This window comes from Citrobacter europaeus, from assembly GCF_037482245.1.
Classification (GTDB): Bacteria; Pseudomonadota; Gammaproteobacteria; order Enterobacterales; family Enterobacteriaceae; genus Citrobacter; species Citrobacter europaeus.
The window spans coordinates 692,060-922,745 of record NZ_CP148084.1 but is presented as its reverse complement, the minus strand read 5'-3'; the positions used below and the strand labels follow the sequence as shown (position 1 = coordinate 922,745).

Sequence of the window (230,686 nt, the reverse complement as noted above, 5' to 3'; positions counted from 1 at the left end):
CATCTGCTGCTTTTGTATAGCCCGACCCGTTGCGTCGGCAATATGCAGGAACGGCACATCACAGGCGCTTTCAATCTCCTCAGCAACTTTGTGCATGGTATTTGTACACAGCACAATCCCTTGCGCTCCAGCTTGCTGAAGCCCTGTGGCGGCCTGCGCGAGGATCTCCCCGGCCCGCTGCCAGTCACCGCTTGACTGACAAACTTCAATCTCGTGAAAATCTACGCTGTGCAACAGAATCTGTGCCGAATGCAGACCACCCAGATGCTGTTTTACCCCTTCATTAATGAGCCGATAATAAGGAATAGTGGATTCCCAGCTCATACCGCCTAACAGACCGATCGTTTTCATCATTTCCCCTGACTCGTTATTGTCTCTCCAGTGAACCAAAGATGTGATCAACTTTCCACATCTGTTGGCGTGCATTTCTTTTTTTAATTTTCTGATATAGGTTTAATGAAACATCGTTTTAATTAATAACAGGAAGGCCGGATGTTTATTTTTCATAAAGAGACCACGCTTGACGATCTGGGCAATGGCGTTACCCGGCGCATTCTCGCTCACGACGGTAAAATGATGGCGGTTGAGGTGAACTTCGAGCAAGGCGCGATAGGCCCGATGCACAATCATCCGCATGAGCAGCTGACTTACGTGTTGTCCGGTGAGTTTGAATTTACCATCGGCGAAGAAAAGCATGTCGTCAGGGCAGGCGATACCCTGTATAAACAGCCGAACATTATGCATGGCTGCGTTTGTTTAAAACCGGGAACGTTGCTGGATACCTTTACGCCCATACGCGAAGATTTTCTGCACGGGTAATTTCGCTGTTCTCAAGCCGTGCTACTGACCGGTTTGAGAACACGCTAAAATGCGTACTCAGTTCCCTAAAAATGTATACGTTACAAGGTGAGGCATTTTCCCTCGATACCAATTCGCATAAGCGTTAATCACCCGATGCGTCTCGCCATGTGGGCGATTACAGTCACGTTATCTTAATTAACGGTGACGGATCGCCATGACAAAAATGACAACATCCACTCCACATGACGCAGTCTTCAAACAGTTCTTGTACCATCCTGATACCGCAAGAGATTTTCTGGATATCTATCTTCCATCAACCTTGCGGGAGCTATGTGATCTGCAAACACTAAAACTGGAATCAGGCAGTTTTATTGAGGATAGCCTGCGAGCCAGCTACTCCGACGTACTGTGGTCATTAAAAACAAATGAAGGCGATGGATATATCTATGTTGTTATCGAGCATCAGAGTTCGCCAGACGCTCACATGGCATTTCGGCTAATGCGCTATGCAATGGCCGCAATGCAACGCCATCTGGATGCTGGCCATAAAACATTACCTTTGGTGATACCGATGCTGTTTTATCATGGCGCACTCAGCCCCTACCCCTTTTCACTCTGCTGGCTGGATGAGTTTGACGACCCCATAGTGGCACGACAGCTATACTCAGCAACATTTCCGCTGGTAGATATCACCGTAATACCCGATGACGAAATCATGCAACATCGCCGTATAGCACTGCTGGAATTGATGCAAAAACATATCCGCAAGCGTGATTTAATGGGATTAGTGGAACAACTGGTCTCGTTGCTGGCTACGGGATACGCTAATGACAGCCAGCTCAAAACGCTATTTAATTACATGATGCAGTTTGGAAATACGCCTCACATAGATAAATTTATCCGTGAAGTCGCTCAGCGGGTACCACAGCAAAAGGAAAGTCTGATGACTATTGCGGAAGTATTGCAACAAGAAGCCAAACAACAAGAAGCGTTACGCATTGCCCAGATGATGTTAGCGAATGGTATTAGTCATGAAATTATACTAAAGATAACCGGGCTGTCTGCTAAGGATCTCCTCGCCAGGCAGGCTGCTCCACACTGAAATAAGTAGTTATGAGAGCCCGATAATCAGTTGTTCTATCGGGCTCCCTGCTCACTTACACCCCAATATCTCTTAACTTCTCACCCGCCATCAGCTTGCGTTCGATATGCTCCAGCGTGACATTTTTGGTTTCAGGAACAAGCCAGAAGGTAATCCCGATAAACGCGACGTTCAGCGCGGTATAAAGCCAGAACGTACCGGCTGCGCCAATGCTGTCGAGCAGCGTCAGGAACGTTGCGCCAATAATCATGTTCGATACCCAGTTGGTGGTTGTGGAGCAGGTAATACCAAAATCGCGGCATTTCAGCGGCTGAATTTCCGAACACAGGATCCACACTACCGGCGCGGCGCTCATCGCATAGCCTGCAATACACATCATCGTCATGCCAACTGACAGCCAGGATAGTCCATTGGAAGCCGTGCCGTTATCAAACTGCATCAGGCAATAACCAAGCACCAGCGTCCCGAGGGCCATCACGCTGAAACCAATTTTCAGCGCCGGTTTACGTCCTGCTTTGTCGACCGTGAAAACGGCGATAAAGGTGGCAAACATAAACGTTAAGCCGACCACCAGCGTGGCAATCATTTGCTGCTCTGTGGTGGTAAAGCCCGCCATTTTAAAAATTCGCGGCGCGTAATACATGATGATGTTCATCCCGGTAAATTGTTGCATCGCCTGCAGCAACATCCCGAGGAAAACCGCGCGACGCACGTTGCGGTTAATTTTAAACAGCGCCCAACCGCCCTGCTTCAGCTTCAGACTTTCACGGATTTCGTTCAGCTCATCGCGGGCCTTTTCTGACGTATCGCGCAGCATACGCAGTACTTCTTCGGCTTCGATGTGGCGACCTTTTTCCGCCAGCCAGCGCGGGCTGTTGGGCAGGAAAACAACCAGGATGATCAGTAACACCGCCGGGAGCGCCAGCACGCCCAGCATAGCGCGCCAGTTACCGCTGTAGCTGAATGCCGTATCGGACAAAAAGGCCAGTACGATACCCAGCGTTACCATCAGTTGATACATACTGATCATTTTGCCACGCACGTTCTCACTGGCCATTTCGGAGAGATAGAGCGGTGCGGTGTAAGACGCGATCCCCACCGCAACGCCCAGCACCACGCGGGCAAAAATGAGCATTTCTACGCTGGAGGCGAAGGCCGACCCCAGAGATCCGACGACGAAAAGGATCGCGCCCGCCATCAGACTGTATTTACGTCCCAGGCGGAATGACAGCCAACCGTTAAACAGCGCACCCATTGCCGCACCCAGCATCATGCTGCTCACCACCCACTCCTGCAGACGGCTGGTCAGGACAAAATGATCGGTGATAAAAGGCAACGCGCCGGCTATCACGCCAATATCCAGGCCGAATAACAACCCTGCGACAGCCGCAGAGATAGATACAAACATATTCATACGTCGCGTATCGCGCGCAGTGCGCGGCGCTAAAGCAGCATCATTATTTATTGAGACCATTTTTTCCTGCCAGATACAGAGTAACCATGTCATTGAAAGTAAGGGATCCCTTACAGGAAGCGTCAGGCGGGAAACGGCAAAAACATGGATTAAATAGCTACACCACATCGTTATGTGATGGATATTCCAATTTTAAAATTTAATGACAATCACTCAATTAAATTTAATCTATTGATATTAATGAATATTAAAAATCAAGAATCCATATATATGGAAATAAATATGGAATAATTTATAACCACAATATGGATTTTAATGATCCAAATGTAAAAAAAACCCTGCCAGAGGGCAGGGTTTGACGGTTCAGGAAAGCGAATTAACGTGCCAGCCAGCCGCCATCAACCGCAACGGTATAGCCGTTGATATAGTCAGATGCGCTGGACGCCAGGAACACGACAGGCCCCATCAGGTCGCTCGGCAGCCCCCAACGACCCGCCGGGATACGATCGAGGATTTCTGCGCTACGCTGCTCATCAGCACGCAGTTGTTGAGTGTTGTTCGTCGCCATATACCCCGGCGCAATTGCGTTGACGTTGATGTTATGTTTTGCCCATTCGTTCGCCATCAGACGGGTGACGCCCATTACGCCGCTTTTAGACGCGGTGTAAGACGGCACACGGATCCCGCCCTGGAAGGACAGCATAGAGGCGATATTGATAATTTTGCCGCCGTTACCCTGAGCGATAAAGTGTTTCGCCGCGGCCTGAGACATAAAGAACACGCTCTTAATGTTCAGGTTCATCACGTCATCCCAGTCTTTTTCGCTGAAGTCGATCGCATCGTCACGACGAATAAGACCCGCATTGTTGACCAGAATGTCGATATGACCAAATTCCGCCACTGCACGCTCAAGCAGCGCCGGAATGCCGTCGATTTGACGCAGGTCGGCGGTCAGACTTAAAAAACGGCGGCCCAGTGCGGTCACGCGTTCGATGGTTTCCGTCGGTTCAACAATGTTGATACCGACGATATCGCAACCTGCTTCAGCCAGACCCAACGCCATACCCTGACCCAGGCCGGTGTCACAACCGGTCACAACGGCGACTTTTCCTTCAAGAGAGAATGCATTCAAAATCATTGTAAATCCTTAATTTTTATATTGCCTGCCGCAGCAGGCACGGCTGTCGCCCGCGATTAGCGCAGATCTTTGACTGCAACATGGTCCATATCATCAAAGACCTGGTTTTCGCCGACCATGCCCCAAATGAACGTATAAGCTTTTGTGCCGACACCGGAGTGAATTGACCAGCTCGGAGAAATCACCGCCTGTTCGTTGTGCATCACAATATGACGCGTTTCCTGAGGCTGACCCATCATGTGGAAGACGCAGGTATCTTCTTCCATATTGAAGTAGAAGTAGACTTCCATACGACGTTCATGGGTATGACACGGCATGGTATTCCACAGGTTACCCGGCGCCAGTTCCGTCAGGCCCATGCTCAACTGGCAGGTTTCCAGAACATCCGGCACAAAGTATTTGTTGATGGTACGACGGTTACTGGTGAGGTTATCGCCCAGCGTCACTGGCGCAACGTCTGCTGGCGTGACTTTTTTGGTTGGGTAAGTCGTGTGGGCCGGCGCGCAGTTGTAGTAAAACTTCGCCGGTTTCGCCGTGTCGATGCTGGCGAATACCACTTCTTTTGCCCCTTTCCCGACGTACAGCGCATCGCGATGGCCAATTTCATAGCACTGGCCGTCAACGGTAATCGTGCCAGGGCCGCCGATGTTGATCACACCCAGCTCACGACGCTCGAGGAAATAGGTTACGCCCAGCTGTTTGCCGACTTCGCCACCCACAGAGACGGTTTTGGCCACTGGCATAATGCCGCCAACAATGATGCGATCGATGTGGCTGTAGACCATGGTGTATTCATCTGCGACAAACACTTCTTCGACCAAAAACTCATTACGCAGCCCCTGAGTGTCCAGGGTTTTCGCATGCGCACTATGGATGCTTTGTCTTACGTCCACATTTACCTCCAGTGATAAATTGACCGTGAATGCTTAAACGAATAGCAAAACGCTGTTCCGTTTTATCTTATGCGCTCATGATATCCCTCCCGGAATGGGTTTTCAATTACAACTAAAACGATGTTTCACTTTTTCTGCATCTTATTGTCAAAAGTGTAATTGTGATCACGCTAGCGCATATAAATCGCGAGAACATTTCAAATAAAATTATTTAAAACAATTAGATAGATAAATACACAAAGAAGTGGTTCATTAGTGGCGGGGATAAGACATTGAAAATACAGTCGGACTCATACGATGTTTGCACACCTTTTCAAACAAAGTGCGCAGTCAATCACATGAAATGAAACAGCGTTTTGATATGTTGGCAGGGTTTAGAGTGTATGTTTCTGTAACTGGCCTTGCCCTCCTGTTGGAGGGCTTTTTTATAGAGGAAGAGATAACACGGCAGAAAACTGTTCGAGAAGAAAAATATATACCCTAAATAATTCGAGTTGCAGGAAGGCGGCGACGCAGCGAATTCCCCGGAGCGTACATAAGTACGTGACTGGGGTGAGCGAGTAAAGCCAACGCACATGCAGCTTGAAGTATGACGGGGATTAGTCTCGTTCGATAGCGAGCGCCACCCCCTGACCGCCGCCGATACACAGCGTTGCCAGTCCTTTGTGCGCCCGACGCTTCACCATTTCATGTACCAGTGAAACCAGAATTCGGCAGCCAGATGCGCCAATCGGATGGCCGAGAGCAATGGCTCCGCCGTTCACATTTACCCGCCGTTCATCCCACTCCAGCATTTTCCCAACGGATAATGCCTGCGCGGCGAACGCCTCGTTAGCTTCAATAAGATCAACATCAGCCAGTTGCCAGCCCACACGCTCAAGACAGCGGCGCGTCGCATACACTGGCGCAATCCCCATCAGTGCGGGATCAACCCCGACGCTGGCAAAGGCGCGAATGCGGGCCAGCACCGGTAAATTCAGCTCCTGCGCTTTGGCTTCGCTCATCATCATCACCGCGGCGGCGCCATCGTTGATGGATGAAGCGTTACCCGCGGTGACCGAACCGAGCCGGTCAAAGGTAGGATCCAGACGCGCCAGCCCTTCGGCGCTGGCATCGGTGCGCGGCTGCTCGTCGGTATCCACCACGAAAGATTGCCCATTACGCTGCGTTACCACCGGCACGATTTCATCTTTAAAACGTCCGGCATCGATTGCCATCCGTGCCTTGTGCTGTGAGTGCAGCGCGTAGGCATCCTGTAATTCACGGCTGATGCCGTATTCCCGCGCCAGGTTTTCCGCAGTAACGCCCATATGGTAATCGTTGAAAGCGTCCCACAGTCCGTCATGCACCAGGCTGTCGACCAGTTGACTGTTTCCCAACTGTGCACCGGTGCGGCTATCGGTAAGAACATGCGGCGCACGGCTCATATTTTCTTGCCCGCCCGCAATCACAATGTCGGCTTCGCCGCACTGGATAGCCTGGGTCGCCAGATGCAGCGCTTTCAGACCCGAGCCGCAGACATCGTTAATGGTGATGGCGGAAACGGTATTGGGTAGCCCACCATTGATGGCGGACTGACGCGCCGGATTCTGCCCGGCGCCTGCGGTAAGTACCTGTCCGAGGATCACTTCATCCACGGCGTGAACATCCACGCCAGTGCGTTCCAGTAACGCCCTGACCACCATGCTACCTAATTCAACGGCAGAGTGGCGCGCCAGCGTCCCCTGGAAGCAGCCAATCGGTGTCCGTAACGCCCCGACTATCACAACCTCTTTCATCACCACCTCAGCGCAAAATAACACCGCAATAGTAGATGATTGTTAAAAAGAGTTATCAAGGTTGTTTAAAAACGGTGATTTTTATCACAAAGGAAATTCGTATCATTTATTGGTCATCTGAACGCCACTCTGCTGTAAATGGTCGCGCAGCCAACTTCCCGCCACGCCAGGGGGGGATTTTTTATTCCACAACAGATCGATAGAGATAGCCTTTGGCCAACCGGGCAGATTCAATTGAACCAGCGGTTTTTCTGCCGCAAACTCCTCCACCAGCGCACAAGGGAGCGCGCACCAGCCGAATCCCTGCACCGCCATACTCAGCAGCAACAAATAGTTAGGCGCCGACCAGACGGGGCCACGCGCCACGTTGGTGCCGTTTTCCAGATAGGTATTCAGACGCAACTCGCGCCAGGTATGTAGCTGTTCCCACTGCAGTTTTTCATGAGCCGCCAGCGGATGCGACGCCGCGACGTATAATCCCATCCAGGTTTGCATCGGCAGACGCGTAACGCCCATGTCGGTCGGGTAATCCTCGCGCGCTTCGATCAACCCCACCTGAGCACGCCCTTTTTGCAGCAGATCGATCACGTCTTCATCTTCGCCAATCAGACATTCAAACTCGGTATGGGGAAACTTGCGGTCAAACTGCACCATCAACTCTTCCAGCACATCCGGGTGAAGCGTGTCCGAAAGCACGAAAGTCAGACGCGCTTCCGTCTCACCCGACAGCGAGATCGCCGCCTCATCGAGACGTTCGCTGGCCGTCAAAATTGCCTGCACATAGCCCAGCACCCGCTTACCTTCTTCAGTCAGCGTTGGCTGGCGGGATGAGCGGTCAAAGAGCGCAAAACCAAGATCGGCTTCCAGATGCGCAATGGCCGTACTGATGGTGGACTGGCTTTTGCGCAGCCGCCGGGCCGCCGCAGAAAACGAGCCGCAGGACACGGTCTCCACAAATGCCGTTAACGCTTCAGGAGAGTAACGCATGAACTATCTACTTTATCGATGGATACTATCTTTTAGATATCACATAAAACGATAAAATTGCCACCATTCCGTTATCCGGGCATTAAAGAAGGTTTTAGGTTATGCAACACGATACAGTCCAACGTCGCTCGCTAGTGGAGCGTATTTTTCATGCCGTCTGCTTTGAAGGCATTGCCACCGCTGTTCTCGCACCAACCACCGCATGGTTGATGCAGCGCTCGGTGCTGGAAATGGGCGGACTGACCGTTCTTCTCGCCACCACGGCGATGATCTGGAATATCATTTATAACGCCCTGTTTGACCGCCTGTGGCCATCACATCTGGTAAAACGTACGGCGAAAGTGCGGGCATTTCACGCCTTAGGCTTCGAGAGCGGTTTTATTGTGATCGGGGTGAGCATTGTGGCGTATGTGCTAAACGTCAGCCTGATTCAGGCATTCACGCTGGAAATAGGTTTCTTCCTGTTCTTCCTGCCGTACACCATGTTCTATAACTGGGCTTATGACACGTTACGCGAGCGTGTTATGAAGCGTCGCCAGCAACGCGTTACTGCCTGATAATTAAAATAATAGTCGGAATCTTCTCGGTTCCGGCTATTAATCCATTCACTAGCCCACTCGTTCACACCTCCCCCAGCCCCTGCCATTTGTGGTAAATTGCGCTTCTTTTTGTTTATTTTATAGTTGATACGTTCAAATAATGTCGAAATTTTGGTCAAAAGAAGAGACTCTCTGGAGCTTCGCACTATATGGGACTGCCGTCGGCGCAGGAACCCTCTTCCTCCCCATACAGCTGGGTTCTGCAGGCGCGGTGGTATTGTTTATCACCGCACTCGTCGCCTGGCCTTTAACCTACTGGCCGCACAAGGCGCTGTGCCAGTTTATCCTGTCCTCAAAAACCTCGGCAGGTGAAGGAATTACCGGCGCGGTTACGCACTACTACGGCAAGAAGATTGGCAGCCTGATTACCACTCTCTATTTTATTGCCTTCTTTGTGGTGGTGCTGATCTACGCCGTAGCGATAACCAATTCACTCACCGAACAGCTGGCAAAACATATCACCATCGATCTGCGGATCCGCATGCTGGTCAGTTTTGGCGTGGTGCTGGTGCTGAACCTGATTTTTCTGATGGGCCGACAAGCCACCATTCGGGTCATGGGCTTTCTGGTGTTCCCGCTGATCGCATACTTTTTATTCCTTTCGCTTTACCTGACCGGAAGCTGGCAACCAACGTTACTCACTGGCCAGATGTCTTTCGATCAGCACACGCTGCATCAGGTTTGGATATCTATTCCCGTGATGGTTTTCGCTTTTAGCCATACGCCAATTATCTCTACGTTCGCCATTGACCGACGTGAGAAATACGGCGAGCAGGCCATGGGTAAATGCAAAAAAATCATGAAGGTAGCCTACGTCATCATCTGCCTGAGCGTGCTGTTTTTCGTCTTCAGCTGTTTGCTTTCGATTCCGACAAACTATATCGAAGACGCGAAAAATGAAGGCGTGACCATTCTGTCAGCGCTATCGATGATGCCCAACGCGCCGGCCTGGCTGTCGATATCCGGGATCATCGTTGCCGTTGTGGCGATGTCAAAATCGTTCCTCGGCACCTACTTTGGCGTGATTGAAGGGGCAACGGAAGTAGTAAAAACGTCGTTGCATCAGGTGGGAGTGAAGAAAAGCCGGGCTTTTAACCGCGCCCTGTCCATTATGTTGGTTTCGGCCATTACGTTCATCATCTGCTGCATTAACCCTAATGCCATTTCAATGATTTACGCGATAAGCGGGCCACTGATTGCCATGATTCTGTTTATCATGCCGACATTATCGACCTATCTGATCCCGGCACTGAAGCCGTACCGTTCAGTGGGTAATCTGATCACCCTGATTGTCGGTCTGCTGTGCGTATCTGTGATGTTTTTTGGCTAGAACGTGTTGTTTAACGGCTCATTTTCCTGAAAGTGGGTGCGATGTCGTTCAGTTAACAACTCAATTTCAGAAAGTATCAACCTGTGTTGGCGGAAGTAATGAACATGCTATCTCAGAGAAGGGTTCCGTTCACCTCATGTTCATCGTTTCTCTGAAGCACCGATTCCTGTGAACGTGCAAGGGAGGCTCACCGCCGCCTCCCTTGCAACCCAGGCTCCCGGCGGGAAAATCGTCGCTACGCGATTCATTCGTCTTATGCCGTCTGCCTGTCGGGTCGGGGCCGAGCCTGCGTCCATGCAGCCCGTCCCCTCTGTCCGCATCCCTGCGGACAGCCCCGGTCAGACGTCAACTCCTCATCGATTTTCAGCCGGACCCGAGTCATCGCTTCAACGCTCTGATTTCCAGTTAAACCTGTTGTGCTGTTCAGACCAAAAACGCAGATGGTGAGGTGTGGGCTGGTCCGGCTGAAAATTGCCGACGTGTTTCCGTAAGCCCGGGAGAGCCAGCATGGATGCTGGCTCAGGGCGCGCTTTGCAGGGACGCTACCTCGCGCCCGACCCGGTAGCCTGGAGGAATAAGCGGAGGGGACCGCGGAGCGGCAATTTTCCCGCCGGGAGCCGGGATTGTAAAGGGCGTGGCGAAGAACACCCTTTACAAGTTCACGGGTATCAATGCTTCAGAAAAATAACACTGCTGAGGTGAACGGAACCCTGAGAAAGAATCACATGTTCACCCTACATGCTTAACTGGACGGTATTGAACGTGGATGAGCCGTTAAACTGACTTATTTGATGTACGAATCCAGCACTTTCAGGATCACATCCAAATCCTCTTCGCGCTTAATTTCATCGCCCTGATGCACAATGTGCTCGGTTAGATGACCTTTAATCACTTCACGCATTAATCCATTTACCGCACCGCGGATCGCCGCTATTTGCTGCAATACCGCCGCGCATTCATGCGGTTCATCCAGCATGGTTTTCAACGCCGCTACCTGCCCCTGAATCTTGCTGGCTCGGGCTTTCAGCTTTTGTTTGTCGCGGATCGTATGTGACATAGCTTTACCTTTTTAACGTCTGGCTGTAGCGACAATACCATCCTCATTCTACTGGGGGGTAGTATTTAATACTGGGGGGGAGTAGAATCAAGCAAAATTAAACAACTAAGAATCATTCTCATGGGTGAGTTTTCTACGCTTCTTCAGCAAGGCAACGCCTGGTTTTTCATTCCCAGCGCGATTCTATTGGGTGTGTTACACGGGCTGGAACCAGGGCATTCCAAGACGATGATGGCGGCCTTTATTATTGCTATTAAGGGAACCATCAAACAGGCGGTGATGCTGGGGCTGGCGGCAACGCTGTCGCATACCGCCGTGGTATGGCTGATCGCGCTAGGCGGCATGTATATCAGCAAAGCGTTTACCGCCCAGGCCGTCGAGCCCTGGCTGCAGTTTGTTTCGGCGATTATTATTCTCGGGACCGCATTCTGGATGTTCTGGCGGACCAGGCAGGGAGAGCAGAACTGGCTGGCCCAGACGCATCACGACCACGATCATGGGCATCATCACCACGCTCACGAGCATCACCATGATCATGACGGTCATCACCACCATCATGATGACCACGATGACGATCACCATCATCATCATGAACACGACCATGGCGCACTGGCCGGGCTGAACGAAGGTTCAAAAGAGTATCAGGATGCCCACGAACGAGCGCATGCCACCGATATTCAGCGGCGCTTTGCGGACAAAGAGGTCACCAACGGCCAGATATTACTGTTTGGTCTGACCGGCGGGTTGATCCCGTGCCCTGCCGCCATTACGGTACTGCTGATTTGCATCCAGCTCAAAGCCTTCACGCTGGGCGCGACCATGGTGCTGTGCTTCAGCCTCGGGCTGGCGCTGACGCTGGTAACGGTGGGCGTGGGAGCGGCAATCAGCGTGCAACAGGCGGCCAAACGCTGGAGCGGATTTAACACGCTGGCACGCAAAGCTCCCTATTTTTCCAGCGCACTCATTGGCATGGTGGGGTTGTATATGGGGATCCACGGCTATCTGGGAATTGTCGGCTAACAAGCAAAGAGCGCAGCAGCGATTGCCGCTGCGCGTAAAACCAGATTAGCTTGCGACATTCCCCCACACCAGTTGCCCTTGATGGAAGGTCGCGGTGCGTGGGGAGATTCGCGCGACGGCTTCTGCCGAACAGGAGGCATCCACCAGCACAAAGCTGGCTTCATCCTGCGCTTTCGGCCAGACGCGCTCACCTTTATCGTTGAGCGGCAACACATCGCCAGTGGCGAGGAACAACGCCCGCGACAGGTTGAGTTCGTTGGGGCGAATATAGAGCTGCGCGTACAGATTTGCCTTTTCCAGCATGTCGCCCAGCCCGTACGGCGACCAGTGGTCAATCACGCTGTCAGTTCCGGTAATCACTTCCACACCGTTGTCACGCAGCTGTTTAAGCGGCATGTGCAAGGTACCGATTGGCACCGTCGAGGCAATGGTAATCTGCTGTGCCGCCATGCGGCCCGCCAACGAGTCTACCTGCTGTTCGTTCAACGTTGCCAGCGCAAACGCGTGGCTGATGGTCAGTTTGCCCTTTAACTGTGGCGTTTTCTCCACCGTCTCCACCATGTAATTCACTGCCGCCACGCCCGCCGGGCTGGTTTCATGCAAATGGATATCCACGCCTTTATCGTAATCCAGCGCAATCTGGAACATGGTGTCGAGGGATTTTTCCATCGCCCCATCGACGCTGGTGGGGTCCAGACCGCCGACATAATGCGCTCCCGCCTGCATCGCTTCGCGCATCAGCGGTTCAGATTTTGATAACAGCAGGCCATGCTGCGGAAACGCCACGATTTCACAGGTAAAACCCGGTTGGCGACGCGCCAGTACCGCCTGCAGGTTTTCGAGATTTTTCAGCCCGGAAACCGGTTCGATATTACAGTGGCTGCGCGCGATCGAGGTACCTTTTGACTGCAGTAGATCGATGAGCTTTTCCGCGCGCTCCTGTGTGTAAGGCTGGAGTTCAGGCAGCAGCTTTTGTTCCAGGCGGATCATATCCTGAATGGTAGTGCCTGCCGGACGGTTCAGCGAGCGCCAGGGACCGCCGTAAAAGGTTTTATCCAGATGGATGTGCATGTCGCGCATGGCGGGCAGCATCAGCTTTCCTCCCGCATCATAGTGCGGCAGCGTCGCATCCGGATGCTGCTTATTCTCGCGCAGCGCAACAATTTTCCCGTCCTGGATTTCAACGGTTTGTAGCGCAGTACGGGTATGCACCACCACCGAATTTTCGTAATCAAACCCGGCTTCCAGCAGGACGTTATCCAGGTAATAGTGCTTATCGTTAATCGTCATTGTGCTCTTCGACCCGCAGGTGTTCCCGACAGGATTAGCAGCATACGCGACCGGAGTCACTGCGCCAAACAGCGCGGCAGCTGTCACCATTTTTCCACTCTGACTTAAAAATTCACGGCGGCTGTTACTTTCCTTCATTCACGTTTCCTCTCAGGAATGGACAATATGGGTGCCCGTTTCGCCACGCAGTGCGGCAGGCAGGCATTCCGGCGTGGTGATGATCACTCGTCTACCGCCACGCTCCAGAAACGCCAGACTGGCAACGATCTTGGGTAACATGCTACCCGGCGGGAAATGCCCCTCCTGCATGTAACGGGTCATCGTTGCGACATCCACCGTATCCAGCGCCTGCTGGTTGGGTTTGCCAAAATGAATACAGACCTGCTCGACGCCGGTGGTGATGACCAGAATGTCAGCGCGGATCTCCTGCGCCAGCAGCGCCGTGGAGAGATCTTTATCAATCACTGCGTCCACGCTCTGGTAATCCCCCTGCTCGCTACGCACCACCGGGATGCCGCCACCGCCTGCGCCAATCACCACAAAGCCTTGCTGGGTCAGCGTTTTGATCGCCTCCGCCTCGACAATGCGCTTCGGTTGTGGAGAGGCGACTACCCGGCGGTAACCGCGCCCTGAATCCTCAACAAAGCGCCAGCCCGGATTGACCCGCTGCAGTTCATCGCGCTGTGCTTCACTAAAGAACGCCCCGATAGGCTTGGTGGGGTTAGCGAAGCCCGGATCGTTTTTGTCGACCTCCACCTGCGTGACCACCGTGACCGCCTTCTGCTCGCCGCGTCGTGCCAGTCGGTTGTTCAGCGCCTGTTGGATCAGATAGCCGATGCCGCCTTGCGTATCGGCGACGCAGTTTGCCAACGGGGTAAGCGGCAGCCCTTCACGCTCGTGTGCGATTTCCGCACGCCGTAGATCCAGCCCAACCTGCGGCCCGTTACCGTGCGTCAGCACAATGTTGTAGTCCGATGCCAACATCTCCAGCACCGTATCCGCCACCGCTTTCACCGCTTCAGCCTGATGTTCAATCGACTGGCTGGCGTTATCTTTGATAATGCTGTTGCCGCCAATGGCAACGACCACAAGTTCTTTCATAGTGTTATCTTCCGCGTGCAGGCGATTCAGGTCGTTTTCGTCGGTTCCTGCTCTGGCGCAGTCACCGCTTCACGGCTATCAAGAACATGCTTGAGGACAAACATGCCGCTCATCATCAGGTAGGCCACAACAAACATCATCGAGCTGCCTTCGGCAAAGCCAACCGCTGGAGAGTGGATCACGCCAAACAGCGATAACAGCGCGCCAAAGGCTGCGGCAATCGCCCCGCGCAGCGGCTTATTCATAATGGCGAAGATAGCAACGCAGCCCCACAGCATGCTGGCCAGCGGCGCGCCGCTTCCCAGATGCACCAGTCCGTCGTAATAGACACCTTTGCTGTGCAGCAGATCGCTCCCCAGTTTCCCCGCAGATGTTCCGGCGGCCCCCATCACGCTGTTGACGATGGTCAATGCCCAGTTAGCAATCCACGGGAACAAGCAGATGAAGATAACGGGAACCTCGACTTTGGGCGTCTCTCGCACCACCTGATTGGCGGTCACCACACCGATAAATACCAAAATCGGCACTATCGCGGTCATCGGAATAATGGCGAGCATAAACGCTCCTAACCCAAATAACGGCACCAGGAACATGGTGATGCCTGAAGCGAGGGTATAACCGATGCTGGCACCCATCGCTTTCCAGCCCGCATGCCCAACATACACGGTCACCGGGAACGGGTTGCCGAGCATGCAACCGAGCATGGAAGCAAAACCGTTCGCCATCATGACTTTACGGGTGTTGTACTCATCCCCCGCCGCATGCGCGCTTTCAATGTTCTCGAGGTCAAAAATGTAGTTCGCCAGACCCAGAGGAACAGCAGAAGCCAGATACGGCAGCGCGTGCGGCAAACCTTGCAGGAAGCTGTCGACATGGATTTCCGGTGGGTTAAAACCAAAGGAAGCCATCGACGATTTAATGGCCTCCGGGCTTTGTAAACCAGAGATCCACGCCAGGGCCGTACCAGCAATCAGCAGCAGCAAACCGGTAGGAATACGGGCAAAAATCGGCTTCTTACCGAACCAGTTAATGAAGATCAGCAACAGGACGACGAAAGAGACGGTCGGCGCTTCAAATGCCTGCAGCATCGGGTTCATCGCCAGCAGCAGCAACCCCAGGCCGGACAGACAAGACAGCAGTACCGTGCGCGGGATCATCTTGCGGATGGTCTCACCCAGGAAGGAGCCGCACACCAGGATCAACGCTTCAACAAAACACCACACCAGCGCGATTTGGATAGCGAAGTTGGCATCTTTGGTTTGCTGATAAACCGGCATCAGCACCAGGAAGGTCACGGTAAAGATTGACGGTGCGCTCGGTCCGGATGGCAGCGCCGTCACGTCTTTACGCCCGGTGTGCTTTGCCATCTGCAGGCCAAACCAGGCATAGCAGACGCTGGCCACCAGCACCGCCAGGCCAAAGGCAGGCGCAATGCGACCATAGACAATTTCGGTAGGGATCCCGACAACAAAAATGAGCAGCCCCATCATTGTCAGCAGGTTAGTCAGGTTGTTGGTCATCAGCCCGAAGTAAGCTGCCCAGTCACCACGTTTCCATTCAAGTTTTATGCTGTTCATGGAATATCCTTCACAGGTTAAGCATCGTTTGCGATCGCGGAGATCGCCCAGCCCTGCAGGTAAGCAACGTTTTTCGCTTCGCTACTGTGGGGCTAACCGCGTTAGCCCCGGTTATTGTTATTGGCAGTAGCGGTCGCGCCAGTTGAGGATCGCCTTTTCAAAACAGGCGAACGGCGGGTGAACTATTCCAGCGCCGATCATGCCGATCCCCGCATCTTTGTGCGCAATGGCGGTGTTGATCACTGGCAGAATGCCGGTGCTGCCCACGCGCGTAATATCGATAGCGGTCGGTACACCCATAAAACCAAGCAATGGAATGGTGACGTTGGGGTTTTCGCCGAGGGTGATTTCACGCATCTGGCGCGAAAAATCAACCGCCTCCTCGACCGTACCGCCCACCAGCGCCACGATGGCCGGTGCCGTCGCCATGGCGAAACCGCCAATGCCGTAGGTTTCGGTAATCGCACTGTCGCCGATATCGCGCCCGGAATCTTCGGGCTTGTAGCCCGCAAACATCGGACCAATCACCTGCTGTGCCGGACCGGTAAACCACTGACCCGGTAAGCCACTGATGCGCAGACCGAACTCAACGCCGTTACGCGCCATCGTCGTCACCACGGTGCTGTATTCGATACCGTGTGCGGCGTCCATTGCGGCTTTACACATCGCCATCCAGGTCGGTCCGGAGAAGTAATCGCTGCTAAGGACGAACTCGAACACCTCTCGCTGTTGCTCAACCGGATAGCCGGTCTGAATAATCCACGGCGTCAGCGCCTGAATCAGCAGCGCCGTCCCGGCATTGTTGCGGTTGTGACACTCATCGCCCATATGCAGCGCCTGAGCCAGCATCAAACGCAGATCGATTTCGCCCGCCAGCTTCATGGCGTCGCGCAGCATCGGTCCCATCACATCGCGCATCCAGTTCAGGCGCTCGATAACGCTCTGATCGTTCGCCCCCATGCGCAGGATCTTCGCCATCTGCTCGCTCATATTGGTATATGCGCGGTTGCCGTAAGTTTTGTTCTCAACGATGTGCATAAACATCGATGCCGAGGTCACGCCCGCCATCGAGCCGACACAGTCATGCTCGTGGCAGGGTGAGAAGATGATTTCACCCGAGGCGGCCAGTTCGGCGGCTTCATCCAGATCTTTCGCCAGCCCTTCAAACACCAGCGCACCGGTTACCGCGCCCTTCATTGCGCCGCACATTTTTTCCCAGCGGATTGGCGGCCCGGCGTGCAGGATGGTGTTACGGGTCATGCCCGGTACGACGTTGATCGCCTGGTCATAGCCAATCAGCACCGGATGCGACTGAATAATGCGTTCCAGCGCCTGCTGGTTAGCGGCAGCAATTTTGTCTGCCAGCGGCGAATCGGCAATGTCGTCCAGCGCAGCCACGACCTGCATGTTGCCCTGGCCCGGCGGCGTCCAGTCGAGTTGAGTCACGGGTACGTTTTGCTTTTTCAGGTCATCGCTGAACATCGCGATGCCGACGTTAATCACGTTCAGCGGCTGGTTAAACAGTGTCTGGCTCATCAGGCTTCCTCCCCCTTACAGATAAATTCACGCGCCAGCAATCCGGTGTTGGTGCTACTGCTCGCCCAGATAACGCCAGCATCGGTCAGCATCTGACACTGTTTTTCCAGTGACGGCGTATCAAGATCGGTTCCCAGCACATAGCCGAGGATCTCAAGCGGACGCCCCTCTGCGGCGGCGATCGCTTTGGCTTCAACGATCGCCTCAAGCATCACGCCAACCGGATCTTCATGCGATCCAAATCCAAGAACGAAGTCCATAACGATCACGCCGACTTCAGGATCGCGCGCTTCCTGCAACAGACGACTAATGCGGTTGGTCGGATCGATCATCGGGTGCGGTTTGCCGTTGGTAAAATCGTCATCACCGAAATCGAGGAAGGTATGCGCCACGCTGCGATTGAGATCCGTTAGGCGGAACGCCGGATCCGGATGAATGTTGCTATAAACTTCGGCATGTTTTTCCATGGCGGCAAACATCGCCTCATCGCACAACGTGCCGCCGCAGAATAAGCCACGGATGTACTTTTGCTGCGGGGTGAGGCGGGCGCGAACCTCTTCAATCAGCGGCCAGTTGAGCGGATGGAGATCCAGGCTCTCTTTTTTCACGCCGGTCAGCAATACCGCTTTCAATGCCGCCTCTTTAGTTCCGCGTGCAAACTGCAGACCTTTTTCATCTGCAGGCGCGGCTTCACGGCCGAGGAAACACACCACAACGGGCTTATGACAGGCGCGCGCACGTTCCAGCACCTTGCGCGCCACCGCGGTCGCAGGAGGTTTGGAAATAAGTGCGATGATCTCAGTTTGCGGATCGGCCTCCAGCATGCCAATCGCGTCAAGCATCATCAGGCCGCCAATCTTCTCACTTAGATCGCGACCACCGGTGCCAATCAGTTGGGAAATCCCGCCGCCAAACTCGTGAATACGTACGCTCAGTTCCTGGCTACCGGTACCGGACGCACCAACAATCCCGATGTTGCCGCGACGCACCGCGTTGCCAAAACACAGCGCCGCGCCGTTGATAATGGCGGTTCCGCAATCTGGCCCCATCATCAACAGCCCTTTTTCATGCGCCAGCTGCTTAAGCGCCAGTTCGTCTTCAAGAGAGACGTTGTCAGAGAACAGCATCACATTGAGGTTATTTTGCAGCGCCTGACGCGCCTCACGCGCGGCAAACAGGCCATTGACCGAGATCACCGCCAGATTGCTGTCAGGGACGTGCTTCTTCGCGCTGGCCAGCGTGGCATAGCGCGCTTCATGCTGACCGCCCTGCTCTTTATGCGTAAACAGATCGTCAATCGCCACCAGCGTCTGGTCATTCGCCGCCTCGCTGGCGCCTTTAATGACAATCATCAGGTCGCCACTTTTCGCCTCTTCAAGTTCAGGCGTCAGCAGGCCGAGATTCTTCAGTACACCCTTATTCATTTCTGTCGCCATAGCCACGAACGCCTGCTCAACGCCATCGAGCTTATTTGCGCGTGTGGAAATAGACATCAGTGAGACAGAATCAAAATACGTGTTCTTTTTAACAACTATCCTGATCGACATAATTCCCTCCGGACCTGTGGCTCAGGGCGCAGGCATCCGCCATGCCATACAGCATGTCGCAGCCAGAACTTGAGCCGATATTTTTAATGTCAGTAATATATTGCGTAGAAACGGGTTGTTGCTCAGTAATAATATGGTTCAGCAGCCGTCCGACGCTTTCCCGATAACGTTGACGAAAGGCTTCCTCCAGCGTTATTTTGCTGAGTAACGTTGTATTATTTCCGGCACGTTGTAAGGCAACTAAAAAATCTTCACGATATTTCCCCAGCGGATGCCCGGGAATAAATAGAATGGTGCTTAAGCCCACTAAATAATCATCCGATGAGGGCGTCAGACCAATCCCCAGACCAATTAAATGGCTGACCGCTGTAGAGATATTTTCTCCTGTATGTAACGCCGCCAGTAAAGTTTGTCGGCGGTTGAGTAATTGACGGGTGATTTCCTGATAAAACGGGTTATCTCCCTGGTACAAAAATAATGAGTCATCGCTTCTTAGCTGTTGGCGGATAAGCTCTTCCCAGCACAGCCAGCGGATTGCGGCAAGGCTTACTGCATCTGGCGTCCAGCGTGGTATGCGCCACGGCAGGCACCCGGAGGTTTCTATCCATTTATCGTTGCCAACCGCTATCCCCGACCGGGTAAAACTGACCCACTCACCGGGGTAAAACAGCTCTTCACAATGCGTCAGCGCCAGCCGACAGCTGTTAGGCGCGTTATCACAACCTTCACTCAGTAACGTCAGCAGTCGCTGCTGTTCGGGTATTAACAGGTTTACCGCGCGGGAAAAAACCTGTTCCACCCGTCCCGTTCCCCGGAAAGCGAGAAACGCGCCGTCTGCGGTTAGCGCCTGTACGCATCGCCGTGATGGCGTAGCGATAGTGGCGCTCCTCTGTCAGGCTCCGGCCGCAATCAGCAGTTCGGCAATCTCGTGATACCCTTTCTCCCGCGCCAGTTCCAGCGGGGTTTTACCGTATTTATCCGTCATGTGTGGGTTTGCGCCATGGTCGAGCAGCAGCTTAACGATTTCTTGCTGCTTCGCGCCGCCGTCATTAAGCACGATGGCTTCCAGTAACGGCGTCCAGCCGACAAAGTTGGTATGGTTAACATTGATATCGGTACGCAGCAGAAGTTCGCGGACGATCTCGACATGGCCTTTTTCGCTGGCAGGCGTAATACCAACGCCGCCAAACCGGCTCAGGCAATTGAGATCGGGGTTGGCCGGCAATACGATACGCAGCAACGTTAAATCATTAGTCAGACAGCTAATCAGGAATGGATTAAAACAGGTTTGATCCTGTTTATTAATATCGGCACCAGCGGCAATCAATAAAGAAACACAGTCATAATGCTTATTCAGGCTGGCAATAATAATGGCGGTGCGTCCCTGGCGGTTAGTGGCATTAATATCCACACTTTTTGCCAGGCAGGATTTTAATCCATCAGCACTGCCCTGCTCTGCCGCCAGCAGAAATTCAGTAATGAGTTCTATCTCTGACATAATCGCTCTCCTGCAGTTTTTTAGACTTTTTAAATATCCAATAAGCTGAGAATAGCAACAGAGTGCAGAGAATAATATCCGCTTAAAATTCATTCATCGTAAGCGTGTCGATTATTGAATTATATTTAACAATGAGAACAAAACGTGCTGTAGTGCAATCTTTTCCTTATGACAGAGCTGCTTTTTGCCATTAATCAATAGTCAGGAAAATCAGGCGCGATGCTGCACGGATAGCGGCCTGCAATTAATATACAGAAGTGTGATTGCCTTCAAATCAAATGTAAAACTAGTGTTAAATTCTGTTCAAAACTGATTGCTCTATATAAGGATTACAAATACATTCAACAATCATCGCATCGCGGATACGCGTTTGCCGCCGGAGGGGAGAAAGATGAATTCAATTTTTACCGAGGAAAACCTGCTGGCATTTACCATGGCTGCCCGCTATAGCAGCTTTAGCAAAGCGGCTGAAGAACTTGGCTTAACCACATCGGCAATTAGTTACACCATTAAGCGCATGGAGCTGGGGCTTGATGTGGTGCTGTTTACGCGTAGCACCCGTAGCATTGAGTTGACCGAATCTGGTCGCTATCTGTTTCGCAAGGCCACCGACCTGCTCAACGATTTCCACGCCATCAAGCGCAGCATTGATACCATTGCTCAGGGTATTGAAGCCCGGGTACGTATCTGTATTAACCAGCTGTTATATACCCCTCAACACACGGCGCGACTGCTGCAGGTACTCAAGAAACAGTTCCCTACCTGCCAGATAACCGTCACCACCGAGGTGTATAACGGCGTCTGGGATTCGATCATCAACAACCTTGCCAACATCGCTATCGGCGCGCCGGATACTTTACTGGATGGCGGCGGGATTGATTACACCGAGATCGGCGCGATCCGCTGGTCGTTTGCGATTGCCCCGGATCATCCGCTGGCTTTTATGCCTGAACCGATTTCTGAGAGCCAGTTGCGCCTGTACCCGAACATCATGGTGGAAGACACCGCGCACACCATCAACAAAAAGGTCGGTTGGCTGTTACACGGCCAGGAGTCGATTTTGGTTCCCGATTTTAATACCAAATGCCAGTGCCAGATCCTGGGTGAGGGCATCGGTTTTCTGCCGGACTATATGGTGCGCGAGGCGATGGAAAAGTCGTTGCTGGTCACGCGGAAGATCCACAACCCGCGTCAGGATTCACGGATGTTGCTGGCAACCCAGCATTCAGCAACCGGTCGGGTAACACAGTGGATTAAAAAGGAGTTTGGCCCACAAGGGGTGTTGACGGGAATTTATCAGGATTTGCTGCATCGGGAGTGATGCCCCGGACGGCGATTATGCCTTCCGGGGTACGTAATCTTTTCAGGCGCGAATATCGTCGTACTCACGGGTTTTATCAAACTCATGTTTGGCAAACGGGCACAGCGGAATAACTTTGCGGTTTTCGGCACGCATTTTCTCCACCACCTTCGCCACCAGCTGTTTACCAACGCCCTGACCTTTCAGGCTGGGATCGACATCGGTATGTTCAATAATGCTGAGATGTTCACCCGTCGGCACGAAGACAATCTCGGCAACCTGGTTACCCTCGGCATCGTTAACATAAAACTTGTTGTGGCCTGCAAGAATTTCCATGGTTCCCTCACTTATTTCTGACGATATTTCAGCGCACCGCTCGGACAGGTATCAATCACTTTAATGACCGTTGCGACATCCACTTCATCCGGAATGATCCACGGTTTACGCTTCAGATTAAACAGCTTAGCGCTTCCCCGCACACAGTTGCCCGAATGCTGACATATCGCCGTATTGAAGTAGACATCAATCTTCTCGCCGGTATAGGCCCGGTAACCTGCATCCAGTAGTTCCTTATCCACGACATTGCCTCGCATTTTTTATTGTCTGGGTCTAATCATAGACCTGTGCGAGGCCGAAGAAAGCAGTTGGCACCAGAAATATCACTCAGACCTTTTCTGCATCGACGGCTGCGGCTCTGGCGGCAAATACTCCAGCATCGCAGGCGTCGGCGGCGGCAGGCGGTTATCGGCGATATCCCTGTCCACATCGATATGACTGATTTCACCATTCTCATGATGGTGGACCGTCAGCACCCGCGCTTTGTTGAGTTCTGTAACCAGTTCCCGGGTAATGCGTAAACTTTCCGCCAGCTCATGGTCTTCCAGTCCGGGCCTGCGGCTGCGGCGTTCTACACGAAAACGATACTGGTTGTACTTCGCCCAGCTTATCAGCACCAGTCCGTTGACCAGCGCGACAAGGATGTAAAACGTGACCGTATCCAGCGTGGTGAAAAAGGGTCGCACGCCCATATAAGGTGAGTGCGCCAGAGCCGCGATCAGCCCTTTATAGATCAAATAGATAAATCCAACCCAGGCGATGACCGTCAACAGCACGTCAATAATGCGCGGCAACAAACGCCGCTCCGTAAAGATCAGTGGCTGGCTCATGATTCGATCCTCCCAATTCCACGGTCGGGACTCACCCAACGCGCCCTGCCGCGTTTGCGTTTGAGCATGACTTTCGGGAAAGCGACCAGCGTGGTGAACAGGCTTAGCATCCAGTACACCACCGGAAACCAGATAATCCAGAACAACGACGCGCCAATGCCTTTTTCGTAGCGCCGCTCAATCATCAGGCTCACCGCAAACTGCAGCAAGCACACCACGCCGAGGATAAGTCCGGTAAAGGCCGGCGGGAACAGATGTTGTACATACAGCGAGTCCGGCATCGGGATCATCAGCCCTAACAGGAACAACACGATACTGACAGCATAGGCAAACGACCAGGCGGTAGAAAAACAGAACTCAAGAAACAGCGGCCACATGCGGCGGAACTCCCACGACCACAGGCGGCGCATGTTAACGATAAACACCTCTGCCCCCCCCTGAGCCCAGCGCAGACGCTGCTTCCACAGCCCTCTTAACGTTTCAGGCATTAAGATCCAGCACAGTGCTCGCGGCTCAAAGAATACTGACCAGTGGCGCAATTGCAGCTTCCAACTGATGTCGATGTCTTCGGTGATCATGTCCGGGCTCCAGTAACCGACCTCGGCCAGCGCGCGACGACGAAACGCCGCAACCACGCCAGAAACGGTAAAGATCTGCCCATAGACTCGCTGTGTACGCTTAATCAAGCCGATAATGGAAGAAAACTCACCGACCTGCACCCGACCGATTAAGGTGGAGCGGGTTCGAATACGTGGATTCCCGGTCACTGCACCGACGCGCGGGAACTGGATAAGCGGAGCCACAATATAGGCAACGGCATCACGGTCCAATAACGCATCGCCATCAATACACACCAGGTAATCACTGCGCGCCGCGGCTGCCCCAGTCTTGAGCGCCAGCGCTTTGCCTTGGTTTTCAGCCAGATGAATCACCCGCAGACTGGGGTATTCCACAGCCAGTTGTTCCAGCACGTCGTGGGTGTCATCCGTTGAACCATCGTTGATGGCAATCACTTCGATGTTCTTATATCGCTGCGCCAACGCGGCCTCAATGGTTTCACGCGCATTGATCCCTTCGTTAAAACAAGGGATCAAAATGGAAACCAGCGGATTTCCCTGTAGCGTCGGCGGCGGCGTGTCATCTCCCCATTTCCAGTGGCGTTCACGGTAAAACCAGAAATAGACCCCGCCGCTTATCCACAATGCTGACATGAATAAGGGCCAGAAGAAGACAAAGTTCAACATCACTTCACCTGTAAAGACGACAGCCACGCCAAACGGCAGGCTGAACATCAGGCAAAGTATCAGGAAAGCAATAATGCGATCTGTCATTTTTGCGGGTACCAGTATGAGGAGAACGTCGAGCGAATCTCTGACATCTCAGGTTTGTCGCTGATGAAATCATCCGGGTAATAGCCGTAGTTACCTGCACCGCTTAATTTCAGTTGGCGCATCCATTCGGCTATTTGTTTTCCGCTGATTTCAGCCTCGTCCCCGGATTTACGCCAGTCTCGTGCCTGTAGTTCAAACACGGTTTTGTCCAGCGCGCCGGGCGTTTGTGCAACGGCATTCACTAATCTGTCGAGCCAGGCGTTGGCATCATTAGCCGGGATCTGCTCCATGAATGGCATCGCCATCGGTGCCGTCCAGTCATAGGTATTGAGGAAATCATTCAGATTCTGCGCAAACCAGGCTTCACTCTCCGGCTCCAGTACCGGCATCGCGTAAATATTGCGCGCAGTTTGCACCTGCGGACCGCGAATATTACGCACCGCCTGGGTCAGCTGTTTGGTGAAGTCGATCAGCACCTTACTTTTTAGTCGCGTCCAGCGCTCAAACGACTGTGGGTTGCTACGGATTTGCTCAATGCTGCCCGGAAGACCTGCGGCGCGGTAGGCGGCTACCGCCTCCGGTGACGCATCTTCAAAATCCGTCAGGAAAGCATCGTCGTGGAACAAAATCCCTTTAAAGCTGGCATGCTTCGCCAGGTCTTCATAGATTTCAGTGATGCGTTTACGCGCTTCGCTGTCCCAGGGAGACAGACGAACATAGTTCTCGCGGTTGATCGTAGTACGGCCCGTTTTCGGATCCCAGGCGGTTACGCGTGGAATGGAAGCGTCGAGATCGAAAGCCAGAACCGGCATCCAGGCATACACCGTCACCCCTGCCCGCGTTTGTAACTGCCAGGAGATATAGTTAAAGAGGTCGGCGCGCATTGGCAGCCAGCGGTTGGGGAAATAGAGCTCGCGAATATTCCCGTCGCCCTGCGGATCGGCGTAGGCCTGCAGGAAGACATGAGAAATGCGCATGTCATAAACGCGCTGGATAAGCTTGTCGATGTTTCGCTTCTGCTGGGCCGGATCTTTGTCATACACGTAATCCAGATCGACATGCATCACGCGCATCGTCTGCGGTTCACGTACCTGCGCAACCTGGCTGGCAAAGCGCTTCAGAGAGGGGTTATCAGAGATCAGCACGCGTGGAATATCGTCGAGAAACGCGGCATTCGCCAGCCCTTCGTTGAGCGTGAAGGCCATCTTATAGCCATGATCTTTAGCCAGGTTTAACGTTGTGCCGTTGGCCGCGCCGTAAGGCCAGACCCACGCGCGCGGCGATTTCCCGGTCACCGATTTAATCTTATTGGTGATAAGAGAGATATCCGCGTTTATGCGTCGCGTGTACTGTTCGTCCGTTTCGTAAGCGCCGGTCTTCTTATCATACAGGCGGTTCGCCACCGCCGGTTCTTTACTTCCCTGCGGGTTGGCTTCGCCACCGAAATGCGAGTTCCAGGTGTGCGCACCGACTTCCACCAACGGCGATTTGCCCATTTCTTCGACCATTTTCCAGGTGGCAAATTTATCTCGCGCCGTCATTAGTCCGCCAAAATCGACCTTTTTGTTGGCGGGGGCATCAACCCAACTCCCTACCGGAGCCCAAAGCGCAGGCCAGTTGTAGGCTTTCAGAAGCGGCCAGACGCGGGTATAAAAACTGCTATATCCGTCATCAAAGGTGAGCAGTACCGCTTTTTCTGGCAACACGATTTTACCGTCATGGGCGTCCAAAATTTGCTGCACGCTGATCGGGTTATAGCCATTATCACGCAGCCACGCCATTTGGTCGCTCAACGCGCTGGTGCGCACAGAAAGATAGCGCTGGTCGGCGGCGCCATCCTCAACGTCGTGGTAGCCGAGCACCAGAAAGCTATTTTTCGGCCACGGATGATCCGCCGTCAGCGGCGTTCTCTGTGCGGGAGGAACATAGCGAGGCGTTGTATTGTGCGCGCTACTGCACGCGGTAATCATCAACCAGCCAGCGATTAATGCGCTAAGCCACAGGCATCTTTTCAGCATGAACAATCCTTAAAACCTGACATTTAAATCGAAAGCGAGGGAGATATTCCGCTCACGTTTACCGTCGTAGGGGCGTTTATCCCAAATCAGCATCACCCCACCATCTACGACGTTGTTCCATTTGAGCCGTTGTCCATATCCCACCTGAACGATGGCACCAGCGTCCTGGCCTTGCTGCCAGTAGCCACCGACACCTGCCAGGCCTTGCTGAGTCCAGACGGTGTCATAGTGGCGGTAAAGAACCTGCTCCGCGCTCAGGCCCGGAACAACGGAAAAATCACTCTTCGGGTTGTAATACGGCACATTCTCTTTGGTGTTAGTGCTCCCGCCGATGCCTGGGGTAAAGTCCAGAGTGAAGCGCGGCGTCGTCCACATGCGTTCTTTTCCGCTGAGTCCGTATTCGATGCGATCGTTACCATCTGAGAAATGTGATGCGGCGAACGACAGTTGATATTCACGTCGTTCGTTTTGATACCAGCGGACAAACATATCGCCGCCGTTGGCATACACGCCGCTACGCAGCGCGCGCAGTGGCGTATTACGCGACAAACGCTCGGCCGAACCGCCTACGCGCCAGTTGTCATTGAAGTCATGCCAACCGGAAAGACGTCCACCAATCTTCTGACCATCGCCATAATTTCGGCCAGACACTTCCATTTCCGCCCAGTAATCACGGGAAGTCCATTCCGCGCCTGCCGCCAGATCGCGGCTGATCCCCTTGCCTTCTTCAAATTCACCGGTAGCAAAGTTGAATCCGGTAAACAGTCGCCAGTTGTCGTTAATTGGCGGGGAGTAAATCGCCGTGTTGATGTTGAAATCATTCTTACCGCTGACTGGGCTATCGGAAGAGATCCCCTGCGTGCCGCTAATACGCACTTCCGACATTTTGTGGACATCACGAATACGCGCGAGGCGCAGCGTCGCTTCGTCATCCGGGCTACGGGCGATAACGTCATCCGTCAGTTCATCGGCTTGCTTCCACTCCTGGAGATCCAGCGCAACGTAAGCCTGCTGACGCTCCAGCTCCAGGTTGCTTGGCTCAATCACTTCCGCAAGCTTCAGCTCTTTCTCCGCCGCATGTGGCAAGCCACGCGCTTCAAGTACAGAGGCATAAGATATGCGCAGTCCCTGGTTACCTGAGCCTGTTCGCGCCAGATGCTCTGCGAGCTTTTCTGCCTCTGGCAATTCATTGGCAGCAATATGATATTGCGTCAGCAGCGACTGTGCGAGCAGCCAGTTATCGTTAGGCTGCGGCGTTGGCGAACCATAGATACGTCGCAGGTACGGACTCTCTTTGATTAAGTTTTCGGCCTGCTTTTTAGCAGCATCAAAGTTTTCATTATCGATATGCGCGTAGAACAGATCCTGTTGATCCTCTGGGCCGAGCGGCATAACAGGAATCGGTCCGTTCGGATAGTAGATGCTCATCAGCATCGCTTCGGTTTTTTCTGGCTGGCGCTCGCTTAACCATGCCGATGCTACCCAGCGTTTTGCGTAGTTTGGCACTTCGCCGCTTGCAGACAGCGATTCGTATTCATTAATCACTTCAGAAGTACGTTTACGAACCAGCAAAGCGCCCATGCGGTCAATTCTCGCCCGACGAACATCATTCTGCGCGGATGGTTCATCCTTCCAGGCAACCAGTAACTGGTCATAACGGGCCAGGGCTTTATCCGCCACGATAAACCGTTCTTCTTCATTCCGCGCGGACGTATAGGAGGAACGTACCATTTCGGCGGCAGCATCAAGTTCAAGGCGACGCTTCACAGGATCTGCTGTAGGTACTACCTCCGCCATATTTAGAGCGGGCCCGGAAACGCGGTTTGCTGACAGAGCAGATAGCAGCGTGGATTTTGCATTTTTATTATCTGGATCAACGTCATCTGCCTGGCTGGCAACCAACAGCGCGTCCCAGTTTTTCCCCTGGGAATGATAGACATAGGCAAGTAACGCGTCGGAGTCTGCGCCCGGATGCGCCTGTGCCCATTTATTCGCTTCAGTAAGGGCTTGCTGGTTGTAGCGAGCATCCGCCAATGTCATTATCCAGCCGGTACGTACGTCAACGTTGTCAGGTTCTTCCTGTAAAACGCTTTCCCATACCGCCAATGAATCATTCCAGTTTTTCTGGTTACGGTACGCACGAGCAGCGGCGACTTTGCCGCGCGCAGGCACTTCCATCTGCCCACGATAGCGCTGCCAGATTGCAATGGTGGTTTTATCGTTGTTCTCAACCCAACTGGAAACTTGCAGCCAGTCGGCAACCTGATTTGGCGATAGCGCGCTTTGCTTTCCCTGATCCTCAAGATAACGCAATAACGGCGCACTATTACCACTTCGCGCTTCAATAACCAAAGCGTCATAATCTGATACCGCTGCAGAGATTTGCATAGGAAAAAGAACGCTTGCCGTAAATAAACAGCTTAAAGACTTAAAACGTTTAATGAAGTTGGCATGTCGACGCATACTTAACATATCTGCCCTTATAACTTACATCAGAGTAAAAATAAGCGTTTTCAATAGATTACGGTCAATCCCTGACGGTTGCCGACCATGTAAGATGCACTATCGCTTATTTCGTAATAGGGTTATGAAGCAATTAATTCTTTCGTCTTATTGACTACCCGAGCCTCGTCCTCTAATCGTTGGAAAGGAGGCGTAAACTCAAAAATTTTATCACTCAGCGTAGTTCGTGGCTATGCGATAAGAAAACTCTTAGACAAAAAAAGTATTTTAGACCAAATTATCCTAATACTCTTGGGATTGAATTCTGGATTTAGATTAAGTTTGCATGACGAAACCTTGTGCTGCTGATAACTATTGCTGGTTAGCATAGCTACACCGCGCAACTGTTTGCATGGTAACTATTTTGCGAGATGGATAGAGAAAAATCTGATATGTGCACTCTGCTAAGAATAAAGATAACAATATACGTAATATAACTTAATTTCCGTCCTCAAACAGGACCAATAAGATGAAAATAAGGATACAGTTGCGAGAAGAATTAGGTACAGTAAAAATTCAATGAAATCAAACGAGTTTTTTAATCCATGAGTAAAACCTACCATAATTGGTATTTTGATATTCGACAGAATTCCTGCGCAAGAAATTGTGTTTTGCTCTACTCGGAAATGTATTTACCAACCTTGTGTATTATTGACAATATCAACCACAAACAACTTTTTAACCCTACAGATAGCAAGCTTGATTTTATTGAGCGTAGCGCTTCCAGCATAATTTTTTGCACTTACCTTCCCTTCAGCCTTTCAGGTAATCTTGACTAAGACGCCAACAGGGACTGAACAATGAAAATCGTTAACGCAGAAGAAGAGCACATCCACGCCATACGCGATATCTACGCCCATCATGTTATTCACGGTACTGGCAGCTTTGAAACTGACCCGCCGGATACCCGCGAGATGCTGGCACGTCTGGAAAAAATCCGCAGTCTGGGACTGCCGTGGGTTGTTGCACTGCAGGAAGATAAGGTCATAGGGTATTGTTATCTCACTCGCTATCGCGAGCGATATGCCTACCGCTATACCCTCGAAGATTCGATTTACATTGACCCGACGGCACAGCGTCAGGGGGCGGGAAAAGCGTTGCTCCGCCATGTCATTGACTGGGCCGAAACGCACGGTTACCGGCAGTTGATCGCCATCGTCGGCGACAGCAATAATCAGGGATCGCTGAAGGTCCATCAACAGGCCGGATTTACGCAAATCGGCACGCTAAAGAACATTGGCTTTAAACATGGACTCTGGCTTGATACGGTATTACTGCAACGCAACCTGGGCGCAGGCGACAGCACCCTACCAGCAGATTCCGGTGCCGCTATTTAACACTACTTAGGGATGACTTCAGGATACTGCCCTCTGGTAACCCACAGCTAAATTTGTGTGACCCAAGCGCATAGTAATGCCTCCTGTCATCCGGCCAATATGTCGTACATTCAGACCAACAGAATAACAATCCCGGCATAACGTAGTTATTATTTAATTCTCAAATAGTTAAGCCTGTTAGAACGAAAAAAGCACCCGAACGTTAATGAACGGATGCTTTAAAAATACACTCACTCAGTTTTACTTAGCGGGCGGTCCCACCTGATGCGTCATAAGCATCGTAGGACTGACGTCTTTTCAGCCCGAAGTTGATTCATCCCTACGCGTGATGTTTCGCCAAATCCCTCCCGAAAGTCTCAGGTTTTCCGGACCGCTTTTCAGGATTTGAGTAACACATTTAAGGTAATTGTCCTTCCAGCGAGCAATGAAAGAAGACTGACTTTCGAATCTATGCGGAGAGACCATTTTCTCCAGCACAAAATGGATGCGCCCGTCTCGCCAAACCGGAACACCAAATACGGTTGGCAAGTGCATTTTCCAGGCAAGGCGAGAGCAAAAGGAAGAGTAGGTAATCTGCTGACCGAAAAAGTCGATAGTCGGCGCACTCAAATTCAGCGCACCGTCTATCGCCACCACAAGCGACTGCCCACTATGTAAGGTCTGCATGCATGCCCTGACCACGTCCGCTTCGCTTTTATCGCTAACCGAAATCAATCGCTCACCGTAGCCCCCTTTGAGCACGCCAGGAGTGGAAGCCACCCATTTGCTGTTCATCTCCAGCAAAGACAGGATCATCGGCCCGGCATACATTGCGCCCAGATGAGCCGAGACAATAATGCAGCCACGCTGATCGAGCTGCAGCCCTCGGAAAAACTGCTCAACATGCGATATATCGGCCAATCGGTACATGGGTTCGTCGGCCTGCTCTCCTCGGCATTCAAGCCAGTCGAGGAGAAAATTATCTGCAAGATAGCCCCACTTCGCTCGGCGCTCCCATTCATGGCGCTCGATACCTGACTGTTTGCCGGCAATTTCCCATGCCCAGTCAAGGCGCTCATGCGGCAGGTTAACGGCGGAAATTTTCCCATCAAGCGCCAACAGCCCCTCCTCGAATGACTGAGGCAGATGATTTCCCCTGGCCCGAACATAGTGTGCAAAAACGTTTTCCGCTTCGCTTGTTTTCCCCGCCTGTAACAACGCCGCCGAGGCATAACGGTTCCATTTGCTCGTAACCCCTTTTTCCTTTGCCAGTTGTACAAACTGATCGCTGGCAGCAGCGTATTGCCCCACCTGACGCAGCGCTCGAGCATACATTGCTCTGACATAATGAAGTTCAGGATGACAAGCGAGCGACTGTTGCAGCAACGGAATGGCTTTCTCGTTCTGACCTGTTCTGATTAAGGCATCGGTATACAGGGTCACGATACGCAAATTATCAGGGGTAAAACGTAGGGCATGACGCCAATGCTCAGCGGCCTGAAGCTTCACTTCCTGGCTGCGGCCGGATTGATAGCAGGCAAGCCCCAGGCTACGACGCAGCGCAGCGCCATCTAACCCACGGGCTAATGCGGATTCTCCAGTCTGAATGGCTTCCTGATATTTGCCAACAGCGCAGAGCGTATCAATCGCCAGACCCGCCGACTCCTGCTTTTCTAAAGCGAAGAAAGGGAGCAATGCGCAGGCCAGGTCATAATCGCCTGGTAGGGGGCTTTTATTTAAGAAACTGAGGCAGGTCGCAATCATATCTACCCGTGGGGGAACTTCCTGCGCCTGAATTCTGGCCAGCGAGATTGCCTGTTGCCCTTTATCCGCCAGAGTCAAGCTGCGCAAATGGAGCGCAAAAATTTTGCTGTTACCAGAAAAAACGAGCCGTGCCCGCTCGGTTAAATCAGCAACAGTCGTATATTGTTTACTTTTAAGCAGTGCGCTTGCGACCAGCAGAACATCATCCGGCTGGCACGCATTCACCGCCAGCAGTTTGTTAACCACCTGTAGTACAGTGTCCCGATGATGTGATGCCAGCGGCGAAATAACCCATCGTCGCAATAAATTACGACTATTCCTTGCCGTCAGCACACGGTCGGACAATAACGCCATCCCGGCATCTGTTTCATCTTTACGTAAACACGCAATGGCGAAGAGAATAATATTCTGCTCATTTCCGGCACTATCGAGCACTTTTTCAGGATGCTGAGCAAAATAGCGGTATAGCCCATCCCAATCCTCTTGTTTGAGCAGGGTGGTAGGCGATATTTTTTCACATGTAGAGAGCAAGCTCATCGTTTTTCCTTAATAAGCTTTATTCACGCATCCGCCTGATGGTTATCAGGAGCGAGGTCACCAGGTACGCGATACCCAGCAACACAAAGAACAGTAACCACTTTGTACCATCGGCATAGCGGGTGGTGTCCGACACCACCATTGGTTGAGAAATGATCAGCAAATACCGCCTCTCACGTAGCGCTTGCAGCTTCCCCTGCTGTAAGGTTTGTAACGCAGATTCCCAGCGTGTTTTAGCGATTTCACTCTGCAGGCGAAGATCTTCAAACAAAGACAAACTTTCTGAAGATCCCTGCGACCCTAACTTATTGGACAGACGGTTACGCTGCTCGCCGATCTGCTTTTCCAGGACCTTGATTTTGGCCGACAGTCTGGGAATAAGGGGGTTTTGATCCAAACCATTAGCCATTAATTGCGCATATTCCGCTTTCGCCTCCGCCAGTTGCGTTTCAAAACCTGCAATCAGTTGATAAATCGCGGTCACTGTTTCCTGTGGTTCAATATCTTTTTGTATATGCTGTATTTTTAGCAATTCAAGCCGAACCGCCCCCAGATTTTCCTGGGCCGATTTAACATCGTTCTCCAGCCATAATATCCGTTCCTGCTGCATCCGCGCTGAAACGGTATTAACGTGCTGTTCCGCAAAAGCCAAAATACGCTGGGCAAAAAACTCAGCCTGTTCCGCACTCCGTGCCTTCACGTTTAAACGCAGCATGCCCTGTTGAATATCAATAGCGACCGAGACTTTTGATAAATAGTAACGATAGGGATCATCATTAATTCCCAGCGGCGCGTGATAGCGGGAAAATAATGCGATATCATCTTGCGCAAAATAAGATAAAAAGCCGAGTTCTTTTTCCATTCGATCCATCATTTCTTTCGAAAGAATAAACTCGCGAACCTGAAAGCCTTCTGACATCTCATTACCTGCGCCAAAGAAAGCTGTTCCAGAAAAATTATCCTGGCTGGCATCAGTTTGCACAATAAAGGTGGCATCCGCGCTGTAAAAACGCGAGGTTAATAACCACGACATAAGCATAATAATCAGTAGCGGCAAAGCAATATAAAGAAAGAGTCGACGTAGCGATCGTTTGGCTTGCTGAACACGCCGTTCTTTAATAACCAATGATGCTCTACGGACAGAATCAGCATCCGTCGCGGACCAGACTGAGTCTGGTCGATTATGACTTATCGATTCTGCCATTTTTTCCTTCTGGCGAAGGGCGCATTCTTCTTTTTGTTGCAGTCGCGAGGCTCGGCTTTCTTCTGCTACCTTCGCCCTTCCTTCTTTCCATTTTTTAATACGTTCTGAATTTTCCACACGCTATCCGTATATTTTCTATTTAAATATCAAAAGAATAATCATCAGTTTGCATCATCGCCTGATTTAACTGATATTGTTCAAAAAGCGCAGACGCTTGGGCTAAATCTTCACACATGGTAATTTTCCCATGCAGCAGTACGCCAAAGGCATGGCAGTGTTCTTTAATAAGCCGGGGGTTGCGTGTTAGCACAATCAACCCTTTCTGCTTTAGCTCATGAGCTAGCGCCTCCTGCATACGCGATTGTGAGGCATTGTCCCCGGTATACAGCTTGTCATCGGCAATATAAAGACGGCAGGGAAGCAGTAAATTAATGGCAAATGCCAGATGCGCTTTCATCGTGACAGAGTATTCACTCACCCTGTCGGTATAGCGCTGTTCAAGCTGGGTCAATTGATAGCAAAAATGTGAAAACTCATCTCCATCCAGACCATAAAGACTGGCCATCATGCGCGCATTCTCTTCGCCGGTTAATCCGGGCAGAACAAAAGCATTTGCCCCCAGCGGAAGTGCATCACCCCGCAGCCCCAGAAAATCCCCTTCATCAGGAGCATCTATGCCGCACAGCACTCGAGTTAGCGTCGTTTTGCCTGAACCAGGAGCCGCCAGAATACCGATATGCTCATGGTAATCCATGACAAAATCTGTTTTATCAAGGACCACTCGCGGGCCTTTATCAGACTCAAAATAGCGTGTACAACCTAATAAACCGAACACGAACGCGTCTCTCCTGAAGCTAAAGTCAGTGATTTTTAGTGTCATAAACCCGGTGAAAAATGATGCCCGCGAGGAATAACGTTGCGGAAAATGCCAGAGGATAAAAAGGTTCAAGGTAAAAAGAGTGGTACCCTTCAAACATTCCTTCTCTGACTATCTCATTGACATGAAGAAGAGGATTCCAACTGAATATACTTAATAATGAATATGGCAATTCATTCGCAGTATAAAATACAGCTGAAATCAAAAACATAGGTCTTAACACCACAGGAACCGCTTTATAGACCAGCGAAAACCGTTCAGACAGAGCATCACAAAAGTAACCAAACGATAGCCCCAGCAGCCAGGCGATAACCATCCCTTCAAAAATAAGGATCGGTTTATGGGCTTCCCAACGGGAGAAGATAAGAAAGTTAATCAATGAAACAATAATATAAATGATAACCGCATTAACAAATTCGACTGCGGCGAGAGCAAAAATCACATATCGTTTTTTAACCTGAGAGACAACCGCCAGTGATGTAAAGAATGAACGAGTGCGCATGGTTGCAGTGATGGTGTAGCGAAATAACAGATACGGTAATATACCTGAAATAACAAAGCTGATATCGTCAGTAAATATTGGAACTGCACGATTCAAATATTGGAAGGAAATAACGGTAATGGTTATCCATACCAATGGCACGGCCAATACCATCATATAATTTAGCACATTACCATTATATCGCGTCTTGATGTCGCGCGACATGAGTAAAATAATCAACTCACAGACGGAAATGAGTTTTACAAAATAATAAGTATTATTTTTCAAAATATTCATATAGCGACATTAGAAAGAATTAGAGCCACGGATCAAAAAGCTATCGAATGCGGCTTTTACCTTAGCGAAATCTGTCAAAGAGGCGTTAGAGATATAGATAATATCACCATCTTCCACTCGCATGGCCTGCGCTAAAAAAAATGAATCAGGTAGACCCATATTGACATGATAGATATTCAACTTACGCATCTGCTGCTTCGCTTGTTCTGCTTCATTATGCTTGTACAGAAACACTGATTGCGGATCGGCAAGATTGTCGTTTAATCCTTTAGCCAGCGCCAAGGCATCCACTACGCTGGAATGACGCTGAACCAGAGCATGTTTCCCCTGAACACCCGCCGCACCAAGAACATTCACATATTCGGTCACCTGGCGCAGAGTAATGCGATCATCCGGCTGTAAGACAATATCCAACGCTGGATACTGATAAATATCTGACAGGCGCGCATTAAAATAATGCTGCTGACGCGTCACGTGAACTTCCATCATATCTGCGCTGGTAGTTTCCATCGCCGCCGCCGTTGCCAAAAAATGACTTAGACGATTCATACTCCGTTCAAGAGGGTAACGCCCCGTTTTCCCACTGCCCTCGACGGTCACCATGGCCCCCGTGCGGGCAGTGAGCGTTACCAGTACCTGAGGGTTCAGGACAACGCGCGAAAGCCGCTTTCTGACCTCCTCAGCCAATTGCGTCACATCCATGCCGGTAACAGGAATTGTCCCAGCATAAGGCACCTGAACAATATTACTGTCAGTCACAAGAATATTTTCAAAATCCGCCCGGTCGCCGCTCGCGTTATTGGACAAATACCCCGCGCCGCCCGAGGATAAAATAGTGATATGCAGCACATCACCTTTAGCCAAAGATGTCCAGTGCCAGTTATTTTCGGCAAAGACCGGATCGACAATAGTTTTCGTCGCATTATCGGCATCACTCAGTTTTAATTCTGGCGTGACTTCGACCAGACGATAATGAGGATCATCCTGATTAATCAAGCTGGACTTAAATCCCGCTCTGGGAATAGTGCATCCTGAGAGCAGAATAAATGTCATTAATACAATAATAATTTTTTTCATAACTTATTATATAAATCAAAAAATTGAAAAAATGCCGTCCAAAAATTAACGTGGCTGAGAGGCAATGGTCTGTACAAACGTTTCCACCATATGCTCCACGGTAAAACGCTCTTGTAAAAATGACTGCGTCTGTTCGCAAATACCGGTTCTGCTACGCCATAAATTGACCAACTGTTCTGCATAGCTACAAGCCTGGTCAAGATTGACCGTCTGTGCATCATCAAGAATAAAACCTGAAATACCCGCAATAAAGCATTCAGCCGATCCGCCTGCAGGAGTCGAAATCACTGGTACCCCGACCATTTGTGCTTCAATAAGCACATTGGGCAATCCCTCATAACGAGAGAACAAAATGAATAGGTTCATTTTTTGCAACCAATACCCCACGTCACGCGAGACGCCGACAAATAATATCCTCTCCAGAATCCCCAATTGCTCGGCGCGTTGCTGAGCTTCAACGCGCAAATCCCCATCGCCAACAAGCACAAAACGCGTGGCGGGATGGTGATGTAAATAGCGTGCTGCAAAATCAATCCAGGCGAGAGGATTCTTATCGCCTACAAAGCGGAAAACACCGCCAATAGTCGTGTCCGCATCCTGCGTTTTTTGCGTAAACTGCTGCCAGATTTTTTGTGGCACCTCAGAAGAAGGTTCGGTGGATGGCGGTAAGACGCCGTTATATACAACCTGGAAGTGCTGCGCATCCAACTGCAACCAGTCGGCATAATGCCGGGTCACACAATGGTTGTTACTCATAAAATCAACGCCAGGCACGACCGCCAGTGCCCGGTAGAGAGGCTCATATTCCGGCTTGAAAAGACGTTTTCTCACCACAGGCGGCAACCCGCGTAATCCTAGTTGAATTCTGGGTACGCCAGCAATCAGCGCTGCAAGCGCAATCATCAGACAAGCGCCATCCTGCCAGACGGAGAGATAGTCCGGCTTACGCTCGCATAAGTGGGGCACCAGATGCTTGATGCCATAGTTACACACTGGTGGGAGATGAGAGAGCAATAAGCGCAGTTCCGGAGATTCGATTGTCGCATCGTCAAAGAAGTTTCCGGTAATCTTTGCGATTTCCAGTACCTCAACCTGTTCCTCCAGCACTTCTTTTAGGAAAAAGTCTTGTCTGAGCTCCGGTGACAGGGAGCGAATAATAAGTTCCACCGGTTCTTCTACTTTTAGGCCGCCAATTTTCCCCTGTTGCCGGTATTTTCTGGCGATCTCGATAGCCAGCCTGGAAATCTGACGCTCTGCGCCACCGCTACCTAACGAGCCAGTACAGAGTGAAAGGCGACCGAAAGACCCGACAGGAAGCCGCCGCGTCTGACGATTTCGATATGACAAGATGGCATGCTTCATCGCAATAATACGGGTGTTGGTCCCCACAGGGATCGCTTCCCCTTCAAGGCGCTCGAGTAAATCGCAGATCTTATTTATTTTGCCTAAATAATTGTTATATTTTTTCTGAACGCCGCTGCTAACGTTTGTCAGAATCATCTGTGCATCTTTGGCTAGCCCAGCATTATATAAACGACGCGCATACTCATAACGAGCTTCGTCATTGTTTTGTGCAATCAGCGTTTCATAGAGCGCGTACGCACGCTCCGTTTCATTAAAATCATGAAGAAATTCTGCTTTTTTTAGCGTCGCTAATGAAGTTAAATCCTCGGCCGGTAATTCACTGTCAATTAACGCAATAGCTTGCGCAAGCTTCCTCTCTTTTTTCAATGCTGAAAGCGTGTTTCCTAGCGCCGCTAACTTTTCTTCCTGCGTTATCATTATGACTTCCCTGATGTATTCTTTTGTAATGCGGCTATGCAGGTCGTTACCTGCCTTGTCACCGAATCCGTTGGCCCGTTCACTTTCTCCAGTCGCTGCCAATACTGCAAAGCCTGCGAGTAGTCGCGCAAATGCATCGCATTTAATGCGGCATATTTCAAGGCGTAGGCATTTTCGCTATCAAAAACGAGTAATTTTTTCGCATAATCAAGATGTTCATAAGAAGCGATAGCGCTACCGCCATCCCTCAGAGAATCATTAAATAATCTGATAATTTGCTTATATTCACGCATCAGACGAGAAACATCAGGATCAATACGTTTCATGCTAATCAATAAAGACAATGCTTCATCCAGACGCCCTTCGCTTTTCTTCTGGCGGACACATTTAAGGGCTCTGGTAGCGACATTGCGACATTCTTTCTCGAACAAGTCGTTCATTGATGCATTCTGGAAGGATGGAGAAATGCTCATGACGTTAGCAATCAAATCTATGAGAAATGGGATATCGTTAATGTGACGTATGCTACGTAACATAATCGACTGCAGGCTGGTAATGTTCGAGTTACGAATCAAGGTCATGTGGGCCAGTGTGCACGCTTCTTTCCAGGCACCAAGATTCACCAACGTTCTTGCACAATATACGGTGCTAACAGGATCGAACTCCAGAAGCGGCCACACAATTTTTGCCCCTGCCAGGATATTTTCATAATCCTCGCGCTCATACATTTCTCTTAATTTATCGCGCCATGCCGCTTTAACTTCATTATTAAAGCGAGAAATACGTGCGTGGGGATAAACCATAAATGCAGAGTAGCTGTACACCAGCGAAGTACTCAGTGAGACAAAATCTTCAACCGAATGTAGCGACAGCGCAGTATTGTTCCATGCCTCAAAAACATCGTGGAGTTTATCTTTATACGAGGTGCTAAGCGCCTGTTGATAGTTCATATTCTTGATGCAGAAAGCCGTTCGGATTACGAGGCCGGTATCATGAATTGTCGACAACACCGTCAGCGCAAATTCTGACTCATGGCGGAGTAACTGCTCGAGCGTCTTCATGAAAATCAATTCATCCCTGAATTTGACTGCCAATGATAGCGCTGTCTCCATAAACGCATCATTTAAACACTGCGATTGAATGCCGGCCTGGAAAGCGTCGGAAAATGCGTTGCCACCATTGAAATATTGTGTGCTACTCAGGAAACTAACCCATCCGCTTTGGGTTACAGGATTCAATAACAGTACACGTTTCCAGTATTGATATGACTTGTCAAATAGCTGTAAAGCATCGGCTGAGCTGGCGGCAACGGTAAGTACTTCTTCATCTTCAATCTCATTAGAAAGCATCATCTCGGCCGTCGATAAAGATTCCTGCCAACGCGCTAATCCATGTAGAGACCTCAGCCGGCAACGTAAGGTACTGTCAGTCGTACCGATAATTTTCTCAACATCACTAATATCCTGATAAGCCTGTTCATAATAACCTAAGCGACTAAAAATTACGGATCGAAGTTGAATCAGAACGGGCTCTTTCTGTTGATGTCTTAATGCGGCAAAAAGTTGCTGTGACGCGGCAATAATGTCGCCATCCGCAAGGTGCTTCGTGATCGATAAGGTAAGTTCACGTATTTGGTCTTGTTTCTCTTGCCGCCCCTCATCAAGATGATGATTAGTACTGTTGATCACATTCTTAAAAATGGTCGCAACGATAGCATCACCAAACATGTCGGTATAATGAGTAAGATCGTCGCCATTTTTTTCCAACGCACGTTTTTGCCCCCATTTTTCCATCAAATTTGTTGGATTAACGCAGGGAATACCCATCCTTGCGGCGATGGTGTCGACATTTTTAATCAACCGACTGCGGGACTGAATGACAGTTCCTGCACGAGTGACAGCATCAATATGGGTCATAAACATAACGCGATCGCGACCGAGAAGCTGAACGATTTCCTGCATATCCTGTTCGATAGCATGCTCATCCATCTGCTCGACATTGATACTGCTTAATAAGGCACGATCGCTTTCCGACATTCCTGCAAAACAGGGATCGTCTTTGAGATAGGCCAGTAGTTTGTGCTGATTTCCTTGCGACGCTAGCGACCAGTAGGCGCGTGCTCGCTCTGTTTGGCTAAAAAACTCATAGAAATGACGAGTTAAATAATTTATTTGTAAGCAGAATCCATAGGCCATAATCTTCTTCTGACTCGAAATTTCAACGATATAGAAATCAGAAGGACTATGAATATCGGTGTTTAAATAACTTACAGCAGGTCTAAAAATAAATGGTCGGACCTGAGCTGGAATGTCTATCAAGCCTAGAAAAAAACGAATTTGCTGTAATGCCTCACTGCTCGTATGCGTAAACCCGTAAATTTTCTTAAAGTTAGCCTGAAAATTAAAATAAGGCTGAGCTCGTTTTACTGGACTCACAATACGGCAACTACCAATTGCTGTAAGCGTAAACATCCCTGACGATTTCATTAAATTCATCCGCGTAAAAAGGAAATGAGCAGTTATACTCAGGAATACAAGATAGTTTGCTTATCAATATACCATTTTAGAGTTTGTTTCAGTCCTTCTTTGATATCAAACTCTGGCTCATACGAAAGCAATTTTTTTATTCTGGTTATATCAGCCTGGCTATGCTTAACGTCACCGTCACGAAAATCCTTATAAATTGGCTCAGCACAATTTTGCTCATCACGCCATAAATTTAATCCATCGCGAATAAGATAATAAAGCTCATTAAGTGACGTTCTATCTCCGACAGCCACATTATAGACTTTATTTTTTGAGGCTAAGTTATTAGTCGTTGCTGATAATAGATTGGCCTGAATTACATTCTCTATATAGCAAAAATCACGGCTCGTTGTACCATCGCCATTGATATAAATCGGTTCATCTTTAAGTAGTGATAGTATCCAACGTGGAATGACTGCAGAGTATGCGCCGTTAGGATTTTGGCGGCGGCCAAAGACATTAAAGTAACGTAAGCCAATAGCGTTAAAATCATAACTACGTGCAAACACATCAGCATATAATTCATTGACGTATTTTGTTACTGCATACGGGCTTAATGGTCGGCCGATCCGTTCCTCTATTTTAGGTAAATCGGGATGGTCGCCATAAGTGCTGCTGCTTGCTGCATAGGTGAAACCAGATACATGTGCATCTCTCGCCGCCGTCAACATATTTAAAAAACCATCAATGTTAGCACTATTTGTCGTGATAGGATCCTGTAAAGAACGTGGTACGCTTCCCAGAGCAGCCTGATGTAAAACGTAATCGACGTTCTCACAAACAGCCCGGCAATCGGCAAACGATCGAATATCCCCATGAATAAAGGTAAACCGGGACCATTGTTCTTCACTGACAGCGGCGCGCACGTCCTCTAAGTTATGCTGATAGCCAGTTGAAAAATTATCCAACCCAATTACCGTTTGATTTAAAAAGAGCAGTTCTTCCAATAACCCTGAGCCGATGAAACCGGCTACGCCAGTAATAAGCCAACGTTTTGGTTCAAGAACAAGTTGTATTTTTAATTCATCATAAGCTGTCATGATTATAACCTCACATCTGACTGCTCAGGGGGAAGAATATACTTCAGATCATAAAGCACATGTTTATCTTTTCCAAACCCACGAATATCATGACTCCCCATCAGCTTAAACTGCTCATGTCCGACTGCGACAATAATGGCATCATAAGATGCAGTTTTGATTTCCGATACAGGTATAATCCCGTATTCTTCTTCCACTTCCTCGGCATCAACCCAAGGGTCATAAATATCAACATTACAACTGTAATTACCCAATTCTTTTACAACATCAATAATGCGGGTATTTCTGATGTCCGGGCAGTTTTCTTTAAAAGTAAACCCCAGAATCAGAACGTTAGAACCCTCAACGTTAATTCCTTTTTTGATCATGGCTTTAATCAACTGTCCCGAAACATAGTTGCCCATATTATCGTTGAGTCGACGACCTGCGAGGATAATTTCTGGATAGTAACCGATGCCCTGAGATTTATGAGTCAGATAGTAAGGATCGACACCAATGCAGTGACCACCAACCAGTCCCGGACGGAATGGCAGGAAGTTCCATTTACTTCCCGCGGCTCGCAGCACGGCTTCAGTATCGATCTCTAATCGGTTAAAGATAATAGCCAATTCATTTACCAGCGCGATATTGAGATCACGCTGAGTATTTTCGATCACTTTTGCCGCTTCCGCGATCTTAATGCTTTCGGTTTTGTATGTTCCTGCCGTGATGATCTGTCGATAGATTGCATCAACCAAACAGGCCGTTTCCGCAGTTGAACCAGAGGTAATCTTCTTAATAGTTGTCAGTCGGTATTTTTTATCGCCGGGATTGATACGCTCTGGGCTATAGCCAACGAAGAAGTCTTTGTTAAATGTCATCGCTGATATGCGCTCCAGTATCGGCACGCATTCTTCTTCGGTACATCCTGGATATACCGTAGACTCATACACGACAATATCCCCCGGTTTCAGTACCTTGCCAACGGTTTCACTTGCCCTGATCAAAGGGGTGAGGTCTGGTTGCTTGTAATCGTTGATCGGCGTCGGGACAGTAATGATATAAAAATTGCATTCTCTGATTTCATCAATTGATGAAGTAAATGTCAGATGACGAGCATCACGCAACTCTTCTTCTGTAGTTTCGAGATTGACATCGATCCCTTCTTTTAGCTCAAGTATACGTTTATGATTAACATCAAAACCAACCACCTGACGAATTTTCCCAAATTCAGCGGCTAACGGTAAACCAACATATCCGAGTCCGATAATGGCAATTTTCACATCATCTTTGCTGATCATTACTGATAAGTCCTTTATTTAGTATTTATTAATTTTAAACTAATCCCAGATGTTTCTGGAATGCTACCGCCCCTGGCGAGCTTAGCCAGCATATCTATTGGTATTGTGATTGCGATAATTTCCAGTCTAATTAAGGCTAGAATTGTATATTTTCTAATTATAATCATACGAAGGTCGTATGCAGAATCCATACTAAAACAGTAATTAAATTCCGGATCTTAAAATGTAATTATTACTGAGTTAATGCATGGCTGTTTAATCTGGCAATAGAAGATACCGAGGGTCCCGCACACCAAATTTCATGGCGACCTCTTTTCTCCAACGATACAATGTAGACGGTGAGTTCATAAATCTATCCTGTAGCTCCTCCATACCGCTTTCGGTCAAGAAATACTTCATCTTCATGATATCTTTTTTGCTGATCTTAAAGCTGCATTCCTTTCGCCCTGCCGTTATCTTGTCACCATTTCGATACAGACTTATTTTTTTTATCATCTCCGGCACTGGCGTTGTGGTATCGAAAACAGCAATAACATTTTTGATATTATCCAGCCAAAAAAGAGCTAAAGGCATCAATCGTGAACTGGAAATGATGATTATGATTTTATTAATATCTTTATTCCGTGAAAAAAAGATCAACGTACTGCGCAAGCTGTATCGATTAAGGCTCACGAATAAATAATTTCTTTCGTTTGTAATCAGTGACATTTCATCAATAATACCAGCGACGCCAACCCCAAAGTAAATATCATTTGGTGGCCAGAAATGTTGATACTTCATGAAGCCTCCATAACCTCAAACAACTCTATTTCATCCATGGTAAAGGTAAAGGCGTACTTTCAAGCACACCTACCCTCTAAGCAAATACCTAACAACCGAGTAATTTATTTTATTAATATTGCTAAGTACATGAAATGAACTTTTACACAACAAGGATGTGATATCAACCCCTCACCATCCATAACTAAAACCTATCAATCATTCCATTTTGGATTTGAAATACTAATGAATGTTGGCAATTTATTGCTCTTATTGGTTGTATTATTAGCAATGACTGTGAAAACAAACTTTCATCTTTTATTCAAAATGAGAAAAGTCTCAAAACCCACAGAAACATTATCTTACAAATTCACGACATACACACCACGCTTAGAGGTGATATGCCTGAATTGTCACGCATGTCCCTACGCTTAAATTTTTATTGGTACTGGGTGAGATCTTAATCAGTATAACTATAGCCAATCTCACTATATTTTCCGTATTCTTCGACAGTATTGATGTAATATATACAAGGCTTACGATCCGCTCGACCTTGCAAGTATTAGAAATGGTAAGAAGTAGTAGGCTAACTCGTATTTTTTATGTATTTGAACAATCTCGTGGTCGGATGATTAGAATTAAATCAGTTTCCTTAATAAACATGTAATCTATTAATTTTGGTAGATGTGCAGACGCTTGAAACATTCCTTTATTAGCTCATGTGGATTGTTAGTTTCACAGGGAGTATCTCTCAGAAGGAGTATCAAATCCCACCAGCTTTCTACCACAGTCGGTTTGGCCTACATAGTTGTTACATGAGTCCGATTAACGATAAACGAAGTAACACATTGAAATTTAGAAGGATAATTGAATCAGGAGAGTCAGTGAGTAGAAGAACTGGAGCGGGCGAAGGGAATCGAACCCTCGTATAGAGCTTGGGAAGCTCTCGTTCTACCATTGAACTACGCCCGCATTGAAGTGCGTAAGGGATTATAAACCTTACGCTCTTCTTGGCAAGGGACTAACCGACTGACTGGCGATTAATTCACCGTCAACATTTTGGTTTACTGCCCTGCGGCGGCAAATAACGCAGCGGATCGATAGCTGTCGCCCGGTAGCGGATCTGGAAATGCAGCCGCACCGTAGTCGCATCCGAGCTGCCCATCGTCGCGATCTTCTGCCCGGCTTTCACGTTTTGACCGTTGTTCACCAACATGGTGTCATTATGCGCATACGCAGTGATGTAATCCTCACTGTGCTTAATCATAATGAGATTACCGTAACCCCGCAGCTGATTGCCGACATAAACCACCTTCCCCGCTCCGGCCGCATAAATCGGCGTACCGCGCGCAGCTGAGATATCAATGCCCTTATTGCCGCCGTCCGCGGTTGAATAAGGCAGGATCACTTTACCGCTGGCGGGCCACAGCCAACAGCGTTGCCCCACTGGCGGCCACGACGACTGCGGCACAGAAGAAGATGGTCTGACCGCCGCCGTTTTGGTTGCGGATTTCCTGGTTGCTTTGCCAGAGCCAGAACTGGATTTCGCGCCGCTGCTAACTTTCAGCTTTTGCCCTACTTCGATGGTATAGGGCGGTGAAATATTATTCAGGCGAGCGATCTCTTTCACGCTGGTCCCGGTGGCGCGCGAAATACGGTATAGCGTATCTCCTCGCTTCACGGTATACACGGAGCCGGAATAACTTCCTGTATCAGACGACTTGCTCCCGGAACACCCTGCTAACAGCAGACCGACACACAGCAGCATCGCGATACTCAGGCCATTTTTCTTCAGGCGTCCTGCACTCAAAACAATACCTCGCAACATTTTCAGACGCTTTATCATAGCAGCCAGAAACCGGAAGCCAAATCATATCGCGCAACGAGGCGTCGACGCTGGCATTTCACACCCTCTGTTAATCATTCTGACTTAATTAAGCATATAATATGGGTGCTTAAGATTGATGGTGGATGCTATGCGACAGGAACATGTCATATTATTGAATGAGCAGGGCCAGCCTTGTGGAACACTGGAAAAGTATGCGGCGCATACCGCCACAACGCCTCTGCACGCTGCGTTTTCCTGCTGGATATTTAACGACCAGGGACAACTGCTGGTGACCCGCCGCTCACTGCATAAAAAAGCCTGGCCAGGCGTCTGGACCAACTCTGTCTGCGGTCACCCGCAGTTGGGTGAAAGTACCGAAGCCGCTATTGTCCGCCGGGCTCGCTTCGAACTGGGTGTAGACATTGACGCGCTCAGCCCCGTGTATGCTGATTTTCGTTATTGCGCTGCGGACCCGAGTGGAATAGTGGAAAACGAAGTATGCCCGGTTTATGCCGCACAGATCGTCAGTGAGCTACAGCTAAACCCAGATGAAGTGATGGATTGCCAGTGGGGCAATCTTGAGGATGTCTTAAGCGGAATTGATGCGACGCCGTGGGCTTTTAGCCCATGGATGGTATTACAGGTTGCAAACGATAAGGCGCGAGAATTACTGCGCAAGTTTGCCAACAGGAATTGACTGCCTGATGGGGCGACGCTTACCTGGCCTACATAATAAATAGTAGGCCGGATAAGGCATCAGCCACCATCCGGCATTTCACATCTTACTTAACCGGTCGCATCGCCGGGAACAGGATCACATCGCGGATGGTATGGCTGTTGGTGAACAGCATAACCATACGGTCGATACCAATACCCAGACCCGCAGTCGGCGGCAAGCCGTGTTCCAGAGCGGTAACGTAGTCTTCGTCGTAGAACATCGCTTCGTCATCACCCGCATCTTTGGCGTTAACCTGATCCTGGAAACGCTGCGCCTGATCTTCCGCATCGTTCAGCTCGCTGAAACCGTTACCGATTTCACGTCCACCGATGAAGAATTCGAAGCGATCGGTGATTTCCGGGTTTTCATCATTACGACGCGCCAGCGGAGAAACTTCTGCCGGGTATTCGGTAATGAAGGTTGGTTGAATCAGGTGCGCTTCCGCAACTTCTTCAAAGATCTCGGTCACGATACGGCCCAGACCCCAGCTCTTCTCAACCTTGATGCCGATAGATTCAGCAATCGCTTTTGCAGAGTCGAAGTTATCCAGATCGGCCATATTGGTTTCCGGACGGTATTTCTGAATCGCTTCGCGCATGGTCAGTTTTTCGAACGGCTTACCGAAGTCGAAGACTTCTTCGCCGTAAGGCACTTCGGTGGTGCCCAGAACGTTCTGCGCCAGCGTACGGAACAGTGATTCGGTCAACTCGATCAGATCTTTGTAGTCCGCATAAGCCATGTAGAGTTCCATCATGGTGAACTCTGGGTTATGACGAACTGAGATGCCTTCGTTACGGAAGTTACGGTTAATTTCGAACACGCGTTCGAAGCCGCCAACCACCAGACGCTTGAGGTACAGTTCCGGCGCGATACGCAGGTACATATCCAGATCCAGCGCGTTATGATGGGTGATGAACGGACGCGCTGCGGCACCGCCAGGGATCACCTGCATCATCGGGGTTTCTACTTCCATAAAGCCGCGACCCACCATGAACTGACGGATACCCGCCATAATCTGTGAACGCACTTTAAAGGTGTTGCGGGATTCATCGTTAGAGATGAGATCCAGGTAGCGTTGACGATAGCGCGCTTCCTGATCCTGCAGACCGTGGAATTTATCCGGCAGCGGGCGCAGCGCTTTGGTTAGCAGACGCAGCTCGGTGCAATGAATAGACAGCTCACCAGTCTTGGTCTTGAACAACTTACCTTTCGCGCCGAGGATATCGCCCAGATCCCATTTTTTGAACTGCTCGTTGTAGACGCCTTCCGGCAGATCGTCGCGAGCAACGTACAGCTGAATACGGCCGCCAACATCCTGCAGCGTAACGAATGAGGCTTTACCCATAATACGGCGGGTCATCATACGGCCAGCAACGGATACCTCGATGTTCAGCGCTTCCAGCTCTTCGTTTTCTTTCGCGTCGAAGTCAGCATGCAGTTGGTCTGAGGTATGATCGCGACGGAAATCGTTCGGGAACGGGATCCCCTGCTCACGCAGGCTCGCCAGCTTCTCACGGCGCGTTTTCAGTTCATTGTTAAGATCGGCTACCGCGTCAGCGCCCTGTACGTGTTGTTCAGACATGTTGGTTCCTCATAACCCTGCTTTCAAACTTGCTTCGATAAATTGATCCAGGCTGCCATCCAGCACCGCCTGCGTGTTACGGGTTTCAACCCCGGTACGCAGATCTTTAATGCGGGAGTCATCAAGGACATAAGAACGAATCTGGCTACCCCAGCCGATATCTGACTTATTGTCTTCCATCGCCTGTTTCTCGGCATTCTTCTTCTGCATTTCCAGTTCATAAAGCTTCGCTTTCATCTGCTTCATGGCCTGGTCTTTGTTCTTGTGCTGGGAACGGTCGTTCTGACACTGCGTCACAATCCCGGTCGGGATGTGGGTGATACGTACCGCCGATTCTGTACGGTTAACGTGCTGACCGCCCGCACCAGAGGCGCGATAAACGTCAATGCGCAGATCCGCCGGGTTGATGTCGATATCGATATCATCGTCAACTTCCGGATAGACAAACGCCGAGCTGAACGACGTATGGCGGCGACCGCCGGAGTCGAACGGGCTCTTACGTACCAGACGGTGTACGCCGGTTTCAGTGCGCAGCCAACCGTAAGCATATTCGCCAGCAATTCTGATGGTCACGGATTTAATACCCGCCACTTCACCTTCAGATTCTTCAATAATTTCAGTCTTAAAGCCGCGTGCTTCAGCCCAACGCAGATACATACGCATCAGCATGCTTGCCCAGTCTTGCGCTTCCGTACCACCGGAGCCAGCCTGAATATCGAGATAGCAATCTGCGCTGTCATATTCGCCGGAGAACATACGACGGAATTCCAGCTGGGCCAGCTTATCTTCCAGCGTATCGAGTTCTGCTACGGCTTCGTTAAAGGTTTCTTCGTCGTCGGCTTCTACAGCCAGTTCCAGCAGGCCGGAGACATCTTCCAGGCCCTGGCTCATCTGATCGAGCGTATCAACGATGGCCTCGAGGGAGGAACGCTCTTTACCCAGCGCCTGCGCGCGTTCGGGTTCGTTCCACACGTCCGGCTGCTCCAGCTCGGCGTTTACTTCTTCCAGACGCTCTTTCTTGGCATCATAGTCAAAGATACCCCCTAAGAACGTCAGAGCGTTCCGTGAGGTCCTGAATGCGGTTATTTACCGGATTAATTTCAAACATTGTCTGATTTCTTTTATTGGACTAGTCAAAATGCGGTTATAAGAGCGGGATTGTAACTAATCCACGCCCTTTTTTATAGCGATTAGTGACGCTAAAGTGGCCAGATATTATCGATTATTAGCTGCAAACTGCGGTTGCCGCGAAACTCATTAATATCCAGTTTATAGGCCAACTGAACATCGCGCACGCCGTTGTCCGGCCAGCAACTGGTATCAACGTTGAACGCAATTCCGTCCAGCAGTGGACCGCCGCCAACAGGCTCCACCATCACCTTCAGATGACGCTCACCCACCAAACGCTGCTGGAGCAAACGGAAATGCCCGTCAAACAGCGGTTCAGGGAACATTTGCCCCCACGGCCCGGCATCACGCAGCATTTGCGCGACGTCCATGGTCATCTCCGCCGCGCTCAAAGGTCCGTCTGACACCACTTCTCCCTGCAGTAAAGCGGGATCCAGCCACTCGGTTACCAGTTCGCCGAAACGCTGCTGAAAACGTTCAAACTGCGCCTCCTCCAGCGACAATCCCGCCGCCATGGCGTGACCGCCAAACTTGAGGATCATGCCCGGATAAAGGGTGTCCAGGCGCTCCAGCGCATCGCGCATGTGCAGCCCCTGAATCGAACGCCCGGAGCCTTTCAGCGTACCGTCACCGGCAGGAGCAAACGCAATCACCGGGCGGTGGAAGCGCTCTTTAATACGCGATGCCAGAATCCCCACCACCCCCTGATGCCACTCGGAATGATACATCGCCAGACCGCCCGGTAGCATATCACTACTGCGTTCCAGCTTTTCACACAGGGTCAGCGCTTCGGCCTGCATACCCTGCTCTATCTCTTTGCGCGTCTGGTTGAGTGCGTCCAGCTCATTAGCCAACACGCGCGCTTCGCCAATGTTGTCGCACAGCAACAGCGCCACGCCAACGGACATATCGTCCAGGCGCCCCGCCGCGTTCAGTCTGGGCCCGAGGGCAAAACCTAAATCACTGGCAGCCAATTTGAGTGGATCGCGATTGGAAATCTCCAGCAGCGCTTTAATACCCGGGCGACACTTTCCGGCACGAATACGGCTTAAGCCTTGCCACGTCAAAATGCGGTTATTGGCATCCAACGGGACCACATCGGCCACCGTGCCAAGCGCGACCAGATCGAGCAGATCCGCCAGGTTCGGCGGCGTAATGCCTCGTTCATCAAACCAGCCTTTGTCACGCAGGAAGGTGCGTAGCGCCAGCATCAGATAGAAGGCCACGCCAACGCCTGCCAGCGATTTAGACGGGAATTCACAATCGTGCAGGTTAGGATTGATAATCGCTTCAGCGCCCGGCAGCGTGTCCCCTGGCAGGTGGTGATCGGTCACAACGACCGGGATCCCCAACGTTCTGGCATGTTCAACCCCCGCATGGGACGAGATGCCATTATCTACGGTGACAATCAGTTGAGCGCCACGAGCATGAGCCTGATCCACCACTTCCGGGCTTAAGCCATAGCCGTCTTCAAAACGATTAGGCACCAGGTAGTCAACGTTGCTGCAGCCCAACGCGCGCATTGCCAGGATGCTGAGCGCTGTACTGGTGGCGCCATCGGCATCAAAATCACCGACCACGATGATGCGGGTTCCCGCACGAAAGGCGTTATAGAGGATCTCTACCGCTTTTTCGACGCCGTTCAAATGCTGCCACGGCAGCATGCCTTTCACGCTACGCTCAAGCTCCTGCGCGCTGCGCACGCCGCGACTGGCGTATAAACGGCGCAGCAATGGCGGCAAGTCAGCAGGTAGCTCGGCGGTCTCGTCGGCCTCACGCCGACGAAGTTGTATCTGTTGTTTCACGCGAATTATTTACCGCTGGTTTGTTTTGCATGCGCATCGAGGAATTCTTTCATCTCTTTCGGGCCCTGATAGCCTGGCACTACGTAGCCATTGCTCAGCACAATCGCTGGCGTACCGCTGACGCCGAACTGGACGCCCAGCGCATAGTGGTTAGCGATATCCACATCACAGGTCGCCGCTTTCACATCTTTGCCAGCCATGGCGTCGTCAAAGGCTTTGTTTTTGTCCTTTGCGCACCAGATAGACTTCATGTCCTGCTCGGCCTGGCTTTCCAGTCCCTGACGAGGGAAGGCCAGATAGCGTACGGTGATCCCTAACGCATTGTAATCTTTCATCTCTTCATGCAGCTTGTGGCAGTAGCCACAGGTGATGTCGGTGAAAACGGTAATGACGTGTTTTTCCTGCGGCGCTTTGTAGACGATCATCTCGTTCTCCAGCGCGTTCAAATGTTTCATTAGCAGCTGATTGGTGACATTTACCGGGCTTGCGCCACTCACGTCATACATCGGTCCCTGAATAATATGTTTACCGTCTTCAGTAACGTACAGCACGCCGCTATTGGTCAGTACCGTTTTCATACCCGCAACCGGAGCTGACTGAATCTCGGTACTCTGAACGCCCAGCTTCGCTAATGACTGGCGAATCGCCGCATCGTCTGCATGTACCATGCCGGAAAACGCCGTCGCCAGCAGAGTGAACATCATAAAACGTTTTTTCATAACCTATCCTTTCCTGTCAGCACTCACGCTCGCGGGTGATGCTGTTGATGTAGTTGCCGCAAGCGCTCCGTTGCGACATGAGTATAAATCTGCGTTGTCGAGAGATCGCTATGCCCCAGTAGCATCTGCACCACGCGCAGGTCAGCGCCATGGTTGAGCAGATGGGTGGCAAACGCGTGCCGCAGGACGTGCGGAGACAGCTTTTCGCTGTCGATTCCAGCCAACACAGCATAATGTTTAATACGATGCCAGAACGTTTGACGGGTCATCTGTTGCGCCCGCTGGCTGGGAAACAGCACATCAATCGATACACCGTTGAGCAACCATGGACGACCATGTTCCAGGTACGTTTCCAGCCAGTACACCGCCTCCTCACCTAACGGGACAAGGCGCTCTTTATTACCTTTACCGATCACCCGGACCACGCCCTGACGCAGGCTGACGTCACTCATCGTCAGCCCCACCAGTTCAGACACGCGCAGGCCCGTGGCATACAACACTTCCAGCATGGCTTTGTCGCGAAGCTCCAGCGGTTGTTCGATGAGCGGTGCCTGCAGCAGTCGTTCTACCTGTGCCTCACTGAGATCTTTGGGCAGACGCTGCGGAAGTTTAGGTGATGCAAGCGAGGCGCTGGGGTCATCTTCGCGATATTTCTCACGGTACAGATGCTGAAAAAAACGCCGCGTTGCACTGAGCAAGCGTGCGGAGCTGGTGGCTTTATATCCCCCATCCATCCGTTCAGCCAGCAATGCTTGCAGGTCATCACTCTGCGCAGTCGCAAGCGAAGCGCCGCGGTGATGTAGCCATTCGACAAGCATGGTCAGATCGCGACGATACGCACTTAATGTGTTTTCCGCCAGATTTCGTTCCAGCCACAGGGCATCAAGAAACTGCTCGATGCGCGCCAGATCCTGTTCCACTCGCGCCCCTTAATCCACTCTCATTTTTGATGCATTATGCCTCATTGTGCCGAGAATGCGGCGATTCTGTTACACTACCCGCAACGCTACAGCAGAATTGAGATGTTTACGTCATGAACATGGGTCTTTTTTACGGTTCCAGCACCTGCTACACCGAAATGGCAGCAGAAAAAATCCGCGATATCCTGGGTCCCGAACTGGTGACACTGCACAACCTCAAAGATGATTCCCCGAGCTTAATGGAGCAGTATGACGTGCTCATTATGGGCATCCCGACCTGGGATTTCGGTGAAATTCAGGAGGACTGGGAAGCGGTCTGGGAGCAACTGGACGACCTCAACCTGGAGGGCAAAATCGTTGCGCTTTACGGTATGGGCGATCAGTTGGGTTACGGCGAATGGTTCCTGGATGCGCTGGGTATGCTGCATGATAAGCTGGTCACCAAGGGCGTAAAATTTGTTGGTTACTGGCCAACCGAAGGCTATGAATTCACCAGCGATAAACCCATCATTGCCGATGGACAGCTGTTTGTTGGCCTGGCGCTGGACGAAACAAATCAGTACGATCTCAGCGATGAACGCATTCAGGTCTGGTGCGAGCAAATTCTTGGTGAAATGGCCGAACACTGGTCCTGATAACCACTTTGCCGGATCCTGACGTATACGCCATATCCGGCCTACTTTATTGGCCGAACCGAGACCTTAAAGCTGCGCCCCACCAGGCATTTATCGACGTTATCCCTGCTTCGCCTGTTGCAGTATTAACCGTCGCAAATCCCGCCACTCAGCATCATCCATACTGTCTGCCGCCAGCCACAAATGCTGACGCTTTCCGACATCAGAACGCAAACGCAGCATCATGCCCGTTTTGACCATCCAGGGTGCGCTAACAATAGACCACTCTTGCCCTTGCCAGCGCAGTCGACCGTTCATCAACAGCCGAATCTCGCCCTGACAGGCGTTAATTCGGCGCTGGCTTCGGACGCTATCGAACACCACCAGAGAGAGCAGAACCAGCCATAATGGGGTGTAGCTCAATGGCCAGGGCATCAATAAAATGAATACCGCCACCAGCCCATGAATGAGCAGCGAAAGCCATTGCGCGCGCCATGAAACGCGTAAATCAGATTGCCACTGGACCACGTTCCCGATTCCGTGTCTGGATAAGTCGCACCATCTGCTCCAACTGATCATCAGCTGGTTTCCCATGATTCATCAACCAGTTAAACAAGTCTGGATCATCACATTCTAGCAGACGGATAAAGATACGTTTTTCTTCGTCACTTAAGCTGTCGTATTCATGTTCGAAAAACGGCATGATCGAGATGTCCAACTCGCGCATACCGCGACGGCATGCCCAATGAATACGCGCTTTGTTGTTAATATCCATGTTCTTCTCCCTGTCTCGCGAAAACGAAGTATCCCGCTATTGTAACGTGTTTTTCCCGCACATTTACGGGAATATCATTAAACGGAAGCGTGTTCGCTAAATAAAACCGCATTAAGTCAAAGGATTCAGCATTTTTGGATGTCTCCTCGCAAAGCTTAATATATGGCACAAATAGCCTGTTTAAACCGCTTGCAATGGGCCATAGCTCTTTTACCATTAGTCATTATCACTGCGTTAAGCAAATCAGGACATTATTATGGCTTTTACATCTTTTCCTCCTCGCCAGCCTTTCGCGTCAACGCGTTTGCCTCTGACGCTAATGACGCTCGATGACTGGGCGCTCGCCACCATCACCGGTGTCGACAGTGAGAAGTATATTCAGGGTCAGGTCACGGCGGATGTCAGCCAGATGACCGAGCATCAGCACCTGTTGGCTGCACATTGTGACGCCAAAGGTAAAATGTGGAGCAACCTGCGTCTGTTCCGCCAGGGTGACGGTTTTGCATGGCTTGAGCGCCGTAGCCTGCGTGATGCGCAGCTCACTGAGCTGAAAAAATATGCGGTTTTCTCGAAGGTGGCGATTGCCCCGGACGACGAGCGAGTACTGCTGGGTGTAGCGGGGTTCCAGGCGCGTGCGGCGCTGGCCAATCTCTTTAGCGAATTACCAAACAGCGATAAACAGGTTATTACTGACGTTTCTTCCACCCTGTTGTGGTTCGAACATCCTGCTGAGCGTTTCCTGCTGATCGTTAATGTTGCAACGGCGGAAACCCTGGTAGAGAAGCTGCGCGGTGAAGCGGAGTTAAATAACAGCCAGCAGTGGCTGGCGCTGGATATAGAAGCAGGTATTCCTGTTATTGATACTGCCAACAGCGCGCAGTTTATTCCGCAAGCCACCAATCTACAGGCACTGGGCGGGATCAGTTTTAAAAAAGGCTGCTATACCGGTCAGGAAATGGTTGCTCGCGCAAAATTCCGCGGAGCCAACAAACGCGCCATGTGGACTCTGGCAGGTGCGGCCAGTCGGGTACCAGAAGCGGGTGAAGACCTGGAGCTGAAAATGGGCGAGAACTGGCGCCGTACCGGCACCGTACTCGCCGCGGTGCAACTGGCTGATGGTCAGATACTGGTGCAGGTTGTGATGAATAACGATATGGAAGCCGACAGCGTGTTCCGCGTTCGTGACGACGCGAAAACGCTGCATATTGTGCCGCTGCCGTATTCACTGGAAGAGTAAAAGATTAACGCCGGATGGCGCTACGCTTATCCGGCCTACAGGCACATTTTGTAGGCCGGATAAGGCGTTAGCCGCCATCCGGAATCAAGGGTTACGCCTGTCCAACATACAAATAAATCGCCAGAAAGTGGCAAACGCTGCCGCCCAGCACAAAGCCGTGCCAGATAGCATGGTTGTATGGAATACGCTTACAAACGTAGAAAATTACGCCCAGCGAATACACCACACCACCAACGGCCAGCAACGTCACGCCCCCCGCAGCCAGTTTAACCGCCAGTTGATACACCACAATCAGTGATAGCCAGCCCATTGTCAGGTAGGTTACCAGTGAGAGAACCTTAAACCGGTGCGCAATGGTCAGTTTGAATAAAATACCGATCAGCGCCAGGCTCCAGATAACAATCATCAACCCACGTGCCAGTGGCGAATCCAGTCCCACCAGCAGAAATGGTGTGTAGGTCCCGGCAATCAGCAGATAAATCGCACAATGGTCGAATTTTTTCAGCCAGACTTTCGCTCTCTGATGGGGGATCGCGTGATACAAGGTTGAGGCGAGAAACAGCAGGATCATGCTGCCGCCGTACAGGCTATAGCTGGTTATCGCCATAACGCTGGCGTTGGTATCCACTGCCTGGACCAGCAATAACACCAGTCCGACAATCCCAAACACCAGCCCGATACCGTGACTGATGCTGTTGGCTATTTCCTCTGCCAGCGAATATCCCTGCGCGATTAATGGCTTCTGAACCATAACTTACTCCCGAGAAACGTGCACTATCGTGATTGCTCCTCTAGCGTAACTGAGAATGGTTCCAGTGAACACCTGTTAGCTAAAATAATTCCCAGATAAAAATTAACCCATAAAAATCATTATGTTAATTTTATAATTTCAGCTAACAGGCGTACCTTTATAATTAAAGGCATTTAAAATCAATCACATAAAATTGCGTTTGATCCGGGTAAATCTCAGCAATGACATGTTTAAGTTCTTCAAGCGTCATATTTTCCTGCTGGGCATGTTTTTCCGTCAGCGTATCCAGCGTAACGGTTGAGGTGCCAACAACCTCAATCGTGCAGAAGTATCCCTCATCCTCAAAGCGTCCAACCCGTAGAATGTCACCGGTTTTGAAGTGTGATTCGGACTCGTCACGAATGGTGATGGTTTTGCGTCCGGCCAGAATGTCATCCTGGAAACGCTGAAAAAAAGTGATGTCATTTGGCTGCATGTTATTATTCCCTGTAGATGAAGTCTGATGAGTGAGTTTTGCCATTGTGAGTATGTTCTCCCACGCTGCCATCGCCAGTCTCAACAATCTTGAGATGCTGGTCTACAACTATGTCATCAAAAATCGTGACAAAGTCATGTACATGACCATTCGCGAACTGGCCGATGCCGTGGGCGTTTCTACAACCACCGTGCTGCGCTTTTGCCGCAAGCTTAAGTGTGAAGGTTACTCAGAATTTCGCGTACGCTTCAAATTATATTTAGAGCAGAATGAACCGCAACAGGCTAATTTCGGTGCCAGCGAAATCATCAGCTTCTTTAAAGGTGTCAATAACGACGAGTTCGATAATCTGCTCGATCAGGCTGTTGATATTATATTATCCTCCGAACGTATTATATTCGTCGGAGCGGGAACATCCGGAGCTTTAGCCAAATATGGCGCACGTTTTTTCTCAAATGTCGGAAAATTCAGTAATCACATTGATGACCCTTATTTCCCGGTAACGAATGACATGGCCAGAAATGCGCTGGCGATCGTGCTTTCCGTTTCTGGTGAAACAGAAGAGATCCTGCGTTTTGCCAGCCAGTTCAGCCTGCACAACTGTAAGGTCCTGTCGGTCACCAGCCATGAACATTCGCGTCTGGCGAAACTCGCTGACTTTAACCTCTCCTGGCACGTTCCACAAACGCGCATTGCCGGGGGATACGATATAACCACGCAAATCCCTGTTATTTATATTCTGGAATCACTTGGCCGCAAGCTGGCGAAAAGAATAGCGTAAAAAAACAATCTGTTTTTTTGATGTAACAAATCACATTAACGCTATTTTGTTATAGCGTGACATTTATCTTTCCTTTGTTAGACTCAAAATCAGATTGTATTAATTTGAGACTGACGCAGATGAAAAAACTTACCTTACCAAAAGATTTTTTATGGGGCGGCGCGGTGGCGGCGCACCAGGTTGAAGGAGGCTGGAACAAAGGTGGTAAAGGCCCCAGCATTTGCGACGTACTGACCGGTGGCGCACACGGCGTTCCGCGGGAAATCACTCAGGAAGTTGTGCCAGGTAAGTACTATCCCAACCACGAAGCCGTTGATTTTTACGGTCATTACAAAGAAGACATTAAGCTGTTTGCCGAGATGGGCTTCAAATGCTTCCGTACGTCAATCGCCTGGACCCGCATCTTTCCTCAAGGGGACGAAACCCAGCCAAACGAAGAAGGACTAAAGTTCTACGACGACATGTTTGATGAACTGCTTAAGTACAACATCGAGCCGGTCATCACCCTTTCTCACTTTGAAATGCCGCTGCATCTGGTCCAGCAGTACGGTAGCTGGACCAATCGTAAAGTCGTCGATTTCTTTGTCCGATTTGCTGAAGTGGTCTTTGAGCGCTACAAACACAAGGTCAAGTACTGGATGACCTTTAACGAGATCAACAACCAGCGAAACTGGCGCGCGCCACTGTTTGGTTATTGCTGCTCCGGCGTGGTGTATACCGAGCATGAAAACCCGGAAGAAACTATGTACCAGGTGCTGCACCACCAGTTCGTGGCCAGCGCTCTGGCGGTGAAAGCCGCACGTCGCATCAACCCGGAAATGAAAGTCGGCTGCATGCTGGCGATGGTGCCACTGTACCCGTACTCCTGTAAGCCTGAAGATGTGATGTTCGCCCAGGAGTCTATGCGTGAGCGTTACGTTTTCACCGACGTTCAACTGCGCGGCTACTATCCATCCTATGTGCTGAACGAATGGGAGCGCCGCGAATTCAACATCCGAATGGACGCTGGCGATGAGCAAATCCTGCGAGAAGGCACCTGCGACTATCTCGGATTTAGCTACTACATGACCAACGCGGTAAAAGCGGAAGGCGGCAGCGGCGATGCCATTTCCGGTTTTGAGGGCAGCGTGCCGAACCCACACGTAAAAGCATCCGACTGGGGCTGGCAGATTGATCCGGTCGGCCTGCGTTACGCGTTATGCGAACTGTACGAGCGCTATCAGAAGCCGCTGTTTATCGTTGAAAACGGATTTGGCGCTTACGACAAAGTGGAAGAAGACGGCAGCATCCACGATGACTACCGCATCGACTACCTGCGCGCCCACGTTGAAGAGATGATGAAAGCGGTGACCTATGATGGCGTAGACCTGATGGGCTACACGCCGTGGGGTTGCATCGATTGCGTCTCGTTCACCACCGGCCAGTACAGCAAACGTTACGGCTTTATTTACGTGAACAAACACGACGACGGCACCGGCGATATGTCGCGTTCACGCAAGAAAAGTTTTAACTGGTACAAAGAGGTCATTGCCAGCAACGGCGAGAATCTGTGATTTTTTACCAGATGGCGACGTAAGCATCTTATCCAGCCTACAGGTTATGCGCCCGTAGGCTGGATAAGCACAGCACTATCCGGCAAATAAATCTCTACTTCCCGCCAGCCAGTTCCAGAAAACTCCCCGTCACATATGATGCCTTCTCGCTCAGCAGCCAGGTAATCGCCTGCGCGACCTCCTCCGGCTGTCCGCCGCGCTGCATAGGTAACGAGGATTTCACACGATCAACCCTTCCCGGCTCGCCGCCAGACGCGTGCATTTCAGTGTAGATAAGACCCGGTCGCACACAGTTCACGCGGATCCCTTGCGCCGCAACCTCCAGCGCCAGGCCGGTGGTAAGCGTGTCTACTGCGCCTTTTGAGGCCGCGTAATCAACATATTCGAAAGGGGCGCCAAGCCTTGACGCTGCCGAAGAGACATTCACAATCGCCCCACCTTGCCCTCCATGTTTGAACGACATGCGCTTTACCGCTTCCCGACAACACAAAAAATAGCCGGTAACATTGGTTGCCAGTACGCGGTTGATTCTTTCGGCAGTCAGGCTTTCCACCGTGCTCTGTTCAAACAAAATCCCGGCATTATTCACCAGCGCAGTCAGCGGCTCCCCTTCGCGGTCAATGGACTCAAACATCGCCCCAACCTGACTTTCATCGCTGATATCAGCCCGCAGAGCAAACGCCTTTCCCCCGGCAGCGGCAATGATATTCACCACCTCGGTTGCAGCACGAATATTATGGTGAAAATTAACGGCCACCGTGTAACCCTCTTGCGCTAACTGCAGCGCGGTTGCCCGACCAATACCGCGACTACCCCCCGTAACAAGTGCGATTCCCATGGATACCTCCAGATATGAAAAAGCCGGGAGGCGGCTTCGCCTTACCCGGCCTGGAAACTGCTTTACTACGCGGAAAAGTTACTGATATTCACTCATCGGCACGCAGGAACAGAACAGATTACGGTCGCCGTAAACATCATCAAGGCGTTTCACGGTCGGCCAGTATTTGTTCGCAACACCTGCCGGGAAGACGGCGATTTCGCGGCTGTAACCATGATTCCACTCCGCGACCAACTCGTTTTGCGTGTGCGGGGAGTTAACCAGCGGGTTGTCTGTAAGCGGCCATTCACCAGCTTTCACGCGGTCGATCTCAGCGCGGATTGCCAGCATTGCGTTGATAAAGCGATCCAGTTCCACTTTGCTTTCAGATTCGGTCGGTTCCACCATCAGCGTACCCGCAACCGGGAACGACATGGTCGGCGCATGGAAACCGTAATCGATCAGACGCTTGGCAATATCCAGTTCACTGATACCGGTCTCTTCTTTCAGCGGGCGAATGTCGAGAATACATTCATGCGCCACGCGACCATCACGACCGGTATACAGCACCGGATAAGCATCTTTCAGACGGCTGGCAATGTAGTTAGCGTTAAGGATCGCCACCTGGCTTGCCTGTTTCAGACCTTCTGCGCCCATCATACGGATGTACATCCAGCTAATTGGCAGAATGGATGCGCTACCGAACGGTGCGGCAGACACTGCGCCCTGACGGGTTAGCATTCCTTCAATCTGAACTACGCTGTGGCCCGGTACGAACGGCGCCAGATGCGATTTAACGCCGATCGGCCCCATACCTGGACCGCCGCCGCCGTGCGGAATGCAGAACGTTTTATGCAGGTTGAGGTGCGATACATCTGCGCCGATAAAGCCCGGCGTAGTGATCCCAACCTGAGCATTCATGTTCGCGCCATCAAGGTAAACCTGACCGCCAAACTGGTGCACAACGTCGCACACTTCGCGGATCGTTTCTTCATATACGCCGTGGGTGGACGGATAGGTCACCATGATGCAAGAAAGGTTCGCAGCATGTTGTTCTGCTTTTTCACGCAGGCAGGCAAGGTCGATATTGCCATTCTTATCACAGGCGACAACCACGACCTGCATCCCCGCCATTTGTGCGGAAGCCGGGTTAGTACCGTGGGCGGAGGCCGGGATCAGGCAGATATCGCGATGGCCTTCGTTACGGCTTTCGTGATAATGACGAATCGCCAGCAGGCCCGCATACTCGCCCTGCGCGCCGGAGTTCGGCTGCATGCAGACGGCGTCATAACCGGTCAGTTTTACCAGCCACTCGGAAAGCTGGCCGATCATCTGGTGATAACCTTCCGCCTGCTCTGGCGGGCAGAACGGATGCAGCTCAGCAAATTCAGGCCAGGTAATAGGGATCATCTCGGCAGCGGCGTTGAGCTTCATGGTGCAAGATCCCAGCGGGATCATCGCCTGGTTCAGCGCCAGATCTTTGCGCTCCAGCGAGTGCATATAACGCATCATCTCAGTTTCGCTGTGATAGCGATTAAACACCGGATGGCTGAGGATCGCATCGTCACGCAGCATACTGTCCTGAATTGAACGGCTGTCGAGCGCCACGTCTTTATCCAGCGTGTCGATGCTCAGGCCGTGGCTGTCGCCCAGCAGAACATTGAACAGCTGCACCACGTTTTCACGGGTAGTGGTTTCGTCGAGCGTAATGCCTACCGCGTTATGGATGTCGCTGCGCAGGTTGATTTCTGCCGCTTCAGCACGCGCCAGAACCGCCGCTTTATCGGTCACTTCAACACACAGCGTGTCAAAGTAGTGCGCATGACGCAGCTTTAAGCCTTTCTGTTGCAGACCGGCTGCCAGAATATCGGTCAGACGATGGATGCGATTTGCAATGCGTTTCAGGCCAACCGGGCCATGATACACGGCATACAGGCTGGCGATGTTGGCCAGCAGGACCTGTGAGGTACAAATGTTAGAGTTCGCTTTCTCGCGGCGGATATGCTGCTCGCGAGTCTGCATCGCCATGCGCAGTGCGGTATTACCCGCCGCATCTTTGGAGACGCCGATAATACGGCCTGGCATGGAGCGTTTGAATTCGTCTTTAGCAGCAAAGAATGCCGCGTGCGGGCCGCCGTAGCCCATCGGTACGCCGAAGCGTTGTGCAGAGCCGAAAACGATATCCGCACCCTGTTTGCCCGGTGCAGTCAACAGTACCAACGCCATAAAGTCGGCAGCGACGCTGACCACAACTTTACGGGATTTCAGCTCAGCAATCAGTGCGCTGTAGTCGTGCACTTCACCGGTGGTGCCAACCTGTTGCAGCAGCACGCCAAACACATCCTGGTGATCCAGCGCTTTCGCCGCGTCATCAACTATGACGTCAAAGCCAAAGGTTTCTGCACGGGTGCGTACAACGTCCAGCGTTTGTGGATGAACATCAGCCGCCACAAAGAAACGGTTGGCATTTTTCAGTTTACTGACGCGTTTGGCCATCGCCATGGCTTCAGCCGCCGCAGTGGCTTCATCCAGCAGAGAGGCGGAGGCCATATCCAGACCGGTCAGATCCAGCGTCACCTGCTGGAAGTTCAGCAGTGCTTCCAGACGTCCCTGAGAGACTTCCGGCTGATACGGCGTGTATGCGGTGTACCAACCTGGGTTTTCCAGCATGTTACGCAGGATAACCGGTGGCAACTGCACGGCGGTGTAGCCCATGCCAATGTAGGACGTGAAGCGCTTGTTACGCCCGGCGATGGCTTTTAATTCAGCCAGCGCAGCGTATTCGGTCGCCGCCTCGCCAACCTGCGGCGGGGTTGCGAGCTGAATGTCTTTCGGCACAATCTGGCCGATCAGCGCGTTTAACGACTCGGCGCCAACCGCATTCAGCATCTCTTGCTGCTGCGCGGCGTCCGGTCCGATGTGGCGTTCAATGAAAGCGCCGCTGTTTTCAAGCTGGCTTAACGTCTGTGTCATGGGCGATGGTTCCTGAAACGTGCAGTGAATCGTAGGTGTCTCTACTTACCTGAATACGCAAAATAATTCGCGTTGCAGGACGGCGGCGACGCAGCGCATCCCCAGGAGCTTACATAAGTAAGTGACTGGGGTGGGCGAGGAAGCCAACACACCTGCAACGTGAAGAATGAAGCGTATTTATTCGTCTTCTAACAATGCTTCGTATGCGGTCGCATCCAACAGCGATTCAATTTCGCTTTCATCACTGGCTTTGATTTTAAAGATCCAGCCACCCGCATACGGCTCGCTGTTGACCAGTTCCGGGGAGTCGCTGAGCGCGTCGTTAACCGCAACAATCTCACCGCCTACTGGCGCATAGATATCGGATGCCGCTTTTACGGACTCCGCAACGGCGCAGTCATCGCCCGCGCTAACGGTAGCGCCAACTTCGGGCAGATCAACGAAAACCATGTCACCTAACAGCTCCTGAGCGTGTTCGGTGATACCCACGGTGTAAGAGCCATCAGCTTCTTTGCGCAGCCATTCGTGTTCTTTGCTGTATTTCAGTTCTGCAGGTACGTTGCTCATCAATCAATCTCCAAAAAAGGATGAATTACGCGACGGCTTTGCCGTTACGCACAAAAACAGGTTTAGTCACTTTTACCGGCATTTCACGGTTACGGATCTGTACGATTGCGGTCTCACCGATACCCGCAGGTACACGCGCCAACGCGATGCTGTAACCCAGGGTTGGGGAGAATGTCCCGCTGGTGATAATGCCTTCCTGCTGGTTGCCCGAAGCATCGGTGAAACGCACCGGCAGTTCATTACGTAGCACACCTTTCTCGGTCATCACCAGCCCGACCAGCTGTTCATGACCTTTTTCACGCTGCATTTCCAGCGCTTCACGACCGATAAAGTCGCGGTCAGCCGGTTCCCATGCGATGGTCCACCCCATATTGGCCGCCAGCGGTGAAATTCCTTCGTCCATCTCCTGCCCGTACAGGTTCATACCGGCTTCCAGACGCAGCGTGTCGCGCGCGCCGAGACCGCAAGGTTTGACACCTGCTTGTACCAGCGCACGCCAGAAATCTGCCGCCTTTTCATTCGGCATGGCAATTTCATAGCCAGCTTCGCCGGTATAACCGGTAGTTGCGATAAATAAATCACCCGCCTGAACGCCAAAGAACGGCTTCATGCCTTCTACCGCCTGGCGCTGCTCGTCAGTAAACAACGTAGCTGCTTTTTCCTGCGCATTAGGCCCCTGCACCGCAATCAGCGACAGGTCGTCACGAACGGTGATGTCGATAGCATAAGGTTCAGCGTGTTGGGTAATCCAGGAGAGGTCTTTTTCGCGGGTGGCGGAGTTTACAACGAGGCGGAAGAAGTCTTCAGTGAAGTAATAGACAATCAGGTCATCTATCACGCCGCCCGAAGCGTTGAGCATCCCGGAGTAGAGGGCTTTACCCGTCTTCGTTAGCTTCGCGACGTCGTTTGCCAGCAGATAACGCAAGAACTCCCGGGTGCGGCTACCGCGCAGGTCGACGATGGTCATATGCGACACATCAAACATTCCGGCATCGGTGCGAACAGCATGGTGTTCATCAAGCTGAGAACCGTAATGCAGTGGCATCATCCAGCCATGGAAATCTACCATGCGCGCGCCACATAGCGTGTGTTGTTCGTACAAAGGAGTCTGTTGAGCCATCTTTTCCTCGTTGAATAAGCGGGGCTACCAACTCTTTCGCGGTGAAATTTTCGCCACGAAACCCAGCACCGCAGCCGCTCCAGGGGCTACGACGCAAACGTTCTCTTTGTCCTGAACTTACCACCGAAACAGGCGCTAAACCATAAGTCAAAATTAACCATCACATTAGCTTATGGCCAAAAACGGCCAGATCGCCAGCAGAATAAAATTCCAGAGATATAGCGATTAACCAGAATAACAATCAAAGATAAACGCGAATTTACCGCACCAATCCACATTAAATGTGGAAAAAATGTCAAAAATGGCGTTATGAAAAAAACGTAATATTAAAAAAACTAATGCGAAAAAAGGCGTGGAATTAGATTATTTCAAATGAGAGAAGTGCCCCGGCGCGCAGGCCGGGAGAGGAAAGTGTGACGGGTCTCAAACTCTTAAGATTGTCCTTACGGACGCTAGCGTAGCCACTCGGGAAGATCGTTCAGTCCCATCGCCTGACGGATGAGCTGTGGTTTTACACCAGGCAGGGTATCGGCCAGTTTCAGCCCAATATCACGCAGCAGTTTTTTCGCCGGATTCTCGCCGGCAAACAGCTCACGAAAGCCCTGCATTCCGGCCAGCATCATTGCTGCGCTGTGCTTACGGCTGCGCTCGTAGCGGCGTAAATAGAGATACTGACCAATATCTTTACCCTGACGTTGTAGCCGCTTAAGTTCATCGATCAGCTCCGCCGCATCCATAAAGCCAAGGTTAACCCCCTGACCCGCCAGCGGGTGGATAGTATGCGCCGCATCCCCCACCAGCGCCAGACGATGGGCGGCGAACTGACGGGCATAGCGTCCCGTCAGCGGAAACGCCTGACGTTCGCTTTCAAGGCTGCACAGCCCCAGACGATTATCAAAAGCAATATTCAGCGCCTGATTAAACTCATCAACGCTTGCCTGCTGCATACGTTCTGCTTCCTGCGGCGAGAGCGACCAGACGATAGAACACAGGTGCGGATCGCTGAGCGGCAGGAATGCCAGGATCCCCTCGCCGTGAAACGCCTGACGGGCAATCGCGCCGTGCGCTTCCTGCGTACGGATAGTCGCCACCAGCGCATGATGGCGGTAATCCCAGAAGGTGAGCGGAATGTCAGCTTTATTGCGCATCCAGGAGTTAGCACCATCGGCACCGACGACCAGACGCGCCGTCAGCATTGCGCCATCTTTGAGAGTCAGAAATGCCTCGTTCTCCCCCCAGGCCACCTGCTGTAATTCGGCGGGCGCCATCAGCGTAATATCCGCTGAACGCTGCGCCTTTTGCCACAGCGCATAATGAATCTCTGAGTTTTCAACGATGTGACCCAAATGGCTGTAGCCCATGCTTTGGTCATCAAACGCAATACGGCCAAAGCTGTCTTTGTCCCAGACTTCCATGCCGTGGTAGCAGCAAGCGCGACGGGCAACAATGTCGGACCAGACGCCAAGACGGGTAAGCAGTTTTTCGCTGGCGGCATTAATGGCCGAAACGCGAAGCTGAGGAGGTGCATCCGCCGTCAACGGCTGTGGAACATGTTGTTCTAATACAGCAACGCGCAACCCGCTGCCCTGCAAGCCGCAGGCAACCGCCAGTCCTACCATGCCGCCACCAACAATTGCTACATCAACACTTTGCACTGTTTACTCCTGGAAACCGGAACAATCAAAACCGTAGGCCGGATAAGGCGTTTACGCCGCCATCCGGTCTACTGGCCATATTTATCGCGCGACCCAACCCAGGGTCCGCTCCGCCAACGCATCGCGCGCGGGTGTGAATAATTCCATCGCCATCAGCCCGACGTTGCGCCCAACAACCAGCGGAGCCCAGCGATTGGCAAACAAATACACTAAATTGTTGGTCACACCAATCGTCGTCTCGCGATCGCGTTCGCGACGCTGCTGATAGCGTGCCAGCACCGCATAATCACCGATATCTTCCGCGTTGTTTTGCGCCTGCGTCAACGTCTCAGCCAGGCTCATTACGTCACGCAGACCAAGGTTAAAACCTTGTCCGGCAATAGGATGCAGCGTCTGGGCTGCGTTCCCAACCAGCACGGTACGATGGGTAATCGCTTTTTGCGCCGAAGTTAACGAAAGCGGATAGGCGTTGCGTTTACCTGCCTGAGTAATACGCCCCAGCCGCCAGCCAAACGCGGTTTGCAGTTCACGGCAAAACCGTTCGTCGGACCAGGCCATTAACTCATCACGCCGTTCCAGCGGATGGCACCACACCAGCGAACAGCGGCCATCAGACATCGGCAACATTGCCAGCGGACCATATTGCGTGAAGCGTTCAAACGCCCGCCCGTCATGCGCAACAGAAGTCGTGACGTTGGCAATTACTGCCAGTTGTTCATAGGGCTGCTGCTGCCAGTCAACGCCGCAGGCGGTAGCCAGCGCGGAACGTGTACCGTCAGCGGCGACCACCACGCGACCGGTAATAACCTCGCCATTCTCCAGCGTGACCTCAACATGTTCCTGCGTACGCGCCACGCTGGCTACGCGATCGGGACAATGCAGCGTGACGCCCGGCGCTTTACGCAGCAGCGCAAACAGACGCAGCCCGACATCGTGCAGTTCTACCACCTGGCCCAGCGCTGGAATACGGTATTCCTGCGCATCCAGCGTCACAAATCCGGCATGGCCGCGATCGCTGACGTGAACCGTTTTGATTGCCGTTGCGCAATCGGCAATCGCTTGCCATACGCCAATTCGCGCCAGCTGTTGGCAGGTCCCTGCCGCCAGCGCGATCGCCCGGGCGTCAAACCCAGGATGGCGGTCAGTTTCAGGTTCGCTCGCTTCTATAAGATGAACCGGCAGAGTCCCATGGCTGAGCTGAGAAATAGCCAGCGCCAGCGTCGCGCCAACCATACCACCACCGACGATAATCACGCTCATTGCAGTCGAGCCGCGGCCATTAAGGCTTCAATGTCATCCGCTCTCTTCACCACGCTGGCGGTCAGGTTTTCATTGCCGTCTTCGGTGATGAGGATGTCATCTTCAATACGAATGCCAATACCGCGATAAGCAGGCGGTACATCGGCGTCCGGCGCGATATACAGCCCCGGCTCGACGGTGAGTACCATTCCTGGCTCAAGAATGCGTGAACGGTCCTGACCGTAAACGCCGACGTCATGCACATCCAGCCCCAGCCAGTGGCTAAGACCATGCATAAAGAATGGGCGGTGCGCATTTTCGGTAATTAGCTGGTCGACCTCGCCGTGCAGAATGCCAAGCTTCACCAGACCCGTAATCATGATGCGCACCACCTCTCCGGTGACGTCCTGGATGGACGTTCCGGGACGATACAGACGCAGGCTGGTTTCTAAGGATTCCAGCACAATGTCGTAAATTTCACGCTGTGCCGGGGTAAATTTACCGTTTACCGGGAAGGTACGCGTAATGTCGCCCGCATAGCCTTTGTATTCACAGCCAGCATCAATCAGCACCAAATCGCCATCGCGCATTTCACTTTCATTTTCGGTGTAATGCAGGATACAGCCGTTTTCACCGCTGCCGACAATCGTGTTATAGGACGGATAACGCGCACCATGGCGGGTAAATTCGTGGTGAATCTCACCTTCCAGCTGGTATTCAAACATTCCCGGACGACATTTTTCCATCGCGCGGGTATGCGCCAGCGCAGTGATCTCTCCGGCACGGCGCATGACCGCAATTTCTTCCGCTGATTTGAACAGGCGCATTTCATGCACCATTGGGCGCCAGTCGATAATCGCGGCGGGCGCGTGCAGATTTTGTCTGGCGCCTTTACGCAGTTTATCCAGCGCCGTGCACACAATCTCATCCGCCCAGGCATACTCGCCCTGCGCGTGATACACCGCGTCCAGGCCATTGAGCAACAGGTGCAATTGTTGGTTGATTTCACTGAAGGCCAGCGCCCGATCAACGCCGAGTTTTTCCGGCGCGGCATCCTGGCCCAGACGGCGGCCAAACCAGATCTCCGCCGTCAGATCGCGAACCCGGTTGAACAAAACGCTGTGGTTATGAGTGTCATCACTTTTAATCAGCACCAGCACGGCTTCAGGTTCGTTAAAACCGGTGAAGTACCAGAAATCACTGCTTTGGCGGTACGGGTATTCACTGTCCGCGCTACGCGTCGCTTCAGGCGCGGCAAAAATCAGCGCGGCGCTGCCAGGCTGCATTTGTGCCAGGAATGCCTGGCGACGACGCTGGAATTCTTGCTGAGATATCTCGCTCATCACACTCTCCTTTGCGTTTCGTTCTTAGTGCAGAGTCGGTTTACGGACTTCCGGCGCGGTCGGCTGCTGACGCGTAAACGTGTCATGACACAGCAAAGCGGCAACGCGCACGTATTCAATTATCTCTTCGAGCGACATTTCCAGCTCTTCCTGATCTTCGTCTTCGTCATATCCCAACTGGGCGATATTGCGCAAGTCGTCAATCGCTTCCCCGGTTTCACCGGTCACTTTGTCGAGCTTCGGCTGCGTCACGCCAAGCCCCAGCAAAAAGTGGTTTACCCACCCCGCCAGCGCATCGGCGCGATCGAACACGCTGACGTCATCGCCTTCTGGCAGATAAAGCTGAAAAAGGAAGCCGTCGTCCTCAAGGGCATCGCTGGTAGCAGAGTGCATTTTCAGCAGTGCCTGAGCCAGCTCGTGGCCGAAGGCCAGACCTTCGTTCGTCAGGTCGTGCAGCAGCGGCTGCCATGAGCTGTCGTTGTTGCCGCCGCAAATCATCCCGCTGATTAAGCCGTGCATTTCGGCCGGGGTTAATCCAGCCCCTTGTTGGTTCAAAAACTGGCTAACTTCGTTGTAGCCAGGCATTTCGTTCTGTATAGACATAAGCATTCGTCATCAAAGGGAGGAATATTCATGGTATGCTACCACTTTGGACCCTGGTGGACCAGAAAAGGGCTTGTATCTTGATACCAGGGTAGCTATAGTGTCGCCCCTTCGCGGACCCAAGGTCTGGAGACGAAGGCAGCGCAGTCAATCAGCAGGAAGGTGGCATGTCTGCACAACCCGTCGATATCCAAATATTTGGCCGTTCACTGCGAGTGAATTGCCCGCCTGAACAAAGGGATGCGTTGAATCAGGCTGCGGACGATCTCAATCAGCGATTGCAAGATCTGAAAGTTCGCACTAGAGTCACAAATACTGAGCAGTTGGTTTTCATCGCCGCGTTGAACATCAGCTATGAATTAACTCAGGAAAAAGCGAAGACGCGTGAGTACGCGGCGAGCATGGAACAACGTATTCGGATGCTACAACAGACCATCGAACAGGCGTTGCTTGATCAGGGTCGCATAACCGAAAAAACGGGCCAAAACTTTGAATAACACTTTTCGGTTTACTGTGGTAGAGTGACCGTGAAGACAAAATTTCTCTGAGATGTTTGCAAGCGGGCCAGTCCCCTGAGCCGATATTTCATACCACAAGAATGTGGCGCTCCATGGTTGGTGAGCATGCTCGGCCCGTCCGAGAAGCCTTAAAACTGTGACGACACATTCACCTTGAACCAAGGGTTCAAGGGTTACAGCCTGCGGCGGCATCTCGGAGATTCCCTTCTACCTGGCAACAGCCATGACATTACTTTCTGAACTCCCTTTATCCCGACAAGAAATCCGTCAACTGATTCGTCAGCGTCGTCGTGCGCTTACCAGCGATCAGCAACAACAATTTGGTCAGCAAGCCGCGAACCGAATGCTCAGTTATCCCCCTGTTGTACTCGCTCATACCGTGGCGGTATTCCTCTCGTTTGATGGCGAACTCGACACCCAACCGTTGATCGAACAGCTGTGGCGAGCGGGTAAGCGCGTCTATCTTCCGGTTCTTCATCCCTTTAGCCCTGGCAACCTGCTGTTCCTGCACTATCATCCGCACAGCGACCTGGTCACCAATCGCTTAAAGATTCAGGAACCACGACTTGATGTCCGCGACGTATTGCCGCTGTCACAGCTGGATGTACTGATTACGCCGTTAGTGGCGTTTGACGAAGATGGGCAACGGCTGGGCATGGGCGGCGGATTTTATGACCGCACGTTGCAAAACTGGCAACAGCATAAGATCCAACCCGTGGGCTACGCGCACGATTGTCAGCGAGTGGAAAAATTGCCTGTCGAAGAGTGGGATATCCCACTGCCTGCGGTGGTGACGCCATCCAAAATTTGGGAGTGGTAGCCGTTTTTTGCCGATTGACAGCGCCGTTTTTTTGACCTAAATTCCTCGGTGAAGGGTGAGGGAGGCGAACCTCCCTCCTGCGTACTCTCTGTTAATATGCTGGCGTAGCGATGATTAACAGGATCAGCAGCATGATGACGTATCTCATCATCGTCCCTTTCCTTTTTAGAGCCCCTGCTTCGGTAGGGGCTTTCCCGTTTCAGCACTATGCTGAGCCCCTATCGTAAATTTCTTTTAGTGCTGTACAACACGCAGCACTGCCTTTAGTTGCCAATTGCGGCAAGGCTCGAAAACAGAATGTATGCGTTACAGAAAGAAATTTTGAGGCCGGGAAATCAGAGGAAAGATGGGCAGGTCAACCGCCTGCCCATATAGAGGAAATCAGTACAGCAGACGCGCGCGAATGGTTCCCGGAAGGGCCTTCATCGCCAGCAGCGCTTTCTCCGCCACATCTTCATCCGCTTCAATATCGATAACCACGTAACCTACCTGTGCGGAAGTCTGCAGATACTGTGCGGCAATGTTGACGCCCTGCTCGGCAAAAATCTGGTTCAGCGCGGTCAAAACGCCCGGACGGTTTTCGTGAATGTGCATCAGACGACGACCACCGTGCAGCGGCAGCGAAACTTCCGGGAAGTTAACCGCAGACAGCGTAGAGCCGTTGTCGGAATACTTGGTCAGTTTCCCAGCCACTTCCAGACCGATGTTTTCCTGTGCTTCCAGCGTGGACCCACCGATATGCGGCGTCAGGATCACGTTGTCGAAATCACACAGCGGCGAGGTGAACGGATCGCTGTTAGAAGCAGGTTCCGTTGGGAAGACGTCGATGGCCGCTCCCGCCAGATGTTTTGTTGCCAGCGCATCACACAGCGCAGGAATATCGACAACCGTACCGCGTGCGGCGTTGATCAGCAGTGCGCCTGGTTTCATCAGCGCAATCTCATGCGCGCCCATCATATTTTTGGTGGAGGCGTTTTCCGGTACGTGCAGGCTCACCACGTCGCTCATATTGAGCAGGTCGGAAAGATGCTGAACCTGGGTGGCGTTGCCAAGCGGGAGTTTATTTTCAATATCATAGAAATAGACATGCATCCCCAGCGATTCCGCCAGAATGCCCAACTGAGTACCAATGTGGCCGTAGCCGATGATCCCCAGTTTTTTGCCACGCGCTTCAAACGAGCCGGTAGCCAGTTTATTCCACACGCCGCGGTGTGCTTTGGCGTTTGCTTCGGGTACGCCGCGTAGCAGTAGTAGCAGTTCGCCAATCACCAGTTCCGCAACGGAACGCGTGTTAGAGAATGGTGCGTTGAACACGGGGATCCCGCGTTTTGCCGCAGCGGACAGATCAACCTGGTTGGTGCCAATGCAGAAGCAGCCAATCGCGACCAGTTTCTCTGCGGCGTCAATCACATCTTCCGTCAGATGGGTACGGGATCGCAGGCCAATGAAGTGGGCATCACGGATGGACTCTTTCAGTTGCTCAGTGTCCAGAGCGCCTTTGTGAAACTCGATGTTGGTATAACCTGCTGCACGAAGGCTTTCGAGCGCTTTTTGGTGTACGCCTTCAACCAGCAGAAATTTAATCTTATCTTTCTCCAGTGATACCTTTGCCATTTCCCCGACCCTGTCTTTTTTGTTCAAACTGATGTGTTGTGTGTGGGATTTTCATCCGTCTCTTCAACATATCAAAAAATAATATTGCGGCAATATGAACGTTTGCGTCGCCGTGCTGAAGAAATGTCATTCAACGAGAAATGTCAGAGGAAAATACTGGCGATAACTTTTTCTTTGGAGAGATCGGCAGGACAATATTATAAACGTGACACAAGTCACCAAATTTGCCCTGCCAAAATTTTTTTAACGGGAGAAGACGCTCCCGTCAGATCATTTTACGATAGTTTTCACGCCATCTGGCGTACCGATCAGCGCGACATCCGCACCACGGTTGGCAAACAGACCGACGGTTACCACACCCGGAATCCCGTTGATGGCATTTTCCAGCGCGATGGCGTCGAGGATCTCCAGACCGTATACATCGAGGATCACGTTGCCGTTGTCCGTCACGACGCCCTGACGGTATTCAGGACGACCGCCCAGCTTCACCAACTGGCGAGCCACAGCGCTGCGCGCCATTGGGATCACTTCAACCGGCAGCGGGAAGTTGCCGAGAATATCGACTTCTTTAGACGCATCCGCGATACAGATAAATTTCTTCGCTACGGAAGCAATGATTTTTTCACGGGTCAACGCTGCGCCGCCGCCCTTGATCATCTGCATGTGGCCGTTAATTTCATCCGCGCCGTCAACGTATACGTCGAGGCTGTCAACTTCGTTAAGGTCGAACACGTGGATGCCAAGGCTTTTGAGTTTTTCGGTCGAGGCGTCCGAACTGGATACCGCACCTTCAATCTGACCTTTCATTGTGCCCAGCGCATCAATAAAGTGTGCGGCTGTTGAACCTGTACCTACGCCCACAATGGTACCGGGCTGTACATACTTAAGTGCCGCCCATCCTACTGCTTTTTTCAGTTCATCCTGCGTCATGATCGTTTCGCCTGTGGTGGGAAAATTCACGCGCATTATAGAACATTGCGCAGAAAAATGTCCCCACACCCGCTCGCAAGCGGCGGATTTCGTCTTTACCCAATCAAAAATTGTGTCATAGTGCAGAACAAGCAAAAATTTCAGGAGTGCGTCAAAGCAATGAAACGTCCGGACTACAGAACACTACAAGCACTGGATGCGGTTATTCGTGAACGAGGATTTGAGCGCGCGGCGCAAAAGCTGTGCATCACGCAATCCGCCGTTTCACAGCGCATAAAACAGCTTGAGAATATGTTCGGACAACCGTTGCTGGTGCGTACCGTACCACCACGCCCAACCGAGCAAGGGCAGAAACTGCTGGCGCTTTTGCGTCAGGTTGAACTGCTGGAAGACGAGTGGCTGGGCGATGAACAAACCGGCTCAACGCCGCTGCTGCTCTCGCTGGCGGTGAACGCCGACAGTCTGGCAACCTGGTTACTTCCGGCGCTGGCCCCGGTACTGGCAAATTCACCGATTCGCCTGAACCTGCAGGTTGAGGATGAAACGCGCACCCAGGAACGTCTGCGTCGTGGTGAAGTGGTCGGTGCGGTGAGTATTCAGCATCAGGCACTGCCAAGCTGTCTGGTGGATAAACTTGGCGCACTGGACTATCTGTTTGTTGGATCAAAACCTTTCGCCGAGCGTTATTTCCCTAACGGCGTCACCCGCTCTGCCCTGCTGAAAGCCCCGGCGGTAGCGTTTGACCATCTTGATGATATGCACCAGGCGTTCCTGCAACAAAATTTCGACCTGCCGCCAGGCAGCGTACCATGCCATATCGTTAACTCGTCTGAAGCCTTCGTTCAACTGGCACGTCAGGGAACCACCTGCTGCATGATCCCACACTTACAGATTGAGAAAGAGCTGGCAAGCGGCGAACTTATCGACTTAACACCGGGCCTGTTCCAGCGCCGGATGCTGTACTGGCATCGCTTTGCGCCGGAAAGCCGCATGATGCGCAACGTCACTGATGCGCTGCTGGCCTATGGCCACAACGTGCTGCGTCAGGATTAAACCGTTTATTCCTCCTGAGTGCCGGATGGCGGCGTAACGCCTTATCCGGCCTACAAGCCTTATACCCTCTTTTCATGCTATTCCCGCCACGTCTTTGAAATACATCACAAAATAAAACACGCCGCGCGGCAAAAAACGACGTCCTGTTGGCTATTTTTTGCTGGCGACAAGCCAAATGAAAAAGCACACCGTATTCGCAAAGATTCAACTTATTGCGTAATACGGAGCAAAAAATGGCAAACGTGCAGGAGTGGCAAACACTCGCCAATAAAGAACTCAGCCGACGGGAAAAAACCGTCGAGTCGCTGGAAAGACAGACAGCGGAAGGGATTGCCATCAAGCCGCTGTACACTGAAGCAGACCTCGATAATCTGGAAGTCACGGGCACCCTTCCCGGCCTGCCGCCTTACGTGCGCGGCCCACGCGCCACCATGTATACCGCACAGCCGTGGACCATTCGTCAGTACGCCGGTTTTTCTACCGCCAAAGAGTCCAACGCCTTTTACCGCCGCAACCTCGCCGCCGGGCAAAAAGGGCTTTCCGTCGCCTTTGACCTTGCCACCCATCGTGGCTATGACTCAGACAACCCACGCGTGTCGGGAGACGTCGGTAAAGCCGGCGTGGCGATCGATACCGTCGAAGATATGAAGGTACTGTTCGACCAGATCCCGCTGGATAAGATGTCGGTATCGATGACCATGAACGGCGCGGTGCTGCCGGTACTGGCGTTTTATATCGTCGCTGCAGAAGAACAAGGCGTAACGCCGGAACAACTCACCGGGACCATTCAGAACGATATTCTGAAAGAGTACCTGTGTCGCAACACCTACATTTATCCACCAAAACCGTCTATGCGCATTATCGCCGACATCATCGCCTGGTGCTCCGGCAACATGCCGCGCTTTAACACCATCAGCATCAGCGGCTATCACATGGGTGAAGCCGGGGCAAACTGCGTGCAGCAGGTGGCCTTTACGCTGGCAGACGGTATTGAATACATCAAAGCCGCACTTTCCGCCGGACTGAAAATAGATGACTTCGCCCCGCGCCTGTCGTTCTTCTTCGGCATCGGCATGGATCTGTTTATGAACGTCGCCATGCTGCGCGCGGCGCGATATTTGTGGAGCGAAGCGGTCAGCAGTTTTGGCGCGACGAACCCAAAATCTCTCGCTCTGCGTACCCACTGCCAGACCTCCGGCTGGAGTCTGACCGAGCAGGATCCTTACAACAACGTGGTACGTACCACCATTGAAGCGCTCGGCGCTACGCTCGGCGGCACCCAGTCGCTGCATACCAACGCCTTTGATGAAGCGCTCGGTTTGCCCACCGATTTCTCCGCCCGTATTGCGCGTAATACGCAAATCATCATTCAGGAAGAATCAGAGATCTGCCGCACCGTCGATCCGCTGGCCGGATCGTATTACGTCGAGTCACTCACCGATCAAATCGTCAAGCAGGCGCGTACGATCATCAAGCAGATTGACGAGGCAGGTGGCATGGCGAAAGCGATCGAAGCCGGGCTCCCTAAACGGATGATCGAGGAAGCTTCCGCGCGCGAACAGTCGCTGATCGACCAGGGTAAGCGCGTTATTGTTGGCGTGAACAAGTACAAGCTGGATAAAGAAGACGAGACGTCGGTACTGGAGATCGACAACGTGAAGGTGCGTAATGAGCAAATTGCTTCGCTGCAGCATATCCGCGCCACCCGCGACAACGATGCCGTTAAAACCGCACTATCCGCGCTGACCCACGCCGCGCAGCATAATGAAAACCTGCTGGCTGCCGCCGTCAACGCCGCCCGCGTTCGCGCCACGCTCGGTGAAATCTCCGACGCGCTGGAAGTCGCCTTTGACCGATATCTGGTTCCCAGCCAGTGCGTTACTGGCGTGATTGCGCAAAGCTATCACCAGTCTGATAAATCCGCCGATGAGTTTGACGCTATCGTTGCGCAAACCGAACGCTTCCTCGCGGAAAATGGCCGTCGCCCGCGCATTCTGATCGCCAAGATGGGCCAGGACGGCCACGATCGCGGCGCGAAGGTGATCGCCAGCGCCTACTCCGATCTCGGCTTCGATGTCGATCTCAGCCCGATGTTCTCCACACCAGAAGAGATCGCCCGTCTGGCGGTAGAAAACGATGTGCATGTAATAGGCGCATCGTCACTGGCGGCAGGCCATAAAACGCTGATCCCGGAGTTGGTTACCGCACTCAAAAAATGGGGGCGTGAAGATATCTGTGTGGTAGCAGGAGGCGTTATTCCGCCACAGGATTACGCCTTCCTGCACGAGCATGGTGTAGCAGCCATTTATGGCCCCGGCACGCCAATGCTCGACAGCGTCCGCGATGTGTTGACCCGTATCAGTCAACATCATGATTAACGCCGCCACGCTTGAGGATACCGTCCGCCGCTTGCGACTCGGTGAAAGAGCCACACTCGCCCAGGCAATGACGCTGGTCGAAAGCAACCACCCGCGCCACCAGCCGTTAAGTACGCAATTGCTGGACGCGATTATGCCGTTCACCGGTAACGCCCTGCGCTTAGGGATCACCGGCACGCCGGGCGCGGGTAAAAGTACGTTCCTGGAAGCATTCGGTATGCTGCTCATCCGCCACGGATTACGGGTGGCGGTGATCGCCGTCGATCCCAGCAGCCCGGTCAGCGGCGGCAGCATTCTTGGTGATAAGACCCGCATGACGGAGCTTGCCCGCGCAGAATCTGCGTTTATTCGCCCGGTCCCCTCCAGCGGTCATTTAGGCGGCGCCAGCCAGCGCGCACGCGAATTAATGCTGCTGTGCGAAGCAGCTGGCTTTGACGTGGTGATTGTAGAGACCGTCGGCGTTGGACAGTCAGAAACCGAAGTCGCAGGTATGGTGGATTGCTTTATCTCACTGCAAATCGCTGGCGGTGGCGACGATTTACAGGGTATCAAAAAAGGCCTGATGGAAATGGCGGATCTGGTCGTCATCAATAAAGACGACGGAGAGAACCATACCAGCGTTGCGATCGCCCGCCATATGTACGAATCCGCCCTGCACATTTTGCGCCGTAAATATGACGAGTGGCAGCCGCGAGTTCTGACCTGTAGCGCCCTGGAAAAACGCGGCATTGAGGAAATCTGGCAGGCGATAACCGACTTTAAAACATGCCTGACCGCCAGCGGTCGACTGGAAAAAGTTCGCCAGCAGCAGGCGGTGGACTGGTTACATCAGCAGGCTGAAGAAGAAGCGCTGCATCTGCTGTTTGCCCGGGCTGATTTCGACCGTTATTTCCAGCAGACGCTGCAGGCTGTCAAAAACAATGATCTTTCGCCGCGCACCGGTCTGCGGCATATCAGCGAATTTATCCAGCATCATTACTTTCAATAAAGAGAACATTATGTCTTATCAATACGTCAACGTGGTCATCATCCAGAAAGTCGCGGTTATTGAGTTCAACTACGCGCGCAAGCTCAATGCCCTGAGCAAAGTGTTTATTGACGATCTGATGCAGGCGCTGAGCGACCTCAATCGTGCGGACATTCGCTGCATCATTCTACGCGCTCCGAGCGGGGCCAAAGTGTTCTCTGCCGGGCATGATATTCATGAGCTCCCCACCGGACGTCGCGATCCGCTCTCCTATGACGATCCGCTGCGTCAGATAACCCGTATGATCCAAAAATACCCGAAGCCGGTGATCTCCATGGTCGAAGGCAGCGTCTGGGGCGGCGCGTTTGAGATGATCATGAGTTCCGATCTGATCATCGCAGCCAGCACATCCACCTTCTCAATGACCCCGGTCAACCTCGGCGTGCCGTATAACCTTGTGGGCATCCACAATCTGACCCGCGACGCTGGTTTTCACATCGTTAAAGAACTGATTTTTACCGCCTCGCCCATCACCGCTCAACGCGCCATGGCGGTCGGGATCCTCAACCATGTCGTACCTGTCGAGGAACTGGAAGATTTCACCCTGCAAATGGCGCACCACATCTCGGAAAAAGCGCCGCTGGCAATCGCCGTCATCAAAGAAGAACTGCGCGTGCTGGGTGAAGCGCACACCATGAATTCCGATGAGTTCGAGCGTATTCAGGGCATGCGCCGCGCGGTGTACGACAGCGAGGATTATCAGGAAGGGATGAACGCGTTTATGGAAAAACGTAAACCCAATTTTGTCGGCCATTAATCACGTCCGAGAAAGGAGACGGCCATGAAACGGATGAGCGCCGAACAGGCGGCAGAAATTATCCAGCACGATGATATGGTGGCATTCAGCGGCTTTACCCCCGCAGGTTCGCCAAAAGCGTTACCCAGCGCAATTGCCCAACGCGCATGCGAACAGCATCAGCTCGGGCAGCCTTTTCAGATCCGCCTGCTGACCGGAGCATCAATTGGCGCTGCTGCTGATGATGTCCTATCCGCGGCGGATGCCGTTTCCTGGCGCGCGCCTTATCAAACCTCATCGGGCCTGCGCGAGAAAATTAATCAGGGCCAGGTGAGGTTTGTCGATCTCCATTTGAGCGAGGTTGCGCAGATGGTTAATTACGGCTTTTTTGGCGAGATCGATGTTGCCGTCATTGAAGCTTCCGCCATTGCGCCAGATGGACGGATTTGGCTTTCCAGCGGTATTGGTAATGCGCCCACCTGGCTTCTGCGGGCGAAAAAAGTGATCATTGAACTGAATCATTACCATAATCCTCGCGTGGCGGAGTTTGCCGACATCGTGATACCCGGCGCACCGCCGCGGCGTAACAGCGTACCCATATTTCATACCATGGATCGCGTGGGCAGTCAGTGCGTGCAGATAGACCCGCAGAAAGTGGTCGCGATAGTGGATACCGACCTACCCGATGCAGGAAATACGGCGGATAAAACCAATCCGGTCAGCCAACAAATTGCCGATAACGTCGTCACTTTCCTGTTGGCAGAAATGGCGCACAAACGCATTCCAGCTGAGTTTCTACCCTTACAAAGCGGCGTGGGCAATATCAACAACGCGGTGATGGCGCGGCTGGGGGAAAACCCGGATATCCCGCCCTTTATGATGTATTCGGAGGTGTTGCAGGAGTCGGTGGTGCATCTGCTGGAAACGGGCAAGATAACCGGCGCCAGCGCCTCCAGCCTGACCATTTCAGCCCCCTCGCTACAGAAGATTTACGACAACATGGACTTCTTCGCCAGCCGTATTGTGCTGCGCCCGCAGGAGATCTCCAATAACCCAGAAATCATTCGACGGCTGGGGGTTATCGCGCTCAACGTGGGCCTGGAATTTGATATCTACGGCCATGCCAATTCCACGCACGTTGCGGGCGTGAACCTGATGAACGGCATCGGCGGCAGCGGGGATTTCGAGCGCAACGCCTACCTGTCTATCTTTATGGCGCCGTCGATTGCCAAAGGCGGGAAAATCTCCACCATCGTACCGATGTGCAGCCATGTCGATCACAGCGAACATAGCGTTAAAGTGATCGTGACCGAACAAGGGATTGCCGATCTGCGTGGGTTATCTCCGATGCAGCGGGCGCACACGATTATCGATAACTGTGCGCACCCTCTTTACCGGGATTACCTGCACCGCTATCTGGAGAAAGCGCCCGGCGGGCATATCCATCACGATCTCAGCCATGCTTTCGATCTGCATCGCAACCTGCTCGAAACAGGTTCAATGCTTGGTTAACTTGCCGTACCGTCACGATCCTCAGCAATATGCTCGAGCATGGTGGCGGTATAGCGATGATTTTTCAGCGAATAGAGAAATTCTTGCATATACATGGGGCTACCGGGCGCGTCGAAATACTTTAGCGTCGACGGATTCACCAGCCGCCAGGCGAAATGAGGGATCACCGTCAAAAACTGCCCGCGCTCCACCGCGCTAATCTTGGCCATAAAGCTGTATGGACGGTAAATAATCGTCGGGTTAATCCCACAGGGTCGCATGTAGGCATCCAGCATCGCCTCAAAGTTGGCGCGATTCTGGAAGCGCATTTGCAGCCAGGGCAACTCGCGCAGCAGATCCTGCGGCTGTTTTTCTTCGTAGCGCCGGGAAACGAGAAAACCCAGACGCAGCGGAGGGAGTTCATCGATCGCCAGATTTTCCAGCTCCTGGACGCGGGGGGAAACGTGCTGCGGCGAGATGATAAAATCGAGTTTGCGATCGAACAGGTTATCAATCACCCCATTCTCACTGAACTCCACGGCCTGGGCCGTCACACCATGGTACTTATCACCAAGGCTTATCAACTGGTCAAAAATAATCGTTGGGTAGGTATTGTCGATGCCGATGACGATTTCCCGCGAACGGCGAGAGGCGTTATGGATTTCGTTATCAATGGCAGAGAGGCGCTGATAAACGGGAAACAGCTTCTGATACAGCTCCTGTCCCGCTTTATTCAGACTGATGTTGTTATCTTTGCGGGTAAACAGCGTATAGCCGATTTGATCTTCCAGTGCAGCAATGCTTTTACCGAATGGCGATGCGGTCATATGTATTTTTTCTGCCGCTCTGGCGATGTTATTGGTTTGCGCCAGCAGAATGAAATTACGCATCTTTTTCGAGATAAAAATATCCATAGCGTCCCCTTAAAAATCGCTATGGCCTATCCTCATTACGGCGAAAAAAAAGACCGGATGTGAGGTCTCATTTTTACAGTTGGTCACATAAAAAACCCGGCTGGAAAGCCGGGTCTGGAACGATTACTGGGTTTTGGCTGGCGTTGCTGTTGGCTGCCCCGCCGTCGGCTCAATCTGGAAGACGACATCAACCTGATCGTCAAACTGAATAACCGGCTGTTCATAGGTTTCCTGAGCGGATGTCGCAGGCGCTGCATCCGCTTTCATCATCCGTACCATCGGGCTCGGTTGATAATTGGATACGTGATAGCGTACGCTGTAAACGGGACCCAGTTTACTGTTAAAGCCCGCTGCCAGTTGTTCAGCCTGATGAATAGCATCATCAATTGCTGCTTTACGCGCCTTGTCTTTATAAGCATCCGGTTGGGCAACACCGAGCGATACCGAACGAATCTCATTCAGACCGGCCTTCAGTGCGCCATCAAGCAGCGCATTGAGTTTGTCCAGCTGACGCAGCGTGACTTCAACGGTACGCACCGCACGATAGCCTTTGAGGATGCTTTTGCCGTTCTGGTAGTCGTAGTCCGGCTGGGTACGCAGGTTTGCAGCGCTAATGTCTTTCTTCGCTATCTGGTTCTGTTCAAGGAAGGAGAGATATTGCGCCACGCGTTCATCGGCCTGCTTCTTCGCTGAAGCCGCATCCTTTGCAGCAACGTTCACTTCAATCGCCAGAGTGGCGATGTCTGGTGTCGCATCCACGCTTGCCGTTCCGGAAGTCACGATGTGCGGTCCATTTGGCAACTCATTTGCCTGTACCGATAGTGCGCTGAATCCGACTAATGCCGCCAGGGCCATTATTTTGAACTTCACGGTCGTTCCTCCATGTTTCATTAATTACCCCGAAACTCAGGGCACATGCAGGCAAGCTTAGCCGATCTCGCTGCGTTGTCCATCAGACAACACTTAGTTGAACAACGCATGAACGTGCGCAACACCTTCTTTTGCCAGCTGAAAAGCGATAAACCACATCACTAATCCTACCAGCGTATTGATGATGCGCTGTGCTTTAGCAGTACGCAGGCGCGGAGCAAGCCAGGCCGCCAGCAATGCCAGGCCGAAGAACCACAGGAACGAAGCGCTGACGGTTCCCAGCGCAAACCAGCGCTTAGGCTCAACGTCCAGTTGCCCTCCCAGACTCCCCAGCACCACAAAGGTATCCAGATAAACATGGGGATTGAGCCACGTCACCGCCAGCATAGTAGCAATGATTTTCCAGCGGCCCTGCTTCATCACCTCGGCGCTGGCCAGCTCCAGATTACTACTCATCGCCGTTTTTAACGCACCAAAACCGTACCAGAGTAAAAAGGCGACGCCGCCCCAGGTGACCAGCGCCATCAGCCACGGCGACTGCATCAGCAAGGCGCTACCGCCGAAGATCCCCGCGCAAATCAACGCCAAATCGCTGATAGCGCAAAGTAAAGCGATCATGATGTGATACTGGCGACGGATCCCCTGATTCATCACAAAAGCATTTTGTGGACCAAGCGGAAGTATCATGGCCGCACCAAGTGCAAGCCCTTGAAAATAATACGATAACACGTTAATCATCCCGAACTGTTTCTCTTAGGAGCAGACTATAGCGCGGGAAAATCATTAGCGGAAATTGATAATTTTAATCAGGGATAAGAGGAATTAATACCAGGAGGGAAGATGCCGGATGGCGGCTGGCGCCTTGTCCGGCCTGGAGATTTTGTAGGCCCGGTATGCGATAGCGCCACCGGGCACGCGATTACTCTGCAGCGCTCTCTTTCACACGCTTGAAGTTCACATCCATCTGCGGATACGGGAAGCTGATGCCGTTGGCGTCAAACTCGCGTTTAATACGCTCCAGAACATCCCAATAGACGCTTTGCAGATCGCTGCTGTTGCTCCAGACGCGTACGACGAAATTAATCGAGGAAGCGCCCAGCTCATTCAGGCGCACCGTCATTTCACGATCTTTAATGATTCGTTCGTCAGACTGGATGATATCAGTGAGGATTTTTTTCACCTGATCGATATCGGAGTCATAAGCTACGCCGATGATAAATTCGTTACGACGGACCGGCTCGCGAGAGAAGTTAATGATGTTCCCGGCAATAATTTTACCGTTTGGGATCACCACAATCTTACCGTCAACGGTACGCATGGTCGTGGAGAAAATCTGCACGTTGAGCACGGTTCCCGCTACGCCGCCGAGGTCTACATACTCACCCGCACGGAACGGACGGAACATTACCAACAGCACGCCAGCGGCGAGGTTGGACAACGAACCTTGCAGTGCCAGACCAACGGCTAAACCAGCGGCACCGAGAACGGCAATCACGGAGGCGGTTTGTACCCCAACGCGGCCCAGAGCGGCAATCAGCGTGAAAGCGATAATACCGTAGCGCACCAGTGCGGAGAGGAAGTCGGCAACGGTTGCATCAATTTTACGCGCCAGCATCAGGCGGTTAACGGTGTTAGATACGATGCGCGCCACGATCATACCGATAATGACAATGGCGATGGCCGCCACGATGTTGACGGCATAGCTCAACAGCAGCTCCTGATTGCGGACCAGCCAGGTGCCCGCACCGTTTATGCTGTCGACAACATTCAAATCTTCCATTCACTATTCCTTTTTTGCTTACCCAAACGGGAGAAATAAAGCCGCCCTCACGGGACTGGCAACCTGACAAGGGTAAACAATAAACCTGGATTTTGCCAAACAGATCACAGAATTCTCTGTCAGCAGCACATTGAAATGGCAATAAAAAAGGCCCGCATTTGCGGGCCTCATGTCACGTAGAACGGCGTTAATTACAGAACGTCAACCGCGTTCAGTTCTTTGAAAGCCTGTTCCAGACGGGTGATCATGGTTGCCTGACCAGCACGCAGCCATACGCGCGGATCGTAGTATTTCTTGTTCGGCTGATCTTCGCCTTTCGGGTTGCCCAGCTGACCCTGCAGGTAAGCTTCGTTTGCTTTGTAGTAGTTCAGAACGCCTTCCCAGGTAGCCCATTGGGTATCGGTGTCGATGTTCATTTTCACTACGCCGTAGCTTACGGAGTCTTTGATTTCCTGAGCAGTAGAACCGGAACCGCCGTGGAAGACGAAGTTCAGGCTGTTGTGCGGCAGGTTATGTTTCTTAGAAACATAGTCCTGAGAGTCGCGCAGGATGGTCGGGGTCAGAACAACGTTACCCGGCTTGTAAACGCCGTGTACGTTACCGAAGGAAGCTGCGATGGTGAAACGCGGGCTGATTTTGCTCAGCTCGGTGTAGGCGTAATCAACGTCTTCCGGCTGGGTGTACAGTGCAGAAGCGTCCATGTGGCTGTTGTCCACGCCGTCTTCTTCGCCACCGGTGCAACCCAGTTCGATTTCCAGGGTCATGCCCATTTTGGACATGCGCGCCAGGTATTTGGAGCAGATTTCGATGTTCTCTTCCAGAGACTCTTCAGACAGGTCGATCATGTGAGAAGAGAACAGTGGTTTGCCGGTTGCTGCGAAGTGTTTTTCACCCGCGTCCAGCAGACCGTCGATCCACGGCAGCAGTTTCTTCGCGCAGTGGTCAGTGTGCAGGATAACCGGAACACCGTAGTGTTCAGCCATCTGGTGAACGTGATGCGCGCCAGAGATAGCACCCAGGATTGCAGCGCCCTGAGGAACGTCGGACTTCACGCCTTTACCCGCGATGAAAGAAGCACCACCGTTGGAGAACTGTACGATTACCGGCGCTTTAACTTTTGCAGCGGTTTCCAGTACGGCGTTGATGGAGTCGGTACCAACGCAGTTAACAGCTGGCAGAGCAAAGTTGTTTTCTTTAGCTACCTGGAAAACTTTCTGTACGTCATCACCAGTGATTACGCCTGGTTTTACGAAATCAAAAATTTTAGACATGTTGCGAGTCCTGTATCTTCGGCCTTGGAAAGGGCGCGCGCTCTAAAGCGCGCTAATAATTGGGCAGGTTACCCTGCCCATTAAATGCTTACTTTTTAGCGCGCTCTTCGAGCATCGCTACTGCTGGCAGTACTTTGCCTTCCACGAATTCGAGGAATGCGCCGCCGCCAGTGGAGATGTAGGAGATTTTGTCAGCAATACCGAACAGGTCGATAGCTGCCAGGGTGTCGCCGCCGCCTGCGATAGAGAACGCTTCGCTGTCTGCGATGGCGTTAGCCACGATTTCAGTACCCTTGCGGAAGTTCGGGAATTCGAACACGCCAACCGGGCCGTTCCACAGAATGGTTTTCGCATTCTTCAGGATGTCAGCCAGTTGCTGTGCAGAAGCGTCGCCGATGTCCAGGATCTGCTCGTCTTCTTTCACATCGCTAACGGATTTCAGAGTAGCCGGTGCAGTTTCAGAGAATTCAGTCGCTACGCGAACGTCGGTCGGGACCGGGATGTCGCAAGTGGTCAGCAGGCGCTTAGCTTCGTCAACCAGGTCAGCTTCATACAGGGATTTACCCACGTTGTGGCCTTGAGCGGCAACGAAGGTGTTCGCGATACCACCGCCAACGATCAGTTGGTCAGCGATTTTTGACAGAGAATCCAGAACGGTCAGTTTGGTAGAAACTTTAGAACCACCAACGATAGCCACCATCGGACGAGCAGGTTCTTTCAGTGCTTTACCCAGCGCATCCAGCTCTTCAGCCAGCAGCGGACCAGCGCACGCTACGTCAGCAAATTTGCCGATACCGTGGGTAGAAGCCTGCGCACGGTGAGCCGTACCGAAAGCATCCATGACGAATACGTCGCACAGCGCAGCATATTTTTTGGACAGCGCTTCGTCGTCTTTCTTCTCGCCTTTGTTGAAGCGAACGTTTTCCAGAACAACCAGTTCACCGGCAGCGACTTCAACGCCGTCCAGGTAATCTTTTACCAGGCGAACTGGAGCAGACAGTTTGTCTTTCAGATAGTTAACAACCGGCAGCAGAGAGAATTCTTCGTTGTACTCGCCTTCGGTAGGACGACCCAGGTGGGAAGTTACCATCACTTTAGCACCCTGTTTCAGGGCCAGTTCGATGGTTGGCAGGGAAGCACGGATACGCGCATCGCTGGTTACTTTCCCTTCTTTAACTGGTACGTTCAGGTCCGCACGGATAAAAACGCGTTTACCAGCCAGATCCAGATCGGTCATCTTAATTACAGACATGGTGAATCCTCTCGTTGATTCATAAAGTTTTGTCGACGCTCAAGCGTCGAGCCTGAAACCAATAGCAGCCATCGCTAACGTTGTGTCGAGCATACGGTTAGCAAAGCCCCATTCATTATCACACCAGACCAGCGTTTTGATCAGGTGAGCGCCACTCACGCGCGTTTGCGTACCATCAACGATGGCGCTGTGCGGGTCGTGGTTAAAATCTACAGAGACCAACGGTAATTCCGTATAGTCAACTATACCATGAAATGCACCTTGTGCTGCTTTTTGCAGCAACCGGTTGACTTCACTGGCTTTTACTGGTTTTTTCACCGTCACGCTTAAGTCGATCGCCGTCACATTTATGGTCGGTACACGCACCGCTATCGCTTCAAAACGATCGTTAAACTGCGGGAAAATTCGCGTGATGCCCGCCGCCAGTTTGGTATCCACCGGAATAATCGACTGACTGGCCGCTCGCGTGCGACGCAGGTCGGGATGATAAGCATCAATAACCTGCTGATCGTGCATCGCGGAGTGGATCGTGGTGACGGTACCAGACTCAATGCCGTAAGCATCATCCAGCAATTTAATGACGGGAATTATACAATTCGTGGTGCAGGAGGCGTTGGATACAATTCGGTGCTCAGCGCGCAGCTGATCCTGATTAACGCCATACACAACGGTTGCGTCGATGTCGTGACTGCCAGGATGTGAAAAGAGCACTTTTTTTGCACCAGCGGCAATATGCGCCTCGCCGTGTTCGCGGTTGCCGAAGACCCCCGTACAATCCAGCACGATGTCGACACCCAGTTCGCGCCATGGAAGTGCATCGAGTGTTCGCTCATGCAGGATGCGAATCGCGTCATCGCCAACAATGAGCTGGTCACGTTCCTGACGAACATCCCAGGCAAAACGTCCATGGCTGGTGTCATATTTCAACAAATGCGCCATGCCTGCAGCATCGGCCAGTTCGTTGATTGCCACCACGGTGATTTCCGCCCGACGCCCGGATTCATACAAAGCACGAACCACGTTGCGTCCGATGCGACCGAAACCATTAATCGCTACGCGTACGGTCATAGGTCTCCTGCAAGGATTTCTCAGAAACGATGTGGCTGACAGAGTAATGCAGCAAATCGCTCAGGGAAACCTTACCTGTCGCAAACTGCGACTAATTGGTTAATTGTCGAACATTTAATCGACTGAAACGCTTCAGCTAGAATAAGCGAAACGCGGAATAAAAGGAATGATTGTCCAGCAACAGAACACAGTTATCTGACTTACGTCACATTTTAACGCCCTTCAGCGCTAAATTTATTCCATATTCCAGAATTACGAATAACCGTAGCAAGATTATTTCGTTGCCATGTCACAAATCCTGATTTATATCAGGAAGCTCCCTAGCCCGCGTCTATATTATCAGCGCTACGTCCGAGTCTCGGAGTCCCTCAACTATGGCTATATTCTATCCCCCATCATCTGAAGCTCGCTTTCATGCGCTGCGGTTATTACCCGGTCAGGAAGTCTTTTCAGCGCTACACGCTTTTGTACAACAACATCAGCTACAGGCTGGTTGGATAGCGGGTTGCACCGGCAGTCTGAGCAACATAGCCCTGCGCTTCGCTGGACGCGAAGAAACCACGTTACTCACCGATTCGTGGGAAATTATCTCTCTGAACGGCACGCTGGAACTTACCGGCGAGCATCTCCATCTGGCGGTTGCCGACCCGCGCGGCGCGATGCTGGGCGGCCACATGATGCCGGGCTGTACCGTGCGCACCACGCTGGAACTGGTGATTGGCGAGCTGACGTCTCTGGCATTCAGCCGTCAGCCCTGCGCCGTTTCCGGTTATGACGAACTGGTTATTTCATCCCGCTAACGTTTTACTTGAAAGAGGTTTTCTATGGCGCGTCGCCAATTTTCCAGCCAGTCTCTGGTACTGATTGTCATTGCTATCGCCATCAATATGGTCGGTGGGCAGCTTATCAGCATGCTGAAACTACCTATTTTTCTCGACTCGATTGGTACCTTGATTAGCGCAGTGCTGCTAGGTCCAGTGGTGGGGATGCTTACCGGATTACTCACTAACCTGTTATGGGGGTTACTGACCGATCCGATCGCCGCCGCCTTTGCGCCCGTCGCCATGGTGATTGGACTGGTCGCCGGTTGGCTGGCGCGGGCGGGATGGTTTCGCACCTTACCCAAAGTCGTTGTCAGCGGTGTGATTATTACGCTTGCTGTTACCCTCGTTGCCGTGCCTATTCGCACGACCCTGTTTGGCGGCGTTACCGGCAGCGGTGCCGATCTTTTTGTCGCGTGGATGCACTCGGTCGGTCAGAACCTGGTTGAGTCCGTCGCCATCACCGTCATCGGTGCGAATCTGGTCGATAAAATCCTCACGGCAATCATCGTCTGGGTGCTACTCCGCCAGCTCCCGCTGCGCACAACGCGCCATTTCCCTACGATGTCTGCCGTGCGCTAAATGCACCCGTTTACGTCGTTAACTCTGTGGGCACTCGCCGCCTGCTCCACGCTCCTGCTGCCAACCGGAGCGCCGCTTAGTCTGTACAGCGCCGCGACGTTTGCCAGTTTGTTGTGTATGAAGGCTACGCGGTCGCGGGCGAAATACGTACTCTGGCTGATGATCCCCTTAGGACTGGGGCTATGGCTGGTGCACGGCGGATGGCTTACCGAATGGCTCAGCGGACAACCACGCACGCCAGAACGTTGGGCCGATGCCATTACGCTCTGGCTGCGGATCCTGGCTATTGTGTCAACATCGCAGATATGGATGCAGTACGTACCGGTTTCGCGTTTTATACGCGCCCTGTTTGCTTCTCGGCTGCCGCCAGGTGTGGCCTACCTGTTTGCCGGGCCGTTGCTGGTCGTTGAACAGTTCAAACGCCAGTTGGCGATTATTCATGAGGCCCAGCGCGCACGCGGCGTACCGCTGGATGAGTCCTGGTACCAACGTTTACGCGCCATGCCAGCATTGATTGTTCCGCTTACCCATAACGCGCTCAATGATTTAGCCGTCCGCGGCGCGGCGCTCGATATGCGAGGATTTCGCCTGCATCGCTCACGCACCACGCTGTGGGCGCCGCCAGACAGCCTCCTGCAGCGTCTGGCTCGCTACGCCATGATAGTTCTGATGATGGTTGAGACAGGAGTCTGGATTTGGTTACGTTAGAACAGTTTCGCTATCTTCCGACGCATGCCGCGCGGCCCCCCGCTTGCTACAATTTCCACTATGCCGAGCCCGGAATGGTAGCTATTTTTGGCGATAACGGCAGTGGGAAAAGTACGCTGGCACAGCTGATGGCAGGCTGGTACCCCGATTTCCTGCCCGGAGAAATTGAGGGCACAGGAACGCTGCTGGGTACCCCCATCGGGAAACTGTCACTGGTCGAGCAGTCGAGTACTGTCCAGCTTGTACAGCAGTCACCTTACCTGCAGCTTTCAGGTTGTACATTCAGCGTAGAGGAAGAAGTGGCGTTTGGTCCGGAAAATCTCTGCCTTACCGAGGCCGAAATTATGAAGCGCATTGATGAAGCCCTGACGCTGACGGAATGTCAGCCTCTGCGCCGTCGTCATCCTGGCACGCTTTCCGGCGGAGAAACCCAGCGGGTGGTGATTGCCAGCGCGCTCGCCATGCAGCCGAAAATATTGATTCTGGACGAAGCATTCAGCCGCCTGACAGCGCAGGCGACTGTGATGCTACTCAAGCGACTGCAACAATGGGCGCAGGAACAGCATGCTTTGGTGGTGCTTTTCGAACGCAATCATTCCCCTTTTCTCAGCCATTGCCAGCAGGCGTGGCAACTGCGCGATGGAGCATTGTCACCGCTATGCTAACGTTAAACCAGGTCAGCTATCGCTGGCCGAACGCCGCCGATGACTGCCTGTGCAATATTTCACTTGAACTCCATGAAGGGGAATGGCTGGCGCTTACAGGCGATAATGGCGCCGGTAAATCTACGCTGCTGCGTATTATGGCCGGGCTGCTATTTCCGTCTTCTGGCTCAGTAACGGTACAAAACCGTCCGATTGCGCAACTGAAAAACCGGGAGCGCGCCAGGGCGATCGGCGTGCTGTTTCAGGAGGCGGAAAATCAAATCTTTCACAGCAAGGTAGCAGAGGAAGTGGCTTTCGGATTACGGCTACAGAAGCTCCCGGTAGCTGAGATTGCGCAACGTACGTCGGCAGCACTGCAGTTATGTCAGCTAGAGGACGTTGCCGACGCACACCCACTGGATCTGCATACTGCTCAACGACGAATGGTTGCCGTCGCCAGTCTGGAAGCACTCGCGCCCGCGATTCTACTGCTGGATGAACCCAGCCGGGATTTTGATGCGCACTGGCTTGGCGTCTTCGAAAACTGGCTGGCGGTATGTCGTGCGCGTGGTACAAGCATTGTAGCGATCAGTCATGACGCGGCGTTTACGCAGCGTCATTTCTCGCGCGTGGTACGTCTACACAATAAAAATATCATACAGCCCGATATGCACCATCGACCGTCATCTCCAGCATAAAGTTTGCTGACCGACTCCCATCCAGTACCCGACGAACATTCGGTCCGTCGGTACGCTCATAAAACGCCTCAGCGTCAGCTTGTGAGAGTCCACCAGCCAGTTTACGACCTACCAGTCGCATGCGCAGCGCATTGGCGGGGGCGCGAATAAACAACGAGCAATCACAAAACTCAGCTAACGCTCGCCACCTTTCGTCATCGCGCAATAACCAGTTTCCTTCCACAATCACGATCGGTGCCGTCACGGTGATGGCCGCTTCTACCGGATCGTGCTTTTGCCGATCATATTGCGGCCAGGATCCTTCCCCTTCCTTTATCTGGCGTAGATTCTGCGCAAGCTTATCCACATCAAAGGTTTCCGGCGCACCTTTGTATGCCCGCAGGTTATGGGCATCCAGCCAGGTATTATAGTGATGGAAGCCATCCATCGGCAGCGTCTGGATCTCCGGCAGGTCAGGATCCTGATGGGAGAGATATTCCCAGAAGGTGGTCAGCGTCGATTTCCCCGTACCCGGCGGCGCGCTAAGAAAAACAATCGTTCGTCGCTGCGGGTTAGTGGCGTGTATTTTTGCCAACTGATGCAATAACGGTTTATGAACGTTCTCTATCTCATCATCATGGTAATGCGCTTCAACTTGTAGCCCATTCACCGTTAGTTCGATTTTCACGGCGTTAATTCCTTTAAAATCGCCGTTACTGCCAGCGTCATTGCCGTCTTGACCATGGCGCTAAAGCGCACTTCAGACCACGCAGCAAAGTCGGCAAATTTCATCGACTCCAGCGCACCATAAAGGGTCGCATTGCGGGTGATACTGTTCACGTTGCTGACAAAATCCCAGGTAATATCATCGGCAAAACCGGGGATATTATCCTGCTCCTTCAGGTACTGATAAAACTGAGAGAAATGGGTGATGTCGGCATAAAGCCATTTATCCATTTTTCCCAGCGCATAAATCAGTCGTAACGCAACGTCGATATCGTCAAGCGGTCCACTCTGGGCGAGTAACGGCTTCACTGCATATTCCACGATTTCTTCATCGTTATTAACGAACAGCGACGGTAAAAAACGCTTAATGCCCTGGAGCAAAATGTTATGTGCCGTCGTCATAAACGAGAGTAAATTATTTTGAGCATCCAGTTGCTCAAGCACATCGTCTTCTGTCAGCGTCGTCATTAGTTATCCGATAAATCACCATGAATGCAGAGAGTCTATTATATTACACGTTCGATCCGCGCCACCGATCAGTAAAGTTTGTGTGCGCACACCATTTGCAACCTGTTGGATCCCTTTAACAAGATCGCCGCCTGTTACCCCCGTCGCGCTGAAAAGGATCTTATTTCCCCCTACCAGTTCGTCAAGCGCATAGATACGGTTGATTTCAACGCCCATCTCCGCGCAGCGCTGACGTTCCTGTGCTGCAATCAGGCGATGATCTGCGCTATCTCCTTTCGCTTCGCAAAAATCAATCAGCTCAGCCTGCATATCTCCCCCCAGCGCTTTAACCGCACAGGCCGAAATAACCCCTTCAGGCGCCCCGCCAATGGTATACATCAGATCATAAGGATTCTCCTGCATACAGGCCAATACGCTGGCGGCCACATCGCCATCGGGCAGAGCAAAGACTTTGACGCCAAGCCGCGTCGCCTCGGCAATCGCTGATTGAAGACGCGGTTTATCCAGCGTCACCATCCGCAGTCGATCCAGCGGTTTGCCCAACGCCTCAGCCACATTACGCAGATTGTCTGCCAACGGCAGCGCCAGATTAATCGCCCCTTTTGCAAAGCGATTAACAACCAGTTTTTTCATGTACATATCAGGAGCGTGTAACAGTGAACCTCGAGGTGCAAACGCCATGACGGCCAGCGCATTGCTTTGACCCATCGCCACCATTCGGGTTCCTTCAATAGGATCGACGGCGATATCTACCTCAGGTCCGGTATCGGTTCCCACTTCCTCGCCAATCCACAGCATCGGGGCTTGATCAATCTCCCCTTCGCCAATGACGATTCGTCCACGGATGGCAATACTGTTCAATGCTTCACGCATTGCCGTCACCGCCAGACCATCAATCTTGTTTTTATCGCCGCACCCGGTTTGCGGCCAGGCTGCCAGCGCAGCCTGTTCCGTGATACGAAATAGCGGCCATGCCAGCGACATCATATCGCCGCCTCCCCGATATCAACGCCAAAGTGTGCTAAAAGGTATTTTTCTGCTTTTTCATTCCAGATACCGTGCGTCTCCTCCACCAGCAGCGCCAGTTCTTTGAATAATGGGTCCGTTTTCCCTTTCTCCGCAAAATCAGCAATGGCGGTCAGTGGCATGGTAACGCCGTTGTATATCAGCTTTTTACCGCCGGGGATCGCAGGTAAGTTCAATACGGTGTGCGGAACCGCATCAAGGCCGCCAATGTGCGTCACCATAAACGACGGTTGCAGTTGGCCAGTTGCACTGAGCGCAATAGCCTCTTTCATATCATCCGTGGAACCGCCGGACGTTCCGACAACGTGAGTACTGTTGTAGTGCACGTTATAAAAGTTAAACGGCACTTTGAAGTTACTGTCCGTAGGGCCGGCAAAGAAATTCAGGCAGCCATCTTCCGCAAGTAAATCATCAGCCATTTCAATGACGGCTGGCACTGCCGCATACACAAAGACATCATCAAAACCTGTGTCATTGGTAAGAGCACGCAGCATCGCGGTCGGAGAATCCATGCCTGTAGTATTCACATAGATAAGCTCAATCCCCTTTTCTGCCGCTAACTCAACCGGCAACAGTTTTTTAGCCTGCGCCAGTCGCGCTTCGTCAATGTCGACCACCACCACACGTGACGGCTGAATGCTGCCGTTAATGGCATAATCTATAGCGCCAATCCCCATCGGCCCGGCGCAGGCCAGAAGCGCAATACTTCCCCCCGGCTTAATCCCCATACGGTGCTCATAAACGTAAGGCGTGGTGTGAAAATTCGCGTTATAAGCGCCAATAATGCAGCACATCGGCTCCGCCAGGGATGCTGCGGCAAAATAAGAACCGTGGTACGGTAAAACACAACCCAGATTAATCGCCACCTCCGGGATAATCATATATGTCGCATTACCGCCAAAATATTCGTAGCTGTATCCCGCTGAATAACCGCTTGGCAATCCCATCGCGGGTTGCAAAACAAAACGCTGGCCTTTCTTATATTTATCCGTCAGGTTTTTTCCAACCTCAACGATGATACCTGCACATTCATGCCCGGTAATAACCGGATGGTTTTCCAGGTCATCTGGTACGCGTTTATGATCGCTCCCTAATGCCGCCGCTTTCCAGGTAGATAAACAAACGCTATCGGATATTACGCTTACTAACAATTCATTATCTGTAATTGCAGGCAGCTCAAACTCGCGGATACGAATATCCTGCTTGCCATAAATGGCAGCAACTTTCGTTTTCATATTCACTCCATAAAATAGAATAAGGCTAGTTCGCCGTAATGCGTTTAAATAAATCGTCTAACAGTGGGTCACCAATATAGTTCTTAATCAGCACTAATGGCTTTTCGCTTACACGTTTAACACGACCTTCAAGACTGGCATGGGTGACAATAATATCGGCATCTTGTGGAACATTTTCGATGGCATAATGTGTCACGTTAATATTCAATCCCGCTTTCTCCAGACGTTTACGAAACGTGGTTGCCCCCATCGCGCTGGAACCCATTCCCGCATCACAGACAAAAGCAACGCGTTTAATATTTTTATAAGAGAATTTACCTTCCTGCTTCATCGCCTTGACGGCTCTGGCTGACTCAGCAAAGTCATCCTCACTTTCCGTTTCGACGCTCTTTTCCATTTTCAGGATTACAGAGGTAATAACAAAAGTCACTATTGTACCCGCAGTGACTCCTGCTATGGTCGCGAGGAAAGAACCTTTGGGCGTTAATGCCAGATAGGCGAATATTGATCCAGGGCTCGGACCCGCAACTAACCCACCGTCCAGCAGGTGGAATACCCACGTCCCGGTCATTCCCCCGGCAATCATCGCAATCAGGGTCAGAGGCTTCATCAGCACATACGGGAAATACAGTTCATGAATACCGCCGAGAAAGTGGATAATCATGGCGCCTGGCGCAGACTTTTTACTCATCCCTTTGCCAAAGATTGCAAAGCCAAGTAACAGACCTAACCCTGGACCTGGGTTAGATGCCACCATGAAGAAAATCGATTTTCCCGTTTCTGAAGCTTGTTGCATTCCCAGCGGATAATATACGCCCTGATCGATAGCATTATTCAGAAAAAGGATTTTCGCCGGTTCATTGATTACGGATAGCAACGGCAGATAACCCGCATGAACCAACGCTTCAATACATTCCTTCACAAAATTATTAGCAATGAGGACCGCCGGGCCAATGACTTCGAACCCCAGCAGGCATAACAGCATTCCCGCAATACCAAGAGAGAAGTTATTGATAACCATCTCGAAACCTGCAGGAATGCGTTTTTCCAGCAGACGATCGATATGCTTAATCACCCAGCCACCAAGCGGTCCCATCACCATCGCGCCAAGGAACATCGGGATATCCGCGCCGACGATAACGCCAATAGAACCAATGCCCCCCATTACTGCGCCACGTTTCCCGCCTACCAGATGTCCCCCTGTGGAGCCAATCATGACGGGCAGTAAATAGGTAATCATCGGACCGACAATTTTGGCGAAATGCTCGTTCGGCATCCAACCGGTAGGAATAAACAATGCGGTTATAAAACCCCAGGCAATAAACGCGCCGATGTTGGGAATGACCATGGCAGTCAAAAACCCACCAAAAGCCTGGACTTTGGCACGAGCAGACTTGTTTTCCATAATAATGTCCTGAAAGGAAACTGTGAATTATGCGTGGGCGATAATATCCGCCAGTTGTTTTTCTGATTTAGCTGATAACAAAGCGGTTAGCGCTTCCTCTTCACATAACAATTCACTTAAAGCCTGAATAGCACCAATATGTGAATCAGCATTTGCTGCCGATAGTCCGATTAATAATCTGATACCTTCATCATCTTCGGCAAATTTTACTTCCTGTTTGAGAAGCGTTAATGACATTCCGGTCTTTAATGCACCACACTCTGGGCGAGCGTGTGGCATGGCAACGCCAGGGGCTAAAATATAATAAGGTCCATTGTTAACCGTTGAATCTTTAATGGCCTGAATATAATCTGAATTGACATAATGATTGGCGAGTAAGGATGACATAGAAAAGTCAATTGCCTCCTGCCAGTTCTTTGCTGAATTTTTTATTGAGATAGATGATTCTGGAAAGTAATCAATCAGCCGCATACATTTTCCTTATTTTATTTTTAGGGTACGAGTTAGCGTTAAAAATAAAATACGCGCACGGCAAAATGAAATCAATCGAGGAGAAAAATACAGACAGCGCAGAATGTTTTTTGATGAGGCCTTTAAAAACAGATGGTTAAGGAGTTAAAAATAAAAAGCAATGCTAGTTATGTGACATCACCAGCAAATACCAAACAAGGATAAATATCACATTTGTGACGCAGATCTACAATGAAAGGTTGCGCAGGGATAAATAAACATCAACTGATTAAAAAACGGGCCGCCTGAGCGACCCGTTTTTACCTGTAATCGAAATTACAGCAGTTCTTTTGCTTTCGCGACGACGTTGTCGACGGTGAAGCCAAACTCTTCGAACAGCAGCTCTGCCGGAGCAGACTCACCAAAGGTGGTCATACCGACGATAGCGCCGTTCAGGCCCACATATTTGAACCAGTAGTCAGCGATACCAGCTTCCACTGCAACGCGAGCGGAAACCGCTTTCGGCAGTACGGACTCGCGGTAAGCGGCATCCTGCTTGTCGAACGCGTCGGTAGACGGCATGGAAACCACGCGCGCTTTAACGCCTTCAGCCGTCAGTTTGTCCCATGCGGCCACAGCCAGCTCAACTTCAGAACCGGTAGCAATGAAGATCAGTTCCGGCTGACCGGCGCAATCTTTCAGCACGTAACCACCGCGAGCGATGTTCGCCAGCTGCTCTTCGGTACGTTCCTGCTGTGCCAGGTTCTGACGGGAGAGGATCAGCGCGGTCGGGCCGTCCTGACGCTCTACGCCGTATTTCCATGCCACGGCAGATTCAACCTGGTCACACGGACGCCATGTGCTCATGTTCGGCGTCACGCGCAGAGAAGCAACCTGCTCTACCGGCTGGTGTGTCGGGCCATCTTCGCCCAGACCGATTGAGTCGTGGGTATAGACCATCACCTGACGCTGTTTCATCAGCGCAGCCATACGCACCGCGTTACGGGCATATTCTACGAACATCAGGAAGGTAGAGGTGTATGGCAGGAAACCACCGTGCAGCGCGATACCGTTAGCGATAGCGGTCATACCGAATTCACGCACACCGTAATGGATGTAGTTACCAGCGGTATCTTCGTTGATCGCTTTAGAACCCGACCACAGAGTCAGGTTAGAAGGTGCCAGGTCAGCAGAGCCGCCAAGGAATTCCGGCAGCAGAGGACCGAACGCTTCAATCGCGTTCTGAGACGCTTTACGACTGGCGATTTTGGATGGGTTAGCCTGCAGCTTAGCGATGAACTCGTTCGCTTTGGCGTCGAAATCAGCCGGCATTTCACCTTTCATACGGCGGGTGAATTCAGCCGCTTCCTGCGGGAAGGCTTTCGCATAAGCAGCGAACTTCTCGTTCCATGCTGCTTCTTTTGCCTGACCAGCTTCTTTCGCATCCCACTGCGCGTAGATTTCAGACGGGATTTCGAACGGCGCGTATTTCCAGCCCAGCTGTTCACGGGTCAGTGCGATTTCTGCATCGCCCAGCGGCGCACCGTGAGAGTCATGGGTACCGGCTTTGTTCGGGGAACCGAAACCGATGATGGTTTTGCACATCAGCAGGGACGGTTTGTCGGTCACAGCGCGTGCTTCTTCAACTGCGCGTTTAATCGCGTCAGCATCGTGGCCATCAACGCCGCGAACCACGTGCCAGCCGTAAGCTTCAAAACGCTTAGCAGTGTCATCAGTGAACCAGCCTTCAACGTGGCCATCGATAGAGATGCCGTTGTCATCGTAGAACGCAACCAGTTTGCCCAGCTTCAGCGTACCGGCCAGGGAACATACCTCGTGAGAGATACCTTCCATCATGCAGCCGTCGCCCATGAAAGCGTAGGTGAAGTGGTCAACGATGTCGTGACCTGGACGGTTAAACTGCGCCGCCAGCGTTTTTTCAGCGATAGCCATACCCACTGCATTCGCAATGCCCTGACCCAGAGGACCGGTCGTGGTTTCAACACCCGCGGTGTAACCCACTTCCGGGTGACCCGGAGTTTTGGAGTGCAGCTGACGGAAGTTCTGCAGCTCGGACATCGGCAGATCGTAGCCGGTGAGGTGCAGCAGGCTGTAAATCAGCATGGAGCCGTGACCGTTAGACAGCACGAAGCGGTCACGGTCAGCCCAGGACGGGTTAGTCGGGTTGTGGTTCAGGAAATCACGCCACAGGACTTCGGCAATGTCAGCCATACCCATCGGGGCACCCGGGTGACCGGATTTGGCTTTCTGTACTGCGTCCATGCTCAGCGCACGAATAGCATTGGCAAGCTCTTTACGTGAGGACATTTTGACTCCAGATCGGATAATGAAGGCCACGCCCTAAACGACTTGACGACAGCGCGTTTTGGGCTACGCCGGAAAAAAGTGCCAACAATGTAACCCAAGCCGCGTGTCATGTACATGGAGCATCCTTTTACCGCTTCAGAAATCTCTGGATCGTGCGCGCAAGTTGCGCAATCTTCTCGCCCGCTTATTGTTCTTTTCTTTATACTTAGGCCGGGCGTCGGTTCACCTGCAAACGACGCATTTTTTAGAATAATCCTGACTTTGTGCGGAAGAGAAAAAATGAAAATTCGCGCTTTACTGCTTGCTACGAGCATGGCGGCGGCATTGACCGGCTGCCAGAACATGGACTCTAACGGACTGCTTTCTTCTGGCGCAGAGGCTTTTCAGGCCTACAGCCTGAGCGATGCGCAGGTAAAAGCGCTGAGCGATCAGGCCTGTAAGGATATGGACAGCAAAGCTACCATCGCCCCGGCTGGAAGCGAGTACGCAACGCGATTGGGTAAAATCGCCGCCGCGCTTGGCGATAACATTAACGGCCAGCCGGTGAACTACAAAGTCTATATGGCGAAAGATGTGAATGCTTTTGCCATGGCGAACGGCTGTATCCGCGTGTACAGCGGCTTGATGGATATGATGACCGACAACGAAGTTGAAGCGGTGATCGGCCATGAAATGGGCCACGTTGCGCTGGGCCACGTGAAAAAAGGCATGCAGGTTGCGCTGGGTACAAACGCCGTACGTGCAGCGGCGGCGTCAGCTGGCGGCATTGTCGGCAGCCTGTCACAGTCGCAATTGGGCGATCTTGGCGAGAAACTGGTGAACTCGCAGTTCTCCCAGCGTCAGGAATCCGAGGCGGATGATTACTCGTATGATTTGTTGCGCAAACGAGGGATCAGTCCGGCAGGCTTAGCCACCAGCTTTGAGAAACTGGCAAAACTGGAAGCGGGACGTCAAAGCTCAATGTTTGACGATCACCCGGCTTCCGCAGAACGTGCGCAACATATTCGCGATCGCATGAGCGCAGACGGAATTAAGTAATCTTCAAACAGTGCCGGATGGCGGCGTGAATGCCTTATCCGGCCTACAGATTTCATCCCATTATCGGACGTAATTGGCGAAGTCAGTTTGGGCCCGGCCAGCGCACAGCCACCGGAGCGTACACGTAGTACGTGAGGGTGGCGAGCACTGCCCGGACCCAAAATGACGAGTAAAATAGTCCGACTATTATTCGCCTTTCTTCGCCGCCTGAATATACAGCATTTCCAGTGCTAACGTAGCCGCCGCCAGCGCGGTGATCTCCGACTGATCGTAGGCCGGAGCCACTTCAACGACGTCCATCCCGACGATGTTCAGATCTTTCAGACCACGCACCAGCTTAATCGCGCGGTCAGACGTCAGACCGCCGATGACCGGCGTACCGGTACCCGGAGCAAACGCCGGATCCAGGCAGTCGATATCAAAGGTCAGGTAGACCGGCATATCACCAACAATCTGCTTAACCTGCGCAATGATGTCATCTACGCCGCGATCGTTCACCTGGCACGCGTCAAGCACGGTAAAACCGTTATCTTTGTCGAACTCGGTACGGATACCAATCTGCACTGAGTGATTCGGATCGATCAGACCTTCGTTCGGCGCAGTGTAGAACATGGTGCCGTGGTCGAATTCACAGCCGTTAGCGTAGGTGTCGGTGTGGGCATCAAAGTGTACCAGCGCCATTTTACCAAAGTGCTTAGCGTGTGCGCGCAGCAGCGGCAGCGTGACGAAGTGGTCGCCGCCAAAGGAGAGCATGCGCTTACCAGCAGAAAGCAGCTTTTCAGCGTGCGCCTGCAGTTTTTCACTCATTTCACGCGCATCGCCGAACGCATAAACCAAATCGCCGCAGTCCACCACGTTCAGACGCTCGCGCATATCGAAGTTCCACGGGAAGCGGTTGTGCTCCCACGCCAGGTTAGTGGAAACCTGACGGATCGCAGCCGGACCATGACGACCGCCCGCGCGGCCAGACGTTGCCATATCAAACGGTACGCCGGTGATCACCCAGTCGGCGTCGCTGTCGTACGGCATGAAGTTCATCGGCAGACGCAAAAAACCAAAGGCGTTAGAAACCAGGGAGTTGTCGTATTGATGACCTAAGGTGCTCATGTACTGACCTCTTTAAAAATCGATGAAAAAAAATCCCCTCCGCGTCGTTAAGCCCGACGAGGAAGGGATTGATTTACGTGACTACTTGTATTGCCGAATTATCGCCGTTAATTTGTACGGATTCAAGCGAACCCGCACAGCTTTACTCGTCTTCCAGATAGGTGTATCCGTACAGACCCGCTTCAAATTCTTCGAGGAACTGTTGCTGTAGCTCGGTATCCAGATCGGTGTTTTTCACCTGGTCACGGAACTGCGTCAGCAGGGTGTTTGGATCCAACTGCACGTACTGCAGCATATCCGCCACGGTATCTCCTTCGTCAGACAGCTCAACTTCTACGCTGCCGTCAGGGAAGACGAACACGTCAACCGCTTCGGTATCACCGAACAGATTGTGCATGTTGCCAAGGATCTCCTGATACGCCCCTACCATAAAGAAGCCCAGCATCGGCGGGTTCTCCGGGTCGTATTCCGGCATCGGCATGGTGGTCGCAATGCCATCACCATCAACGTAGTGGTCGATAGCGCCATCAGAGTCACAGGTGATATCCAACAGCACCGCTCGACGCTCTGGCGCCTGGTTCAGTCCTTCCAGCGGCATTACCGGGAACAGCTGATCGATCCCCCACGCATCCGGCATCGACTGGAACAGGGAGAAGTTGACGTAGATCTTATCCGCCATACGCTCCTGCAGCTCGTCGATAATCGGTCGGTGCGCACGGTTGCTTGGGTCGAGTTGTTTTTGTACATCGTGACACATGTTCAGATAGAGCTGCTCTGCCCACGCGCGTTCCTGCAGGCTAAAGGTGCCTGAAGAGTAGCCAACGTGAATATCGTGCAGATCCATCTGGCTGTCGTGCAGCCATTCACGCAGCGAACGACGGGTTCCCGGCTCGTGCATCTCTTGCCAGGTTTCCCACATGCTTTGCAGGGCACGCGGCGCATCGTCAGCCGGGGGCGTTGCTTCGGTGTGTTCGCTACGCTCAACGCCGATAATGTTAGACACCAGCACGGTATGGTGCGCGGTAACCGCACGACCGGATTCGGTGATAACGGTTGGGTGCGGCAGGCCGTGCTCTTCGCAGGCATCGCCAATGGCCCAGATAATGTTGTTCGCGTATTCGTTGAGGCCGTAGTTTACGGAACAGTCGGACTGCGAACGGGTGCCTTCGTAATCCACGCCCAGACCACCGCCGACATCGAAGCACTGGATGTTCACGCCAAGCTTGTGCAGTTCAACGTAGAAACGGGCGGATTCACGCACACCGGTGGCGATATCGCGAATATTCGCCATCTGGGAGCCGAGATGGAAGTGCAGCAACTGAATGCTGTCCAGACGGCCGCGCTCGCGCAGAATTTCTACCAGTTGCAGCACCTGGTTTGCCGCCAGGCCGAATTTCGATTTTTCACCGCCGGAGGACTGCCATTTACCGGAGCCCTGCGACGCCAGACGCGCACGCACGCCCAGACGCGGAACAACATTCAGGCGTTCAGCTTCATCCAGCACGATAGCGATTTCAGACATCTTCTCGATGACCAGATAGACCTTATGGCCCATTTTCTCGCCAATCAGCGCCAGACGGATGTATTCGCGGTCTTTATAACCGTTACACACGATCACGCTACGAGTCATTCCGGCGTGGGCCAGAACGGCCATCAGTTCAGCTTTAGAACCCGCTTCCAGTCCCAGCGGTTCGCCGGAGTGGATCAGCGATTCAATCACGCGGCGGTGCTGGTTGACCTTGATCGGGTAAACGAGGAAATAGTCACCGTTGTAGCCGTAAGATTCACGGGCGCGTTTAAAGGCGGCGTTAATCGAACGCAGACGGTGTTGCAGGATCTGCGGGAAGCAGAACAATGCAGGCAGACGCTGGCCCTGTGCTTCACGGGCTTTCACCAGCTCAGCAAGGTCAACGCGCGCTTCGGGTACGTCCGGATCCGGGCACACGCTGATGTGGCCCAGTTCATTGACGTCATAGTAGTTATTACCCCACCAGGCAATATTGTAAGTACGCAGCATCTTGCTGGCTTCCTGGGAACTCATTGCAACCTCCTGCATGGAGCGTAGTACACCGTGTTCGCCTGCTGACGAAGGCGAACCCAAAGAAATGTCGTCAGACATAGCGAACCTCAAATTTTATTAACAAGTGTAAAACAGTTGACTACTATCGCAATCCGAAGACGCGATAACAACCCAAATACAGGCAGAATTTCCAGCAGATAGTGCTGACGCTCCGACTGTGCGACCGGTTTCTTTTTCATATCAATGTAAACACGTAACCGAACTTAATGCTGACGGTTCGGCGAAACCACGAGAAAACTCTTGTTTACCAAGAGCGCCCTTGTTCAGTTCTTAGTGACCGTTACCGGCTCTTGAGTCCTGAGATACGCCGAGATGGGTACACACTTCATCCTTCATGCAGCCTCGACCAGCATGAATGATTTTGTGTATATAACATCGACAGGTATGCAAAGCAGAGATGCAGATTGCGGGGGACATATGTACACCAGAACGGTGCGACAGATTCAGCAGAATACAACGGTTCATTATCTCGTATCACCTCCACGGTTGCTCCTTACGGAACGAACCCACAAGCCAAAGCTAAAGTTTTAACCCGGCTGGAAGTGGCAACACGATGAAAACGTCGTGTGCTTTTGTCTATCCTAAATAATTCGAGTTGTGGGAAGGCGGCAACGCATAGAGTCCCCGGGAGCTTACATGAGTAAGTGACTGGGGCTAGCGAGACAAATCCGTCAGGAACGGATTTGAACGCTGTCCACAGCGCCCATAGGGCGAGCCCCAGGAACGGGGCGAGTATTGCCAACGCACATGCAACTTGAAGTATGACGGATATGAGCCGCGCGCCGCGTTTTATACCGACAACAGTACGAAAATGCAAAAGATAAATATGCACATTGCCAGCACCGTCAGGAAAAATTTCCAGTTTCATTTTCAGTACAATGCGACCTCAATCAAAAAAAGCTGGAAATCAGGCGAAGAACTGTCCTAAAATAGCCGTCCAGATGTTAATCCATCTATACCGATTAACACTCAGACTGCCAGTGTTCGTCATCTGCAGACTCATGGTAGAATCTTCTACACATGGCTATTCCACTCGACAGTTTGAGCTAACCAAATTCTCCTTAGGTGAAATTAAATATGGCAAAACACCTTTTTACGTCCGAGTCCGTATCAGAAGGGCATCCTGACAAAATCGCTGACCAAATCTCTGATGCTGTGCTGGATGCAATCCTGGAGCAGGATCCGAAAGCACGCGTTGCCTGCGAAACCTACGTCAAAACCGGCATGGTTTTAGTTGGCGGTGAGATCACCACCAGCGCATGGGTTGATATCGAAGAGATCACCCGTAACACAGTTCGCGAAATTGGCTATGTGCATTCCGACATGGGTTTTGACGCCAACTCTTGTGCGGTACTCAGCGCGATTGGTAAACAGTCTCCGGACATCAACCAGGGTGTTGACCGTGCCGATCCGCTGGAACAGGGCGCAGGCGACCAGGGTCTGATGTTTGGTTATGCAACCAACGAAACCGACGTGCTAATGCCTGCCCCAATAACCTATGCTCACCGTCTGGTGCAGCGTCAGGCTGAAGTGCGTAAAAACGGCACCTTATCCTGGCTGCGTCCGGATGCAAAAAGCCAGGTCACCTTCCAGTATGATGACGGCAAAATCGTCGGTATCGATGCAGTTGTTCTGTCTACTCAACACTCTGAAGATATCGACCAGAAATCGCTGCAAGAAGCCGTTATGGAAGAGATCATCAAGCCGGTGCTGCCGACTGAATGGCTGACCGCTTCGACCAAATTCTTCATCAACCCAACCGGTCGTTTCGTTATCGGCGGCCCAATGGGTGATTGCGGCCTGACGGGTCGTAAAATCATTGTTGATACCTACGGCGGTATGGCACGTCACGGTGGCGGCGCATTCTCTGGTAAGGATCCGTCTAAAGTTGACCGTTCCGCAGCCTATGCAGCCCGCTATGTAGCGAAAAACATCGTTGCCGCAGGCCTGGCTGACCGCTGCGAGATTCAGGTTTCCTACGCAATCGGCGTGGCTGAACCGACCTCTATCATGGTGGAAACGTTCGGTACTGAAAAAGTGCCTTCAGAACAGCTGACCCTGCTGGTGCGTGAGTTCTTCGACCTGCGTCCGTATGGCCTGATTCAGATGCTGGATCTGCTGCACCCGATTTACAAAGAAACCGCTGCTTACGGTCACTTTGGTCGCGAACATTTCCCTTGGGAAAAAACCGACAAAGCCGCTCTGCTGCGTGAAGCTGCCGGTCTGAAGTAATTTCCCCCACAGCTCAACGCTTATAAGACCAGCCTCGCGCTGGTCTTTTTTTATGTCCTTTTCTCTCTCCTACCTCATCGCTAAAACACCCCTGATTTCCATTGCATTAAACAACAAATGAAAGCGATTACATAGCTCAGTATTTCTACCTACCTTGACTTAACACCCCTTTGCTACTAAAGCTGCATCACCGTTACATTATATTTCAGCATTGTCTTAAAATCAGGCAACCAACCTTTCCAGCTCTAAATAAATAATGTTAACTTTCAAATAATTAATCAATAATCCGTATGAATGCCAGTGTAACCGATTACACTAATGTGATGTGATTCGCATTTTTTTACCCCGTACTCACCTACCCTTAACATCAACAAAACTAGCTACCCAACCGGAGGGCATCATGCCTGACAATAAAAAAACGGGGCGTTCCAACAAAGCTATGACATTTTTTGTCTGCTTCCTGGCAGCCCTGGCTGGATTACTTTTTGGTCTGGATATCGGTGTTATTGCCGGTGCTTTACCTTTCATCACCGACGAGTTTCAAATTACCCCGCACACTCAGGAATGGGTGGTAAGTTCCATGATGTTTGGTGCGGCAGTGGGCGCCGTCGGCAGCGGCTGGCTCTCCTTCAAGCTGGGTCGTAAAAAGAGTCTGATGATCGGCGCAATTCTGTTTGTTGCCGGTTCTCTGTTCTCCGCCGCAGCGCCAAACGTTGAAGTGCTGCTGGTTTCCCGCGTCCTGCTCGGCCTGGCTGTAGGCGTTGCGTCTTATACCGCGCCGCTGTACCTGTCTGAAATTGCCCCGGAAAAAATTCGCGGCAGCATGATCTCTATGTATCAGTTGATGATTACCATCGGTATTTTAGGTGCGTATCTTTCCGATACAGCGTTTAGCTACAGCGGCGCATGGCGCTGGATGCTGGGTGTGATCATCATCCCTGCCTTGCTGTTGCTGGTTGGCGTCATCTTCCTGCCGGACAGCCCGCGTTGGTTTGCTGCTAAACGCCGCTTTGTCGATGCCGAACGCGTACTGTTGCGTCTGCGTGACACCAGTGCTGAAGCTAAACGTGAGCTGGATGAAATTCGTGAAAGCCTGCAGGTGAAGCAGAGCGGATGGGCGCTGTTTAAAGAGAACAGCAACTTCCGCCGCGCAGTGTTCCTTGGCGTGCTGTTACAGGTGATGCAGCAGTTCACCGGGATGAACGTCATTATGTATTACGCGCCAAAAATCTTTGAACTGGCGGGTTATACCAACACCACCGAGCAGATGTGGGGAACGGTTATCGTTGGCCTGACCAACGTGCTGGCAACCTTTATCGCCATTGGCCTGGTTGACCGTTGGGGCCGTAAGCCTACGCTGATCCTCGGCTTTATCGTCATGGCCGTCGGTATGGGCGTGCTGGGTACAATGATGCACGTGGGGATTCACTCGGCTGCCGCACAATACTTCGCAGTGCTGATGCTGCTGATGTTTATCGTTGGCTTTGCGATGAGCGCCGGTCCGCTGATTTGGGTACTGTGCTCTGAAATCCAGCCGCTGAAAGGTCGCGATTTCGGCATCACCTGCTCTACCGCAACCAACTGGATTGCCAACATGATCGTCGGCGCAACCTTCCTGACGATGCTGAACTCGCTGGGCAGCGCCAACACCTTCTGGGTCTACGGTGGCCTGAACGTACTGTTCATCTTCCTGACTCTGTGGCTGATCCCTGAAACTAAAAACGTCTCTCTGGAACACATTGAACGTAACCTGATGAAAGGTCGTAAACTGCGCGAAATTGGCGCACACGATTAATCACGAAAGGCTTTCTCCCCCAGCGGGAGGAAGCCTACCTCTTGCAGTCCCTTCCCTATCGCACTATCCTCTGCCGTTATGAAAACCTCCCGTCTCCCTATCGCCATCCAGCAAGCCGTTATGCGCAGCCTGCGGGAAAAACTCTCCCAGGCCAATCTCAAGCTGGAACGCCAATACCCGGAGCCAAAGCTGGTTTACCAACAGCGCGGAACCGCCGCGGGTACCGCGTGGCTACAAACCTATGAAATTCGCCTTAACCCCGTCCTGCTGATGGAGAACGTCGACGCGTTCGTTAACGAAGTGGTGCCCCACGAACTGGCGCATTTACTGGTGTGGAAGCACTTTGGCCGCGTGTCGCCGCACGGGAAAGAGTGGAAATGGATGATGGAGAGCGTGCTGGGCGTACCAGCCCGGCGTACGCATCAATTTGAACTGCAATCGGTGCAGCGTAAGACCTTTACTTACCGCTGTAAGTGTCAGGAACACCAACTGACCGTTCGTCGACATAACCGTGTTGTACGTGGTGAGGCCACCTACCGCTGCGTTCACTGTGGCGAACCGCTGGTTGCGGAATAATCTTCAGAATTATCAGGAACTTTTCTGATCTAACTGATTGCATACAGGAATAACTTTCGCTACGTTGCGGACTCGTTTTGACACGGAGTTCGTGATGTACCGTAATCTTTCTTTTGCTGCGGCCCTGTTAGCCGCAGCGTTTTCAGGTCCGGTTTTAGCCGAAGGCATCAACAGCTTTTCTCAGGCAAAAGCGGCAGGCGTCAAAGTTAACGCCGATGCGCCGGGCGATTTCTATTGTGGCTGTAAAATTAACTGGCAAGGCAAAAAAGGGGGCGTTGACCTCGAATCATGTGGCTATAAAGTACGAAAAAATGAAAACCGCGCCAGCCGAATTGAATGGGAGCACGTTGTCCCCGCCTGGCAATTTGGTCATCAGCGCCAGTGCTGGCAGGATGGAGGGCGCAAAAACTGCGCCAAAGATCCGGTCTATCGCAAAATGGAAAGCGATATGCATAACCTGCAGCCTGCGGTCGGTGAAGTAAATGGCGATCGTGCAAACTTTATGTACAGCCAGTGGAACGGTGGCGAAGGTCAGTATGGGCAATGCACTATGAAGGTTGATTTCAAAGAGAAAGTTGCCGAACCACCAGCCCGCGCCCGCGGCGCCATCGCACGCACCTATTTTTACATGCGTGACCAGTACGACCTGACGCTCTCTCGCCAGCAAACCCAGCTTTTTAATGCCTGGAATAAGCAATATCCGGTCACCGACTGGGAGTGTGAGCGCGACGAACGCATCGCGAAGGTACAGGGTAACCATAACCCATATGTGCAACGCGCTTGCCAGGCGCAAAAGAGCTAACCTACACTAGCGTCAATATTTTTAACCATGCCCTGGCCTTTCGTAGCCCAGGGCTAAGACGCGGATGTTAAACTATGCGCATTCCTCGCATTTATCACCCTGAGCCACTCACTTCCGGCAGCCAAATATCACTGTGTGAAGATGCAGCCAACCATATTGGCCGCGTGCTGCGTATGGGACCGGGCCAGGCGCTACAGCTGTTTGATGGCAGCAATCAGGTATTCGACGCTGAAATCACCCACGCCAGTAAAAAAAGCGTGGATGTGAAGGTGCTTAACGCCGAACTCGACGATCGTGAATCGCCGTTGCACATCCACCTGGGTCAGGTGATGTCGCGCGGAGAAAAAATGGAATTTACTATCCAGAAATCGATCGAACTGGGTGTAAGCCTCATTACGCCACTTTTTTCTGAGCGCTGCGGCGTTAAACTGGACAGCGAACGCCTGAACAAGAAGCTCCAGCAGTGGCAGAAAATCGCTATTGCCGCCTGCGAACAGTGCGGTCGTAACCGGGTGCCTGAAATTCGCCCGGCAATGGATTTGGAAGCGTGGTGCGCGGAACAGGACGAAGGTCTGAAACTGAACCTGCATCCGCGCGCCAGCGCCAGCATCAATACGCTGCCGCTGCCGGTGGAACGCATCCGCTTGCTGATTGGCCCGGAAGGCGGGTTGTCGGCTGATGAAATTGCCATGACCGCACGCTATCAGTTTACTGATATTCTGTTAGGACCTCGCGTTCTGCGTACTGAGACAACTGCGCTCACCGCCATTACCGCGTTACAAGTGCGTTTTGGCGATCTGGGCTAAGGCATAAACGGAGAAGAACATGATTAAGCTCGGCATCGTGATGGATCCCATCGCAAGCATCAACATCAAGAAAGATTCCAGCTTCGCTATGCTGCTGGAAGCGCAACGTCGCGGTTACGAAATTCATTATATGGAGATGGCCGATCTTTATCTGGAAAACGGTGAAGCCCGCGCCCGCACGCGTACCCTGAGCGTAGAGCAGAACTACGACAAGTGGTATGAGTTTAAGAGCGAGCAGGATCTCCCGCTGGCAGACCTGGACGTCATTCTGATGCGTAAGGATCCGCCGTTTGATACCGAGTTCATCTACGCGACCTATATTCTGGAACGTGCAGAAGAGAAAGGAACGCTAATCGTCAACAAGCCGCAGAGCCTGCGCGATTGCAACGAAAAGCTGTTCACCGCATGGTTTGCCGACCTGACGCCGGAAACGCTGGTCACGCGTAACAAAGCGCAGTTGAAAGCCTTCTGGCAAAAACACAGCGACATCATTCTCAAACCGCTGGACGGCATGGGCGGCGCATCTATTTTCCGCGTGAAGGAAGGCGATCCGAACCTCGGCGTGATTGCTGAAACGCTGACCGAGCACGGTACCCGCTACTGCATGGCGCAGAACTATCTGCCAGCAATTAAAGATGGCGATAAACGCGTGCTGGTGGTCGATGGCGAACCCGTTCCGTACTGCCTGGCGCGTATTCCACAGGGCGGTGAAACCCGTGGCAACCTGGCCGCCGGTGGCCGTGGCGAGCCGCGTCCATTAACCGACAGCGACTGGGAAATCGCACGCCGCATTGGGCCAACGCTGAAAGCGAAAGGTTTGATTTTTGTCGGTCTGGATATCATTGGCGATCGCCTGACAGAAATTAACGTCACCAGCCCCACCTGTATTCGTGAAATTGAAGCGGAGTTCCCGGTTTCGATTACCGGTATGCTGATGGATGCCATTGAAGCGCGTTTGCAGAAATAGATACGTTGCCGGATAGCGACGCCATCGCGTCTTATTCGGCCTGGAATTACACCCCGTAGGCCGGATTAGGCGAAGCCGCCATCCGGCAAAGCTATCTTCAGAGGGTGACATCTTCGAGCTTTGCCCACATACTGGGCTCTGTTGCTTTTTTGAACCAGGAAACAGAACCTCTGACAATGAATTTACAGCATCACTTTCTGATTGCCATGCCTGCTCTCCAGGATCCGATTTTCCGCCGTTCCGTGGTGTACATCTGTGAACATAATGAGAACGGAGCAATGGGGATTATCGTTAATAAGCCTCTGGAAAACTTACAGATTGAAGGAATTCTGGAAAAGCTGAAGATAACGCCAGAAGAACGCGATCCGGCCATTCGTCTGGATAAACCGGTGATGCTCGGCGGACCGCTGGCGGAAGACCGTGGGTTTATTCTGCATACCCCGCCGTCACGCTTTGCATCCAGTATCCGCATCTCAGATAACACCATCATCACCACCTCCCGCGATGTATTAGAAACTCTGGGTACGCAGGAGCAACCGTCCGAGGTGCTGGTTGCGCTGGGTTATTCATCATGGGAAAAAGGTCAACTGGAGCAAGAGCTACTGGATAACGCCTGGCTCACGGCCCCCGCAGACCTCAACATCTTATTCAAAACGCCGATTGCCGACCGCTGGCGCGATGCGGCGAAGCTTATCGGGATTGATATTCAGACCATGCCTGGCGTGGCGGGACATGCCTGATGAGCGGAACATTACTCTCTTTTGATTTTGGTACAAAAAGTATCGGCGTCGCGGTTGGCCAACGCATTACCGGTACGGCAAGACCCTTGCCCGCCATCAAAGCGCAGGACGGTACGCCGGACTGGAGTTTGATTGAACGTCTGCTCAAAGAGTGGCAGCCGGACGAAATTATCGTAGGTCTGCCGCTCAACATGGATGGCACCGAACAACCCCTTACTGCGCGCGCGCGCAAGTTCGCTAACCGCATTCACGGTCGCTTTGGCGTTACCGTAACGCTGCACGATGAACGCTTGAGCACCGTCGAAGCCCGCTCTGGCCTGTTTGAGCAAGGCGGATACCGGGCGTTGAATAAAGGCAAAGTAGACTCCGCTTCTGCCGTGGTCATCCTCGAAAGCTATTTCGAGCAGGGCTACTAAAGCCGCCCCTGCGCCTGTCGCTGCTGCAGACTTTGTGCAAACGTCTGCATGCCTGTCTGCTGCCCGGTTTGAATTACGCCGGGTAGCTGATGCGTTTTCCCTTCACGAATCAAATTGCCCACGGCGGGCGTGTTGACGAGCAGCTCGAATAGCGCCACGCGTCCTCCCAGCTTATCTTCCTCCAGCTTTTGCGAAAGCACTGCCCGCAGGCTGTCTGCCAGTTGATTACGCACCGGATCCTTCTCCTGCGCGGGAAAGGTATCCACCAGCCGTGCGATAGCCTGCGCAGCCCCTCGCGTATGTAACGTTGCCAGCACCAGGTGCCCGGTTTCCGCTGCCGTTAATGCCAGACGAATGGTTTCCACGTCGCGCAGTTCGCCCAGCAAAATGACGTCGGGATCTTCACGCAGCGCGCCGCGCAAGCCAGCGGCAAAAGAAGCACAGTGAACGCCCACCTCCCGTTGTTGAATAAGACAGCGCTGGCTGGAGTAGCGATATTCAATCGGGTCTTCCAGCGTCAGAATATGCCCCGCAATATGCTGATTAAGGTACTCCACCATCGCTGCCAGGGTCGTTGATTTACCGCTGCCGGTGGCTCCCGTGACCAGAATCAATCCATGTTCACTGTGCAGCAGTTCAGGTATGGCCTCGGGAGTCTGGAGATCGTCTAAACGTGGACAATCAAGCGGGAGCAATCTTAGCGCCAGCGACGTACCCTGTTGATGAACAAAAGCGCTGGCGCGCAGACGTCGGGAATCTGCCAGCGCAATAGCAAAATCAATCTGCCCCTGTTTCCGCCACTGTACCTGTTGTTGCTCGCTGAGCCAGCACATCAGCAGATTCTCCACGTCAGGCGGAGTAAATGGCGCGATTTCGACTTTTCCACGTATGCGCCAACGCGCAGGCCATGCATTGCACAGGTGTAGATCCGACACGTTATGCTTTACACTAAGGGCCACTATTTCTTCCATATTCATATGAACATCCTCGGAAAATGAACGATATCGCGCATAACCTGGCACATGTCCGGGACAAAATCTCAGCCGCCGCGACGCGTTGCGGGCGGTCTTCAGAAGAAGTTATGTTGCTTGCATTCAGCAAAACCAAACCTGCGAGCGCCATCGAAGAAGCCATCGTCGCAGGATTATTTTCAATTGGTGAAAACAACGACTAATGGCGAGTAGCGACACTCTTGATTTTCCATACACCTTTTTCTTCTACCATGCAGTCAATAACTTTTTGAGATGACTCACCCGTTCCAAATGTCAAATAGACATTGGTACAAATAGGATCAGTTATAATTAGATCAATACTAATATGATTACTCCAGTCTTCATCTGCAACATCCTGAACTTTTAGGAAATAATCCTCTTCAAGATTATCGCTTATATATGCCTGCTTTAATTTATTCAATGTATCGATAATAACATAAGGTTCTAATGCCGTCGGATTATCTGCAACTGGGATGATATTATGAGTAACCAGCTTGATATACCAGGTATTGAACTTTAATGCCTGAGTACCAGCAGGTATTATTCCTGCCATAGCAAACGATGAGACTAGAAAAGTAAATAATATTAATCGCTTCATCAGTTATGCCTATAGATTTTATATGAAGGCTGACTTTTACGATAACCCGGTCCGGGATACACGCCATGTTCCTGTTTAAAATCCGACCACCAGTAATGCCCATCAAAAATCGCCATGTGCCCTGCTGTATTTCCTCCAGTATATGGTTGAATTATAGCAACATCACCTTTAATAGGATCGCCATATACTTCACGAAAACCAGCTAATACTAAATATTTCCCCATATTTTTAGCATTATCATGATGCAAGGATACGCCGCCATGTTCGATAGCTGCTGTTACTGCCCTGGCACAATAACCAGTAGCGTGCGCATGAGCATTGTGCCTAACAAAATTTATAGCGGCTTCTTTATTCCACATTTGTAACACCTCATTTATAGACGAAGAGTATGAAATATCACAAAGCGAACCATCACCTTGAACATTAAATGCTTCAAATTCTATTCATTGACATCACAAATACCCCCACAATTTATATTTGCAATGTATATTATCGCTTGATAACAAATGAAGCTATAATATTCACCTTACCAATCATCTAATATTTTTGTTTTATTATAAACAAACCTCATAAATAATTTTATAACTGCAGGATATTCACACTACAGCAAACTGGAGCTGAATAAAATGAAATGAAAATTCTGTCAGTTAAATCTGTTTACGTCCTCCTACAGACTCACATTTTATACTCAGCCTATCTGCAGCCTCACCAGGCATAGTAAATGGCGCGATTTCGACTTTTCCACGTATGCGCCAACGCGCAGGCCATGCATTGCACAGGTGTAGATCCGACACGTTATGCTTTACACTAAGGGCCACTATTTCTTCCATATTCATATGAACATCCTCGGAAAATGAACGATATCGCGCATAACCTGGCACATGTCCGGGACAAAATCTCAGCCGCCGCGACGCGTTGCGGGCGGTCTTCAGAAGAAGTTATGTTGCTTGCAGTTAGCAAAACCAAACCTGCGAGCGCCATCGAAGAAGCCATTACCGCAGGGCAGCGTGCCTTCGGTGAAAACTATGTGCAGGAAGGGGTGGATAAAATCCGCTACTTCCAGGAAAAAGGGGTTAACGATCTGCAGTGGCACTTTATTGGCCCACTGCAGTCCAACAAAAGTCGTCTGGTCGCGGAACATTTTGACTGGTGCCATACGATCGACCGTCTGCGTATCGCTGCCCGTTTGAGCGAACAGCGCCCGGCACAACTGCCACCGCTCAATGTACTGATTCAAATTAATATCAGCGATGAGAACAGTAAGTCAGGAATTCCGCTGGCAGAGCTTGAGGCACTTGCCGCTGACGTCGCCGCACTGCCGCGCATTACCCTGCGTGGTTTGATGGCGATCCCGGCGCCAGAGTCAGATTATGTAAGGCAGTTTGAAGTTGCACAGCAAATGGCGGTAGCATTTGCCGGGTTGAAAACACGTTACCCAAGTATCGACACGCTCTCACTGGGGATGTCTGATGATATGGATGCCGCAATCGCGGCGGGTAGCACGATGGTGCGCATCGGCACTGCCATTTTTGGTGCTCGTGATTACACTAAAAAATAAGGAAAACTAAGGAACACCATGAATACGTTGACCTTCCTGCTCTCAACGGTAATTGAGCTGTATACCATGGCGCTGCTGCTGCGCGTGTGGATGCAATGGTCTCGCTGCGATTTTTACAACCCGTTCTCGCAGTTTATAGTGAAAATCACTCAACCTATTATTGGGCCGTTACGCCGCATTATTCCCCCGATGGGACCGATCGACAGCGCATCGGCATTAGTGGCGCTGATTCTCAGCTTTATCAAAGCAATCGTGCTGTTTAAGGTGGTCACGTTCCAGCCGATCATCTGGATCGCCGCCGTGCTGATTGTCCTGAAGACCATCGGATTGCTGATTTTCTGGGTACTGTTGGTGATGGCGATTATGAGCTGGGTCAGCCAGGGCCGCAGCCCGGTGGAGTACGTACTGATTCAACTGGCGGATCCGCTGCTGCGCCCAATCCGTCGCATACTTCCAGGCATGGGCGGGATCGATTTCTCCCCAATGATTCTGGTTCTGCTGCTCTATGTGATTAACATGGGTATCGCGGAAGTGTTACAGGCGACAGGCAACATGCTGCTGCCGGGGCTGTGGATGGCGCTATGAGTGCCGTTACACCCTGCGATGACGGTCTGGTTTTACGGCTCTACATTCAGCCTAAAGCCAGCCGTGACAGTATTGTGGGTTTACATGGCGACGAGCTAAAAGTCGCCATTACCGCCCCACCGGTTGATGGACAAGCCAATAGCCATCTGGTGAAGTTTCTCGGTAAACAGTTCCGTGTAGCAAAAAGCCAGGTCGTCATTGAGAAGGGCGAGCTTGGTCGTCACAAACAGGTTAAAATCATTCATCCGCAACAGATCCCGCCCGAAATTGCGGCGCTAACTGATTAGGTATCCCATGCAAAAAGTTGTCCTCGCGACCGGCAATGCCGGTAAAGTGCGTGAACTCGCCTCTCTTCTGAGTGATTTCGGTCTTGATGTTGTTGCCCAAACGGATCTGGGTGTTGATTCTGCAGAAGAGACCGGACTGACGTTTATTGAGAACGCCATTCTGAAGGCGCGTCATGCCGCGCAAATTACCGGCTTACCGGCCATTGCTGATGACTCAGGTTTGGCGGTAAATGCCCTTGGCGGCGCGCCAGGCATCTATTCAGCCCGCTACTCCGGCGAAGATGCGACCGATCGGCAGAACCTGGAAAAACTGCTTCACACCCTGCAGGATGTTCCTGATGACAAGCGTCAGGCACAATTCCATTGCGTGCTGGTGTATATGCGCCATGCAGACGATCCTACTCCTCTAGTTTGTCACGGAAGCTGGCCGGGCGTAATTACCCGCGAACCTGCCGGAAACGGTGGCTTTGGCTACGACCCCATCTTCTTTGTACCATCTGAAGGGAAAACCGCCGCCGAGCTGACCCGTGAAGAAAAAAGTGCGATTTCTCACCGCGGACAGGCGCTGAAGCTGCTGCTGGATGCCCTGCGTAATGGTTAAGCTTCCGCCGCTAAGTCTTTATATTCACATCCCGTGGTGCGTGCAGAAATGCCCGTACTGCGACTTCAACTCGCATGCGCTAAAAGGCGAAGTCCCTCATGACGACTATGTGCAGCATCTGCTGAGCGATCTGGATACTGAGGTGGCTCACGTCCAGGGACGTGAAGTAAAGACGATTTTTATCGGGGGTGGTACGCCGAGCCTGCTTTCTGGCCCGGCAATGCAAACGCTGCTCGACGGCGTACGCGCACGGCTGAATCTGGCCGCAGATGCAGAAATCACGATGGAGGCGAATCCCGGGACGGTGGAAGCCGATCGCTTTGTTGATTATCAACGCGCTGGTGTCAACCGCATCTCGATTGGCGTACAGAGCTTTAGCTCCGCCAAACTCGAGCGTCTGGGACGTATTCACGGGCCGGAAGAAGCCAAACGAGCGGCAAACCTGGCGAGCGGTCTGGGGCTACGCAGCTTTAACCTCGACCTGATGCATGGTTTACCGGATCAGACGCTGGAAGAAGCTTTGGGCGATTTACAGCAGGCCATCGCGCTCAACCCGCCGCATCTTTCCTGGTATCAGTTGACCATCGAACCCAACACGCTGTTCGGTTCCCGACCGCCGGTGTTACCGGACGATGACGCGCTGTGGGATATTTTTGAGCAAGGCCACCAGTTGCTGACCGCCGCAGGGTATCAGCAGTACGAAACCTCAGCCTATGCGAAACCAGGCTATCAGTGTCAGCACAACCTTAATTACTGGCGTTTTGGCGACTATCTCGGTATTGGCTGCGGCGCGCATGGCAAAATCACGTTCCCGGACGGACGCATCCTGCGCACCACCAAAACGCGGCACCCACGCGGATACATGCAAGGGCGTTACCTGGAAAGCCAGCGTGATGTTGCCGAAGCCGACAAGCCGTTCGAGTTCTTTATGAACCGTTTCCGGTTACTGGAAGCCGCGCCGCGTGCAGAGTTCACGCAATATACCGGGCTTACCGAAGACGTTATTCGCCGGCAGATCGATGAGGCTATCGCCCAGGGCTACCTGATTGAATGCGATGAGTACTGGCAGATCACCCAACACGGTAAGTTGTTTTTGAATTCGCTGCTGGAGCTGTTTCTGGCGGAGTAATACGGTAACGATGTAGGCCGGATAAGGCCTTGAGCCGCCATCCGACAAATTGCCTGATGGCGCTGCGCTTATCAGACCTACAGGGTTAGGGCGATAAGCGCAGCCACCTTCATCGATTAATACTGATTAAACATTTCCTGGATCTGCTTAGGATCCTTGGTTTGGGTCAGCGCAAGCTGCAGCAGAACACGCGCTTTTTGCGGGTTCAGAGAGCCTGAAGCCACAAACCCGTATTTCGCATCATCAATTTCAGCATCCTGCGTGGTGGAGCCGGTTGGTACACGGGATGAACGCACCACAACGGTACCTTTGTGCGCGGCAGTTGCCAGCGTATCGAAAATGGTTTTATACAGGTTACCGTTACCTACACCCGCACTGACGATCCCGGCGTAACCCGCGTCCACCAGAGCTTTTGCCGGCAGATCGGATGCGTTAGCGTAGTTGTAAACAATCCCAACTTTCGGCAACTCGGTCAGCTTAGAAACATCGAACGGCGTGGATGTGGTGTGCTTACGCGCAGGCGTACGCTGGTAGTCAATCTTACCGTTATGGATGTAGCCCAGCGGGCCATAGTTAACGGATTTGAAGGTGGCGACATCGGTAGTGTTGGTTTTGGTCACGTCGCGACCATCCATAACGGTGTCGTTCATCACCACCAGCACGCCACGGTTGGCAGAGGCTTTGTCTGCTGCGGTAACCACTGCGTTATACAGATTGAACGGGCCATCAGCGCTCATACCTGTAGACGGACGCATTGCGCCGACCAGCACCACCGGCTTGTTGCACTTGACGGTCAGGTCGAGGAAATAGGCGGTTTCTTCCATGGTATCCGTACCATGAGTTACCACGAAGCCGTCGGTTTTATCACACTCGGTATTAATCTTTTTCGCCAGTGTTAACCAGACTTCGTCATTCATATCCTGGGAGCCGATGTTCACCACCTGCTCGCCTTTCACAACGGCGATATCTTTCAACTGAGGTACGGCATCAACCAGATTTTCTACGCCGACCTTGCCTGCCGTGTAGTTAGATTTTGTCGCGGAATCACCGCCGCCGGCAATCGTTCCGCCAGTAGCTAAAATGGTGATGTTTGGCAATGCCAGCGCCGCGCCGCTGAAACCCATAACCAGTGCGGCAAGTGCCGTTCTCTTGAAAAACTCCATGTTATTTCTCCAGTTACTTGAATTTGCAGCATTATGTCTATCTTACAGATGAATAATGTGACGCCATCCAATTAACCAGATTTATATCTCCATCAAATTGTTATTCTTAGAGATGGATATCAAAAAAACAGAAAAGTACAAAATAAAACGGCACAGAATGTTTCTGTGCCGTTAAAAAGAGGTGAAGATTATTTCAGAGCGCTAACCAGCGTTTTACGATCGTTTTCCAGCGTCACGACGCGGGCGCAAACATCTTTACCAAACTGCTGGAAGTCTTGTTCCTGATTCTTCCATTCGTTCTGAATTGAGGTCTGCAAACCGCCGAGGCTTCCGAGTACGCCCTGCAGCGGATTACCACCGCCTTTGAGCACGGCTTTCGCCCCCATCTCGTTGATGCTGTCCTGTAAAATACCGCCCATCGCCTGATTCACCAGCTGTTGTCCATCCGCGCGAACCTGATCAATCGCCTTATAATGGAAGGTCAGGCCGTCAGTACGATGCTCAATGATGCGGTTCATCTGCGCTTTCAACTGCGCATCCAGCTTGGTTAAGCGGCCACGCATGTTGCTGCTTTCGCCGACCTCTTTGGCGATGATTTTGTCCAGCGCCACGCGACCTTTCTCCACGCGCGCTCTGGCACCTTCATCAATCCATGGCAGGCTACTACGCAACGCCGCCTGATAATCTTTGGCCTGCTCACGCTGTGCGGCGTTCAGGTTGTACTGTTTACCGTTAAAGGTAACATCACCGGACTGGGTAATAACCAGGTCGCCGTTCTCCCCCTTCACCTGCACAGTTTGTGGGCTCAAAATCACATCGTCACGCGGGGTGACGCTGCACTGATAATCGGCATGTGCGGCCATCGCCGTGAACGTTAGGACTGCCGCCAGCAGCGTTTTGCGCATCATATCTTTCCCTCAATACAAATCGGGCCGGCATTTGCCGACCCTGTGCTACTTAGTCCCACCAAATATCGAAAAGTTCGCTGGTACGCACTTCTTCAAGTTTGTGTTCTTCCAGCCACTTACGCACGATAGCCTGATGTTCTTCGGTGCATTTGCCGATTTCCTGCAGACAGATCAGACCTTCCCAGGCCAGATAGCCGCTGCCGTCAAAGGCCAGTTTGTTCGGTTCGATAACTTCATTGATAAAGTCATCAACGATTTGATCGACCTGCTCTCCGGATGTACCTTCCGGGAAACGCCATGCAACCGAAAAACCTATTTCCTGGAATTCGTCGATGTGCATCTTTTTACGCAGACGACGGCTACGGTTCTTTGCCATTATTTCACCCTCTCGAACATTAAGTCCCATACGCCGTGGCCAAGACGATGACCACGTTGTTCAAATTTGGTTACCGGGCGCGATTGTGGGCGCGGTACATAATCGTTACTCTCTGACTGGTTTTTATACCCGTCAATTGAGGACATTACTTCCAGCATGTGCTCCGCGTAGGCTTCCCAGTCGGTTGCCATGTGGAACACGCCGCCCAGCTTCAGCTTGCTTAAGATATGCTCAGCAAACGGTACCTGAACGATACGGCGTTTATTATGACGTGCTTTATGCCACGGGTCAGGGAAAAACAGCTGAACCATAGATAAAGAATTGTCAGGAATCATTTTATGCAGGACTTCAACGGCATCATGGCACATGACGCGCAGATTCTCGACGCCCTCTTCATGGGCTGAAGCCAGACACGCGCCAACACCCGGCGAGTGAACCTCAATGCCGAGGAAATTTTGTTCCGGGCACGCTTTCGCCATCGCCACCAGCGAAGCCCCCATACCAAAACCGATTTCCAGCGTGACTGGCGCGTCGCGACCAAACAATACTGCGAAATCCACAGGCTCTTCGCTGAACTCAACGCCCATCACCGGCCAGTAGTTTTCCAGCGCGTGTTCCTGCCCTTTCGTCAGTCGCCCCTGGCGACGAACAAAACTACGAATCCGGCGCAGCGGGCGGCCGTTTTCATCAAATTCCGGTGAAATGACGTCGTTCTTCATAAAAGTTTAGTCTGCTGTGATTGAGTTCTGAAAACGGGCATTATCCAAAGTTAGTTGCCGGATGCAAGTAAAGGAAGAAAGTGAGCAGCGGAAAGTTCCGGTTTACACCCCGTTGCCGCTGTGCTGCAATCTTGCCCCCGGCAATAATGAAACGGTAATCATGCAAGCGTCTCAATTCTCGGCTCAGGTTTTGAGCTGGTACGACAAATACGGGCGGAAAACGCTGCCCTGGCAAATTGACAAGACGCCTTACAAAGTATGGCTCTCTGAGGTGATGCTGCAACAAACTCAGGTTGCCACCGTCATCCCCTATTTTGAGCGCTTTATGGCGCGCTTCCCAACGGTAACGGATTTAGCCCATGCGCCGCTGGATGAAGTCCTGCATTTATGGACCGGGCTGGGCTATTACGCCCGTGCGCGAAATCTGCATAAAGCGGCGCAGCAGGTTGTGACGCTGCATGGCGGCATATTCCCGCAAACCTTTGAAGAGGTGGCCGCCCTGCCTGGCGTCGGGCGTTCAACCGCAGGCGCGATCCTTTCTCTCTCTCTGGGTCAGCATTTTCCGATTCTCGACGGTAACGTCAAACGTGTGCTGGCTCGCTGTTATGCTGTAAGCGGTTGGCCGGGTAAAAAAGAGGTTGAAAAGAAACTGTGGGAGTTGAGCGAGCGGGTTACGCCTGCCCACGGCGTTGAGCGATTTAATCAGGCGATGATGGATTTAGGCGCCATGGTCTGTACGCGCTCAAAACCTAAATGTTCCCTGTGTCCGTTGGAAAATGGCTGTGTGGCAAGCGCCAATGCAAGCTGGGCGCAGTACCCAGGTAAAAAACCCAAACAGACGCTACCGGAACGGACGGGCTATTTTTTACTGATGCAGCATGATGAAGAGGTGTTGCTCGCGCAGCGGCCACCCAGCGGCTTATGGGGTGGTTTATACTGTTTTCCGCAGTTTGACGATGAAGATGGGCTACGCAACTGGCTGGCGCAACGACAAATTAACGCAGATAATCTGACCCAACTTAATGCGTTTCGCCATACCTTTAGCCATTTCCACTTAGATATTGTGCCTATGTGGCTTCCCGTGTCTTCATTCAGCTCATGCATGGATGAAGGCAACGCGCTCTGGTATAACTTAGCGCAACCGCCGTCGGTCGGACTGGCGGCCCCCGTGGAGCGTTTGTTACAGCAATTACGTGCCGGCACCCAGGTTTAACGTACCGGTCGATAGAGAGGATTTTTTATGAGCAGAACGATTTTTTGCACTTTCCTGCAACGCGAAGCAGAAGGACAGGATTTTCAGCTGTACCCGGGCGATCTGGGAAAACGTATCTATAACGAAATTTCTAAAGAAGCATGGGCGCAATGGCAGCATAAGCAAACCATGCTGATTAACGAGAAAAAACTCAATATGATGAACGTCGAACACCGTAAGTTACTGGAACAGGAAATGATTAACTTCCTGTTTGAAGGTAAGGATGTGCATATTGAAGGCTATACGCCAGAGTCATAAGAACCGTTGCCGGATGGCGCTGCGCTGATCCGGCCTACGATTTAATCTGGTCCTTGCAAATAACAAACACAACACGCACTCCCGGAATGATGAAAAAATTTCTCGCGCTTACCGTTATTGCGCCGTTGCTCATCTCCTGTTCCAGTTCGACCAAAAAAGGCGATTCCTATAACGAAGCCTGGGTCAAGGATACCAACGGTTTTGATATTCTGATGGGGCAATTTGCCCATAACATTGAGAACCTGTGGGGATTTAAGGAAGTGCTGATTGCGGGTCCGAAGGACTACGTCAAGTATACCGATCAGTACCAAACCCGCAGCCATATCAACTTTGATGACGGTACGATAACCGTCGAGACCATTGCCGGGACAGATCCCGCCGGACACCTGCGCCGGGCGATTATCAAGACGTTGCTGATGGGCGATGATCCGGGTTCTATCGACCTCTATTCCGATGTCGATGACATTAAGATTTCCAAAGAGCCGTTCCTGTACGGACAGGTGGTTGATAATACCGGCCAGCCCATTCGTTGGGAGGGACGTGCCACCAACTTTGCCAACTATCTGCTGCAAACGCGACTTAAAAGCCGCAGCAATGGCCTGCGTATCATCTATAGCGTAACGATCAATCTGGTGCCGAACCACCTTGATAAGCGTGCGCATAAGTACGTCGGCATGGTGCGCCAGGCTTCTCGTAAGTATGGCGTCGACGAGTCGCTGATTCTGGCCATCATGCAAACCGAATCCTCGTTTAACCCCTATGCGGTCAGCCATGCCGATGCGCTGGGGCTGATGCAGGTGGTACAGCACAGCGCCGGGAAAGATGTGTTCCGCTCGCAAGGTCGCTCAGGCACGCCAAGCCGTAGTTTCCTGTTTGACCCAGCCAGCAACATTGATACCGGTACCGCTTATCTGGCAATGCTCAACAATGTCTATTTGGGTGGCATCGATAATCCAACCTCGCGTCGCTATGCGGTGATCACCGCGTATAACGGCGGCGCGGGCAGCGTGCTGCGCGTATTCTCGAACGATAAAATTCAGGCCGCGAATATTATTAACAGCATGTCCCCGGGAGACGTTTATCAAACGCTGACCACCCGACACCCTTCTGCTGAATCACGTCGATACCTTTACAAGGTCAATTCCGCACAAAAATCATATCGACGCCACTAATGTATTCCTCTTCTGCCCCCTGAAACGGGGGCCAGAAGAGCCAAAAACGTTAACCCCATCACTCTTTTGCTTTGCAATCAGAAATTGTTTGCAAATATTTGTCACAGGTAACAAAAAAAGAGTGCCTCTCGTTGATAGAATCACATCATATAGCCACGGCAAATGTGCCTTTTAAAACATTCATCCGCATTACGGTGTGAGGAAATTAACATGAATCTTAAGCTGCAGCTGAAAGTTCTCTCGTTTCTGCAGTTCTGCTTATGGGGTAGTTGGCTCACTACCCTCGGCTCCTATATGTTTGTCACCCTTAAATTCGATGGTGCATCCATTGGCGCAGTATATAGCTCGCTGGGGATCGCCGCCGTGTTTATGCCTACACTGTTAGGGATCGTGGCTGACAAATGGATCAGTGCGAAATGGGTTTATACTATTTGCCACCTGGTCGGCGCTGCAACGCTGTTCGCCGCAGCCGAGGTCACCACGCCAGGCGCCATGTTCTTTGTGATCTTGCTTAACTCCCTGGCCTATATGCCAACGTTGGGGTTAATCAACACTATCTCTTACTACCGCCTGCAGTCAGCCGGGATGGATATCGTTACGGACTTCCCGCCAATCCGTATCTGGGGCACCATCGGTTTTATTATGGCAATGTGGGCCGTAAGCTTCTCCGGCTTTGAACTGAGCCATATGCAGCTGTATATCGGTGCGACGCTGTCCGTGGTACTGGCGCTGTTCACCCTGACGCTGCCGCATATTCCGGTCGCTAACCAGCAGAAAAACCAGAGCTGGACGTCTATGCTCGGCCTGGATGCCTTCGCGCTGTTTAAAAACAAGCGTATGGCGATTTTCTTTATTTTCTCGATGATGCTGGGCGCAGAGCTGCAAATTACCAATATGTTTGGTAATACCTTCCTGCACAGCTTCGATAACAACCCGCTGTTCTCCGGCAGCTTCATCGTTGAACACGCATCGGTGATGATGTCGATTTCGCAGATTTCCGAGACCCTGTTTATCCTGACCATCCCGTTCTTCTTAAGCCGTTACGGCATTAAGAACGTGATGCTTATCAGTATTGTGGCGTGGATGCTGCGCTTCGGCCTGTTTGCCTACGGCGATCCGACACCGTTCGGTACCGTGCTGCTGGTGCTGTCGATGATTGTTTACGGCTGCGCCTTCGACTTCTTCAACATCTCTGGCTCTGTATTCGTAGAGAAAGAAGTTCGCCCTGAGATCCGCGCCAGCGCACAGGGTATGTTCCTGATGATGACCAACGGCTTCGGTTGTATTCTGGGCGGGCTGGTGAGCGGTAAAGTCGTTGAATACTATACGTTGAACGGTATTACCGACTGGCAGACCGTGTGGCTAATCTTCGCAGGTTACTCGCTGGTTCTGGCTTTTGCCTTCGTTGCGCTGTTTAAATACAAACACGTACGCGTTCCGGCTGGCACCCAGACTATCGCGCACTAATCTTTATTGATGAAAGAAGGTCACCAGATGGTGACCTTCTTTTTGTCCAGATGGCGCTTACTTCAAAACATATCCATACAGACGTTTAATGCCGTCTGCATCTGTCTCACTGTAAACCCCTTGCAGCTCCGGCGAGAAGCCCGGCAGCAGGTTTACACCCTCTTCCAGCGCCAGGAAGTAACGTTGTACCACCCCGCCCCAGACTTCGCCTGGCACCACGCACAGCACGCCCGGAGGATAAGGCAGCGCACCTTCCGCCGCAATGCGCCCAGCGGCATCACAAATACGCACCAGTTCAACATCACCGCGGATAAAAACGCTGTTGGCATCCTGCGGGTTCATCGCCACGGCAGGTAAACTCTCCTGACGGAACATCGCTTTTTGCAGATCTTTCACATCAAAGCTTACGTACAGTGAGTGCATCTCCTGACACAGTTCACGCAGCGTGTAATCCCGGTAACGTACCGGATACTTATTGAAGATGGTGGGTAGCACATCTGCCAGCGGCGTATCGTCTTCAATATGCTGCTCAAACTGCGCCAGCATCGCCACCAGTTGTGCCAGTTTCTCCGCGCTTTCTGCCGGGGTCAGCAGGAACAGAATCGAGTTAAGGTCGCATTTCTCCGGCACTATGCCGTTTTCCCGCAGGTAATGCGCCAGAATCGTCGCCGGAATACCAAAGTCGGTATATTGCCCGGTTTGCGCATCAATACCCGGAGTGGTTAACAGCAGTTTGCAGGGGTCGACAAAATACTGGTCGCGCGCGTAGCCGGAAAAACCATGCCATTTAGCGCCAGGTTCAAAGCTAAAGAAGCGACGCTCGCTGGCAATCACCTGCGTCGGATAGCTTTCCCACGGTTTGCCATCAACTACCGGAGGAATAAACGGCTGAATCATCTTGCAGCGGGTAAGAATCGCTTTACGGGCCTCAATCCCCAGTGCCACACACTCCGCCCATAGCCGACGGCCACTCTCCCCTTCGTGGATTTTGGCGTTAACGTCCAGCGCCGCAAACAGCGGGTAAAACGGACTGGTGGAAGCATGCAGCATAAACGCATTGTTCAGACGCTTATGCGGGCAGAATCGCGCCTGGCCGCGAATATGGTTATCCTTTTTGTGGATCTGTGAGGTTTGCGAAAATCCGGCCTGCTGTTTGTGCACCGACTGAGTGACAAAGATCCCCGGATCGTTAGCATCAAGATCCAGCAGCAGCGGTGACCCATCGGCCATCATCGGAATAAATTGTTCGTAACCGACCCATGCCGAGTCAAACAGGATGTAATCACACAGATGACCGATCTTGTCGATCACCTGCCGGGCATTGTAGATCGTACCATCATAGGTACCGAGTTGAATGATCGCCAGACGGAACGGGCGCGGCCGATCGGCCTTTTGCGGCGCAACGTCACGAAGTAGCTGGCGCAGATACTCCTCATCAAAGCAGTGCTCGTCAATGCCGCCAATAAAGCCAAACGGATTACGCGCAGCTTCCAGATAAACCGGCGTAGCGCCGGCCTGGATCAGCGCGCCGTGATGGTTCGACTTATGGTTGTTGCGGTCAAACAGCACCAGATCGCCGCGCGTCAGCAGCGCATTGGTCACCACTTTATTGGCCGCCGAGGTCCCGTTCAGCACAAAGTAGGTTTTATCCGCGTGGAAAACTTTCGCAGCAAATTTCTGTGCATGTTTCGCAGATCCTTCATGAATCAGCAGATCGCCAAGCTTAACGTCGGCGTTGCACATATCCGCGCGAAACAGATTCTCGCCAAAGAACTCGTAGAAATGCCGGCCCGCCGGATGCTTCTTAAAAAACTCACCGTGTTGGTGCCCCGGGCAGGCAAACGTGCTGTTCCCCATTTCGACATACTGGGTGAGCGTGTCATAGAACGGCGGCAGCAGCTCTTCCTCATACTGGCAGGCAGCAGACTCCAGCTCCAGCCAGTCCTGAGCCTGACCGCAAATGACCGCATTTATACCCGCAGGCACATCGACATCGACATCAGATTCTGCGAACAAAAAGACCGGTATATGAAAACCGGTGCGTTTCAACAAAGCCAGGATCCCACTGCGGCTGTCCGCAACGGTAATGACGACTGCCGCAACGTCAGTAAAATCGGTACCATCCAGCGACACCACCTGACGATGACTGGACAGACGAGAAACCAGTTCACCACTGGCGGCAATTTTCATTGATTTCATAAGCGCAATAACCCGTTTCGGGAAAATCAAAAGTCCCGGACAAAGCCGCATTGCTTTGCCCACGAAATGACAGGTCAAACTGGTTACCAGCCCCGACCGCCAGACATCAGTAAAAGCAGATAGCCTCTGATTTTACTGTTATCCTGCAGTGAGCGTGCGCTGCCCTCACCGCATGGTGAGTGCATAAAGATAAGTCGCAGGAAGGGGTAAACGTCGCGCAAAAAGGCGATATTGAAGGCGATGTAGGGGGAATAATATCATCCCAGGCAGCCCCATTCAGACAGGAGAAAATTCGCGCAATCATGGCACCTTTCACTTACAGGCGCAAGATAAAATCCGGTGCCAAAACCTCACAGATAAACAAGCATTTCGTCTGAAAATAGCGGCATAATAATGCAATCTGAAACATAATTTTACCCAGCTAATTGCCTTTAGCATCAAGACGATAATGGGTATGCAGGAGCAAATGTGGTAATCGGACCCTTTATTAATGCCAGCGCCATTTTATGTGGTGGCGTTCTCGGCGCGCTGCTTAGCCAGCATATACCAGAACGCATTCGGGTCTCCATGACCTCTATTTTCGGACTGGCTTCGCTAGGGATTGGTATCTTGCTGGTTATCAAATGCGCCAACCTACCGGTGATGGTTCTGGCAACGCTGATCGGCGCATTAATTGGCGAGTTTTGTCATCTGGAAAAAGGGATCAATGCTGCGGTCGCCAAAGCGCAGCAGGTTTTCACCCGTTCTGATGCCAATGCAACGCACGAATCTTTTATTCAAAGCTATGTAGCTATCATCGTGCTGTTTTGCGCCAGCGGTACCGGGATCTTCGGTGCGATACATGAAGGGATGACCGGCGATCCTAATATTTTAATCGCAAAGTCGTTTCTCGATTTCTTCACAGCTATCATCTTTGCCTGTTCGTTGGGAATTGCAGTATCCGCCATTTGCATACCGATGCTGACAATCCAGTTATCGCTTGCTACCTGTGCAGCACTGATTTTACCCCTGACAACGCCAGCTATGATGGCCGATTTCAGCGCCGTAGGCGGGCTATTGCTGCTGGCAACCGGTTTACGTATTTGCGGCATCAAGATGTTTGCGGTTGTGAATATGCTTCCTGCTCTGCTGCTGGCAATGCCGCTTTCCGCCGCGTGGACGGCATTTTTTGCCTGAGAATGCGTGCAATTGCAGCAATGTGGTGATAGATTGTGCAGTCTGCATTGAATTGAAGAAATTTCGTTGACGAAGCGAAGCGAATCGGGTTTAATGCGCCTCGTTGCCCGGATAGCTCAGTCGGTAGAGCAGGGGATTGAAAATCCCCGTGTCCTTGGTTCGATTCCGAGTCCGGGCACCACTATTTAAAGAACCCAGCCTATGGCTGGGTTTTTGCTTTTGGAGAAACGGACTCTCCATCGAACTTCGTTCGATTATTCGCCGCCAGCGGCTCACCCCTGCGGGGCCAGCGCGACAAGCGCGCTGTTCAACGCCTACGGCGTTAGTCCGAGTCCGGGCACCACTATTTAAAGAACCCAGCCTATGGCTGGGTTTTTGCTTTTGGAGAAACGGACTCTCCATCGAACTTCGTTCGATTATTCGCCGCCAGCGGCTCACCCCTGCGGGGCCAGCGCGACAAGCGCGCTGTTCAACGCCTACGGCGTTAGTCCGAGTCCGGGCACCACTATTTAAAGAACCCGCCCAAAAGGCGGGTTTTTGCTTTTGGAGAATAGTGACTATTCTCTCCTCACCGAATTTTGTTTCAACAGCGCATAACGATTAAGAAGCTGATTAATCCGCATATCAAGCTGCTGATACAAAGCGGGTGATACACTCCCCTGCACTTTGAACTCTTCATCTATTTGACGTAACAACTCTTCTGTCGGCGGCGTTTCGTCAAGCTGGCGGCGGATAGTGAAAATGGCTGATTTCAGCTCCGACCCGGTCAGATATTTACCTTTACGTTCATCAAGCGCATTTAGCTGGGCGGTTAACGCTTCCAGCCCCTGCTGAGCATTATGCCAGTTTTGCAGAGCGCTTTCCGGCAACGCTTCGGTAGCTAACTGTTTTTGTAACCCGCTTTCAAATACTGTAGTCTGCGATTCTTCAGGCCACAGGGTAACTACCTGCTGCGCTAATGATGCGGCATATTCTCGCGACCACAAAGGTGACAGGCGATATAAAATATCCAATTGCCCTTGCGTTGCAACGATTATTTCCTGCTTCTGATCCTTCAAATCTGAGGACTGCTTCAACGCGGATAATTGTTCAGGCGTCAGCACCTGAGGCAATGGCTTGATCAGATCATATCCGTCAGCCCGCATATGACTGGTGCCAAGAAAAGCGCCTGCGCTCGCTGCCGCAGCAACGATAAAACCGATAGCAAACCCCAGCCACATCCGTCTGGTTCCCCCCTCGATTTGAGTAGTAAAAACCGCTGCGCTTGATTGCCCGGGTGATGCGGGTTCATTGACCACAAATACCAACTGTGGCGAAGACGTCTCAACATTATTAGTCGTACCTGAAGCCGGTATTATCACAACGGCCGATCCCGAATCCGCTTCAGACTTCTCCAGACGCAAAGCGGCATTGTGCATCCAGGTAACAACAGCCTCCATTTTACTAAGCGCTTTCAATTCAAGCCGTTGCAGCACTGCGCAGGCATGTTTTAAACTTTGTTCAACCCGATACACTTTTGATAAATCAGCATATGACAGCGTTAGGGTACGCAATTCTTGCTGTAAGCGGACAGACAACCATGCCAGGATCTCAACGCGGGCATGGGTTTGCTGTGGCCATATTGCACTCCAGTGATGCGTCAGTAATGCTTCCAGAAGTTCCGTGCTTTCGGCAAGTCCCTCCAGTCCCGCATTACGTATTCTGGCGACGGTGTACCAGGCAAGTGTTTGCAGTTCGACTCCGTTATGACGAAACAGCGCCAGGCTTAACTGTTCAACCTTTTGCCAGTCAACGTCCGGACGCGCAGGGTGAGTCAGCTTGCTAATTTCATCGCGTAATTGCCCAAACTCCATGAAAGCACGTGGGTCTCCCCCGGTGCTGATGCGATTCTTTTCCATGTCAGTACACTCCAGTCTCAAGCCAACCCTGCCTCTTGAGGTGCCGAATCAGAACCCGCCCCTCAGGGGTAAAATCAGTGCCATAGCGAACAATGCCCAGGTCTTGCAGTTCAGCATCAATGGAATAACGCAAATGTCCCGGTGTTTCCTGCTGCTGCATCGTTACCTGAATTCCTTTTAGCCGCGGTTCATACTTCAACAAAACCTGAGAAAGCGTGCTAATAAGCTGATGTGCCGTACCTGGCATACCCTGGAGGATTTTGGTCATATCAGGCAAACCATAATCGGGTATATGTTTGAGACTACCTGCACGAGTATTCAAAATGCGCTGCATATTATCGAGGACGGATAAGATGACCTGCGTGTTTTCGCTGACTGCGTGCAAAGGAAAACCACCGGAAAAATTACCCAGCAAGATGTCATAAAGTGAAGGCTGCTTGACCATTACTCGCCCTCCTGCGCCATGAGTGCCAGAGTCTGGGTATTTAATTCGATCACTCGCGCATTATCAGGATCGAGATCTTCACGACGTAATACCACGCGCCAAGAATCTTCAGACAGATCGGGAGAAATAAACATTCCCGCCACGGCAACATATTGCGCTTCGTTTTCGAATGGAAAACAGCGTTCGCACCTGGCTAATAAGATTTTTATCGGCTGCTATCCTCCATTCAGGATGCGCCTGAAGGTTTTCTCCCCAGAATTGCCAGAGCCCAGGGCCAACGCCCTGCCATGATGCGCGCGAAATACCCGCTCGCTCCGGCCAGTCTTGCATCAGCGCCTGACTAAAAAATGACGCCTCCATCTGCTCAGGCCGCGAAAGCATCAGATACATTTTCAACTGGTTGTAGGCGATCTTTGCCTGGGCGGCAAACTGCGGGCTGTCTGGAGCCAGTCGGGTTAAAGCCGTTAATTCCTGGGTAAGATGTTGGGCGGCTTCATCACGCAGGAGCGGAATAGCGATACGCGTATAGCGCGGCCATAGTGCATCCAGCAGAGCATCATTTTGGCTTAAGCCGAAACGGTAGTACCACGGCGTCCCATTCTGCTGACGCCAGCGAAGCATGCCTGGCGTTTGCTGCAGAGCAGACAGCGCCGTAAGACGCTCGGCGAGCGGTTTATCCGCACCGCCTGCCAGGCTCGCCTGGTCCAGACTTTCGCCAATCAGATTGCGATTAGCCAGAAAAGATACCACCATTCCCGCCCCCCATAGCAGCATCAAACCGGCTGTACAGACGGCCAACACGCGCATCCCTGAACGGCCTGTACGCTGTGCCTTTAGTTCAGCAGGTAACGCAGGGAGTGAATCAAGCAGCGCACGCCAGCGCTCATCACGCATCCAGGCATGCGCGATGAGCGATGAAGTATCTTCCGCATACTGGCTCATGATTACCGCCGCCAGCGGCAGAGGCCGATGCGGGCTGAAAAAAGTGGACAACGATTCGCTGATGGCTTCTGCGCCAGGCATCAGCAAATTAGCCATTTTCAGTAAGAAATTATCGCGGATATTTCGCGTAACCTGCTGCGTACCCTGCTCCGCCATCTGCATTGCCAACGAGGTCAACTGCGAACGACATAAAGCCGTGGTGCATCCTGCAGGGAACAAACACGTCGCAGAGTGCAAGGTTACGTCATCCCGGACGAATTGAGCGCCATTCAGCGACCAAAGGTATACCGGTACTCGCCAGCGGAGCGTGGTAAAAACAGCCTGAAGATGGCGGGCGGCATTATCTATTTGTTCTGCGGTTAAAGAGACAACAGGTGCCGATTGAACCAGTGTATCCTGGTGCTGAAAAGTGGGGGTTTACGCCCGTCGTACTGCAGCCTTTCCACACCATATTCCTCGCCAAAATCCCCCATCAGGTATTCACCGCCTTCCACAAATACCTGCTCTGACTTTATCTGCGTCACAAATTCCTGCAGCCGGACCTGGTCTTCCGCACTGTGCCGGGGGGGGACTGAGGTGGGGTTTTGATCGCAGCCAGATGCTGCGACCATCACAATGGCACACAGCCACAACCTGTCTTTTTTCATTATCACAGCCCTCATTTCACCGGACTCGGCTGGTTAACGGCACAGCGAACAGCTTTGTCGTCAGGAGAGTAACGCCTACTGTCCGGGTCCGCCTTATAGCGCACCATCGTCAGCCCGAGCCCCGGTCCCGAGAAGTCCTGGCTGCGCAGCACCCGCGTGTAGTACCCGTCCCGGTCTTTGAATACCGGCTTCTCCGGGCCCTGCGGGTCTTTTACCGGCGAATGGCTGTAGTATTCCGGGTCATACCAGTCCTTCATCCATTCCCAGCCGTTTCCGGCCATGTCGTAAATTCCCAATGGATTAGGGGGACGGAAATCCCGGGGAAGTGGGGATAGCCACTTGAGGGTCAGGCCTGCCTTTTTGGCATACTCTTCAGCATCCAGCTCAGTGGCAATATTAATGCCCCTGCGATTTTCTATACGTATCGTGCCATCGTCGGTGGGCGCCACCACATATTTACCCCGGCTACGCGCCGCGTATTCCCACTGCGCTTCCGTCGGCAGCGAGAACGGCAGGCCCGTCACCTCCCCCAGCCACGCGCAGTACCGCTCCGCTTCGTGCCAGTCCACGCGGGCTGGCGTATCCGGGATCCGTTTCCTGTCATTCCAGTCCCTCCCGTTTAAACGCCCCTTAACCTCCCGGCCCTTCAGGCCATTCCAGGCCAGATAAAACTGGTACTGCTGGTTGCTGGCTTTGAACTTACTCAGCGAATAGCTGCTTAACTCCACCCGGTGCAAAGGCTTGCTGTCTTTACGCCCGTCGTACTGCAGCCTTTCCACACCATATTCCTCGCCAAAATCCCCCATCAGGTATTCACCGCCTTCCACAAATACCTGCTCTGACTTTATCTGCGCCACAAATTCCTGCAGCCGGACCTGGTCTTCCGCACTGTGCCGGGGGGGGACTGAGGTGGGGTTTTGATCGCAGCCAGCCATCGCGCTGACTGCCAAGCTCAAGAGTAATAACGGATATTTTATTTTCATGACCATTCCTCAGAATTTGCGCCAGACAGCGGTGAAAATGTTCCCATACGCGGATAAAAAGGGTTATCCGCCGTCGTTAAGCGATACGCAGTGGTATTGTTCATCGTCAGGGCATATCCCCAGGCAGGCGTCGTTCTTAATCTTTTATAGATAAGATCCATTTCATTGACTTTATCGAAACCTTCCTGGAGAAAACGCCTTACCGCATTCATTGAATTTTGTGCCACCATATATTTTAAGGCAGAGTTACCCTCTGCCATGTCACTCCCACTGGCATTAAATCGGCTAAATATCTGGAACCATTCCCGCTGCGTCTGGATGGATTGTAAAACGACAATAATCGCTTGTTTGCGCTCCTGATAAATATCGATAAAATAATCACCACGATTATCAAAATCAAAATGATCTGCGGTACTGTGGCGGGTAAGCAAGTAGAGTAATATTCCTTTGGCCTCAGGGGTACGCATCAGAAGTAAATCAGGGCTCTTAATAATATTTGCTGCCAGCTGATTTCTTCTTTCCGATTTATCAAAGGCGGACTCAATACTATTCACCAGGCTATCACATGCCGTTCGCTAAATCTCGGTAGACGCCCGGCGCTGTTACCCATAATCATTTGCTTACCGCCATAGGTGGTAATCTGTAATTGCGCTTCTGCCTGGGCAGAGGCCCCCACAAAGCCAATCAGTGAGGTTTTCAGATAAACTCTGAGCATTCCCATTTTTAATGGTTCAGTTCGATTTTCAGGCTGAAATGTCAGGCTCCAGCCGACGCGATCCGGAAGATAAAATGTCGTTTCAACAATGCCAGAAGCCAGAGAAAGCGTGGCCTTAAACTCACCTTTGATGGCCAACTCGCCCGTTGATGGATCCCATTCCGCAGAAGCCGCCAAATTAGACGTGCAGCGCATGAACTGCGCACCCGCTGAAAAATCGATAAACTGACCAATTTCTTTATGCGAAACCAGACTGTTATTCCAGCTTTCTGCCCAGCCCGTTAACGTTTCATCTATTAATTTCTTGTCGATTGGATCAAAAAGGTTTACACCTTTATTTTCGAACTCCAAATCTTTAATCTGCTTTTTTAATTTAGAAACTGATATTCCTGTTATATTACCATTTTCTCTTTTTAGGATACTATCCGCATCCGATTGTTTAAACTTTACTTTATGTCTGACTCCTGCTCCTAAATTATCAACATATCCTTTTTTTGCAAAAGCATAGCGTTTCTTAGTGCCAGCGCCACCATTTTTTCGAGAGATAGGGATGAGCTCAACCACATCATCATAACCAGCACCTTCGGATTCAAACTTACCAATTACTTTTTGTAAAGCATCCCTTTTGCCGGTTAAATTAGCTTCTTGATTAGAAATATTAGTTTCTTTGTCTGTAAGTGCAGAACTTTCCTCTATTTTTGAATTTAATACACCAAACTCTTCAACAGCTTTAGAATATTCCTCGTTAGCCTGATGAAATTCATCAACCGCCGTCATTATTTCACTGGTATGCTCATCAATATTTTTCGCTGCTGCCGTCGTTAAGAATAATAACTCCTGACTTTCAGTGCAATAATAGATATCACATGATTCATGTGATATCTGTACGGTATTATTTTCTTTTTTACTTAACTGATTCTCTGCTACGGGTAATGTGGATGTATCGCTCATGATACCAACCTGGTTTTATTCAAAGAACAATTTCATAGTCTGAGGTTCAAGGCCGTAATGAGATTGGGTATATCCATTCTCATCAGTCACACCACGAATAGTTTCACCACTTTCAGTTTCAATACGATATTTTATGTAAGGTTTAGGCTTACCATCCCCTTTGTCAACGATCTGAAAAGAACCATTCATAGGGTATTTATATTGCGGGTCAGAAACACTCATCGGCTTAAGCGCTTTTTCAAGGATGCCTACACCACCCCACTGGATATCAAGACTTTTTAGCTTAAGACTCCCCGGTGCGCCAAGCTCGATGGGTCCATCTTTGATTTTTATATACGCCCCGCCAGTGCTGGTGAGCGTAATCCCCTGCTGAGCGTTTAAAACAACTTCGCCATTAACGCTATTAATATTCATTGTTTTATCTGACTGCAATCGCATCGCATCAGTTTGCGCCTGAATATCGATCATTCCTCTGGCAGCAAAAATTTTCATACCCATTTTTTGGGCAAACAGACTAATTGCTTCTCCGGCGGCAACGGTCAGACGTTTAAACAACGTCAGATCTGCATTTTCTCCCGTTGTGACAGTTAAAGAATGGCCCGCGGTGAGCTGTATATTTTTGGGTGTGGCCACACCTATACCAGCAGGGGCATTCAGTAACAAACCCGCTCCTTTTAATTGCGCCAGCGTTTTCGTCAGTTCCTGCTGTGAAGCAATATCAGCATCAAGTGAACCGGATACCTTGGCGCTACTCGCTAACGCTGTAACCAGTTCGAGTGCATTTTGCAGCTCAGCAATTGCAGCCCGCATGTCCAACATCTCTCCCTGGGCCTGCGGCTGGTTATAAGCACTAATTAAGACCCCTTTACCGCCGCGTACCGCCACCCAGTCGTCTGTGCGCAGCTCGGCCCCCTCTCCCCGCAGCGCACGCCCCGCATCCACGTTATGCCCCAGGTTAAGCTGCGTCTTCCCGCCGTACTCGGTACTGAGCTTGACGTGTTCCTCACCCCGTTTGTCTTCCATGCGCAGCTTGTTGTTCGCGGGCGTGCGGATGACGTTGCGGGTATGGTTTGCCTGTGTCACGTGGTCAGGATGCCGGGAGTCATGCAGCGCATGCGCGATATAGGGTCGGTCCGGGTCACCTTCATGGAACGCCACCGCCACTTCTGTGCCCTGTATCAGCGGGAAGTGAATACCGTAAGTGTCGCCGCCGTAGGGTTTGGCAAGGCGTACTGGCATACTTTCGTAGCCCTGTTGTTTAGCATCGCGGTCCGCATCAAACTTAACCCAATAAAGCCCGCTCTGATTTAAATGAGCATATTCATCATTCTTTTTCGGGCTTGAAACACGTGCCATTAGCGTACCGCTAATTACTGGTCGCGGTTTGAGTGGAGGTCTCCAACAGCGCGTTTCACTGTAAATGGTCGCCATCAACACCACTTGTAGCGCTTCCTTTCGGCTTGCGCTGAATGAAACCGCCGTAACCAGCAAGCTGTTACGCACGCTGACAGGAAGCGTTGGGACAGGTGTCGATTCCGTAATATTCAGGACCTGAGCCGGGCTGAGGCTTACATCGGTTGATAATCCAGAGATTGTCGCTTGTGAGGAGAGATAACGCTCATGTTCCAGACGCGCCCAAAAATTCCCTGTCTCAGGCGCCGGCGAAACCTTATCACCCGTTTCAAGATGGCGTGGGCGATAGTGGTAAACATCCCCGTAAGTCACCTCGTCACCTTCACCGTAAGTCATATCGGTTTGTGCAGAAAATAATATTTTCTGAGCCTGGCGATGGTTATAATCCCCGGCAGTAACCGATGCCTGCACCGCAGACTGTTGGAACTGAATATCCCAGACTGAGTCGATGCCATTGTCATTCATTCCGGAGGGACTATTCAGCGGTAATGTTTTGCCAAACTCCCATGCGCTTTGTTTGTCAGCAAAATAGATCACCTCAGTGCCAGCATCAGGCTGAAGCCTAAAGAAGAAGAAAATCCCAACTTCAGAGAGCAGGCGTTCAATAAAAACCAGATCACTCTCCTGATACTGATTAATTTGCTCTCTTTTTGGATATTCCATTACCAAATCAAAATTATATTCCCAGTCTTTTAAACCATGTTCCTGTAAAATTTGAGTAACAACTTCCGGAACTGACATATTAATAAAGAAACGGTGTGTACGAAATTGGTTTTTCAGCAACGCGACAAAAGGTTCAATGATTAACTGATAGGTTGCCTGGTCTTTTGAACCACTGATACGATGGAACGATGTTACAATACCATGTACCATTTTGCGGGCAGTTAACTCACTTAACTTCCCCATTCCCATGGTCAATGTTGTTGATTTTCTAAGTATCGACTCTGCTGCAATGTCTTTGTCATGGCTGGAAAAATTTACTACGTATCGATACAACGAACTCATTTCCTCTGTACCATTAAAGCTAATAACATCCAGTACAGATTTGCATGAAGGGATATACAATTGATAACGGTTTAATGTATTTTCATTTATAAATGAAATCCCGCCACCCAGTGATTCAGACATTCCCATATATTTAACCCTTGTTATTTTATAAAGAGCTATTTTTCAGATAATAAAAGCAGCGTTCAACGCATTGTTTTTATCAGACTAACCAAATCCGTTTTCTCATTAGTGACAATAGAAAAAGTAAATTGACGATTATCATTTGATATCCAAAGCTCTTCCCTTCCATTATTACTATAATCATAAAGATGAAAGCCAAGACCTGTTAGATAATTACGAATAATGCCTGCATCACCACCGCGAAAAATAATAAGATTTGTTTCTCGTGTACTCCCATCAGGAGAAATATATTCAAAGTAATAATCATTTGATATCCTTGGAGCCTGCTTGATATCAACATCGGTGTAGAAATAATAGTTAAAAAGATCGCTTTCCCGATATTCTAATTTATCTGGCCAGGGTATTAACAACGGTGACAAAAAAATCAAAACAATCGTCATCAATATTATTTTATAGTAGCTCATTACCATTCACCTCGACAAAAATGAATAATAACCGCCATCCCCGGTGATAACTTCTATCCGACCAGAAGTGAAGTCACTCCACGGTTGCACCCATGTCATAAACGAAGGTAAGCTTCCCTTATAGGGTTTATGCACAGCACAGTTATCCATGGGTTCTGGAAATAGTAATGGTAAAAATCCTTTATTCTTATAATTGCCTATCGGCCCATAAAAATCCCATCTACTCAGGGCCTGTTCTTTACTGACGAGCCTCAGTCTTGACTGGTAGTCTGAGGGAAGAATTGCCCGATAGAAGCCTAAAAGATCGGAGGTAAGGTCCTCTCCGCTAAAACCACTGTCGGTATACCAACTAAAACACAAATTAGATTGCAAACTTTCAAACAAGCGTGCAGTCGTCATCATCATGGCTAACGCAACGCTGTTTTTCTCACATGCAGATAAACCTTGTTTGATACGCCACCTAACAAACTTTCCTGTACCAAACTGGCGATGATATACAAACATCTTTTGGCTATAAATGACTTCATAATAACCATCACGGCCTGATTCACCTCGTTTTATATCTATCAGTAGGTTTTTAATATCACTTCCCTGTGCATGGCCTATATCTATCCATCCCAATATTTCGCTATAAACAAGCCCTGTTTTACGATCCGATGTCCACTCGGAAGGTTCAATAATATCGTTACGTTTACTCATCATTAAACTCCAGCATCATTCCCTCTTCATCATGCCAACTCAAAGTAAGCTGCTGAGGTTTTTGCTGCCGGGAAAGATACGTTAACAACTGCTGACTAAGCACAGGTAAGATTTGTTGATTGAGCAGACTATCGATATTCCTCGCCCCCGTATCCGGTAGCAGGCAAGCGGCGGTCAGGGCATCAAAAAGTCTCTCGGATATCGTCGTGGTTATGCCGTAGTGACGCAGTAATCGCTGGCTAACCTGATCCAGTTTCATTTGTACAATCGTACGTAACGCAGATTCACAGAGCGGATGGTAGATAATCGTCTGGAAGCGGGCCAGTAGCGCTGGCTGGAAGTGATCGCGCAAAAGTGGTCGCAGCAGTTCGTGCAACTCAGACTCTGTGGTTTCCGGCTGTTCTTCCAGCATCTGCATTACAGCGTCACCGCCAAGATTGGAGGTCATCAAAATAACGGTATTGCGAAAATCAATTTCACGGCCTTCGCCGTCACGCATGAAACCACGGTCAAATACCTGGTAAAACAGATTCATGACGTCGCGATGCGCTTTTTCTACTTCATCCAACAGTACCACGCTATAGGGGCGTTTTCGCACCGCCTCGGTCAGGATCCCTCCCTGACCATAACCCACATATCCCGGAGGTGAGCCTTTTAGCTGGCTCACGGTGTGCGGCTCCTGATATTCAGACAAATTAATCGTGATTAGCGATTTTTCACCACCAAACAGAATGTCAGCCAGTGCCAGCGCCGTCTCCGTTTTGCCGGTTCCACTTGGTCCAGTAAGCAGGAACACACCCTGTGGGCCGTTTTCCGGCGTCAGTCCTGTTTTTGATGCCCGCAACCGCTGTGCGATCGCATTCAGCGCGTAATTCTGGCCAACAACGCGTTCTCCCATCTGGGTTTCAAGCGTCAGCAAGTCTGCCTGGGAGTCCTTCATTAATGATGACAATGGTACACCGGTCCAGTCGGCAATTACCGTAGCAACGGTGCGCGCGTCTACATCCGGAAACAGCAAAGGATGGCCCTGCTGAAGCATACTTAGCTGCAGTTGCAATTCAACCGTTTCCGCCTGACGAGAAATATCACGGCGGCTGGCCAGCAGTTGCTCAGTGAGCGTTAATTCCTGACCATACTGGGTTTCGCGTTCATCCAGTTCGATAAGCAGACGATTTTCACGCTGTTCAATGGTGGCCAGCCTTTCACCATGCTGACCATTTCCTACCGCGAGGTCTGCAAGCAACGCCTGCTTTTCAATTTCAAGCGCGGTGATCTCCGACTTCAAACGCGTCAGTGGTTCCGGAACAGTATCAAGGCTCATCCGCACTCTTGCACCTGCGGTGTCCAGCAGATCGACGGCTTTGTCGGGTAATTGTCGCCCGGTAAGATAGCGGCGAGAGAGCGTAACAGCAGTTTTAACCGCTTCGTCGGTGATGTGAACGCCATGGTGTTCTGCATAGCGTGATTTCAGACCACGCAGCATTAAGCAAGCAGTGTCATCATCCGGCTCATCCACTTTAACCATCTGAAAACGCCGCTCCAGCGCAGCATCGCGCTCAAAATACTGTTTATATTCACTCCATGTGGTCGCCGCGATGGTTCGTAATTCACCTCTGGCCAGAGCGGGTTTTAGCAGATTAGCTGCGTCAGCGCCTCCCGCCTGATTACCGGCCCCAATAATGGTGTGTGCTTCATCGATAAAGAGCAGAACAGGCGTTGGCGATTGCTGAACGGCATCAATGATATTTTTTAACCGCTGCTCAAACTCACCTTTCACCCCGGCACCTGCTTGTAACAGCCCAAGATCCAACGTGCGTAATGTTACTGATTTCAGGCTATCCGGCACGTTACCTTCAGCAATACGCAGCGCCAGACCTTCCACCAGAGCGGTTTTGCCGACACCGGGTTCCCCGACCAGAATGGGATTATTTTTTCGCCGACGGGACAACACATCCACCATTTGCCGGATTTCATTATCGCGACCAAATACCGGGTCGATATCGCCGGCACGCGCTTTCGCGGTCACGTCCAGCGTAAATTTATCGAGAACGCCTTGTAATGCTGGCGATAACGTCGATTCAGCCAGGCCAGGACGTGGTTCATCATCAGGAGAAACCTGTGCCAGAGCGGCTTCTTGCTGTCTCTCAGGACGTTCATCCGACTGGACATTTAATAGCGGCAGGAGGCGTTCCAGTTGAGTATGTCCGGCGCTCAGAAGAGGCCACAGGCCATCACACTTCAGTAGCGAAGGCTTTCCCACCAGGGCCATCAGTAGATGCACACCACGTATCTGCGAATTTTCATCCGTTGCGGCACACAGCCACGCTTGTTGCATTAAAGAAAGGAGCGCATCAGACAACTGCGGGCGGCTTTTCACGGAACGAGGCTGAACATCCAGATGCGTCAGCAGCGATTGCCAGAGATTGTCGATATCCCATTCATAACGACGAGCAATGACAGTCATATCGCCCTCCCCCTGCTCCAACAGCTTCAGTAACCAGTGTTCGGGAGTGATTTCTGCATGCGCGCGCGTCTGACATAACGATGCCGCCGCTTCGAGCGCCTGGGCGCAATAGGGGTTGAGACGTCGTAATAACACTGCTGACTGGTGTTCCATTTGCTTCCTGGCTCCCTGTATTCAGGCACGCTACCGCCCGTGGCCGTAATCCAATGCCCATAAGGTAATAGTGACGTTGATACTCTCTGCTAAACCCCGCCCCGGACGCTTAGCAGAGGGCATAAAAAAAACGGATGAGGAAATCCTCATCCGTTAGTGCATTACGCGGTGGTACGCTCGTTCCAGGCGTCAGAATGGATAATGTTGCCATCCTTATACGTCCAGACGATCTTCTCGTAGCGCAGTTCAATCTGTTCCAGGTGGTTATGCTTCTCTTTAGCGGGATCTTTGATGTCGTACATCACAGGGTTTACTTTCACCACTTTCACGTTGTGCAGAGTGGTGTTGAAGTATTCCACTTCCTGACCCGCATCATTGATGCGATACCATTTAAACTCGGCCTGGCGCAGGGTCTGACCGGTAGTTACAGCCTTGTACAGATACGGGCTGGAGGCATCGATTTCCTTAGTGAAAAGGAACGGGGTATGAATGCGCGTCCCGGTCAACTTACCGGTGTTGTTATCGGTAGGGATGTACAGGTTATGTTCCTGAGCTACTACTTCGATACTGCCCACACGATCTTTTACATCAACAGAGCCTTTAATATCCGCGCCGCCGTCATCTTTCAGCCAAAGGTAGACTGGAATTGCCATAACTCTTTCTCCATTTTTACTTCGCTAATGCGTCACCGCTTTGCGGTGACGGTTCCTTCATGCCCGGCACCCGACAGGCATCAGCCTGCGGTACCAGACTGATCTCTACACGGCGGTTGGCAGCCCGACCCTCCGGCGTATCGTTGTTTTTGTAGGGACGTAATTCGCCGTAACCCTGAACGGCAAAACAACTCTCCGCGACGTCACCGGTATCACGCATCCAGTCGCGAACAGATTCCGCGCGTTTGAGAGAGAGCTGCTGATTAGATTTATCGTCACCCACATCATCGGTATGTCCGGCGATGACTATCAGCCAACCGGGCTTGGCTTTGATATTGACCAAAGCCCCAATGAGTACTTTTGTTGAGCCTGCTTTTAACGCCCATTTGCCCGTATCAAACAGCGACATACTGTCCAGGCGTACGGTTTGCGGAGAGGTCACTTTTGGTTTTTCAGGTGGCAGCCAGTCGCTGATGGCGGCCAGCAAAGGCGGGATCAATCTCATCCCCTGATACAATCCCATTGAAAGAGAAAGGGGTTCACCGCGCTGATACCAGCGATCGAGACGCTGCGCATCACGACGAAGCTGATCCTGTGCCTGAACCTTTGGCTCAACAGGATTACCGGTAAGATGGCGGTATAACGTCAGATGATCGTTTGTGATCCTGATGAGATGTTGGTTATTGATAAAGCTGCACGTCATCGCCAGTCCGACAAAAATACCGCATAGCAGACCACTTACGCCCACCGTACGTTGAAATGCTGTCAGCGCCCGACGGCGAGATAAAAAAGGCAGCGCTAAATCAGGAAAAGGCAGCAGCTCGGACACTGCTGACGTCGCAGGGGAAAGTGTTGTTTGCGCAGTGATATGCCGTTGCCACAGATTATTTTCGCAGACCGCTAATGAGGTGAAACATACCACCCGTAAAGCAGAAAAAAGAGGTGGAGCGTGGCGCTCCGTATCGCCTTGCACCCTCTTCAGCCAGCCGAGTAAATTATCTAACCACACTGCATGTGTAAGATGAGAATGGCGAGCCGGACGCTCTTGCGAAGAGAAAGGAACAAAATCGTCTAATCCCGTAGCCGACTGCACTTCTGCATCCTGGGGCGTTCGAATAAACCAACGTACAGCCTCATTGCATTGAGGCGAATTCAACCAACAGCACAGCCAAAACGGCGGTATACCTGATAACCAACGCCGACTCTGGGTCACCACACGCCGCCAACTGAGCAGCATGTGCTTAAGCGCGTCTTCATCATTATGCCGTTCCGGGATCAATGCCAGCATCACGGAAACGCGCATAAGAAGCCCCGGACGCTGCACAGCTATCTGACGAACCAGAGCAATATAATGCTCCGGGGACTGGACAGATAAATACCAGCCCTGCGAACTCTCGCAAGAATCGCCGCGTCCGGCAAACAAAGGGGCATTATCTCCACACACCAGCACAACAGGCCCACTGAAACTCTCCGGAGGGAGCGGAACTTCATGAGCCGAATGAGCAGACTTCAACCGACCATATTGACGCCAGCCATAAACGATCCCCGGAATGGAAAACAGTAAAATAAAGACGGTAAGGCCGCCCCGGACACCCGCACTTAACGGACTGAATCCCCAGACAAGCAACAAAGCCAGGACGGTTGCCAGCACATAGTTAACGATCCCTCGCAACTGAGCCATGTCTTAACCCTGCCCAATAAGCTGAGCAATCTGCCCTTGTAAGACATGAGAAAATGTTAACCACAAAGCACCCAGCGCCACCGCGCCGACAATCCATGCCAGCCACCAGCGGCGCTTACCGCCAGAAAAGCCGGAAGCCCGCATAATTACCGGCGCATCGTGCTTTAATTTAAAAGGCATCGCCTGAGTCGCCAGCGCTTCAAGAACATCTTCACGACGTTCGTCACCTTGCTCGCGATAGCGCCCCACAAAACCGAGCGTGATTGCGCGATAAAAGCAGGTTAATACGGCGGTATCAGGAACGGGCTCGCGCAGAACGGTACGGATGCGCTCCCAGAGTTCTTCCCCGGCATTGGTGGTGTTGAAAAAGCGGGCCTGTAAAGGTGTCGCAAGCCAGGTAATATAACCGCTATCCTGCCGGTTGCGGTTCAACACGCTTTCATCCAGTAACGCACATTGCGTGTAGAGCATGTGTTCAACGCTGTGTTCGCTGTACCCCATGTCACGCAATGTCTCACGCGCAGAATCAACCCATTGGCAGGCCCGGCGATAGAAAGCCGCCCCATCGTCGACTTCCGATCCGCCGCGTAACTGGCTGACAGCAAGCCAGGTTGGCCAGAATACCTGATCAATATCCTTATACATTTCAATCCCTTAATACAGCGAATAACTCAAGTTGAATCTCTCCCAGTGTTCCCGGCACATAGAAAGCGCAATTACCGGCGTCCAGCATGGCCTGGGCTGCTGGATGATTAATCTCAAGAGCAAAGTATTGATTTTCCAGTCGTAACGGGATGGCTGCAGGTACATGCGTCAGCGGTTTTAATGGAATACCGCTAAGTGCCACATTGACGACATCAGATACATCTGCCCGGCTCCCCGCTTTACAGAGCTGTGGAAATTGCGTTAGGAGGACATGCGCAGGAAGATCCGAACGAACGGAAAGGTAAAAATCAGCGCCTTCACGCAGTCGAGCATCCGACAATGCGCCATACCAGAACTGTCTCTCCTGCGTCAGTTCAATAGCGACAACGCGAGATGGCAGGCTGGCCTCCAGCAGTTCCACCAGGAGTGCAAACAGGGGTGGGAATACCTGCTGCAGATTGGCGTGCTGGTATGGAGGCACAACGCTGACATCATTTTCTAATGAAAAGGTCAGCAGACTGCCCGCTAACCGCGCTAGCTCACGCCACAAAAGTTCGGGATGACGGCCTGGGTTTTGCAGCATTTCTTTCAGAACGGGCTCTGAGCTATTAAGCGCATTCAGCAACCAAAACAACGAAACATCTGCTACCGCAAAATCCGCCATTCGTTCGTTACTTTTGCGGCGCAAGGCCATCAGGCGTCGACAACGAGCCTGGATACGATGCACCAAATCACTGAGCGAATTGATTAATGAGGGGCTGGCTGAGAGTGAAAGCGATGGGGGTAAAAAATCGCGTCCCAGCTCCCATTGCCCCTGAGCATTACGAATAAGGCAAGCTACCGGGCAAGTCAGGTAAGCGCTGTTATCGTCATGGGCATAGCGGAGGGTGATAGCATGCCGCAGCACTGCCATATCAGTCCGTTCCTGACCTGCGAGATCCTGTACTGGCAGCCACTCCTGCTGCCAGCGACACGGACGGCTAACGCCGTTGCCTGATGAAAGATTGCCGCCATTAGCCGAAAGCAGCGGCAACGCGAGGACGATATCAACGCTGCTGTAACCAGTAAGATGCGATAAATCACACGCCGGAGGCAGGTTATCTGAAATACCTGTATCCACTAACGTACCGTCAGGAAAGCGCACAACCAGATTAACGGGATTCAAACGAGAAACCGTTAGCGCACTTTCATCAAACTCCGCGCTGATGACGCCCCACGGTGATGAAAGCGACATGTGAGCAACAACGTCAGCTACATAGGCATCCCAACGTGTCTGTTGCTGAAACTGCTGGGGAGCCAGAAAGGCCCCCTCACTCCATAACGGACGATAGATCTTCATCGCACCTCCTGTGCGCTGCGTCGTTAAGATTTCGACTTAGGCATTTGTGAAACTAACGACAAGCTGACGTCCATACCTTCAACCTGGAAATGCGGAATGGCATACAGGCGCACACGGAAGAAACCTGGGTTATCCTCAATATCCTCCACCACGACACGCCCATCACGCAGCGGGTGTGATGCCTGCAAGTCATCGCCAGGATCGGTCATTTCGGTTACCAGACTGCGCAGCCAGTTATTAAGTTCAAGCTCAAGCAGGCGGCGATCTTTGGTCGTTCCAATATTTTCTCGCTGCAGTATTTTCAGGTAATGAGCGATACGAGAAAGCAAGAAGATATACGGCAAACGAGAGTTAATCCGACTGTTAGCCGTCGCTTCCGGAGTATCAAACTGAGCAGGTTTTTGAGCCGAGTTAGCAGAGAAGAAACAGGCGTAATCACGATTCTTATAATAAGAAAGCGGAATAAAACCGAGGTTGGCAAATTCAAACTCCCGGGTTTCCGGAATCATCACCTCAGACGGGATCTTCACCTGATTACCGGTACCCAGATCGTACAAATGGATAGGCAAATCTTTCACCGCGCCGCCTGCCTGTGGCCCACGGATCTGGACGCACCAGCCATTCTTGATAAAACTTTTCACCATATTCACAGCGAAAGAGAAAGAGGCGCTGGTCCATAGATACTTTTCGTGATCCGGACCCTTAACTTCTTCAACATAGTTAAAACTGCGTACCGGCACGGTATCAGGGCCATACGGTAAACGACCCAGGACACGCGGCATAGTTAGCCCGATATAGCGTGAATCGTCGCTATCACGAAATGCTTTCCACTTGATGTATTCAGCACGTTCGAAATAATCATTGATATCTTTTATAGCTGCGACTTCTTCCATATTTTCTTTCAAGAAGAATTTCGGCCCAACGGAACCAATGAACGGCATATGACAGGCCGCCGACACGCCAGAAATATTGCGCAGCAGTGCAATATCCTGCGGACTGTTATCAAATTCGTACGCTGAAATCATTGCCGCAATGGGTTCGCCGCCAGGCTGATCGTATTCTTCAATATAAACATGGCGGTATAACCCGCTCTGGATAAGCTCCGGCGCATCGTCAAAGTCATCACGCAGCGCATCCTTGCTGATATCCATCATTTCTACACGGACATTTCGGCGAAAATCAATGCCGGTGATCATCGAATGCAAACCACACCAGAGCGATTCTTGCTTCTGAAATTCAGCATGGTGCATAACTTCATTGACCTGATCGCTAATCTGCTTATCAAGACGAGCAATTTGCTCATCGAGCAGCGTTTTATCCAGGCGCTCTACGGGCTGCGCAGCATCCGCCAGACATGAAACCAGAACCTGAATAGCAGCAGTCACGCGTTCAGCGGGAGCGGCGTCAGAAAGCGCTTCATCACTCTGCCAAGCATCAACATTTTTTAATGTCGAAACCGGGGAAAGATTAATTTTGTCAAAGAGGGATTGATAAACGCTGCGTTCACTGGTCGTGGTGGTCGCGACTGAAGAGGTATGTTCCTGAACAGACATCAACATATTCCTTTTATGATCCTTTACTATTCCTGCCAATTGAGCGGAGGAAACCCTGTATAGCGTTAAATCTCTTCTGGCATCATGGTTGCCAGTTCATCACGCAGTTCCTGACTCAGGGCTGGATCTTTAAGGATAATTTCCAGCTCGCGACGAAAAGCAGCGTTATCAAGTAAGTTTGATTTCAGGTCACGAAGTAGGTTACGCATAGCCAACAGAACGCGTAATTGGGGGATATTTCGTGCGACCTGCTCGGGTTCAAAATCGCGGATATTTTTAAAGGTAAGGTTAATATCGTCCTTTCTGTCATCACCAGCCAACGTATTTTTAACACTCAGATTAACCACTGGTGAGAACTTAGCTAACACATCATTGAAATTATTCTTATTAATATCAACCTTTTCACGTTCAGATAGTGGTCGTTGTTCTCTACCATTACTGAAATCACCTACGGTCAAAAGTTTTAACGGCAATTCAACCTTTTTTTGAACGCCTCCGGTATGTAAATCTAACTTGATATTAACGCGTGCCGTCGGCACTTCATTCTGAAAACTGTCACCCATACGTCCCTCTCAGACCGGCGATTCCAGCCGATATTTTGCGTTTCCTAACGGAGCATTTTCCAATCGCTCAACGTGTTTCTTACAACGTCATTTCTGTGAGCCGTCAACAATGAATGTTAATGACAATTAATGATTATAATTAGTATGCCGACGTAATCCGATATATTCCCCGAGAGAAAACATGATCAATATCACTAATACACCAAATAATACATTAGCATTACTTATTTAAAAATAAAATCAAGAAATCATTTATCTAATACAAGCGACAGGAATTAATTAACCTTAAATACATTCATCAAATAAATACCTTTAAATTAAAACACATAATTGCAAAATATATTTACAGCCATATGCATAAACAATATTGATTATTAATTTATAATTACAGCCAATTTAACTATAAATAATAAAAGCCGGAGATATACTCCGGCTTTTTACAATTTAATTGAGAATACGCAAAAAGATTACTCTTCCTTCACCACAATCAGCGGCTCGATATCGCTCTCTTTTTTAATTACCAGCGACTCGTCGCCGCGCAGGCAGGTACCGCCGTAGTTACCGCCTACGGTAAAGGTACAAACCTGAATATATTTCCCGGCAACCTTTGGCAGACACCAAAGCTGCTGATAAATGTTCTTCTGCTCGGCAAACTTACCGCTGGTTTTATCCAGGAGTTCTTCCTGATGGCTCACCAGATCGATGTTGCTGCCACAACGTCCTGCAATAGGTTTCACCGCATAACCGGTTTTCGCCAGCTCTTCATTAACAGTGAAATCCGTATCAAGCAGATAGCGGTGATGTGGGAACAGTTGCCACAGAATAGGCAGAATCGCTTTATTGCCAGGGATCACCGTCCACAGAGGTTCGAAGACCAACACTTCCGGGCGCAACAGCACGTCGATTAAACGCACTTCCTGATTCGTATGCCCGGTACGAATTGGCACCGCGGCGTACTCCGTTTCGCTGACCTCTCGCACCTGTTCAATCGCGGTTTCCCATGCCCAGGTTTTCCAGACGCAGTTCACCAGGCGACCGTCACCGTCAATCAACTGACCGGCGTCATCCCAACGTAGCTCATCGAGGCCACGCAGAATTTTGCTGTCAAACCCGGCCTGACGCAGCGCCTGTTGCATAAACTGCGCGTGATAGTTTTCCTCGATATCCTTATCCTGCATGATGTGGACAAAAGGTCGCGCGCGGCTGTGCTTCCAGGCCCCCGCCAGTTCGTTGATCAATCCTTCTGCCGGGTTGTGTCCCTGCCCTGTGTAGCCTCGCTCGGCCCATCTTTCGAGGATCAAACCGGCTTCAGTATGGCACGATGCGGAATCGGCGTTGTACTCATACACCTTCAGTCCGCGTTCATCCATACAGAAATCCATACGCCCCGTAATCATATGATGCCGACGACGCTGCCAGGAAAGGCGCAGGCGCGGCCAAAGGATTTTCGGGATGTCGAACAGCGCCAGCAGGTTATCGTCTTTCAGCACCTTGTCGGTCGCGTGCAGATACATCAGATGCAGTTCGTTGGTGGCTTTGATCAGTTCTTGTTCGGCACTCTCGGTAATAGTGAAGTACTGATGCGGATCCTGATTAATAACGTGGCCGTTCGCCAGCACGTAGGCTTTTTGCAGCGGATCCTGTTCATCCAGCCATTTACCGTCAAACTGCCCGTTATCTTCCAGTCGCGCGCCGCCAATTTTCAGCGAGTCATTGGCGATCTCCGGCTGCGGCAAACTGTCTCGGGTATCATCGGTCTGGATCATCCAACCAAGAATGGTGGTGTCGTCAAAGGTATCACGCAGGGTGTAACACCCGTTTTCAACCACCATCTCCAGTTCGCGGGTCCACTGCTGTCCGGGAGGAAGCGGCGTATGGAGCACGTTCTGTTCGGCAATACGAATTTTGTTTTGCAGCAACTGGGTGACGACCGCCACATGCCCGGTATCTTTAAATTCACCGCCTTTTTGCCAGATAAGCAGAGCGCCTGCTACCGGCGCGCGGGGCGAACCATTCGGAAATGCCTGTAACGGCAGGATATTGTCATTCACCACTTCGCGCAGGAAGCGTAAGGAGAAGATCTCCCAGGCCATGCCCACATCGGTGAAGACCACGCCATAGTTAAGGAAGAGAAAACGGCGTGCGAACTCTACGCACTGCCATTTGTGGCCCATGTATTCATCGTCGATATAGCTGCGAAATGCCGCATCATCGTCGTAGTCCCGTGGGTCGAGGGAGCTGTAATCTGAAGAGTAGATTGCTACGCCGCCTGGGGCGTAGCCCAATAATGTCCCGAATGGGGCATCCTGACTGGTCGTTCCTTTGCTCATGCACCTTACCTCAAAACAATACAGCCTGAGCAGGTTGGCGTGAATTTTTCGCTCTGATTACCTGCTCTGCGACACTAACCGGACAGAGGTCGATATCATCATACACCTCAACGCAGCGACTGGCGCTCAGAGGCGAAAAATTCACAGCAGGAACTACGCTTTTGTCAGGGTGACCGGTACGCTTTTATACGCCGGAGTCAAACTTTGTGTGTCTACCGCTTCCAGCGAAAGCAGGACATTCGCTTCAGGCAGATAAGCGCCTATTGAGCCCGCCGCCATGTTGTAAATCACTACTGTTAAGCCGTACATGATGCGATCCGCGCAGGGCTGGCCGTTGTCGTCCAGCGCCTGAATATTGACCACATCGCCCTGGTCCAGGCCACGGCTCGCCGCCTCTTCGGCGCTTAAAAACACCACATCCCGACGACCGGCAATGCCACGATAGCGGTCGTTCATACCATAAATAGTGGTGTTGTACTGATCGTGACTACGCAGCGTCGCCAGAACCAATGCATCGGCAGGCTGATTTTCCCGCTCAACCGCCCGCTGATAGCTGACGATAAAGTTGGCTTTACCATTCGCCGTTCGCCATTCACGGCGCGAAGCGGGCGTATCCATTCGAAATCCTCCCGGCTCGGCAATACGTGCGTTGTAGTTGTGGAATGCGGGGATCACGGCTTCAATGGCGTCACGGATCAACGTGTAATCTCCGGTTAACGCTTCCCAGTTTACCGGCGAAAGCGGCAGCGTGGCGCGCGCCATGCCTGCCACAATCGCGGGCTCCGATTTTAACCAGCGGGAAGCCGGTTTCAGCGCGCCGCAGGAAGCGTGGACCATCGACATCGAATCTTCGACGGTGACTGACTGAATCCCCGTCGCCTGCATATCGCGCTCCGTTCGCCCTAATGCAGGCAGCAGGTAGTTATGTTTGGCCAGCAGCAAATGCGATCTGTTCAGCTTGGTCGCCACATGGACCTGCAGATCCAGATGTTTCATCGCCGCAAAGGTACGCTGCGGCTGCGGCATCGCCACCGCCAAATTGCCGCCCATGCAGATAAGCGCTTTTGCGTCTCCCCGCTCGATGGCGCGAATACTTTCCACGCTGGAGCGGCCATGTTTGCGCGGAACGCGGATAGAAAAATGCGTCTCAAGGCGTTGCAGGAAATCTTCGGACGCCGCTTCGTTGATCCCCACGGAACGATCGCCCTGCACGTTAGAGTGACCGCGCAACGGGCAGATCCCCGCGCCCGGCTTACCCATATTGCCTTTCAGCAGCAGCAGGTTTACCAGTTGCTGGACGTTCTCAGTGCCGTTTTTATGCTGGGTGATGCCCAGTCCATAACAAACGATAGTGGCACTGGATTTACTGTAGCTGTGCGCCAGGTCTTCCATCTGGCTACGCGTCAGACCCGAGTCCTGCTCCAGCTCCGCCCAGTTATGCTGACGTAAGTCGTCATACAGCGCTGCATATCCCGCGGTATGCTCTTCGATAAACGCATGATCGAGCGTCGGCTGCTGATCCAGTAAGATCCGCGCTTCGTCCATTTCGATCAGCGCTTTCATGATGCCTTTGAGCAGCGAAGCGTCACCGCCCATTTTTACCTGGTAGTAGTCGTTGCTTAGCTCCGTTGCCTGACCGGTGAACATCTCTTTCGGACTTTGCGGGAAGCTAAAGCGCTCAAGTCCTCGCTCGGCCAGGGGATTGATGGAGATAATTTTAGCGCCACGCCTGGCAACGTCGCGTAAGGTGGTCAGCATGCGTGGATGGTTAGTGCCGGGGTTATGCCCGATACAAATCACCAAATCGCAGTGGTCAAAATCCTCCAGTTCAACGGTCCCTTTCCCAAGGCCAATGGCAGGAGTTAGCCCTGCGCTGGTCGGTCCGTGGCACATGTTTGAGCAATCAGGGAAGTTGCTGCTGCCATATTCGCGGGCAAACAGCTGATACAAGAACGCCGCTTCATTTGATGTTCTGCCGGAGGTGTAAAACTCAACCTGTTGTGCTGAATCATAGCTGCGCAGACGCTCGCCGATCTCCTGGAAGGCGATATCCCAATCCACCGCCTGCCAGGTGTCTGTTGAGGCATCGTATTTCATTGGATGCGTCAAACGACCGATATTTTCCAGTTCATAATCGCTGTAGTGCCAGAGTGTAGAAACCGGATGACGGCTGAAAAATTCCGGTGACGCTTTCTTGCTGGTTGTCTCCCAGGAGACCGCCTTAACGCCATTTTCGCACAACTCCATTGGCGCACGGTGCCCTGGGTCCGGCCACGCACAGCCCGGACAATCGAACCCTTTCACCTGGTTCATTTTGAACATCGCGATAATGTCACGGGCGACAGCCTTTTGCGAAAACACCGAAGCAGTGACGGCTTTTACCGCGCCCCACCCACCCGCCGGGCCCTGATAACCGCTTACTCCTGGAACACCATTTTTCATTATTACTGCTTATTCACCGCCAATTTTTGATGGTGAATACGGTAGCAATTTCCGTCCAACATTGATTTCCTCTTCATGGAGTACGGACCGGGTACAATGAACGGGTTAGATTTATCTTCCCCTTTCAGCACAAAGCGACATAAAGTCCCAATCTGTTAAATTGAGTTCTACCTAACTGCTACACTGCATCAACACAACCACTCAGAAGGCAGGTCAATATGTCAGACAATACCTATCAGCCCGCGAAAGTCTGGACGTGGGAAAAATCGAACGGCGGCGCTTTCGCCAATATCAACCGTCCTGTTTCCGGTGCCACCCACGAAAAAACGCTGCCGATTGGCAAGCATCCGCTGCAGCTCTATTCGCTGGGTACGCCAAACGGGCAGAAAGTGACGATTATGCTGGAGGAGCTGCTGGCGCAGGGCGTGAAAGGCGCAGAATACGATGCCTGGATTATCCGCATCGGCGATGGCGATCAGTTTTCCAGCGGCTTTGTTGAAGTGAATCCGAACTCGAAGATCCCGGCGCTGCGCGACCACTCGCAAAACCCACCGGTTCGCGTATTCGAATCTGGCGCAATTCTGCTCTATCTGGCGGAAAAATATGGTTATTTCCTGCCGCAAGATTTGGCAAAACGTACCGAAACGCTGAACTGGCTGTTCTGGCTACAAGGCGCGGCGCCGTTCCTCGGCGGTGGTTTTGGCCACTTCTATAACTATGCGCCGGTAAAAATCGAGTACGCGATCAACCGCTTCACGATGGAAGCCAAGCGCTTACTCGACGTGCTGGATAAGCAGCTAGCACAGCATCAGTTTGTGGCCGGAGATGAATACACCATTGCCGATATGGCGGTCTGGCCGTGGTTTGGCAATGTGGTGCTGGGCAACGTGTACGACGCGGCAGAGTTCCTCGACGCAGGAAGTTACAAGCACGTGCAGCGCTGGGCAAAAGAGATTGCAGCGCGCCCGGCGGTTAAGCGTGGTCGTATTGTAAACCGCACTAATGGACCGCTGAACGAGCAGCTTCATGAACGCCATGACGCCAGCGACTTCGATACCAATACCGAAGATAAGCGCCAGGCTTAACGTAAGATGCCGGATGGCGGCGCTAACGCCTTATCCGGCCTACATATAAGGCGCGGGCCTGATAAGCGCTGCGCCATCCGGCATAAAATCACGCGCTGGTGACGTCGTACTCCATGCGGCGAAGTGCGTCTAACGTGGCTTTAGCTTCATCTTCATCAATGATGCTCATGGCGAACCCTACGTGCACCAGCACCCATTGCCCGACAAGCTCAGCCGTATCACCTTCACAAATCAGGGCAATATTGACATCACGTTTGATGCCGCACACTTCAACCTGCGCAAGCTGGTGAATATCTTCACCAACGGCCAGAACCTGACCAGGGACTCCAATACACATATCTGACTCCGCCCCATAGCAACTATGGGTTATTCGACTTCAATACTTTTCACTTTCAGTGAATCGCCAGCATCAACCCGCAGACGATCGCCCTGACATTGTGGACACTGCGCGTCATGCTGGGTGATTTCCACAACCTGACTGCAATCCCAGCACCACGCCTGGGCTGGTTTGTAATCAATATGCAGTTCACACCCCTGGGCCAGCGTTCCCTGACAGACGATGTCGAAACTAAACCGAACGGCGCTCTCTTCAACGCAGGAGAGCGCCCCGATTTCCAGCCAAACGCCGGTTACACGTTTGACACCGTGCTGCTCTGCCTGCTGTTGAACAATCTCAACCGCGCTCTGACAAAGGGACAGCTCATGCATTTTCGCAGTTCCGACGACCCAGCAGCAGCGCGCGGCGATTTAGCTGCGGCGCATTCGGATCGCTCACCGGCAGCGATAACAGCATGCGCGCGCAATCGTCAGTCAGACGGACGCCTTCTTGCGCCGACATACTGTGCGAAAGCGGCGACATCAGTGAGCAGGAGAAATATTGCGATACGCCGTCCAGTTCACCCACGGTAAAGGTCATCTCGCCATACGGCAGACGCAACCCGACTTTTTCGCTGACTTTACGCACCGGCCAGATCTGGTCCGGTCCGGGGAAAATCAGTGCGCTCAGCATCCAGGGCGTGATAACACACCCCGTCCACTGTCCTTCAAACAGCGTAAAATCAGAGACATATACCGGCATGTTCGGATGCAAGAAAGAGAGATCGTGCATTGAACGCCGGGCAACCTCTTCAAACGCTGCCTGAATCTGCATCTTCGGGGCCGTCTGAAAACCGACAAACTCCTCAGACATGAGTCGCCTCCCGAGGGATCGCTTCAACGCCTGATTCGCGAAGCGCGGCAAGAACCTGCTCAAGAGCAGGTTCGATCATCGCTTCAACCGTTGGCGTTAGCCCGATATGCGGTTCCAGCGATTCCGGAATAACGCCGACTAACGTCAGCTTTTTCGGAAACTCGCCGGTAAAACGCAGGGCCGACAATACGTCGGCCAGGCCAAGCTGGTGCGGTGAGATTTTGTTGGTAAACAGCGCCGGGATCTCTTCATCCCGCAGGACCATCATCGTTCCTGGCGTGCTTTTCTTCGACACAATGGCGTCAGCAATGATCAGATGATCTCTGTTCGCCATATCGCCGAGAAGCTCCATCCCAGCCGTACCACCGTCCAGAACATCAACAAAGTCTGGCAGGATATACCGCTGCTCTAATGCCTCAACGATACGCACCCCGATGGCTTCGTCGGTCAGCAAAATATTGCCGACCCCTAAGACTAATATCCGCATTACAGAACCTTAACTGAGACCACTTCGTTCCCGTCAACGTCCACCACATGCACCGCACATGACATACAAGGGTCGAAGGAGTGAATGGTACGAACCACTTCCAGCGGTTTGTTTGGATCGGCAATCGGCGTACCTACCAGCGAGCGCTCATACGGTCCCACTTCATCATTAAAGTTACGTGGGCCAGAGTTCCAGGTTGACGGAACAACCGCCTGGTAGTTGCTGATAATGCCGTCTTTAATCACCATCCAGTGAGACAGCATACCGCGCGGTGCTTCGAGGAAACCGACCCCCTTAAATTCGCCCGTTGCCGGAATATCCGGTTTCACGAAGGTGGTGTGGTCGCCTTTACCGATGTTCACAATCAGCGCGTTGTACTGATCCTGCAGAACGTTCTGCAGTTCACAGCAGTGAACGGTACGGCCAATAATACGGCCCAGCGTAGAGTGCAGCTGTGATACTTCGATAGTTTTACCGGTCAGCTTGGTGTAAATCGCGATGATTTCATTCAGCTTGGCATGGGTAGACTCGCGTTTAGCCGCCAGTTTACACAGCATGTTGGCCAGCGGCCCCACTTCAACCGTTTTACCGTAGAAGGTCGGCGCTTTAACCCAGGAATATTTGCCGTCATCTGACCAACCGGTGTAATCAGGAACCGTTGTGCCTTCCCACGGAGCCTGCGGCGCTTCGTCTTTGTACCACGCGTGTTTCGCGCTTTCCTGAATCCCTTTGATCAGGTATTCATCGGAATGAGAGGTGATCGGACGATAGGTCGACAGATCGGCATCGGTGATATAGCCGCCAGGGAACAGGAAGCTGCCGTTTTTACCGTCAGTCGGGAATTCCGGCGCACTCAGATAGTTAACCGCACCCTGACCACGTTCCAGCCACTCAGGATAGAACGCCGCAATAACCGCGGTATCTACCTTGTAAACCTGCTCAACGAAGTCGCTCAGCTTATCGATGAAGGACTTGATGTACATCAGGCGCTCAAGGTTCAGCACGCCGAGGCCGTCGAGGTTAATTGGGTTAGCAACCCCCCCTACCGCCAGGTTCTGGATGTGCGGCGTTTTACCGCCCAACAGCGCCACAACGCGGTTGGCATCTCGCTGGCATTCCAGCGCCTGCAGGTAGTGAGCGACCGCAATCAGGTTTACTTCCGGCGGCAGCTGCATTGCCGGATGACCCCAGCAACCGTTGGCAAAAATGCCTAACTGACCGCTGGCGACAAGATCTTTGATCTTGTTCTGAACCTTGGTGAACTCTTCTGCGCTGTTCAGGTGCCAGGAGGACACGCCGTTCAGCATGGCAGACGCTTTCGCAGGGTCAGCTTTCAGGGCAGAGGTGATATCCACCCAGTCCAGCGCAGACAGCTGATAGAAGTGAACAATGTGGTCATGCGTGGTGTGCGCAGCGAGAATGATGTTACGGATATACTGTGCGTTTACCGGAACATCAATATTCAGCGCGCTTTCTGCTGCACGAACGGAAGAGATAGCGTGAGTGGTCGTACAAACGCCACAGATACGCTGCACAATCATCCAGGCATCGCGCGGATCGCGGTTTTTCACGATCTCTTCCATGCCGCGCCACATGGTACCGGAAGCCCATGCTTTAGATACCACGCCATTTTCGATTTCGCAGTCGATGCGTAAATGACCCTCAATACGGGTTACCGGATCAATAGTAATTCTCTGGCTCATGCTTTGCTCGCCTCATGACGATTTTGATCGTTTTGTTTTAAAGGAGGAAGTATCGGCAGTAGACGAATGAGTACGATGTATGCACAAATCTCAATAGCCACAAAACCAATAGAAATCAACAGTTCTTCCCAGGTCGGGAAGTAGTGGTAGCCACCACCAGGATTGAACGCCACCAGCGAATAGGACAGACGCCATGTTGCACAACCCAGCAATGCGCTCAGCGCAGACAGATACAGCATGCGCGAGTCATTACGCAACTTAGTGACGCGCAGCACCACCAGCGGGAAGACCATCAGCACGACTTCAAGCCAGAACATCAGGGAGTAAAGATCGCCTGAGAACGCATAGGACAGCTTGTCGCGATAGATCAGTTCGCCAAAGCGCAGTACCACGAAAATCGCCAGCAGCACGCTGATGGTATTCGTCAGCTTGATGAACAAACTTTTCTCGTCCGGACCGTTACCTTTCAGACCGGCTTGTACCAACGAGCCTTCAAAGATGACGATCGAGAAGCCCATAATAAAAGCGGTTAATACGGAGAAAAGCGGCAACATTTCATAAGCTTGCCAGAGCGGATGCACCTTATAACCCGCAGAAATCATCAATGAACCCATTGAAGACTGGTGCATGGTTGGCAGCAGCGCGCCGAGGGCAATAATAAAGAACATCACTTTATTCAAACGCTTGAGAGAAACTTTCCATCCCAGACGTTCAAACAGAGCCGGAGCAAATTCCAGCGCCATGATGCCGATATAGATGGTCATACAGACCGCCGTTTCGAACAGTACCGAGTTCACGTTGAAGTGGCCCGGAATGTAGAAATACGGCAGGTTCCAGTAACGACCAACGTCAATGGTGATCGACAGACCACCCAGCGAGTAGCCAAACAAGCTCGCCAGCAGCGCCGGACGTACCAGCGGATGGTATTGTCCTCTGTTGAAAACATACACCGCCCATGCCAGCGCCCAACCGCCGCACGCGAAGCCGGTACCAATCAACAGGTCAAACGCGATCCATACACCCCATGGGAAACCGCCGTTCAGATCGGAGACTGAGCCCAATCCGAAGACCAGACGTTTCACGATCAGGAGCATACACAGGACGATAAGCGGCCCAAAAATAATGACCGGTTTGCTGATTATTTTTCCGCCCAGCGGTTTAGGATCATGACTCATGATCGTCTCCTCCATCGTGATGGTCGTTTTTCGTATTACGACGAACCAGCACGGTTAATCCCGCCAGCGCAGCCAGGGGTAATATCATGCCCTTGTACAGGGAATGTTGAACATGTTCGGAACGTGCACCGGTTGAAAGATCATCCAGCTTCGGCAGATCCAAATCCTCGTAAGGAACACCTGTCAGAACCATTACCTGAGTACCACCACCCTCTTTCTCGCCGTACAAATGGGGGTAATACTTCGGTACCGTATGCAGATAGGTATCACCTGCTTTCACCGTCTGACGCGGATAGTGGTATTCGCTGCCTGGCTTCAGGGCGAGACGTTTTTTCGCCTCAGCCATCAGCTCTTCACGCGTACCAAAAATCACCGCACCGGCAGGGCATACTTCAACACAACCCGGTAAACCGCCTTTGTCCAGACGCTCAACCCCTTTCTGGTTACACAGTTCACACTTGTGAAGCGCACCAAACGGGTTGTTGTAGTCGTACTTAGGAACGTTGTATGGGCAGGCGACCATGCAGTAACGACAGCCTGTGCAGACATCTTTGTCATAGTGGACGATGCCGGTTTTTGGATCTTTCTTCAGCGCAGAGACTGGGCAAACGGAGACGCAGTTCGGATCGACACAGTGCATGCACTGTTTCTTAATGTATGCGTAGCCATTTTCTTCCTGGTCTTTGTTAACGCCTGTTCCGCTACGCCACACCTGAATGATGTTATTGGTATACGGCGACAGTTTGTCGTTGTTTGACCAGGTCTGCTCGCCTTCCGGATTACGCGCCGGGAAGTTGATATCCTGACACTTGGTGACACAAGCCTGGCAGCCTACACACAGCGTTGAGTCATAGAGCATCCCTAAAGAACCAGGGATCGGCGGACGGTTTTCTGCAGCCGCATGGCTGATGGACGGCGCAGCGCCCAACAGCAATGCCCCGCTGGAGGCTGCTTTAATAAAGTTACGTCTGTTCACGGTTATTCTCCCCGTGAGTCAGCGTTATCTTTCTTCTGCTGACGACCCAGTTCACGAACCGCCATCACGCTGACGCCGGCAACCAGTCCTACTACGCCACCAAGCAGCCCAATCGCTCCGGCAGAAACATTGCCGCCTTCTTTCATATTGACGTCAGGTTTTTCGGAACGCGGCGTTTGGTTTTCCACATGAGCAAGCTGGTGAATACCTTTATGGAAACCGATACCTTCTTCGTTACAGCCATAGCAAGGGTGACCGATAGCCACCGGCCATACGCCTCCAACATCGCAGAATTGCAGCGTTGAGCAGTTGCCGTAGGTTTCTGGTCCTTTACAGCCGAGATGGTAGAGGCACCAACCTTCACGGTGACCTTCATCGCCAAACTCTTTCGCAAAACGGCCTGCGTCAAAGTGCGGGCGACGCTCGCAGTGTTCGTGAATCAAACGGCCATAGGCGAATGTCGGACGGTTTTTGGTATCCAGTTTCGGCGGCTTACCGTAGGTGATGATATGCGCGACCGTGGCGAGGAAGTTGTGCGGGTTCGGCGGACAGCCGGGGATGTTGATGATGGTTTTGCCTGGCAGAACTTCCTGCAAGCCGACGGCACCCGTTGGGTTAACGCCAGCAGCAGCAACACCACCCCATGCGGCGCAAGAGCCGATAGCAATGATAGCGGCTGCGCCTTCTGCGGCCCGACGAATGTGATCCACGATCGGCTCACCGGCAACCATGCAGTAAATACCATTGTCTTTCAGTGGGATAGAACCATCTACAACCAAAACATATTGCCCTTTGTACTTCTCCAGAGCGTTATGTTTATTCTCTTCAACCTGATGGCCGAAGGCGGCGGAGAGCACCTCATGGTATTCCAGAGAGATGGTCTCCAGAACGAGGTTTTCCACTGTAGGGTGTGTCGCGCGAAGTAGCGATTCAGTACAACCCGTACACTCCTGAGCCCCAATCCAGATAACCGGTGGGCGCTGAGGACGAGAAACTGATTCGGCCATTTCTGCGGCGGCTTTGCTACTGAGCCCCATGGTAGCGGCCAGTGCTGCACAAAGCTTCATGAAATCACGGCGATTAATGCCGTTCGAATTGATGAGAGAGTTATCTCCAGTCATTTTATAGTTATTCCGTTGCGAAGACCTGGCTTTTATTTTGCACCATTCGCATGTTGCATATTGCGATCGGCGCGCCATTACCACACTTTTTATATGGTTATGTGCATTATAATACTTCGGCGGAGCAACAAAACGAAGGCGTAGGTCAATAGTGTAATTAATTAAAGCAAGATAATACCCCTTTCGGATCAAGCTTCGAGACGATAGCCAGCCATGAAAAAACGAATTGTTGTACTGGACTGGTTCTCTTTAAAGAAATCCATAACCATCTCTTTATCCAGCCCATAGCGGCGCGTGAGGATCCCCGCCTCCCAGGCGCTGAGCTGTCGATCGCCCGTTTTTTCAAACATTCGATGAGAAAATCCCAGTACAAAGCCGCGTTTATAATCAGCACAAAAGTTGGCTACCGAGCGCGCGCTATCCGCGCTTGACGCGTTTAATCCGGCCATCAGGCCTTTTCCAAAATGATTGTCCATGCATAACCTCCAATCGCTATATAATAAATTATATAGCGATTTTTTAAGCAAAGACCAGAGGTATCACGAACTTTTTATGTCAGCTTAAAAGGACACCCATTCATCCGTTTTAGCTGCCGCAGACGTTTTGCTGTCTGCTGAAGGGGAAGCGGTATTAGCGGCGGCGTACTGCACATCATTCGCTGAGAGGCGGAACTGTTGCACCGAACGTTGCAGTTCTTCCGTTTGTCGTTCCAGCGCTACAGCCGCGGCGGAAACCTGCTCTACCAGCGCCGCGTTCTGTTGCGTTACGCTGTCCATTTGGGTGATCGCTACGCTCACCTGCGAGATGCCTTTGTTCTGCTCTTCCGAGGCAGAGGCAATTTGTTTCATGATGACGGTCACTTCGGTGGCGCCGCGCAGAATCGCCTCCATGGTTAATCCCGTCTCTTTAACCAAACGAGCGCCCTGATCGACGCGACGCGACGACTCGCCAATCAGCGTCTCAATCTCTTTCGCCGCCCCGGCGCTGCGGCTGGCAAGGTTACGCACTTCACCGGCAACGACGGCAAAACCACGTCCCTGTTCGCCTGCTCTGGCGGCTTCAACTGCCGCGTTCAGCGCCAGAATGTTGGTCTGGAAAGCGATGCTATTAATAACAGAGGTAATTTCCGCGATCTGTTTAGAGCTGGCGGCAATGCCATCCATCGTCTCAACCACTTCTGATACCAGGGTGCTCCCTTTACCTGCCGTTTCTGTCGCCGTGTCGGCAAGCTGGCTGGCTTCACGCGCGTTTTCAGCGTTCAGTTTTACCGTGGCGGTCAGTTGCTCCATGCTGGCAGCGGTCTCTTCCAGCGCAGCGGCCTGTTCTTCAGTACGCGAGGAGAGATCGTTGTTGCCAGTGGAAATTTCCGTAGCACCTCGCCAGATGTTGTCACTACCTGAACGGATGGTACTGACGGCTTCGCGCAGGCTGTCCTGCATCGCGCACAGTAACGGCACCAGTTGGCCCACGCAGTTACGACCAAAATCTTCAATTGGATGGCTGAGGTCGCCCTGTGCAATCTGCTGGAACTGCTGGCGGATACGTCCCAACGGCTTCACCATCATGGCGACGAGGTAACGGTCAGTGAAAAACAGGAGAGCAATACCGAGGATCACGGCGGTAATGATTAGCGTCCGGATGATAGACGTTTTACCATCAACCATGACGCGCGTGGTATCAAGCCGCTCGCCTGCCGTGGTGTTAAAGCGTTCTGCACTGGCGCCAAACTCCCGGCTCAGCGCTGGCGTAACGGTGCTGGCATGTTCCGCAAAGGCCGTAAGCGTGCCCTGCTGCGCCAGTTGCATTTGCGGGATCACGCCGTTGTCCAGCAGCGCCTGCCACTTCGTCAGTACCGCCGCGGCCACTTCCGGATCCATTGGTCCTGGAGACAACGTTTTCATCTCCTGGAGTTTTTTGCTCATGTTCTCCAGGGACTGCTGCGCTGGCGCAAAATCAGGCGTTCCGCCGCTCATTTTGACATCCATGGCGCGACTCAAGCGCGTGACGAAACGAAAGTACTGATCGTTCCCCTGGCTGAGCACCGTCATCTGATGGACGAGATGACGGTCAATATCATTGCCTTCAGATATTTTTGATAAAGAATGAAGACTGAATAAACCCACGCCCGACCAGAGCAGGCAAAAAAGTCCCAGTATTGCCAACATGACAATACGAATAGTGAAGTTTTTCAGCAAACGCATAATAATTTCCTTGCCGTTGATGAGGAATTCGCCATCAGGCGATACTTATCCTTGTTATCGGCAGGCAACAGAGAAGATATAATGCGTTCTTTATTTTTTTACTTTCTTAAGTACATTCAATATCTATTTACACTATATCAACATGAATGCTAATGAAATTAGCTAGCATTATTATTCAGATGATTAACCTGAAGCACTAAACAATCCTTTGTTTTCTATCGTAAATATTTGTTAAACCATGCAAGAGTACGCTCCCAGGCTAAATCAGCAGCTGCTTTATCATAACGCGGTGTCGAATCATTATGAAAACCATGATTAACGCCGGGATAAATATATGCCTCATAGACTTTCTTATTAGCCTTCAGTGCCGCTTCATAAGCAGGCCATCCCTCATTAATTCGGGTATCTAGTTGCGCATAGTGTAGTAATAAAGGCGCGTTTATTTTGGGGACATCAGCCGCAGGAACCTGTCGACCATAGAAAGGCACCGCGCAGGCCAGTTCAGGGAAAGCGACGGCTGCGGCGTTCGACACACCACCGCCATAGCAAAAACCAGTGATCCCCACTTTTCCCGTCGCGCCGGCAAAACGCTGCATATATTCAATGGCGGCAAAAAAATCATTCATCAGCTTTACCGGGTCAACCTGCTGCTGTAACTCCCGGCCTTTATCATCATTGCCAGGATATCCCCCCACCGAACTTAATCCATCAGGCGCGAGTGCAATATACCCCGCTTTCGCCACCCGTCGCGCCACATCCTCAATATACGGATTCAGCCCGCGATTCTCATGCACCACCACAACCGCCGGAACTTTCCCCGTCGCATTAGCGGGTTTAACCAGGTATCCCCGCACATCGCCATGCCCTTCGGGTGATGGATAGGTAATATATTCCGCCAGGATATCAGGATCGGTGAACTCCACCTGCGTTGCGAGAGCATAATTGGGTTTCAACACGTTGAATAACGCCAGCGCCGTCATACCTCCGACTGCATATTTCGCCGCAAGATTGAGAAATTCACGTTTCGTTATTTTTCCATGAGCGTAATAGTCATAGTAGTCGAGCAGTTCTTGCGGAAAGTCTTTGGCAGTTAGACGCGACATGGCAGGACTCCTGGCTGATGTTTTTTTAAGCAAAGCACAGTGGTCTGTTTTTGCCCAGTTTTTCATCCCAGTGTGACCTGGTGAACGGGATATTCGCCGTGAACCCGCTAGAATAGAAACGTTGTTTCGAAATTCACCTGCACTAAGGAGATCTCATGGCCTGGTTTGCCAATCCTGAACGTTACGAGCAGATGCTCTATCGCTACTGTGGGCGCAGCGGTTTACGCTTACCCGCGCTGTCGCTAGGTTTGTGGCACAGTTTTGGGCATGTTCAGGCGCTGGATTCCCAGCGCACCCTGCTGCGTAAAGCATTTGATTTAGGCATCACGCATTTTGATTTAGCCAATAACTATGGGCCGCCTCCGGGCAGCGCAGAAGAAAATTTTGGCCGCTTACTGCGCGAGGATTTTGCACACTATCGTGATGAACTGATCATTTCTACCAAGGCAGGCTATGACATGTGGCCAGGGCCATACGGTTCTGGCGGTTCGCGGAAATACCTGCTCGCCAGCCTCGACCAAAGCCTGAAACGCATGGGCCTCGACTATGTCGATATCTTTTATTCGCACCGCGTTGACGAAAATACGCCAATGGAAGAGACCGCCTCGGCTCTGGCCCATGCGGTGCAAAGCGGCAAAGCGCTGTATGTCGGCATCTCATCCTATTCCCCGGACCGTACGCAGAAAATGGCCGAGCTGATGCGGGAATGGAAAATTCCGCTGCTAATCCACCAGCCTTCCTACAACTTGCTTAACCGTTGGGTAGACAGTAGTGGTCTGCTGGATACGCTGGAATCCAACGGTATGGGCTGTATCGCATTTACGCCGCTGGCCCAGGGGCTGCTGACGGGGAAATACCTCAACGGCATTCCGGAAGGTTCCCGCATGCAGCGTGAAGGGAAAAAAGTTCGAGGGCTGACGGAAAACATGCTGACGGAAGAAAACCTTACCAGCCTGCGTTTGCTCAATGAGATGGCGCAACAGCGCGGACAGTCGATGGCGCAAATGGCCTTAAGCTGGCTGCTAAAAGATAACCGGGTGACTTCGGTATTAATTGGCGCCAGCCGACCGGAGCAACTGGAGGAGAACGTTCAGGCGTTGGCTAACCTGACGTTCAGTACCGAAGAATTGACGCAGATCGATAAGCACGTTGCGGACGGAAAGCTGAACCTGTGGCAGGCCTCATCTGACAAGTAACCGTATGCCACTTCGTGCCGGGTAGCGGCGTTAGCCTCCCCGGCACGTAATACGGGCCAGCAAGTCCCTCACATCTCTTCCGCTTTAATCTCTGGACGTTGAAATTCCGGCCACACCAGCGCGACAAGCGCAGGATAAGCCTCCAGGCTGAACTCCCTGAAACACTGGCGTAAGTTGAGCACGTCCAGATCGGCATGCGGGACTTTCTCACCGCTCAGACAGCGCTTTTTAATATTATCGTAATATTTATACACCGCAGAGTTGAGATCGCTACAACGCCGCTGTGCATCAAATAGCCCTGGCGTCTCATTCAACTCTACCATTGTCATCCGTTTGATCGTCGAATGGATAAAATCGATATATTCGTGATTAACGCGCCAATACCATACCGGGGTAATCGAATTCATCAGTAGCGAAAAATGATCCTCCCCCTCTTCTTTACTCAGCATTTCCGGCTGATTTTCAGAGTACCCATTTTCTGTTTCTCGGTTTTTATTTGCACTGCGCATCAACAAAAGTACCCCGCAGGTAAGCAATAGCAGGGTAATAACAGAATAAAATATACTGTTCATATACTGGCTCCATTTTTTTTGATTTTAAAATTACGCCATGCTATTGTCAACGCGGCCTGGTTTAATTAAAACAACATCTCATTGGCATCAAAGGATATTTCAACATGCTTCCCGAGCATCTTGTTCCCTCGCGTTTTCACTTATCCTGCTCCTCATCCAATACCAGCCCCGCAGATAATAGTGAAAATTTGACTCAGGGGAAGAGAACATTAAGTGATTACGAACCCGATATTTTGATTAGCTCTGCCGCTACCGGCCAGGCACGCAATATGTTATTTGAAGAGTGCGACCGCCATTTAAAAGAGCGCCTGTTTCGTGCCGCAAAAATTGAGTCATTCACTCGCCTGCTCAATTCACTACAAGCGGAAGGTGACATCAACGCTCAAGAATTAAGTAAAATTTTGTCCACAAAAACAGCCACCGTTAATGAGCAGGGCAATAAAATTTGGCTTAATTTAATTACCCGCGAAACCAGCGATCCTATTTTTTATTCTCTGGAAGATAAATAAAATGAAAGATGTTGAGGATAATAATGTTTATTTGGCTTTAGATGACCATAAAAGCGATGAGTTTGTCTTAAAGCAAAATTTAGCCGTGCTGATTGCCAATAAAAACGCGACGCTGGAAAGCGTGGCCCAGGAAATAGTTTCTATACCTGCCGCACTGGTGCGTATGAAATGGCAAAATCGCCGTGAAATTTATGCACTACAGGCTAAGGAAGAGATCTACGGCGCCGCGATTGAAGCCATTATGGAGCAGCAACCAGAACTGCGGGACAAAATCATGGCCCGACTGGAGAGTACTTACCAGCATATACTCAAGCGAGAAACGGCCACCTTACGCCTGACGCGTAAACTGTCTGAGGGGAACTACGAACCCACCAGGATAACGACTGTCGCACTGGATGAGAACAGATAAGGGCGTGCGGAGGAGCTGGAACAGGAGCTGCAGGCCGGGTAAGGCGACAACCATTACCCGGCAACGAGGATTACTTCGCTTTTACGGTCTCTTCACCGACCAGACCAATTTTCAGGAAACCCGCCTGATGCAGCGTATCCATCACTTTCATCATGGTTTCATAATCGACGGTTTTATCCGCACGGAAGAAAATCGTAGTGTCTTTCTTCCCATCGGTCAGCGTATTTAATTCGCTAATCATGGTGTCGTCCGTCACCTGATTATTGCCGATAAACATACTCTTATCGGCTTTTACCGACAGATAAACCGGTTTTTCCGGACGCGGCTGCGGGGTACTGGTGGAAGCAGGGAGATTCACTTTCACATCCACCGTTGCCAACGGCGCGGCTACCATAAAGATGATCAATAAAACCAACATAACGTCGATAAACGGCGTCACGTTGATTTCATGCATTTCACCGTTATCGTCCAGGTTTTCATTAAAGCTCATTGCCATGGAACATCATCCTACACGTAATTTCTGCGCAGCACGTACTGGATGCGCAGAAGCGCTAGCATTCAGGTCCAGATCGCGACTTTGCAGCAACAGCACCTGTGCCGCGACATCGCCCAGCATCGCTTTATAGCTGCCAATCTGACGTGCGAAAATGTTGTAGATAACGACCGCAGGAATTGCCGCGACCAGACCGATCGCGGTCGCTAATAGCGCTTCTGCGATACCCGGCGCAACAACGGCCAGGTTGGTCGTTTGGGTTTGTGCGATCCCGATGAAGCTATTCATGATACCCCATACGGTACCAAACAGACCCACGAATGGAGAGATAGCCCCGATAGTGGCCAGGTATCCGTTACCGCGACCCATATGACGGCCTACCGCCGCCACACGACGCTCCAGACGGAAGCCGGTACGCTCTTTGATACCTTCGTTGTCGTCGCTGCCTTCTGACAGTTCCAGTTCGTTCTGCGCTTCATAAACCAACTGTGCGCCCAGGCTTTTGCCATCGAATCCTGCGGCAATCTCACTTGCCCTATCTAAAGAGCGGGCTTCCGCCAGCAGTTGCTGCTCACGCTTAAGGCGGCGTTTCTGAGTAAAGAACTCAAGGCTCTTACTAAAGAAGATAGCCCAGGTGACCACTGACGCCAAAATCAGCCCAATCATCACGCACTTAACCACGATATCGGCGTGCTGATACATACCCCAGACGGAAAGATCCGTCTGCATCAAATTATTACCCACTCTGTATCTCCAGGACGCAAATCACAAAATCTGAGCGTAATGATATCAAAAAGACGTCGAATTGATAGTCGTTCTCATTACTATTTACATATTGCCGCACCTTTGGTTTCTTTTCCTTGCGCTTACGCAGTAAAAAAGTCACCAGAAGCATTTTGAGATTATTTTCTACTGTATGACCGTTCCGCAGGATGCGTCACCTTAGATTCATGGTAGTTTAGACATCCAGACGTATAAAAACAGGTCAGACAACATGGCAGATAAACAACTTGAAACCAAACTCGTCCACGCAGGACGCAGTAAAAAGTACACGCTGGGCTCGGTAAATAGCGTGATCCAGCGCGCTTCTTCGCTGGTGTTTGACACCGTCGAGGCCAAAAAGCAGGCTACGCATAACCGGGCTAACGGTGGGCTTTTCTATGGCCGTCGCGGAACCCTGACGCATTTCTCCCTGCAGGAAGCGATGTGCGAACTGGAAGGCGGTGCAGGTTGCGCCTTGTTCCCCTGCGGCGCAGCGGCCGTTGCCAACACCATCCTCGCCTTTGTGGAGCAAGGGGATCATGTGCTAATGACCAACACCGCCTATGAACCCAGCCAGGATTTCTGCACCAAAATTCTCGGCAAGCTCGGCGTGTCCACCGGCTGGTTCGATCCGCTGGTTGGCGCCGGTATAGTGAAGCACATTCAGCCGAACACGAAAGTCGTATTTCTGGAATCTCCCGGCTCTGTCACTATGGAAGTGCATGATGTTCCAGCTATTGTTGCCGCCGTCAGACGCGTCGCGCCGGATGCTATCATCATGATTGATAACACCTGGGCTGCCGGGGTGCTGTTCAAAGCGCTGGATTTTGGTATCGATATTTCTATTCAGGCAGGTACCAAATATCTGATTGGTCATTCCGACGGCATGGTCGGCACGGCGGTATCTAATGCCCGCTGCTGGGATCAACTGCGCGAAAATGCCTATCTGATGGGGCAAATGCTGGACGCCGATACCGCCTATATGACCAGCCGTGGACTGCGTACGCTGAGCGTTCGCCTGCGTCAGCACCATGAAAGCAGCGTAAAGGTCGCCGAGTGGCTGGCCAGCCATCCGCAGGTCGCCCGCGTAAATCACCCGGCGCTTCCCGGCAGTAAAGGTCACGAATTCTGGAAGCGTGATTTCACCGGCTGCAGCGGCCTGTTCTCCTTTGTATTGAATAAGAAACTCAATCATGAGGAGCTTGCCGCGTATTTGGATCACTTCAGCCTGTTCAGCATGGCCTACTCCTGGGGTGGTTTTGAGTCGCTGATCCTCGCTAACCAGCCGGAACACATTGCCGCTATCCGTCCGCAAGGTGAGGTGGACTTCAGCGGAACGCTCATCCGTTTGCATATTGGTTTAGAGAATGTTGACGATCTGATTGCCGATTTGGCCGCAGGATTTGCCCGAATCGAGTAAAATTGCCACAGATGGACATATATGCAGACACTTCTGGTGGAAAAGTCTGCAATTGTTGCGTCCGGGATCAAGGCATCCCGGACAATTCAGGAGTACAATCCACACATAAACGCTGTTCCACAGGAAAGTCCATGGTAGTCATTCAAGATATTGTCTCCGCGCTCTGGCAACACGATTTTGCCGCGCTGGCGGATCCGCACGTTGTGAGCGTGGTTTACTTCGTCATGTTCGCCACACTGTTTTTAGAAAATGGTCTGCTACCCGCCTCCTTTTTACCCGGAGACAGCCTGTTATTGCTGGCAGGGGCGCTGATCGCTCAGGACGTGATGAGTTTTTTACCTACCATAGCTATTCTGACTGCCGCCGCCAGTCTGGGCTGCTGGCTAAGCTACATTCAGGGACGCTGGCTGGGCAACACGCGGACGGTAAAAGGCTGGCTGGCGCAATTGCCTGAAAAATACCATCAGCGCGCCACCTGCATGTTTGACCAACACGGACTGATGGCGCTGCTGGCAGGACGCTTCCTGGCGTTTGTTCGCACCTTGCTGCCAACAATGGCGGGAATTTCTGGCCTTCCAAACCGTCGGTTCCAGTTTTTTAACTGGCTGAGCGGTCTGCTGTGGGTGACCGTCGTCACCAGCTTTGGCTATGCACTGAGCATGATCCCGTTCGTCAAACGTCATGAAGATCAGGTGATGACCTTTTTAATGATCCTGCCGGTTGCCCTGTTAACCGCAGGTCTGTTGGGAACGCTGTTCGTGGTAATTAAAAAAAAATATTGTAGCGCCTGAGCCGCATCCGAGGCCGGATAATCTCCGGCATTTCGCCTGATGGCGCACAGCTTTAAGGCCTGCGGAGTAACTGTCAGGCCAACATGAAATCAACTCCCCTGCATCATTCGAATTCTGGCCGCATCTTCCCCCGGCGTTACACCAAAGAAACGTTTGAACTCCCGGCTAAATTGCGATGCGCTCTCATAGCCGACGCGCATGGCAGCCGCACTGGCCTTCATTCCATCGTGGATCATCATCATCCGTGCTTTATGCAGACGGTAGCTCTTCAGATATTGCAGCGGCGACGTGCTGGTTACCGCTTTAAAATTATGATGAAACGCCGACACGCTCATGTTCGCTTCTGCCGCCAGCTGTTCTACATTGAGGTTTTCGGTGTATTTGGTTTCAATCCGCTTCAGCACCCGGCTTATCAAACTGAAATGCGTCTGACGGCTGACCAGCGCCAGTAACGCGCCGCCACGCGGCCCGGTCAGCACATGGTAGAGGATCTCGCGAATAATCTGTTTCCCCAGAATACGCGCATCCAGCGGTCGCTCCATCACATCCAGCAGGCGCTCAGCGGCGCAAAGAATTTCGTCAGAGAGCGTCGCGGAGTTGATCCCGCTGGCCGCCATGGCGGGCTGGAAGAGCTCATCTTCCCCGATGTCCATCAACAGCTCCTGCAACTGCAGAATATCAACATTCAGGTAGATACCGGCCAGGGGAACCTCCGGTGTCGCATGCGTTTCACATTCAAAGGGTAAAGGAACGGTTAGCAGCAGGTATTCGTTGGCGTCATAACGAAATACGCGCTCATTGATGTAACCAATTTTATGTCCCGAAAAGAGAAATATGATGCCTGGCTGATACATGACCGGCGTACGCGCCGCTGGCTCCGTGCCGTGCAGCAGGCGGACATCTGGCAGCAATTCACTGAGTTTATTTTCATTGTTTTTCAGCTGTTTAATTTTATCTGTCAGCAGAAGGCAGATCTCATCACGGTTCATGGAGCACCATTTCATCATCGGTTTTCGACCCTGACATAATGCGCAGATTTATCCGTTTTCTCCAGCAGTCTGTAGAAATGGGCAAGACATCGGCAGAAATGAGCATTGAGAGCAACGCGGCGGGCGACCACAATGTTCATCATCCGGCAGACACCTCCTGCCCTCTTTTTTTACCCACATAAGGGAACGAGCAATGAACAACTTTAATCTCCATACCCCAACCCGTATTTTGTTTGGTAAAGGCGCTATCGCTGAGCTGCGCGATCAAATCCCTCAGGATGCTCGCGTACTGATTACCTACGGCGGCGGCAGCGTGAAAAAAACCGGCGTTCTGGCACAGGTTCAGGATGCGCTGAAAGGCCTGGATGTGCTGGAGTTTGGCGGTATTGAGCCGAACCCGTCTTATGAAACGCTGATGAACGCAGTAAAAATCGTGCGTGATGAAAAAGTGACGTTCCTGCTGGCTGTAGGCGGGGGTTCTGTGCTGGATGGCACCAAATTCATCGCGGCAGCGGCACAGTACGCTGACGGTATCGATCCATGGCGCATTCTGGAAACCCACGGTAACGACGTAACAAGCGCTATCCCGATGGGCTCAGTATTAACCCTTCCTGCAACCGGCTCTGAATCTAACTCCGGTGCGGTAATTTCGCGTAAAACCACCGGCGATAAGCTGGCCTTTATGACCCCGTTTGTGCAGCCGGTATTTGCCGTGCTGGATCCGGTTTACACCTATACCCTGCCGCCGCGTCAGGTTGCGAACGGCGTCGTGGATGCCTTTGTGCATACCGTTGAGCAGTATGTGACTTATCCGGTAGACGGGAAAATTCAGGATCGCTTTGCCGAAGGCATTCTGCTGACGTTGATAGAAGAAGGCCCGAAAGCACTGCAGGAGCCGGAAAACTACAACGTGCGTGCGAACGTCATGTGGGCGGCGACCCAGGCGCTGAACGGCCTGATTGGCGCAGGCGTACCACAGGACTGGGCAACACATATGCTGGGCCATGAACTGACCGCAATGCACGGTCTGGATCATGCTCAAACATTGGCCATCGTTCTGCCAGCGCTGTGGAATGAAAAACGCGATACCAAACGCGCCAAACTGCTGCAATACGCAGAGCGTATCTGGAATATCACCGAAGGTGATGATGACCAGCGCATTGACGCCGCTATTGCCGCAACTCGCGCTTTCTTCGAGCAAATGGGCGTACCGACTCGCCTGTCTGACTACGGCCTGGACGGTAGCTCCATCCCGGCGTTGCTGGAAAAACTGCAAGTGCATGGCGGTACGAAACTGGGCGAACATCAGGACATTACGCTTGAGGTCAGCCGTCGGATTTACGAAGCGGCCCGCTAAGGTTTTTTAACCTCCGCCTTTCGTTTTTGGGTATTTATACCAGGCTTAAGTCACACCATGTCACCGGAGTATGTTCCGGTGACAGTTATTCAGGGGGGAATTATGACCACTCCAACCATGATCAAACTACAGGATGGTAACGTCATGCCGCAACTGGGCCTGGGGGTCTGGAAGGCAAGCAACGAAGAAGTCATTACCGCCATTCATAAAGCGCTGGAAGTGGGGTATCGCTCAATTGATACCGCTGCGGCGTACAAAAACGAAGAAGGTGTCGGCAAAGCAATACGCGATGCTGGCATACCACGGGACGAGTTATTCATCACCACCAAGCTGTGGAATGATGACCAAAAACGTCCCCGGGAAGCCTTGCTCGAAAGCATGGAAAAACTCCAGGTTGATTACCTCGATCTGTACCTGATGCACTGGCCGGTTCCGGCGATCGATCACTACGTTGAAGCGTGGGAAAACATGATCGACCTGCAAAAAGAAGGTCTGATTAAAAGCATCGGCGTGTGCAACTTTCAGATCAACCATCTCCAGCGGCTGATGGATGAAACCGGCGTACCTCCGGTGATTAACCAGATAGAACTTCATCCGCTGATGCAACAGCGCCAGCTTCATGCCTGGAACGCCACACATAAAATCCAGACCGAATCCTGGAGCCCGCTGGCGCAGGGCGGGCAGGACGTCTTTGATCAAAAGATCATCCGTGACCTCGCTGAGAAATATGGCAAAACACCGGCGCAGATTGTCATCCGCTGGCACCTGGATAGCGGGCTGGTGGTGATTCCGAAATCGGTCACCCCTGCGCGTATCGCAGAAAACTTTAACGTCTGGGACTTCCGCCTGGATAAAGATGAATTAGGCGAAATCGCGAAACTCGATCAGGGCAAACGTCTGGGACCAGACCCGGACCAGTTCGGCGGTTAACTCCCCCTTTAAGCCCGGCGCCAGATGTCCGGGCTTACTCACTACCAGGCTGGCAAATCCCCGCTTTTGGTATCGAATGCGACGCATCCGGCAAGGAACATGTCACGCGATAAGCCTCGCCATCTGCCGCATGCACCCCGCCCAAACGACCGCCCAGTTCAACCTCGTACGAATTCCCTTCAGCGGAAATATGCAGCGCGGAGCGATAAATCCAGTCCATGGGGCCAATTGGCAGAAAGAATGTCCATTCGTACTTATCGGGAAAGGAAAAAAAACCATCTCGATCGGACACGGTACTGACTGGAGATGCGTTACTGTTTAAGGTAATTTCCGCACCCTGAACGGGTTGTCCAGCGCTATTTGTCAGTCGCCCATCCACCGCGGGCTGCGTCTGATGATGTGCCACACAACCGCTTTGTAGTATCACCGTCAGCAGCACTGCTGACCTTATCCACTTAGCCATCCTTGCTCTCACTTTGAATTAAGTCCATTTACGTTTTCCAGGAGCGAATGATACTCTGAGTCCATCATCCCCTGGAAGAGTCACCGCAATGACCTGTATTTTCTGTCAAATTGTTGAAGGCAAAGCGCCCTGCCATAAGGTCTGGGAAGACGAGCATCACCTGGCTTTTCTGTCGATTTTCCCGAACACCGACGGTTTTACCGTGGTGATCCCGAAAAAGCATTACCCCAGCTATGCCTTCGATATGCCGCCGCAGGCGTTGGCTGACCTGATGCTGGCAACCCAAAAAGTGGCTAAGAAACTGGATAAGGCTTTCCCGGACGTCAGCCGTACGGGGATGTTTTTCGAAGGTTTCGGCGTAGACCATGTGCACAGTAAATTAAGCCCCATGCACGGTACTGGCGATTTAACCCACTGGAAACCGATTGAAGCGCGGCAGAACAAATTTTTCAAGCAGTATGAAGGGTATCTGTCGTCACACGATCACGAACGGGCGGATGATGCAAAACTGGCCGCATTAGCGGCCAGAATACGTGAGGCATAAATACTGAGTCTCTCTGCCGGATGGCGGTGCAAGCACCTTATCCGGCCTACAAAATTGTGCTTTCGTAGGCCTGATAAGTATTTCACTACCGGCAAGACAGATTAGCGCCCAGCTACTTTCCCACGTTTTTTGTTCGCGGCAGGCGTCTGGCGCTGGTGCGCCACTGGCGTATGCTTAGTCAGCGCCGGACGAGTATGACGGTTCTGACGACGCGCTTCGCGCATCTCTTCCAGCGTAGGCGCCGGAACCAGACATTCGCGACGACCACCGATCAGATGCTTTTTACCCATATCTTCCAGCGCCTGGCGGATTAACGGCCAGTTGGCTGGATCGTGGTAACGCAGCAGGGCTTTATGCAGACGACGCTGCTTATCACCTTTCGGCACCACCACGTCTTCACTCTTATAACCAATTTTACCCAGCGGGTTTTTCCCGGTGTAATACATGGTTGTGGAGTTCGCCAGCGGCGATGGGTAGAAGTTCTGCACCTGATCGAGGCGGAAACGACGTTGTTTCAGCCACAGCGCCAGATTCACCATATCCTCGTCACGCGTACCCGGGTGCGCGGAAATAAAGTACGGGATCAGGTACTGTTCTTTACCCGCCTGTTTAGAGTAGGTATCGAACAATTCCTTAAAGCGATCGTAGCTGCCCATCCCCGGCTTCATCATCTTCGACAGCGGGCCTTCTTCAGTATGCTCTGGCGCAATCTTCAGATAGCCGCCAACGTGATGGGTCGCCAGCTCTTTGATATAACGCGGATCTTCAACCGCGATGTCATAGCGTACACCGGAAGCGATGAGGATCTTTTTAATACCTTTCAAATCACGCGCACGGCGATAAAGGTTAATCGTCGGTTCGTGGTTGGTATCCATATGCGGACAAATATCCGGATAGACGCACGACAGACGACGGCAGGTCTGCTCCGCACGCGGTGACTTACAGCGCAGCATATACATGTTCGCCGTTGGGCCACCGAGATCGGAAATCACGCCGGTAAAGCCCGGAACGGTGTCGCGAATGGCTTCGATTTCATTGATGATTGAGTCTTCAGAGCGGCTCTGGATGATGCGGCCTTCGTGCTCGGTGATCGAACAGAACGAACAGCCGCCAAAGCAGCCACGCATAATGTTGATCGAGAAACGGATCATCTCATAGGCCGGAATACGGCTGTCGCCATACGCCGGATGCGGCACGCGCTTGTAAGGCAGCGCAAAGACGCTGTCCATCTCTTCGGTAGAGAGCGGAATGGCTGGCGGGTTGATCCAGATGTAGCGATCGCCATGCTTTTGCATCAGCGCGCGCGCGCAGCCTGGGTTCGTTTCGTGGTGCAGGATACGTGACGCATGCGCATACAGCACTTTGTCGCCCTTCACTTTTTCGAAGGACGGCAGCAGCACGTAGGTTTTTTCCCACGGTTTCGGGCGCGGCGGCTGTACGGTGACCGCTTTCGCTTCCTGCTTTTTCGGGGCGACAGGTTTGTTGTCGGCACACGGCAAATCTTCACCGTACGGATGCGGGATCGGGTCAATCTTGCCCGGCGTGTCGAGACGCGTGGAGTCCACCCCACTCCAGCCCGGCAGCGCTTCTTTAACCATAATCGCGGTGTTACGCACGTCGCGGATCTGATCGATAGTTTCACCCATCGCCAGACGATGTGCCACTTCCACCAGCGGACGTTCGCCGTTGCCGAACATCAGCATGTCGGCTTTGGAATCCACCAGAACGGAGCGACGAACGGTATCAGACCAGTAGTCGTAGTGCGCAGTACGGCGCAGGCTGGCCTCAATGCCGCCGAGAATAACCGGCACATCTTTCCATGCTTCCTTACAGCGCTGGGTATAAACCAGCGTGGCGCGGTCCGGGCGTTTGCCTGCCACGTTGTCTGGCGTGTAAGCATCGTCATGGCGCAGTCGGCGATCGGCGGTATAACGGTTGATCATCGAATCCATGTTGCCTGCGGTCACACCAAAGAACAGGTTCGGTTTACCCAAACGCATAAAATCGTCTTTGTTGTTCCACTCCGGCTGGGCGATAATCCCCACGCGAAAGCCCTGCGCTTCCAGCATACGGCCGCAAATTGCCATGCCAAAGCTGGGATGATCGACGTATGCATCGCCGGTAACCAGAATGATGTCGCAGCTATCCCAGCCAAGTTGGTCCATTTCGTCACGTGACATCGGCAAAAACGGTGCCGGGCCAAAACAGGCAGCCCAGTACTGCGGCCAGGAGAAAAGGTCTCTGTCCGGTTGGATCAGGGATATTGCGCTCATAGTGCTTCCAAAAATGGTAAAAAAATAATCAAAGGCCGGGGATTATAAGCCGGAACGCAATAGAGATCGAAAGATTATGAGTGCTGAAGCATTATTTTTCCGCGCCGCAAACTTCATCTATTCGCGTTTTGCCATCAAAAACAGAAGACTCGCCAATATACAGCCTGAAAGCATCGCGAAGTTCCGTACAAGAAATCCCTCCTTTATATAGCGCGCTCACTACCTGCGATCCCTTATCTTCAGTGTAAAAACCGTGCGCCAGTTGGTTATCAGAGTACGGCGCTTTACGCTCCAGTATGTCGCGCATAACAAGGGTAAGAACTTGCGGATCTCCATTACTGTAGCCCTTCGCACGGTCGATGGCCTCTTCCAGCACCGTATTGTTCCCATCGCGGTCGTCAAAATCCGTCCATTGTACGACGTCTTTGTCCAGAATGGCCTGAATCACCGGACGCGGCGCATACTCCACTAAATACTTCAAAAGCTGATCGCGATAGTCGGAGTCGGTTTCCGCCTTCAGGATAGCGGGCGTAGCGGCAATATCATCCGCGATCGTGACATCTCCTGACAACGCTCTGGCCTGGAGCTGGTACATCCGCTTTATCGGTTGACGATGATTCCACAGAAACTGCGTCAGTTCAGCATCGCCTTCTTTGAGTATCCTGCGGTAAACCTCATCATTTAATAACGATGGCATGTGGCGTAATAAGACCGTTGCCATTGCAAAATAGCGCTGTTTTTGTTCGGTCGTTGGTATAGCAGAAAAATAAACATTATTGCTTAATGGGTTATCCTCCATCAGCGCTTCCCGATTGCGAGCAGCCTGTTCGGAATCACCTGACAATAATTCACTGAAAACCTTCAGCGCGGTCTTATTCTGGCTATTAACCGCCTGGGTCAGTGGCGATACATAAGGGTAGCCCGCGTTATCAAAAGGATTAGCCCCACTGGCGATTAAAATCCTGAACGTTGACTCCGGCATATCTTGTTCATATGCCGAATAAGAAAGCATTTTCTGACGGAAAGCGGGATCGCTTAACTGGTTTTTAAAGCTATCACTGGCCTGATGCAGCGTATAGAGTTGATTAATGTCTCGCGCGCGCTGGAAATCTACATAAAGCTGCGGCTCCAGTTGATTCTGACATACGAAAAAAATGGCTATGGCGACAAGATGGCCGCCAACCGAAGAACCGAGCAGTGTTTTTCCTTTGTACAGCAACCAAAAAGCCAATATTCCAGCAAGTATCGCAGGGGAAACGATCAAAAAAATACGCGAGTTTAATTCGTCGCCATAAAAAGTAAAAACGCCCCACAGCGATAGCAAAGCGACGCACTGTGGTAATACCAGCCATAGCAGGATATGACGACTGGTGAGATTTTTAAAACTGGAGCAAATCAACACCAAAATAGCGATGCCTGCTATTACAGGCATCGCCATCATCAAAAAAAATACAATAAGGTCATACCAGGTAAAACTAATCATCGTTGCATCCTTTGCAATAAAACGAATCCATGCGATATCAATAAATTAGCTACGGCGCCGGGTTCACCAATATCTGACCGATCGAGCCACGGTCCGCCATTTCCAGCGTCTGGCTGTTAAAGTAGAACGGGAAATGAGCCCAGGAAGGTTGTCCGTAGTAAACCAGTAATTCAACCTGACCGTCGACCCAGACGGTATCTTTCCAGCCTCTGTCTTCCGGGAACGGCATCGCGCCATTCACATTACGGATCAGGAACGAGACGCCTTCAATATGGAAAGACTGAGGCATATCCGCCCTTACCGTCCAGCGCTCCCAGGAGCCCTGCTGGGCGGTAATATCCATACGGTTGACGTCCCACAGTTGACCGTTAATGCCAGGATCGTCATCCAGGCTGATATCACGGCTGCGAATCGGCGAACCGCTGAGGATTTCAGTTGGCAGCAGGCGCATTGGCAGGCTATCAGTCACCAGTGGCAGAAGACCTGTCGGGCGCAACGTCAGTACCAGCGTGGAGATGAGAATACTGGAAGGCTCAAAGAATCCGCGGATCCTGTCGACAATGCTGGCCGCCTCACCGCAGGTGATAGAGACCTCATTTCCGTTTGTCATATCCACCAGAATCTCACGGCGCTCGCCCGGTGCCAGCGAGAGCTGCTTCACCGAAACCGGCGCAGGTAAAAAACCCTGATCGCTGGAAATCACATGCAGCGGACGGCCATCGCTCATTTGCAGCTGGTAACGACGCGAGTTTGACGCGTTCAGCAAGCGCAAACGCACCCAGCCGCGGGAGACTTCGACATACGGGCTTTGCGCCCCGTTGACCAGTAACGTATCGCCAACAAAACCACCGCTACCGGGCTCGCTGTATTCCGGCGTGCCAAAGTTGTCCAGGCGCTTGTCCTGGATAATGATCGGAAAATCATCCACGCCATAGTGGTTTGGAATAGACAGTGACTTACTCACTTCATCTTCAACCAGCCACATCCCGGCAAGACCGTTGTAAACCTGCTGGGCGGTACGATTTGGCGTATTGGCGTGGTACCACAGCGTGGCGGCATTCTGGCGAATCGGTAGCACTGGCGCCCAGTCCGCATTAGGAGACATCATGCGTGCCGGGCCGCCCATCAGCGGGCCAGGCACCTGTAGTCCGGCGACGGTCATCGAGACATTTTCAGTCAAACGGTTGCTGTAGATAAGCTTGACGTCATCCCCTTTCCAGACGCGGATCGTCGGTCCCAGGTAGCGGCCGTTAACCCCCCAGACAGGCGCGCGGGTGCCTTGCGTAAAGGACCAGTGCGCGCGTTGCAGCGTCATAAATAGCGGCTGTCCCCGACGGGACTCCAGCAGCGGAGGCACGGGTAACGGTTGTTGCTGACCGGCAGCATTAGCCTTCAGCGGAACAGCACCTGCACACAGTGCGATCCCCGATGCCTGAATGAACTGACGCCGACTGAATGACATATAAACTCCATGAAAAACTGGCGATTAACACGCAGGAAATCTTTTCCTGTAAAAAACCCGAATTGCGCGGATTAAACCTTACCGGCGGCTTCCCGCTCAGCAACTTCTTTATCGAGTTCTGCGATTTTTTGTTCCATCAGCGTACGGCAATGCGCTGCCAGTTCACGAACCTGATCTTTCCCAAAGTGGCTAATATCCACCGGCGGCAGCATCTCTACAATCGCCAGACCATTATTGAGTCGGTTGAGTTTTATCTTGTTCGAGGTTGTTGAAACGCACACTGGAATGACCGGGACACCCGCCGCAATCGCCGCATGAAACGCACCGGTTTTAAACGGCAGCAAACCGCGACCACGGCTGCGCGTTCCTTCCGGGAACATCCAGATAGAAATGCGACGTTTTTTGAAATGGTTCACCACGGCTGCAATGGTGCTGTGCGCTTTTGCGCGGTTGTTTCTGTCAATCAGCAGGTTGCCGGTTAACCAGTACAACTGCCCGAAGAACGGGATCCACAGCAGGCTTTTTTTACCTACCGTCACCGTCGGCGGCTGAACGATATTCGCCGCGGTAACCATGTCATAGTTGTTCTGATGGTTACAAATATAGATAGCATTACCATAGTTCTGCGCGTCTGCCGGCATGCGGCACTCGACCTTCAGGCCATAAAGGGGAGCCAGGCGGCCAAACATATGACCGAACGTTGCGACGTGTTTTGGATTTCGTGGGCTGAACAGACAGTATATACAACCGAAAATACAGACCAGAATGCAGTAAATAACAGTAATGATTAAACGAAAAATATATAGCATAACAACCTCTAAGGCCTAAGAGCCTGGCATTTTACGTCACCTGATTCATCATGCAGTATCAGGTTAGGGCTTTGTTAAGGGCGGCTCTCTGGAAAAGCGTATTGTTAATCGCAACGCACGAATAAACAACGGTTTCACGGGAATTTTTAACGTTGGCTCTCCCTGGGCTAAAACAGGGAGAGCCGGACGGTAGCGTTATTCTTCGCTGTCGCCGTGACTGGCGCGTCTAGGCGAGTCAATATCAATGCTGTCGATACGCTGCAGACCACGCATTAGCGTCCCGCGACGGCCACGCTCGCCGGTTACTTTCTGCAACTCTTCAGGACGCAGTTTAATTTTGCGCTTACCGACGTGGATGGTCAGCGTGCTTTGTGGCGGCAGCACGTAGAGCTTCGCCAGGCCATCTTCGCCTTTCGCCGCTTCCGCTGAAGGGATATTGATAATCTTGTTCCCTTTGCCTTTAGACAATTGTGGCAAATCGCTTACCGGGAACATCAACATGCGACCAGCCTGGGTGATGGCCAGCAGCATATCGGTTTCATCTTCAATCACCACTGGCTGCATCACGCGCGCATTTTCTGGCAGCGTAATTAATGCCTTACCAGCACGGTTACGTGCTACCAGGTCATTGAAGGTGCAGACAAAACCGTAGCCCGCATCGGAAGCCATCAGCAGTTTCTGATCGTCGCCTTCCATCAGCATGTGCTCAACCGTCGCACCCGGCGGCAGAGTGAGCTTACCGGTCAATGGTTCGCCCTGGCCACGCGCCGACGGCAGCGTAATCGGGTCGATGGCATAGCTGCGCCCGGTCGAGTCAACGAACACCACCGGCTGGTTGCTCTTACCCTTCACTGCCGACTTAAAGCTGTCGCCCGCTTTATAGCTTAATCCTGGCGCATCGATGTCGTGGCCTTTCGCACTACGCACCCAGCCACTCTGGGACAACACAATGGTCACCGGCTCTGACGGCAGCATGTCGTGCTCGCTCATCGCCTTCGCTTCTTCGCGCTCTGTCAGCGGAGAGCGACGATCGTCGCCATAGGCCTCGGCGTCAGCCTGCAGTTCTTTCTTCAGCAGGTTACTCATTTTACGCTCGGAAGCCAGAATGCCCTGCAGTTGATCGCGCTCTTTCGCCAGTTCATCCTGCTCACCGCGGATTTTCATCTCTTCGAGTTTGGCAAGGTGGCGCAATTTCAGCTCAAGGATGGCTTCAGCCTGCGTTTCAGAAATACCAAACCGCGACATCAGCTCGGGCTTAGGTTCATCTTCATGACGAATGATTTCGATCACTTCGTCAATGTTGAGGAACGCCACCAGCAAACCTTCAAGGATGTGCAGGCGTTTAAGCACTTTTTCCAGACGATAGTTCAGGCGACGACGCACGGTATCACGGCGGAACGCCAGCCATTCGGTGAGGATCTCCAGCAGGTTTTTCACCGCCGGGCGACCGTCAAGACCGATCATGTTCAGGTTGATGCGGTAGCTTTTTTCCAGATCGGTAGTGGCAAACAGGTGGTTCATCACCTGCTCCATATCTACGCGATTAGAGCGCGGGACAATCACCAGACGGGTCGGGTTTTCGTGATCCGATTCGTCGCGCAGGTCGTCTACCATCGGCAGCTTTTTATTGCGCATTTGAGCGGCGATCTGCTCCAGCACTTTTGCCCCGGAAACCTGATGCGGCAGCGCGGAAATCACCACTGCGCCGTCTTCTTTCGTCCATACCGCACGCATACGTACGGAGCCGCGTCCGTTTTCGTAAATCTTACGAATCTCCGCACGCGAGGTAATGATCTCTGCTTCGGTCGGGTAATCCGGCCCCTGTACAATATCCAGCAACTGATCCAGCGTCGTTTTCGGCTGCTCAATTAGTGTAATCGCTGCTTTTGCCACTTCACGCAGGTTGTGCGGCGGAATGTCCGTCGCCATCCCCACGGCAATACCGGTCGTACCATTCAGCAGAATATTGGGCAGACGCGCAGGCAGCATCTTCGGCTCCTGCATGGTGCCGTCGAAGTTTGGCACCCAGTCTGACGTTCCCTGACCGAGTTCACCCAGCAGGACTTCCGCATATTTAGACAGGCGCGATTCGGTATAACGCATCGCCGCGAAGGATTTCGGATCGTCTGGCGCCCCCCAGTTCCCCTGCCCGTCAACCAGCGGATAACGGTAGGAGAACGGCTGCGCCATCAGCACCATCGCTTCATAACAAGCGCTGTCGCCGTGTGGATGGTATTTACCCAGCACGTCACCGACGGTACGGGCGGATTTTTTAAATTTGGCGCTGGCATTCAGCCCCAGTTCGGACATCGCGTACACGATGCGACGCTGAACGGGTTTCAAACCATCGCCAATAAACGGCAACGCCCTGTCCATGATGACGTACATGGAGTAGTTCAGATAAGCGTTTTCCGTGAATTCATGCAGCGCCAGGCGCTCTGCCATATCGCTCATTAATCGTGGTTCCTCAACTTTATACCCCTCAATGAAAGGGCAATATTGCCGCAGATACTACCCTATCTGGCGTGTTGAGTCACAAAGAAAAGGGCCGCGAATGCGGCCCTGATGGGGATTATTTGGCAACTTTGGTAATCTGTTTCACGTCGATTTCAACGGAGTTCCAGTCTTTATCCACCTCGCCCTGGATTTCAACCACATCCTGCGGCGTGACGGTTACGCCGTTCCAGCGCTTGTGGTCGATATCCACATTCACCGTGCCGGTCGCATCTTTAAACACATACAGGTCGTCGGAAATACGTTCAACGATGTTCCCACGCAGGGTAACCCAGGTGTCATCACGCAGCGATTTGGCGCTTTCTACCGTTGTGCTGCTACCGTTCGGGCCGACAAATCCGCCGTTTTGGCTTTGCGTGGTGGTGGTTGGTCCAGAGAAGCCGCCCTGCTGAGCTGCCAGAACAGGTGCGGAACACAGTGCCATTACGGCAACCATTGCAGCTAATTTTTTCATCGTCATGTCTCCCTTTCATGTTGGTTTACGACTATTAAATAAGTTAATCCTTAACAAGTTCTTAAGGCAAAAAAAGATACTTTTTTTGCTGTACAGAGGCTGTAGCCACAGGTTTACTGATGGTAAAGAAAGCGGCGGCAGGGAAGAACATATGCGTATTTTACTGATCGAAGATGACACATTGATTGGCGATGGCCTGAAAACGGGTCTGAGTAAAATGGGTTTCAGCATCGACTGGTTTAGCGAAGGCCGTCAGGGGAAAGAAGCGCTTTATAGCGCTCCTTATGATGCAGTTATCCTCGACCTGACGCTGCCTGGCATAGACGGACGGGACATCTTGCGCGAATGGCGAGCCAACGGGAAGCAGGAGCCGGTGCTGATCCTGACCGCTCGCGACGCGCTGGCAGAACGCGTTGAAGGCTTACGTCTGGGCGCGGATGACTATCTTTGCAAACCCTTTGCGCTGATTGAAGTTGCCGCGAGGCTGGAGGCGCTGGTGCGCCGTGCCAGCGGCCAGGCCAGCAGCATATTACGCCATGGTCAGGTGACGCTCGATCCCGGCGCGCTGGTCGCCACGGCGGCGGATGAGCCTTTGTCTCTCAAACCCAAAGAGTTCGCGCTGCTGGAGCTACTTATGCGCAACAAAGGTCGCGTCCTGCCACGCAAACTGATTGAAGAAAAACTGTATACCTGGGACGAAAACGTCTCCAGCAATGCGGTTGAAGTACACGTCCATCACTTACGCCGTAAGCTCGGCAGCGACTTTATCCGTACTGTGCATGGCATTGGCTACACCCTGGGTGACGCATGAAACTCACACAACGCCTCAGCCTGCGCGTCAGGCTAACGCTTATTTTTTTGATTCTGGCATCAGCGACCTGGGCCGTTTCCAGCTTTGTGGCCTGGAAGCAGACTACCGATAACGTCGATGAGCTGTTTGATACGCAACTGATGCTGTTCGCCAAACGGCTTAGCACGCTGGATCTTGACGAGCTAAAAGCCTCAGAGCGCATTGCGCATACGCCGAAAAAATTCAAACATGGCCATATTGATGACGATGTGCTGACCTTTGCTGTCTATACGCCAGAAGGGAAAATGGTGCTCCACGATGGCGACAATGGTCAGTACATTCCCTATAGCTATCGTCGGGAAGGTTTTGACGATGGCTATTTAACCGGCGACAACGATAAATGGCGCTTTGTCTGGCTGACGTCGGCGGATAAAAAATACCGCATCGTTGTGGGGCAGGAATGGGAATACCGTGAAGACATGGCCCTGGCGATTGTGACAACGCAACTGGTACCCTGGCTTATCGCATTGCCATTGATGCTATTAATCCTGATCGTATTGTTAAGTCTTGAGCTCAACCCCCTGAAAAAACTGGCGCAGGCGTTACGTTTGCGCGACCCGGAATCTGAAGATCCCCTCAGTTTAAAAGGCATTCCCGGCGAGGTTCGCCCGCTGGTTGAATCGCTCAACCAACTTTTTATCCGTATTCACACCACCATGGTGCGCGAACGGCGCTTTACTTCCGATGCGGCTCATGAACTACGTAGCCCACTCACCGCGCTGAAAGTACAGGCCGAAGTGGCGCAATTGTCTGACGATGATCCGCAGGCAAGGCAAAAAGCCTTAATGCAGATGCAAACCGGTATTGAACGCGCCACCCGACTGGTCGATCAGCTCCTGACGCTTTCGCGCCTCGACTCCCTCGACAATCTTCAGGATGTAGCGGAAATCTCGCTGGAGGAGCTACTGCAATCCGCGGTGATGGATATCTACCACCCGGCCCAGCAGGCGCACATCGATGTGCGTTTGCAGATTAACGCGCACGACATTACGCGTACAGGACAGCCGCTGTTACTCAGCCTGATGGTACGAAATCTGCTGGATAATGCGATCCGCTACAGTCCGCAGGGTAGCATTGTGGAAGTGACGCTCAACGCCCGCAATTTCAGCGTCAAAGATAATGGTCCTGGCATCGCGCCTGAGGTCCTTACCCACATCGGTGAACGCTTTTATCGTCCACCGGGACAAAGCGTGACCGGCAGCGGTCTCGGCCTGTCGATTGTCCGCCGTATCGCGACTTTGCATGGAATGTCAGCCTCATTTGGTAACGCTCCGCAAGGTGGCTTTGAAGCTAAGGTCAGTTGGTAACTGGGTTATTATTGCTCAAACAGCAAAAGACTTTGCACATTTTGCTAATTTCACCGCACCGCTGGTGGGAGTAAAATCGTCCTCAAACGTATTTCCTTGAGGACACAAAATGAGCAACATTCTGATTATCAATGGTGCGAAAAAATTCGGCCATTCTAATGGTCAACTGAATGACACCCTGACCGAGGTCGCGGACGGTATCCTGCGCGACCTCGGGCATGATGTTAAAGTCGTACGCGCAGACAGCGATTATGACGTTCAAACAGAAGTGCAGAACTTCGTGTGGGCCGATGCGGTTATCTGGCAAATGCCTGGCTGGTGGATGGGCGCACCGTGGACCGTGAAAAAATACATCGATGACGTGTTTACCGCAGGTCACGGTACGCTGTATGCCAGCGATGGCCGTACACGTTCAGATGCCTCTAAAAAATACGGTTCCGGCGGGCTGATTCAGGGCAAAAAATACATGTTGTCTCTGACCTGGAACGCACCGATGGAAGCCTTCACAGAAAAAGATCAGTTCTTCCATGGCGTTGGCGTTGATGGCGTTTATCTCCCGTTCCATAAAGCAAACCAGTTCCTGGGAATGGAAGCGCTGCCGACCTTTATCACCAATGACGTGATTAAAATGCCGGACGTCCCGCGTTATATCGCAGAATATCGCAAGCATCTGAACGAAATTTTTGGTTAACTGGTAACCTGGAATTAGAAGGAGTTAACCATGCTTACCGTTATTGCAGAAATCCGTACACGTCCAGGTCAACATCACCGCCAGGCGGTACTGGATCAGTTCGCTAAAATCGTTCCGACCGTACTGAAAGAAGAAGGCTGCCACGGCTACGCGCCGATGGTCGATCATGCTGCTGGCGTCAGTTTTCAGACCACGGCCCCGGACTCAATCGTAATGATTGAACAGTGGGAAAGCATTGCGCATCTTGAAGCGCATTTGCAGACACCGCACATGAAAGCCTATAGCGAAGCCGTGAAAGGTGATGTGCTGGAGATGAATATTCGTATTCTGGAATCTGGCATTTAAGATTGTCGATTTGCCGGATAACGCCACAAACAGACGTATCCGGCTTACACAGCAATCTCCAGGCCCGGTAAGCGCAGCGCCACCGGGCATTCTTTACCAGTAAAGCTTCCAGCTCTGAGTGAAGCGCATTAACGCTTCAACGTAGAAATAATCCCCCCAGCTTGCGCACTCATCGACCCCTTTGTTGCTCGACAGGTGATACACCGAGTGTTTCAGTAGCCCGTTCCCCAGCTCATCTTTGCCCATCAGATAGTGCCTGGTCAGCGAAGACATGATCCCCATCGCCCACTGCTGATAGCGTTCGCGATCCGGATCGGTCACCGGCAGGTGTTTAATCAGCTCCAGCAGACCGCAGACGGCAATCGCTGCCGAAGATGAATCGCGCAGCGCATCGGTCCCGACTAATGCCAGATCCCAATGGCAAACGGCATCTTCCGGCAAACGATTAAGAAAATAGTTGGCCAACTTTTTCGACAGCTGCACCATCTGGGTATCACCGGTGTAGATATAGCTCAGCAGAAAACCATAAATTCCCCACGCCTGCCCACGCGACCAGCAAGAATCGTCGGCATAGCCCTGCTGAGTATTACCGTAACGCGGCTCGCCGGTTTGCACGTCCATATAGTAGGTGTGGAAGGTCGAGGCATCCTGGCGGATCAGATATTTTGCTGCCTGCGCAACGTGCGCTTTGGCGGCATTCGCAAAACGCAGATCGCCCGTTTGCTCGCTTGCCCAGTACAACAGCGGCAGATTCATATTGCAGTCGATGATCATCCGCCCGGCCTGCTCGGGATCGCGAAGATCACCCCATGCCTGGATGATCTGCGCCTTTTCATGAAAACGCTCCAACAGCGCTTCTGCCGCCATCAGGGAAAACCCTCGCGCATCACGATTACCCGTCAATCGCCAGGCCGCCACGCAGGAAAGCGTGTAGAGGAATCCCAGGTCGTGGGTGTTGGTATCGTGGCGTCCGGCAATACGCAAGCCAAACGAACGCACATGTTTCTCCGCCATCTCACGAAATTTGCTCTCACCACTCATTTCCCACGCCAGCCATAACTGCCCGGTCCAGAAGCTGGTCGTCCATTCCACATTATCTGTCAGCGGGTAATAACCTTGCACACAGGTTTCGGCAGGAAATTGTTCACCGAATTCCGTTAAATGACGGCTAATCAATTCGAGGACATGTTCTCGAGCGCTACTCATTTGATCCTGAAAGCTACCAGGATTAACCGGGCTGCCAGGAAATACGCGCAACGATTCCTCAACGATATGATTTAACATATTTCGGTTCCTTCTTACGTAAATTATTTTGCAGGATTATTTTCAGCAATATCGAGAGCGATATTTTTGCCTCGTTTGCTCTGACAGGCAGATAAAGTAAATGCTGATATCAATGTAAAGATCAGCGCCACAATGCCCATAATGATATATGTCTTCTCAAAACCGATCCGGTCATACATTAATCCAGCAGGTGATGAAACTACTACGTTACCGACATACAGCATGGCCTGATAACCCAGTAAATACATGGTCGCATTTACCCGTTTATCAAAATGCTCGGCAATATATTTAAAGACGGAAACCAGTAATAAACAGATCTCCAGACCGTATAGCGGTTTCAGCACAGAAATGAGCAGATGAGAGTCGCACAGGCCAGAGATAACCAACCGTGCGCCCACCAGCGCCCCAACAATCAGCAGGCCACGCTTTGCGCCAACGTAATTGACGAATAACGGAATGACCATGTACATGACAAATTCCATTCCCGACTGCACCGTCCCCAGATAACCAAACACGGCGTTCCCTTCATGCACATCCGAGAAGAAAGTGACGAAGTAGCGGGAGAACTGCTGCTCAGCGATGAACATCATCCACGCTACGCCTGCAACATACAGGCAGAATGCCCAGAATTTGCGATTTCGCAGCAGGGCGTACACATCCGCCGGGGCGATTTTCTCTTTGGTTAACACCTCCGAGGCGTTGGCCGCATTGACATTGACTTTCAGACTCAGCAGAACGACCAGCATCACCACCGACGCCACGCTGCCGAGCATAAAGTTATAGGCCGGAGAGAGGTTAAATAGCAGGCCAGAGAACGATGACGCCACTGCCCAGCCAAGTGACCCCCACATGCGGATTTGCCCAAACTCCATGCCGTTCAGGCGGCTGTAGCGATCGGAATACGATTCACAGGCAGCCACCCCGGCATACCACGCAAAGCTTAAGTAAATCGCGCCAACGATAATGCCCAGCATTGTATTGGACAGTAATAATGGCTGATAGACATAAATAAAAAAGGGTGCCATTAATGCAGACATCACCACGACAAAATAGAGCAGATATTTACTCATCCCTATTTTATCGAGAATATAGCCATAAATAGGTTTCAGAATAACCGAAAAAATACCATTCACGGCAAATACGGTGCCGATCACCGTACCACTCAATTGCGCTTTTTGCCCTAACCAGATAGCCAGCAGACCAATACTTGCAGACCATGTAAAGAAATAGAGGAATATAAAACTACTTATTTTATAATATTCAGTCCGATTTCCCATTGAATTATTTTTCATACCATCCTCGCTATAAAAAGAACGACAACTGGCGTGCACTTTCAGGCTGCTGAATAACAACCTGGCTATTGTTGATAGAAAGCAGCGGAACGGCGGCGTACTGTCTTTGCTGTCCACTGGCGCTCACGGCGCAGCAAAGCCAGCTTTCGCCCTGTGGGATTTCGGCGGTAAGCACAGGGATCGAGGCGCATTCAGGGAACATGATGCTGCTGTTTGGCGGCGTGACCACGTTGTCTGGCTGACGAACTATGGACGGTGAAAGATCAACGATAACGCTGGTTCCATTACGTGCCGCAATGAGACAGCCGCGATCGCGTAGCTGAGGCTCGGCTTTCATTACCGCAAATCCCCCTTCCACCGTTTGCAGGCTTCGCGCGCTGTGAATACGATGCAAACGAAGATGCCACTCACCAAACGGGACCAGCCATGTATCAAGGGTAACGTCATGCCAGGGAGACCAGCGGGACCAGATAAAATTCTCATCAACCCGAACGTCATCGCACTGACGACGGCCACGATAGTAGCCATCGCCGTCTGCCAACAGCAGCATAGAGTCACAGGCCGCATGTTTGATGCCGTAACGGCCACGCTCAATGGTGAAACCGAAACGGCTGGAGTAGGCGAATTTGGTGTATTTGGCTTCGGTATTGACGTAGTTGTTCAGTTCAAGCTGGCCTGAGGTCAGCATCGTGACATGTTCAGAATGCTCACTGTGCTGCATGATCTGCGCGGCATGCGTAATCACCCGTTTTTCATCAAGTACGGGTAAGGCCTGCTCTTCAGCCTGCCAGAAGGGATGCTTCTCGGGCAGAGCGAGGATCAAAAAGACCTTCAATGCCCAGTAGGGCGATCCCGGCGAGTTGTAATCTTCGCACATCGCCAGGTTCGGATAGGCAAACCCCAGTGTCAGAATGCCATCACGATCGAAAATCGGCTGCTTCTGCCACCAACGCAAATGGCGCAGGATCACGCCTTTAATGACGCCTGGCGAAAAGACATCCAGTTCAGCAAACGCTACTGCGCTCCAGAACGCAACCATGGCAAAGCGGTAGGTCAGGCTGCGGCCAAACGGCACCGATGCGCCGTCTGCTGCGGACAGATAAATGAAATCTTCGGCAAACAGACGCGAGCGCTCACGCAGAGTGGCGGCACGATCGGCATCATCGGGGCTTAGGGTGGCATATAACAGGCCATAAAAATGGAAGGCCATAGAGATGTAGTAATCTTTCGGACGCCCGGGACCATCGGAATACCAGCCGTCACCGAGATAGTAGGCTTCCATCAGCTCAAAACGGCGATCGATAGCAGCCTGATCATAAGGCAGACCCGCCCGCTTGAAGCCAAGCTGAACGATAATCGCAAAGTAGTTCCAGTTGCTGTCCGGCATTTGCGCGTCGGTTATCTGGTTCAGCCAGCAATGCAGATTTTCACGTTCGCGCAAGGAGAAGCAGTCCGTCAGTTGCGTCTGTAACAATGCCAGACCCAGACCATATGCAGCCATCTCGACCAGGCGCTGATCGTACGGGCCGGTATCCCCCCAGTAGTGTGGACTTTGCGGATCGGTGCCAAGTTTTATCGCCTGAATGTATTTTTCGGCATACGGCGCATCAGCCCCGCCCGCCATCAGCGGAAACAGTCCCCACAGCGCCCGGGAAAGTCCTTCCATACAGGCAATATCCACGCTGTAGTGAGCACAGGTATTGCCAAGTGAAAACTGAGCCTGTCCTACCGGAAACTGCTGATCCAGCGCACGCAAAATGGCGTGAACAGCGCACGTTACGTCTTCGCGTGATGACAATGGATTTGATTTTTCTTCAGTTGTTGACCACATACTCTGCCCCTCTGAATTAAGTGGCTAAAGAATAGTGAATCGCAGAGCAGCAGAAATGTTACGTCAATCACACCACCAGCATTAAAGTAAAACAGCGATTGAGGAAATTTAAAAATAGGGTTTATAAATTACTATTCGGCGGAAAAAATTTAAATTTATTGCACTATGACCTTATCCTCACAGCAAGAACATCTGGAGCTGATCGCCCTCAACGATGCGATTGCATCGTTCAGCCGTTTATTCGCCAATACGGTGCGTTACCACCACTGGCATCAGTGTCTGGAAGTGCTGTATGTGGAAGAAGGCTTTGGCGTGGTCACGGTTGACCATAAGCAGTTCACCATGCGACCAGGACGGATGTTCTTTTTTCCGCCGTTTACCCTACACAAGATATGGGTCGACGAGCAGGCGCGGGATGGTTATCGGCGTACCATTATTCATCTCGATCAACATGCGGTGCTGAAGGTGCTACGCGACTTTCCGCACACTCAGCAGCATCTGCAAAATCTGAGCGTGCGCGGCAGCGAAGCATGGGTTGTCGACGCGGCGGATATCCACACCCATGTTGATTTTCTTTTCAGCCGTTATGAAAAAATGGCTGCACAGAAGCCGCTGAACACTGAGCAGGTTGCCTGTCTGTTAGTTAATTTATTCAGCCTGTTACCCGAAGATAACGGCAATATGCCAGAAATTAGCAGTGGAATTGCCAGTCAGGTAATGTTCTGGCTGGATGAGCATTACACCCACAAATTTAGTCTGGCGGCGCTGGCGCAGGAGCTGGGCAAATCAAAAAGCTATGTTTCCCGCCGCTTCCAGATGGAAACGGGCGAGAGCATTCTCGACTATCTCAATACTCTACGTCTGCGAAAAGCCTGTGAAGCGCTGCTACACAGTGAAATCAGCGTGCGGGAGATTGCGCAAAAGGTAGGATTTTCAGAGGTGACGTACTTTATCAGCGCCTTCGGCAAAGGCATTGGCGAGACGCCGCTGCAGTATCGCAAGCGGCATAAACAGTAACGCCGGATAAGGCGGTTTACGCCGCCATCCGGCATTCACGGTCAATTATCCTTCGAGATCCGCCAGGTCGCCTTTCTCCTGCAACCAGTTACGGCGATCTTCAGAACGCTTCTTGGCCAGCAGCATATCCATCATTGCGTTGGTACGCTGATCGTCTTCATCATCAATGATGAGCTGCACCAGGCGACGGGTGTTCGGATCCAGCGTGGTTTCACGCAACTGCATCGGGTTCATTTCGCCCAGACCTTTAAAGCGCTGCACGTTCGGCTTGCCTTTCTTGCGCTTTAACTGCTCCAGCACGCCCGCTTTCTCTTCTTCCGTCAGTGCGTAATACACCTCTTTACCAAGGTCGATACGGTATAACGGCGGCAGCGCCACGTAGACGTGACCGTGTTTCACCAGCGTGCGGAAGTGTTTCACAAACAATGCGCAAAGCAGCGTGGCGATGTGCAGACCATCGGAGTCCGCATCCGCCAGGATACAGATCTTGCCGTAGCGCAATTGGCTCAGATCGTCGCTGTCCGGATCGATGCCGATCGCCACCGAAATATCGTGAACTTCCTGCGAGGCCAGCACTTCATCGGAAGAAACTTCCCAGGTATTGAGGATCTTACCTTTCAGCGGCATGATCGCCTGATATTCACGATCGCGCGCCTGTTTTGCCGATCCGCCCGCCGAGTCACCTTCGACGAGGAACAGTTCGGTGCGATTGAGATCCTGAGCGGTACAGTCCGCCAGTTTCCCCGGCAGCGCCGGACCGCTGGTCAGCTTTTTACGCACCACTTTTTTCGCCGCACGCAAACGACGCTGGGCGCTGGAAATCGCCATCTCAGCCAGCAGTTCAGCCGACTGCACATTCTGGTTCAGCCACAGGCTGAAAGCATCTTTCACGACGCCAGAGACGAATGCCGCACACTGACGCGAAGAGAGGCGCTCTTTGGTTTGTCCGGCAAACTGCGGATCCTGCATTTTTACTGACAGCACGTAAGCACAGCGATCCCAGATATCTTCCGCCGACAGCTTCACGCCGCGCGGCAGGATATTGCGGTATTCACAGAACTCGCGCATCGCATCCAGCAGACCCTGACGCAGACCGTTAACGTGCGTACCGCCCTGCATAGTTGGGATCAGGTTCACATAGCTTTCGGTCAGCAGCTCGCCGCCTTCAGGCAGCCAGAGCAGCGCCCAGTCCACAGTTTCCGTCTCACCGCTAAAATTACCGATAAACGGTTTTTCAGGAAGCGTCGGCAGGCCATTCACCGCTTCGCTCAGATAGTCATTCAGACCATCCTGGTAGCACCAGCGCTGTTCGCTGTTATTGACCTCATCCTTGAAGGTGATCTCAACGCCCGGGCACAGCACCGCTTTAGCTTTCAGTACGTGCGTTAAGCGCGAAACGGAAAAGCGCGGGCTGTCAAAGAAGCTTTCATCCGGCCAGAAGTGCACGCTGGTTCCGGTATTGCGTTTACCGCAGGTACCGACAACCTGTAAATCCTGCACCTTATCGCCGTTCTCAAACGCGATGTTGTACACCTGCCCGTCACGGCGCACGTTCACTTCCACACGCTTCGACAGGGCGTTAACCACAGAGATCCCCACCCCATGCAAACCACCAGAGAACTGATAGTTCTTGTTGGAGAATTTACCGCCCGCGTGCAGACGACAGAGGATCAGCTCTACCGCCGGAACGCCTTCTTCAGGGTGAATGTCTACCGGCATGCCACGGCCATCATCAATAACTTCCAGAGACTGGTCGGCATGTAAAATCACGTCCACGCGTTTCGCGTGGCCCGCCAGTGCTTCATCCACACTGTTATCAATCACTTCCTGTCCAAGATGGTTCGGACGGGTGGTATCGGTGTACATCCCCGGGCGACGGCGTACCGGCTCAAGCCCAGTGAGTACCTCAATGGCATCAGCGTTATAAGTTTGCGTCATGGTTTAAATAAGCAATTCGAATTGATCGTCAGAAACTGTGCAGTCCAAGGAAATCGACAATCGGGTTGAAATAATCTTCGAAGCCCGTGAATGCGTGGTTTCCGCCCTCAATAACTGTCTGGCGGCAGGAGGCGTAATACGCCACCGCCTGGCGGTAGTCCAACACTTCATCGCCCGTTTGTTGAAGCAGCCAGATCAAATCCGGCGCTTCCAGCGGGTCAATCTGCATGACTTTAAGATCGTAAATATGGCGTGACTCTAGCACATATTGCTGCCCCGTGTAGGGGTTCTCGTTTTGACCGAGATAGTCGACCAGCAGTTCATAAGGTCGGACAGCAGGGTTCACTACCACCGCTGGCAGTATAAAACATTGCGACAGCCAGGTGGCGTAATAGCCTCCCAACGAGGAACCGACAATGCCCAGCGACTCTCCGCCATGTTCAAGAATGATCGATTCCAGCATCTCTGCGGCCTGGGCCGGATACGGCGGCAGTTGCGGTACGATCATCTCAACGTGCGGATGGTGCTCCGCCAGCCAGTTTTTCAGCAAGCACGCCTTCGCCGAGCGAGGAGAACTGTTAAATCCGTGAAGATAGAGAAGCGTAGACATCAGTAGCCTTCTGAAGCGGTATCAGGGTGGAAGCGATTACCCTGCAGACGACGTACCTGAGTCTGCAACGTCCCGTCAGCAAAAAGCTCCAGCGTCCGCCAGCCGGGGCTAATGGTATCTAACGTGAAGTTGGAACAGTGCGGCTTGAACTGCACGCAGGTCGACGGCGTCGCCAGCAGGCGGCGTCCGTTCCAGTTCAGATCCAGCTCCTGATGAATATGCCCGCACAACAGATATTTAGCGCGAGGATAATTCACCAGCACGTTATCCAGCTCTGCGGCATTACGCAGGCTATGCTGATCGAGCCAGCTACAGCCCGCAGGCAGAGGATGATGATGCAGAAGCAGTAAGGTATTGCGCTCAGGCGCATCGGCAAGTTTACGTTCCAGCCATTCGAGCTGAAATTCGCTTAACTCACCGTGTGGAACGCCGAACACCTGACTGTCGAGCAACAAGATTTGCCACTGCTCGCCAATGAAGACGCGTTTAGCGGGGGAAATCCCTGCATCCTGAAGCGCGCTGTACATTGCTGGCTGAAAATCGTGATTGCCCGGTAGCCAAACGCAGGGCGCACGAAAACTTGCGATGCCCTCAGCAAAATGCTGATAGGCCGCAGCGGATTGATCCTGCGCCAAATCCCCCGTCGCGACGATCAGATCGTACTCAGGAGACTCTGCATGTATTGCATCCAGTACGGATTGATAGCTATCCCAGGTGTTCACACCCAGCAGCGTTTCATGCTTTTCGGCAAACAGGTGAGTGTCTGTAATTTGTAAGATCCTGACTCTGGCCTCACCAGCCAAAGGAAGGGTTAACAGGCTTTCCAAATGGTGTCCTTAGGTTTCACGACGCTAATAAACCGGAATCGCCATCGCTCCATGTGCTAAACAGTACCGTAACCAGTCGGCCAGAAACTGATTAATTTGATGCTTTTCGTCGCGTTGATGCAACTTTTTATTTGGATAATCATACCGCGCTTTGAAGCGAAAGATCTGCTGACTCGAACACACTTCAGCCACCCTTGCGTCATGATACAGGCGCACAGTCAATGACGGCAGGCTCCAGTAAGTGACTGCCGGTGCCGTTTGTTCGATCGCGACAAGCGTAGTGTATCGGGTCGATTCAACGATCGTTAACCGATATTGTGCGTTTGCTACCTGATAGCTCACTGTTTCACCGGCTGCGTCATTACGCGGCAACAGGCGGCGCAATTGCGAATAGTTGGTTTCGCACAGGCGCATCATTTCAGGGAAGTCAGGTGTGTAACGCTTCATTTTTTCCACTCAGTTTTTAACTCTTGATAGTGCAGCTGTAACCATTGCAAGGCGATGACAGAAGCCGCGTTGTCGATTGTCCCCTCTTCTACCCATTGGTAAGCCTGCTCCCGACTCACCACATGAACACGAATATCTTCGTTTTCATCAGCCAGACCGTGGATCCCGCTCGCGGTCGTGGCGTCCACTTCGCCAACTAAAATAGACAGGCGCTCGCTGGTGCCGCCCGGGCTTGCCAGATAGCTCAGAACGGGCTTCGTACGTTTAACGTCCAGCCCGGCCTCTTCCATCGCTTCACGTCGGGCAACATCCTCAACGGTTTCACCCTCTTCGATCATCCCGGCTACCATTTCCAGAAGCCACGGGCTTTCGCTGGTGTCAAACGCCGCGATGCGGATCTGCTCAACCAGCACAACTTCGTCCCGCTCAGGGTCAAAGGGTAGCAAGACTGCTGCGTGTCCGCGCTCAAAAATTTCGCGCTTTACCTCACCGCTCATACCGCCGTTAAACAGGCGATGGCGGAACCGATAAAGATCCAATGAAAAAAAACCGCGGTACAGCGTTTCTCGTGCAATAATTTCTACATCATTTTTAGTGAAAGTCATTGGCAAGTTGTCTGGTTTACGCATTGTGCTGTCCTGAAACCAATAGTGATTAAAATGTGAATTTCAAGGTCGTTTGACTGATGTTTGAACGCCCTTGTGTTAAATTGATGCAAATTAACGCCGTATGGCACGTAACGCCAACTTTTTGAAGTGGCGGATTCTGCTAGAATCAGCAAATATTTTTACAATTTGATCAGCGCTAAATACTGCTTCACAACAAGGAATGCAAATGAAGAAATTGCTCCCCATCCTTATCGGCCTGAGCCTGTCGGGGTTCAGTACTTTGAGCCAGGCAGAAAACCTGATGCAGGTTTATCAGCAAGCACGCCTGAGCAACCCGGAATTGCGTAAATCCGCCGCCGATCGCGATGCTGCATTCGAAAAAATTAACGAAGCGCGTAGCCCATTACTGCCGCAACTGGGTTTAGGTGCCGATTACACCTACAGCAATGGCTACCGTGATGCAAATGGCGTCAACTCCAACGCAACCAGCGCGTCATTACAATTGACTCAGACGCTGTTCGACATGTCTAAATGGCGCGCCCTGACGCTGCAAGAAAAATCAGCCGGCATCCAGGACGTAACGTATCAGACCGATCAGCAAACGCTGATCCTGAATACCGCTACCGCTTATTTTAAAGTATTGAACGCGATTGACGTGCTGTCTTACACTCAGGCGCAAAAAGATGCGGTCTATCGTCAGTTAGATCAGACCACACAGCGTTTTAACGTTGGCCTGGTTGCCATCACTGACGTGCAAAACGCCCGTTCACAATACGATACCGTGCTGGCGAACGAAGTTACCGCGCGTAACAATCTGGATAACGCTGTGGAAGAGTTGCGTCAGGTAACCGGTAACTATTATCCGGAACTGGCATCTCTGAACGTTGACGGCTTTAAAACCAACAAACCGCAGGCGGTAAACGCACTGCTGAAAGAAGCAGAAAACCGCAACCTGACGTTATTGCAGGCGCGTTTGAGCCAGGATCTGGCGCGTGAGCAGATTCGTCAGGCGCAGGATGGTCACTTACCGACCCTGGATTTAACTGCCTCTACCGGCGTTTCTGATACCTCTTACAGTGGGTCTAAAACCCGTGGTGCAACTGGTTCCCAGTATGACGACAGCAACATGGGCCAGAACAAAATCGGTCTGAGCTTCTCGCTGCCGCTGTACCAGGGCGGAATGGTTAACTCGCAGGTGAAACAAGCGCAGTACAACTTTGTTGGCGCGAGCGAACAACTGGAAAGCGCGCACCGCAGCGTGGTGCAAACCGTGCGTTCTTCGTTCAACAACATTAATGCTTCCATCAGTAGCATTAACGCGTACAAACAAGCGGTTGTCTCTGCCCAAAGCTCTTTAGATGCGATGGAAGCCGGCTATTCCGTAGGTACCCGTACCATCGTGGATGTGTTGGATGCCACCACCACGCTGTACAACGCCAAGCAGCAACTGGCGAATGCGCGTTATACCTATCTTATTAACCAGCTTAACGTCAAATCTGCGCTCGGTACGCTGAACGAGCAGGATCTGGTGGCGCTGAACAATACGCTGGGTAAACCGATCCCAACTTCTCCGGATAGCGTGGCACCGCAAAATCCGCAGCAAGATGCCGCGGTGAATGACTTTAACAGCACGGGCAATATGCCTGCGGCTCAGCCAACGGCCGCACGTTCAACCAGCAGCAACGGCAACAACCCGTTCCGTAACTGATGCTGATGACGGGGCTTCGGCCCCGTCTGAACGTAAGACAACGTAAAGATCCGCCTCTTCTTCCGCATTCTCGCCTCTTCCCGCTTCAATTTCGACCAGTCATCCTCTATTCTGAGCAGAGTTACCACTGGGTCCTGGAAGACATAAATGAAACGGACAAAATCTATACATCACGCCTCGTTCCGCAAAAGCTGGAGCGCACGCCACCTGACTCCTGTCGCTTTGGCAGTTACCGCTGTGTTTATGCTCGCGGGCTGTGAAAAGAGTGACGAAACGGTTTCGCTTTATCAGAACGCGGACGACTGCTCTGCAGCTAATCCGGGTAAAAGCGCCGAATGTACCACCGCGTTTAACAATGCGCTGAAAGAAGCTGAACGCACCGCGCCAAAATACGCCACTCGCGAAGACTGTATCGCTGAATTTGGCGAAGGCCAGTGCCAGCAGGCACCTGCACAGGCAGGTATGGCGCCGACCGGTGAAGGTCAGGCTCAGGCGCAGAATCAAAGCAGCGGCAGCTTTTGGATGCCGCTGATGGCCGGTTATATGATGGGCCGCATGATGGGTGGCGGTATGGGCGCTCAGCAGCCGCTGTTCAGCTCGAAAAATCCGGCCAGCCCGGCATACGGCAAATATACGGATGCAGGCGGCAAAAACTACGGCGCAGCAACGCCGGGTCGCACCATGACCGTACCGAAAACCGCCATGGCGCCGAAACCGGCCACCACCTCTACCGTAACCCGCGGTGGATTTGGCGAATCTGTGGCTAAACAGAGCACCATGCAGCGTAGCGCAAGCGGTACCACCACACGTTCAATGGGCGGCTGACCGTCATGGAAAGAGTCAGTATTGTTGAGCGCCCGGACTGGCGCGATAAAGCCACCGAATACGGTTTCAACTTTCACACGATGTACGGCGAGCCGTACTGGTGTGAAGACGCGTACTACAAGCTCACGCTTGCTCAGGTCGAAAAGCTGGAAGAGGTCACCGCAGAGCTGCATCAGATGTGCCTCAAAGTGGTGGAACGGGTCATCGCCAGCGATGAGCTGATGACGAAGTTTCGCATTCCGAAGCATACCTGGGGCTTTGTCCGCCAGTCCTGGCAGACACAGCAACCGTCGCTCTACTCGCGCCTCGATCTGGCGTGGGACGGTACGGGTGAGCCTAAGCTTTTAGAAAACAACGCCGATACGCCAACCTCACTGTACGAAGCCGCGTTTTTCCAGTGGATCTGGCTGGAAGATCAGCTCAATGCAGGCAATCTGCCGGAAGGCAGCGATCAGTTCAATAGTTTGCAGGAAAAACTGATCGAGCGTTTCACCGAGCTGCGTGAGCAGTATGGTTTTCAACTGCTACATCTGACCTGCTGTCGCGATACGGTGGAAGATCGTGGTACGATCCAGTATCTGCAGGATTGCGCTGCCGAAGCTGAAATCGCCACTGAATTCCTTTATATCGAAGATATTGGCCTTGGTGAAAAAGGTCAGTTCACGGATATGCAGGACCAGGTTATTGCTAACCTGTTCAAGCTGTATCCGTGGGAATTCATGCTGCGTGAAATGTTCTCCACCAAGCTGGAAGATGCCGGTGTTCGCTGGCTGGAACCAGCCTGGAAGAGCATCATCTCCAACAAAGCGCTGTTACCGCTGTTGTGGGAAATGTTCCCTGATCATCCGAACCTGCTGCCTGCGTATTTCGCCGAAGATGACTATCCGCAGATGGAAAAATTCGTCGTCAAGCCGATCTTCTCGCGTGAAGGCGCTAACGTTTCCATTATCGAAAACGGTAAAACGATCGAAGCAGTGGAAGGACCGTACGGTGAAGAAGGTATGATCGTCCAGCAGTTCCATCAGCTACCGAAGTTTGGCGACAGCTATATGCTGATCGGCAGCTGGCTGATCAACGATCAACCAGCGGGTATCGGCATTCGCGAAGACCGCGCGTTGATCACGCAGGATCTCTCGCGTTTCTATCCGCATATTTTTGTCGAATGATCGAGAGTGCCGGGTAGCGGCTCCGCCTTACCCGGCCTTCAGCATGAACTTAATGCCCGATAAGCGCAGCGCCAGCGGGCATACTTCATCCGACCTGAACCGACAACATGCTCAAACTTCCCATCTCAATCCCATCAACAGGAATAGTCACCGGCTCTTTGCCATCCCACGCGCCGAGTACATACAGCAGCGGCAGATAGTGATCCGGCGTCGGGTTTGATAACGATCCACCTTCATGATCGAGATAGTTCACCAGTGGGTGCTGTTCAACCGGTCCCTGCCATGTCAGGTTTGCCTTAACATAATCATTGAATGAGGTTGCCCATGGATACGGCGTGTTTTCACCGTGCCAACGCGCAGTACGCAGGTTATGCACCACGTTACCGCTGGCTACCAGCATAATACCCTCATCACGCAGCGCCGCCAGCTTGCGACCCATCTCAAAATGCCAGGCTGCGGGTTTAGTGCTGTCAATGCTCAGTTGCACCATCGGAATATCCGCATTCGGGTACATCTTGATCAGCACGCCCCATGAACCGTGGTCAAAGCCCCACGCCTCTTTATCTAAAGTAACGGGCACCGGTGCCAGCAGGTCAACCAGATGCTGTGCCAGTTCAGGTGAACCGGGAGCCGGGTAATGGGTGTCATATAATGCTTGCGGAAAACCGCCAAAATCGTGGATCGTTTTAGGCGCTTCCATGGCCGTTACGCCCGTGCCACGAGTGAACCAATGCGCCGAGACCACCACAATGGCTTTCGGACGCGGCAACGTTTCCCCCAGTTGCTGCCAGGCACGGGTATAAACGTTATCTTCCAGAACATTCATCGGGCTACCATGGCCCAAAAACAATGCTGGCATACGAGTTGAAGACATGATGATATCCTTACTGAGGGAGTCATTTTGATACCACCACAATACGCTTATTCGGTTGATGAAGAACTCAGATAACCATGATGAAGATCATCAGTTATTTTGACGATCTAATCCGCAAAGCAGATTGATAAGGAGTTTTATTTGTCGATGTCAGTACCTTTACTTCTGACTTTACTGGCAGGTGCCGCCACGTTTATCGGCGCATTTCTCGGCGTGTTAGGGCAAAAGCCCTCCAACCGCGTTCTCGCCTTTTCTTTAGGCTTCGCCGCCGGGATTATGTTACTGATCTCACTGATGGAGATGCTACCAGCTGCGCTGGCCGCAGAAGGCATGTCACCGGTATTAGGCTACGGAATGTTCATCGTTGGCTTACTGGGCTACTTTGGCCTGGACCGTCTATTGCCGCACGCGCACCCTCAGGATCTGGTACAGAAAACAACGCAGCCTCTGCCCGGCTCTATTAAACGAACCGCGATTTTATTAACGCTCGGCATCAGCCTGCACAACTTTCCGGAAGGGATCGCAACGTTTGTTACCGCCAGCAGCAACCTCGAGCTGGGCTTTGGTATTGCCCTTGCCGTCGCATTACACAATATTCCTGAAGGATTAGCCGTTGCGGGTCCGGTCTATGCAGCTACGGGATCCAAACGTACGGCGATATTCTGGGCCGGGATCTCGGGCATGGCGGAAATACTGGGCGGCGTACTGGCGTGGTTAATTCTGGGGAGCTTAATCTCACCGGTGGTGATGGCGGCAATAATGGCGGCAGTTGCAGGTATTATGGTGGCGCTGTCCGTCGATGAACTCATGCCGTTGGCAAAAGAGATCGACCCGAATAATAATCCCAGTTATGGGGTACTTTGCGGCATGTCGGTGATGGGGTTAAGTCTCGTCATCCTCCAGTCCATGGGAATCGGCTAATTCATAGGGCGGATGCCACCCTGCTAATTTACAGCATCCGCTCATCCATAGCAGAACGTGAAGGACTATTCCTGTTCCTTAACCGCGCTGTTATCCTCGCCAGAATGACGAAAGAGTTTGTTTCGCGCCTCGAGTAATGCATCCCGATCTTGCCGGAATGCCCGACAATAACGCTTCATATGGCAATAATAACCAACCGCAACGAGTGCAATTAATACAATCCAGTACCAGGCAATAAACATTCTTTTACCCTTAAAATTTAACATCATTAAACATTTAACGTTAAAATTTTACACAACCATATTCTGACATACTCCTATAGTGGCATATTCCTCAAACAAATATATGATTTCGATCATATAAACCAGCAGCTATGCCAATAGCCAACGGCGTTCCAAAAAATTGACCAATATTGATAAACCTATACTTCAAAATAATAAATAAACCCTTAAACCAGGGTACACATACCATTCAAATATATAAGAATATTAGCACGTGAAATAATACACTCTGTCAAAATTAATGCGCCTATCATCAAATGAGTTTCATCAATATGGTTTTGATTTCATCGACATTATAAGAACATGATAAAAATGGTATTTGCGAACGAATAACCTGCAACCAGATTGTTGCTATTGGTTATGAGCGCTGACTGGGGAGTGGGAGGTGGTCAAAGCCAAACAAACTGCAGAGTAAACCAAGGCAGAGGTCTGTAATCAGACTTCTGCTTTTCTCACAATAGCTATACAATTCAACTGTTAGTGCTTCTTCGAGTTAAAAACATTTCACAGATATATTCCCCCAACATCAACGATAACTTTTCCATATTGATATATTCTGATTTTCAGAAACATAGTGCATCCAACTCACATTTTTAAAAAAATGTCTTTCTGCCCTTAATACAAGAAAACATAATAAACCATCACACATTCCGTTTCTTAATACCAAAGCAAATATAATATTTATATTATATATGATTATTTAATTGGTAGCACGTCAAATTCTGAATTCAGTACGAGCACGAACATTCTGGGAATATCTGATGATATAATTTTTTAAAAGGCCTCGTGCCTTAACTTGTATATCAAGGATATTTTCATCACTAAAGGAATGTATATGAAATCAGCAAATAAGGCGCTGTTAGCACTGGCCATCACCGCACTAACCTCCAGCTATGCCTTCGCCGATGTTGATGGTGGTAGCGGCAAAATCACCTTCACCGGTACTATCATCAATGCCCCATGCGCTATTCTGCCTGAAGATATTGATAAGCAGGTCGAACTGGGTGAAGTACCTGCCTCCTACATTAATGCTAACGGGCATTCTGATGCGGTAGATTCCAGCCTGCATTTAATCAACTGCGACCTGCCAAACTCAGACAACGGTAGCGGCGTAGCCGTGAGCAAAGTCGATGTCACCTTCAACAGCGACAGCGTTACAACGGAAGACACCAGCCTGCTAAGCAACACTTTCGCCAGCGGCGCGCAGAATGTTGGTGTACGTTTGCTCGATAAAACGAGTGCCAATATTACTCTGGGTACCGCAAAGACCATTGATTTAAGCGCAGGTTCTGCGACCCAAATTCTGCCCTTTATGGCCTATATGCAAAAAGTGGGCGCAACGGATGTCACCGTGGGCGCCGTCGCCGCAACGGCAACCTACAGACTTACCTATAAGTAAGCACGCAATGGTGGCCGGATGGCCACCATCTAACACTTGCATCGACTGGGTATAGGTAAGGATTGCCATGAATACCTGCAAGATTGCGGCCTGTGGATGTGGGTTGCTGTTGTCATTTTCCGCTCAGGCTGTCGAATTCAACCTGAACGTACTGGATAAATCCATGCGCAACAGTGTGGATCTCTCTTTGCTGAAAGAAGATTCCGCAATAGCTCCCGGAAGCTATTTTGTTACCGTTGCCGTAAATAAAAATCAAATCTCCTCAGGCCGCCAGATAAGCTGGGAAAAACAGGGGGAGAGCGTCGCCGCCTGTATTCCAGCTGAACTCGCCGGGCAGTTGGGATTAAAAGAAAAGATTTTAGGTTCACTGCCTGTACAGCACGAGTGCGTCGATTTCACTGAATACTCTGATATTACCTTTACCTTAGATATGGCGAATCAACGTCTGGATATCAGTATTCCTCAGTCGCTATTGGCCTGGAAATCAGAAAGCTGGATGCCGCCCTCAACCTGGGATCACGGCGTGAACGGTCTGCTGTTCGACTACAACCTGTTTGCCAGCACCTACCGTCCCAACTCAGGTGGAAGTACAGAAAACCTAAACTCCTATGGCACCGCGGGCCTGAACATGGGCGCATGGCGCTTACGTAGCGATTATCAGGTCAGCCAAAACCGCAGCGACGAAAGCACCGAAACAACGCGGAGTATTTCACGCACCTATCTTTTTCGTCCTCTCCCTTCGCTGGGCGCCAAACTCACTTTGGGGGAGACAGATTTAAGCTCCAATATCTTCGATGGTTTTTCCTATAATGGCGCGGCTATGGCAAGCGACGACCGTATGCTGCCATGGGAATTACGTGGCTACGCCCCACAAATCAGCGGGATCGCGCAAACCAATGCTACCGTCACCGTTAGCCACTCCGGTCGCTTAATTTATCAAACAAAAGTGGCCCCAGGCCCCTTTGTCATTACCGATCTTAATCAATCCGTACAGGGAACGCTGGACGTAAAAATCACCGAAGAAGATGGCCGCACTAACACGTTTCAGGTTTCTGCCGCCTCCACGCCTTTTCTGACTCGTGAAGGACAGGTCCGTTATAAAATCGCGGCGGGTCGTGCCCGCCCGGACATCTCGCATCACGTAATTGATGATACCTTCGTCAGCGGCGAAGCCTCATGGGGCATGTTATCCAATACCTCGCTGTATGGCGGGATCCTCGCGGCAGGTAGCGATTACCGCTCAGCGGCGTTAGGAATTGGGCAGAACATGCTGTGGCTGGGGGCCGTGTCCTTTGATGTTACGCACTCCAGCAGTACGTTCGATGACGGCCATGAAGAAAGTGGCCTCAGCTATCGACTGAACTACAGTAAACGCTTTGATGCGACCAACAGTCAGGTTTCACTCGCGGCATATCGTTTCTCCGAGCGCGAATTTCATAGCTATGCCAACTTTGTCGCCCATCAATTCAATAATGCGGATACTCAGGACGAGAAGCAGACCGTAAGCATCTCTTTCAACCAGCCGATTGATCCGCTGCGGATGAACCTGTACGTCAGCGCACTGCGCCAGCAATGGTGGGATGGTGACAGCTCCACTACCGCGTCGGTGACCGCCGGTTTTAATTTCGATCTCGGTGACTGGAAAGGCTTATCGCTGTCGACATCCTTCAGTACAACGCACTACGAGGAGAGTGATAACGACAAGCAGTTTTACGTTTCGCTCTCCGTTCCTTTCGACTATGGTCGACGGTTGAATTACGACATGCGTAATAGCAGCAACACTACCAATACTCTCTCGTGGAATGACTCCTCCGATCCACACAACACCTGGGGCGTATCAGCAGGAACCGCGACTGACAGGCCGAACAACGGCGCGCAGTTCAGGGGAAATTACCAACATACCACCCCTGCCGGAGAACTGCAGTTCTCCGGAAGCTATGCCGCCAGCGACTACACCTCTGCCAGCGCCAGCTGGAACGGCTCAATGACCGCGACGAGCAACGGCATCGCGTTACATCGCCGCAGCTTTGGCAATGAACCCAGAGTCATGGTCGGAGCCGACGGCGTTGCCGACATTCCTGTGCAGGGCGACAGCAACCGTACTAACCATTTTGGCTATGCCGTTGTGCCGATGATTTCCAGTTATCAGCCCTCAACCATCGCCGTCAATATGAACGATCTGCCTGACGGCGTTACCGTTGATGAAACGATCACCCGCCAGACCTGGACCGAAGGCGCCATTGGCTACAAGTCACTGGTATCACGCTCAGGCAAAAATATTACCGTCGCTATCAGAATGGAAAATGGCGACTTCCCGCCACTCGGCGCGATCGTACGTCAAATTGAAAACAACGCAGAAGTAGGAATGGTCAGCGAAGATGGTCATGCCTGGCTTGGCGGTGTCGACAGTGGACAGCAGTTTACGGTGATGTGGGGTGACAAACAGACTTGCACCATCACTTTGCCAGACGCGCTGGATATCTCCACCCAGTACCTGATTTTACCTTGTCATTAATTAAGGATGAAAAATGGCATTATTCAAAGGATTACCAATTGTATTACTCGCCTTATCGCTCACCAGCCAGGCGGCAATTCAGCCTGACAGAACGCGGATTATCTTCAACGGCAACGATAAGGCCAGCAGTCTGAAAATTGAAAACCAGAGCAAGCAGTTACCTTATCTGGCTTACTCGTGGATTGAAGATGAAAAAGGTAATAAGGATGACTCTTTTTTAGTCGCCCTGCCCCCAATACAGCGGTTAAACCCTGGGGCAATTTCGCAGGTGAGAATTGTTAAGCAAGATAAAGCACGCTCGCTTCCTCAGGATCGGGAATCACTGTTTTACTTTAATGTTCGGGAAATTCCACCTGCACCAGAAAATAAAGGCAACAATGCCATCGTGCAGATGGCGCTGCAATCCCAGTTGAAATTATTCTGGCGTCCAGCGGCTTTGAAGAAAAAGCCGGGTACTGAAGTTGAACTTCAGCTCAAAGTTAGCCAACAGGGAAATACGCTGTTGGTTAATAATCCTACCGCCTACTACATTACGTTGGCTTTTTTTGGCAAAGACAGCAAAAGCCAATTGTCAGGCTTTAGCAGTAAGATGATTGCCCCTTTTTCCTCTGTCACATTAAATGCCGGCGGTTATAACGGAAATGCGTTCGCACTGGGATATATGGATGATTATGGCGGACTGCGCATGCTAAACGTGAAATGCCATGGTCAATGCGATCTTATCGTGCCGGAGGCCAGAAAATGATCCGCACGCTACGGTTATTTCTGCTGTTAATATTCATCGCGCTCCCTTTTCGTTCAGCGCTGGCGGTTCACTGCTATCTGGGAGCCACCGGTGGTCCTGTTGAAGGTTATACCGCTATCGAGCCGTTTGCAGTCCCTAACAACGCCAAACCCGGGGACAAAATCTGGGAAAGCAACGATATAAAAATCCCCGTCTACTGCGATAACGCAACCTCCGAAAATGCTTATAGCAGCGAAAACGTCTACGCATGGGTCAACCCCTACACCTCAGTCAACGATACCTATTATCAACTGGGCGTCACCTATGAAGGCGTTGATTATGACGCCACGCAAGGTGCGGTCAATATTGATACACATCAGTGCATTGATAATCAGAAGCTTAAGATCTATACCCCCGCGCAAATCAAAGCCAGCGGTTGGGAACATTATCTCTGTTCAGGTAATGCAGAAGATACGCACTATTCAAGAACGTTTATTGCCCGCATGCGCCTGTACGTAAAAGTGATTTCGATGCCCCCCCACGACTACGCCAGTAGCATCGGTGATTATATTCTGGTGCAGTTTGATGGTGTTGGCGGGATTAACGTCAGCCCGGATGCCTCGAACCTGAAATATCACGTCACCGGCTTAGATCAAATTCGCGTGCTGGACTGTAGCGTGAAATTCAATATTTTCCCGGAAAATCAGACTATTGATTTTGGCACCTTCAATAATATGGAGATTAACGCCAAAACGCTGACAAAAGCGTTCTCGATTAAAACAACCAAGAATCTGAATTCTGACAGTGGATGTACCGATACGTTTAAGGTTTCATCATCATTCTATACCACAGAAGAATTGGCAGAAAATGACACATCCTTAAGAATCGGCAATGGTTTACAATTAAAAATACGCAATACGGAAGATAATACGCTCTCAACCTATAACGCCTACTCTGAGTATGCTGAATTCGATACAGAATTACTGACCAGAGAGAAAAGTTATCAGGCTGAATTAAGCCAGGTGACTGGCGATACCGTAAAGACTGGCCCTTTCGAAACGGTAGTATTATTTAAAATTAACTACAACTAAGCGCAAAAAGCCGATGACATTGCATCGGCTTTTTGCTGTTTTACCCGTTCGTCTTGCGATTAGCTGGCTTTGCGCTCATGCGCCTGACGGTAGGCCACCAGATCTTCGATAGTAACCACCGCCATATTATGCTTGCCGGCAAATTCGATGCATTCTGGCGCACGCGCCATGGTGCCATCGTCGTTGGTCAGTTCGCACAGCACGCCTGCCGGTTTAAACCCTGCCAGCGTCATCAGGTCGATGGTTGCTTCAGTATGACCACCGCGGGTCAACACGCCGCCTGCCTGAGCACGCAGCGGGAAAACGTGCCCCGGACGGTTAAGATCGGAAGGTTTGGCGCCATCCTTAATTGCCGCACGCACCGTAGTCACACGGTCCGCAGCGGAAACACCGGTGGTCACGCCCTCTGCTGCTTCAATGGTCACGGTAAAACCGGTACCGTAGGCGCTGGTGTTATTTTCCACCATCATTGGCAGATCGAGCTGTTTGCGTCGGTCTTCAGTAATGCACAGGCATACAATACCGCTACCGTGGCGGATGGTCAGCGCCATCTGTTCAACGGTCATGGTTTCTGCCGGGAAAATCATATCGCCTTCGTTTTCACGATCTTCGTCGTCAAGCACCATTACACCGCGTCCTTCACGCAGCGCAGACAGCGCATGTTCAACACGTTCGAAAGGCGTACCAAAAGAGGAAAGTAGCGTCTGATTCATGGTAAAAAAACCTCACTAAAATTATGGTTACCAGAATCAGGGCAGTCTTAGGAGTACCGTCTAAGCGGCAAAAAAATAACGTGAGCGGGTCCATGCCCGACTGGATCGTTACTCTCTCCCATCCGGACTCTAACCGTCGGCCCCGGAATTACACCGGATCTGCTGACCTTTTTGCCGTAACAAAAAGCGCTCGCGGGCTTTCAACATTCGTTGATTTACCGCCGGTGGGGAATTTCGCCCCGCCCTGAGAATAAGCGGGTTAACTATAACGCTATTGATTACCTTCATCAACGCCTTTGCTCGTCTTAGCTTCACACAATTCTGGTTTATGCCTGTGCCAGTTCGCACTACAATAGGCAGCAACACGTACCAGTTCAGGGAAACCACAATGATTGACCCGAAAAAAATTGAGCAGATTGCTCGTCAGGTTCACGAGTCGATGCCGAAAGGGATCCGCGAGTTTGGCGAAGACGTCGAGAAGAAAATTCGTCAAACGCTGCAGTCACAGCTAACCCGTCTGGATCTGGTAAGCCGTGAAGAGTTTGATGTACAGACTCAGGTTTTGCTGCGTACCCGTGAAAAACTGGCGCTGCTTGAGCAACGTCTGACTGAGCTGGAGTCGCGTGAAAAAACGGCAGAAGTTAAGCCTGCCCCCGCGATCCCGCCAGTCGATCCGCAAGAGTAAAACGACAACGGGCCGCAAGGCCCGTTTTTCTGTTAGTGTTCAAGTTCTAGCTTCCTGGCCTCTGTAGCCTGCTGGCAGTACAGCGCATAGCGTTTGCAAAACCAGCTACGATGTTCTTCATCCATGTTCCCAGTTATCGCCTGGATATCAACGGGATGGCCCTCAGCCTGCATCCTGGCAAAACTACGGGCCAGGAAATCGAAATTGTTCATTGAATACATATTGCTGTTCATGAGCATACCCTCCAGTTATTGAATATCTGCTAAGGCCATATGCTTTTTCTAGTTTCAGTATTTCCCTGGATACGAAGTTATTCTGTACATATTGTGCGCAAAAAAACCGCCTGCTTCACAGTTTCCTACGAAATCTAAGAGGGGGATGACCCCCTTTTCGGATTTAAGGTCAGGGTGACGCATGTTATTGTAACGACATGTAAAAGTAAGGGGTAAAACCATTACTTTTGATACTGACAGGGAACGCAGTAACAGGAGGAAACAACTTGGTATTATTCACGGATTACAACAGCCCCTACCTGTTTGCTATTTCATTTGTACTGCTGATTGGCCTACTGGAAATCATCTCTCTGATTTTTGGCCATTTTCTTTCAGGTGCGCTTGATGCTCACCTCGAACATTACGATGCCCTGACCTCCGGCAATATCGGCCAGGCGCTTCACTATCTCAATATCGGGCGGATCCCGGCGCTGATCGTACTGTGCTTACTCGCAGGCTTCTTTGGACTCTTCGGTATCCTCCTTCAGCATGGCTGGGTCACGCTGTGGCAAGCACCGCTCAGCAATCTGCTGCTCGCGCCGGTGAGCTTTATTTTTGCGGTCTTCGCCGTGCATTACAGCGGGAAAATTATCGCCCCCTGGTTGCCACGGGATGAAACCACCGCCCTCGCTGAAGATGAGTTTATCGGCAGCATGGCAATTATTACCGGCCATTCTGCGAGTGCCGGAACCCCATGCGAAGGCAAATTTACCGACAAGTTTGGGCAGACCCACTATGTGCTGCTGGAGCCTGAAGCGGGCAAAGAATTCAAAAAAGGAGACAAGGTGCTGATTATTTGCCGACTCTCTGCAACGCGTTACCTGGCCGAGCGAAACCCCTGGCCGACTGTTTTATAATTTTATACAGAGGGACCTTATAGATGGATGATGTTTTTGGCATGTTACCTTCATGGATGTTTACCGCCATTGTCGCGGTGATCGTCTTAGTAATTATCGGGATTATTTTTGCCCGCCTGTATCGCCGCGCGTCTGCTGAACAGGCGTTTGTGCGTACCGGCCTTGGCGGGCAAAAAGTGGTGATGAGCGGCGGCGCAATTGTCATGCCTATCTTCCACGAAATTATTCCTATCAACATGAACACCCTTAAACTTGAGGTGAGCCGTTCAACTGTCGACAGTCTCATCACCAAAGACCGTATGCGCGTTGATGTCGTCGTCGCCTTTTTCGTGCGTGTAAAACCGTCTGTGGAAGGGATTGCTACCGCCGCACAGACGCTGGGACAGCGAACGCTGTCACCAGAGGATTTACGTGTGCTAATAGAAGATAAGTTTGTCGATGCCCTGCGTGCCACTGCGTCGCAGATGACCATGCATGAACTGCAGGATACGCGTGAAAACTTCGTTCAGGGCGTACAAAATACCGTCGCGGAAGACCTGTCCAAAAACGGCCTGGAACTGGAGAGCGTTTCACTCACCAACTTTAACCAGACCGAAAAAGTCCATTTCAACCCCAATAACGCCTTTGATGCCGAGGGTCTGACCAAGCTGACCCAGGAAACGGAACGTCGTCGTCGCGAACGTAACGAAGTCGAGCAGGACGTAGAAGTTGCCGTTCGAGAGAAAAACCGTGATGCGCTGTCGCGCAAGCTGGAGATCGAACAGCAGGAAGCCTTCATGACGCTCGAGCAGGAGCAGCAGGTGAAAACCCGCACGGCCGAGCAAAATGCCAAAATTGCCGCCTTTGAAGCCGAACGTCATCGTGAAGCTGAACAGACGCGTATCCTAGCTGAACGCCAGATTCAGGAAACAGAAATCGAGCGCGAACAGGCGGTGCGTTCAAGAAAAGTCGAGGCCGAGCGTGAAGTTCGCATCAAAGAGATCGAACAGCAGCAGGCAACGGAGATCGCCAACCAGACCAAGTCCATCGCTATTGCCGCCAAGTCCGAACAGCAGTCTCAGGCTGAAGCACGCGCTAACGATGCGCTGGCCGAAGCGGTTCGCGCCCAGCAAAACGTAGAAACCACCCGTCAGACTGCAGAAGCGGATCGTGCCAAACAGGTGGCGTTGATTGCCGCCGCGCAGGATGCGGAAACACAGGCCGTTGAGCTAACCGTACGTGCGAAAGCGGAGAAAGAAGCGGCAGAATTGCAGGCCGCCGCGATTGTTGAACTGGCTGAAGCCACGCGGAAAAAAGGTCTGGCGGAAGCAGAAGCACAACGCGCGCTGAACGATGCCATCAACGTGCTTTCCGACGAACAGACCAGTCTGAAATTTAAGCTGGCCCTGTTGCAGTCCCTGCCAGCAGTCATTGAGAAATCCGTTGAGCCAATGAAGTCTATCGATGGGATCAAGATTATTCAGGTTGATGGTCTCAATCGCGGCGGTGCAGTCGGTGAAGTGACCGCAGGTAACGTAAACGGTGGGAATCTGGCGGAGCAAGCATTATCCGCAGCTCTTGCCTATCGTACACAAGCGCCGCTGATTGACTCGCTGTTAAATGAAATTGGTTTGTCCGGCGGTTCGCTGTCGGCGCTGGCCGATCCGCTGAAAAACAGCCCACAGCCTGTTGAGAAAACGACTGAAGAATAAGATATAGAATTGCCGGATGGCAACGCTGACGCGTTTTATCCGCCATCCGGCAAACTTTCCAGGTGTTACTTATCGCTGTCTTTCTGGATCTTCTTGATGATATTGGTCGTTGAGCAGCCATCTTCGAAGTTCAGCACCAGCACTTCACCGCCGTTCGCCCACACCTCTTCGCTGCCCGCAATATCTTCCGGCTTATAGTCGCCGCCTTTGACCAGCAGATCCGGCAGGATGCCGGCAATCAGACGCTGCGGCGTATCTTCTTCAAAAGAAACCACCCAGTCGACGGACTCCAGCGCGCCCAGCACGATCATACGCTGTTCCAGCGGATTGACCGGGCGAGATTCGCCTTTCAGACGTTTGGTCGAAGCATCGCTGTTTACCGCTACGATCAGGCGATCGCCCAGCTTGCGCGCATTCGCCAGATAGGAAACGTGGCCCGCATGCAGGATGTCGAACACGCCGTTGGTCATCACCACTTTCTCACCGCGCTTGCGGGCGCTGGCAACGGCCTGTTTCAGCTCAGATTCGCTCATCACGCCAAAGCCAGTATCGGCCCGACCGCGCACGGCGTTTTCCAGTTCAATAGGAGAAACGGTGGAGGTCCCCAGCTTACCGACGACTACGCCTGCTGCGGCGTTAGCAAAATAGCACGCTTCTTCCAGGGTGTTACCCGCCGCCAGCGTCGCCGCCAGCACGCCAATAACCGTATCGCCCGCACCGGTCACGTCATACACTTCCTGCGCCTGCGTCGGCATATGCAGCGGCGATTTGCCCGGTTGCAGCAGCGTCATCCCCTGTTCGGAGCGCGTGATCAGCAGTGCGGAAAGGTCAAAATCCGCAATCACTTTCATGCCGCGCTCAACCAGTTCATCTTCGCTTTTGCACTTGCCCGCTACCGCTTCAAACTCGGACAGGTTCGGCGTCAGCAGCGTTGCGCCACGGTAGCGTTCAAAATCGGTCCCTTTAGGATCGATAAGCACCGGCACCCCAGCCTTCCGCGCCAGCGCAATCATCTGCTGCACGCTTGCCAGCGCGCCTTTGGCATAGTCGGAGAGTACCAGTGCGCCGATAGACCCCAGCGCCTGGTTAATACGCTCGTGCAGCGGCTGCGGATCCACACCTTCAAAACCTTCTTCGAAATCCAGGCGAATCAGCTGCTGGTTGCGGGAAAGCACGCGCAGTTTGGTGATCGTTGGATGGGTCGGCACGGACACGAAATCGCATTTTACGTTCACATCCGCCAGCGTTTTGCTCAGCGCACGCGCCGCGTCGTCAATACCGGTCAGGCCCACCAGACGCGAATTCGCTCCCAGAGAGGCAATGTTCATCGCCACGTTTGCTGCGCCACCGGGACGTTCTTCGATGGTATCAACCTTCACCACCGGAACCGGCGCTTCAGGTGAAATACGGCTGGTTGGACCGTACCAGTAGCGATCCAGCATCACATCACCGACAACCATGACTCCTGCACGTTCAAACTCTGGCAGCGTTACTTTCATTCCTGTCTCCTGAGAGATTCTCTGAGGGTCTTAAAATTTGCGCGCGATAATAGCACACTTCACTCAGCAACCAGCCACTTCTGCCAGCTGTCACGCACCAGCGTACGTTCAGCGTCGAAGTGCTCCGGCGCCACATGGCCCGGAAGTTCCTGCAACGCAAGATGGTGAAGTTCATCGCGCAGCGTCGTATAAGCACGAGTAAGCGCCAGCGCTTCCTGCTCATCCATAATGTCGTTTTGCGCCAGTAACTCCAGAATGCGCACGTTATCCGACCAGCGCGTCAGCTTCGGTTTTTCATGCGCATAGCGCAACACCAGATATTGCGTAATAAACTCAATGTCGGTGATACCGCCTTCATCCGCTTTAATATCAAAACGATCGCGATGCTTATTGCCCAAATGGGCACGCATTTTCTCACGCATTTCGCGCACGTCGGTCTGCAAGGTTTTGCCATCGCGAACGAGGGTCATGATATCGCGACGAATCGCATCGAACTGAGAGGTCAACCGCGGGTCGCCGTATACCACGCGCGCACGTACCAGCGCCTGATGTTCCCATGTCCAGGCTTCGTTGCGCTGGTAATCGGCGAAGGCGTCGGTTGATGTCACCAGCATTCCCGCCGCGCCGGACGGACGCAGGCGCGCATCCACTTCGTACAAAATACCGGACGAGGTACGGGTGCTGAAAAGGTGCATAATGCGCTGCGACAAACGCAGATAGAACTGTCGCCCGTCAATCTCACGCTCACCGTCCGTCATCACGTCCATCGGACAGTCATGCAGGAAGATCAAATCGAGATCCGAGCTGTATCCCAGCTCCCAGCCGCCCAGCTTGCCATAACCGACGACGGCAAAACCGCGCCCCTCGCGTTCGCTAAGATGAGTGGGTTGCCCGTAGCGAGCAACCATCTGCATCCACGCTTGCTGGACTACCGCATCAATAATAGCTTCCGCCAGCCAGGTTAGGTGATCGCTTACCTTCATCACCGGCAGCGTTCCGGCGATATCAGCCGCGGCAATACGCAACAACTGCGTTTGCTTAAACTGGCGCAGCGCTTCCAGTTGCTGCTCTTCGTCATCTTCCGGCACGCGCAGCAAATACTGGCGTAACTCATCACGGTAGGCGTCCGTCGCGGTGGGTTGATACAGGGTGTTCGGATCCAGCAGTTCATCGAGCAACAGCGGATACCGCGCCAGCTGGCTGGCGATCATCGGCGAGGCGGCACAGAGCGAAATCAGGTGCTTCAGCGCTCCGGGGAATTCGCTCAGCAGCTCCAGATAGGTCGTGCGGGTCACAATACCCACCAGCAGCGGTGTAATGCGCGACAGCGGTACCGAGGCGTCGTCACGCGAACAGACATCGCTCAGCAGATGCGGCATTAAATGATCCAACACCTGCCGTCCGCGTGGGCCAATGGTGCGTTTATCCAGCTCTTTGCGGAAATCAGCAATCAGAGACAGCACGCGCCGGCGATCGTCATCAGCCAGATGCGTCAGCACCGGCGTGGTGTCATCTTCCTGTAATGCATCCTGCCACAGTTCGCGCCACTGTTCTGAGAGCGACTCTTCCTGGGTTTCAGCTTCGTCATCGCCAATCAGCTCGTTAAATACCCGGCGCACGTTGTTCATATGATTTGCCAGCACATCGGTTAACTGCTGCCAGTCATCGACGTTCATTCCCCACGCCAGCCGCGCGCGATTCAGTTCATCGCCAGGAAGCGTTTGGGTCTGTTCATCATTGATGCTTTGCAGCAGGTTTTCGAGGCGGCGTAAATAGAGATAGGCTGCTCGCAGTTGTTCCGCATCGGTATCAGACAGCAGGTGCAGCGCATTGATGGCGCTAAGCGTCGGTAACAGCGAGCGGGATTGCAGCGACGGCTCGCGCCCACCGCGAATCAGCTGGAATACCTGTACGATAAATTCGATTTCACGAATGCCGCCCGCCCCCAGCTTGATGTTGTCTTTCAGGCCACGGCGGCGCACTTCTCGGGCAATCATCCCTTTCATGTTACGCAGAGACTGGATCACGCTAAAATCAATATAGCGGCGGAAGACAAAAGGTCGCAGCATAGCGCGAAGCTCGCTGACGTAAGTGCCATCGGCATCGCCCATAATGCGGGCTTTGACCATCGCATAGCGTTCCCAGTCGCGCCCTTGTTCCTGGTAATAATCCTCCAGCGCGGAGAAGCTCAGCACCAGCGGGCCGCTGTCGCCAAACGGACGTAAGCGCATATCCACTCGATAAACAAACCCATCCATTGTGGGCTGATCCAGCACTTTGATGAGCCGCTGGCCCATACGGGTAAAGAACTGCGCGTTATCCAGTTCGCGACGCCCACCCTGCGTACTGCCGTGCTCCGGCCAGGCAAAAATCAGGTCAATATCAGAGGAAAAATTCAGCTCGCCGCCGCCCAGTTTCCCCATGCCTAAAATCAGCAGCGGCTGCGCAACACCTTCAGGATTACAGGGCGTTCCCCACTCGCGACAGCAGGCGGCGTATAACCAGTCGCGCGCGGCGACGATCAGCGTTTCAGCCAGATGGCTTAACTGCTGCAAAATACTCTCTTCCGCCACCAGCGACAGCGTCTGCGCCCAGGCGATACGCACCATGATGTGACGGCGAAACAGGCGTAGCTCGCGCATCAGCGTGTTTTCATCGCTGACGTCGGCCAATGCTTGCTGTAACCAGTCGGCATAGTGTTGCCATTCATCCGCCTGAGGGGGCGCGCTTTCCAGATCTACCAGCCATTCGGGATGGGCAATAATGCTGTCGCGGACAAAATCACTGAATGTAAGCACTGACTTCGCCTGCACGCTAAGCGAGGACTCAGATATTGCTGCTGGCAGCCGCTCCACAACGGTCGGCCAGTACTGCTGTAACGGTGAAGAGAGCTGCTTCATTTATGGACATCCTTTGCGTATTGAGGCCCAAGGTATGGCCTTATAGGCCTGATAAGCGCAGCGCCATCAGGCATCCCGGTCTCAACCCTGATTATCGTTTACCGCTATGCAGCCAGAACGGTTCCAGCGCGATTGCCTCGTTGCGGAAGTGTTCAATTTCAATATATTGATTGGCCGCAATGGCGTGACGCAGACCCTGCCAGTTGGCGATCCATTCCGAGGCAACGTTTTCGTCGTAGTACCCCGCCAGCATCAGCATGCTATCAATATTGCGCGTCAGGCGTGGAAGCTGGTCGGCGTACTGATCGCCAAGCGGCTGAGCAAAAGCGGTTTTCAGTTCAGCGGCATGGCGCGAAAGATGAGTATCTGAGAAACGCTTAAAGGAGTCGGCAATTTTGCCCTGCGCCTTCTCATCCAGGAACGACTGCCATCCTTTGGTCACCAGCCATTCGGTCAGGGCCAGTTTAGCCATTGCTGTTTGCGTGCTGTAAACCGCCGAAACGGCAGAAACATCCGACGCCATGACCGCTTCCGACTGGGTCAGCAAATCACGTAAGTGAGCGCTCGCTTTTCGCGGCACATTACCGCCAAACAGCATCAGTATGTGACGCACCAGGCCCATTGCCGCCAGCACCTCGGCTTTCGCCCCTTTGACGCCGCGCACCCACAGCTCTTCATGGTACTGCCACTGTGATAATGCCAGCTCCAGCGCCGCTTCCAGCCCTTGCTCAATGCTCGCCTTCGCCGGAACCTTCAAAATGCGCGTCGGTCTGAGTTCACGCGGCGCATTCCCCTGAGCCAGATGATAGCCACGCGCCGCTTTACTCAGACTGCCCTGGCGTAAGCCGGCTTGCGAAACCAGCTGGTTTGCCAGCTTCAATACCGCACGGGTATCGCCGCTTAGCAGTTCAAGTTCAAGCTCACAGATAGGTTCAGCAAACTCGCCCGCTTTCACTTCCCCAAGGTCGAGAGCCATTTCAATTCGACTGCCGTCAACATCAAGGAGCCATTTCTCACGATAAAAATCGGTGCTGAACAGCGGCTGCACCTGAGAGGCAAGCTCAGCAGGCAGCTCGCCATCGGGCCAGACTTCCGTTGGGAACAGAGCGAGATCCAGCTCTGGCGCGTTTAGCGCAACGTTATATTCAGGCCGCTGATGCAGGCCGCCCGTCACCCGTCCGGCAATTTTCATGGTCATTTCGTAATGACCATTCTCACCACGAATACGCAGCCCCATATCGTGGCCACGCAACCACGCATCCGGCGTTTCGTAGTAGATATTCAGCAACTGACTGGGCGCATGATGCTCACCCCCCAGCGTATTCAGACGTTCACGTAGCGCATCTACAGCATCACTATTGACGATAAATTTTAATTCGATTTCCTGGGCCATGGTCTTGTACTTATGGGTTATGTCACAGTTGAGAAAACTGACTGCGAACTAAGTTCGTTCTTTATGGTCAGTAGATAGTATTTTGCGCCAAATTGCCATGCAACGAGCAATTTGACGGGCGTAAAAGTTTCGGGTGGTGGCTAAAAGGACACAGATGATTCCGATTGATGTCGAATGCTTTGCGTAGAGACACTGATGCCACTACTATCGTTCCACTTTCTATGACAATAACGACAGCCTGATGCCAAAATTACGCCTGATTGGATTAACTTTACTCGCACTTAGCGCCACTGCAGTTTCTCATGCCGAAGAAAAGCGCTATGTCTCTGACGAACTGAACACCTGGGTCCGCAGCGGTCCGGGAGATAATTATCGCCTCGTGGGCACGGTTAACGCCGGCGAGGAAGTTACGCTATTACAGACCGATGCCAACACTAACTACGGCCAGGTGAAAGACAGCACCGGTCGTACCGCCTGGATCCCGCTGAAAGAGCTGAACAGTACGCCGAGCCTGCGTACCCGCGTTCCCGATCTGGAAAACCAGGTTAAGACCTTGACCGATAAGCTCAATAATATCGATACCACGTGGAATCAGCGCACCGCCGATATGCAGCAAAAAGTATCGCAAAGCGACAGCGTGATCGACGGTCTGAAACAAGAAAACCAGAAGCTGAAGAACGAGCTTATTGTGGCGCAAAAGAAGGTCAGCGCAGCCAACCTTCAGCTTGATGACAAACAGCGCACCATCATTATGCAGTGGTTCATGTACGGCGGCGGCGTACTGGGTCTTGGTCTGCTGCTCGGTCTGGTTCTGCCACACATGATCCCAAGCCGTAAACGCAAAGATCGCTGGATGAACTGAATCGCCTTCTCCGCCACACTGACATATGATTAAGAGATCATAATTTCAAAAGGAAAGTGGCGTGAAGATTTATCTGGTCGGTGGTGCTGTTCGGGATGCGTTATTAGGGCTACCGATTAAAGATAAAGATTGGGTTGTTGTCGGCGCCACGCCGCAAGAGATGCTCGACGCGGGCTACCAGCAGGTAGGCCGCGATTTTCCCGTGTTTCTGCATCCGCAAACCCGGGAAGAGTATGCGCTGGCGCGTACCGAACGTAAATCCGGTTCGGGGTATACCGGGTTCACCTGCTACGCCGCGCCGGATGTAACCCTGGAGGCCGATCTTCAGCGGCGCGACCTGACTATCAACGCAATCGCCCGCGATGACGATGGAGAGATTATCGATCCGTATAACGGACGCGACGATCTGGAAAGGCGTCTGCTGCGCCATGTTTCTCCTGCCTTTAGCGAAGATCCGCTGCGCGTGCTGCGCGTGGCGCGCTTTGCTGCCCGCTATGCGCACCTCGGCTTTCGTATCGCTGACGAAACCATGACGCTGATGCGCGACATGAACGACGCTGGCGAACTGGAACACCTGACGCCAGAGCGGGTGTGGAAAGAAACAGAAGGCGCATTAACCACCCGCAACCCACAGGTATTTTTTCAGGTCCTGCGCGACTGCGGCGCACTGCGCGTTCTGTTTCCGGAAGTGGATGCTCTGTTCGGCGTTCCCGCGCCCGCTCAGTGGCACCCGGAAATCGATACCGGTATTCACACGTTGATGACGCTGTCGATGGCAGCCATGTTAAGTCCGGAGGTCGACGTGCGTTTCGCCACGCTGTGCCACGATCTTGGCAAGGCGTTGACGCCAAAAGCGCTGTGGCCGCGCCACCACGGCCACGGTCCGGCTGGCGTTAAGCTGGTCGAGCAACTGTGTCTGCGCCTGCGCGTGCCGAATGACATCCGTGATTTAGCCAAACTGGTGGCCGAGTTCCACGACCTCATTCATACCTTCCCGATCCTGCAGCCAAAAACCATCGTTAAGCTGTTTGATTCCATCGATGCCTGGCGTAAACCGCAGCGCGTGGAGCAAATCGCCCTGACCAGCGAGGCCGACGTACGCGGGCGAACCGGTTTTGAAGCGGCGGATTACCCGCAAGGCAGACTGTTGCGCGAAGCCTGGCAGGTTGCGCAGGCGGTGCCAACGAAAGACGTCGTTGAGGCGGGATTCAAAGGTCAGGCTATTCGCGAGGAGCTGACCCGGCGTCGCATCGCGGCAGTGGCATGTTGGAAGGAGCAGCGTTGCCCTAAACCCACCACCTAAACGGATATAACCCGTAGGCCGGATAAGGCGGAACGCCGCCATCCGGCACAACGGTAAGTCATCAGAAGAACACGACGTAAACGGCAGCCGCTACAACAAAGCGATAAATCGCAAACGGAATGAACGAGATACGCTTAATCAGCTGCAGGAAGGTTTTGATCGCTACCAGCGCCACGATAAACGCCGTCACGAAACCGACGGCAAACATCGGGATATCTGATGCGCTGAGAAACGACCAGCTCTTGTAGAGATCCAGCGCCGTTGCACCCATCATCATCGGCACGGCCAGCAGGAAAGAAAACTCAGACGCCGCGTAACGGCTCACGCCCATCAGCATACCGCCAGAAATCGTCGCCCCGGAGCGAGAAAAGCCCGGCCACAGGGCCAGACACTGGAAACAGCCGATCATAAACGCCTGCCTATAGGTCATATCATCCAGACCCGGCGCACGCGGCTCTTTCGGCTTCAGGCATTCTGCGGCAATCAGCAGCACGCCCCCTACCACCAGCGCATACATCACGTTGATCGGGTTAAACAGCGATTTGATGGTGTCGTGGAATATCAGCCCCAGCACTACGGCTGGGATCATCCCCAACAGAATATGTCCCAGCGTCAGTCGACCTTTGCCAGTACCTTCATGCGGGGCTTTGCCGAAGTGAATGCCAATCAAACTAAACAGACGTCGCCAGAACATCACCACGACTGCCAGAATAGAACCTAGCTGGATTACCACCTCGAAAGTTTTTGCGGTGTCACCCTCAAAACCCAGCAGGTGGCCAACAATAATCATATGGCCGGTACTGGAAACGGGTAAAAATTCCGTCAACCCTTCGACCACACCCAAAATTGCCGCCACCAGCAGCGAGTGCATATCACTCATTAATAAACCCTTAGATAGAGAAACCACGGCAAAAAAGAGCCGACGAAAGGACCCTTTTATACCCGTTTGTTTTAGAAATTATTAAATTAATTATTTTCTTTCAGATTATTGCCACGCTCAATGATAACCCCGACGTTCGCCGCACGGGCTACCGCGCCAGGTTTACTGAGTTTGATCCGTACCCAGGGAGAATTAAAGCGGCTAAGCAGCAGATCCGCCACCTCTTCCGCCACGCGTTCTACCAACGCAAAACGCCCACCTTCCACATGATTAACAACCGTTTGAGCAATATCAGCATAGCTCAGGCAATCAGCCACATCATCGCTTTTAGCCGATTTGCGGTTATCCCACGCCATTTCGATATCGAACACCAATCGTTGCTCGATCGTTTGTTCCCAGTCGTAAACACCAATAGTGGTGATTACAGAAAGTTGCTCTATAAATACAATATCCATCACGACCTGCCTGCTTTTTGGCTAACCCGGATACCACTTCCGGCGAAATATGCGTATTATCCACAGAAGTAGCGTTTTACACGACATTTTCAAAACGGAACAGCTTATGAGTGCAATCGCGCCTGGAATGATTATCTTCGCGTACCTCTGTGGCTCAATTTCCAGTGCTATTCTGGTATGCCGCCTTGCTGGATTGCCGGACCCGCGCGACAGCGGCTCTGGGAATCCGGGCGCGACGAACGTATTGCGCATTGGTGGCAAGGGAGCCGCCGTCGCGGTACTAATTTTCGACGTCCTGAAAGGTATGTTACCCGTCTGGGGTGCCTATGCGCTAGGCGTCAGCCCCTTCTGGCTGGGATTGATCGCGATCGCCGCCTGTCTGGGACACATCTGGCCAGTATTCTTCGGCTTTAAAGGTGGGAAAGGCGTTGCCACCGCCTTTGGCGCAATTGCGCCGATTGGTTGGGACTTAACCGGCGTGATGGCCGGAACCTGGCTGCTGACCGTCTTATTAAGCGGCTATTCGTCGTTAGGCGCTATCGTCAGCGCGCTGATCGCCCCCTTCTACGTCTGGTGGTTCAATCCCCAGTTCACGTTCCCGGTGTCTATGCTGTCGTGCTTAATTCTGCTACGTCACCATGACAACATTCAGCGTCTGTGGCGTCGTCAGGAACCAAAGATCTGGACCAAGCTGAAGAAAAAGCGCGAAAGAGATCCCGAGTGATTTCGATGTCGGATAGCGACGCGACGGCGTCTTATCCGGCGTGAGGGATGTGATACCCCTCCACCGGTTTGCCTAAACGGTTCTGACACCACGTCGCCAGAAACTCCACGCACACGCGCAGCTTCACGCTGCGATACAGCGGCTCCTGATAAACCGCCCAGATATTGGCGCTTTGCGCATAGTCCGGCAGCACACGCACCAGTTCACCGCTTGCCAGAAACGGCTGCAGGTCCCATTCGGAACGCAGCATAATCCCTTTCCCCTGAAGCGCCCACTGCAGCACAATCTCACCGCTGTTAGAGGAAAGATGACCCGCTACCTTGATCGACTTTTTCTCCTTGCCGTTATCCAGGTCCCACACCCCGTGAGTCATATCGCGTTCTTTGGTAACCAGACAATCATGCCGGCTTAATTCCTGTAGCGTCATCGGTTTGCCGTATTTTTGTAAATACATCGGTGCTGCACATAATATTCTTCTGTTTTTCGTTAACAAATGCGCAATATAATAATCAGGAATTTCGTCATTAATACGAATATCCAAATCAATATTATCCTGTGCCAAATCAATTTGCCGATCGTAAAGTTCAAAATGCACCTGTAATTCAGGATAGCTATGCATCAATTCGGTAATTGCCGGTGCAATATAACTGCGCCCAAAACCAAAGCTACAGCCGATACGAATCATCCCTGCCGGGCGTGTTTTGAGCTGCGTGACGTCATCGACCAGATGCTGATAGCCCGCAAGAATAGCCTGCGCATGTTCATAGCAACGTTGACCACTCTCCGTTAATACCACACCGCGCGCAGAGCGGCTTAGCAGCGTCGCTCCCAGCGTGGCCTCAAGGATCTGAATGCGTTTCGTCACAAACGCCGGCGTTTGGCCAAGCGTCGCTGCGGCGGCGCTGAAGCTGCCGCTACGCACAATTTCGACCAGCACCTGCAGGTCTTTCGCCAGGGGATACGTGTTCAGCATGATCGGTAGATCCGTAATGTTGTTAACCGCAGTGTAATTCCCTCATGCGTATTAAACCCTGCCTTTGCGCAATTTTTATTGTCTTATCCGGACATCATTCACGAACTGTTAATTGGATATTCACAGTGGCAAATAATATAAAACCACACTTTTAATGGTAGTTTGTGACGGAGAATTTATTTCCAGACAAATAAAAGAACTGGAGTTAACAAGATGAGCAATCAAAATAACCAAAATGCGATAACTACGCTGACGAACATTGTCGCGGACTTTACCGCCATGATTTCTACCCGCATGCCCGACGACGTCGTGGATAAATTAAAGCAGCTGCGTGAAGGCGAAACCTCGCCGATGGGTAAAATCATCTACCACACCATGTTTGACAACATGCAGAAGGCTATCGACCTGAACCGTCCTGCCTGTCAGGACACCGGCGAGATTATGTTTTTTGTGAAGGTTGGTTCCCGTTTTCCACTCCTCGGCGAACTGCAAAGCATCCTGAAGCAGGCCGTTGAAGATGCCACGGTCAAAGCGCCGTTGCGCCATAACGCTGTCGAGATTTTTGATGAAGTGAATACCGGCAAAAATACCGGTACCGGTGTGCCGTGGGTCACCTGGGACATCATTCCTGAGAATGATGACGCGGAAATCGAAGTCTACATGGCAGGCGGCGGCTGTACGCTGCCGGGACGCTCGAAAGTGTTAATGCCTTCTGAGGGCTACGAAGGCGTGGTGAAATTTGTCTTCGAAAATATCTCCACGCTGGCAGTCAACGCCTGTCCGCCGGTGCTGGTGGGCGTAGGTATTGCCACCTCCGTAGAAACCGCCGCTGTTCTATCTCGTAAAGCGGTACTGCGCCCTATCGGATCACGTCATCCGAATCCGAAAGCGGCCGAACTGGAACTGCGTCTGGAAGAAGGGCTTAACCGTCTGGGTATTGGTCCACAAGGGTTGACCGGGAATAGCTCGGTAATGGGCGTGCATATCGAATCCGCCGCACGCCATCCGTCGACTATCGGCGTTGCCGTCTCTACCGGCTGCTGGGCGCACCGCCGCGGCACGCTGTTGGTTCATGCAGACCTCTCCTTCGAAAACCTGTCTCACACCCGGAGCGCGTTATGAAAAAGATCCTCACAACCCCGATCAAAGCCGAAGATCTGGCAGACATTCGCGTTGGCGATGTTATTTACCTGACGGGTACGCTGGTGACCTGCCGTGACGTTTGCCACCGTCGCCTGATCGAACTGAAGCGCCCGATTCCTTATGACCTGAACGGCAAAGCCATTTTCCACGCAGGCCCAATCGTACGTAAGAACGGTGAGAAATGGGAGATGGTCTCCGTCGGCCCAACCACCAGCATGCGTATGGAAGCGTTTGAGAAAGACTTTATCGAACAGACTGGCGTCAAGCTGGTGGTCGGCAAGGGCGGCATGGGACCGCTGACAGAAGAAGGCTGCAAGCAGTTTAAAGCGCTACACGTCATCTTCCCGGCAGGCTGTGCGGTCGTGGCGGCAACCCAGGTTGAGGAGATCGAAGAGGTTCACTGGACGGAACTCGGCATGCCGGAGTCCCTGTGGGTGTGTCGGGTAAAAGAGTTCGGCCCGCTGATCGTTTCCATCGATACCCACGGCAACAACCTGATCGCCGAAAACAAAAAACTGTTCGCTGAACGTCGCGATCCTATCGTCGATGAAATCTGCGAGCACGTGCACTACATCAAATAACCCTCCCGGAGAGGCGCTGCGCCTCTCCCCTTTCGTAGGGATACAACAATGGCACCTTTAGCTGGTTGGTGGCGATACCTGGCTCCGCTGGTGGTCATCGCCATTATTGCTGTTCTGCCCGTTCCCACCGGTCTTGAGAGCCATACCTGGCTCTATTTTGCCGTCTTTACCGGTGTGATTGTCGGGCTTATTCTGGAACCTGTACCGGGCGCGGTGGTGGCGATGATTGGTATTTCGATCATCGCCGTCCTTTCGCCATGGCTGCTGTTCAGCCCAGAGCAACTCGCGCAGGACGGTTTTAAATTTACCGCCAAATCGCTGTCGTGGGCGGTATCTGGCTTTTCAAACTCGGTCATCTGGCTGATCTTCGCGGCCTTTATGTTTGGTACCGGCTATGAGAAAACCGGGCTTGGGCGGCGTATCGCGCTGATGCTGGTGAAAAAGATGGGGCACCGGACGCTGTTTCTCGGCTATGCGGTGATGTTCTCTGAGCTTATCCTCGCCCCCGTCACGCCTTCCAACTCCGCGCGCGGAGCCGGAATAATCTACCCGATTATCCGCAACCTGCCGCCGCTGTATAACTCACAGCCCAATAGCGCCAGTTCACGCTCCATTGGCTCATATATCATGTGGATGGGCATTGTCGCCGACTGCGTTACCAGCGCTATTTTCTTAACGGCGATGGCACCGAACCTGCTGTTGATCGGCCTGATGAAAGGAGCCTCCCACACGGCGCTGAGCTGGGGCGACTGGTTCTTAGGCATGCTGCCGCTGAGCATTTTACTGGTGCTGATTGTGCCCTGGCTGGCGAACGTGTTGTATCCACCAGTGCTGAAATCCGGCGATCAGGTTCCGCGCTGGGCGGATGCGGAGCTAAAAGCGATGGGACCGCTCTGCGCTCGCGAGAAAAAGATGCTGGTGCTGATGGTCGGCGCGCTGGTGCTGTGGATCTTCGGCGGCGATTACATTGACGCTGCGATGGTCGGATACAGCGTGGTGGCGTTGATGCTGGTACTGCGCATCATTAGCTGGGATGACATTATCAGCAATAAAGCCGCGTGGAACGTCTTTTTCTGGCTGGCCTCGCTGATCACGCTGGCCACCGGGCTCAATAACACCGGTTTTATTACCTGGTTTGGCAAGCTGCTGGCAAACGGGCTGAGCGGCTATTCGCCAATGATGGTGATGGTGGCGCTGATCGTGGTTTTCTATCTGCTGCGCTACTTCTTTGCCAGCGCCACGGCGTATACCTCCGCCCTGGCGCCGATGATGATTGCCGCCGCGCTGGCAATGCCGGAAATCCCGCTTCCGGTCTTCTGCCTGATGGTCGGCGCAGCCATTGGCCTCGGAAGCATTCTGACCCCGTACGCCACCGGTCCCAGCCCTATCTACTATGGCAGCGGCTATTTGCCAACGGCGGATTACTGGCGACTCGGTGCTATTTTTGGCCTGATTTTCCTCGTGCTGCTGGTGATTACCGGTCTGGTCTGGATGCCCCTCGTTTTACTGTAAGACTCTGGTGGGGCGGCGTATTGCCGCCCCTTTATCCATAAGCTTCTCATATGATCGATTTCCCGATGCGCTGAGGCATACTTTTTTGTATGCAAACACCCTCATGCTGATAAGGGAAACGCTCTGGACACGGTTGCGCACGAGACACTCACACGGGGCTGGCAGGCCGAACTGGATCTGCATTTTACCCGCACCGGTCACAAAACGGTGCTCGTCTCGGCGCGCCATCAGGGTCCATTGACGGTTCAGCGCCCGTTTTACCCGGAAGAGGACGTTTGCCATCTCTATTTGCTTCATCCACCGGCGGGGATCGTCGGCGGGGATGAGCTCCATATCGCCGTAACGCTCGACGAAAACAGCCACGCGTTAATCACCCAGCCAGGCGCGGGAAAATTTTATCGCAGCCGCGGACCACAGGCATTGTTGCGCCAGCATTTCACGCTTGCCTCACACGCCACGCTGGAGTGGCTGCCGCAGGATACGATCCTCTTTCCCGGTGCCAACGCCGCTATTCAGACCGTCTTTCATCTGACATCCGCAAGCCACCTGCTGGCCTGGGATCTGCTGTGTCTTGGGCGACCGGTTATGCAGGAAGTCTTCAGCCACGGCACGCTGCAAAACCGTCTGGAAGTGTGGCGGGATGGGCAGCCGCTGCTGATAGAACGCTTGCAATTGCGAGAGGGGAATCTGAGCGGCGTCGCGCACTTTCCCTGGGTCGGCACGTTACTGTGTTATCCGGCCAGCGAACTCATGCTGGAGGGCACCCGCGAGCGGCTTACGTCACTTGGCGATTACGCCGGGGCAACGCTTAACGACTCGCTGCTGACAATTCGCTTTCTTGCCGACGACAACCTGGTTGTTCAGCGCGTTATGCGTGACATCTGGCAATTTCTGCGCCCGCTGCTGACGCACAAAGCCCCCGTACTACCGCGAATCTGGCAAACCTAAGAGAATCCTTATGGAACTGACCCCCAGAGAAAAAGACAAGCTGTTGCTGTTTACCGCCGCGCTGGTGGCGGAACGTCGCCTGGCCCGCGGGCTTAAGCTGAACTACCCGGAATCGGTGGCGCTGATTAGCGCTTTCATCATGGAAGGGGCACGCGACGGGCAAACCGTGGCCGCGTTGATGGAGGACGGGCGTCACGTCCTGCGCCGCGATCAGGTGATGGAAGGCGTGCCGGAAATGATCCCGGATATTCAGGTTGAAGCCACCTTTCCGGACGGTTCGAAGCTGGTCACCGTCCACAATCCGATCGTCTAAGGAGCGGCAATGATCCCAGGTGAATATCAGATCGCAAAAGGCACTATCGCGCTCAATCAGGGACGGGAGACCTGCACGATCGTGGTGGAAAATCATGGCGACAGACCCATCCAGGTGGGATCGCACTATCACTTTTACGAGGTGAACCCGGCGCTACATTTTGACAGGCTGGCTGCACGTGGCTTTCGTCTGAACATTGCGGCGGGCACAGCGGTACGTTTTGAGCCGGGGCAAAAACGCGAAGTCGAACTGGTGCATGTAGCCGGCGCACAAAGGATCGTGGGCTTTCGCAGCGAAGTGATGGGCGCGCTGGAGGCAGATAATGAGTGAAATTTCCCGGCAAGCGTATGCCGACATGTTTGGCCCAACCACCGGCGATAAAGTGCGCCTGGCGGATACCGACCTGTGGATCGAGGTGGAAAAAGACTTCACCACTTACGGCGAAGAGGTCAAATTTGGCGGCGGAAAAGTGATCCGCGACGGCATGGGCCAGGGCCAAATGCGCGCGCAAGCGTGTGTGGATCTGGTGATTACCAACGCACTAATCGTCGATCACTGGGGGATCGTGAAAGCGGATATCGGTATCAAAGCCGGCAGGATCTTCGCCATCGGCAAAGCGGGTAATCCCGATATTCAGCCCAACGTCACGATCCCGATAGGCGTGGGAACTGAAGTCATCGCCGGGGAAGGCAAGATCGTCACTGCGGGCGGCGTAGATACGCATATTCACTGGATCTGCCCACAGCAGGCCCAGGAGGCGCTGGTTTCCGGCGTGACGACGATGATCGGCGGCGGCACCGGTCCGGCGGCAGGAACTCATGCCACCACCTGCACGCCGGGCCCGTGGTACATCGCGCGTATGCTGCAGGCGGCAGACGCATTGCCGGTTAACATCGGTTTGCTGGGCAAAGGCAACGGCTCAAATCCTGACGCCCTGCGCGAGCAAATCAGCGCGGGGGCAATTGGCCTGAAAATCCATGAAGACTGGGGCGCCACGCCTGCCGCTATCGACTGCGCGCTAACCGTGGCCGACGAAATGGACATCCAGATAGCGCTGCACAGCGACACGCTCAATGAGTCCGGTTTCGTTGAAGATACGCTGGCGGCGATTGGCGATCGCACCATTCATACCTTCCACACCGAAGGCGCGGGCGGCGGCCATGCGCCGGATATCATCACCGCCTGCGCACATCCGAATATTCTGCCCTCCTCCACTAACCCGACGCTGCCCTATACCGTCAACACCATCGACGAGCATCTCGACATGCTGATGGTTTGCCACCACCTCGACCCGGATATTGCCGAAGACGTAGCCTTTGCCGAATCACGCATTCGCCGGGAAACGATCGCTGCCGAAGATGTTCTGCATGACATTGGCGCGTTTTCCCTGACTTCGTCCGATTCACAGGCGATGGGGCGCGTGGGCGAAGTGATCCTGCGCACCTGGCAGGTGGCACATCGCATGAAAGTTCAGCGTGGTCCGTTGGCAGAAGAAACCGGCGACAACGACAACCAGCGCGTTAAACGCTACGTTGCTAAATACACCATCAACCCAGCGTTAACCCATGGTATCGCCCATGAAGTCGGCTCCGTTGAGCCTGGCAAACTGGCCGATCTGGTGCTGTGGTCGCCCGCCTTTTTTGGCGTAAAACCGGCGACGATCGTCAAGGGCGGGATGATCGCCTGCGCGCCGATGGGCGACATCAACGCCTCGATCCCCACCCCGCAGCCGGTGCATTACCGCATGATGTTCGGCGCACTTGGCGCAGCGCGGCATCACACCCGGCTGACCTTTATTTCGCAAGCCGCTGACGCGCAAAACATCCCGCAGCAGCTCGGTTTGCGAAGCACTATCGCCGTCGTCAAAGGCTGCCGGACGGTGAAAAAGGCCGACATGATCCACAACGGCCTGCAACCCAATATCACCGTCGATGCTCAGACCTACGAGGTGCGTATTGATGGCGAACTTATCACCAGCGAACCGGCAGACGTTTTGCCGATGGCGCAACGCTATTTTCTGTTTTGAGGAGTGACGATGATCTACCTGACCCAACGCCTTGACCACGCCCACCGCGCCACCGCAAGCGTCACGCTACCCATTGATGTTCGGGTTAAAAGTCGCGCCAGAGTGGCGCTGAACGACGGTCGCGAAGCCGGGCTAATGCTACCGCGTGGTTTGCTGCTGCGCGGCGGCGATCTGCTAAGTACCGAAGATGGCAGCGAAGTGATCGAAGTGATCGCCGCGCCGGAGTCGGTTTCCGTGGTGAGCTGCGCCGATCCTTTTCTGCTCGCCAAAGCCTGTTATCACCTCGGCAATCGTCACGTTCCACTGCAAATTCTCCCCGACCAACTACGCTACCATCACGATCATGTGCTGGACGACATGCTGCGCCAGTTCAATCTTGAGGTGACGTTCGCCCAGTTGCCGTTTGAACCTGAAGCAGGCGCTTATGCCAGCGAATCACATGGGCATCATCATGGCCATGCGCACTGATGCATAACACCCAACAGCTACGTCTGATGCAACTCGCCAGCAGCGCTCTCCCAGTGGGTTCGTTTACCTGGTCCCAGGGCCTGGAATGGGCGGTGGAAATCGGCTGGGTGAAAAGCGTCGATGACTTCTCTGCCTGGCAAATCCAGCAGATGGAGCAGAACTTTTTTACCGTCGACCTGCCGCTGCTGGCAAGACTGTATCGCGCCTGCGAGCAGGACGATCTCGCCGCCGCACGCCGCTGGAGCGCTTACCTGTTGGCCTGTCGCGAAACCCGCGAATTACGAGATGAAGAACGCAGTCGGGGCGCGGCGTTTACACGGCTGGTCACCGACTGGGAAGCGGACTGCTCGCGGGAGTGGCGCGCGCTCTTTATCGACAGCCAACTCTGCGGCATGGCCTGGCTGGGCGTGCGCTGGAAAATCCCCCTGACGCAGTTGGCGTTAAGCCTTGGCTACAGCTGGATTGAGAGCGCTGTCATGGCCGGCGTCAAGCTGGTTCCCTTTGGACAACAGGCGGCCCAGCGTTTGATTATTGCGCTCTGCGATCGCTATGCGCAGGGTCTGGCGCAGGCGCTGGCGTGTCCTGACGCCAGCCTCGGCTCCGCAACGCCGCTGGCCGCTATCGCGTCTGCCCGGCATGAAACCCAATATTCCCGATTATTCCGCTCCTGAGGAGAAAAAATGAGTAATAACAAGCATCCCCTGCGTGTGGGCGTTGGCGGCCCGGTTGGCTCGGGCAAAACGGCGCTGCTGGAAGCGTTATGCAAAGCCATGCGCAAGAGCTATCAGTTGGCGGTGGTGACCAACGATATCTACACCAAAGAAGATCAGCGCATTCTCACCGAGGCAGGCGCACTGGAACCGGACAGGATCGTCGGCGTGGAAACCGGCGGCTGTCCGCATACCGCCATCCGTGAAGATGCCTCGATGAATCTGGCTGCCGTAGAAGCGCTGAGTGAGAAATTCGGCAATCTGGATCTGATTTTTGTGGAAAGCGGCGGCGATAATCTGAGCGCCACCTTCAGCCCGGAACTCGCGGATCTGACGATCTATGTGATCGACGTTGCTGAAGGCGAGAAGATCCCGCGTAAAGGCGGGCCGGGGATCACCAAATCCGATTTTCTGGTGATCAATAAAACCGATTTGGCCCCTTATGTGGGCGCCTCGCTGGAGGTGATGGAGCGCGATACCTTGCGCATGCGCGGCGAGCGTCCATGGACGTTTAGTAATTTAAAGTCCGGAGATGGCCTGGAAAAAATTATCGCGTTTCTGGAAGAGAAAGGAATGCTGCGGATGTAGCGTATTGCCCGGTGGCGCTACGCTTACCGGGCCTACGATATTGTGAGCTTATGCTGCCGGTAATTCCGCCAGCGGCCAGCGTGGACGCACGGTCACGCCAAGATCCGCCGTTGCGCCCGCTTTAAAACGCACCATGCCCGCGTAGGCGATCATCGCCCCGTTATCGGTACAAAATTCCGGACGCGCATAAAATACTTCGCCACGACGTTTTTGCATCATCTCTGCCAGTTTTGCGCGCAGCGTACGGTTCGCGCTCACGCCCCCCGCCATCACCAGACGTTTAAAACCGGTTTGATCCAGCGCGCGTTTGCACTTGATCATCAACGTATCAACCACCGCATCTTCAAACGCACGGGCGATATCTGCGCGCGTCTGATCGTCATTTTCGTTATTACGAATGGTATTCGCAGCGAAGGTTTTCAGACCGGAGAAGCTGAAATCCAGCCCCGGACGGTCGGTCATTGGACGCGGGAAAACAAAACGTTTTTCAACGCCTTGCGAAGCCAGCTTTGACAGCATTGGGCCGCCAGGATAATCCAGCCCCAACAGCTTGGCTGTTTTGTCGAACGCTTCGCCTGCGGCATCATCAATCGATTCGCCGAGTAATTCATACTGACCGATACCGGTGACGCTGATCAACTGCGTGTGACCGCCGGAAACCAGCAGCGCGACAAACGGGAAAGCAGGAGGATTATCTTCCAGCATCGGCGCCAGCAGATGCCCTTCCATATGGTGCACAGGAATTGCCGGTACGCCCCAGGCGAACGCCAGCGAACGTCCTACGGTTGCGCCAACCAGCAGCGCGCCAACCAAACCAGGACCTGCGGTATACGCTACCGCATCAATCTCTTTTGCCGTCAGCCCCGCTTCTTTCAGCGCGGCCTGGATCAGCGGTACGGTTTTACGTACGTGATCGCGCGAGGCCAGTTCTGGCACTACGCCGCCGTAGTCAGCGTGTAATTTCACCTGACTATACAATTGGTTGGCTAAAAGACCTTTTTCATCGTCGTAAATGGCGATGCCGGTTTCATCGCAGGACGTTTCAATACCCAGTACACGCATGACTTGTTTTACCTCGCTTTATTACCGCGCAGTGTAGGACCAATGCGGGTTGATGTAAAACTTTGTTCGCCCCAGGAGTTT

The 230,686-nt window shown here is 52.0% G+C and carries 217 protein-coding genes, 2 tRNA genes, 1 other RNA gene, 2 pseudogenes and 1 riboswitch (1 of these 223 only partly in view); of the genes and pseudogenes, 84 read left to right on the top strand and 138 right to left on the bottom strand.

Annotated elements, in window-relative coordinates; genetic code table 11:
• Positions 1–351: the 5' end (the start) of an aspartate/glutamate racemase gene (locus tag WHR59_RS04380; RefSeq protein ID WP_338844057.1), read on the bottom strand. 357 nt of this gene lie to the left of the window's left edge; 351 of the gene's 708 nt are visible here — the first part of the coding sequence; its start codon is at positions 349–351; its stop codon lies beyond the left edge, outside the window.
• Positions 352–492: 141 nt separating this feature from the next.
• Between WHR59_RS04380 and WHR59_RS04375 the strand changes: the two genes are divergently transcribed.
• Positions 493–819, top strand: a complete 327-nt coding sequence (locus WHR59_RS04375) for a cupin domain-containing protein (protein WP_043017447.1) — start codon at positions 493–495, stop codon at positions 817–819.
• Positions 820–1,015: 196 nt separating this feature from the next.
• Positions 1,016–1,903, top strand: coding sequence for an Rpn family recombination-promoting nuclease/putative transposase (locus WHR59_RS04370; protein ID WP_043017448.1), 888 nt, complete (start codon positions 1,016–1,018; stop codon positions 1,901–1,903).
• A gap of 55 nt (positions 1,904–1,958) precedes the next feature.
• Here the strand turns inward: WHR59_RS04370 and araE are convergent, their stop codons facing one another.
• The 5 genes from araE to WHR59_RS04345 all read right to left on the bottom strand — a co-directional run bounded on the left by araE (position 1,959) and on the right by WHR59_RS04345 (position 8,113).
• Positions 1,959–3,377, bottom strand: coding sequence for an arabinose-proton symporter AraE (gene araE / locus WHR59_RS04365; RefSeq protein ID WP_043017983.1), 1,419 nt, complete (start codon positions 3,375–3,377; stop codon positions 1,959–1,961).
• 316 nt (positions 3,378–3,693) lie between these two features.
• Positions 3,694–4,455: a 2-dehydro-3-deoxy-D-gluconate 5-dehydrogenase KduD gene (gene kduD / locus WHR59_RS04360; RefSeq protein WP_003033923.1), complete on the bottom strand. Its 762-nt coding sequence runs from the start codon at positions 4,453–4,455 to the stop codon at positions 3,694–3,696.
• A gap of 56 nt (positions 4,456–4,511) precedes the next feature.
• The gene (kduI, locus tag WHR59_RS04355; RefSeq protein WP_008785720.1) at positions 4,512–5,348 is read right to left on the bottom strand and encodes a 5-dehydro-4-deoxy-D-glucuronate isomerase; all 837 of its coding nucleotides are present in this window, start codon (positions 5,346–5,348) and stop codon (positions 4,512–4,514) included.
• 599 nt (positions 5,349–5,947) lie between these two features.
• Positions 5,948–7,126, bottom strand: coding sequence for an acetyl-CoA C-acetyltransferase (locus WHR59_RS04350; protein ID WP_006686936.1), 1,179 nt, complete (start codon positions 7,124–7,126; stop codon positions 5,948–5,950).
• Between the two features lie 102 nt (positions 7,127–7,228).
• The gene (locus WHR59_RS04345; RefSeq protein WP_047408964.1) at positions 7,229–8,113 is read right to left on the bottom strand and encodes a LysR family transcriptional regulator; all 885 of its coding nucleotides are present in this window, start codon (positions 8,111–8,113) and stop codon (positions 7,229–7,231) included.
• Positions 8,114–8,214: 101 nt separating this feature from the next.
• Between WHR59_RS04345 and WHR59_RS04340 the strand changes: the two genes are divergently transcribed.
• Positions 8,215–8,670 (top strand): multidrug/biocide efflux PACE transporter, encoded by a 456-nt coding sequence (locus WHR59_RS04340; protein ID WP_047408961.1) that lies wholly within the window; start codon positions 8,215–8,217, stop codon positions 8,668–8,670.
• A gap of 142 nt (positions 8,671–8,812) precedes the next feature.
• On the top strand, positions 8,813–10,042 hold the full coding sequence (locus tag WHR59_RS04335; protein WP_003825569.1) for an amino acid permease: 1,230 nt from the start codon (positions 8,813–8,815) through the stop codon (positions 10,040–10,042).
• 784 nt (positions 10,043–10,826) lie between these two features.
• Here the strand turns inward: WHR59_RS04335 and rcnR are convergent.
• Positions 10,827–11,099 (bottom strand): Ni(II)/Co(II)-binding transcriptional repressor RcnR, encoded by a 273-nt coding sequence (gene rcnR, locus WHR59_RS04330; RefSeq protein WP_043017452.1) that lies wholly within the window; start codon positions 11,097–11,099, stop codon positions 10,827–10,829.
• A gap of 120 nt (positions 11,100–11,219) precedes the next feature.
• On the opposite strand from rcnR, the gene WHR59_RS04325 reads away from it, so the two are divergent.
• The gene (locus WHR59_RS04325; protein ID WP_047408958.1) at positions 11,220–12,119 is read left to right on the top strand and encodes a nickel/cobalt efflux protein RcnA; all 900 of its coding nucleotides are present in this window, start codon (positions 11,220–11,222) and stop codon (positions 12,117–12,119) included.
• Between the two features lie 45 nt (positions 12,120–12,164).
• On the opposite strand, the gene WHR59_RS04320 is transcribed toward WHR59_RS04325, so the two are convergent.
• From WHR59_RS04320 to WHR59_RS04290, 7 genes are all read right to left on the bottom strand, one after another.
• On the bottom strand, positions 12,165–13,547 hold the full coding sequence (locus WHR59_RS04320) for an amidohydrolase family protein (protein ID WP_338843630.1): 1,383 nt from the start codon (positions 13,545–13,547) through the stop codon (positions 12,165–12,167).
• 12 nt (positions 13,548–13,559) lie between these two features.
• Positions 13,560–14,510, bottom strand: coding sequence for a carbamate kinase family protein (locus WHR59_RS04315; RefSeq protein ID WP_075145670.1), 951 nt, complete (start codon positions 14,508–14,510; stop codon positions 13,560–13,562).
• 26 nt (positions 14,511–14,536) lie between these two features.
• Positions 14,537–16,087, bottom strand: coding sequence for a xanthine permease (locus tag WHR59_RS04310; RefSeq protein WP_338843629.1), 1,551 nt, complete (start codon positions 16,085–16,087; stop codon positions 14,537–14,539).
• 117 nt (positions 16,088–16,204) lie between these two features.
• On the bottom strand, positions 16,205–17,623 hold the full coding sequence (locus WHR59_RS04305) for a DUF1116 domain-containing protein (RefSeq protein WP_047408946.1): 1,419 nt from the start codon (positions 17,621–17,623) through the stop codon (positions 16,205–16,207).
• Positions 17,623–19,170: an acyl-CoA synthetase FdrA gene (gene fdrA, locus WHR59_RS04300; RefSeq protein ID WP_075145669.1), complete on the bottom strand. Its 1,548-nt coding sequence runs from the start codon at positions 19,168–19,170 to the stop codon at positions 17,623–17,625. The genes WHR59_RS04305 and fdrA overlap by 1 nt, the downstream gene beginning before the upstream one ends.
• Positions 19,148–19,969, bottom strand: a complete 822-nt coding sequence (locus tag WHR59_RS04295; protein WP_213733258.1) for a DUF2877 domain-containing protein — start codon at positions 19,967–19,969, stop codon at positions 19,148–19,150. Before WHR59_RS04295 ends, fdrA begins: the two co-directional genes overlap by 23 nt.
• Before the next feature lie 93 nt (positions 19,970–20,062).
• Positions 20,063–20,668: an ankyrin repeat domain-containing protein gene (locus tag WHR59_RS04290; protein WP_338843628.1), complete on the bottom strand. Its 606-nt coding sequence runs from the start codon at positions 20,666–20,668 to the stop codon at positions 20,063–20,065.
• A 391-nt stretch (positions 20,669–21,059) separates the two neighbouring features.
• Between WHR59_RS04290 and WHR59_RS04285 the strand changes: the two genes are divergently transcribed.
• On the top strand, positions 21,060–21,989 hold the full coding sequence (locus tag WHR59_RS04285; protein ID WP_043017460.1) for a LysR substrate-binding domain-containing protein: 930 nt from the start codon (positions 21,060–21,062) through the stop codon (positions 21,987–21,989).
• Between the two features lie 42 nt (positions 21,990–22,031).
• Here WHR59_RS04285 and WHR59_RS04280 read toward each other — a convergent pair whose 3' ends face one another.
• The 6 genes from WHR59_RS04280 to pgaA all read right to left on the bottom strand — a co-directional run bounded on the left by WHR59_RS04280 (position 22,032) and on the right by pgaA (position 28,955).
• Positions 22,032–22,304 (bottom strand): GNAT family N-acetyltransferase, encoded by a 273-nt coding sequence (locus WHR59_RS04280; protein WP_003033869.1) that lies wholly within the window; start codon positions 22,302–22,304, stop codon positions 22,032–22,034.
• 11 nt (positions 22,305–22,315) lie between these two features.
• On the bottom strand, positions 22,316–22,546 hold the full coding sequence (yjdI, locus tag WHR59_RS04275; RefSeq protein WP_047413384.1) for a 4Fe-4S mono-cluster protein YjdI: 231 nt from the start codon (positions 22,544–22,546) through the stop codon (positions 22,316–22,318).
• An 81-nt stretch (positions 22,547–22,627) separates the two neighbouring features.
• A complete protein-coding gene (gene pgaD / locus WHR59_RS04270) occupies positions 22,628–23,134 on the bottom strand; it encodes a poly-beta-1,6-N-acetyl-D-glucosamine biosynthesis protein PgaD (protein ID WP_043017461.1) in 507 nt (168 codons plus the stop codon).
• Positions 23,131–24,465 carry a poly-beta-1,6-N-acetyl-D-glucosamine synthase gene (gene pgaC / locus WHR59_RS04265; protein ID WP_043017462.1) on the bottom strand — a complete coding sequence of 445 codons (1,335 nt, stop codon included), beginning with the start codon at positions 24,463–24,465 and terminating at the stop codon, positions 23,131–23,133. Before pgaC ends, pgaD begins: the two co-directional genes overlap by 4 nt.
• Positions 24,462–26,483 carry a poly-beta-1,6-N-acetyl-D-glucosamine N-deacetylase PgaB gene (gene pgaB, locus WHR59_RS04260; protein WP_043017463.1) on the bottom strand — a complete coding sequence of 674 codons (2,022 nt, stop codon included), beginning with the start codon at positions 26,481–26,483 and terminating at the stop codon, positions 24,462–24,464. The genes pgaC and pgaB overlap by 4 nt, the downstream gene beginning before the upstream one ends.
• A 9-nt stretch (positions 26,484–26,492) precedes the next feature.
• On the bottom strand, positions 26,493–28,955 hold the full coding sequence (gene pgaA, locus WHR59_RS04255; protein WP_286522629.1) for a poly-beta-1,6 N-acetyl-D-glucosamine export porin PgaA: 2,463 nt from the start codon (positions 28,953–28,955) through the stop codon (positions 26,493–26,495).
• A gap of 830 nt (positions 28,956–29,785) precedes the next feature.
• On the opposite strand from pgaA, the gene WHR59_RS04250 reads away from it, so the two are divergent.
• The gene (locus WHR59_RS04250; protein WP_075145667.1) at positions 29,786–30,322 is read left to right on the top strand and encodes a GNAT family N-acetyltransferase; all 537 of its coding nucleotides are present in this window, start codon (positions 29,786–29,788) and stop codon (positions 30,320–30,322) included.
• Between the two features lie 297 nt (positions 30,323–30,619).
• Here the strand turns inward: WHR59_RS04250 and vexE are convergent, their stop codons facing one another.
• The 12 genes from vexE to actS all read right to left on the bottom strand — a co-directional run bounded on the left by vexE (position 30,620) and on the right by actS (position 45,734).
• Positions 30,620–32,602: a Vi polysaccharide transport protein VexE gene (gene vexE, locus WHR59_RS04245; RefSeq protein WP_338843624.1), complete on the bottom strand. Its 1,983-nt coding sequence runs from the start codon at positions 32,600–32,602 to the stop codon at positions 30,620–30,622.
• Positions 32,603–32,621: 19 nt separating this feature from the next.
• Positions 32,622–33,923 (bottom strand): Vi polysaccharide ABC transporter inner membrane protein VexD, encoded by a 1,302-nt coding sequence (gene vexD / locus WHR59_RS04240; protein ID WP_043017467.1) that lies wholly within the window; start codon positions 33,921–33,923, stop codon positions 32,622–32,624.
• Positions 33,924–33,945: 22 nt separating this feature from the next.
• On the bottom strand, positions 33,946–34,641 hold the full coding sequence (gene vexC / locus WHR59_RS04235; RefSeq protein WP_043017468.1) for a Vi polysaccharide ABC transporter ATP-binding protein VexC: 696 nt from the start codon (positions 34,639–34,641) through the stop codon (positions 33,946–33,948).
• 25 nt (positions 34,642–34,666) lie between these two features.
• Complete coding sequence (gene vexB / locus WHR59_RS04230) at positions 34,667–35,461, bottom strand: Vi polysaccharide ABC transporter inner membrane protein VexB (protein WP_043017469.1); 795 nt, start codon at positions 35,459–35,461, stop codon at positions 34,667–34,669.
• 9 nt (positions 35,462–35,470) lie between these two features.
• Positions 35,471–36,538: a Vi polysaccharide ABC transporter protein VexA gene (gene vexA, locus WHR59_RS04225; RefSeq protein WP_043017470.1), complete on the bottom strand. Its 1,068-nt coding sequence runs from the start codon at positions 36,536–36,538 to the stop codon at positions 35,471–35,473.
• A 45-nt stretch (positions 36,539–36,583) separates the two neighbouring features.
• Positions 36,584–38,320 (bottom strand): Vi polysaccharide biosynthesis glycosyltransferase TviE, encoded by a 1,737-nt coding sequence (gene tviE, locus WHR59_RS04220; RefSeq protein WP_075145664.1) that lies wholly within the window; start codon positions 38,318–38,320, stop codon positions 36,584–36,586.
• Positions 38,320–40,815, bottom strand: coding sequence for a Vi polysaccharide biosynthesis protein TviD (gene tviD, locus WHR59_RS04215; protein ID WP_155269022.1), 2,496 nt, complete (start codon positions 40,813–40,815; stop codon positions 38,320–38,322). Before tviD ends, tviE begins: the two co-directional genes overlap by 1 nt.
• Before the next feature lie 29 nt (positions 40,816–40,844).
• Positions 40,845–41,885: a Vi polysaccharide biosynthesis UDP-N-acetylglucosaminuronic acid C-4 epimerase TviC gene (gene tviC, locus WHR59_RS04210; protein WP_043017473.1), complete on the bottom strand. Its 1,041-nt coding sequence runs from the start codon at positions 41,883–41,885 to the stop codon at positions 40,845–40,847.
• 2 nt (positions 41,886–41,887) lie between these two features.
• On the bottom strand, positions 41,888–43,165 hold the full coding sequence (tviB, locus tag WHR59_RS04205) for a Vi polysaccharide biosynthesis UDP-N-acetylglucosamine C-6 dehydrogenase TviB (RefSeq protein ID WP_043017474.1): 1,278 nt from the start codon (positions 43,163–43,165) through the stop codon (positions 41,888–41,890).
• 255 nt (positions 43,166–43,420) lie between these two features.
• Positions 43,421–43,945 carry a Vi polysaccharide biosynthesis protein TviA gene (locus WHR59_RS04200; RefSeq protein ID WP_286518656.1) on the bottom strand — a complete coding sequence of 175 codons (525 nt, stop codon included), beginning with the start codon at positions 43,943–43,945 and terminating at the stop codon, positions 43,421–43,423.
• An 877-nt stretch (positions 43,946–44,822) separates the two neighbouring features.
• Positions 44,823–44,896, bottom strand: a tRNA-Gly gene (locus WHR59_RS04195).
• 79 nt (positions 44,897–44,975) lie between these two features.
• Positions 44,976–45,734 carry an amidase activator ActS gene (actS, locus tag WHR59_RS04190; RefSeq protein WP_100194961.1) on the bottom strand — a complete coding sequence of 253 codons (759 nt, stop codon included), beginning with the start codon at positions 45,732–45,734 and terminating at the stop codon, positions 44,976–44,978.
• A 166-nt stretch (positions 45,735–45,900) separates the two neighbouring features.
• On the opposite strand from actS, the gene idi reads away from it, so the two are divergent.
• Complete coding sequence (gene idi / locus WHR59_RS04185) at positions 45,901–46,449, top strand: isopentenyl-diphosphate Delta-isomerase (protein WP_338843622.1); 549 nt, start codon at positions 45,901–45,903, stop codon at positions 46,447–46,449.
• 85 nt (positions 46,450–46,534) lie between these two features.
• Here idi and lysS read toward each other — a convergent pair whose 3' ends face one another.
• From lysS to xerD, 5 genes are all read right to left on the bottom strand, one after another.
• Positions 46,535–48,052, bottom strand: a complete 1,518-nt coding sequence (gene lysS / locus WHR59_RS04180) for a lysine--tRNA ligase (RefSeq protein ID WP_005123357.1) — start codon at positions 48,050–48,052, stop codon at positions 46,535–46,537.
• A 9-nt stretch (positions 48,053–48,061) separates the two neighbouring features.
• Positions 48,062–49,160 (bottom strand): peptide chain release factor 2 gene (prfB, locus tag WHR59_RS04175; RefSeq protein WP_100194817.1). Its coding sequence is split into 2 segments (ribosomal slippage): positions 48,062–49,084 and positions 49,086–49,160, totalling 1,098 coding nucleotides; the frame shifts between segments, so codons are not numbered across the junction.
• A 91-nt stretch (positions 49,161–49,251) separates the two neighbouring features.
• Positions 49,252–50,985 carry a single-stranded-DNA-specific exonuclease RecJ gene (gene recJ / locus WHR59_RS04170; RefSeq protein WP_043017503.1) on the bottom strand — a complete coding sequence of 578 codons (1,734 nt, stop codon included), beginning with the start codon at positions 50,983–50,985 and terminating at the stop codon, positions 49,252–49,254.
• Positions 50,986–50,990: 5 nt separating this feature from the next.
• Positions 50,991–51,704 (bottom strand): bifunctional protein-disulfide isomerase/oxidoreductase DsbC, encoded by a 714-nt coding sequence (gene dsbC / locus WHR59_RS04165; RefSeq protein ID WP_075145662.1) that lies wholly within the window; start codon positions 51,702–51,704, stop codon positions 50,991–50,993.
• A gap of 23 nt (positions 51,705–51,727) precedes the next feature.
• Entirely contained in the window at positions 51,728–52,624 is an 897-nt protein-coding gene (gene xerD / locus WHR59_RS04160; protein ID WP_003825519.1) for a site-specific tyrosine recombinase XerD, read from the bottom strand.
• Positions 52,625–52,737: 113 nt separating this feature from the next.
• Between xerD and fldB the strand changes: the two genes are divergently transcribed.
• Positions 52,738–53,259, top strand: a complete 522-nt coding sequence (gene fldB / locus WHR59_RS04155; RefSeq protein ID WP_220771436.1) for a flavodoxin FldB — start codon at positions 52,738–52,740, stop codon at positions 53,257–53,259.
• Between the two features lie 99 nt (positions 53,260–53,358).
• Here fldB and WHR59_RS04150 read toward each other — a convergent pair whose 3' ends face one another.
• Entirely contained in the window at positions 53,359–53,766 is a 408-nt protein-coding gene (locus tag WHR59_RS04150; RefSeq protein WP_043017506.1) for a protein YgfX, read from the bottom strand.
• Complete coding sequence (gene sdhE / locus WHR59_RS04145; protein WP_080626132.1) at positions 53,747–54,013, bottom strand: FAD assembly factor SdhE; 267 nt, start codon at positions 54,011–54,013, stop codon at positions 53,747–53,749. The genes WHR59_RS04150 and sdhE overlap by 20 nt, the downstream gene beginning before the upstream one ends.
• Before the next feature lie 256 nt (positions 54,014–54,269).
• Between sdhE and ygfZ the strand changes: the two genes are divergently transcribed.
• Positions 54,270–55,250, top strand: coding sequence for a tRNA-modifying protein YgfZ (gene ygfZ, locus WHR59_RS04140; protein WP_338843621.1), 981 nt, complete (start codon positions 54,270–54,272; stop codon positions 55,248–55,250).
• Positions 55,251–55,341: 91 nt separating this feature from the next.
• Here the strand turns inward: ygfZ and trhA are convergent, their stop codons facing one another.
• Both trhA and yqfB read right to left on the bottom strand, forming a co-directional pair.
• A complete protein-coding gene (gene trhA / locus WHR59_RS04135) occupies positions 55,342–56,001 on the bottom strand; it encodes a PAQR family membrane homeostasis protein TrhA (RefSeq protein ID WP_043017508.1) in 660 nt (219 codons plus the stop codon).
• A 163-nt stretch (positions 56,002–56,164) separates the two neighbouring features.
• The gene (gene yqfB, locus WHR59_RS04130) at positions 56,165–56,476 is read right to left on the bottom strand and encodes a N(4)-acetylcytidine aminohydrolase (RefSeq protein WP_043017509.1); all 312 of its coding nucleotides are present in this window, start codon (positions 56,474–56,476) and stop codon (positions 56,165–56,167) included.
• Between the two features lie 52 nt (positions 56,477–56,528).
• Here yqfB and WHR59_RS04125 point away from each other — a divergent pair, with 52 nt between their 5' ends.
• Together WHR59_RS04125 and bglA are read left to right on the top strand one after the other, a co-directional pair.
• The gene (locus tag WHR59_RS04125; RefSeq protein ID WP_338844056.1) at positions 56,529–57,257 is read left to right on the top strand and encodes a MurR/RpiR family transcriptional regulator; all 729 of its coding nucleotides are present in this window, start codon (positions 56,529–56,531) and stop codon (positions 57,255–57,257) included.
• 119 nt (positions 57,258–57,376) lie between these two features.
• Complete coding sequence (bglA, locus tag WHR59_RS04120) at positions 57,377–58,810, top strand: 6-phospho-beta-glucosidase BglA (protein WP_338843620.1); 1,434 nt, start codon at positions 57,377–57,379, stop codon at positions 58,808–58,810.
• 94 nt (positions 58,811–58,904) lie between these two features.
• Here bglA and WHR59_RS04115 read toward each other — a convergent pair whose 3' ends face one another.
• From WHR59_RS04115 to WHR59_RS04080, 8 genes are all read right to left on the bottom strand, one after another.
• Positions 58,905–59,648 carry an SDR family oxidoreductase gene (locus tag WHR59_RS04115; protein WP_043017511.1) on the bottom strand — a complete coding sequence of 248 codons (744 nt, stop codon included), beginning with the start codon at positions 59,646–59,648 and terminating at the stop codon, positions 58,905–58,907.
• Between the two features lie 78 nt (positions 59,649–59,726).
• A complete protein-coding gene (gene gcvP / locus WHR59_RS04110) occupies positions 59,727–62,600 on the bottom strand; it encodes an aminomethyl-transferring glycine dehydrogenase (protein WP_043017512.1) in 2,874 nt (957 codons plus the stop codon).
• Positions 62,601–62,777: 177 nt separating this feature from the next.
• A complete protein-coding gene (gcvH, locus tag WHR59_RS04105; RefSeq protein WP_003026965.1) occupies positions 62,778–63,167 on the bottom strand; it encodes a glycine cleavage system protein GcvH in 390 nt (129 codons plus the stop codon).
• A gap of 25 nt (positions 63,168–63,192) precedes the next feature.
• On the bottom strand, positions 63,193–64,287 hold the full coding sequence (gcvT, locus tag WHR59_RS04100) for a glycine cleavage system aminomethyltransferase GcvT (protein ID WP_047408905.1): 1,095 nt from the start codon (positions 64,285–64,287) through the stop codon (positions 63,193–63,195).
• A 452-nt stretch (positions 64,288–64,739) separates the two neighbouring features.
• Positions 64,740–65,942 carry an FAD-dependent 2-octaprenylphenol hydroxylase gene (gene ubiI, locus WHR59_RS04095; RefSeq protein ID WP_338843618.1) on the bottom strand — a complete coding sequence of 401 codons (1,203 nt, stop codon included), beginning with the start codon at positions 65,940–65,942 and terminating at the stop codon, positions 64,740–64,742.
• Between the two features lie 81 nt (positions 65,943–66,023).
• Positions 66,024–67,202: a 2-octaprenyl-6-methoxyphenyl hydroxylase gene (gene ubiH / locus WHR59_RS04090; RefSeq protein WP_075145660.1), complete on the bottom strand. Its 1,179-nt coding sequence runs from the start codon at positions 67,200–67,202 to the stop codon at positions 66,024–66,026.
• Positions 67,199–68,524, bottom strand: a complete 1,326-nt coding sequence (pepP, locus tag WHR59_RS04085; protein ID WP_338843617.1) for a Xaa-Pro aminopeptidase — start codon at positions 68,522–68,524, stop codon at positions 67,199–67,201. Before pepP ends, ubiH begins: the two co-directional genes overlap by 4 nt.
• Before the next feature lie 24 nt (positions 68,525–68,548).
• A complete protein-coding gene (locus WHR59_RS04080) occupies positions 68,549–69,127 on the bottom strand; it encodes a YecA family protein (protein WP_003026978.1) in 579 nt (192 codons plus the stop codon).
• Between the two features lie 167 nt (positions 69,128–69,294).
• Here WHR59_RS04080 and zapA point away from each other — a divergent pair, with 167 nt between their 5' ends.
• From zapA to WHR59_RS04065, 3 genes are all read left to right on the top strand, one after another.
• Complete coding sequence (gene zapA, locus WHR59_RS04075) at positions 69,295–69,624, top strand: cell division protein ZapA (protein WP_003026980.1); 330 nt, start codon at positions 69,295–69,297, stop codon at positions 69,622–69,624.
• 41 nt (positions 69,625–69,665) lie between these two features.
• Positions 69,666–69,849: non-coding RNA, 6S RNA (gene ssrS, locus WHR59_RS04070), on the top strand.
• A gap of 19 nt (positions 69,850–69,868) precedes the next feature.
• Positions 69,869–70,465, top strand: coding sequence for a 5-formyltetrahydrofolate cyclo-ligase (locus WHR59_RS04065; RefSeq protein WP_075145658.1), 597 nt, complete (start codon positions 69,869–69,871; stop codon positions 70,463–70,465).
• A gap of 381 nt (positions 70,466–70,846) precedes the next feature.
• On the opposite strand, the gene serA is transcribed toward WHR59_RS04065, so the two are convergent.
• Both serA and rpiA read right to left on the bottom strand, forming a co-directional pair.
• Positions 70,847–72,079, bottom strand: a complete 1,233-nt coding sequence (serA, locus tag WHR59_RS04060; protein ID WP_075145657.1) for a phosphoglycerate dehydrogenase — start codon at positions 72,077–72,079, stop codon at positions 70,847–70,849.
• Positions 72,080–72,349: 270 nt separating this feature from the next.
• Positions 72,350–73,009, bottom strand: coding sequence for a ribose-5-phosphate isomerase RpiA (gene rpiA / locus WHR59_RS04055; RefSeq protein WP_047408891.1), 660 nt, complete (start codon positions 73,007–73,009; stop codon positions 72,350–72,352).
• Positions 73,010–73,168: 159 nt separating this feature from the next.
• On the opposite strand from rpiA, the gene argP reads away from it, so the two are divergent.
• The 5 genes from argP to WHR59_RS04030 all read left to right on the top strand — a co-directional run bounded on the left by argP (position 73,169) and on the right by WHR59_RS04030 (position 79,715).
• A complete protein-coding gene (gene argP, locus WHR59_RS04050; RefSeq protein WP_043017520.1) occupies positions 73,169–74,062 on the top strand; it encodes a DNA-binding transcriptional regulator ArgP in 894 nt (297 codons plus the stop codon).
• A gap of 233 nt (positions 74,063–74,295) precedes the next feature.
• Positions 74,296–76,440: a methylmalonyl-CoA mutase gene (scpA, locus tag WHR59_RS04045; RefSeq protein WP_047408885.1), complete on the top strand. Its 2,145-nt coding sequence runs from the start codon at positions 74,296–74,298 to the stop codon at positions 76,438–76,440.
• Positions 76,433–77,428: a methylmalonyl Co-A mutase-associated GTPase MeaB gene (gene meaB, locus WHR59_RS04040; RefSeq protein ID WP_043017522.1), complete on the top strand. Its 996-nt coding sequence runs from the start codon at positions 76,433–76,435 to the stop codon at positions 77,426–77,428. The genes scpA and meaB overlap by 8 nt, the downstream gene beginning before the upstream one ends.
• Before the next feature lie 10 nt (positions 77,429–77,438).
• Positions 77,439–78,224, top strand: a complete 786-nt coding sequence (gene scpB / locus WHR59_RS04035) for a methylmalonyl-CoA decarboxylase (RefSeq protein WP_008785757.1) — start codon at positions 77,439–77,441, stop codon at positions 78,222–78,224.
• 24 nt (positions 78,225–78,248) lie between these two features.
• A complete protein-coding gene (locus WHR59_RS04030) occupies positions 78,249–79,715 on the top strand; it encodes an acetyl-CoA hydrolase/transferase family protein (RefSeq protein ID WP_043017523.1) in 1,467 nt (488 codons plus the stop codon).
• Here WHR59_RS04030 and srsR read toward each other — a convergent pair.
• From srsR to epd, 7 genes are all read right to left on the bottom strand, one after another.
• Positions 79,712–80,608, bottom strand: coding sequence for a LysR family transcriptional regulator SrsR (gene srsR, locus WHR59_RS04025; protein ID WP_075145656.1), 897 nt, complete (start codon positions 80,606–80,608; stop codon positions 79,712–79,714). The genes WHR59_RS04030 and srsR overlap by 4 nt on opposite strands.
• 123 nt (positions 80,609–80,731) lie before the next feature.
• Positions 80,732–81,478 carry an oxidative stress defense protein gene (locus WHR59_RS04020; RefSeq protein ID WP_043017525.1) on the bottom strand — a complete coding sequence of 249 codons (747 nt, stop codon included), beginning with the start codon at positions 81,476–81,478 and terminating at the stop codon, positions 80,732–80,734.
• Between the two features lie 93 nt (positions 81,479–81,571).
• A complete protein-coding gene (gene argO / locus WHR59_RS04015) occupies positions 81,572–82,207 on the bottom strand; it encodes an arginine exporter ArgO (protein ID WP_043017991.1) in 636 nt (211 codons plus the stop codon).
• A 190-nt stretch (positions 82,208–82,397) separates the two neighbouring features.
• A complete protein-coding gene (locus WHR59_RS04010; protein ID WP_043017526.1) occupies positions 82,398–83,258 on the bottom strand; it encodes a small-conductance mechanosensitive channel MscS in 861 nt (286 codons plus the stop codon).
• 191 nt (positions 83,259–83,449) lie between these two features.
• Complete coding sequence (gene fbaA / locus WHR59_RS04005) at positions 83,450–84,529, bottom strand: class II fructose-bisphosphate aldolase (RefSeq protein WP_003027029.1); 1,080 nt, start codon at positions 84,527–84,529, stop codon at positions 83,450–83,452.
• An 88-nt stretch (positions 84,530–84,617) separates the two neighbouring features.
• Entirely contained in the window at positions 84,618–85,781 is a 1,164-nt protein-coding gene (pgk, locus tag WHR59_RS04000; protein ID WP_043017527.1) for a phosphoglycerate kinase, read from the bottom strand.
• 39 nt (positions 85,782–85,820) lie between these two features.
• Entirely contained in the window at positions 85,821–86,849 is a 1,029-nt protein-coding gene (epd, locus tag WHR59_RS03995) for an erythrose-4-phosphate dehydrogenase (RefSeq protein WP_071445566.1), read from the bottom strand.
• A gap of 374 nt (positions 86,850–87,223) precedes the next feature.
• Here epd and WHR59_RS03990 point away from each other — a divergent pair, with 374 nt between their 5' ends.
• From WHR59_RS03990 to WHR59_RS03970, 5 genes are read left to right on the top strand one after another with little or no spacing between them, the layout of a single operon-like run.
• Complete coding sequence (locus tag WHR59_RS03990; RefSeq protein WP_043017528.1) at positions 87,224–87,649, top strand: PPC domain-containing DNA-binding protein; 426 nt, start codon at positions 87,224–87,226, stop codon at positions 87,647–87,649.
• 24 nt (positions 87,650–87,673) lie between these two features.
• Positions 87,674–88,252 carry an ECF transporter S component gene (locus tag WHR59_RS03985; protein WP_003027040.1) on the top strand — a complete coding sequence of 193 codons (579 nt, stop codon included), beginning with the start codon at positions 87,674–87,676 and terminating at the stop codon, positions 88,250–88,252.
• Complete coding sequence (locus WHR59_RS03980; RefSeq protein WP_227093462.1) at positions 88,253–88,960, top strand: energy-coupling factor transporter transmembrane component T; 708 nt, start codon at positions 88,253–88,255, stop codon at positions 88,958–88,960.
• Positions 88,948–89,625: an ABC transporter ATP-binding protein gene (locus tag WHR59_RS03975; protein WP_080626127.1), complete on the top strand. Its 678-nt coding sequence runs from the start codon at positions 88,948–88,950 to the stop codon at positions 89,623–89,625. The genes WHR59_RS03980 and WHR59_RS03975 overlap by 13 nt, the downstream gene beginning before the upstream one ends.
• Entirely contained in the window at positions 89,619–90,302 is a 684-nt protein-coding gene (locus tag WHR59_RS03970; protein WP_075145652.1) for an ABC transporter ATP-binding protein, read from the top strand. The genes WHR59_RS03975 and WHR59_RS03970 overlap by 7 nt, the downstream gene beginning before the upstream one ends.
• Here WHR59_RS03970 and WHR59_RS03965 read toward each other — a convergent pair.
• From WHR59_RS03965 to tkt, 7 genes are all read right to left on the bottom strand, one after another.
• Complete coding sequence (locus tag WHR59_RS03965; RefSeq protein ID WP_181634326.1) at positions 90,259–90,969, bottom strand: nucleoside/nucleotide kinase family protein; 711 nt, start codon at positions 90,967–90,969, stop codon at positions 90,259–90,261. The two genes, WHR59_RS03970 and WHR59_RS03965, sit on opposite strands and share 44 nt — an antisense overlap.
• Complete coding sequence (locus WHR59_RS03960) at positions 90,966–91,475, bottom strand: MltR family transcriptional regulator (protein WP_047408872.1); 510 nt, start codon at positions 91,473–91,475, stop codon at positions 90,966–90,968. Before WHR59_RS03960 ends, WHR59_RS03965 begins: the two co-directional genes overlap by 4 nt.
• Before the next feature lie 15 nt (positions 91,476–91,490).
• Positions 91,491–92,462 carry a class II fructose-bisphosphatase gene (gene glpX / locus WHR59_RS03955; RefSeq protein WP_087052025.1) on the bottom strand — a complete coding sequence of 324 codons (972 nt, stop codon included), beginning with the start codon at positions 92,460–92,462 and terminating at the stop codon, positions 91,491–91,493.
• A complete protein-coding gene (locus tag WHR59_RS03950) occupies positions 92,459–93,736 on the bottom strand; it encodes a zinc-binding dehydrogenase (protein WP_172862388.1) in 1,278 nt (425 codons plus the stop codon). The genes glpX and WHR59_RS03950 overlap by 4 nt, the downstream gene beginning before the upstream one ends.
• A gap of 25 nt (positions 93,737–93,761) precedes the next feature.
• Positions 93,762–95,141 carry a PTS mannitol transporter subunit IICB gene (locus tag WHR59_RS03945; RefSeq protein WP_047408864.1) on the bottom strand — a complete coding sequence of 460 codons (1,380 nt, stop codon included), beginning with the start codon at positions 95,139–95,141 and terminating at the stop codon, positions 93,762–93,764.
• Positions 95,142–95,168: 27 nt separating this feature from the next.
• Positions 95,169–95,612, bottom strand: coding sequence for a PTS mannitol transporter subunit IIA (cmtB, locus tag WHR59_RS03940; protein WP_043017536.1), 444 nt, complete (start codon positions 95,610–95,612; stop codon positions 95,169–95,171).
• A gap of 315 nt (positions 95,613–95,927) precedes the next feature.
• A complete protein-coding gene (gene tkt, locus WHR59_RS03935) occupies positions 95,928–97,919 on the bottom strand; it encodes a transketolase (protein WP_043017537.1) in 1,992 nt (663 codons plus the stop codon).
• A gap of 279 nt (positions 97,920–98,198) precedes the next feature.
• Between tkt and WHR59_RS03930 the strand changes: the two genes are divergently transcribed.
• Entirely contained in the window at positions 98,199–98,957 is a 759-nt protein-coding gene (locus WHR59_RS03930; RefSeq protein WP_043017538.1) for a M48 family metallopeptidase, read from the top strand.
• A 186-nt stretch (positions 98,958–99,143) separates the two neighbouring features.
• Here WHR59_RS03930 and speB read toward each other — a convergent pair whose 3' ends face one another.
• The 4 genes from speB to WHR59_RS24455 form a co-directional block, all read right to left on the bottom strand.
• Positions 99,144–100,064 carry an agmatinase gene (gene speB / locus WHR59_RS03925; RefSeq protein WP_005123314.1) on the bottom strand — a complete coding sequence of 307 codons (921 nt, stop codon included), beginning with the start codon at positions 100,062–100,064 and terminating at the stop codon, positions 99,144–99,146.
• A 142-nt stretch (positions 100,065–100,206) separates the two neighbouring features.
• Positions 100,207–102,183: a biosynthetic arginine decarboxylase gene (speA, locus tag WHR59_RS03920; protein WP_072033361.1), complete on the bottom strand. Its 1,977-nt coding sequence runs from the start codon at positions 102,181–102,183 to the stop codon at positions 100,207–100,209.
• An 8-nt stretch (positions 102,184–102,191) separates the two neighbouring features.
• Positions 102,192–102,323 carry an acid stress response protein YqgB gene (gene yqgB, locus WHR59_RS03915; RefSeq protein WP_049041971.1) on the bottom strand — a complete coding sequence of 44 codons (132 nt, stop codon included), beginning with the start codon at positions 102,321–102,323 and terminating at the stop codon, positions 102,192–102,194.
• A gap of 91 nt (positions 102,324–102,414) precedes the next feature.
• Positions 102,415–102,609, bottom strand: a complete 195-nt coding sequence (locus WHR59_RS24455; protein WP_072033362.1) for a hypothetical protein — start codon at positions 102,607–102,609, stop codon at positions 102,415–102,417.
• 612 nt (positions 102,610–103,221) lie between these two features.
• Between WHR59_RS24455 and metK the strand changes: the two genes are divergently transcribed.
• The 8 genes from metK (at position 103,222) to ruvX (ending at position 110,478) form a co-directional block, all read left to right on the top strand.
• The gene (gene metK / locus WHR59_RS03905) at positions 103,222–104,376 is read left to right on the top strand and encodes a methionine adenosyltransferase (protein WP_003027071.1); all 1,155 of its coding nucleotides are present in this window, start codon (positions 103,222–103,224) and stop codon (positions 104,374–104,376) included.
• A gap of 400 nt (positions 104,377–104,776) precedes the next feature.
• A complete protein-coding gene (gene galP / locus WHR59_RS03900) occupies positions 104,777–106,171 on the top strand; it encodes a galactose/proton symporter (protein ID WP_003027074.1) in 1,395 nt (464 codons plus the stop codon).
• 78 nt (positions 106,172–106,249) lie between these two features.
• Entirely contained in the window at positions 106,250–106,747 is a 498-nt protein-coding gene (locus tag WHR59_RS03895) for a SprT family zinc-dependent metalloprotease (protein ID WP_338843611.1), read from the top strand.
• 94 nt (positions 106,748–106,841) lie between these two features.
• Positions 106,842–107,549, top strand: coding sequence for a deoxyribonuclease I (gene endA / locus WHR59_RS03890; RefSeq protein WP_338843609.1), 708 nt, complete (start codon positions 106,842–106,844; stop codon positions 107,547–107,549).
• Between the two features lie 74 nt (positions 107,550–107,623).
• Complete coding sequence (rsmE, locus tag WHR59_RS03885) at positions 107,624–108,355, top strand: 16S rRNA (uracil(1498)-N(3))-methyltransferase (RefSeq protein ID WP_016154393.1); 732 nt, start codon at positions 107,624–107,626, stop codon at positions 108,353–108,355.
• Between the two features lie 19 nt (positions 108,356–108,374).
• Positions 108,375–109,322 (top strand): glutathione synthase, encoded by a 948-nt coding sequence (gene gshB, locus WHR59_RS03880; protein ID WP_043017542.1) that lies wholly within the window; start codon positions 108,375–108,377, stop codon positions 109,320–109,322.
• 176 nt (positions 109,323–109,498) lie between these two features.
• The gene (locus WHR59_RS03875; protein ID WP_003027086.1) at positions 109,499–110,062 is read left to right on the top strand and encodes a YqgE/AlgH family protein; all 564 of its coding nucleotides are present in this window, start codon (positions 109,499–109,501) and stop codon (positions 110,060–110,062) included.
• Positions 110,062–110,478, top strand: a complete 417-nt coding sequence (ruvX, locus tag WHR59_RS03870) for a Holliday junction resolvase RuvX (protein ID WP_008785771.1) — start codon at positions 110,062–110,064, stop codon at positions 110,476–110,478. The genes WHR59_RS03875 and ruvX overlap by 1 nt, the downstream gene beginning before the upstream one ends.
• Here ruvX and WHR59_RS03865 read toward each other — a convergent pair.
• The gene (locus WHR59_RS03865; protein ID WP_172862391.1) at positions 110,475–111,455 is read right to left on the bottom strand and encodes a type IV pilus twitching motility protein PilT; all 981 of its coding nucleotides are present in this window, start codon (positions 111,453–111,455) and stop codon (positions 110,475–110,477) included. The two genes, ruvX and WHR59_RS03865, sit on opposite strands and share 4 nt — an antisense overlap.
• A gap of 17 nt (positions 111,456–111,472) precedes the next feature.
• On the opposite strand from WHR59_RS03865, the pseudogene WHR59_RS03860 reads away from it, so the two are divergent.
• Positions 111,473–111,643: pseudogene (locus tag WHR59_RS03860) on the top strand (YggS family pyridoxal phosphate enzyme); the annotation flags it as partial.
• 5 nt (positions 111,644–111,648) lie between these two features.
• Here WHR59_RS03860 and WHR59_RS03855 read toward each other — a convergent pair.
• The 3 genes and pseudogenes from WHR59_RS03855 to WHR59_RS03845 all read right to left on the bottom strand — a co-directional run.
• Complete coding sequence (locus WHR59_RS03855) at positions 111,649–112,068, bottom strand: DUF3828 domain-containing protein (protein WP_087052018.1); 420 nt, start codon at positions 112,066–112,068, stop codon at positions 111,649–111,651.
• On the bottom strand, positions 112,068–112,427 hold the full coding sequence (locus WHR59_RS03850; protein ID WP_087052017.1) for a hypothetical protein: 360 nt from the start codon (positions 112,425–112,427) through the stop codon (positions 112,068–112,070). The genes WHR59_RS03855 and WHR59_RS03850 overlap by 1 nt, the downstream gene beginning before the upstream one ends.
• A gap of 351 nt (positions 112,428–112,778) precedes the next feature.
• Positions 112,779–112,904 (bottom strand): annotated as a pseudogene (locus tag WHR59_RS03845) (type IV pili twitching motility protein PilT); the annotation flags it as partial.
• A gap of 17 nt (positions 112,905–112,921) precedes the next feature.
• Between WHR59_RS03845 and WHR59_RS03840 the strand changes: the two are divergent.
• The 5 genes from WHR59_RS03840 to hemW are packed head-to-tail and all read left to right on the top strand — an operon-like array spanning position 112,922 to position 116,228.
• The gene (locus WHR59_RS03840; protein ID WP_075145648.1) at positions 112,922–113,626 is read left to right on the top strand and encodes a YggS family pyridoxal phosphate-dependent enzyme; all 705 of its coding nucleotides are present in this window, start codon (positions 112,922–112,924) and stop codon (positions 113,624–113,626) included.
• An 18-nt stretch (positions 113,627–113,644) separates the two neighbouring features.
• Positions 113,645–114,211: a YggT family protein gene (locus tag WHR59_RS03835; RefSeq protein WP_087051206.1), complete on the top strand. Its 567-nt coding sequence runs from the start codon at positions 113,645–113,647 to the stop codon at positions 114,209–114,211.
• Complete coding sequence (yggU, locus tag WHR59_RS03830; protein WP_005123286.1) at positions 114,208–114,498, top strand: DUF167 family protein YggU; 291 nt, start codon at positions 114,208–114,210, stop codon at positions 114,496–114,498. The genes WHR59_RS03835 and yggU overlap by 4 nt, the downstream gene beginning before the upstream one ends.
• Before the next feature lie 7 nt (positions 114,499–114,505).
• The gene (locus tag WHR59_RS03825; protein ID WP_047408837.1) at positions 114,506–115,099 is read left to right on the top strand and encodes an XTP/dITP diphosphatase; all 594 of its coding nucleotides are present in this window, start codon (positions 114,506–114,508) and stop codon (positions 115,097–115,099) included.
• Complete coding sequence (hemW, locus tag WHR59_RS03820) at positions 115,092–116,228, top strand: radical SAM family heme chaperone HemW (protein ID WP_172862392.1); 1,137 nt, start codon at positions 115,092–115,094, stop codon at positions 116,226–116,228. The genes WHR59_RS03825 and hemW overlap by 8 nt, the downstream gene beginning before the upstream one ends.
• 116 nt (positions 116,229–116,344) lie before the next feature.
• Here the strand turns inward: hemW and ansB are convergent, their stop codons facing one another.
• The 4 genes from ansB to trmB all read right to left on the bottom strand — a co-directional run bounded on the left by ansB (position 116,345) and on the right by trmB (position 119,394).
• Positions 116,345–117,391, bottom strand: a complete 1,047-nt coding sequence (gene ansB / locus WHR59_RS03815; RefSeq protein ID WP_043017547.1) for an L-asparaginase 2 — start codon at positions 117,389–117,391, stop codon at positions 116,345–116,347.
• Between the two features lie 188 nt (positions 117,392–117,579).
• Positions 117,580–118,299 (bottom strand): DUF2884 domain-containing protein, encoded by a 720-nt coding sequence (locus WHR59_RS03810; protein ID WP_043017548.1) that lies wholly within the window; start codon positions 118,297–118,299, stop codon positions 117,580–117,582.
• Between the two features lie 49 nt (positions 118,300–118,348).
• Positions 118,349–118,675, bottom strand: a complete 327-nt coding sequence (locus tag WHR59_RS03805) for a YggL family protein (protein ID WP_043017549.1) — start codon at positions 118,673–118,675, stop codon at positions 118,349–118,351.
• Positions 118,675–119,394 carry a tRNA (guanosine(46)-N7)-methyltransferase TrmB gene (gene trmB, locus WHR59_RS03800; protein WP_043017550.1) on the bottom strand — a complete coding sequence of 240 codons (720 nt, stop codon included), beginning with the start codon at positions 119,392–119,394 and terminating at the stop codon, positions 118,675–118,677. Before trmB ends, WHR59_RS03805 begins: the two co-directional genes overlap by 1 nt.
• A 160-nt stretch (positions 119,395–119,554) precedes the next feature.
• Here trmB and mutY point away from each other — a divergent pair, with 160 nt between their 5' ends.
• The 4 genes from mutY to WHR59_RS03780 all read left to right on the top strand — a co-directional run bounded on the left by mutY (position 119,555) and on the right by WHR59_RS03780 (position 123,543).
• Positions 119,555–120,607, top strand: coding sequence for an A/G-specific adenine glycosylase (gene mutY / locus WHR59_RS03795; protein ID WP_043017992.1), 1,053 nt, complete (start codon positions 119,555–119,557; stop codon positions 120,605–120,607).
• Between the two features lie 27 nt (positions 120,608–120,634).
• Positions 120,635–120,904: an oxidative damage protection protein gene (locus WHR59_RS03790; protein ID WP_003027126.1), complete on the top strand. Its 270-nt coding sequence runs from the start codon at positions 120,635–120,637 to the stop codon at positions 120,902–120,904.
• Positions 120,905–120,990: 86 nt separating this feature from the next.
• On the top strand, positions 120,991–122,076 hold the full coding sequence (gene mltC, locus WHR59_RS03785; protein ID WP_087052015.1) for a membrane-bound lytic murein transglycosylase MltC: 1,086 nt from the start codon (positions 120,991–120,993) through the stop codon (positions 122,074–122,076).
• A gap of 210 nt (positions 122,077–122,286) precedes the next feature.
• Positions 122,287–123,543, top strand: a complete 1,257-nt coding sequence (locus WHR59_RS03780) for a nucleoside permease (RefSeq protein ID WP_043017551.1) — start codon at positions 122,287–122,289, stop codon at positions 123,541–123,543.
• A gap of 57 nt (positions 123,544–123,600) precedes the next feature.
• Here WHR59_RS03780 and WHR59_RS03775 read toward each other — a convergent pair whose 3' ends face one another.
• Complete coding sequence (locus WHR59_RS03775; protein ID WP_181634322.1) at positions 123,601–125,742, bottom strand: ornithine decarboxylase; 2,142 nt, start codon at positions 125,740–125,742, stop codon at positions 123,601–123,603.
• 468 nt (positions 125,743–126,210) lie between these two features.
• On the opposite strand from WHR59_RS03775, the gene WHR59_RS03770 reads away from it, so the two are divergent.
• Positions 126,211–126,918, top strand: coding sequence for a DUF554 domain-containing protein (locus tag WHR59_RS03770; RefSeq protein WP_080626117.1), 708 nt, complete (start codon positions 126,211–126,213; stop codon positions 126,916–126,918).
• 105 nt (positions 126,919–127,023) lie between these two features.
• Positions 127,024–127,099 (top strand) — tRNA-Phe (locus tag WHR59_RS03765).
• A 376-nt stretch (positions 127,100–127,475) separates the two neighbouring features.
• Here WHR59_RS03765 and WHR59_RS03760 read toward each other — a convergent pair.
• The 19 genes from WHR59_RS03760 to WHR59_RS03665 form a co-directional block, all read right to left on the bottom strand.
• Complete coding sequence (locus tag WHR59_RS03760; RefSeq protein ID WP_338843597.1) at positions 127,476–128,816, bottom strand: VasL domain-containing protein; 1,341 nt, start codon at positions 128,814–128,816, stop codon at positions 127,476–127,478.
• 1 nt (position 128,817) lies between these two features.
• Positions 128,818–129,261 carry a type VI secretion system baseplate subunit TssE gene (tssE, locus tag WHR59_RS03755; protein WP_043017589.1) on the bottom strand — a complete coding sequence of 148 codons (444 nt, stop codon included), beginning with the start codon at positions 129,259–129,261 and terminating at the stop codon, positions 128,818–128,820.
• Positions 129,262–129,369: 108 nt separating this feature from the next.
• Entirely contained in the window at positions 129,370–130,440 is a 1,071-nt protein-coding gene (locus WHR59_RS24450) for an ImcF-related family protein (protein ID WP_422388586.1), read from the bottom strand.
• Positions 130,441–130,562: 122 nt separating this feature from the next.
• Complete coding sequence (locus WHR59_RS03740; protein ID WP_338843594.1) at positions 130,563–130,850, bottom strand: hypothetical protein; 288 nt, start codon at positions 130,848–130,850, stop codon at positions 130,563–130,565.
• A gap of 11 nt (positions 130,851–130,861) precedes the next feature.
• Complete coding sequence (locus WHR59_RS03735; protein ID WP_338843592.1) at positions 130,862–131,707, bottom strand: formylglycine-generating enzyme family protein; 846 nt, start codon at positions 131,705–131,707, stop codon at positions 130,862–130,864.
• Positions 131,708–131,829: 122 nt separating this feature from the next.
• Positions 131,830–132,387 carry a hypothetical protein gene (locus tag WHR59_RS03730; protein WP_338843591.1) on the bottom strand — a complete coding sequence of 186 codons (558 nt, stop codon included), beginning with the start codon at positions 132,385–132,387 and terminating at the stop codon, positions 131,830–131,832.
• The gene (locus WHR59_RS03725; protein WP_338843590.1) at positions 132,384–133,499 is read right to left on the bottom strand and encodes a hypothetical protein; all 1,116 of its coding nucleotides are present in this window, start codon (positions 133,497–133,499) and stop codon (positions 132,384–132,386) included. The genes WHR59_RS03730 and WHR59_RS03725 overlap by 4 nt, the downstream gene beginning before the upstream one ends.
• A 15-nt stretch (positions 133,500–133,514) precedes the next feature.
• Positions 133,515–136,046, bottom strand: a complete 2,532-nt coding sequence (locus WHR59_RS03720) for a type VI secretion system tip protein VgrG (RefSeq protein ID WP_338843589.1) — start codon at positions 136,044–136,046, stop codon at positions 133,515–133,517.
• Between the two features lie 56 nt (positions 136,047–136,102).
• Positions 136,103–136,504 (bottom strand): hypothetical protein, encoded by a 402-nt coding sequence (locus tag WHR59_RS03715; RefSeq protein WP_125461438.1) that lies wholly within the window; start codon positions 136,502–136,504, stop codon positions 136,103–136,105.
• Between the two features lie 6 nt (positions 136,505–136,510).
• Positions 136,511–137,203 carry a hypothetical protein gene (locus tag WHR59_RS03710; RefSeq protein WP_075145640.1) on the bottom strand — a complete coding sequence of 231 codons (693 nt, stop codon included), beginning with the start codon at positions 137,201–137,203 and terminating at the stop codon, positions 136,511–136,513.
• Positions 137,196–139,820: a type VI secretion system ATPase TssH gene (gene tssH, locus WHR59_RS03705; RefSeq protein WP_338843588.1), complete on the bottom strand. Its 2,625-nt coding sequence runs from the start codon at positions 139,818–139,820 to the stop codon at positions 137,196–137,198. Before tssH ends, WHR59_RS03710 begins: the two co-directional genes overlap by 8 nt.
• Before the next feature lie 161 nt (positions 139,821–139,981).
• Positions 139,982–140,473, bottom strand: a complete 492-nt coding sequence (tssD, locus tag WHR59_RS03700) for a type VI secretion system tube protein TssD (protein ID WP_003024437.1) — start codon at positions 140,471–140,473, stop codon at positions 139,982–139,984.
• A 16-nt stretch (positions 140,474–140,489) separates the two neighbouring features.
• Complete coding sequence (locus tag WHR59_RS03695) at positions 140,490–142,154, bottom strand: OmpA family protein (RefSeq protein WP_200008398.1); 1,665 nt, start codon at positions 142,152–142,154, stop codon at positions 140,490–140,492.
• Between the two features lie 3 nt (positions 142,155–142,157).
• A complete protein-coding gene (gene tssL / locus WHR59_RS03690; RefSeq protein ID WP_080626100.1) occupies positions 142,158–142,799 on the bottom strand; it encodes a type VI secretion system protein TssL, short form in 642 nt (213 codons plus the stop codon).
• Position 142,800: 1 nt separating this feature from the next.
• Positions 142,801–144,138: a type VI secretion system baseplate subunit TssK gene (gene tssK, locus WHR59_RS03685; protein ID WP_338843587.1), complete on the bottom strand. Its 1,338-nt coding sequence runs from the start codon at positions 144,136–144,138 to the stop codon at positions 142,801–142,803.
• A 23-nt stretch (positions 144,139–144,161) separates the two neighbouring features.
• Complete coding sequence (tssC, locus tag WHR59_RS03680) at positions 144,162–145,691, bottom strand: type VI secretion system contractile sheath large subunit (protein ID WP_338843586.1); 1,530 nt, start codon at positions 145,689–145,691, stop codon at positions 144,162–144,164.
• A gap of 65 nt (positions 145,692–145,756) precedes the next feature.
• Entirely contained in the window at positions 145,757–146,254 is a 498-nt protein-coding gene (gene tssB / locus WHR59_RS03675; protein WP_043017609.1) for a type VI secretion system contractile sheath small subunit, read from the bottom strand.
• Positions 146,255–146,721: 467 nt separating this feature from the next.
• Positions 146,722–148,584: a bifunctional glutathionylspermidine amidase/synthase gene (gene gss / locus WHR59_RS03670; protein WP_075146363.1), complete on the bottom strand. Its 1,863-nt coding sequence runs from the start codon at positions 148,582–148,584 to the stop codon at positions 146,722–146,724.
• Positions 148,585–148,737: 153 nt separating this feature from the next.
• Positions 148,738–151,026: an FdhF/YdeP family oxidoreductase gene (locus WHR59_RS03665; protein ID WP_181634311.1), complete on the bottom strand. Its 2,289-nt coding sequence runs from the start codon at positions 151,024–151,026 to the stop codon at positions 148,738–148,740.
• Between the two features lie 218 nt (positions 151,027–151,244).
• On the opposite strand from WHR59_RS03665, the gene yghU reads away from it, so the two are divergent.
• Complete coding sequence (gene yghU, locus WHR59_RS03660; RefSeq protein WP_080626097.1) at positions 151,245–152,111, top strand: glutathione-dependent disulfide-bond oxidoreductase; 867 nt, start codon at positions 151,245–151,247, stop codon at positions 152,109–152,111.
• Positions 152,112–152,199: 88 nt separating this feature from the next.
• Here yghU and hybG read toward each other — a convergent pair whose 3' ends face one another.
• From hybG to yghX, 11 genes are all read right to left on the bottom strand, one after another.
• Positions 152,200–152,448: a hydrogenase maturation factor HybG gene (gene hybG / locus WHR59_RS03655; RefSeq protein WP_003024459.1), complete on the bottom strand. Its 249-nt coding sequence runs from the start codon at positions 152,446–152,448 to the stop codon at positions 152,200–152,202.
• A 29-nt stretch (positions 152,449–152,477) separates the two neighbouring features.
• Positions 152,478–152,819, bottom strand: a complete 342-nt coding sequence (gene hypA / locus WHR59_RS03650) for a hydrogenase maturation nickel metallochaperone HypA (RefSeq protein ID WP_016157467.1) — start codon at positions 152,817–152,819, stop codon at positions 152,478–152,480.
• Entirely contained in the window at positions 152,812–153,300 is a 489-nt protein-coding gene (gene hybE, locus WHR59_RS03645) for a hydrogenase-2 assembly chaperone (protein WP_043017613.1), read from the bottom strand. The genes hypA and hybE overlap by 8 nt, the downstream gene beginning before the upstream one ends.
• Positions 153,293–153,787 carry a HyaD/HybD family hydrogenase maturation endopeptidase gene (locus tag WHR59_RS03640; protein ID WP_047408632.1) on the bottom strand — a complete coding sequence of 165 codons (495 nt, stop codon included), beginning with the start codon at positions 153,785–153,787 and terminating at the stop codon, positions 153,293–153,295. The genes hybE and WHR59_RS03640 overlap by 8 nt, the downstream gene beginning before the upstream one ends.
• On the bottom strand, positions 153,787–155,490 hold the full coding sequence (gene hybC, locus WHR59_RS03635) for a hydrogenase 2 large subunit (protein WP_003828353.1): 1,704 nt from the start codon (positions 155,488–155,490) through the stop codon (positions 153,787–153,789). Before hybC ends, WHR59_RS03640 begins: the two co-directional genes overlap by 1 nt.
• A complete protein-coding gene (gene hybB / locus WHR59_RS03630; RefSeq protein ID WP_003828354.1) occupies positions 155,487–156,665 on the bottom strand; it encodes a Ni/Fe-hydrogenase cytochrome b subunit in 1,179 nt (392 codons plus the stop codon). Before hybB ends, hybC begins: the two co-directional genes overlap by 4 nt.
• Entirely contained in the window at positions 156,655–157,641 is a 987-nt protein-coding gene (hybA, locus tag WHR59_RS03625; RefSeq protein WP_003828357.1) for a hydrogenase 2 operon protein HybA, read from the bottom strand. Before hybA ends, hybB begins: the two co-directional genes overlap by 11 nt.
• A gap of 2 nt (positions 157,642–157,643) precedes the next feature.
• Positions 157,644–158,762 (bottom strand): hydrogenase 2 small subunit, encoded by a 1,119-nt coding sequence (hybO, locus tag WHR59_RS03620; RefSeq protein WP_043017615.1) that lies wholly within the window; start codon positions 158,760–158,762, stop codon positions 157,644–157,646.
• Between the two features lie 188 nt (positions 158,763–158,950).
• Positions 158,951–159,238, bottom strand: coding sequence for a DUF2623 family protein (locus WHR59_RS03615; RefSeq protein ID WP_003024490.1), 288 nt, complete (start codon positions 159,236–159,238; stop codon positions 158,951–158,953).
• A gap of 84 nt (positions 159,239–159,322) precedes the next feature.
• Positions 159,323–160,963, bottom strand: coding sequence for a methyl-accepting chemotaxis protein (locus WHR59_RS03610; protein WP_043017616.1), 1,641 nt, complete (start codon positions 160,961–160,963; stop codon positions 159,323–159,325).
• A 215-nt stretch (positions 160,964–161,178) separates the two neighbouring features.
• On the bottom strand, positions 161,179–162,066 hold the full coding sequence (gene yghX / locus WHR59_RS03605; RefSeq protein ID WP_043017617.1) for a YghX family hydrolase: 888 nt from the start codon (positions 162,064–162,066) through the stop codon (positions 161,179–161,181).
• Positions 162,067–162,221: 155 nt separating this feature from the next.
• On the opposite strand from yghX, the gene WHR59_RS03600 reads away from it, so the two are divergent.
• Positions 162,222–163,262, top strand: a complete 1,041-nt coding sequence (locus tag WHR59_RS03600) for an aldo/keto reductase (RefSeq protein WP_338843581.1) — start codon at positions 162,222–162,224, stop codon at positions 163,260–163,262.
• 68 nt (positions 163,263–163,330) lie between these two features.
• Here WHR59_RS03600 and WHR59_RS03595 read toward each other — a convergent pair whose 3' ends face one another.
• Entirely contained in the window at positions 163,331–163,834 is a 504-nt protein-coding gene (locus WHR59_RS03595; RefSeq protein ID WP_043017619.1) for an ESA_00282 family adhesion-associated protein, read from the bottom strand.
• A gap of 104 nt (positions 163,835–163,938) precedes the next feature.
• Between WHR59_RS03595 and WHR59_RS03590 the strand changes: the two genes are divergently transcribed.
• Together WHR59_RS03590 and WHR59_RS03585 are read left to right on the top strand one after the other, a co-directional pair.
• Positions 163,939–164,343 (top strand): hypothetical protein, encoded by a 405-nt coding sequence (locus WHR59_RS03590; protein WP_213733238.1) that lies wholly within the window; start codon positions 163,939–163,941, stop codon positions 164,341–164,343.
• Between the two features lies 1 nt (position 164,344).
• Complete coding sequence (locus WHR59_RS03585; RefSeq protein WP_043017621.1) at positions 164,345–164,752, top strand: hypothetical protein; 408 nt, start codon at positions 164,345–164,347, stop codon at positions 164,750–164,752.
• Between the two features lie 70 nt (positions 164,753–164,822).
• Here the strand turns inward: WHR59_RS03585 and exbD are convergent, their stop codons facing one another.
• Complete coding sequence (gene exbD, locus WHR59_RS03580; protein WP_016154501.1) at positions 164,823–165,248, bottom strand: TonB system transport protein ExbD; 426 nt, start codon at positions 165,246–165,248, stop codon at positions 164,823–164,825.
• A 6-nt stretch (positions 165,249–165,254) separates the two neighbouring features.
• A complete protein-coding gene (exbB, locus tag WHR59_RS03575) occupies positions 165,255–165,989 on the bottom strand; it encodes a tol-pal system-associated acyl-CoA thioesterase (protein WP_043017622.1) in 735 nt (244 codons plus the stop codon).
• A 250-nt stretch (positions 165,990–166,239) separates the two neighbouring features.
• On the opposite strand from exbB, the gene metC reads away from it, so the two are divergent.
• Both metC and yghB read left to right on the top strand, forming a co-directional pair.
• On the top strand, positions 166,240–167,427 hold the full coding sequence (metC, locus tag WHR59_RS03570; protein WP_075146362.1) for a cystathionine beta-lyase: 1,188 nt from the start codon (positions 166,240–166,242) through the stop codon (positions 167,425–167,427).
• A gap of 131 nt (positions 167,428–167,558) precedes the next feature.
• Positions 167,559–168,218: a DedA family general envelope maintenance protein YghB gene (gene yghB, locus WHR59_RS03565; RefSeq protein WP_043017623.1), complete on the top strand. Its 660-nt coding sequence runs from the start codon at positions 167,559–167,561 to the stop codon at positions 168,216–168,218.
• 89 nt (positions 168,219–168,307) lie between these two features.
• Here the strand turns inward: yghB and WHR59_RS03560 are convergent, their stop codons facing one another.
• Positions 168,308–169,207, bottom strand: coding sequence for an AraC family transcriptional regulator (locus tag WHR59_RS03560; RefSeq protein WP_140389834.1), 900 nt, complete (start codon positions 169,205–169,207; stop codon positions 168,308–168,310).
• A gap of 193 nt (positions 169,208–169,400) precedes the next feature.
• On the opposite strand from WHR59_RS03560, the gene yqhD reads away from it, so the two are divergent.
• Complete coding sequence (gene yqhD / locus WHR59_RS03555; protein ID WP_080626093.1) at positions 169,401–170,564, top strand: alcohol dehydrogenase; 1,164 nt, start codon at positions 169,401–169,403, stop codon at positions 170,562–170,564.
• Positions 170,565–170,666: 102 nt separating this feature from the next.
• Positions 170,667–171,494, top strand: a complete 828-nt coding sequence (gene dkgA / locus WHR59_RS03550; protein ID WP_080626092.1) for a 2,5-didehydrogluconate reductase DkgA — start codon at positions 170,667–170,669, stop codon at positions 171,492–171,494.
• 34 nt (positions 171,495–171,528) lie between these two features.
• On the opposite strand, the gene WHR59_RS03545 is transcribed toward dkgA, so the two are convergent.
• Positions 171,529–171,957 (bottom strand): carboxypeptidase-like regulatory domain-containing protein, encoded by a 429-nt coding sequence (locus WHR59_RS03545; RefSeq protein ID WP_075145632.1) that lies wholly within the window; start codon positions 171,955–171,957, stop codon positions 171,529–171,531.
• An 88-nt stretch (positions 171,958–172,045) separates the two neighbouring features.
• On the opposite strand from WHR59_RS03545, the gene WHR59_RS03540 reads away from it, so the two are divergent.
• The gene (locus WHR59_RS03540; RefSeq protein WP_338843580.1) at positions 172,046–172,501 is read left to right on the top strand and encodes an HIT family protein; all 456 of its coding nucleotides are present in this window, start codon (positions 172,046–172,048) and stop codon (positions 172,499–172,501) included.
• Between the two features lie 101 nt (positions 172,502–172,602).
• On the opposite strand, the gene WHR59_RS03535 is transcribed toward WHR59_RS03540, so the two are convergent.
• From WHR59_RS03535 to WHR59_RS03510, 6 genes are all read right to left on the bottom strand, one after another.
• Positions 172,603–174,774 (bottom strand): YgiQ family radical SAM protein, encoded by a 2,172-nt coding sequence (locus tag WHR59_RS03535; RefSeq protein ID WP_003024532.1) that lies wholly within the window; start codon positions 174,772–174,774, stop codon positions 172,603–172,605.
• 91 nt (positions 174,775–174,865) lie between these two features.
• Positions 174,866–176,257, bottom strand: a complete 1,392-nt coding sequence (locus tag WHR59_RS03530) for a hypothetical protein (RefSeq protein WP_338843579.1) — start codon at positions 176,255–176,257, stop codon at positions 174,866–174,868.
• A gap of 49 nt (positions 176,258–176,306) precedes the next feature.
• A complete protein-coding gene (gene ftsP / locus WHR59_RS03525) occupies positions 176,307–177,719 on the bottom strand; it encodes a cell division protein FtsP (RefSeq protein ID WP_043017630.1) in 1,413 nt (470 codons plus the stop codon).
• A gap of 71 nt (positions 177,720–177,790) precedes the next feature.
• Positions 177,791–178,528: a 1-acylglycerol-3-phosphate O-acyltransferase gene (gene plsC / locus WHR59_RS03520; RefSeq protein ID WP_043017631.1), complete on the bottom strand. Its 738-nt coding sequence runs from the start codon at positions 178,526–178,528 to the stop codon at positions 177,791–177,793.
• A 195-nt stretch (positions 178,529–178,723) separates the two neighbouring features.
• The gene (gene parC, locus WHR59_RS03515; RefSeq protein WP_043017632.1) at positions 178,724–180,982 is read right to left on the bottom strand and encodes a DNA topoisomerase IV subunit A; all 2,259 of its coding nucleotides are present in this window, start codon (positions 180,980–180,982) and stop codon (positions 178,724–178,726) included.
• A gap of 118 nt (positions 180,983–181,100) precedes the next feature.
• Positions 181,101–181,496 carry a YgiW/YdeI family stress tolerance OB fold protein gene (locus tag WHR59_RS03510; RefSeq protein WP_005123105.1) on the bottom strand — a complete coding sequence of 132 codons (396 nt, stop codon included), beginning with the start codon at positions 181,494–181,496 and terminating at the stop codon, positions 181,101–181,103.
• A 151-nt stretch (positions 181,497–181,647) separates the two neighbouring features.
• Between WHR59_RS03510 and qseB the strand changes: the two genes are divergently transcribed.
• The 4 genes from qseB to WHR59_RS03490 all read left to right on the top strand — a co-directional run bounded on the left by qseB (position 181,648) and on the right by WHR59_RS03490 (position 184,689).
• Positions 181,648–182,307, top strand: coding sequence for a quorum sensing response regulator transcription factor QseB (qseB, locus tag WHR59_RS03505; protein WP_075145629.1), 660 nt, complete (start codon positions 181,648–181,650; stop codon positions 182,305–182,307).
• Positions 182,304–183,653, top strand: a complete 1,350-nt coding sequence (qseC, locus tag WHR59_RS03500) for a quorum sensing histidine kinase QseC (RefSeq protein ID WP_172862400.1) — start codon at positions 182,304–182,306, stop codon at positions 183,651–183,653. Before qseB ends, qseC begins: the two co-directional genes overlap by 4 nt.
• Positions 183,654–183,762: 109 nt before the next feature.
• Positions 183,763–184,344 carry an NAD(P)H-dependent oxidoreductase gene (locus tag WHR59_RS03495; protein ID WP_043017635.1) on the top strand — a complete coding sequence of 194 codons (582 nt, stop codon included), beginning with the start codon at positions 183,763–183,765 and terminating at the stop codon, positions 184,342–184,344.
• Positions 184,345–184,374: 30 nt separating this feature from the next.
• Complete coding sequence (locus WHR59_RS03490) at positions 184,375–184,689, top strand: putative quinol monooxygenase (RefSeq protein WP_042289259.1); 315 nt, start codon at positions 184,375–184,377, stop codon at positions 184,687–184,689.
• Between the two features lie 93 nt (positions 184,690–184,782).
• On the opposite strand, the gene WHR59_RS03485 is transcribed toward WHR59_RS03490, so the two are convergent.
• The 3 genes from WHR59_RS03485 to WHR59_RS03475 are packed head-to-tail and all read right to left on the bottom strand — an operon-like array spanning position 184,783 to position 189,096.
• Positions 184,783–185,973: a glycoside hydrolase family 88 protein gene (locus WHR59_RS03485; protein ID WP_043017636.1), complete on the bottom strand. Its 1,191-nt coding sequence runs from the start codon at positions 185,971–185,973 to the stop codon at positions 184,783–184,785.
• A 23-nt stretch (positions 185,974–185,996) separates the two neighbouring features.
• Positions 185,997–187,265 (bottom strand): oligosaccharide MFS transporter, encoded by a 1,269-nt coding sequence (locus WHR59_RS03480; RefSeq protein ID WP_075145626.1) that lies wholly within the window; start codon positions 187,263–187,265, stop codon positions 185,997–185,999.
• A 10-nt stretch (positions 187,266–187,275) separates the two neighbouring features.
• Complete coding sequence (locus WHR59_RS03475; protein WP_080626087.1) at positions 187,276–189,096, bottom strand: DUF2264 domain-containing protein; 1,821 nt, start codon at positions 189,094–189,096, stop codon at positions 187,276–187,278.
• Positions 189,097–189,261: 165 nt separating this feature from the next.
• Here WHR59_RS03475 and WHR59_RS03470 point away from each other — a divergent pair, with 165 nt between their 5' ends.
• Positions 189,262–190,113: a helix-turn-helix transcriptional regulator gene (locus tag WHR59_RS03470; RefSeq protein ID WP_043017639.1), complete on the top strand. Its 852-nt coding sequence runs from the start codon at positions 189,262–189,264 to the stop codon at positions 190,111–190,113.
• Positions 190,114–190,158: 45 nt separating this feature from the next.
• On the opposite strand, the gene parE is transcribed toward WHR59_RS03470, so the two are convergent.
• The 5 genes from parE to nudF are packed head-to-tail and all read right to left on the bottom strand — an operon-like array spanning position 190,159 to position 194,564.
• Entirely contained in the window at positions 190,159–192,051 is a 1,893-nt protein-coding gene (gene parE, locus WHR59_RS03465) for a DNA topoisomerase IV subunit B (RefSeq protein WP_003024571.1), read from the bottom strand.
• Positions 192,052–192,079: 28 nt separating this feature from the next.
• Entirely contained in the window at positions 192,080–192,661 is a 582-nt protein-coding gene (gene yqiA / locus WHR59_RS03460; protein ID WP_043017640.1) for an esterase YqiA, read from the bottom strand.
• Positions 192,661–193,488: a 3',5'-cyclic-AMP phosphodiesterase gene (gene cpdA / locus WHR59_RS03455; protein WP_043017641.1), complete on the bottom strand. Its 828-nt coding sequence runs from the start codon at positions 193,486–193,488 to the stop codon at positions 192,661–192,663. Before cpdA ends, yqiA begins: the two co-directional genes overlap by 1 nt.
• A 24-nt stretch (positions 193,489–193,512) precedes the next feature.
• Positions 193,513–193,935: a DUF1249 family protein gene (locus WHR59_RS03450; protein WP_003024582.1), complete on the bottom strand. Its 423-nt coding sequence runs from the start codon at positions 193,933–193,935 to the stop codon at positions 193,513–193,515.
• Positions 193,932–194,564: an ADP-ribose diphosphatase gene (gene nudF, locus WHR59_RS03445; RefSeq protein ID WP_043017642.1), complete on the bottom strand. Its 633-nt coding sequence runs from the start codon at positions 194,562–194,564 to the stop codon at positions 193,932–193,934. Before nudF ends, WHR59_RS03450 begins: the two co-directional genes overlap by 4 nt.
• A gap of 205 nt (positions 194,565–194,769) precedes the next feature.
• Here nudF and tolC point away from each other — a divergent pair, with 205 nt between their 5' ends.
• The 3 genes from tolC to WHR59_RS03430 all read left to right on the top strand — a co-directional run bounded on the left by tolC (position 194,770) and on the right by WHR59_RS03430 (position 198,242).
• Entirely contained in the window at positions 194,770–196,251 is a 1,482-nt protein-coding gene (tolC, locus tag WHR59_RS03440; protein ID WP_087051988.1) for an outer membrane channel protein TolC, read from the top strand.
• A 147-nt stretch (positions 196,252–196,398) separates the two neighbouring features.
• The gene (locus WHR59_RS03435) at positions 196,399–197,076 is read left to right on the top strand and encodes a DUF1190 family protein (RefSeq protein ID WP_016154521.1); all 678 of its coding nucleotides are present in this window, start codon (positions 196,399–196,401) and stop codon (positions 197,074–197,076) included.
• A 5-nt stretch (positions 197,077–197,081) separates the two neighbouring features.
• Positions 197,082–198,242, top strand: coding sequence for a glutathionylspermidine synthase family protein (locus tag WHR59_RS03430; protein WP_100194853.1), 1,161 nt, complete (start codon positions 197,082–197,084; stop codon positions 198,240–198,242).
• Between the two features lie 85 nt (positions 198,243–198,327).
• On the opposite strand, the gene ygiD is transcribed toward WHR59_RS03430, so the two are convergent.
• Positions 198,328–199,116 carry a 4,5-DOPA dioxygenase extradiol gene (ygiD, locus tag WHR59_RS03425; RefSeq protein ID WP_043017645.1) on the bottom strand — a complete coding sequence of 263 codons (789 nt, stop codon included), beginning with the start codon at positions 199,114–199,116 and terminating at the stop codon, positions 198,328–198,330.
• Between the two features lie 147 nt (positions 199,117–199,263).
• On the opposite strand from ygiD, the gene zupT reads away from it, so the two are divergent.
• Positions 199,264–200,037 (top strand): zinc transporter ZupT, encoded by a 774-nt coding sequence (gene zupT / locus WHR59_RS03420; protein ID WP_003024600.1) that lies wholly within the window; start codon positions 199,264–199,266, stop codon positions 200,035–200,037.
• A gap of 65 nt (positions 200,038–200,102) precedes the next feature.
• Here zupT and WHR59_RS03415 read toward each other — a convergent pair whose 3' ends face one another.
• On the bottom strand, positions 200,103–200,279 hold the full coding sequence (locus WHR59_RS03415) for a hypothetical protein (protein ID WP_072033368.1): 177 nt from the start codon (positions 200,277–200,279) through the stop codon (positions 200,103–200,105).
• 874 nt (positions 200,280–201,153) lie between these two features.
• Here WHR59_RS03415 and WHR59_RS03410 point away from each other — a divergent pair.
• From WHR59_RS03410 to WHR59_RS03395, 4 genes are all read left to right on the top strand, one after another.
• Positions 201,154–201,717, top strand: a complete 564-nt coding sequence (locus WHR59_RS03410; RefSeq protein ID WP_080626083.1) for a fimbrial protein — start codon at positions 201,154–201,156, stop codon at positions 201,715–201,717.
• 67 nt (positions 201,718–201,784) lie between these two features.
• Positions 201,785–204,232: a fimbria/pilus outer membrane usher protein gene (locus WHR59_RS03405; RefSeq protein WP_338843578.1), complete on the top strand. Its 2,448-nt coding sequence runs from the start codon at positions 201,785–201,787 to the stop codon at positions 204,230–204,232.
• A gap of 13 nt (positions 204,233–204,245) precedes the next feature.
• Positions 204,246–204,977, top strand: coding sequence for a fimbrial biogenesis chaperone (locus tag WHR59_RS03400; protein ID WP_075145618.1), 732 nt, complete (start codon positions 204,246–204,248; stop codon positions 204,975–204,977).
• The gene (locus tag WHR59_RS03395; RefSeq protein WP_087051984.1) at positions 204,974–206,047 is read left to right on the top strand and encodes a fimbrial protein; all 1,074 of its coding nucleotides are present in this window, start codon (positions 204,974–204,976) and stop codon (positions 206,045–206,047) included. Before WHR59_RS03400 ends, WHR59_RS03395 begins: the two co-directional genes overlap by 4 nt.
• A 59-nt stretch (positions 206,048–206,106) precedes the next feature.
• On the opposite strand, the gene ribB is transcribed toward WHR59_RS03395, so the two are convergent.
• Entirely contained in the window at positions 206,107–206,760 is a 654-nt protein-coding gene (gene ribB / locus WHR59_RS03390; protein ID WP_003828424.1) for a 3,4-dihydroxy-2-butanone-4-phosphate synthase, read from the bottom strand.
• Between the two features lie 106 nt (positions 206,761–206,866).
• A riboswitch (FMN riboswitch) is annotated at positions 206,867–207,016 on the bottom strand.
• 132 nt (positions 207,017–207,148) lie between these two features.
• Here ribB and ubiK point away from each other — a divergent pair.
• Positions 207,149–207,445, top strand: a complete 297-nt coding sequence (gene ubiK, locus WHR59_RS03385) for a ubiquinone biosynthesis accessory factor UbiK (protein WP_032940759.1) — start codon at positions 207,149–207,151, stop codon at positions 207,443–207,445.
• 32 nt (positions 207,446–207,477) lie between these two features.
• Here the strand turns inward: ubiK and glgS are convergent, their stop codons facing one another.
• Entirely contained in the window at positions 207,478–207,684 is a 207-nt protein-coding gene (gene glgS, locus WHR59_RS03380; RefSeq protein ID WP_019077704.1) for a cell surface composition regulator GlgS, read from the bottom strand.
• A 260-nt stretch (positions 207,685–207,944) separates the two neighbouring features.
• Here glgS and WHR59_RS03375 point away from each other — a divergent pair, with 260 nt between their 5' ends.
• Together WHR59_RS03375 and WHR59_RS03370 are read left to right on the top strand one after the other, a co-directional pair.
• A complete protein-coding gene (locus WHR59_RS03375) occupies positions 207,945–208,574 on the top strand; it encodes an OB-fold-containig protein (RefSeq protein ID WP_338843577.1) in 630 nt (209 codons plus the stop codon).
• Positions 208,575–208,597: 23 nt separating this feature from the next.
• Positions 208,598–210,265 (top strand): flotillin family protein, encoded by a 1,668-nt coding sequence (locus tag WHR59_RS03370; RefSeq protein WP_087051983.1) that lies wholly within the window; start codon positions 208,598–208,600, stop codon positions 210,263–210,265.
• Between the two features lie 65 nt (positions 210,266–210,330).
• On the opposite strand, the gene hldE is transcribed toward WHR59_RS03370, so the two are convergent.
• From hldE to WHR59_RS03355, 3 genes are all read right to left on the bottom strand, one after another.
• Positions 210,331–211,764, bottom strand: coding sequence for a bifunctional D-glycero-beta-D-manno-heptose-7-phosphate kinase/D-glycero-beta-D-manno-heptose 1-phosphate adenylyltransferase HldE (gene hldE, locus WHR59_RS03365; protein ID WP_043017653.1), 1,434 nt, complete (start codon positions 211,762–211,764; stop codon positions 210,331–210,333).
• Between the two features lie 59 nt (positions 211,765–211,823).
• Complete coding sequence (gene glnE, locus WHR59_RS03360) at positions 211,824–214,664, bottom strand: bifunctional [glutamate--ammonia ligase]-adenylyl-L-tyrosine phosphorylase/[glutamate--ammonia-ligase] adenylyltransferase (RefSeq protein ID WP_200001620.1); 2,841 nt, start codon at positions 214,662–214,664, stop codon at positions 211,824–211,826.
• Between the two features lie 91 nt (positions 214,665–214,755).
• Positions 214,756–216,057: an inorganic triphosphatase gene (locus WHR59_RS03355; protein ID WP_043017655.1), complete on the bottom strand. Its 1,302-nt coding sequence runs from the start codon at positions 216,055–216,057 to the stop codon at positions 214,756–214,758.
• 241 nt (positions 216,058–216,298) lie between these two features.
• Here WHR59_RS03355 and WHR59_RS03350 point away from each other — a divergent pair, with 241 nt between their 5' ends.
• Complete coding sequence (locus WHR59_RS03350; protein ID WP_043017656.1) at positions 216,299–216,919, top strand: TIGR04211 family SH3 domain-containing protein; 621 nt, start codon at positions 216,299–216,301, stop codon at positions 216,917–216,919.
• A 61-nt stretch (positions 216,920–216,980) separates the two neighbouring features.
• Positions 216,981–218,222 (top strand): multifunctional CCA addition/repair protein, encoded by a 1,242-nt coding sequence (locus tag WHR59_RS03345; protein ID WP_043017657.1) that lies wholly within the window; start codon positions 216,981–216,983, stop codon positions 218,220–218,222.
• Positions 218,223–218,283: 61 nt separating this feature from the next.
• On the opposite strand, the gene bacA is transcribed toward WHR59_RS03345, so the two are convergent.
• Together bacA and folB are read right to left on the bottom strand one after the other, a co-directional pair.
• A complete protein-coding gene (gene bacA / locus WHR59_RS03340) occupies positions 218,284–219,102 on the bottom strand; it encodes an undecaprenyl-diphosphate phosphatase (protein WP_003024655.1) in 819 nt (272 codons plus the stop codon).
• Positions 219,103–219,188: 86 nt separating this feature from the next.
• Entirely contained in the window at positions 219,189–219,557 is a 369-nt protein-coding gene (gene folB, locus WHR59_RS03335) for a bifunctional dihydroneopterin aldolase/7,8-dihydroneopterin epimerase (RefSeq protein ID WP_003024659.1), read from the bottom strand.
• A gap of 106 nt (positions 219,558–219,663) precedes the next feature.
• Here folB and plsY point away from each other — a divergent pair, with 106 nt between their 5' ends.
• Entirely contained in the window at positions 219,664–220,281 is a 618-nt protein-coding gene (gene plsY / locus WHR59_RS03330) for a glycerol-3-phosphate 1-O-acyltransferase PlsY (protein WP_003828443.1), read from the top strand.
• A gap of 31 nt (positions 220,282–220,312) precedes the next feature.
• On the opposite strand, the gene ttdR is transcribed toward plsY, so the two are convergent.
• The gene (gene ttdR / locus WHR59_RS03325; protein WP_043017658.1) at positions 220,313–221,254 is read right to left on the bottom strand and encodes an L-tartrate utilization transcriptional activator TtdR; all 942 of its coding nucleotides are present in this window, start codon (positions 221,252–221,254) and stop codon (positions 220,313–220,315) included.
• Positions 221,255–221,467: 213 nt separating this feature from the next.
• Here ttdR and ttdA point away from each other — a divergent pair, with 213 nt between their 5' ends.
• From ttdA to ureG, 10 genes are all read left to right on the top strand, one after another.
• The gene (gene ttdA / locus WHR59_RS03320) at positions 221,468–222,376 is read left to right on the top strand and encodes a L(+)-tartrate dehydratase subunit alpha (RefSeq protein ID WP_080626077.1); all 909 of its coding nucleotides are present in this window, start codon (positions 221,468–221,470) and stop codon (positions 222,374–222,376) included.
• Positions 222,373–222,978 carry a L(+)-tartrate dehydratase subunit beta gene (gene ttdB / locus WHR59_RS03315; RefSeq protein ID WP_003828447.1) on the top strand — a complete coding sequence of 202 codons (606 nt, stop codon included), beginning with the start codon at positions 222,373–222,375 and terminating at the stop codon, positions 222,976–222,978. The genes ttdA and ttdB overlap by 4 nt, the downstream gene beginning before the upstream one ends.
• 48 nt (positions 222,979–223,026) lie before the next feature.
• Positions 223,027–224,490: an anion permease gene (locus tag WHR59_RS03310; protein WP_338843576.1), complete on the top strand. Its 1,464-nt coding sequence runs from the start codon at positions 223,027–223,029 to the stop codon at positions 224,488–224,490.
• A gap of 123 nt (positions 224,491–224,613) precedes the next feature.
• A complete protein-coding gene (locus WHR59_RS03305; protein ID WP_196781245.1) occupies positions 224,614–225,438 on the top strand; it encodes an urease accessory protein UreD in 825 nt (274 codons plus the stop codon).
• Between the two features lie 10 nt (positions 225,439–225,448).
• Positions 225,449–225,751, top strand: coding sequence for an urease subunit gamma (locus WHR59_RS03300; protein WP_003024678.1), 303 nt, complete (start codon positions 225,449–225,451; stop codon positions 225,749–225,751).
• 9 nt (positions 225,752–225,760) lie between these two features.
• Positions 225,761–226,081: an urease subunit beta gene (locus tag WHR59_RS03295; RefSeq protein WP_043017661.1), complete on the top strand. Its 321-nt coding sequence runs from the start codon at positions 225,761–225,763 to the stop codon at positions 226,079–226,081.
• Complete coding sequence (gene ureC / locus WHR59_RS03290) at positions 226,074–227,777, top strand: urease subunit alpha (RefSeq protein ID WP_047408523.1); 1,704 nt, start codon at positions 226,074–226,076, stop codon at positions 227,775–227,777. The genes WHR59_RS03295 and ureC overlap by 8 nt, the downstream gene beginning before the upstream one ends.
• A 9-nt stretch (positions 227,778–227,786) precedes the next feature.
• On the top strand, positions 227,787–228,245 hold the full coding sequence (gene ureE / locus WHR59_RS03285; protein ID WP_047408519.1) for an urease accessory protein UreE: 459 nt from the start codon (positions 227,787–227,789) through the stop codon (positions 228,243–228,245).
• Positions 228,245–228,916, top strand: a complete 672-nt coding sequence (locus WHR59_RS03280) for an urease accessory protein UreF (protein WP_043017664.1) — start codon at positions 228,245–228,247, stop codon at positions 228,914–228,916. The genes ureE and WHR59_RS03280 overlap by 1 nt, the downstream gene beginning before the upstream one ends.
• Before the next feature lie 9 nt (positions 228,917–228,925).
• A complete protein-coding gene (gene ureG / locus WHR59_RS03275; protein WP_047408513.1) occupies positions 228,926–229,543 on the top strand; it encodes an urease accessory protein UreG in 618 nt (205 codons plus the stop codon).
• A gap of 48 nt (positions 229,544–229,591) precedes the next feature.
• Here the strand turns inward: ureG and tsaD are convergent, their stop codons facing one another.
• Positions 229,592–230,605, bottom strand: a complete 1,014-nt coding sequence (tsaD, locus tag WHR59_RS03270) for a tRNA (adenosine(37)-N6)-threonylcarbamoyltransferase complex transferase subunit TsaD (RefSeq protein ID WP_003024694.1) — start codon at positions 230,603–230,605, stop codon at positions 229,592–229,594.
• Between the last annotated feature and the right edge of the window lie 81 nt (positions 230,606–230,686).

What these genes read in the sequence shown, in the direction of transcription:
- WHR59_RS04375 (WP_043017447.1), top strand. Translation starts at nt 493, where the DNA reads ATGTTTATTTTTCATAAAGAGACCACGCTTGACGATCTGGGCAATGGC.
- WHR59_RS04370 (WP_043017448.1), top strand. Translation starts at nt 1,016, where the DNA reads ATGACAAAAATGACAACATCCACTCCACATGACGCAGTCTTCAAACAG.
- araE (WP_043017983.1), bottom strand. Translation starts at nt 3,377, where the DNA reads ATGGTCTCAATAAATAATGATGCTGCTTTAGCGCCGCGCACTGCGCGC.
- kduD (WP_003033923.1), bottom strand. Translation starts at nt 4,455, where the DNA reads ATGATTTTGAATGCATTCTCTCTTGAAGGAAAAGTCGCCGTTGTGACC.
- WHR59_RS04350 (WP_006686936.1), bottom strand. Translation starts at nt 7,126, where the DNA reads ATGAAAGAGGTTGTGATAGTCGGGGCGTTACGGACACCGATTGGCTGC.
- WHR59_RS04345 (WP_047408964.1), bottom strand. Translation starts at nt 8,113, where the DNA reads ATGCGTTACTCTCCTGAAGCGTTAACGGCATTTGTGGAGACCGTGTCC.
- WHR59_RS04340 (WP_047408961.1), top strand. Translation starts at nt 8,215, where the DNA reads ATGCAACACGATACAGTCCAACGTCGCTCGCTAGTGGAGCGTATTTTT.
- WHR59_RS04335 (WP_003825569.1), top strand. Translation starts at nt 8,813, where the DNA reads ATGTCGAAATTTTGGTCAAAAGAAGAGACTCTCTGGAGCTTCGCACTA.
- rcnR (WP_043017452.1), bottom strand. Translation starts at nt 11,099, where the DNA reads ATGTCACATACGATCCGCGACAAACAAAAGCTGAAAGCCCGAGCCAGC.
- WHR59_RS04325 (WP_047408958.1), top strand. Translation starts at nt 11,220, where the DNA reads ATGGGTGAGTTTTCTACGCTTCTTCAGCAAGGCAACGCCTGGTTTTTC.
- WHR59_RS04320 (WP_338843630.1), bottom strand. Translation starts at nt 13,547, where the DNA reads ATGAAGGAAAGTAACAGCCGCCGTGAATTTTTAAGTCAGAGTGGAAAA.
- WHR59_RS04315 (WP_075145670.1), bottom strand. Translation starts at nt 14,510, where the DNA reads ATGAAAGAACTTGTGGTCGTTGCCATTGGCGGCAACAGCATTATCAAA.
- WHR59_RS04310 (WP_338843629.1), bottom strand. Translation starts at nt 16,087, where the DNA reads ATGAACAGCATAAAACTTGAATGGAAACGTGGTGACTGGGCAGCTTAC.
- WHR59_RS04305 (WP_047408946.1), bottom strand. Translation starts at nt 17,623, where the DNA reads ATGAGCCAGACACTGTTTAACCAGCCGCTGAACGTGATTAACGTCGGC.
- fdrA (WP_075145669.1), bottom strand. Translation starts at nt 19,170, where the DNA reads ATGTCGATCAGGATAGTTGTTAAAAAGAACACGTATTTTGATTCTGTC.
- WHR59_RS04290 (WP_338843628.1), bottom strand. Translation starts at nt 20,668, where the DNA reads ATGTCAGAGATAGAACTCATTACTGAATTTCTGCTGGCGGCAGAGCAG.
- WHR59_RS04285 (WP_043017460.1), top strand. Translation starts at nt 21,060, where the DNA reads ATGAATTCAATTTTTACCGAGGAAAACCTGCTGGCATTTACCATGGCT.
- WHR59_RS04280 (WP_003033869.1), bottom strand. Translation starts at nt 22,304, where the DNA reads ATGGAAATTCTTGCAGGCCACAACAAGTTTTATGTTAACGATGCCGAG.
- pgaD (WP_043017461.1), bottom strand. Translation starts at nt 23,134, where the DNA reads ATGAGCCAGCCACTGATCTTTACGGAGCGGCGTTTGTTGCCGCGCATT.
- pgaC (WP_043017462.1), bottom strand. Translation starts at nt 24,465, where the DNA reads ATGACAGATCGCATTATTGCTTTCCTGATACTTTGCCTGATGTTCAGC.
- pgaB (WP_043017463.1), bottom strand. Translation starts at nt 26,483, where the DNA reads ATGCTGAAAAGATGCCTGTGGCTTAGCGCATTAATCGCTGGCTGGTTG.
- pgaA (WP_286522629.1), bottom strand. Translation starts at nt 28,955, where the DNA reads ATGTTAAGTATGCGTCGACATGCCAACTTCATTAAACGTTTTAAGTCT.
- WHR59_RS04250 (WP_075145667.1), top strand. Translation starts at nt 29,786, where the DNA reads ATGAAAATCGTTAACGCAGAAGAAGAGCACATCCACGCCATACGCGAT.
- vexE (WP_338843624.1), bottom strand. Translation starts at nt 32,602, where the DNA reads ATGAGCTTGCTCTCTACATGTGAAAAAATATCGCCTACCACCCTGCTC.
- vexB (WP_043017469.1), bottom strand. Translation starts at nt 35,461, where the DNA reads ATGAATATTTTGAAAAATAATACTTATTATTTTGTAAAACTCATTTCC.
- vexA (WP_043017470.1), bottom strand. Translation starts at nt 36,538, where the DNA reads ATGAAAAAAATTATTATTGTATTAATGACATTTATTCTGCTCTCAGGA.
- tviE (WP_075145664.1), bottom strand. Translation starts at nt 38,320, where the DNA reads ATGATAACGCAGGAAGAAAAGTTAGCGGCGCTAGGAAACACGCTTTCA.
- tviD (WP_155269022.1), bottom strand. Translation starts at nt 40,815, where the DNA reads ATGAATTTAATGAAATCGTCAGGGATGTTTACGCTTACAGCAATTGGT.
- tviC (WP_043017473.1), bottom strand. Translation starts at nt 41,885, where the DNA reads ATGACAGCTTATGATGAATTAAAAATACAACTTGTTCTTGAACCAAAA.
- tviB (WP_043017474.1), bottom strand. Translation starts at nt 43,165, where the DNA reads ATGATCAGCAAAGATGATGTGAAAATTGCCATTATCGGACTCGGATAT.
- WHR59_RS04200 (WP_286518656.1), bottom strand. Translation starts at nt 43,945, where the DNA reads ATGAAGTATCAACATTTCTGGCCACCAAATGATATTTACTTTGGGGTT.
- idi (WP_338843622.1), top strand. Translation starts at nt 45,901, where the DNA reads ATGCGACAGGAACATGTCATATTATTGAATGAGCAGGGCCAGCCTTGT.
- lysS (WP_005123357.1), bottom strand. Translation starts at nt 48,052, where the DNA reads ATGTCTGAACAACACGTACAGGGCGCTGACGCGGTAGCCGATCTTAAC.
- dsbC (WP_075145662.1), bottom strand. Translation starts at nt 51,704, where the DNA reads ATGAAAAAACGTTTTATGATGTTCACTCTGCTGGCGACGGCGTTTTCC.
- fldB (WP_220771436.1), top strand. Translation starts at nt 52,738, where the DNA reads ATGAACATGGGTCTTTTTTACGGTTCCAGCACCTGCTACACCGAAATG.
- sdhE (WP_080626132.1), bottom strand. Translation starts at nt 54,013, where the DNA reads ATGGATATTAACAACAAAGCGCGTATTCATTGGGCATGCCGTCGCGGT.
- ygfZ (WP_338843621.1), top strand. Translation starts at nt 54,270, where the DNA reads ATGGCTTTTACATCTTTTCCTCCTCGCCAGCCTTTCGCGTCAACGCGT.
- trhA (WP_043017508.1), bottom strand. Translation starts at nt 56,001, where the DNA reads ATGGTTCAGAAGCCATTAATCGCGCAGGGATATTCGCTGGCAGAGGAA.
- yqfB (WP_043017509.1), bottom strand. Translation starts at nt 56,476, where the DNA reads ATGCAGCCAAATGACATCACTTTTTTTCAGCGTTTCCAGGATGACATT.
- WHR59_RS04125 (WP_338844056.1), top strand. Translation starts at nt 56,529, where the DNA reads ATGTTCTCCCACGCTGCCATCGCCAGTCTCAACAATCTTGAGATGCTG.
- bglA (WP_338843620.1), top strand. Translation starts at nt 57,377, where the DNA reads ATGAAAAAACTTACCTTACCAAAAGATTTTTTATGGGGCGGCGCGGTG.
- WHR59_RS04115 (WP_043017511.1), bottom strand. Translation starts at nt 59,648, where the DNA reads ATGGGAATCGCACTTGTTACGGGGGGTAGTCGCGGTATTGGTCGGGCA.
- gcvP (WP_043017512.1), bottom strand. Translation starts at nt 62,600, where the DNA reads ATGACACAGACGTTAAGCCAGCTTGAAAACAGCGGCGCTTTCATTGAA.
- gcvH (WP_003026965.1), bottom strand. Translation starts at nt 63,167, where the DNA reads ATGAGCAACGTACCTGCAGAACTGAAATACAGCAAAGAACACGAATGG.
- gcvT (WP_047408905.1), bottom strand. Translation starts at nt 64,287, where the DNA reads ATGGCTCAACAGACTCCTTTGTACGAACAACACACGCTATGTGGCGCG.
- ubiH (WP_075145660.1), bottom strand. Translation starts at nt 67,202, where the DNA reads ATGAGCGTGATTATCGTCGGTGGTGGTATGGTTGGCGCGACGCTGGCG.
- pepP (WP_338843617.1), bottom strand. Translation starts at nt 68,524, where the DNA reads ATGAGCGAGATATCTCAGCAAGAATTCCAGCGTCGTCGCCAGGCATTC.
- WHR59_RS04080 (WP_003026978.1), bottom strand. Translation starts at nt 69,127, where the DNA reads ATGTCTATACAGAACGAAATGCCTGGCTACAACGAAGTTAGCCAGTTT.
- zapA (WP_003026980.1), top strand. Translation starts at nt 69,295, where the DNA reads ATGTCTGCACAACCCGTCGATATCCAAATATTTGGCCGTTCACTGCGA.
- WHR59_RS04065 (WP_075145658.1), top strand. Translation starts at nt 69,869, where the DNA reads ATGACATTACTTTCTGAACTCCCTTTATCCCGACAAGAAATCCGTCAA.
- serA (WP_075145657.1), bottom strand. Translation starts at nt 72,079, where the DNA reads ATGGCAAAGGTATCACTGGAGAAAGATAAGATTAAATTTCTGCTGGTT.
- rpiA (WP_047408891.1), bottom strand. Translation starts at nt 73,009, where the DNA reads ATGACGCAGGATGAACTGAAAAAAGCAGTAGGATGGGCGGCACTTAAG.
- argP (WP_043017520.1), top strand. Translation starts at nt 73,169, where the DNA reads ATGAAACGTCCGGACTACAGAACACTACAAGCACTGGATGCGGTTATT.
- scpA (WP_047408885.1), top strand. Translation starts at nt 74,296, where the DNA reads ATGGCAAACGTGCAGGAGTGGCAAACACTCGCCAATAAAGAACTCAGC.
- meaB (WP_043017522.1), top strand. Translation starts at nt 76,433, where the DNA reads ATGATTAACGCCGCCACGCTTGAGGATACCGTCCGCCGCTTGCGACTC.
- scpB (WP_008785757.1), top strand. Translation starts at nt 77,439, where the DNA reads ATGTCTTATCAATACGTCAACGTGGTCATCATCCAGAAAGTCGCGGTT.
- WHR59_RS04030 (WP_043017523.1), top strand. Translation starts at nt 78,249, where the DNA reads ATGAAACGGATGAGCGCCGAACAGGCGGCAGAAATTATCCAGCACGAT.
- srsR (WP_075145656.1), bottom strand. Translation starts at nt 80,608, where the DNA reads ATGGATATTTTTATCTCGAAAAAGATGCGTAATTTCATTCTGCTGGCG.
- WHR59_RS04010 (WP_043017526.1), bottom strand. Translation starts at nt 83,258, where the DNA reads ATGGAAGATTTGAATGTTGTCGACAGCATAAACGGTGCGGGCACCTGG.
- fbaA (WP_003027029.1), bottom strand. Translation starts at nt 84,529, where the DNA reads ATGTCTAAAATTTTTGATTTCGTAAAACCAGGCGTAATCACTGGTGAT.
- pgk (WP_043017527.1), bottom strand. Translation starts at nt 85,781, where the DNA reads ATGTCTGTAATTAAGATGACCGATCTGGATCTGGCTGGTAAACGCGTT.
- epd (WP_071445566.1), bottom strand. Translation starts at nt 86,849, where the DNA reads ATGACCGTACGCGTAGCGATTAATGGTTTCGGTCGCATCGGACGCAAC.
- WHR59_RS03990 (WP_043017528.1), top strand. Translation starts at nt 87,224, where the DNA reads ATGGCTATATTCTATCCCCCATCATCTGAAGCTCGCTTTCATGCGCTG.
- WHR59_RS03985 (WP_003027040.1), top strand. Translation starts at nt 87,674, where the DNA reads ATGGCGCGTCGCCAATTTTCCAGCCAGTCTCTGGTACTGATTGTCATT.
- WHR59_RS03980 (WP_227093462.1), top strand. Translation starts at nt 88,253, where the DNA reads ATGCACCCGTTTACGTCGTTAACTCTGTGGGCACTCGCCGCCTGCTCC.
- WHR59_RS03970 (WP_075145652.1), top strand. Translation starts at nt 89,619, where the DNA reads ATGCTAACGTTAAACCAGGTCAGCTATCGCTGGCCGAACGCCGCCGAT.
- WHR59_RS03960 (WP_047408872.1), bottom strand. Translation starts at nt 91,475, where the DNA reads ATGACGACGCTGACAGAAGACGATGTGCTTGAGCAACTGGATGCTCAA.
- glpX (WP_087052025.1), bottom strand. Translation starts at nt 92,462, where the DNA reads ATGATGTCGCTGGCATGGCCGCTATTTCGTATCACGGAACAGGCTGCG.
- WHR59_RS03950 (WP_172862388.1), bottom strand. Translation starts at nt 93,736, where the DNA reads ATGAAAACGAAAGTTGCTGCCATTTATGGCAAGCAGGATATTCGTATC.
- WHR59_RS03945 (WP_047408864.1), bottom strand. Translation starts at nt 95,141, where the DNA reads ATGGAAAACAAGTCTGCTCGTGCCAAAGTCCAGGCTTTTGGTGGGTTT.
- cmtB (WP_043017536.1), bottom strand. Translation starts at nt 95,612, where the DNA reads ATGCGGCTGATTGATTACTTTCCAGAATCATCTATCTCAATAAAAAAT.
- tkt (WP_043017537.1), bottom strand. Translation starts at nt 97,919, where the DNA reads ATGTCCTCACGTAAAGAGCTTGCCAATGCTATTCGTGCGCTGAGCATG.
- WHR59_RS03930 (WP_043017538.1), top strand. Translation starts at nt 98,199, where the DNA reads ATGAAAATTCGCGCTTTACTGCTTGCTACGAGCATGGCGGCGGCATTG.
- speB (WP_005123314.1), bottom strand. Translation starts at nt 100,064, where the DNA reads ATGAGCACCTTAGGTCATCAATACGACAACTCCCTGGTTTCTAACGCC.
- speA (WP_072033361.1), bottom strand. Translation starts at nt 102,183, where the DNA reads ATGTCTGACGACATTTCTTTGGGTTCGCCTTCGTCAGCAGGCGAACAC.
- yqgB (WP_049041971.1), bottom strand. Translation starts at nt 102,323, where the DNA reads ATGAAAAAGAAACCGGTCGCACAGTCGGAGCGTCAGCACTATCTGCTG.
- WHR59_RS24455 (WP_072033362.1), bottom strand. Translation starts at nt 102,609, where the DNA reads ATGAACCGTTGTATTCTGCTGAATCTGTCGCACCGTTCTGGTGTACAT.
- metK (WP_003027071.1), top strand. Translation starts at nt 103,222, where the DNA reads ATGGCAAAACACCTTTTTACGTCCGAGTCCGTATCAGAAGGGCATCCT.
- galP (WP_003027074.1), top strand. Translation starts at nt 104,777, where the DNA reads ATGCCTGACAATAAAAAAACGGGGCGTTCCAACAAAGCTATGACATTT.
- WHR59_RS03895 (WP_338843611.1), top strand. Translation starts at nt 106,250, where the DNA reads ATGAAAACCTCCCGTCTCCCTATCGCCATCCAGCAAGCCGTTATGCGC.
- endA (WP_338843609.1), top strand. Translation starts at nt 106,842, where the DNA reads ATGTACCGTAATCTTTCTTTTGCTGCGGCCCTGTTAGCCGCAGCGTTT.
- rsmE (WP_016154393.1), top strand. Translation starts at nt 107,624, where the DNA reads ATGCGCATTCCTCGCATTTATCACCCTGAGCCACTCACTTCCGGCAGC.
- gshB (WP_043017542.1), top strand. Translation starts at nt 108,375, where the DNA reads ATGATTAAGCTCGGCATCGTGATGGATCCCATCGCAAGCATCAACATC.
- WHR59_RS03875 (WP_003027086.1), top strand. Translation starts at nt 109,499, where the DNA reads ATGAATTTACAGCATCACTTTCTGATTGCCATGCCTGCTCTCCAGGAT.
- ruvX (WP_008785771.1), top strand. Translation starts at nt 110,062, where the DNA reads ATGAGCGGAACATTACTCTCTTTTGATTTTGGTACAAAAAGTATCGGC.
- WHR59_RS03865 (WP_172862391.1), bottom strand. Translation starts at nt 111,455, where the DNA reads ATGAATATGGAAGAAATAGTGGCCCTTAGTGTAAAGCATAACGTGTCG.
- WHR59_RS03855 (WP_087052018.1), bottom strand. Translation starts at nt 112,068, where the DNA reads ATGAAGCGATTAATATTATTTACTTTTCTAGTCTCATCGTTTGCTATG.
- WHR59_RS03850 (WP_087052017.1), bottom strand. Translation starts at nt 112,427, where the DNA reads ATGTGGAATAAAGAAGCCGCTATAAATTTTGTTAGGCACAATGCTCAT.
- WHR59_RS03840 (WP_075145648.1), top strand. Translation starts at nt 112,922, where the DNA reads ATGAACGATATCGCGCATAACCTGGCACATGTCCGGGACAAAATCTCA.
- WHR59_RS03835 (WP_087051206.1), top strand. Translation starts at nt 113,645, where the DNA reads ATGAATACGTTGACCTTCCTGCTCTCAACGGTAATTGAGCTGTATACC.
- yggU (WP_005123286.1), top strand. Translation starts at nt 114,208, where the DNA reads ATGAGTGCCGTTACACCCTGCGATGACGGTCTGGTTTTACGGCTCTAC.
- WHR59_RS03825 (WP_047408837.1), top strand. Translation starts at nt 114,506, where the DNA reads ATGCAAAAAGTTGTCCTCGCGACCGGCAATGCCGGTAAAGTGCGTGAA.
- hemW (WP_172862392.1), top strand. Translation starts at nt 115,092, where the DNA reads ATGGTTAAGCTTCCGCCGCTAAGTCTTTATATTCACATCCCGTGGTGC.
- ansB (WP_043017547.1), bottom strand. Translation starts at nt 117,391, where the DNA reads ATGGAGTTTTTCAAGAGAACGGCACTTGCCGCACTGGTTATGGGTTTC.
- WHR59_RS03810 (WP_043017548.1), bottom strand. Translation starts at nt 118,299, where the DNA reads ATGATGCGCAAAACGCTGCTGGCGGCAGTCCTAACGTTCACGGCGATG.
- WHR59_RS03805 (WP_043017549.1), bottom strand. Translation starts at nt 118,675, where the DNA reads ATGGCAAAGAACCGTAGCCGTCGTCTGCGTAAAAAGATGCACATCGAC.
- trmB (WP_043017550.1), bottom strand. Translation starts at nt 119,394, where the DNA reads ATGAAGAACGACGTCATTTCACCGGAATTTGATGAAAACGGCCGCCCG.
- mutY (WP_043017992.1), top strand. Translation starts at nt 119,555, where the DNA reads ATGCAAGCGTCTCAATTCTCGGCTCAGGTTTTGAGCTGGTACGACAAA.
- WHR59_RS03790 (WP_003027126.1), top strand. Translation starts at nt 120,635, where the DNA reads ATGAGCAGAACGATTTTTTGCACTTTCCTGCAACGCGAAGCAGAAGGA.
- mltC (WP_087052015.1), top strand. Translation starts at nt 120,991, where the DNA reads ATGATGAAAAAATTTCTCGCGCTTACCGTTATTGCGCCGTTGCTCATC.
- WHR59_RS03780 (WP_043017551.1), top strand. Translation starts at nt 122,287, where the DNA reads ATGAATCTTAAGCTGCAGCTGAAAGTTCTCTCGTTTCTGCAGTTCTGC.
- WHR59_RS03775 (WP_181634322.1), bottom strand. Translation starts at nt 125,742, where the DNA reads ATGAAATCAATGAAAATTGCCGCCAGTGGTGAACTGGTTTCTCGTCTG.
- WHR59_RS03760 (WP_338843597.1), bottom strand. Translation starts at nt 128,816, where the DNA reads ATGGAAAAGAATCGCATCAGCACCGGGGGAGACCCACGTGCTTTCATG.
- tssE (WP_043017589.1), bottom strand. Translation starts at nt 129,261, where the DNA reads ATGGTCAAGCAGCCTTCACTTTATGACATCTTGCTGGGTAATTTTTCC.
- WHR59_RS03740 (WP_338843594.1), bottom strand. Translation starts at nt 130,850, where the DNA reads ATGAAAAAAGACAGGTTGTGGCTGTGTGCCATTGTGATGGTCGCAGCA.
- WHR59_RS03725 (WP_338843590.1), bottom strand. Translation starts at nt 133,499, where the DNA reads ATGAGCGATACATCCACATTACCCGTAGCAGAGAATCAGTTAAGTAAA.
- WHR59_RS03720 (WP_338843589.1), bottom strand. Translation starts at nt 136,046, where the DNA reads ATGGGAATGTCTGAATCACTGGGTGGCGGGATTTCATTTATAAATGAA.
- WHR59_RS03715 (WP_125461438.1), bottom strand. Translation starts at nt 136,504, where the DNA reads ATGAGCTACTATAAAATAATATTGATGACGATTGTTTTGATTTTTTTG.
- WHR59_RS03710 (WP_075145640.1), bottom strand. Translation starts at nt 137,203, where the DNA reads ATGAGTAAACGTAACGATATTATTGAACCTTCCGAGTGGACATCGGAT.
- tssH (WP_338843588.1), bottom strand. Translation starts at nt 139,820, where the DNA reads ATGGAACACCAGTCAGCAGTGTTATTACGACGTCTCAACCCCTATTGC.
- tssD (WP_003024437.1), bottom strand. Translation starts at nt 140,473, where the DNA reads ATGGCAATTCCAGTCTACCTTTGGCTGAAAGATGACGGCGGCGCGGAT.
- WHR59_RS03695 (WP_200008398.1), bottom strand. Translation starts at nt 142,154, where the DNA reads ATGGCTCAGTTGCGAGGGATCGTTAACTATGTGCTGGCAACCGTCCTG.
- tssL (WP_080626100.1), bottom strand. Translation starts at nt 142,799, where the DNA reads ATGTATAAGGATATTGATCAGGTATTCTGGCCAACCTGGCTTGCTGTC.
- tssK (WP_338843587.1), bottom strand. Translation starts at nt 144,138, where the DNA reads ATGAAGATCTATCGTCCGTTATGGAGTGAGGGGGCCTTTCTGGCTCCC.
- tssC (WP_338843586.1), bottom strand. Translation starts at nt 145,691, where the DNA reads ATGTCTGTTCAGGAACATACCTCTTCAGTCGCGACCACCACGACCAGT.
- tssB (WP_043017609.1), bottom strand. Translation starts at nt 146,254, where the DNA reads ATGGGTGACAGTTTTCAGAATGAAGTGCCGACGGCACGCGTTAATATC.
- gss (WP_075146363.1), bottom strand. Translation starts at nt 148,584, where the DNA reads ATGAGCAAAGGAACGACCAGTCAGGATGCCCCATTCGGGACATTATTG.
- WHR59_RS03665 (WP_181634311.1), bottom strand. Translation starts at nt 151,026, where the DNA reads ATGAAAAATGGTGTTCCAGGAGTAAGCGGTTATCAGGGCCCGGCGGGT.
- yghU (WP_080626097.1), top strand. Translation starts at nt 151,245, where the DNA reads ATGTCAGACAATACCTATCAGCCCGCGAAAGTCTGGACGTGGGAAAAA.
- hybG (WP_003024459.1), bottom strand. Translation starts at nt 152,448, where the DNA reads ATGTGTATTGGAGTCCCTGGTCAGGTTCTGGCCGTTGGTGAAGATATT.
- hypA (WP_016157467.1), bottom strand. Translation starts at nt 152,819, where the DNA reads ATGCATGAGCTGTCCCTTTGTCAGAGCGCGGTTGAGATTGTTCAACAG.
- hybE (WP_043017613.1), bottom strand. Translation starts at nt 153,300, where the DNA reads ATGTCTGAGGAGTTTGTCGGTTTTCAGACGGCCCCGAAGATGCAGATT.
- WHR59_RS03640 (WP_047408632.1), bottom strand. Translation starts at nt 153,787, where the DNA reads ATGCGGATATTAGTCTTAGGGGTCGGCAATATTTTGCTGACCGACGAA.
- hybC (WP_003828353.1), bottom strand. Translation starts at nt 155,490, where the DNA reads ATGAGCCAGAGAATTACTATTGATCCGGTAACCCGTATTGAGGGTCAT.
- hybB (WP_003828354.1), bottom strand. Translation starts at nt 156,665, where the DNA reads ATGAGTCATGATCCTAAACCGCTGGGCGGAAAAATAATCAGCAAACCG.
- hybO (WP_043017615.1), bottom strand. Translation starts at nt 158,762, where the DNA reads ATGACTGGAGATAACTCTCTCATCAATTCGAACGGCATTAATCGCCGT.
- WHR59_RS03615 (WP_003024490.1), bottom strand. Translation starts at nt 159,238, where the DNA reads ATGGACAATCATTTTGGAAAAGGCCTGATGGCCGGATTAAACGCGTCA.
- WHR59_RS03610 (WP_043017616.1), bottom strand. Translation starts at nt 160,963, where the DNA reads ATGCGTTTGCTGAAAAACTTCACTATTCGTATTGTCATGTTGGCAATA.
- yghX (WP_043017617.1), bottom strand. Translation starts at nt 162,066, where the DNA reads ATGTCGCGTCTAACTGCCAAAGACTTTCCGCAAGAACTGCTCGACTAC.
- WHR59_RS03600 (WP_338843581.1), top strand. Translation starts at nt 162,222, where the DNA reads ATGGCCTGGTTTGCCAATCCTGAACGTTACGAGCAGATGCTCTATCGC.
- WHR59_RS03595 (WP_043017619.1), bottom strand. Translation starts at nt 163,834, where the DNA reads ATGAACAGTATATTTTATTCTGTTATTACCCTGCTATTGCTTACCTGC.
- WHR59_RS03590 (WP_213733238.1), top strand. Translation starts at nt 163,939, where the DNA reads ATGCTTCCCGAGCATCTTGTTCCCTCGCGTTTTCACTTATCCTGCTCC.
- WHR59_RS03585 (WP_043017621.1), top strand. Translation starts at nt 164,345, where the DNA reads ATGAAAGATGTTGAGGATAATAATGTTTATTTGGCTTTAGATGACCAT.
- exbD (WP_016154501.1), bottom strand. Translation starts at nt 165,248, where the DNA reads ATGGCAATGAGCTTTAATGAAAACCTGGACGATAACGGTGAAATGCAT.
- metC (WP_075146362.1), top strand. Translation starts at nt 166,240, where the DNA reads ATGGCAGATAAACAACTTGAAACCAAACTCGTCCACGCAGGACGCAGT.
- yghB (WP_043017623.1), top strand. Translation starts at nt 167,559, where the DNA reads ATGGTAGTCATTCAAGATATTGTCTCCGCGCTCTGGCAACACGATTTT.
- WHR59_RS03560 (WP_140389834.1), bottom strand. Translation starts at nt 169,207, where the DNA reads ATGAACCGTGATGAGATCTGCCTTCTGCTGACAGATAAAATTAAACAG.
- yqhD (WP_080626093.1), top strand. Translation starts at nt 169,401, where the DNA reads ATGAACAACTTTAATCTCCATACCCCAACCCGTATTTTGTTTGGTAAA.
- dkgA (WP_080626092.1), top strand. Translation starts at nt 170,667, where the DNA reads ATGACCACTCCAACCATGATCAAACTACAGGATGGTAACGTCATGCCG.
- WHR59_RS03545 (WP_075145632.1), bottom strand. Translation starts at nt 171,957, where the DNA reads ATGGCTAAGTGGATAAGGTCAGCAGTGCTGCTGACGGTGATACTACAA.
- WHR59_RS03540 (WP_338843580.1), top strand. Translation starts at nt 172,046, where the DNA reads ATGACCTGTATTTTCTGTCAAATTGTTGAAGGCAAAGCGCCCTGCCAT.
- WHR59_RS03535 (WP_003024532.1), bottom strand. Translation starts at nt 174,774, where the DNA reads ATGAGCGCAATATCCCTGATCCAACCGGACAGAGACCTTTTCTCCTGG.
- WHR59_RS03530 (WP_338843579.1), bottom strand. Translation starts at nt 176,257, where the DNA reads ATGATTAGTTTTACCTGGTATGACCTTATTGTATTTTTTTTGATGATG.
- ftsP (WP_043017630.1), bottom strand. Translation starts at nt 177,719, where the DNA reads ATGTCATTCAGTCGGCGTCAGTTCATTCAGGCATCGGGGATCGCACTG.
- plsC (WP_043017631.1), bottom strand. Translation starts at nt 178,528, where the DNA reads ATGCTATATATTTTTCGTTTAATCATTACTGTTATTTACTGCATTCTG.
- parC (WP_043017632.1), bottom strand. Translation starts at nt 180,982, where the DNA reads ATGAGCGATATGGCAGAGCGCCTGGCGCTGCATGAATTCACGGAAAAC.
- WHR59_RS03510 (WP_005123105.1), bottom strand. Translation starts at nt 181,496, where the DNA reads ATGAAAAAATTAGCTGCAATGGTTGCCGTAATGGCACTGTGTTCCGCA.
- qseB (WP_075145629.1), top strand. Translation starts at nt 181,648, where the DNA reads ATGCGTATTTTACTGATCGAAGATGACACATTGATTGGCGATGGCCTG.
- qseC (WP_172862400.1), top strand. Translation starts at nt 182,304, where the DNA reads ATGAAACTCACACAACGCCTCAGCCTGCGCGTCAGGCTAACGCTTATT.
- WHR59_RS03495 (WP_043017635.1), top strand. Translation starts at nt 183,763, where the DNA reads ATGAGCAACATTCTGATTATCAATGGTGCGAAAAAATTCGGCCATTCT.
- WHR59_RS03490 (WP_042289259.1), top strand. Translation starts at nt 184,375, where the DNA reads ATGCTTACCGTTATTGCAGAAATCCGTACACGTCCAGGTCAACATCAC.
- WHR59_RS03485 (WP_043017636.1), bottom strand. Translation starts at nt 185,973, where the DNA reads ATGTTAAATCATATCGTTGAGGAATCGTTGCGCGTATTTCCTGGCAGC.
- WHR59_RS03480 (WP_075145626.1), bottom strand. Translation starts at nt 187,265, where the DNA reads ATGAAAAATAATTCAATGGGAAATCGGACTGAATATTATAAAATAAGT.
- WHR59_RS03475 (WP_080626087.1), bottom strand. Translation starts at nt 189,096, where the DNA reads ATGTGGTCAACAACTGAAGAAAAATCAAATCCATTGTCATCACGCGAA.
- WHR59_RS03470 (WP_043017639.1), top strand. Translation starts at nt 189,262, where the DNA reads ATGACCTTATCCTCACAGCAAGAACATCTGGAGCTGATCGCCCTCAAC.
- parE (WP_003024571.1), bottom strand. Translation starts at nt 192,051, where the DNA reads ATGACGCAAACTTATAACGCTGATGCCATTGAGGTACTCACTGGGCTT.
- yqiA (WP_043017640.1), bottom strand. Translation starts at nt 192,661, where the DNA reads ATGTCTACGCTTCTCTATCTTCACGGATTTAACAGTTCTCCTCGCTCG.
- WHR59_RS03450 (WP_003024582.1), bottom strand. Translation starts at nt 193,935, where the DNA reads ATGAAGCGTTACACACCTGACTTCCCTGAAATGATGCGCCTGTGCGAA.
- nudF (WP_043017642.1), bottom strand. Translation starts at nt 194,564, where the DNA reads ATGCGTAAACCAGACAACTTGCCAATGACTTTCACTAAAAATGATGTA.
- tolC (WP_087051988.1), top strand. Translation starts at nt 194,770, where the DNA reads ATGAAGAAATTGCTCCCCATCCTTATCGGCCTGAGCCTGTCGGGGTTC.
- WHR59_RS03435 (WP_016154521.1), top strand. Translation starts at nt 196,399, where the DNA reads ATGAAACGGACAAAATCTATACATCACGCCTCGTTCCGCAAAAGCTGG.
- WHR59_RS03430 (WP_100194853.1), top strand. Translation starts at nt 197,082, where the DNA reads ATGGAAAGAGTCAGTATTGTTGAGCGCCCGGACTGGCGCGATAAAGCC.
- ygiD (WP_043017645.1), bottom strand. Translation starts at nt 199,116, where the DNA reads ATGTCTTCAACTCGTATGCCAGCATTGTTTTTGGGCCATGGTAGCCCG.
- zupT (WP_003024600.1), top strand. Translation starts at nt 199,264, where the DNA reads ATGTCAGTACCTTTACTTCTGACTTTACTGGCAGGTGCCGCCACGTTT.
- WHR59_RS03415 (WP_072033368.1), bottom strand. Translation starts at nt 200,279, where the DNA reads ATGTTTATTGCCTGGTACTGGATTGTATTAATTGCACTCGTTGCGGTT.
- WHR59_RS03410 (WP_080626083.1), top strand. Translation starts at nt 201,154, where the DNA reads ATGAAATCAGCAAATAAGGCGCTGTTAGCACTGGCCATCACCGCACTA.
- WHR59_RS03405 (WP_338843578.1), top strand. Translation starts at nt 201,785, where the DNA reads ATGAATACCTGCAAGATTGCGGCCTGTGGATGTGGGTTGCTGTTGTCA.
- WHR59_RS03400 (WP_075145618.1), top strand. Translation starts at nt 204,246, where the DNA reads ATGGCATTATTCAAAGGATTACCAATTGTATTACTCGCCTTATCGCTC.
- WHR59_RS03395 (WP_087051984.1), top strand. Translation starts at nt 204,974, where the DNA reads ATGATCCGCACGCTACGGTTATTTCTGCTGTTAATATTCATCGCGCTC.
- ribB (WP_003828424.1), bottom strand. Translation starts at nt 206,760, where the DNA reads ATGAATCAGACGCTACTTTCCTCTTTTGGTACGCCTTTCGAACGTGTT.
- ubiK (WP_032940759.1), top strand. Translation starts at nt 207,149, where the DNA reads ATGATTGACCCGAAAAAAATTGAGCAGATTGCTCGTCAGGTTCACGAG.
- glgS (WP_019077704.1), bottom strand. Translation starts at nt 207,684, where the DNA reads ATGCTCATGAACAGCAATATGTATTCAATGAACAATTTCGATTTCCTG.
- WHR59_RS03370 (WP_087051983.1), top strand. Translation starts at nt 208,598, where the DNA reads ATGGATGATGTTTTTGGCATGTTACCTTCATGGATGTTTACCGCCATT.
- hldE (WP_043017653.1), bottom strand. Translation starts at nt 211,764, where the DNA reads ATGAAAGTAACGCTGCCAGAGTTTGAACGTGCAGGAGTCATGGTTGTC.
- glnE (WP_200001620.1), bottom strand. Translation starts at nt 214,664, where the DNA reads ATGAAGCAGCTCTCTTCACCGTTACAGCAGTACTGGCCGACCGTTGTG.
- WHR59_RS03355 (WP_043017655.1), bottom strand. Translation starts at nt 216,057, where the DNA reads ATGGCCCAGGAAATCGAATTAAAATTTATCGTCAATAGTGATGCTGTA.
- WHR59_RS03350 (WP_043017656.1), top strand. Translation starts at nt 216,299, where the DNA reads ATGCCAAAATTACGCCTGATTGGATTAACTTTACTCGCACTTAGCGCC.
- bacA (WP_003024655.1), bottom strand. Translation starts at nt 219,102, where the DNA reads ATGAGTGATATGCACTCGCTGCTGGTGGCGGCAATTTTGGGTGTGGTC.
- folB (WP_003024659.1), bottom strand. Translation starts at nt 219,557, where the DNA reads ATGGATATTGTATTTATAGAGCAACTTTCTGTAATCACCACTATTGGT.
- plsY (WP_003828443.1), top strand. Translation starts at nt 219,664, where the DNA reads ATGAGTGCAATCGCGCCTGGAATGATTATCTTCGCGTACCTCTGTGGC.
- ttdR (WP_043017658.1), bottom strand. Translation starts at nt 221,254, where the DNA reads ATGCTGAACACGTATCCCCTGGCGAAAGACCTGCAGGTGCTGGTCGAA.
- ttdA (WP_080626077.1), top strand. Translation starts at nt 221,468, where the DNA reads ATGAGCAATCAAAATAACCAAAATGCGATAACTACGCTGACGAACATT.
- ttdB (WP_003828447.1), top strand. Translation starts at nt 222,373, where the DNA reads ATGAAAAAGATCCTCACAACCCCGATCAAAGCCGAAGATCTGGCAGAC.
- WHR59_RS03310 (WP_338843576.1), top strand. Translation starts at nt 223,027, where the DNA reads ATGGCACCTTTAGCTGGTTGGTGGCGATACCTGGCTCCGCTGGTGGTC.
- WHR59_RS03300 (WP_003024678.1), top strand. Translation starts at nt 225,449, where the DNA reads ATGGAACTGACCCCCAGAGAAAAAGACAAGCTGTTGCTGTTTACCGCC.
- WHR59_RS03295 (WP_043017661.1), top strand. Translation starts at nt 225,761, where the DNA reads ATGATCCCAGGTGAATATCAGATCGCAAAAGGCACTATCGCGCTCAAT.
- ureC (WP_047408523.1), top strand. Translation starts at nt 226,074, where the DNA reads ATGAGTGAAATTTCCCGGCAAGCGTATGCCGACATGTTTGGCCCAACC.
- ureE (WP_047408519.1), top strand. Translation starts at nt 227,787, where the DNA reads ATGATCTACCTGACCCAACGCCTTGACCACGCCCACCGCGCCACCGCA.
- WHR59_RS03280 (WP_043017664.1), top strand. Translation starts at nt 228,245, where the DNA reads ATGCATAACACCCAACAGCTACGTCTGATGCAACTCGCCAGCAGCGCT.
- ureG (WP_047408513.1), top strand. Translation starts at nt 228,926, where the DNA reads ATGAGTAATAACAAGCATCCCCTGCGTGTGGGCGTTGGCGGCCCGGTT.
- tsaD (WP_003024694.1), bottom strand. Translation starts at nt 230,605, where the DNA reads ATGCGTGTACTGGGTATTGAAACGTCCTGCGATGAAACCGGCATCGCC.